The sequence below is a fragment of the Streptomyces dengpaensis genome (assembly GCF_002946835.1).
Classification (GTDB): domain Bacteria; phylum Actinomycetota; class Actinomycetes; order Streptomycetales; family Streptomycetaceae; genus Streptomyces; species Streptomyces dengpaensis.
Genome location: NZ_CP026652.1, coordinates 8,324,009 through 8,541,354, shown reverse-complemented (window position 1 = coordinate 8,541,354; position 217,346 = coordinate 8,324,009). Strand labels below are relative to the sequence as shown.

At 68.7% G+C, this 217,346-nt stretch carries 187 protein-coding genes, 1 tRNA gene and 32 pseudogenes (1 of these 220 cut by a window edge); 99 read left to right on the top strand and 121 right to left on the bottom strand.

The genetic code is table 11. The features are described from left to right. The first annotated feature begins 430 nt into the window (after window positions 1-430). Window positions 431-1,240, top strand: a complete 810-nt coding sequence (locus tag C4B68_RS44980; RefSeq protein ID WP_420824032.1) for a transposase — start codon at window positions 431-433, stop codon at window positions 1,238-1,240. Here C4B68_RS44980 and C4B68_RS44975 read toward each other — a convergent pair. Both C4B68_RS44975 and C4B68_RS39945 read right to left on the bottom strand, forming a co-directional pair. Further along, window positions 1,237-1,944, bottom strand: a complete 708-nt coding sequence (locus tag C4B68_RS44975; RefSeq protein ID WP_167459268.1) for a helix-turn-helix domain-containing protein — start codon at window positions 1,942-1,944, stop codon at window positions 1,237-1,239. The genes C4B68_RS44980 and C4B68_RS44975 overlap by 4 nt on opposite strands. 10 nt (window positions 1,945-1,954) lie before the next feature. Beyond that, a complete protein-coding gene (locus C4B68_RS39945) occupies window positions 1,955-2,158 on the bottom strand; it encodes a hypothetical protein (protein ID WP_099506670.1) in 204 nt (67 codons plus the stop codon). A 1,137-nt stretch (window positions 2,159-3,295) separates the two neighbouring features. On the opposite strand from C4B68_RS39945, the gene C4B68_RS39940 reads away from it, so the two are divergent. The 3 genes from C4B68_RS39940 (at window position 3,296) to C4B68_RS39930 (ending at window position 7,430) form a co-directional block, all read left to right on the top strand. Beyond that, complete coding sequence (locus tag C4B68_RS39940) at window positions 3,296-4,093, top strand: TnsA-like heteromeric transposase endonuclease subunit (RefSeq protein ID WP_099506676.1); 798 nt, start codon at window positions 3,296-3,298, stop codon at window positions 4,091-4,093. Then, the gene (locus tag C4B68_RS39935) at window positions 4,090-6,336 is read left to right on the top strand and encodes a Mu transposase C-terminal domain-containing protein (protein ID WP_240634643.1); all 2,247 of its coding nucleotides are present in this window, start codon (window positions 4,090-4,092) and stop codon (window positions 6,334-6,336) included. Before C4B68_RS39940 ends, C4B68_RS39935 begins: the two co-directional genes overlap by 4 nt. A gap of 116 nt (window positions 6,337-6,452) precedes the next feature. After that, a complete protein-coding gene (locus C4B68_RS39930; RefSeq protein WP_167459267.1) occupies window positions 6,453-7,430 on the top strand; it encodes a TniB family NTP-binding protein in 978 nt (325 codons plus the stop codon). A gap of 105 nt (window positions 7,431-7,535) precedes the next feature. Here the strand turns inward: C4B68_RS39930 and C4B68_RS39925 are convergent, their stop codons facing one another. The 3 genes from C4B68_RS39925 to C4B68_RS41535 all read right to left on the bottom strand — a co-directional run bounded on the left by C4B68_RS39925 (window position 7,536) and on the right by C4B68_RS41535 (window position 9,694). Further along, window positions 7,536-8,273 (bottom strand): TIGR02391 family protein, encoded by a 738-nt coding sequence (locus C4B68_RS39925; protein ID WP_143674578.1) that lies wholly within the window; start codon window positions 8,271-8,273, stop codon window positions 7,536-7,538. Between the two features lie 70 nt (window positions 8,274-8,343). Next, window positions 8,344-8,862, bottom strand: coding sequence for an HhH-GDP family DNA glycosylase (locus C4B68_RS39920; RefSeq protein ID WP_180289410.1), 519 nt, complete (start codon window positions 8,860-8,862; stop codon window positions 8,344-8,346). A gap of 214 nt (window positions 8,863-9,076) precedes the next feature. Further along, a complete protein-coding gene (locus C4B68_RS41535; protein ID WP_143674580.1) occupies window positions 9,077-9,694 on the bottom strand; it encodes a hypothetical protein in 618 nt (205 codons plus the stop codon). Window positions 9,695-10,180: 486 nt separating this feature from the next. Between C4B68_RS41535 and C4B68_RS39915 the strand changes: the two genes are divergently transcribed. Next, window positions 10,181-11,578 carry an IS1380 family transposase gene (locus C4B68_RS39915; protein WP_099506841.1) on the top strand — a complete coding sequence of 466 codons (1,398 nt, stop codon included), beginning with the start codon at window positions 10,181-10,183 and terminating at the stop codon, window positions 11,576-11,578. A 269-nt stretch (window positions 11,579-11,847) separates the two neighbouring features. Here C4B68_RS39915 and C4B68_RS39910 read toward each other — a convergent pair whose 3' ends face one another. The 7 genes and pseudogenes from C4B68_RS39910 to C4B68_RS39875 form a co-directional block, all read right to left on the bottom strand. Beyond that, complete coding sequence (locus C4B68_RS39910) at window positions 11,848-12,873, bottom strand: hypothetical protein (RefSeq protein WP_099506801.1); 1,026 nt, start codon at window positions 12,871-12,873, stop codon at window positions 11,848-11,850. Beyond that, complete coding sequence (locus tag C4B68_RS39905; protein WP_099506800.1) at window positions 12,870-13,427, bottom strand: hypothetical protein; 558 nt, start codon at window positions 13,425-13,427, stop codon at window positions 12,870-12,872. Before C4B68_RS39905 ends, C4B68_RS39910 begins: the two co-directional genes overlap by 4 nt. A 128-nt stretch (window positions 13,428-13,555) precedes the next feature. Beyond that, window positions 13,556-13,672 (bottom strand): annotated as a pseudogene (locus C4B68_RS39900) (isopenicillin N synthase family dioxygenase); the annotation flags it as partial. Between the two features lie 273 nt (window positions 13,673-13,945). Beyond that, window positions 13,946-14,677: an RNA polymerase sigma factor gene (locus tag C4B68_RS39895; protein WP_099506799.1), complete on the bottom strand. Its 732-nt coding sequence runs from the start codon at window positions 14,675-14,677 to the stop codon at window positions 13,946-13,948. A gap of 185 nt (window positions 14,678-14,862) precedes the next feature. Then, entirely contained in the window at window positions 14,863-15,873 is a 1,011-nt protein-coding gene (locus C4B68_RS39890; protein WP_420824040.1) for a phosphotransferase family protein, read from the bottom strand. Beyond that, a pseudogene (locus tag C4B68_RS44970) lies at window positions 15,859-16,817 on the bottom strand (IS630 family transposase); the annotation flags it as partial. The pseudogene C4B68_RS44970 and the gene C4B68_RS39890, both read right to left, overlap by 15 nt. Next, window positions 16,790-17,044, bottom strand: coding sequence for an RNA polymerase sigma factor (locus C4B68_RS39875; protein WP_257217560.1), 255 nt, complete (start codon window positions 17,042-17,044; stop codon window positions 16,790-16,792). The pseudogene C4B68_RS44970 and the gene C4B68_RS39875, both read right to left, overlap by 28 nt. A 227-nt stretch (window positions 17,045-17,271) precedes the next feature. Here C4B68_RS39875 and C4B68_RS39870 point away from each other — a divergent pair, with 227 nt between their 5' ends. Beyond that, window positions 17,272-17,820 carry a hypothetical protein gene (locus tag C4B68_RS39870; protein WP_099506796.1) on the top strand — a complete coding sequence of 183 codons (549 nt, stop codon included), beginning with the start codon at window positions 17,272-17,274 and terminating at the stop codon, window positions 17,818-17,820. On the opposite strand, the gene C4B68_RS39865 is transcribed toward C4B68_RS39870, so the two are convergent. The 5 genes and pseudogenes from C4B68_RS39865 to C4B68_RS39845 all read right to left on the bottom strand — a co-directional run bounded on the left by C4B68_RS39865 (window position 17,777) and on the right by C4B68_RS39845 (window position 22,960). After that, window positions 17,777-18,649, bottom strand: coding sequence for an IS5 family transposase (locus tag C4B68_RS39865; protein WP_104880077.1), 873 nt, complete (start codon window positions 18,647-18,649; stop codon window positions 17,777-17,779). The genes C4B68_RS39870 and C4B68_RS39865 overlap by 44 nt on opposite strands. A 90-nt stretch (window positions 18,650-18,739) precedes the next feature. Next, on the bottom strand, window positions 18,740-19,885 hold the full coding sequence (locus tag C4B68_RS39860; protein ID WP_240634641.1) for an RNA-guided endonuclease InsQ/TnpB family protein: 1,146 nt from the start codon (window positions 19,883-19,885) through the stop codon (window positions 18,740-18,742). Window positions 19,886-19,940: 55 nt separating this feature from the next. Further along, window positions 19,941-21,701: a group II intron reverse transcriptase/maturase gene (gene ltrA / locus C4B68_RS39855; protein WP_167459265.1), complete on the bottom strand. Its 1,761-nt coding sequence runs from the start codon at window positions 21,699-21,701 to the stop codon at window positions 19,941-19,943. 664 nt (window positions 21,702-22,365) lie between these two features. Continuing rightward, window positions 22,366-22,467: pseudogene (locus tag C4B68_RS39850) on the bottom strand (helix-turn-helix domain-containing protein); the annotation flags it as partial. 151 nt (window positions 22,468-22,618) lie between these two features. Further along, complete coding sequence (locus C4B68_RS39845; protein WP_099506789.1) at window positions 22,619-22,960, bottom strand: RNA polymerase sigma factor; 342 nt, start codon at window positions 22,958-22,960, stop codon at window positions 22,619-22,621. Window positions 22,961-23,205: 245 nt separating this feature from the next. Here C4B68_RS39845 and C4B68_RS39840 point away from each other — a divergent pair, with 245 nt between their 5' ends. Then, window positions 23,206-23,607: a hypothetical protein gene (locus C4B68_RS39840; protein WP_143674613.1), complete on the top strand. Its 402-nt coding sequence runs from the start codon at window positions 23,206-23,208 to the stop codon at window positions 23,605-23,607. Window positions 23,608-23,738: 131 nt separating this feature from the next. On the opposite strand, the gene C4B68_RS39835 is transcribed toward C4B68_RS39840, so the two are convergent. Then, complete coding sequence (locus tag C4B68_RS39835; RefSeq protein ID WP_099506791.1) at window positions 23,739-24,143, bottom strand: hypothetical protein; 405 nt, start codon at window positions 24,141-24,143, stop codon at window positions 23,739-23,741. Continuing rightward, entirely contained in the window at window positions 24,140-24,646 is a 507-nt protein-coding gene (locus tag C4B68_RS39830) for a hypothetical protein (RefSeq protein ID WP_099506792.1), read from the bottom strand. The genes C4B68_RS39835 and C4B68_RS39830 overlap by 4 nt, the downstream gene beginning before the upstream one ends. A 242-nt stretch (window positions 24,647-24,888) precedes the next feature. Between C4B68_RS39830 and C4B68_RS39825 the strand changes: the two genes are divergently transcribed. Then, the gene (locus C4B68_RS39825; RefSeq protein ID WP_104880058.1) at window positions 24,889-25,545 is read left to right on the top strand and encodes a hypothetical protein; all 657 of its coding nucleotides are present in this window, start codon (window positions 24,889-24,891) and stop codon (window positions 25,543-25,545) included. 75 nt (window positions 25,546-25,620) lie between these two features. Then, on the top strand, window positions 25,621-26,742 hold the full coding sequence (locus tag C4B68_RS39820) for an IS630 family transposase (RefSeq protein ID WP_338059730.1): 1,122 nt from the start codon (window positions 25,621-25,623) through the stop codon (window positions 26,740-26,742). Between the two features lie 285 nt (window positions 26,743-27,027). On the opposite strand, the gene C4B68_RS39815 is transcribed toward C4B68_RS39820, so the two are convergent. The 11 genes and pseudogenes from C4B68_RS39815 to C4B68_RS39760 all read right to left on the bottom strand — a co-directional run bounded on the left by C4B68_RS39815 (window position 27,028) and on the right by C4B68_RS39760 (window position 39,220). Then, a complete protein-coding gene (locus tag C4B68_RS39815; RefSeq protein ID WP_167459264.1) occupies window positions 27,028-28,161 on the bottom strand; it encodes an SEC-C metal-binding domain-containing protein in 1,134 nt (377 codons plus the stop codon). Between the two features lie 13 nt (window positions 28,162-28,174). After that, window positions 28,175-29,290, bottom strand: a complete 1,116-nt coding sequence (locus C4B68_RS39810) for a hypothetical protein (protein WP_099506703.1) — start codon at window positions 29,288-29,290, stop codon at window positions 28,175-28,177. A 50-nt stretch (window positions 29,291-29,340) separates the two neighbouring features. Then, window positions 29,341-30,474 (bottom strand): annotated as a pseudogene (locus C4B68_RS42600) (IS630 family transposase). 83 nt (window positions 30,475-30,557) lie between these two features. Further along, on the bottom strand, window positions 30,558-31,052 hold the full coding sequence (locus tag C4B68_RS39795; RefSeq protein ID WP_099506702.1) for a cupin domain-containing protein: 495 nt from the start codon (window positions 31,050-31,052) through the stop codon (window positions 30,558-30,560). Between the two features lie 77 nt (window positions 31,053-31,129). After that, a complete protein-coding gene (locus C4B68_RS39790; RefSeq protein ID WP_099506701.1) occupies window positions 31,130-31,534 on the bottom strand; it encodes a RidA family protein in 405 nt (134 codons plus the stop codon). A 440-nt stretch (window positions 31,535-31,974) separates the two neighbouring features. Next, window positions 31,975-33,612, bottom strand: coding sequence for an IS21 family transposase (gene istA / locus C4B68_RS39785; RefSeq protein WP_206337110.1), 1,638 nt, complete (start codon window positions 33,610-33,612; stop codon window positions 31,975-31,977). Window positions 33,613-33,756: 144 nt separating this feature from the next. Continuing rightward, window positions 33,757-33,958 (bottom strand): annotated as a pseudogene (locus tag C4B68_RS43960) (transcriptional regulator); the annotation flags it as partial. Next, a complete protein-coding gene (locus tag C4B68_RS39775; protein WP_099506700.1) occupies window positions 33,955-34,626 on the bottom strand; it encodes a nucleotidyl transferase AbiEii/AbiGii toxin family protein in 672 nt (223 codons plus the stop codon). The gene C4B68_RS39775 and the pseudogene C4B68_RS43960, both read right to left, overlap by 4 nt. After that, on the bottom strand, window positions 34,623-34,991 hold the full coding sequence (locus tag C4B68_RS39770; RefSeq protein WP_099506699.1) for a hypothetical protein: 369 nt from the start codon (window positions 34,989-34,991) through the stop codon (window positions 34,623-34,625). Before C4B68_RS39770 ends, C4B68_RS39775 begins: the two co-directional genes overlap by 4 nt. A gap of 364 nt (window positions 34,992-35,355) precedes the next feature. After that, window positions 35,356-38,865, bottom strand: a complete 3,510-nt coding sequence (locus C4B68_RS39765; protein ID WP_099506698.1) for a CHAT domain-containing tetratricopeptide repeat protein — start codon at window positions 38,863-38,865, stop codon at window positions 35,356-35,358. Continuing rightward, window positions 38,843-39,220, bottom strand: a complete 378-nt coding sequence (locus tag C4B68_RS39760; RefSeq protein ID WP_099506697.1) for a hypothetical protein — start codon at window positions 39,218-39,220, stop codon at window positions 38,843-38,845. The genes C4B68_RS39765 and C4B68_RS39760 overlap by 23 nt, the downstream gene beginning before the upstream one ends. 573 nt (window positions 39,221-39,793) lie before the next feature. Here C4B68_RS39760 and C4B68_RS39755 point away from each other — a divergent pair. From C4B68_RS39755 to istB (C4B68_RS39745), 3 genes and pseudogenes are all read left to right on the top strand, one after another. After that, a complete protein-coding gene (locus C4B68_RS39755; RefSeq protein WP_167459263.1) occupies window positions 39,794-40,285 on the top strand; it encodes a DUF4265 domain-containing protein in 492 nt (163 codons plus the stop codon). A 190-nt stretch (window positions 40,286-40,475) separates the two neighbouring features. Further along, the gene (locus tag C4B68_RS39750) at window positions 40,476-41,354 is read left to right on the top strand and encodes a Mu transposase domain-containing protein (protein ID WP_240634639.1); all 879 of its coding nucleotides are present in this window, start codon (window positions 40,476-40,478) and stop codon (window positions 41,352-41,354) included. Further along, a pseudogene (gene istB, locus C4B68_RS39745) lies at window positions 41,351-41,998 on the top strand (IS21-like element helper ATPase IstB); the annotation flags it as partial. The gene C4B68_RS39750 and the pseudogene istB (C4B68_RS39745), both read left to right, overlap by 4 nt. 46 nt (window positions 41,999-42,044) lie before the next feature. Here istB (C4B68_RS39745) and C4B68_RS39740 read toward each other — a convergent pair. The 3 genes from C4B68_RS39740 to C4B68_RS39730 all read right to left on the bottom strand — a co-directional run bounded on the left by C4B68_RS39740 (window position 42,045) and on the right by C4B68_RS39730 (window position 45,053). Beyond that, window positions 42,045-43,163 (bottom strand): tyrosine-type recombinase/integrase, encoded by a 1,119-nt coding sequence (locus C4B68_RS39740; protein ID WP_240634393.1) that lies wholly within the window; start codon window positions 43,161-43,163, stop codon window positions 42,045-42,047. A gap of 517 nt (window positions 43,164-43,680) precedes the next feature. Next, window positions 43,681-43,992: a helix-turn-helix domain-containing protein gene (locus tag C4B68_RS39735; protein WP_099506771.1), complete on the bottom strand. Its 312-nt coding sequence runs from the start codon at window positions 43,990-43,992 to the stop codon at window positions 43,681-43,683. Next, window positions 43,989-45,053, bottom strand: coding sequence for a tyrosine-type recombinase/integrase (locus tag C4B68_RS39730; RefSeq protein WP_206337082.1), 1,065 nt, complete (start codon window positions 45,051-45,053; stop codon window positions 43,989-43,991). Before C4B68_RS39730 ends, C4B68_RS39735 begins: the two co-directional genes overlap by 4 nt. A gap of 145 nt (window positions 45,054-45,198) precedes the next feature. On the opposite strand from C4B68_RS39730, the pseudogene C4B68_RS39725 reads away from it, so the two are divergent. Next, window positions 45,199-45,348, top strand: a pseudogene (locus C4B68_RS39725) (ATP-binding protein); the annotation flags it as partial. Between the two features lie 62 nt (window positions 45,349-45,410). On the opposite strand, the gene C4B68_RS39720 reads toward C4B68_RS39725, so the two are convergent. Next, window positions 45,411-45,821 carry a RidA family protein gene (locus C4B68_RS39720; RefSeq protein WP_099506755.1) on the bottom strand — a complete coding sequence of 137 codons (411 nt, stop codon included), beginning with the start codon at window positions 45,819-45,821 and terminating at the stop codon, window positions 45,411-45,413. 203 nt (window positions 45,822-46,024) lie between these two features. Here C4B68_RS39720 and C4B68_RS43955 point away from each other — a divergent pair. The 3 genes and pseudogenes from C4B68_RS43955 to C4B68_RS39705 all read left to right on the top strand — a co-directional run. Beyond that, window positions 46,025-46,210 (top strand): annotated as a pseudogene (locus C4B68_RS43955) (hypothetical protein); the annotation flags it as partial. A gap of 77 nt (window positions 46,211-46,287) precedes the next feature. Next, window positions 46,288-46,940: pseudogene (locus C4B68_RS39710) on the top strand (class I SAM-dependent methyltransferase). Window positions 46,941-47,045: 105 nt separating this feature from the next. Continuing rightward, entirely contained in the window at window positions 47,046-47,327 is a 282-nt protein-coding gene (locus C4B68_RS39705; protein ID WP_099506756.1) for a hypothetical protein, read from the top strand. A gap of 223 nt (window positions 47,328-47,550) precedes the next feature. Here the strand turns inward: C4B68_RS39705 and C4B68_RS39700 are convergent, their stop codons facing one another. The 3 genes from C4B68_RS39700 to istA (C4B68_RS39690) all read right to left on the bottom strand — a co-directional run bounded on the left by C4B68_RS39700 (window position 47,551) and on the right by istA (C4B68_RS39690) (window position 50,168). Continuing rightward, window positions 47,551-47,814, bottom strand: coding sequence for a hypothetical protein (locus C4B68_RS39700; RefSeq protein WP_143674598.1), 264 nt, complete (start codon window positions 47,812-47,814; stop codon window positions 47,551-47,553). 288 nt (window positions 47,815-48,102) lie between these two features. Beyond that, a complete protein-coding gene (gene istB / locus C4B68_RS39695) occupies window positions 48,103-48,927 on the bottom strand; it encodes an IS21-like element helper ATPase IstB (RefSeq protein WP_099506758.1) in 825 nt (274 codons plus the stop codon). Further along, window positions 48,927-50,168 (bottom strand): IS21 family transposase, encoded by a 1,242-nt coding sequence (gene istA, locus C4B68_RS39690; protein WP_099506759.1) that lies wholly within the window; start codon window positions 50,166-50,168, stop codon window positions 48,927-48,929. Before istA (C4B68_RS39690) ends, istB (C4B68_RS39695) begins: the two co-directional genes overlap by 1 nt. Before the next feature lie 558 nt (window positions 50,169-50,726). Here istA (C4B68_RS39690) and C4B68_RS39685 point away from each other — a divergent pair. From C4B68_RS39685 to C4B68_RS39650, 8 genes and pseudogenes are all read left to right on the top strand, one after another. After that, entirely contained in the window at window positions 50,727-52,304 is a 1,578-nt protein-coding gene (locus C4B68_RS39685; RefSeq protein WP_099506840.1) for an IS1182 family transposase, read from the top strand. 473 nt (window positions 52,305-52,777) lie between these two features. Next, window positions 52,778-52,987 (top strand): hypothetical protein, encoded by a 210-nt coding sequence (locus C4B68_RS39680; protein WP_099506818.1) that lies wholly within the window; start codon window positions 52,778-52,780, stop codon window positions 52,985-52,987. Next, entirely contained in the window at window positions 52,984-53,760 is a 777-nt protein-coding gene (locus tag C4B68_RS39675) for a hypothetical protein (protein ID WP_099506817.1), read from the top strand. Before C4B68_RS39680 ends, C4B68_RS39675 begins: the two co-directional genes overlap by 4 nt. Before the next feature lie 186 nt (window positions 53,761-53,946). Beyond that, window positions 53,947-54,219 (top strand): annotated as a pseudogene (locus C4B68_RS39670) (cation transporter); the annotation flags it as partial. Between the two features lie 405 nt (window positions 54,220-54,624). Beyond that, complete coding sequence (locus tag C4B68_RS39665; RefSeq protein ID WP_099506816.1) at window positions 54,625-55,458, top strand: PIG-L family deacetylase; 834 nt, start codon at window positions 54,625-54,627, stop codon at window positions 55,456-55,458. 795 nt (window positions 55,459-56,253) lie between these two features. Next, window positions 56,254-56,799 (top strand): helix-turn-helix domain-containing protein, encoded by a 546-nt coding sequence (locus C4B68_RS39660; RefSeq protein WP_146119959.1) that lies wholly within the window; start codon window positions 56,254-56,256, stop codon window positions 56,797-56,799. 15 nt (window positions 56,800-56,814) lie between these two features. Further along, a pseudogene (locus C4B68_RS39655) lies at window positions 56,815-57,378 on the top strand (transposase); the annotation flags it as partial. A 365-nt stretch (window positions 57,379-57,743) separates the two neighbouring features. Then, a complete protein-coding gene (locus tag C4B68_RS39650; protein ID WP_104879943.1) occupies window positions 57,744-58,964 on the top strand; it encodes an RNA-guided endonuclease InsQ/TnpB family protein in 1,221 nt (406 codons plus the stop codon). Window positions 58,965-59,088: 124 nt separating this feature from the next. Here C4B68_RS39650 and C4B68_RS39645 read toward each other — a convergent pair whose 3' ends face one another. Next, window positions 59,089-60,102 (bottom strand): LacI family DNA-binding transcriptional regulator, encoded by a 1,014-nt coding sequence (locus C4B68_RS39645; protein ID WP_206337109.1) that lies wholly within the window; start codon window positions 60,100-60,102, stop codon window positions 59,089-59,091. Window positions 60,103-60,306: 204 nt separating this feature from the next. On the opposite strand from C4B68_RS39645, the gene C4B68_RS39640 reads away from it, so the two are divergent. From C4B68_RS39640 to C4B68_RS39610, 7 genes are all read left to right on the top strand, one after another. After that, window positions 60,307-61,596 (top strand): amino acid ABC transporter substrate-binding protein, encoded by a 1,290-nt coding sequence (locus tag C4B68_RS39640; RefSeq protein WP_099506489.1) that lies wholly within the window; start codon window positions 60,307-60,309, stop codon window positions 61,594-61,596. Window positions 61,597-61,601: 5 nt separating this feature from the next. Then, complete coding sequence (locus C4B68_RS39635) at window positions 61,602-62,477, top strand: branched-chain amino acid ABC transporter permease (protein WP_099506488.1); 876 nt, start codon at window positions 61,602-61,604, stop codon at window positions 62,475-62,477. Next, a complete protein-coding gene (locus C4B68_RS39630) occupies window positions 62,474-63,532 on the top strand; it encodes a branched-chain amino acid ABC transporter permease (RefSeq protein WP_167459262.1) in 1,059 nt (352 codons plus the stop codon). Before C4B68_RS39635 ends, C4B68_RS39630 begins: the two co-directional genes overlap by 4 nt. After that, window positions 63,529-64,260, top strand: coding sequence for an ABC transporter ATP-binding protein (locus C4B68_RS39625; protein WP_099506486.1), 732 nt, complete (start codon window positions 63,529-63,531; stop codon window positions 64,258-64,260). Before C4B68_RS39630 ends, C4B68_RS39625 begins: the two co-directional genes overlap by 4 nt. Then, window positions 64,260-65,048, top strand: a complete 789-nt coding sequence (locus C4B68_RS39620) for an ABC transporter ATP-binding protein (protein ID WP_240634638.1) — start codon at window positions 64,260-64,262, stop codon at window positions 65,046-65,048. The genes C4B68_RS39625 and C4B68_RS39620 overlap by 1 nt, the downstream gene beginning before the upstream one ends. A gap of 137 nt (window positions 65,049-65,185) precedes the next feature. Next, window positions 65,186-66,130 (top strand): NAD(P)-dependent oxidoreductase, encoded by a 945-nt coding sequence (locus tag C4B68_RS39615; RefSeq protein WP_099506485.1) that lies wholly within the window; start codon window positions 65,186-65,188, stop codon window positions 66,128-66,130. 53 nt (window positions 66,131-66,183) lie between these two features. Next, the gene (locus C4B68_RS39610; protein ID WP_240634637.1) at window positions 66,184-67,500 is read left to right on the top strand and encodes a M24 family metallopeptidase; all 1,317 of its coding nucleotides are present in this window, start codon (window positions 66,184-66,186) and stop codon (window positions 67,498-67,500) included. A gap of 29 nt (window positions 67,501-67,529) precedes the next feature. Here C4B68_RS39610 and C4B68_RS39605 read toward each other — a convergent pair. Both C4B68_RS39605 and C4B68_RS42595 read right to left on the bottom strand, forming a co-directional pair. After that, window positions 67,530-68,938 (bottom strand): annotated as a pseudogene (locus tag C4B68_RS39605) (IS701 family transposase). 388 nt (window positions 68,939-69,326) lie between these two features. Continuing rightward, on the bottom strand, window positions 69,327-69,857 hold the full coding sequence (locus C4B68_RS42595) for an ATP-binding protein (protein WP_180289399.1): 531 nt from the start codon (window positions 69,855-69,857) through the stop codon (window positions 69,327-69,329). A gap of 321 nt (window positions 69,858-70,178) precedes the next feature. Between C4B68_RS42595 and C4B68_RS39595 the strand changes: the two genes are divergently transcribed. Further along, entirely contained in the window at window positions 70,179-70,802 is a 624-nt protein-coding gene (locus C4B68_RS39595; RefSeq protein ID WP_099506484.1) for a nucleotidyltransferase domain-containing protein, read from the top strand. Here the strand turns inward: C4B68_RS39595 and C4B68_RS39590 are convergent. The 5 genes from C4B68_RS39590 to C4B68_RS39565 all read right to left on the bottom strand — a co-directional run bounded on the left by C4B68_RS39590 (window position 70,789) and on the right by C4B68_RS39565 (window position 75,345). Next, window positions 70,789-71,247, bottom strand: a complete 459-nt coding sequence (locus C4B68_RS39590) for a PPC domain-containing DNA-binding protein (protein WP_099506483.1) — start codon at window positions 71,245-71,247, stop codon at window positions 70,789-70,791. The genes C4B68_RS39595 and C4B68_RS39590 overlap by 14 nt on opposite strands. A gap of 27 nt (window positions 71,248-71,274) precedes the next feature. Continuing rightward, on the bottom strand, window positions 71,275-72,276 hold the full coding sequence (locus tag C4B68_RS39585) for an asparaginase (protein ID WP_099506482.1): 1,002 nt from the start codon (window positions 72,274-72,276) through the stop codon (window positions 71,275-71,277). Window positions 72,277-72,335: 59 nt separating this feature from the next. Further along, a complete protein-coding gene (locus C4B68_RS39580; RefSeq protein WP_167458952.1) occupies window positions 72,336-72,902 on the bottom strand; it encodes a hypothetical protein in 567 nt (188 codons plus the stop codon). 281 nt (window positions 72,903-73,183) lie between these two features. Continuing rightward, window positions 73,184-73,591: a transposase gene (locus C4B68_RS44965; RefSeq protein ID WP_373682285.1), complete on the bottom strand. Its 408-nt coding sequence runs from the start codon at window positions 73,589-73,591 to the stop codon at window positions 73,184-73,186. Window positions 73,592-74,322: 731 nt separating this feature from the next. Further along, on the bottom strand, window positions 74,323-75,345 hold the full coding sequence (locus C4B68_RS39565; RefSeq protein ID WP_099506480.1) for an LLM class flavin-dependent oxidoreductase: 1,023 nt from the start codon (window positions 75,343-75,345) through the stop codon (window positions 74,323-74,325). Window positions 75,346-75,691: 346 nt separating this feature from the next. Here C4B68_RS39565 and C4B68_RS39560 point away from each other — a divergent pair, with 346 nt between their 5' ends. From C4B68_RS39560 to C4B68_RS39545, 5 genes and pseudogenes are all read left to right on the top strand, one after another. Then, window positions 75,692-76,897, top strand: coding sequence for an RBBP9/YdeN family alpha/beta hydrolase (locus C4B68_RS39560; protein WP_143674548.1), 1,206 nt, complete (start codon window positions 75,692-75,694; stop codon window positions 76,895-76,897). Continuing rightward, entirely contained in the window at window positions 76,894-78,867 is a 1,974-nt protein-coding gene (locus C4B68_RS39555) for a VMAP-C domain-containing protein (RefSeq protein WP_143674546.1), read from the top strand. The genes C4B68_RS39560 and C4B68_RS39555 overlap by 4 nt, the downstream gene beginning before the upstream one ends. Then, window positions 78,864-79,955: an AAA family ATPase gene (locus C4B68_RS39550; protein WP_206337108.1), complete on the top strand. Its 1,092-nt coding sequence runs from the start codon at window positions 78,864-78,866 to the stop codon at window positions 79,953-79,955. The genes C4B68_RS39555 and C4B68_RS39550 overlap by 4 nt, the downstream gene beginning before the upstream one ends. Next, window positions 79,952-81,352 (top strand): annotated as a pseudogene (locus C4B68_RS44260) (SAV_2336 N-terminal domain-related protein); the annotation flags it as partial. The gene C4B68_RS39550 and the pseudogene C4B68_RS44260, both read left to right, overlap by 4 nt. Before the next feature lie 1,791 nt (window positions 81,353-83,143). Continuing rightward, window positions 83,144-85,303 carry a serine/threonine-protein kinase gene (locus C4B68_RS39545; protein ID WP_099506492.1) on the top strand — a complete coding sequence of 720 codons (2,160 nt, stop codon included), beginning with the start codon at window positions 83,144-83,146 and terminating at the stop codon, window positions 85,301-85,303. A 528-nt stretch (window positions 85,304-85,831) separates the two neighbouring features. Here C4B68_RS39545 and C4B68_RS39540 read toward each other — a convergent pair. From C4B68_RS39540 to C4B68_RS39515, 6 genes and pseudogenes are all read right to left on the bottom strand, one after another. After that, window positions 85,832-85,986: pseudogene (locus C4B68_RS39540) on the bottom strand (transposase); the annotation flags it as partial. 298 nt (window positions 85,987-86,284) lie between these two features. Continuing rightward, complete coding sequence (locus C4B68_RS39535; RefSeq protein WP_099506477.1) at window positions 86,285-87,202, bottom strand: pirin family protein; 918 nt, start codon at window positions 87,200-87,202, stop codon at window positions 86,285-86,287. 429 nt (window positions 87,203-87,631) lie between these two features. Further along, window positions 87,632-88,414, bottom strand: a complete 783-nt coding sequence (locus C4B68_RS39530) for an MIP/aquaporin family protein (RefSeq protein ID WP_099506476.1) — start codon at window positions 88,412-88,414, stop codon at window positions 87,632-87,634. Window positions 88,415-88,451: 37 nt separating this feature from the next. Then, complete coding sequence (locus C4B68_RS39525) at window positions 88,452-88,889, bottom strand: hypothetical protein (protein ID WP_099506475.1); 438 nt, start codon at window positions 88,887-88,889, stop codon at window positions 88,452-88,454. Window positions 88,890-89,003: 114 nt separating this feature from the next. After that, complete coding sequence (locus C4B68_RS39520) at window positions 89,004-90,653, bottom strand: CocE/NonD family hydrolase (RefSeq protein WP_167459260.1); 1,650 nt, start codon at window positions 90,651-90,653, stop codon at window positions 89,004-89,006. Window positions 90,654-90,854: 201 nt separating this feature from the next. Beyond that, window positions 90,855-91,928 carry an alkene reductase gene (locus C4B68_RS39515; RefSeq protein WP_180289398.1) on the bottom strand — a complete coding sequence of 358 codons (1,074 nt, stop codon included), beginning with the start codon at window positions 91,926-91,928 and terminating at the stop codon, window positions 90,855-90,857. Between the two features lie 325 nt (window positions 91,929-92,253). On the opposite strand from C4B68_RS39515, the gene C4B68_RS39510 reads away from it, so the two are divergent. Continuing rightward, on the top strand, window positions 92,254-92,685 hold the full coding sequence (locus C4B68_RS39510; protein ID WP_373682284.1) for a MarR family winged helix-turn-helix transcriptional regulator: 432 nt from the start codon (window positions 92,254-92,256) through the stop codon (window positions 92,683-92,685). Window positions 92,686-92,748: 63 nt separating this feature from the next. Here the strand turns inward: C4B68_RS39510 and C4B68_RS39505 are convergent, their stop codons facing one another. Next, window positions 92,749-93,870, bottom strand: coding sequence for an IS630 family transposase (locus tag C4B68_RS39505; protein ID WP_338059730.1), 1,122 nt, complete (start codon window positions 93,868-93,870; stop codon window positions 92,749-92,751). Window positions 93,871-94,036: 166 nt separating this feature from the next. Between C4B68_RS39505 and C4B68_RS43950 the strand changes: the two are divergent. After that, window positions 94,037-94,180, top strand: a pseudogene (locus tag C4B68_RS43950) (IS5/IS1182 family transposase); the annotation flags it as partial. Between the two features lie 20 nt (window positions 94,181-94,200). Here the strand turns inward: C4B68_RS43950 and C4B68_RS39500 are convergent. The 5 genes and pseudogenes from C4B68_RS39500 to C4B68_RS39475 form a co-directional block, all read right to left on the bottom strand. Further along, entirely contained in the window at window positions 94,201-96,036 is a 1,836-nt protein-coding gene (locus C4B68_RS39500) for a recombinase family protein (protein WP_240634636.1), read from the bottom strand. 138 nt (window positions 96,037-96,174) lie between these two features. Beyond that, window positions 96,175-97,611 (bottom strand): group II intron reverse transcriptase/maturase, encoded by a 1,437-nt coding sequence (gene ltrA / locus C4B68_RS39495; protein WP_099505979.1) that lies wholly within the window; start codon window positions 97,609-97,611, stop codon window positions 96,175-96,177. A 748-nt stretch (window positions 97,612-98,359) separates the two neighbouring features. After that, a pseudogene (locus C4B68_RS39485) lies at window positions 98,360-98,548 on the bottom strand (IS701 family transposase); the annotation flags it as partial. A 396-nt stretch (window positions 98,549-98,944) separates the two neighbouring features. Next, complete coding sequence (locus C4B68_RS39480) at window positions 98,945-99,355, bottom strand: four-helix bundle copper-binding protein (RefSeq protein WP_099505980.1); 411 nt, start codon at window positions 99,353-99,355, stop codon at window positions 98,945-98,947. Between the two features lie 144 nt (window positions 99,356-99,499). Continuing rightward, window positions 99,500-99,690 (bottom strand): annotated as a pseudogene (locus tag C4B68_RS39475) (DUF4396 domain-containing protein); the annotation flags it as partial. Between the two features lies 1 nt (window position 99,691). Between C4B68_RS39475 and C4B68_RS43945 the strand changes: the two are divergent. Further along, window positions 99,692-100,051: pseudogene (locus tag C4B68_RS43945) on the top strand (site-specific integrase); the annotation flags it as partial. Window positions 100,052-100,130: 79 nt separating this feature from the next. Here the strand turns inward: C4B68_RS43945 and C4B68_RS39465 are convergent. The 4 genes from C4B68_RS39465 to C4B68_RS39445 all read right to left on the bottom strand — a co-directional run bounded on the left by C4B68_RS39465 (window position 100,131) and on the right by C4B68_RS39445 (window position 102,370). Next, the gene (locus C4B68_RS39465; RefSeq protein ID WP_240634635.1) at window positions 100,131-100,403 is read right to left on the bottom strand and encodes an SHOCT domain-containing protein; all 273 of its coding nucleotides are present in this window, start codon (window positions 100,401-100,403) and stop codon (window positions 100,131-100,133) included. Between the two features lie 337 nt (window positions 100,404-100,740). Continuing rightward, complete coding sequence (locus C4B68_RS39460) at window positions 100,741-101,376, bottom strand: vitamin K epoxide reductase family protein (protein WP_099505982.1); 636 nt, start codon at window positions 101,374-101,376, stop codon at window positions 100,741-100,743. 524 nt (window positions 101,377-101,900) lie between these two features. Then, window positions 101,901-102,149, bottom strand: coding sequence for a hypothetical protein (locus C4B68_RS39450; RefSeq protein ID WP_099505984.1), 249 nt, complete (start codon window positions 102,147-102,149; stop codon window positions 101,901-101,903). Then, the gene (locus tag C4B68_RS39445; protein ID WP_099505985.1) at window positions 102,146-102,370 is read right to left on the bottom strand and encodes a hypothetical protein; all 225 of its coding nucleotides are present in this window, start codon (window positions 102,368-102,370) and stop codon (window positions 102,146-102,148) included. Before C4B68_RS39445 ends, C4B68_RS39450 begins: the two co-directional genes overlap by 4 nt. Before the next feature lie 363 nt (window positions 102,371-102,733). On the opposite strand from C4B68_RS39445, the gene C4B68_RS39440 reads away from it, so the two are divergent. The 7 genes from C4B68_RS39440 to C4B68_RS39415 all read left to right on the top strand — a co-directional run bounded on the left by C4B68_RS39440 (window position 102,734) and on the right by C4B68_RS39415 (window position 106,226). Further along, window positions 102,734-103,006, top strand: coding sequence for a hypothetical protein (locus C4B68_RS39440; protein WP_099505986.1), 273 nt, complete (start codon window positions 102,734-102,736; stop codon window positions 103,004-103,006). Beyond that, the gene (locus C4B68_RS41530) at window positions 102,996-103,166 is read left to right on the top strand and encodes a hypothetical protein (RefSeq protein ID WP_167459259.1); all 171 of its coding nucleotides are present in this window, start codon (window positions 102,996-102,998) and stop codon (window positions 103,164-103,166) included. The genes C4B68_RS39440 and C4B68_RS41530 overlap by 11 nt, the downstream gene beginning before the upstream one ends. 80 nt (window positions 103,167-103,246) lie before the next feature. Further along, window positions 103,247-103,486, top strand: a complete 240-nt coding sequence (locus C4B68_RS39435; protein ID WP_099505987.1) for a hypothetical protein — start codon at window positions 103,247-103,249, stop codon at window positions 103,484-103,486. A gap of 10 nt (window positions 103,487-103,496) precedes the next feature. Continuing rightward, window positions 103,497-103,922 (top strand): hypothetical protein, encoded by a 426-nt coding sequence (locus C4B68_RS39430; RefSeq protein WP_143674502.1) that lies wholly within the window; start codon window positions 103,497-103,499, stop codon window positions 103,920-103,922. A 129-nt stretch (window positions 103,923-104,051) separates the two neighbouring features. Beyond that, window positions 104,052-105,206: a sulfite exporter TauE/SafE family protein gene (locus tag C4B68_RS39425; RefSeq protein WP_099505989.1), complete on the top strand. Its 1,155-nt coding sequence runs from the start codon at window positions 104,052-104,054 to the stop codon at window positions 105,204-105,206. Further along, a complete protein-coding gene (locus C4B68_RS39420) occupies window positions 105,206-105,469 on the top strand; it encodes a cation transporter (protein ID WP_167459258.1) in 264 nt (87 codons plus the stop codon). The genes C4B68_RS39425 and C4B68_RS39420 overlap by 1 nt, the downstream gene beginning before the upstream one ends. A 112-nt stretch (window positions 105,470-105,581) precedes the next feature. Then, window positions 105,582-106,226, top strand: a complete 645-nt coding sequence (locus C4B68_RS39415) for a class I SAM-dependent methyltransferase (RefSeq protein WP_099505990.1) — start codon at window positions 105,582-105,584, stop codon at window positions 106,224-106,226. A gap of 82 nt (window positions 106,227-106,308) precedes the next feature. Here C4B68_RS39415 and C4B68_RS39410 read toward each other — a convergent pair whose 3' ends face one another. Further along, entirely contained in the window at window positions 106,309-108,507 is a 2,199-nt protein-coding gene (locus tag C4B68_RS39410) for a heavy metal translocating P-type ATPase (RefSeq protein ID WP_257217520.1), read from the bottom strand. A 17-nt stretch (window positions 108,508-108,524) separates the two neighbouring features. Beyond that, window positions 108,525-109,241: a tRNA-dependent cyclodipeptide synthase gene (locus tag C4B68_RS39405; protein WP_206337107.1), complete on the bottom strand. Its 717-nt coding sequence runs from the start codon at window positions 109,239-109,241 to the stop codon at window positions 108,525-108,527. A gap of 77 nt (window positions 109,242-109,318) precedes the next feature. Here C4B68_RS39405 and C4B68_RS39400 point away from each other — a divergent pair, with 77 nt between their 5' ends. Continuing rightward, on the top strand, window positions 109,319-109,723 hold the full coding sequence (locus C4B68_RS39400; protein ID WP_099505991.1) for a heavy metal-responsive transcriptional regulator: 405 nt from the start codon (window positions 109,319-109,321) through the stop codon (window positions 109,721-109,723). 14 nt (window positions 109,724-109,737) lie between these two features. On the opposite strand, the gene C4B68_RS39395 is transcribed toward C4B68_RS39400, so the two are convergent. After that, window positions 109,738-110,205 carry a DUF2306 domain-containing protein gene (locus tag C4B68_RS39395; RefSeq protein ID WP_099505992.1) on the bottom strand — a complete coding sequence of 156 codons (468 nt, stop codon included), beginning with the start codon at window positions 110,203-110,205 and terminating at the stop codon, window positions 109,738-109,740. 57 nt (window positions 110,206-110,262) lie between these two features. Here C4B68_RS39395 and C4B68_RS39390 point away from each other — a divergent pair, with 57 nt between their 5' ends. The 3 genes and pseudogenes from C4B68_RS39390 to C4B68_RS44505 all read left to right on the top strand — a co-directional run. Beyond that, a complete protein-coding gene (locus tag C4B68_RS39390) occupies window positions 110,263-110,604 on the top strand; it encodes a PadR family transcriptional regulator (RefSeq protein ID WP_099505993.1) in 342 nt (113 codons plus the stop codon). Between the two features lie 54 nt (window positions 110,605-110,658). Further along, entirely contained in the window at window positions 110,659-111,126 is a 468-nt protein-coding gene (locus C4B68_RS39385) for a hypothetical protein (RefSeq protein ID WP_099505994.1), read from the top strand. 31 nt (window positions 111,127-111,157) lie between these two features. Further along, window positions 111,158-111,396: pseudogene (locus C4B68_RS44505) on the top strand (MerR family DNA-binding protein); the annotation flags it as partial. On the opposite strand, the gene C4B68_RS39375 reads toward C4B68_RS44505, so the two are convergent. Genes C4B68_RS39375 through C4B68_RS39365 form a run of 3 tightly spaced genes read right to left on the bottom strand, consistent with a single transcriptional unit; the run spans window position 111,380 to window position 112,835 of the window. Then, window positions 111,380-111,799: a signal peptidase II gene (locus C4B68_RS39375; protein ID WP_180289386.1), complete on the bottom strand. Its 420-nt coding sequence runs from the start codon at window positions 111,797-111,799 to the stop codon at window positions 111,380-111,382. The pseudogene C4B68_RS44505 and the gene C4B68_RS39375 overlap by 17 nt on opposite strands. Beyond that, window positions 111,796-112,497, bottom strand: a complete 702-nt coding sequence (locus tag C4B68_RS39370) for a cation diffusion facilitator family transporter (RefSeq protein ID WP_099505995.1) — start codon at window positions 112,495-112,497, stop codon at window positions 111,796-111,798. Before C4B68_RS39370 ends, C4B68_RS39375 begins: the two co-directional genes overlap by 4 nt. Beyond that, the gene (locus tag C4B68_RS39365; RefSeq protein ID WP_240634634.1) at window positions 112,494-112,835 is read right to left on the bottom strand and encodes an ArsR/SmtB family transcription factor; all 342 of its coding nucleotides are present in this window, start codon (window positions 112,833-112,835) and stop codon (window positions 112,494-112,496) included. The genes C4B68_RS39370 and C4B68_RS39365 overlap by 4 nt, the downstream gene beginning before the upstream one ends. Before the next feature lie 45 nt (window positions 112,836-112,880). Here C4B68_RS39365 and C4B68_RS39360 point away from each other — a divergent pair, with 45 nt between their 5' ends. The 3 genes from C4B68_RS39360 to C4B68_RS39345 all read left to right on the top strand — a co-directional run bounded on the left by C4B68_RS39360 (window position 112,881) and on the right by C4B68_RS39345 (window position 115,083). Further along, complete coding sequence (locus tag C4B68_RS39360; protein ID WP_240634633.1) at window positions 112,881-113,279, top strand: class I SAM-dependent methyltransferase; 399 nt, start codon at window positions 112,881-112,883, stop codon at window positions 113,277-113,279. Window positions 113,280-113,530: 251 nt separating this feature from the next. Then, complete coding sequence (locus tag C4B68_RS39350) at window positions 113,531-114,133, top strand: TetR/AcrR family transcriptional regulator (RefSeq protein ID WP_099505997.1); 603 nt, start codon at window positions 113,531-113,533, stop codon at window positions 114,131-114,133. A 77-nt stretch (window positions 114,134-114,210) separates the two neighbouring features. Continuing rightward, a complete protein-coding gene (locus tag C4B68_RS39345) occupies window positions 114,211-115,083 on the top strand; it encodes a hypothetical protein (protein ID WP_099505998.1) in 873 nt (290 codons plus the stop codon). A 266-nt stretch (window positions 115,084-115,349) separates the two neighbouring features. Here the strand turns inward: C4B68_RS39345 and C4B68_RS39335 are convergent, their stop codons facing one another. Further along, a complete protein-coding gene (locus C4B68_RS39335) occupies window positions 115,350-116,012 on the bottom strand; it encodes a nuclease (RefSeq protein ID WP_180289387.1) in 663 nt (220 codons plus the stop codon). On the opposite strand from C4B68_RS39335, the gene C4B68_RS39330 reads away from it, so the two are divergent. Continuing rightward, entirely contained in the window at window positions 116,007-116,186 is a 180-nt protein-coding gene (locus C4B68_RS39330; RefSeq protein ID WP_099506000.1) for a hypothetical protein, read from the top strand. The two genes, C4B68_RS39335 and C4B68_RS39330, sit on opposite strands and share 6 nt — an antisense overlap. Window positions 116,187-116,377: 191 nt before the next feature. On the opposite strand, the gene C4B68_RS39325 is transcribed toward C4B68_RS39330, so the two are convergent. From C4B68_RS39325 to C4B68_RS43940, 3 genes and pseudogenes are all read right to left on the bottom strand, one after another. Then, on the bottom strand, window positions 116,378-117,232 hold the full coding sequence (locus C4B68_RS39325; protein WP_099506001.1) for a helix-turn-helix domain-containing protein: 855 nt from the start codon (window positions 117,230-117,232) through the stop codon (window positions 116,378-116,380). Window positions 117,233-117,257: 25 nt separating this feature from the next. After that, on the bottom strand, window positions 117,258-117,785 hold the full coding sequence (locus tag C4B68_RS39320; protein ID WP_099506002.1) for a DUF6879 family protein: 528 nt from the start codon (window positions 117,783-117,785) through the stop codon (window positions 117,258-117,260). Beyond that, window positions 117,757-118,015: pseudogene (locus tag C4B68_RS43940) on the bottom strand (hypothetical protein). Before C4B68_RS43940 ends, C4B68_RS39320 begins: the two are co-directional and overlap by 29 nt. 243 nt (window positions 118,016-118,258) lie before the next feature. Between C4B68_RS43940 and C4B68_RS39310 the strand changes: the two are divergent. The 5 genes from C4B68_RS39310 to C4B68_RS39295 all read left to right on the top strand — a co-directional run bounded on the left by C4B68_RS39310 (window position 118,259) and on the right by C4B68_RS39295 (window position 121,145). Further along, entirely contained in the window at window positions 118,259-118,450 is a 192-nt protein-coding gene (locus C4B68_RS39310; protein WP_099506003.1) for a hypothetical protein, read from the top strand. Between the two features lie 52 nt (window positions 118,451-118,502). Then, window positions 118,503-118,655, top strand: a complete 153-nt coding sequence (locus tag C4B68_RS42285) for a hypothetical protein (protein WP_167459257.1) — start codon at window positions 118,503-118,505, stop codon at window positions 118,653-118,655. Between the two features lie 412 nt (window positions 118,656-119,067). Next, window positions 119,068-119,559: a DUF2975 domain-containing protein gene (locus C4B68_RS39305; protein ID WP_099506004.1), complete on the top strand. Its 492-nt coding sequence runs from the start codon at window positions 119,068-119,070 to the stop codon at window positions 119,557-119,559. Further along, entirely contained in the window at window positions 119,559-119,780 is a 222-nt protein-coding gene (locus tag C4B68_RS39300; protein ID WP_054237256.1) for a helix-turn-helix domain-containing protein, read from the top strand. Before C4B68_RS39305 ends, C4B68_RS39300 begins: the two co-directional genes overlap by 1 nt. A gap of 3 nt (window positions 119,781-119,783) precedes the next feature. Next, the gene (locus C4B68_RS39295) at window positions 119,784-121,145 is read left to right on the top strand and encodes an ISAs1 family transposase (protein WP_306511561.1); all 1,362 of its coding nucleotides are present in this window, start codon (window positions 119,784-119,786) and stop codon (window positions 121,143-121,145) included. A 500-nt stretch (window positions 121,146-121,645) separates the two neighbouring features. On the opposite strand, the gene C4B68_RS39285 is transcribed toward C4B68_RS39295, so the two are convergent. Then, a complete protein-coding gene (locus C4B68_RS39285) occupies window positions 121,646-122,047 on the bottom strand; it encodes a hypothetical protein (RefSeq protein ID WP_240634632.1) in 402 nt (133 codons plus the stop codon). 190 nt (window positions 122,048-122,237) lie between these two features. Then, window positions 122,238-122,699: a hypothetical protein gene (locus C4B68_RS45025; RefSeq protein WP_240634631.1), complete on the bottom strand. Its 462-nt coding sequence runs from the start codon at window positions 122,697-122,699 to the stop codon at window positions 122,238-122,240. A 676-nt stretch (window positions 122,700-123,375) separates the two neighbouring features. Here C4B68_RS45025 and C4B68_RS39275 point away from each other — a divergent pair. Next, the gene (locus tag C4B68_RS39275; protein ID WP_099506006.1) at window positions 123,376-123,723 is read left to right on the top strand and encodes a hypothetical protein; all 348 of its coding nucleotides are present in this window, start codon (window positions 123,376-123,378) and stop codon (window positions 123,721-123,723) included. A gap of 34 nt (window positions 123,724-123,757) precedes the next feature. Here the strand turns inward: C4B68_RS39275 and C4B68_RS44955 are convergent. After that, window positions 123,758-124,099 (bottom strand): annotated as a pseudogene (locus C4B68_RS44955) (IS701 family transposase); the annotation flags it as partial. Between the two features lie 215 nt (window positions 124,100-124,314). Here C4B68_RS44955 and C4B68_RS39270 point away from each other — a divergent pair. Further along, window positions 124,315-125,493 carry a N(5)-(carboxyethyl)ornithine synthase gene (locus C4B68_RS39270; protein ID WP_099506007.1) on the top strand — a complete coding sequence of 393 codons (1,179 nt, stop codon included), beginning with the start codon at window positions 124,315-124,317 and terminating at the stop codon, window positions 125,491-125,493. A 19-nt stretch (window positions 125,494-125,512) separates the two neighbouring features. Here C4B68_RS39270 and C4B68_RS39265 read toward each other — a convergent pair whose 3' ends face one another. Continuing rightward, on the bottom strand, window positions 125,513-125,734 hold the full coding sequence (locus C4B68_RS39265) for an AAA family ATPase (RefSeq protein WP_099506008.1): 222 nt from the start codon (window positions 125,732-125,734) through the stop codon (window positions 125,513-125,515). A 130-nt stretch (window positions 125,735-125,864) separates the two neighbouring features. Here C4B68_RS39265 and C4B68_RS39260 point away from each other — a divergent pair. Then, window positions 125,865-126,133 (top strand): annotated as a pseudogene (locus C4B68_RS39260) (integrase core domain-containing protein); the annotation flags it as partial. A 402-nt stretch (window positions 126,134-126,535) separates the two neighbouring features. On the opposite strand, the gene C4B68_RS44950 reads toward C4B68_RS39260, so the two are convergent. The 3 genes and pseudogenes from C4B68_RS44950 to C4B68_RS39245 all read right to left on the bottom strand — a co-directional run bounded on the left by C4B68_RS44950 (window position 126,536) and on the right by C4B68_RS39245 (window position 127,733). Then, entirely contained in the window at window positions 126,536-126,757 is a 222-nt protein-coding gene (locus C4B68_RS44950) for an IS3 family transposase (protein WP_420824039.1), read from the bottom strand. Then, window positions 126,663-127,460 (bottom strand): annotated as a pseudogene (locus tag C4B68_RS44945) (IS3 family transposase); the annotation flags it as partial. The pseudogene C4B68_RS44945 and the gene C4B68_RS44950, both read right to left, overlap by 95 nt. Before the next feature lie 51 nt (window positions 127,461-127,511). Further along, window positions 127,512-127,733 carry a transposase gene (locus tag C4B68_RS39245; protein WP_306511563.1) on the bottom strand — a complete coding sequence of 74 codons (222 nt, stop codon included), beginning with the start codon at window positions 127,731-127,733 and terminating at the stop codon, window positions 127,512-127,514. A gap of 144 nt (window positions 127,734-127,877) precedes the next feature. On the opposite strand from C4B68_RS39245, the pseudogene C4B68_RS39240 reads away from it, so the two are divergent. After that, window positions 127,878-128,792 (top strand): annotated as a pseudogene (locus C4B68_RS39240) (transposase domain-containing protein); the annotation flags it as partial. Next, window positions 128,788-129,060 (top strand): annotated as a pseudogene (locus C4B68_RS43925) (hypothetical protein); the annotation flags it as partial. The pseudogenes C4B68_RS39240 and C4B68_RS43925, both read left to right, overlap by 5 nt. On the opposite strand, the gene C4B68_RS39230 reads toward C4B68_RS43925, so the two are convergent. Both C4B68_RS39230 and C4B68_RS43920 read right to left on the bottom strand, forming a co-directional pair. Then, window positions 129,044-129,706 carry a M15 family metallopeptidase gene (locus C4B68_RS39230; protein WP_099506011.1) on the bottom strand — a complete coding sequence of 221 codons (663 nt, stop codon included), beginning with the start codon at window positions 129,704-129,706 and terminating at the stop codon, window positions 129,044-129,046. The pseudogene C4B68_RS43925 and the gene C4B68_RS39230 overlap by 17 nt on opposite strands. Before the next feature lie 365 nt (window positions 129,707-130,071). Next, window positions 130,072-130,671, bottom strand: a complete 600-nt coding sequence (locus C4B68_RS43920; protein ID WP_240634630.1) for a hypothetical protein — start codon at window positions 130,669-130,671, stop codon at window positions 130,072-130,074. A gap of 265 nt (window positions 130,672-130,936) precedes the next feature. On the opposite strand from C4B68_RS43920, the gene C4B68_RS43915 reads away from it, so the two are divergent. The 6 genes and pseudogenes from C4B68_RS43915 to C4B68_RS42585 form a co-directional block, all read left to right on the top strand. Beyond that, complete coding sequence (locus C4B68_RS43915) at window positions 130,937-131,200, top strand: hypothetical protein (protein WP_240634629.1); 264 nt, start codon at window positions 130,937-130,939, stop codon at window positions 131,198-131,200. Between the two features lie 394 nt (window positions 131,201-131,594). Then, window positions 131,595-132,914 (top strand): epoxide hydrolase family protein, encoded by a 1,320-nt coding sequence (locus C4B68_RS39220; protein WP_099506012.1) that lies wholly within the window; start codon window positions 131,595-131,597, stop codon window positions 132,912-132,914. A 106-nt stretch (window positions 132,915-133,020) separates the two neighbouring features. Further along, complete coding sequence (tatA, locus tag C4B68_RS39215) at window positions 133,021-133,332, top strand: Sec-independent protein translocase subunit TatA (RefSeq protein WP_099506013.1); 312 nt, start codon at window positions 133,021-133,023, stop codon at window positions 133,330-133,332. Window positions 133,333-133,407: 75 nt separating this feature from the next. Continuing rightward, window positions 133,408-134,226, top strand: a complete 819-nt coding sequence (gene tatC, locus C4B68_RS39210; RefSeq protein WP_099506014.1) for a twin-arginine translocase subunit TatC — start codon at window positions 133,408-133,410, stop codon at window positions 134,224-134,226. Between the two features lie 41 nt (window positions 134,227-134,267). Beyond that, on the top strand, window positions 134,268-134,642 hold the full coding sequence (locus C4B68_RS39205) for a twin-arginine translocase TatA/TatE family subunit (RefSeq protein WP_099506015.1): 375 nt from the start codon (window positions 134,268-134,270) through the stop codon (window positions 134,640-134,642). A gap of 230 nt (window positions 134,643-134,872) precedes the next feature. After that, window positions 134,873-135,114: pseudogene (locus C4B68_RS42585) on the top strand (IS5/IS1182 family transposase); the annotation flags it as partial. A 59-nt stretch (window positions 135,115-135,173) separates the two neighbouring features. Here C4B68_RS42585 and C4B68_RS43910 read toward each other — a convergent pair. The 3 genes from C4B68_RS43910 to C4B68_RS39185 form a co-directional block, all read right to left on the bottom strand. Continuing rightward, a complete protein-coding gene (locus C4B68_RS43910) occupies window positions 135,174-135,548 on the bottom strand; it encodes a transposase (protein WP_240634628.1) in 375 nt (124 codons plus the stop codon). Continuing rightward, the gene (locus C4B68_RS39195; protein WP_240634627.1) at window positions 135,545-136,762 is read right to left on the bottom strand and encodes an ISL3 family transposase; all 1,218 of its coding nucleotides are present in this window, start codon (window positions 136,760-136,762) and stop codon (window positions 135,545-135,547) included. Before C4B68_RS39195 ends, C4B68_RS43910 begins: the two co-directional genes overlap by 4 nt. Window positions 136,763-137,563: 801 nt before the next feature. After that, complete coding sequence (locus C4B68_RS39185; protein ID WP_240634626.1) at window positions 137,564-138,088, bottom strand: winged helix-turn-helix transcriptional regulator; 525 nt, start codon at window positions 138,086-138,088, stop codon at window positions 137,564-137,566. 328 nt (window positions 138,089-138,416) lie between these two features. Here C4B68_RS39185 and C4B68_RS39180 point away from each other — a divergent pair, with 328 nt between their 5' ends. The 3 genes from C4B68_RS39180 (at window position 138,417) to C4B68_RS39170 (ending at window position 143,122) form a co-directional block, all read left to right on the top strand. Further along, a complete protein-coding gene (locus C4B68_RS39180) occupies window positions 138,417-139,115 on the top strand; it encodes an SDR family oxidoreductase (protein ID WP_099506017.1) in 699 nt (232 codons plus the stop codon). Between the two features lie 159 nt (window positions 139,116-139,274). Then, window positions 139,275-140,114, top strand: a complete 840-nt coding sequence (locus C4B68_RS39175) for an enoyl-CoA hydratase/isomerase family protein (protein WP_099506018.1) — start codon at window positions 139,275-139,277, stop codon at window positions 140,112-140,114. A gap of 530 nt (window positions 140,115-140,644) precedes the next feature. After that, the gene (locus C4B68_RS39170) at window positions 140,645-143,122 is read left to right on the top strand and encodes a SpoIIE family protein phosphatase (RefSeq protein ID WP_099506019.1); all 2,478 of its coding nucleotides are present in this window, start codon (window positions 140,645-140,647) and stop codon (window positions 143,120-143,122) included. Window positions 143,123-143,165: 43 nt separating this feature from the next. Here C4B68_RS39170 and C4B68_RS39165 read toward each other — a convergent pair. After that, window positions 143,166-143,874, bottom strand: a pseudogene (locus C4B68_RS39165) (cytochrome P450); the annotation flags it as partial. A 116-nt stretch (window positions 143,875-143,990) separates the two neighbouring features. Here C4B68_RS39165 and C4B68_RS39160 point away from each other — a divergent pair. Both C4B68_RS39160 and C4B68_RS39155 read left to right on the top strand, forming a co-directional pair. Beyond that, on the top strand, window positions 143,991-144,290 hold the full coding sequence (locus tag C4B68_RS39160) for a hypothetical protein (protein WP_104880057.1): 300 nt from the start codon (window positions 143,991-143,993) through the stop codon (window positions 144,288-144,290). Between the two features lie 46 nt (window positions 144,291-144,336). Continuing rightward, window positions 144,337-144,546: a hypothetical protein gene (locus C4B68_RS39155; protein ID WP_099506021.1), complete on the top strand. Its 210-nt coding sequence runs from the start codon at window positions 144,337-144,339 to the stop codon at window positions 144,544-144,546. 77 nt (window positions 144,547-144,623) lie between these two features. Here the strand turns inward: C4B68_RS39155 and C4B68_RS39150 are convergent. The 6 genes and pseudogenes from C4B68_RS39150 to C4B68_RS39125 form a co-directional block, all read right to left on the bottom strand. Beyond that, window positions 144,624-145,979, bottom strand: a pseudogene (locus C4B68_RS39150) (ATP-binding cassette domain-containing protein); the annotation flags it as partial. Between the two features lie 34 nt (window positions 145,980-146,013). Then, window positions 146,014-147,285 (bottom strand): IS110 family RNA-guided transposase, encoded by a 1,272-nt coding sequence (locus C4B68_RS39145; protein WP_099506022.1) that lies wholly within the window; start codon window positions 147,283-147,285, stop codon window positions 146,014-146,016. A gap of 201 nt (window positions 147,286-147,486) precedes the next feature. After that, a complete protein-coding gene (locus C4B68_RS39140; RefSeq protein ID WP_104880055.1) occupies window positions 147,487-148,425 on the bottom strand; it encodes an excinuclease ABC subunit UvrA in 939 nt (312 codons plus the stop codon). Window positions 148,426-148,498: 73 nt separating this feature from the next. Continuing rightward, window positions 148,499-149,266, bottom strand: coding sequence for an ABC transporter permease (locus C4B68_RS39135; RefSeq protein ID WP_099505789.1), 768 nt, complete (start codon window positions 149,264-149,266; stop codon window positions 148,499-148,501). Further along, window positions 149,256-150,239 (bottom strand): ATP-binding cassette domain-containing protein, encoded by a 984-nt coding sequence (locus C4B68_RS39130; protein ID WP_099505790.1) that lies wholly within the window; start codon window positions 150,237-150,239, stop codon window positions 149,256-149,258. Before C4B68_RS39130 ends, C4B68_RS39135 begins: the two co-directional genes overlap by 11 nt. 79 nt (window positions 150,240-150,318) lie before the next feature. Next, a complete protein-coding gene (locus C4B68_RS39125; protein WP_099505791.1) occupies window positions 150,319-151,206 on the bottom strand; it encodes a siderophore-interacting protein in 888 nt (295 codons plus the stop codon). Window positions 151,207-151,320: 114 nt separating this feature from the next. On the opposite strand from C4B68_RS39125, the gene C4B68_RS39120 reads away from it, so the two are divergent. From C4B68_RS39120 to C4B68_RS44940, 3 genes are all read left to right on the top strand, one after another. Beyond that, complete coding sequence (locus C4B68_RS39120) at window positions 151,321-152,169, top strand: TetR/AcrR family transcriptional regulator (RefSeq protein ID WP_099505792.1); 849 nt, start codon at window positions 151,321-151,323, stop codon at window positions 152,167-152,169. A gap of 228 nt (window positions 152,170-152,397) precedes the next feature. Beyond that, the gene (locus tag C4B68_RS39115; protein ID WP_276311619.1) at window positions 152,398-153,045 is read left to right on the top strand and encodes an LmbU family transcriptional regulator; all 648 of its coding nucleotides are present in this window, start codon (window positions 152,398-152,400) and stop codon (window positions 153,043-153,045) included. Between the two features lie 37 nt (window positions 153,046-153,082). Then, window positions 153,083-153,289: a ferredoxin gene (locus C4B68_RS44940; RefSeq protein WP_099505793.1), complete on the top strand. Its 207-nt coding sequence runs from the start codon at window positions 153,083-153,085 to the stop codon at window positions 153,287-153,289. 78 nt (window positions 153,290-153,367) lie between these two features. Here the strand turns inward: C4B68_RS44940 and C4B68_RS39105 are convergent, their stop codons facing one another. The 8 genes from C4B68_RS39105 to C4B68_RS39070 form a co-directional block, all read right to left on the bottom strand. Next, a complete protein-coding gene (locus C4B68_RS39105; protein WP_240634625.1) occupies window positions 153,368-154,660 on the bottom strand; it encodes a cytochrome P450 family protein in 1,293 nt (430 codons plus the stop codon). Between the two features lie 26 nt (window positions 154,661-154,686). Then, window positions 154,687-155,727, bottom strand: coding sequence for a methyltransferase (locus tag C4B68_RS39100; protein ID WP_099505794.1), 1,041 nt, complete (start codon window positions 155,725-155,727; stop codon window positions 154,687-154,689). A 65-nt stretch (window positions 155,728-155,792) separates the two neighbouring features. Continuing rightward, the gene (locus tag C4B68_RS39095) at window positions 155,793-157,055 is read right to left on the bottom strand and encodes a kynureninase (protein WP_099505795.1); all 1,263 of its coding nucleotides are present in this window, start codon (window positions 157,053-157,055) and stop codon (window positions 155,793-155,795) included. 71 nt (window positions 157,056-157,126) lie between these two features. Beyond that, entirely contained in the window at window positions 157,127-157,981 is an 855-nt protein-coding gene (locus C4B68_RS39090) for a tryptophan 2,3-dioxygenase (RefSeq protein WP_099505796.1), read from the bottom strand. Further along, window positions 157,978-158,784, bottom strand: coding sequence for an alpha/beta hydrolase (locus tag C4B68_RS39085; RefSeq protein ID WP_240634624.1), 807 nt, complete (start codon window positions 158,782-158,784; stop codon window positions 157,978-157,980). The genes C4B68_RS39090 and C4B68_RS39085 overlap by 4 nt, the downstream gene beginning before the upstream one ends. Window positions 158,785-158,891: 107 nt before the next feature. Then, window positions 158,892-159,524, bottom strand: coding sequence for a DUF6875 domain-containing protein (locus C4B68_RS39080; RefSeq protein ID WP_099505798.1), 633 nt, complete (start codon window positions 159,522-159,524; stop codon window positions 158,892-158,894). A 71-nt stretch (window positions 159,525-159,595) separates the two neighbouring features. Then, on the bottom strand, window positions 159,596-172,339 hold the full coding sequence (locus tag C4B68_RS39075) for a non-ribosomal peptide synthetase (protein ID WP_104880054.1): 12,744 nt from the start codon (window positions 172,337-172,339) through the stop codon (window positions 159,596-159,598). Next, on the bottom strand, window positions 172,336-180,180 hold the full coding sequence (locus tag C4B68_RS39070) for a non-ribosomal peptide synthetase (RefSeq protein ID WP_099505799.1): 7,845 nt from the start codon (window positions 180,178-180,180) through the stop codon (window positions 172,336-172,338). Before C4B68_RS39070 ends, C4B68_RS39075 begins: the two co-directional genes overlap by 4 nt. Before the next feature lie 572 nt (window positions 180,181-180,752). Between C4B68_RS39070 and C4B68_RS39065 the strand changes: the two genes are divergently transcribed. From C4B68_RS39065 to C4B68_RS39045, 5 genes are read left to right on the top strand one after another with little or no spacing between them, the layout of a single operon-like run. After that, on the top strand, window positions 180,753-182,138 hold the full coding sequence (locus C4B68_RS39065) for a class I adenylate-forming enzyme family protein (protein ID WP_099505800.1): 1,386 nt from the start codon (window positions 180,753-180,755) through the stop codon (window positions 182,136-182,138). Window positions 182,139-182,182: 44 nt separating this feature from the next. Then, window positions 182,183-182,389, top strand: a complete 207-nt coding sequence (locus C4B68_RS39060) for a hypothetical protein (RefSeq protein WP_143674477.1) — start codon at window positions 182,183-182,185, stop codon at window positions 182,387-182,389. A 43-nt stretch (window positions 182,390-182,432) separates the two neighbouring features. After that, on the top strand, window positions 182,433-182,633 hold the full coding sequence (locus tag C4B68_RS39055; protein WP_099505831.1) for an MbtH family protein: 201 nt from the start codon (window positions 182,433-182,435) through the stop codon (window positions 182,631-182,633). Window positions 182,634-182,642: 9 nt separating this feature from the next. Beyond that, a complete protein-coding gene (locus C4B68_RS39050; protein WP_099505802.1) occupies window positions 182,643-183,206 on the top strand; it encodes a hypothetical protein in 564 nt (187 codons plus the stop codon). Further along, window positions 183,203-183,835, top strand: a complete 633-nt coding sequence (locus C4B68_RS39045; RefSeq protein WP_099505803.1) for a DUF6875 domain-containing protein — start codon at window positions 183,203-183,205, stop codon at window positions 183,833-183,835. Before C4B68_RS39050 ends, C4B68_RS39045 begins: the two co-directional genes overlap by 4 nt. Before the next feature lie 67 nt (window positions 183,836-183,902). Here C4B68_RS39045 and C4B68_RS41525 read toward each other — a convergent pair whose 3' ends face one another. Both C4B68_RS41525 and C4B68_RS44495 read right to left on the bottom strand, forming a co-directional pair. Then, a complete protein-coding gene (locus C4B68_RS41525; protein WP_143674479.1) occupies window positions 183,903-184,172 on the bottom strand; it encodes a hypothetical protein in 270 nt (89 codons plus the stop codon). Between the two features lie 238 nt (window positions 184,173-184,410). Continuing rightward, window positions 184,411-184,704 (bottom strand): annotated as a pseudogene (locus tag C4B68_RS44495) (NUDIX domain-containing protein); the annotation flags it as partial. A 35-nt stretch (window positions 184,705-184,739) separates the two neighbouring features. Here C4B68_RS44495 and C4B68_RS41520 point away from each other — a divergent pair. Next, window positions 184,740-185,174 carry a PIN domain-containing protein gene (locus C4B68_RS41520; protein ID WP_099505806.1) on the top strand — a complete coding sequence of 145 codons (435 nt, stop codon included), beginning with the start codon at window positions 184,740-184,742 and terminating at the stop codon, window positions 185,172-185,174. Here the strand turns inward: C4B68_RS41520 and C4B68_RS39030 are convergent. Both C4B68_RS39030 and C4B68_RS39025 read right to left on the bottom strand, forming a co-directional pair. Then, a complete protein-coding gene (locus C4B68_RS39030; RefSeq protein ID WP_099505807.1) occupies window positions 185,123-185,386 on the bottom strand; it encodes a type II toxin-antitoxin system RelE family toxin in 264 nt (87 codons plus the stop codon). The two genes, C4B68_RS41520 and C4B68_RS39030, sit on opposite strands and share 52 nt — an antisense overlap. Beyond that, window positions 185,386-185,622 carry a hypothetical protein gene (locus C4B68_RS39025; RefSeq protein ID WP_099505808.1) on the bottom strand — a complete coding sequence of 79 codons (237 nt, stop codon included), beginning with the start codon at window positions 185,620-185,622 and terminating at the stop codon, window positions 185,386-185,388. The genes C4B68_RS39030 and C4B68_RS39025 overlap by 1 nt, the downstream gene beginning before the upstream one ends. 77 nt (window positions 185,623-185,699) lie before the next feature. On the opposite strand from C4B68_RS39025, the gene C4B68_RS39020 reads away from it, so the two are divergent. Then, complete coding sequence (locus tag C4B68_RS39020) at window positions 185,700-185,945, top strand: hypothetical protein (RefSeq protein ID WP_104880053.1); 246 nt, start codon at window positions 185,700-185,702, stop codon at window positions 185,943-185,945. A gap of 664 nt (window positions 185,946-186,609) precedes the next feature. On the opposite strand, the gene C4B68_RS39015 is transcribed toward C4B68_RS39020, so the two are convergent. Then, the gene (locus tag C4B68_RS39015) at window positions 186,610-188,382 is read right to left on the bottom strand and encodes a S8 family serine peptidase (RefSeq protein ID WP_099505810.1); all 1,773 of its coding nucleotides are present in this window, start codon (window positions 188,380-188,382) and stop codon (window positions 186,610-186,612) included. A gap of 194 nt (window positions 188,383-188,576) precedes the next feature. Beyond that, the gene (locus C4B68_RS39010; protein WP_143674480.1) at window positions 188,577-189,152 is read right to left on the bottom strand and encodes a hypothetical protein; all 576 of its coding nucleotides are present in this window, start codon (window positions 189,150-189,152) and stop codon (window positions 188,577-188,579) included. A 221-nt stretch (window positions 189,153-189,373) separates the two neighbouring features. On the opposite strand from C4B68_RS39010, the pseudogene C4B68_RS43900 reads away from it, so the two are divergent. After that, window positions 189,374-190,024, top strand: a pseudogene (locus C4B68_RS43900) (ATP-dependent DNA ligase). 252 nt (window positions 190,025-190,276) lie between these two features. On the opposite strand, the gene C4B68_RS38995 reads toward C4B68_RS43900, so the two are convergent. Beyond that, window positions 190,277-190,351: transfer RNA gene (locus C4B68_RS38995), tRNA-Gln, on the bottom strand. 266 nt (window positions 190,352-190,617) lie between these two features. Between C4B68_RS38995 and C4B68_RS41515 the strand changes: the two genes are divergently transcribed. After that, entirely contained in the window at window positions 190,618-190,986 is a 369-nt protein-coding gene (locus tag C4B68_RS41515) for a hypothetical protein (protein WP_143674481.1), read from the top strand. A gap of 318 nt (window positions 190,987-191,304) precedes the next feature. Beyond that, window positions 191,305-191,484 carry a hypothetical protein gene (locus tag C4B68_RS38990; protein ID WP_099505814.1) on the top strand — a complete coding sequence of 60 codons (180 nt, stop codon included), beginning with the start codon at window positions 191,305-191,307 and terminating at the stop codon, window positions 191,482-191,484. 7 nt (window positions 191,485-191,491) lie between these two features. On the opposite strand, the pseudogene C4B68_RS44935 reads toward C4B68_RS38990, so the two are convergent. The 3 genes and pseudogenes from C4B68_RS44935 to C4B68_RS38980 all read right to left on the bottom strand — a co-directional run. Further along, a pseudogene (locus tag C4B68_RS44935) lies at window positions 191,492-191,602 on the bottom strand (IS5/IS1182 family transposase); the annotation flags it as partial. A 69-nt stretch (window positions 191,603-191,671) separates the two neighbouring features. Further along, window positions 191,672-193,075: a carboxypeptidase regulatory-like domain-containing protein gene (locus C4B68_RS38985; RefSeq protein ID WP_240634623.1), complete on the bottom strand. Its 1,404-nt coding sequence runs from the start codon at window positions 193,073-193,075 to the stop codon at window positions 191,672-191,674. Further along, on the bottom strand, window positions 193,072-193,383 hold the full coding sequence (locus C4B68_RS38980) for a hypothetical protein (RefSeq protein ID WP_143674483.1): 312 nt from the start codon (window positions 193,381-193,383) through the stop codon (window positions 193,072-193,074). Before C4B68_RS38980 ends, C4B68_RS38985 begins: the two co-directional genes overlap by 4 nt. A 115-nt stretch (window positions 193,384-193,498) precedes the next feature. Between C4B68_RS38980 and C4B68_RS38975 the strand changes: the two genes are divergently transcribed. Together C4B68_RS38975 and C4B68_RS38970 are read left to right on the top strand one after the other, a co-directional pair. Beyond that, window positions 193,499-194,068, top strand: a complete 570-nt coding sequence (locus C4B68_RS38975) for a TetR/AcrR family transcriptional regulator (protein WP_240634622.1) — start codon at window positions 193,499-193,501, stop codon at window positions 194,066-194,068. 31 nt (window positions 194,069-194,099) lie between these two features. Continuing rightward, window positions 194,100-194,558: a Stf0 family sulfotransferase gene (locus tag C4B68_RS38970; protein WP_167459254.1), complete on the top strand. Its 459-nt coding sequence runs from the start codon at window positions 194,100-194,102 to the stop codon at window positions 194,556-194,558. Window positions 194,559-194,894: 336 nt separating this feature from the next. On the opposite strand, the gene C4B68_RS38960 is transcribed toward C4B68_RS38970, so the two are convergent. The 8 genes from C4B68_RS38960 to C4B68_RS38930 form a co-directional block, all read right to left on the bottom strand. Beyond that, window positions 194,895-195,743 (bottom strand): GNAT family N-acetyltransferase, encoded by an 849-nt coding sequence (locus tag C4B68_RS38960; protein WP_099505833.1) that lies wholly within the window; start codon window positions 195,741-195,743, stop codon window positions 194,895-194,897. A gap of 364 nt (window positions 195,744-196,107) precedes the next feature. After that, a complete protein-coding gene (locus C4B68_RS44255; RefSeq protein WP_257217514.1) occupies window positions 196,108-196,233 on the bottom strand; it encodes a hypothetical protein in 126 nt (41 codons plus the stop codon). 186 nt (window positions 196,234-196,419) lie between these two features. Further along, entirely contained in the window at window positions 196,420-198,759 is a 2,340-nt protein-coding gene (gene yicI, locus C4B68_RS38955) for an alpha-xylosidase (RefSeq protein ID WP_099505819.1), read from the bottom strand. Window positions 198,760-198,880: 121 nt separating this feature from the next. Further along, complete coding sequence (locus C4B68_RS38950) at window positions 198,881-200,311, bottom strand: GH1 family beta-glucosidase (protein WP_420824031.1); 1,431 nt, start codon at window positions 200,309-200,311, stop codon at window positions 198,881-198,883. A gap of 12 nt (window positions 200,312-200,323) precedes the next feature. Continuing rightward, window positions 200,324-201,163 carry a carbohydrate ABC transporter permease gene (locus tag C4B68_RS38945; protein WP_099505820.1) on the bottom strand — a complete coding sequence of 280 codons (840 nt, stop codon included), beginning with the start codon at window positions 201,161-201,163 and terminating at the stop codon, window positions 200,324-200,326. 18 nt (window positions 201,164-201,181) lie between these two features. Continuing rightward, window positions 201,182-202,141 (bottom strand): carbohydrate ABC transporter permease, encoded by a 960-nt coding sequence (locus tag C4B68_RS38940; protein ID WP_099505821.1) that lies wholly within the window; start codon window positions 202,139-202,141, stop codon window positions 201,182-201,184. A 10-nt stretch (window positions 202,142-202,151) separates the two neighbouring features. Continuing rightward, window positions 202,152-203,420, bottom strand: a complete 1,269-nt coding sequence (locus C4B68_RS38935) for an ABC transporter substrate-binding protein (protein ID WP_099505822.1) — start codon at window positions 203,418-203,420, stop codon at window positions 202,152-202,154. Between the two features lie 94 nt (window positions 203,421-203,514). Further along, complete coding sequence (locus tag C4B68_RS38930) at window positions 203,515-204,588, bottom strand: LacI family DNA-binding transcriptional regulator (protein ID WP_099505823.1); 1,074 nt, start codon at window positions 204,586-204,588, stop codon at window positions 203,515-203,517. A gap of 1,489 nt (window positions 204,589-206,077) precedes the next feature. On the opposite strand from C4B68_RS38930, the gene C4B68_RS38920 reads away from it, so the two are divergent. From C4B68_RS38920 to C4B68_RS38910, 3 genes and pseudogenes are all read left to right on the top strand, one after another. Then, window positions 206,078-206,920 carry an alpha/beta fold hydrolase gene (locus C4B68_RS38920; RefSeq protein ID WP_143674484.1) on the top strand — a complete coding sequence of 281 codons (843 nt, stop codon included), beginning with the start codon at window positions 206,078-206,080 and terminating at the stop codon, window positions 206,918-206,920. Window positions 206,921-206,996: 76 nt separating this feature from the next. After that, window positions 206,997-207,521, top strand: coding sequence for a cupin domain-containing protein (locus C4B68_RS38915; protein ID WP_099505825.1), 525 nt, complete (start codon window positions 206,997-206,999; stop codon window positions 207,519-207,521). Between the two features lie 47 nt (window positions 207,522-207,568). Beyond that, window positions 207,569-208,258, top strand: a pseudogene (locus C4B68_RS38910) (IS5 family transposase); the annotation flags it as partial. A gap of 297 nt (window positions 208,259-208,555) precedes the next feature. Here C4B68_RS38910 and C4B68_RS38900 read toward each other — a convergent pair. After that, window positions 208,556-208,981 (bottom strand): PPOX class F420-dependent oxidoreductase, encoded by a 426-nt coding sequence (locus C4B68_RS38900; protein WP_099505826.1) that lies wholly within the window; start codon window positions 208,979-208,981, stop codon window positions 208,556-208,558. 325 nt (window positions 208,982-209,306) lie between these two features. Between C4B68_RS38900 and C4B68_RS38895 the strand changes: the two genes are divergently transcribed. The 4 genes from C4B68_RS38895 to C4B68_RS38885 all read left to right on the top strand — a co-directional run bounded on the left by C4B68_RS38895 (window position 209,307) and on the right by C4B68_RS38885 (window position 211,785). Next, window positions 209,307-209,705, top strand: a complete 399-nt coding sequence (locus C4B68_RS38895; RefSeq protein ID WP_099505827.1) for a class I SAM-dependent methyltransferase — start codon at window positions 209,307-209,309, stop codon at window positions 209,703-209,705. Between the two features lie 92 nt (window positions 209,706-209,797). Continuing rightward, window positions 209,798-209,995, top strand: coding sequence for a DUF1918 domain-containing protein (locus tag C4B68_RS38890; protein ID WP_099505828.1), 198 nt, complete (start codon window positions 209,798-209,800; stop codon window positions 209,993-209,995). A 305-nt stretch (window positions 209,996-210,300) separates the two neighbouring features. Next, the gene (locus C4B68_RS41510; protein ID WP_146119957.1) at window positions 210,301-210,588 is read left to right on the top strand and encodes a hypothetical protein; all 288 of its coding nucleotides are present in this window, start codon (window positions 210,301-210,303) and stop codon (window positions 210,586-210,588) included. 75 nt (window positions 210,589-210,663) lie between these two features. Next, window positions 210,664-211,785, top strand: a complete 1,122-nt coding sequence (locus C4B68_RS38885) for an IS630 family transposase (protein WP_338059730.1) — start codon at window positions 210,664-210,666, stop codon at window positions 211,783-211,785. A gap of 153 nt (window positions 211,786-211,938) precedes the next feature. On the opposite strand, the gene C4B68_RS38880 is transcribed toward C4B68_RS38885, so the two are convergent. Genes C4B68_RS38880 through C4B68_RS38865 form a run of 4 tightly spaced genes read right to left on the bottom strand, consistent with a single transcriptional unit; the run spans window position 211,939 to window position 217,078 of the window. Next, entirely contained in the window at window positions 211,939-213,870 is a 1,932-nt protein-coding gene (locus C4B68_RS38880; RefSeq protein WP_099506528.1) for an amylo-alpha-1,6-glucosidase, read from the bottom strand. Further along, window positions 213,867-215,222 (bottom strand): MGH1-like glycoside hydrolase domain-containing protein, encoded by a 1,356-nt coding sequence (locus tag C4B68_RS38875; RefSeq protein WP_099506529.1) that lies wholly within the window; start codon window positions 215,220-215,222, stop codon window positions 213,867-213,869. Before C4B68_RS38875 ends, C4B68_RS38880 begins: the two co-directional genes overlap by 4 nt. Then, on the bottom strand, window positions 215,219-216,019 hold the full coding sequence (locus C4B68_RS38870; RefSeq protein ID WP_099506530.1) for a sugar phosphate isomerase/epimerase family protein: 801 nt from the start codon (window positions 216,017-216,019) through the stop codon (window positions 215,219-215,221). The genes C4B68_RS38875 and C4B68_RS38870 overlap by 4 nt, the downstream gene beginning before the upstream one ends. A gap of 12 nt (window positions 216,020-216,031) precedes the next feature. Next, window positions 216,032-217,078: a zinc-dependent alcohol dehydrogenase gene (locus C4B68_RS38865; protein WP_099506531.1), complete on the bottom strand. Its 1,047-nt coding sequence runs from the start codon at window positions 217,076-217,078 to the stop codon at window positions 216,032-216,034. A 126-nt stretch (window positions 217,079-217,204) separates the two neighbouring features. On the opposite strand from C4B68_RS38865, the gene C4B68_RS38860 reads away from it, so the two are divergent. Then, on the top strand, window positions 217,205-217,346 hold the beginning of the coding sequence (locus tag C4B68_RS38860) for an ABC transporter substrate-binding protein (RefSeq protein ID WP_099506532.1). It continues 1,265 nt past the right edge of the window; 142 of the gene's 1,407 nt are visible here — the first part of the coding sequence; the start codon lies at window positions 217,205-217,207; its stop codon lies beyond the right edge, outside the window.

Below are 217,346 nucleotides of genomic sequence, written 5' to 3'. Positions count from 1 at the left end.
GCAACTTGCAGCAGCGGCGTGCTCAGCAGTTCGCTGAAGGGCTCGAGCATGCTCGCCGTCACGTGCGCGAGGTCGGGCATCTGGCCCTCGCGCACACCGGTTCGGCGTGTACGGGAGGGGTTCGATCTGGGGCGGTGGGTGGCCAACCGGCGAGCGGAAGCCGCGGCGTTGACCGTGGAGCAGGCAGCGCAGCTGCGTGAGCTGGACAGGTGGTGGAATCCGCCCTGGCCCGTCGACTGGCAGCGCGCCTGGTATCGAGCCCGGGCCTTCGTTGATCAGCACGGGCCGGTCGATGGCGGGAGCAACCTCGCAGGGCTGCCGACGTGCTGGAGCGGTGGCTGCGCCTGCAGATCAGCCAGTACGGGCACCTGCGCGAGAGCAGCGGTCTGCTCGGTGAGCTCGGCCACACCCAGCGGAGGTGCGGCGTTTCATGCGTGGCCCGGTCGCCGTCGCGCCGCTGCAGACGGCCTGGAGGTTGCGGGCGCCTTCGCTGCCCGGCACGGCCACCTCGCCGTCTCCAAGCCGACCTGCGTCGACGGTTTCGCTCTGGGGCCTGGCTGAACGAGGCGCGCTGCCGCCAGCGCAGCGCCGGCCGTCCCACCCGCCTGGGACGGCAGCTGGACGCCATCGATGCCGGGTGGAACCCGTCCTGGCCGGTGTTTGGCAGCGCACCTGGTGGGCTGCCCGGATCACCTCACCGGGCTCCCCAAGGGGACGGGTGGTGGCCCGATGCTCCCGAACTGAGTACACCGCTGTGTGGCTGCGGGAGCAGTTGGCGCGGCGGCCGCTGTTGCAGCCCGGCCAGCGGAGCATGGTCGAGCAGTTGTTGCCGCTGGCCGGTGAGGCGCCGGTGTGGCAGCCGCGGATCAGCGACGCCGCCTGGCGGGCCGTGTCCGCTCTTCTTCCTCCGCTGTCGCATAGCGGTGGCCGCCGACGCTGCGAGCGACAGATCCTGGAAGCCATCGTCCATATCGCCTGCACGAAGACGACGTGGAGGCGTCTGCCCAGGCTCTGGGGTCCGCTTGGACCTGCCAGCAGCGTTTCGGCCGCTGGCGCGAGGACGGCACCCTTGAGCGCATCTGCCGTGCCGCCTGCCCGAACCCGACACTCGCTGGCAGCGGCCTCTGGCCGCCTGGCTCGTGTCCGCTCCGCATGGTGGCTGAGGAGGGGCGCTGCAGCGGGACAGGCAGCGCGCATCCGGCTCTCTCGTGTGTCGGTGGGTGCTGTGGCGTCCGGCTAAGCGGCCGCCCTCCCCTCGTGGGGCGCGGGTAGTCGGCTGACCGAAGCGGCCACGGTTTCGGTCCGGGCCTTTGGACCAATGCTCGTGGGCCTGGATCCACTTGTCGAGGTTCCTGGCCGGGACGGGACGTCCTGAGAATCCGGACCGCGGCAGCCAGCCACCGCTCCAGATCGACCGCTTTGACCACATGGCAGGCTCTCAGGAAGGCGACGGCCTGCTGGGGGTCTACGGCAGAACGTCGCCGGCGATGATGCGGCGCGCGGTGGTCGCGGGCAGCCGGCCGGGCCCGCAGGCGCGCTCCATCTCGCCGGCGAGGGGTAACCGGCCCACACGTGCTGCCGGCGCAGGGCGCGCAGGAAGTCGGCTGGGGGGCCAGCAGCGTGGGATCGGGTGCCGTGCGAACGTAGTACGGGGCGCGCGTGGCCCGGCGGGCCCTGATCCACAGTTGGCGGGCCTCGTCGATGAGATATCGAGGTAGAAGTCCCGGTCGCTGATGTTCGCGAGGATGAATCCTCGACCGTCTCCCAGGAGGGCACGACAGCGCCGGATGCGGCACGCTCGAACGTCGCGGCAGACACTGATGTGCTGCGTCGAGCCATCTGCTGGTAGGTCATCTGCGCCTGATGCCGGCGTGCGCGCAGGAAGTCGGCGAGCGTCGCCCGGGCGGGCACGGTGCGGTCGACAGGGTTCTCGCGGCGTCCCATCACCACCACCTCAGTTCCCGGCATTGAAGTAGGCGCGCACGATGCGGCTGAGCCGACCGCCGCCGCGGCTCGGCATGACGGCCAGGACGACGACCGCGGCGCCGATGCCTCCGGCTCCCGCCAGCAGCCTCAAAACGTCCTGGACGTTGTGCGCGTCGGGTGCCAGGCAGGCCGCGGTGACGACGAAGGCCACGATCACGAACGCGTGCGGCATGCCTAGCCGAACGGACGGGACGGTGTTCTGTGGCGATGTTGAAGAAGGTGTCGCGGTACGCGACGCAGCCGGGGGCTTGCTGCCCATGAACAATCTCCTGACTACCGTCCGGCGACCAGCCGATCGCCGGACGGTGCTCTATGGCTCCAACCGGGGCCCACCGGTGCGGTCAAGGGGAGTTGGCGCTCCCTGCGCGCAAATGGGCTGCTACTGCCGCCAGTTTCCCAGCCCCTACGCCACTCCTGAGGGGGCATCAGTCAATTGCCTCATCAACGCGCCAACGAGTCCTTTTTGTCGAAGAGGACGTCACCCACGGCGGTTCGAGACCCGCCAGGACGGCCCGGACGGGCCCGGGCAGGCAGAAGTCGCGCAGGTCACGGCGCTGCGAGCGGGCCTACCACGTGCTGCTGACAATGCGTTCCGGGCCGACAATCGAGGAAACGGCGCAGGTCAGGGCGGGTTCCGTAGTCGTTCGGGGCGGATTCGTGGAGGTATTTCGGGTGACAGCTTCGCATGGTGGCGTCCACCAGGGGCAGGGCGCTGGCCTGCGTTGATTCAGGATCACGCCATCCGGGTTTCTCCTTTGCCTCCCTGGAGAGGGAGACTTCTCATCACGGGCAGCCGCGAAACGGCCCGCCCGCCCTGATTGCTACTGGCTCCAACCACTGCAGCAGGGAACGGGCAGGTGTTGGCGCACCTGCCCAGGTGAAGCCGATTCCCGTGCCCGTATGGACGGGACATCGGCTTCACCTGTATCTGTGTCCGTCTCAGGGCCGCAGTTGCCCGGCAGGCTATCCCGGCGTGATTGCCGGGGGCAGCGCCCCGGCCCGCTTCATTCGCAGGTGCCGTCAGGTACTGGCCGACTGCCGTCAGCCCGGCTACGCCGCACCATGGCCTCGGCGCGTCGTGGCCCTGCAAGGACTCCTCCGGCGGCGGGCGCTGCCGTACCTGCGCCACCAAGTTGTGCTGGAAAGCACTGGTGAGCGGGCCGGTCCGGCTGTTCAGCTGAGAACCGCTCGTTCGGGTGGGAGCGGGCAGATCCGTGTGCGTCGTGGAGTCGGCCCCGACTTGAGTGGCGAGGTGACACGAGATGAAGGCGCAGACCGTGCCTTAGGCCGTGCCGGCGAGGTGCACGGGATGCACGGCCTGGCTGTGGAAGTGGCTTTCACCGAGGAGTGGGGCCGCTTCACTCAGCTGCCCTGGGACCTGGCAGCCGGCTCGGTGCGTTTTGAGGAGCTGTCCCCGGTATCGGCTTTCCCGGTGGCGCCTGGGGGCCGCCGTGCGCCCGGATGGTGGTGGTCGGCCACCACCGGTCGGCACGTGGTGCACGGATCCGTCGCAATGCGCACCCAGTTGATGGTGCTGGACCGCGACCCCGAGGTGACCGGCCTGTCCGCACGACCTGCACGGTTCCTGTGGCGGGATCCAGCCGGTGGGGGCGTACGTGCGTGGGTTCCGCAGCTGTTCGCCCGCTACGCGGACGGCACCGGCCTGCTGGCCGACTGTCCCTCCAGCCCCACCGCGGGCAGCGAGCTGACGCAGCGCGCTCGGATGGTGCTGGAGGCGGCGTGCGCGCGGGTGGGCTGGGTCTACCGGAGTCTGGAGCCGCCGGGGGCGGTGAGGACGGCGAATCTGCGGTGGCTGGCCGGCTACCGGCATCCTCGCCACCAGGGACCGTCCTGGCTGCGGTCCGCGCTGGCCGCCGTGTTCGCGGTGCCGCGGCCGCTCGGGGACGGGGTGGCGTTGGCGGGCGATCCGCTGCAGGTCTTACCGGCCCTGTACCACGCCCTGTGGGCCGGGCAGTTGGTGGCGTCGCTCGATGAACCGCTCGGCCAGCAGACGGTGCTCCGCACCTGCGCCGCCAGCGGCAGCGGCAGGCATGCCTCTGCCCTGGCGGCGGGCGCGGGTGGGCGCGGTGAGGGAGGAGCCCGGTGACAGGGCAGCAAGAGCGGTGGCGGCCGGTGGTGGCGGTCGGAGCACATGTTGTCCACCGGGGAGAGACCTGGCAGGTGGCCGCTCTGCAGGGCCAGCAGCTCTGTCTGGTGCAGGAGAACGGTGCCGAGAAGACCCTGCTGATGGGTCATTTGTTCGCCGATCCCGGCTTCGAGGTAGTGGGCGCGCGGGCGCCGCAAGCGGTCCCGCAGTGGGGGTTGTTCGAGACCGTGCCGGCGGCCGCCCAGCAGCGGGCTTTGGCGTGGCTGCCCCACATCCGGGAGGTGGAGACCGGGTGGCCGCATCCGCCAGGAAGCCGCGCCGGCCAGACGATGAGGCCGCAGTACGACCCGAAGCGGTGGACGCTGGCCGAGCGGGACGCTGCCAAGGCCAGGGAACTGACGTTGCTGGGCTTTGCCCGGGTGACCCGCACGACGGTGGAGCGGATGCGGCTCGCCTACCGCCGGCAGGGCCTGTGGGGGCTGGTCGACAAACGCACCGTCCGCTCCGCCCGCCCGGCCGGCCGCGCCGACGAACGGGTCGTGGCCGCGGTACTGGAGGCCTTGCGGCGTCAGCGCGGCCGGTCGAGAGGCACCGTGAAGGGACTGCGGGTGCTGACCGGGCAGATCCTCGACGACCTGCACGGGCCGCAAGCGGTGGCGCTGCCGCCGCCGTCGTCGTTCTACCGGCTGGTCAACGCCCTCGCCGACCCGGCCGAGCTGCCCGGCCGGGCGGCGCACACGGCCACCGCACCCGCCCGCATGCCCTCAGCGCCGCTGGTGCTACGGCCCGGGGAACAGGTGCAGATCGACACCACCCGCCTGGACATCATGGCCGTCCTCGAGGACGGCACCCTCGGGCGGCCGGAGCTGACCATCGCCGTCGACGTCGCCACCCGCTCCATCCTCGCCGCCGTGCTGCGCCCGCACAGCACCAAAGCCGTCGACGCCGCCCTGCTCCTGGCCGAGATGGCCGTCCCCCACCCAGCACGGCCCACCTGGCCTCAGTCGCTGCATCTGTCGCGGGCCGAGGTGCCCTACGAGCGGATGCTGTCGCTGGACGAACGGCTGGAGGGCGCGGCCGCCCGCCCGGTCATCGTGCCCGAGACGATCGTCGTCGACCGCGGCAAGATCTACCTCTCCGCCTGCTTCGTCGCCGCCTGCGAGATGCTCGGAGTGAGCGTGCAGCCCGCCCCACCCCGACGCCCGCAGGCCAAGGCCGTGGTGGAACGGACCTTCGGCGCGATCAACGACCTGTTCTGCCAGCACGTCGCCGGCCACACCGGCTCCAGCCCCCTCAGACGCGGCCCTGACGTGGCCGCCGAGGCACGGTGGACGGTCCCGCAGTTGCAGGACCTCCTCGACGAATGGATCACCTGCGGGTGGCAGAACCGGCCCCACGACGGACTGCGCCACCCCGTCCTGCCCAAGACCGCCCTCACACCGAACCAGATGTGGGCCGCGCTGATCACCCTCAGCGGATACGTCCCCGTGCCGCTGACGGGGGCCGACTACCTCGAACTGCTGCCCGTGCGCTGGCAGCCCATCACCGACCGCGGTATCCGTCTGAACCACCGCACCTACAACCACCCCGTCCTCAACCCCTACCGCGGCCGGCGCTCGCCCCACGCCGGCAAGGACGGCAAGTGGGAAATCCACCACAATCCGCACGACGCCCGCCAGATCTGGATCCGCCTCACCGACGGACAGCTCCACGCAATCCCCTGGATCCACCGCGACCACGTCCACCAGCCCTTCGACGAGCAGACCTGGCGCCACGTCCAGAGCGAAGTCGAACAACGCGCAGGCCGCGACCAGCACGAAGCCGACCTCGCCGACGCACTCGACCAGCTCCTGCGCCGCACCCGCGGCCCCGCAGAAACGGACCACAGCAGCCGTCGCAGGAAAACCCGCCCCACCAGCAGCGCAGCACAGCTGTCCACACTGCCCGACCTGCCAGGTCAGCAAGGAGCACGCGATACACAGACCGCCGACCCGGCCGTAGAGACCGCCGGCCATGCGCCGGTCACCCAGGCAGACAGCGGAACGCACAGTGCGCACGGCGGCCCGACGCCGGGCCTGGACTGGAGCGAGAGCCTGGACGATCCCATCGGCGCCGACCCGGCGACCGGCACCGGCACCGGCACCGGCACCGGCACACACAAACAGGACGGTACGGACATGAGGCCGGCGGGGGTAGACGGATACGGGCTGTGGGACGCCGAAGCGGAGGCCGAGCAATGGTGAACACCCCACCAGGCACAAAAGATGCGCCGTCCGGCCGACACCCGCCAACGACCGACCGGCTGCCTGGTGTCGCGGCACCTACGGACGCCGAGGCCCCTCGCGCGCAGGACCAGTCGGTGACCACCTGGGACGGCTTCCATGCCTTCGCCACCACACCCGCAGCGGCCCCTCCCCCGCCCGGAGCGCCGCCCCGCAGCCTCGCCGAACGCCTCGCCTACCACTCGCGGTTCGTCACCGTACGCACACCGGCCATCGACACCCTCGCCAAGAACGTGCGCACCCTGATGATCCTCGGCCGCCACCAGACCGTCACCGCACGGCCCTCCCTCATCGTCACCGGCCCCGCCGGCGCCGGGAAAACCACCGCCCTGCTGCAGGTCGGCCGCGTCTGCCACCTCGCCCACACCCGACGCCACGGCCCCACAGCCACAGCCGGACACGTCCCCGTCGCCTACGTCCTGGTCCCGCCCGCCGCCACCGCCAAAACCCTCGCCCTCGAATTCGCCCGCTACCTCGGCATCCCCGCCACCACCCGCATGTCCCAGGCCCAGATCACCAGCGCCGTCTGCCACACCTACACAGCCGCCCACGTCGAACTGGTCATGATCGACGAAATCCACCGCCTCAACCCCCGCACCACCACCGGCGCCCAGACCGCCGACTGGATCAAAGACCTCACCGAACGCATCGGCGCCACCTTCATCTACGCCGGCATCGACGTCACCACCACACCCCTGTTCACCGGCGTCCGCGGCGCCCAACTCGCCGGCCGCGCCTCCCTCATCGACTGCGCCGCCTTCCCCGCCCGCCTCGGCGAGGCAGAGCCCTTCCGCGACCTCATCACCGCCATGGAAAACGCACTCGACCTACGCCACCACAAACCCGGCACCCTCCCCCACCTGGCCCCCTACCTCCACGAGCGCACCGCCGGACGCATCGGCAGCCTCGCCCGCCTCATCCGCCAGGCCGCCATCACCGCCATCAGCGACGGCACCGAACGCATCACCAAAACCACCCTCGACGCCATCCGCCTGGACCACCTCGCCGAACAACACCACCGCCCCCGTAAGGGCGGGAACAGCAGCACCCCGTGAACCAGGCCCATGCCGCAACCCTCGCGCAGCGTGGTCGCAGATGGGACGGCCGGCCGGGGGCGCCTCACCCCGGCGGGGGTCCCTCCGGGGTGGACGGCCCGGCTGTCAACCGGCCTTTTCGACCGTGGCGGTGTCTATCCACCTCGCCAAGATGCTGAAAGCGGCGAGCTGCTCCAGGGCCTCGTTCTCTTGAAGTTCCTCGTCCTCTTCGTGGGCGATGGGGTTCCGGATGGCCGCATACACGCCCCGCGCGTAGTTCCCGGCACCGTCGTGACGGTTGCGGAACGTATCGCCTCCGTCGTTCGCACTCAGGCGCAGACGAGGGTGCCCCGCAACGGGTGCGTTGGTAGAGAAGGCGTCGGACAGGAGCTTGGCTTCCGAAGCATCCCTGCGCTCGAGCTTCGCCTGAGCCTGGGCGTTCACCGCCCTCGCAGCAGCTCCGACCGCTTCACGGAAGTGGCCGCTGCCCCACAAGCCCTGCACGCTGCCCCAGACCCATGGATGCAGCGTGGACGCATCGAGCTGGGGCGCACCACTGCCAAGGTTCTCCTGCAGCTCCTGCTCCGCCTCCAGCAGGGCGATCGCACGGTGCGCCGCCTCACGATGGCGCCACATCGGCTGCCTCGCGGCCTCCTCCCACTCCGCGGTTCGCCAGACAGGCAGCACACGGTCCAAAATCTGCTCCACAATCTGCGCCGCAGCCTGCACCTCCGCCTTGGGCTGATCGAACTTGTAGCCCCAAAAACCAACGGTGTTCGGGGCGTCCGGCACGTACGTCACCCGGGCAGTGACGAGGAAAGCCTTCAGCTTTGCGATGGCCCAGTCCTTGTTCATCTGCGTCATGAACCAGATGCTGCCCCACGCCACCGACAACGCCCCTGTCCGCAGAACCGCAGCGTGCCCTCCGCAGGGTCTACGTGCCAGCCTGCGACTTGAACCGCCATACGGCGTGCTCCAGTCCGCCGGGTTCGTGCCCGAGAACAGCGGCAGCCTCTTCGTACGCGGCCCGCAGCTCCTCGTACCGCAGACCCGCGACACCGGCATCCACCGCGAAGTCACGCAGGTGTACGTCCACTGCAACCTGCGACCGACCGACGAGGTTGCCGATGTAGTCGACGCTCTTCGGCCCCACCCCTTTCACCGCGCGCAGAGCGGCGCGATTGTCCTGGTGGTCGAGCCACACATGGAGGTCGTCCCGGGTATCAACACCTCGGGCGACCAGCAATTCGGTGATGGCGTGGGCCGTCGCGACCCTGCTCGGGGCGTTGAAGTCCATGGCGGCGGCAAGGTCTTCCGCAGCGATCCGTGCCTGAAAGCCGCGGACTGTGACGGCATCAGGCCACACCGACTGCAGCCGGAGAAGCCGCGGCCGGATAGTCGATCGGTACGGCCGCCGCGCATGGAAGCTGGCATCGCAGATGACAGCGCCCATGTGCGTCCAGCCACCGGGCGAGTGGAATGGGCCGTCACCGAGGACAGACCGAACGTAGTCCGCGAGCAGCTAAGCAGGTCTAGGAGTGGACATGCACCCAATGATCGTGCCCTGGTCCACCGCGCGTGCCGAGACCGAACATTGGAAGGCGCAGCTGACACAGTGGCGGACGATCCGTCTGCCGCCGCCAGCGGTCAGCGTCGCGCATACAGCCTCAGCTGCCGACGGTGCGGCCTGTCTGCGCCCAACGGCCGTCCGGAGTGACCCCGAAGCTCAGTCGCCAAGGCTTGTGCCCCTCAGCTTCGCAGTCGGCCCACAGCCTGATCGTCGCGTCCTGGTACTGCTGCCGCCAACGTTCTTCACCATCAGCGCCTTCGTACCAAGTCGGCTTTGCAGAAGGGTCAAGGGCCAGCCTGGTGCGGTCGCCTGCTTCCAGTGGGAATGGTGCGTTACTCCGACCGAGTCGGTCAGCACCGTCGATGCCGGGCCGGAACCGGTAGGGACCCCAGATGATCCCTGCGATCTCGTCAGGCGTCGGACCGCCGGCAAGGCTGAGCACCCGGGAACGGTCGAAGTCGTCACGGATGGTGAGTCGTACGCTGAGTCGGCCCAGTTGGGCCGGCCCATCAAAGCGGACGTAGAGCAGCCCATCCGACTGCTCCAGTTTCAGCCGGAGCTGCGGAGTCAGAGCGTTGTGCCAGCGGTCCCTCTCGATCTGAGCAACGGATGCCGCGGTGTCGTTTGCCTGACGTGAGGCCTGCCAAGCACCGAACGCAGCGAGCCCGCTGAACGCGGCTGCAAGGGCCGCGATGGATGTGTCTGCAATGCCCATGCGGGACTGTAACCCAGCTGGAGTAGCAGCCATCAGGCGCACCACTACACCCACAGGAAACTCAAGATCATTCCCACCCAACTACAAGACCCCAGGCCAACCACCCGAACACCCAAACCGAACACCCCAGCAGGCCAACCCACTTACACCCGACAGGGACCGCTCCCCCACCTCAAAATCCCAACTGGAAAACGGGACACCAGACCAGAACAGCCACGCCCCCTGAAGATCACTGCTCCGTCACAGCCATCACCCGCGTGCAACAGGTCAACCGGGCTTTGGACTGCTCACTGGAAAGGGAGACGGAGCACCTCATCAACGAACTGCTCAACCACTCGCGTACGCCAGCGCGCAACGTCCTCTAAGCCTCGATCCACCGAGTGACTCGCGTCCTGTGGATGAGTAATCAAGAAGAGGTGCCTGCTGACCTGCGATGATGGGAGTTCTGACGCTTCCAGCACGCACAATCAGCAAGGCACCTCGTAGATGCAAGTTTCCCACACTCCAGCAGCGGTCTCCGCTGTGTTCGATGACCCGAATCTGATCGCACATGCCGGGCTGGTCCCGGTGATGCGGCTGGCCGAGCGGTGCGGCCTGCCGCGACTGGTGGCTGCGAAGGTGAAGCTGACCGGAGCCAGGAACGGTGCGGGGGCTGCGGCGGAAGCCAAGGTCACCAGCATCGTGGGCGGCATGGCTGCGGGCGCGGACAGCATCGACGACCTTCACATCCTGCGGCACGGTGCGATGCCGGCCGTGTTCGCGGGTATCCGCGCCCCGTCCACGCTGGGCACCTTCCTTCGCGCGTTCACCCACGGTCACGCCCTCCAACTCCACGCCGTCCACCGCAGATTCCTGGCCGCGCTGGCCGCGCACACTCCACTGCTGCCCGGCGCCGACGCGATGGCGTTCATCGATGTCGACTCCACCCACAAACGCGTCTACGGCCGGACCAAGCAGGGCGCCGAGTACGGCCGGTTCAAAGGCATCCGCACCCTGCACCCTCTCCTCGCCACGATCTGCACCCCGCACGCGCGGCCGGTGATCGCCGGGGTCCGGATGCGACGCGGCAAAGCAGCCGACTCCCGGGGCGCCCCGAAATTCGTGAGCGAGGCCCTGGCCACCGCCGTCGAGGCCGGCTGCACCGGCATGCGCATTCTGCGGGCCGACTCGCAGTTCTACAACGCCGGGGTGATCGCCGCCTGCCACCGGGCCGGAGCCCACTTCTCGATCACCACCGGCATGAACCCCTCCATCAAACGAGCCGTCCACAGCATTCCCGACGACGCCTGGCAACACATCAGTTACCCGACCGCGGTGCCCGACCCCGAGACCGGTGAACTCATCTCGGACGCCGAAGTCGCCGAGATACCCCAATACAGCGCCTTCGCGAGCCGCAAAAGGAGCGAGCGGGTCACCGCCCGGCTGATCGTGCGCCGCGTCCGTGACCTGGCCAAACCCGCCGTCATGGGTGAACAGGGCGAGCTGTTTCCCGTCTGGCGCTACCACCCCTTCTTCACCGACCAGCCCGCCGCAACCCTGCAAGCCGAGCGGGAACACCGGCACCACGCGGTGGTCGAGCAGGTCATCGCCGACACCAAAGCCGGCGCCCTGACCCACCTGCCCTCCGGGCACTTCCACGCCAACGCCGCCTGGCTGACCCTGTGGGCGATGACCTACAACCTGCTGCGGGCCACCGGTGCACTGACCTCGCCCTTCCATACCAAGGCCACCACCGCCACCCTCCGCAGCCACCTGGTTCAGGTCCCGGCCCGGATCGCCCGCTCCGCACGACGCATCACCCTGCACCTGCCACACAACTGGCCCTGGCAGCACGCCTGGACACACCTCTTCGACACTGTCCACGACCCACCCGCACCGGCCTGATCCCCCCTGACCACCCCGCCCGCCAGGGCCCGACCGGAACCGAACCCGTGGAAAAGCTGGGCAGACCAGCAGCTACAACCTGCCCATCCACGACCACCGACCGAAACCAGCCCACAAAACGACCAAGAGATCATCTTCAGAGCGCGTCGGTGGATCGAGGCTAAGAGGCCCACACCCATCAGGTGCGGGCCTCCAACACTGGGTCTCAACACTTCGCCCGTGGTGAATTCAGAAGGGAGGTTCAACGCGCCGACTACCCCCGGCGTACCTCAGCAGGCGGGGTGTTGCGCCGCCCCGGAAAGTGAACTCGGCGGCGGTCCGAACTCCAGGCGTACCGAGTCGTTGCGGGGGATGACCAGAGCGACTCCATCGGCCCGTGTCCATCGGTAGGGCAGGAGGACGTACTGATTGCCGGACTGCAGGATGAGCGCGAGTCCGTCGTAGCGGTAACCGTAGGCGGCTTTGCCTTTACCGCAGCGGGTCTCGCGTACGCCGGGAGCGCTGATGCTGAGGCTGCGCTCGCTGTAGAGCACGGCGGACGGGTAGTCCGAGAGGCCAGCCACGAAACGCTGTGCCCGAGTCACGCCCACTGAGGCGGCGTAGTCATTGGCGGCCCAGACAAGTCCGAGCCCCACGAGTACGAAGACGACCGCCCATTCGGCGAGGGCGGCCCATTCGGGCCGTGTGGCGGGCCGGGGCGGGGCGGTGTTGGAGGTGCCGCTGTTCGGGGTGCTGTCGGTGTTGGAGGGCGCGGCGGAGTCGTCGTTCTGGCCGACCGCGTTGCTCTGACTATCCGCGTGGTCGTCGGATGCGGTCGCGTTCGTCGCGACCGTACGTCTGAGGTGCAGGGCGTACGCCAAGAGTGACACTCCGACGGACAGGCTCAGCGGGGCCAACGCGAGGACGCGGTTGAGGAAGGTCCTCGTGAACGTCGACCAAAGTCCCCCGAGAGCCAACAGGAATCCGAGACCCGCCACGGTCGATATCACGTAGCGCAGAACAGGTGGCCGCACACCCGTTGCGAGTCTGTGCCGCAACAGATCGTGCCCCCAGAACGCAAGCAGGCCGACAGTCGCAGTCACCGTCATCGGCACCCACAGGGCGTCCAGACTGCGCATCAGATAGTCCGCCGTGCCGAAGCCGAGGACGGTGGAGTTCACTCTGAAGTACGCGAAGAACCAGTACGCGTGGTAGTAGCCGAAGTAGTAGAGCAGCGCGGTGACCAGGCTCGTCGGCGCGGCGATCGCACCGACGATCGTTCCGAGCCGCCCGAGGCCGCCGGCGCCTTCGTTCATGTGGTGGGGACGGTCTCGATGGAAGGCGAGGGCTCATCGTCCGGTGAGCCGCCCGACTCGCCCGTCTCACCAGTCGCGCCCGTCTCACCAGTCGCGCCGGACTCTCCGGTCTCGCCTGGCCCGCCGGTCTCCGAGGCGCAGACGCCGACCACATACACGGTCCTCTGCCGCTTGACCCAGGTGTCCGCCGCGGGCTCCACGTGGTCGTAGCCGCACGGGCCGTTGCTGGGTTGGCCCTCCTCCGTGCGGTAGACGCGCACGAGATTCACGCAGAGGGTGCCGTCTTTGCACTCCGTGATGAACAGGTCCTTGATCTCAGCCCAGTTGTCCTTGCCCGCATCGGTGCTGTCGTCGAACAGGAAACCATTCTTGCCCCACTCCGGGATCTTCAGCGGCCCTGGTTTGGCGCCTCCGCCACCATCTGCGCCGCCTCCGTCCCCACTCCCACCGCCCCCGCCGCTTCCGGGGGCCGGCATCCCGCCGCCGCTGGTTCCGCTGTCAGCACTGCCGCCCGCATCGTCCCCCGTGTCCCCACAGGCCAGTGCTGTCGGCACGCAGAGGAGAAGGACAACGGCCAGGCGGGCAGCGCTTGTTGATGTCCACATATCACATCACCGATCCCCCGAAAATGCGCGGCATCCGGAGAATGGCATACACGGGAACCCTGCGTACAGGCAATCGCTCAGCCGACGGTGATGGAGTTCAGCATCTGGCGCAGGTACGCGTGGGTATCGACCGGCTCGTACGCCACCTTGCCGATCGGTGCCGGGACCGATTCCACCAGAGTGCCCGGGGACTCGTTGAAGAGACCACGGACCTCGGTCCTCGGCGGGGGCGTCGGCAGATCGGGCCCGGTCGTACAGCGGCGCGCCGGTCGCGGCCGGCCGCGCTGGCGGAGGTGGGCAGCGACAGCGACTCGCTGACCGGGTACAGGCTGAACGTGTCGCGGCGGCCCGCGCCGTCGCGGCACTCGACTGTGGCGCAGACCGGTCCGCCCGGCTGACAAGGCGGCGCGGCGGGATCCTCCCTGAGGAGGCGGACGCCCGGGCTGGCTGCGCAGGCCGGATGCTCGTCAGATGACTGCCTGGCATACCCCCGCTTTGGCCCGCATTCGCCTGTGGGCATGCGCCGTGGGCTGGGTGGCCTCGGTACAGTGAGCGCCCACATCGTGCAAGACACGCGAGAGATCGGTTCCATCGGCAGGTGTCGTGGCGGGTGGTGCTGCACATGGAGATACCTCTCGTGCGGCGCCATCTGTCGCCACACGTGGCGGCCTGTCCGACACCCGGGTGAGTGTTCGACGCAGCATGCGCAGAGCCCGGCGCTGCAGCGTCTTGACGGCGCCTTCAGTCTTGCCCATGACGCGGACGGTCTCTCCCACGGACAGACCAGCGAGAAAGCACAGGGTCAGGCACCCCTGCTGCGATGCGCCCAATTGAGCAATGGCCTGGAGAAGCACGGCGCGATGGCCGGAGCAGGGCTCTGAAGGGCTCAGTGAGGGGCTGGTGTCAAGTATGTCATCGGCCGTGACCTGGAGCCGGAAGCGGCTGTCCTTGCGTTGGTCGGTCACAAGTCCACGGGCGATGGTCATCAGCCAGGCGCTGAAGTCCCGGTGCTGCCAAGTGAACTGATGGATGTTACGCAAGGCGTTCAGGAAGGTCTGTGCGGTGAGCTCCTCGGCGGTGTCCTTCTGGCCAACACGCAGGTAGAGGTAGCGGTAGACGGTGTCGGCGTGTTCGTCGTAGAGGCTGGCGAAGGCCTCCCGGTCGCCGGACTGTGCTCGTTCGACGGGTGTGGTGATCACGGCTGGCTGCGGCGCAGGAACGGTCTCGGCTGCCGGTGTACGGCGTTCGCCGGTCGGGCGACGAGCGTGCGCGGCTGTGGCGGAGTCCGGCTGGGGCGTGAGGAGTCCCTTACTGACTCCGGCGTTTCGGGGTCAGTCCAGTCTGTTGAGGCGCAGGACCCGTCGTGATCGATCGGCCGGGTGCTCTAGCCGGTAACCGTGTGGCGGTTCAGCAGCGCCGCGCACCACTGGAAGTGGCCGTCGCTGCCGTCCGGGCTGAACAGGTCGTAGGTGGTCAGGGCGTATGCCGCCTGGTACAGCGCGAGCACTTTTGCGTCGTACCCAAGCGCTGACGAGAAAAGGTTGGTCAGCTCGGCCATGTGGTGCTCCGCGTCGGGTCCGTACATGTCCCAGATCGCCGCCGTCACTGCCGCCTCGAACGCAGGGTCACCGGCTGTGGTGAAGAAGCCGAAGTCCAAGACCGCCACCGGGACTGCGGCGTCGTCGACGTGGATGTTGGGCGGGACCAGATCGCCGTGGATGGCGGTGACGGGGGTCGTCGGCAGGGCTCGCAACGATTCGGTGGTCCACTCGACCGCCCAGGACAACCGGGGCACCGCCGCGGCGAGCACGTTCCAGTGTCGGCGGGCGCCACGCTCGGCCAGAGCGGCGAGCGCGTCGGGGAAGCGGGTGTGACCGTCCCACAGCGGGCGGTCGTCGCCCTGGACGGCCAGCCGCCGCATCGCGGGTGATCCCGGTACAGACGCCAGGCCGCGCAGCACAGTGAGCAGGGCATCGGTCTCGCGCGCGGGCAGGTCCCGGGCCGGAGGCGTGTTCCCGGCGCCGCCTCGTAGCGGCGACCCGGGCAGCTCGCGCTCGTAGGTGACAAGCACGCCGTCACGCTCCTCGGTGGCCAGGATCTGCGGAGTGGCAAAAGGCAGCGGGTGTGCGGCGATGCCCTGGTAGACCTCACGAATCAGGCCGAAACCGGCCGGCGGCCGCCCGCTCCACACCTTGGCGACCAAGCCCTCGCCGAGCCGGTAGACCGCGCCTTCGACGCCCGCGGCCAGCGGTTGCGGGGCGCGGTGGCCCCGCGCGGCAAAGTAGGCCAGCCAGTCGTCACTGTGCCGTTGAAGGTATTCCGCCATGGCTGCAGTACATCCTGTCCGACGTGTCCCGTGCACCTCCATTACTGCCTCCTGCGTGCGGGCGGCCAGGTTGGCCAGGCTCCGCTTGATATGCGCCCACAAGCCCTCCACCGGATTCAGTTCGGGCGCGTACCCGGGCAGCAGGACCACCGTTAGCCACTCTCGCTCGGCCACCAGAGCCTTCATCGTCTTGGACAGGTGGGTGCTCAGCCGGTCCCACACTACGATCAGCGGGGCCTTCAGTAGATGGTGGGCGCCGTCCAGCAGGCGGATGTAGTCGCTCTCGCCGAGAGAGCGGCGCTCGCCCTTGTGGCCTGTGTGCCAGCGCAGCCGGTAGCACAGACGGGCGGGCAGGCCCGGTTTGAAGCAAAGCAGCCCGGCCGCCGACAGTCGGCCCCGGCTGCGGCCGGGCACCTTCACGGTCGGGGTGATGCCGCGCCTGCCCCAGGTGCGGCCCTTGGGCGGACGGCCGGTCACACCCGTTTCGTCCTCGAAGCAGATGAAGGCGCCAGTCGCCGCCCGGGAGGTTTTACCTCCTGCCAGGTCACCTCCCGCCATGCGGTGATTGCGTCCTCATCGCGTTCAACTGCGGGCCGGGCGGGCATCTGCACGCTGTAGCCCATGCGGTGCAGCAGCCGGGTGACGGCGGAGACGCTGTAGGAGAGGTGGAACTTCCGGCCGATCAGCGTGCGCACCCGGGCGGCTGTCCATACCTGGTCGTCCGCCCAGCCTTGGGCGGCTGGCCCCTCGTCCAGCCAGCCGGCGAGCTTGGCCTGCAGGTGCGGGCCGAGACGACAGTCGGAGCCGGATGGGCCCCGGGAACGCAGCGCCTTACGGCCGCCAGCCTTCCAGGAGCGGCGCCACTGGTAGACCGACTTCTCACTCACCCGTAACTCCCGTGCGACGCACGGGACTTTTACGCCCTCCTGGAAGAGGTCAGCGGCCCGCATCCGTACGTCTTCCCGGCGCTTGCGCTGCTGGGCGGTCAGCCCGCCCCCATCTGGATACCGCATGCCTCCGGCGTACCAGCCCGGACAGATCGCGTCACCGGTCCCGACACAGATCCAAACCCCAAGACGCCGAAGTCAGTAAGCCGGCGTCGGGCGTGCACCAGGTGCGCGCGTACGGTGCTCTCGGCGATCCCCAGGCTGCCCGCGATGTCGCTGATCTTCCAGCCCTCGAAGTAGTGCAGCGTGGTGACGGTTCGTTGCATGTCGGGCAGGCGCTTGAGATGCGTGATGAGGGTGACGTAGTCGTTGACTTCTCCCCCTCGTGAACGAGGGAGATTCTCACGGCTTGCGCTGTGAGGTTTTCTGCTTCGTCGCCGACTGCCCGCCCGGAGTGCTCCGTTGAGGTCTTAGTAGCTGTTGTCGTACCGAACCTGAGGTCGGCGTTTTCGCTGGTCGGGCATAGGGCGGGCGTTCCCGTGGGAGTGGTGGCGTGTCGTCGCTTCGGTGGAGGTCGTGGATGCCGTCGGTCGTGGGGTTGCTGGAACAGCGCGAGGTCGCCGCCCGCCGTCGCGTGGATGGGCTGAGGGAGGAGGCCGACCGCATCCAGGCCGAACTGGCCGTGGCCGAGCGGGAATGGCGGGAGTGGGCCATCGCCCGCTCACGGGTCGGCGAGGTGCTGGCCCCGGTGGACGAGCCCGGGCAAGGCCACGCCCAGGCCGTTGGGACAGCGCCCGCCATGGGGCAGGCCGAGGAGACATCGTCAGCGCCGACCGCGGCGAAGTCGAAGTCGCAGGTGCCGGTGTGGCGTGAGGGGCTGGCCTGGTCGGTGCTGTCGGTGGATTACCAGCGCATTCTGCAGGCGCTCGCGGACCGTCTCCGGCTCCATCAAGGGCCGCTGACCTGCCAGGAGATGGCCGTCTCGTTCGGGATGGACGTGGTGCCGGCGCGGGTGGAGGCACTGCGGTCGAAGGCGAAACGCCTGGTCGCGCGCGGCTGGCTGGCCGAGCCCGCGCCGGGCCGGTTCACCCTCGCGCAGGGTGTGGCCGGGCCAGGCGGCGCGTCATGAGCAGGATCATCGACCAGTAGACCATCGCTTCGGCGCTGGTGGTGCGGCGTTCGTAGTCGCGTGCCAGGCGGCGGGTGCGCATCAGGTGGGCGAAGAACCGCTCGACGATCCACCGCTTGGGCAGCACCACGAACCCCTTCTGGTCGTCGCTGCGTCTGACGATCGCCAGGACCAGCGCGAGCGTGGCCAGGCAGTACTCGACGAGGCTGCCGGTGTAGCCGCCATCAGCCCAGACCAGGGCCAACCGATGGTGCGCGTCCGCGACTTGGTGCAGCAGGACCCGGGCGGCGGCGCGGTCGCCGGTGTCCGCAGCGGTGACCATCACCCCCAGCAGCAGGCCGAGCGTGTCGACCACGACGTGCCGCTTGCGCCCGTTGATCAACTTGCCGCCGTCGAACCCGCGGCTGTCAGAGCCGACGACGGCGTCCGCCTTGACCGACTGCGAGTCGATCACACCGGCCGTCGGCTCCGCGTCGCGGCCCAACTTCTCGCGGACCTTGGCGCGCAGCCGGTCGTGGAACTCCTTGACCATGCCGTGGTCGCGCCAGCGGCGGAAGAACGCATACACCCGGTCCCACGGCGGGAAGTCGGCCGGCATCGCCCGCCACTTGATGCCATTGTCGACCAGGTAGCGGATCGCATCGAGTATCGCCCGGTGGCAGTACGCCTCCGGCTGCCCTCCCCGTCCGCGCATCCAGCCAGGCACCGGCAGCAACGGCCGGATGGCCGCCCACTCCGCGTCCGTCATGTCCGTCGGATAACGCGGCTGCCGCACCCCGTTGTCGGCGGCGTTTCCGAACCGGTGAGCCAGACAGTCACACTCCAGCATGACTGAACTGGACTGCCCGCCCGTCGACACGGAACACTGCGGCACCAGGGCCTCCTGATGTTGCTCGGTGATTCGACACCAACGAGCTGTTCAGGAGGCCCTGCTCGTATGCGCCGAGCACCCCGCGACCACCCAATCGGGACTCCCGTGCGATCGACAAACCCCAAGATCGGTACGACAACAGCTACTTACACCGGCTCCACAGACAGAAGCCGCCAGCCCGGCGGCCTTGAGGTTGATGGCCGCATTCACGTCCCGGTCATGAGCCGTCCCGCAGCCCTCGCACGTCCAGGTGCGGACGTTGAGCGGCATCTTCTTGGCGAGGGTGCCGCAGGCGGAACACAGCTTGGAGGAGGGGAACCAGCGGTCGACGGCGACCAGGTTTCTTCCGTACCAGGCTGCTTTGTACTCCAGCATGGAGCGCATCATGGTCCAGCTCGCGTCACTGATGGCGCGGGCCAGCGAGTGGTTCTTGACCATAGTGCGGACCGTCAGGTCCTCGATCACGATCGTTTGATTTTCACGAACGAGCCGAGTGGTCAGCTTGTGCAGGTGGTCCCGGCGCCGGTCAGCGATCCGGGCATGGATCCTGGCAACCTTGCGGCGCGCCTTGGCCCGGTTCGCACCGTCGCCGGTGGGCTTGCGGGACAACTCTCGCTGAACCTTCGCCAGGCGGACCCGGTCCCTGCGCTCGAACTTCGGGTTGGTGACCTTCTCCCCGGTGGACAGCGTCACCAGGCTGGTGATCCCCGCATCGACCCCGACCACCGCATCCGTGACCGGGAGCGGCTTCACGGACGCGTCCTCACACAGCATCGAGACGAACCAGCGTCCCGCCGGATCCTGCGAGACGGTCACCGTCGTCGGCACCGACCCCTCGGGCAGAGGACGGGACCACACGATCTCCAGCGGGTCCGTCATCTTCGCCAGCGTCAGAACGCCGTTGCGGTACCGGAACGCCGACGAGGTGTACTCGGCCGAGCGGCGGGACTTCTTCCTGGACTTGAAGCGCGGGTACTTGCCTCGCTTCTGCCAGAAGTTGACGAACGCCCCTTGCAGGTGCCGCAGGCACTGCTGCAACGGCACGGAAGAGACCTCGGACAGGTAGGCCAGCTCCTCGGTCTTCTTCCACACCGTCAGCATCGCCGACGTCGCGTTGTAATTGACCCGCTCCTGCCGCCGCGTCCATGCCTCCGTGCGGGCGGCCAGCGCCAGGTTGTCGGGTAGGCGGAGCATGTTGCCATGCTCCGCCCCCCTCAGAACCGTACGTGCGCCTTTCAGCGCATACGGCTCAAGCAGGCCCACGGCTCGCAGGGCGCAAGCCATTCCGGATATCAGCAGCATGGAGCTGTCGGTGACATTGCGTGTGGATCACTTCCAGGTTGTCCCGGTCATTACTGCCACCGTGACTGCGGTAGACCTTGTGGTGAACGTGCAGGCCGCGCATGTTCGCAGAGAACCACTTGGCCCAGTCGTTCACGTCATCGGGGTCGTAACCGGCCCCTTCGATCAGGTCTTGCCCACACCTGACGCAGAGCCCCTTTTGTCGGGATGCCAGAGTCAGAATCCATTTGGACTCCGTCGCAGGCATCCGTTTCCGGCGGCGCTTGTTCCAATACTCGACCAACGCGGGGTCGTCTGGAGAGTTTCCTCCGGCGACCAACACGTGTCGTTCGATCTTCGTCCAGGCGAACTTGCGCAGGTAGTGCTCCGGAGAGCCGAATACCCAGTTGTCGCCTCTAGAAGACTCGAACTTTCCCCAGTACCGTTTCTTGACCCAACCGGTCGGCTTAGCAGGATGAGACCTGTAGGCCCACCGGTAGAGAGTCCAGAACGTGAAGTAGTCGAGTTCCGCGAACGCTGCCGAGGAAACCGCATGGCGATAGTAGGTCGACCAGCCCCTGGCGTACGGGTTGAGAGCAGACACCACTCTTGCAGCTGGTGCGCCCTTAAGGTTCCGTACCTCGGTCCTGATCCGTTCCTTCGCGCGCTTGACGGCTTCCTTGCTCGGCTTGATGAGTGTCTTACCGTTGTAGCGACGGACGTTGAAACCCAGAAAGTCGAATCCCTTGTCAATGTGAACGACTCGGGTCTTCTCGCCGTTGAAGGCCAGACCTCTTGGCTTCAGCCATACCGCCAACTTTTCGCGGTAGGACCACGCTTCCTCCTTCGAGGTACACATCACCACGAAGTCATCGGCGTACCTCACCAGTGCAGGAGCCACCTTTGCGCCTTGGTGCTTTGTCGGCTTGTTGGCGCCGATGGCATCCCCCATCCCGTGAAGGGCGACATTCAGCAACAGCGGGGAGATAACGCCCCCTTGCGGGGTTCCTTCCACTGTGCGCGCGAACGTGCGTCCTTCCATGACACCGGCCTTGAGCCACCTCTGGATCTGCCGTCGCCCTGGAAACTGGCCGATGGAGGTCATGAGGTGCTCATGGCTGATGCGGTCGAAGGCCGAGGAGAGGTCTGCGTCAAGGACCCAGACTCTCTTCGAATCCCTTCTCGCCGTCTGAATGAAGATGGTTTCGATCGCGTCATGCGTGGATCGACCCGGCCGAAATCCGTAGCTCCGTCCCTCGAACTTTGCTTCCCATTCCGGTTCAAGAGCATTCTTGAACCGTGCCTGGTGTGCGCGGTCCTCCATGACGGGAATTCCGAGCGGGCGCATCTTCCCATTGGCTTTCGGGATGTACACACGCTTGACAGGCCTAGCGGGAATGAGCGGTGCCGCGAGTATCCGCCGCGCCATCTCGCCCCGATCCGACGGTGTGAGTGCAACCTTCCCGTCGACGCCTGCCGTCTTCTTGCCGGTACTTACTTGCGTGACCCGTTTGATGCTGGTCAATGCGTTCGAACGAGAGCGCAGCATCAACTTTTGAAGGTTCCGAACTTTCTTCAGGTCGCCTTCCCTGCTGGCCTTGTAGATCCGTTGACGCAGGCGCCTTACATGTCTCTCTTCCGACTTCCAGTCGATGGACGACCAGAACTCGGCATCGTCGAGCATGTCCGTGGATCCGTTCACAGAGGGCGCCTCGGCCGTGACGGTCATCGGTTCCCTCCCTGTCCAACTTGCGCCACGGTTGAGGCGTTGGCCTTCTTCCTTACATGGCCCACCTGTTCCACGTCAGCACCCTTTCGGGCCAGACACCGGTCTGGTATCCGCCGGGTTATCGGTAGCGGGGTGAGTCCCGGTGCCCTACCGTTTCCCCTGGGCTTTCGCCCTGGCGGCCTTCGCTTCTTGGAACATCCTGTTCCCGCGGGGGGGTTGGGCCTCTGTTGCCTTCGGCTTACCGGGAGACCATTCCCGGACCCTTACGGGGTTTCCGCGTTTCACACCCCACAGATGCGATGGGGGTGGGTGCCCTCTATTGGCCGAACCTGTGGTGACCTGCTTCCCGGTGTCTACCTGCCGGGAGCCACATGGGCCTTCTCAGACCCTGGGTTTATCCCCCGCCGGTTGCCTATCCACTGTCGCGAGGTGCGAATTACGACCTTTTACCACGAGGGTTCACTCTCGTTCACCCGTCCCATCTTCGGCTTGCCTGTGTTGGGCAGTGGATCTGCCCGTTCCTTGGGCTTCTCGCTGCGGCTCAGCACCCCCCCGGTTGCCCAGGACGCACCCGCAGCTGCCGACCGGACCTAGGTCACAGTCCGGGAGGCTCCATCCTCACGGCGGGAACCTCACTGACGGAGTGCGACTATTCGCGTCGCACGTAGACCTTCCGCACACACCCGAACGTGCGCGACAGCTCAGCCGCCTGCGCATCGCTCGGATAGAAGCGGTACCGATACGCCCGCTTCACGTGAGTGGTCACAGCTCACAAACTAGCAAACCATCTCGTAACTCCCCGCAGGCAGCTGGTTGTTGGGCGCCGACCCGCCCATGCGGCGAATCGGCTTTCCCTGTCCTGCTCCGCAGGAGTCCGTTTCCTCTCCGCCCTGAAAGGCGGAGTATCCACGGAGGAATCAGATGACCCGGCCGCTGGAGTCCCGGGCGAGGGGAACGGCATCCGGCGCGATCGCGGTCAGCGGTGCAACTTGCTGGCCTCGGTGGTAGGTCCAGATGCTGCGGCGGACAGCAACTCCTGCGTATGCGGCAGGGTTCTCGATGTCGTTCCAGCGCCGATACACGTCGATTAGCGCATCCTGGACGGCGTCGTGGGCGAACTCCCTGTTATCGGCATACAGGCAGGCCTGGGCGACGAGGTTCGGAAAGTGGGTGGTGTAGAACTCCTCGAAGTCGAGCGGGCGGGGCCCGTCTTCGTCGAGGCGACGGAGACGGGCGACTTCGGCGGCGTCACGCTTCACTGTCCGATGTCCTCCTGGATGGTGGCGGTGAGGGCAGGCAGTCGCGGGGTCATGCTCGGGCTAGTTGCCGTTCAGCAGGCCCACCAGGGCGGTCAGGGCGGCGAGGATGAACCGAGCCTGGGCTGGGCCCACCGGGTGCCGTCTGTGTGAGGACGTCCGCCAGGCTCGTGGCAGCAGGGTCGTTGCGGGCTGCACTGGTGCCGAGACGATGTGCACGCACGTGTTGTGAGCGCGACGATGGCGGTATGTCCAATCCCAGTGCGGCGCCCGGTCCGCATCCGATACAGATCCCCGCACGTGCTCACGCGGTAGGGCCTGGCTGGCGGCAGTTGCTGGAGCGTCTACACGAACACATCCATGCGATCGCCCCCGACCACCGTCTCGTTGATCTCACGGAAAAGCTCGGTGGCCTGCGCCTGCGTGTGGAGAATCCGGCAGGCGCCGTCGACACGCTGCGCCCTCTGATCGCCTCCGCCCAGGCGGAGGCGATGCGCACCTGCGAGTTCTGCGGTGTGCCGGGCCGCATCCGCACACGTAACGACAGCCCGATGGGCTGGCGCAAGACGGTGTGCGACACCTGCCACAGTTCCTGGTCCACCCACCGTCTCATGATCGTTCGCGGTGTGGTGCGCACCCGCAATGGCTGACCTACGCGATCGCCAGTGGCGCGTCGGGACCGTCGCTTGACGATGATCCCGCGCTCGCGGTCGACGTACTTGGCCGGGTCTTTGCCGGTCTTTGAGATCTGGGCTGAGTGTGGAGCAGCGGAGGCTAGCAGTCACATCCAGCGGATGGACTGCACCTCCGTGAACTTCTCGCCGGCCTCTTCCCAGCTCAGAGTCAACTTGGCCTGAGGGGCGGTACCCATCGTGAGGGCGAGCGGGAAGTCGATGTGGGTGTGATCGAGGAGCCGTTCGACCACCAGTCCGGCACCGCCATTGCGGGCGTCCAGGACAATGGGGGATTCACCACCGCCGACTGGTTCGACCTCGATGTGCAGGTGGTCTGCAGGACCGCTGCCGAGGTTGCTCACCTGGAGCCGCTGCCGGGCAGATCGGTAGCTGATGCGTCCGTTCTTGTCTGACCGCGCCTCGCGGTCATAGAGATACTCGCAGCGCAGAACCGCCCGCGGCGCAGGTGAGGCATCAGCGCTGTCCGCGTCATGCTCCGTACCGGAGGTCAACTGGTGCGTCGCACGCTCAAGGAACGAGCGGACCTGCGACTTGAGGTCTTCCGGGACTCGAAGGTGCCCACGAGCCCCTGTTCCTGCAGCGTCTTGCGGAAACTTTGCAGGCGCTGGAACTGGTCGATGTCGAGTCGAGCTTGGTCCAGCGGTGCGGAAGAGAAGTAGACCGAGGCGGCGGCACCGCGTGCGATGGCGCGTTGAATCTCCTCAGCGGTTCCGGACGGGGCGTCCGCCGTTGGCTGGCCGAGCCGGCTGTAGAAGATTCCGATCACGATGTCCGCCTCATCGGCGAACTGCCGGTTGATCACCTCCTGAGCTGTACCGCGTCCGAGCTCCGAGGTGGCGTCCAGCTCCCAACGCAAGGGCAGCAAGTGCACCTTCGCTGCGCGGGTCCGGTCGCTGTTCCAGCTCAGGATTGCCTCTTCGACGGCCTTGCGCTCCCCCGTGGTGTCACCGGGGGAGGCAATCAGCACAGGGAGAGTGGTGGTCTGGAATGCCATGGGAAAAGTCTAGGAGGGACCACTGACAGTCTCAGCGCACGAAGGGGCGGCGTGGATCGCGCGCTTCTGGTCCGGTCCCACAACGTCGCTGCTCCGGTGGTCGGCAACGGGCCCGTCGGTCCCCCTAGCCGACGGGCCCTGTTGACCCGACATCAACTACGCCCCATATTCGTGGAGTTCGGTGGGGTATGACACAACGCGGCATACCGGTGTTGTCTCCGGTCCGCATGGGTGGAGGGCCTGTGGATGCGGTCTGGCTGATCTTGGGGATCGTGCTCGTTGCGGGCGTGGCATTGGGTACGAGGAGATGCTGGCGGCTGTACCGCTATCCGGGCAGCCGGGAGGATGCGTTCGGGCCCGCGCATGAGGCCGAGAGGCAGGAACTGGACCAGCACCGCGACGCTGTCCGTTCTCTGCGTAGCACGGCTCGGCAGGAACTCAGGGCTGCTCGAGACCGTGTCGCCGAGGTCGATCAGGCGTATGCGCGGCAGATCAGGGAGCTTGAGCAGGCATGGCAGCAAGAGCATGAAGACGTCGGCCGGGGCGAGCACGGCGGGTCACTCGGCGCGGTGTCGCTGTATAAGCACGTGCTGGTCTTCAAGGAGCGGGATATGCCGCTGAAGGATCTGTCGTCGGTGGAGATGAAGAGAGACGAAAGCCACTACTACCTGTATCTGATCTGGCCCAAGGGCTACAAGGACTACGAGTCATTCGCGTTCGCCGAGTACACGGAACAGCAGGTACTCGATCTTGAGGCCGCCATCACCAACGCGGTCATCAGCGAAAAGGAAACCTGCGCCGACCGTGCCGCGTCGATCCGCACCATCGAAGCGAAGCTGGCGGCCGCCCGGGCGGACACCGGTCCCCGGCAAGCCGCCCGTCAGCACCTAGTGCTGTGACCGCATAGGTTCGCCGGGTTGGTGGTCGTGGCGGTTGGATGTGCGGTGACATCCGATCTGATCGCTGGAGGCGTGGTGGCTGAGCCTGTCCGTGTGCGCAGACTGACCGACCAGGAGGGGCGGCGTCTGCAGCAGATCGTGCGCCGTGGCAGTACGAGTTCGGTGCGCTATCGGCGGGCGATGATGCTGCTGGCCTCGGCCGGCGGGAACCGTGTGCCGGTGATCGCCCAGCTGGTGCAGGCCGACGACGACACCGTGCGCGATGTGATCCACCGGTTCAACGAGATCGGCCTGGCCTGCCTGGACCCTCAATGGGCGGGAGGCCGTCCCCGCCTGCTCAGCCCTGACGACGAGAACTTCGTCATCCAGACGGCCACCACCCGCCCCGCCAAGCTCGGCCAGCCCTTCACCCGCTGGTCGCTGCGCAAACTCGTCGCCTACCTGCGCAAAGTCCACGGCCGGGTGATCCGAATCGGCCGCGAGACCTTACGCGGCCTGCTCGCCCGCCGCGGCGTGACCTTCCAGCGGACCAAGACCTGGAAGGAGTCCACCGACCCTGAGCGCGACGCCAAGCTCGACCGGATCGAGTACGTCCTGGAGAACTTCCCCGACCGCGTATTCGCTTTTGACGAGTTCGGCCCGCTGGGCATCCGCCCCACCGGGGGAGCCTGCTGGGCCGGGCAGGGCCGCCCCGACCGAGTCCCGGCGACCTACCACCGCACCCACGGCGTCACCTACTTCCACGGCTGCTACTCGATCGGCGACGACACCTTGTGGGGCGTCAACCGCCGTCGCAAGGGAGCGGCCAACAGCCTGGCCGCACTCAAGTCCGTCCGGGCCGCCCGCCCGGACGGCGCCCCGATCTACGTGATCCTGGACAACCTCTCCGCGCACAAGGGCACGAAGATCCGCCGGTGGGCGCAGAAGAACAAGGTCGAGCTGTGCTTCACCCCGACCAACGCCTCCTGGGCCAACCCGATCGAGGCGCACTTCGGGCCACTGCGGCAGTTCACCCTCGCCAACTCCCACCATCCGAACCACACAGTCCAGACCCGTGAGCTGCACGCATACCTGCGCTGGCGCAACACCAACGCCCGCCACCCCGACGTCCTGGCCGCCCAACGCAAAGAACGCGCCCGCATCCGCAGCGAGAAAGGCATCCGCTGGGGCGGACGCGCCCTCGCCGACGCGGCCTGACCCAACCGGCGAACCTATGCGGTCACAGCACTAGCCACTCTCCGCGCCCTCCAGGACAACGACGAGAAGCTCAATCGGGCGCAAGCGGAACTCAAAGCGGTGCTCGACCGCTGGGAGCAGCGCACCGGGCGACGGCCTCCCGCCTGACCATCCCAACGGTCTTCAACTCCCCCCAGCAGTCCCGGTTTGAGGATGGGTCGGCTGGCCCGCCGTAGCGGTGCCGTAAGGATCGGGCCGAACGGGCGGCATCGGTGCGGGCGCCGGCCGCCAGTGCAAGGCGGCCTCTCACTGCTCGGCGGCCGGCGGCGGGGTGCCGGGTTGGCCCCATCGGTGTACGCATCGCTTGTACTTGCGGCCGCTGCCGCACGGGCATGGGTCACTGCGCTGGGGTGGCTGGTCGCTGCTGCCGGCGTAGGGGAGACGGTTGAGGCTTTGGATCTCCGCGGTCAGGCCTATGTCGTCCATGGTCCACTTCACGAGCGAGAGACTGTTGTGCACCACCTCGGCGGCCAGGACGAGAGCGTCGGCGGCGGCGTGGGCGACGGTCGGCTGCACGGCGTAGCCTGAGGCGGCGAGCGGTTGCAGGGGGTGACGTGCGTACTGCTCGATGGCATGGGTTTTGGGCCGGTCCGAGGCCCGCAGCACGGTGTAGGTGGTGGCGGAGCCGAAGCTGGGGTGGACTGCGTCGCACAGCCATTCGTACAAGTCGAGCACGTCGACGGTAGTGGTGTTCTTGGCCAGTTTGTTGATGTAGGTCATCACGTTGGTGCTCTGGAGCACGGGAGGCCGACCGGAGCTCTGTCCGACGCGTGAGGCGTACTGGAGTTTCGCCAGGCGGTTGTTGAGGTCGGCGCTGAACTGGGTGAGGGAGGCCGTGGTGGGCGGGCCGGCTTGTTTGAACGTGTCCCACGCCTGGTGGAGGAGGGTCGTTTCGTGGGTGAGTGCGGCCGCTCCCTCCAGCAGGGAGCGGGAGCATGCGGCCGCGACGAGCAGCCGCCAACACCCGAGGGACTCGACGGTCTGCTCGGCCAGTTCGGCCGCGCGCCACAGCTGGGTCAGTCGCCAGGCGGCCAGTCTCATGTGCAGGTCGGACAGGGCGAAGTGGGCGATCCAGTCCCGTGAGCCGAGTCTTGAGGTGTCCTGCATAAACGGGCTCGCCTTGCCCGTCCATGTGCCGTCGGGATGGGAGATGGTGACGAAAGTCCAAGTCTCATCCGGTGCGGCGGCGTTGAGCAGGTTGGCGAGCTCGGTTGTCGCCTCGTGGGCGTTGTGCGCGTGCAGCGGCACGTTGATATGGACCACCGCCTGCGTGCTCTGGGCGTCATGGTCGGCCAGCGTCATCAGTTGCCGGGCTGCCGCCCGGACACGGTCGGCCCGTTGCTTGCCCAGGGCCCGAACGACTCGTTCTTCGAAGCTCATGCAGCCCTCGCCTTCAGCGGTACTCACGCAGCCGGGTAAGGAATTGCCGAACGAGTGCATCAAGGTCGGTGTCGGCACTGGTCTCCTCGACCAGGATGCGTTCGATGTGGACGATCCCGCTGTTGCGCCAGTGCCGGTCGCGTGTGGCGTCCGCGCCGAAGCGCCTGTGATGATGGGGGCCGTCGACTTCGATGATCCCCACCCGGCCGGCAACGGTGACGAGGAAATCCGGCGTCCACGCGTTGCCGACACCGACGCGCCCCAACGGCAGGGGAAAGACAGAGATGGTGGACTCCTCGGGCAGCGATGCCTGCACTCTCTTCAACGCCTCGTAGACGAGCACTTCCTCACGGGAGTCGAAGACGAAGCCTTCCCTGCTGAGCCCGGGGACGACCCCCCGGGCACGGGTCCGGGACGCCTGGTTGGATGCTGCTCCCTTGGCCAGCCTCTCCTGGAGGATTTGCCGCCAGTCGTCACCGATGTCGGGCAGCGCAGGCGCGGCGGTGACGGCGCCGATCTCCAGGCTGTGCCGCCCGGCCACGTGCTCGAACACCGGCTGGATCGCCGCGGTGACCTCCTCGGTGAACCGGGGAACGAGGTAGGGCGGCACGATGAGAACGGCGTCTTGCCAGTCCCCGAACCGGTTTCCGGGCACCAGCTCCACGTCCTCGACGTCGGCCAGCAGTGCGGCGGCCTGGTTGTTGCCTTGCTCGTGCATGAGGAATGCGGTCTGGGCCAGGACGAGATGCAGGGCGGGCGTCGGCGGTTCGGTGGCCTCGCCGGAGGTTTCAGGGGTGGTGACGGCAACGGACACCCGCACCTCGGTCGCGGGGCTTTGCGGCGTGGAGCGGGGCAGGGCGAACGGCGTCTGTCCCTCCACGACCAGTTCGACGGCGGGCCGGGTGCTGAGGACTTCGGCGAGGGCCTCGTCGAGTACGGCCGAAGAGCCGGAGGCGACGATGTTGTCGCACACGCCCTGGCTCGTTGCGCTCAGCGTCAGCGTGGTGCCGTCGTAGAAGAGCACGTCCGTGTTCTGCTCGAGCAGGATCCATGTGAACCGTCGCCGGTTCTTGACCGCTTGCAGAACGTGCGGCCAGATTTTGTGCATGCCCGCCGTCATCTCCGCCATGCCGCCCCTCCCATGTGCTGCCCAACCAGCAGGGTAGAGCTAGTGCCGCATCAGGCAACGTTCGCCCTGTCCACGATCTCGCGAAGGCGTTTGTCGGCGGCGTGCTTGTTCCGCCAGATGATGTAGCGGCGGATCATGCTTCCCTGCTCCTTGTGGCTGGCGTGGTCGGTGCCGTCCAGCGCGAAGTAGCGCAGGGCGGTGAACTGGGCCTCGATGCGGTTCAGCCAGGAGCTGTTGGTCGGCGTGTAGGCGAACTCGACGTTGTTGGCTGTGGCCCAGTCGCCGACTCGGGTGTCCCTCTTCGTGGTCAGGTGCGGGGAGAAGTTGTCGAGCACGATCGCGATACGGATCTTGGATGGGTAGAGACTGCGCAGGTAGCGGCAGAACTCCAGAAACCTCGTGCGGTTCTACCTCGGCTTGATGTGCCCGTAGAGCCTGTCCCTGCCGAGGTCGTAGGCGGCGAGCAGGTGCCTGACCCCGTGCGGGCGGGTGTAGGTCGCCCGCCTGCGGGGCCGGGGCTCGCGGCCGGGGTCCTTGTGCCGGCCGCCGCGTTCGGCCCACTGCCGCCCGGGGTGGGGCTGGAGGTTGAGCGGGCCGAACTCGTCCATGCACAAGACGACTTCGGGCTCGCCTTCCTCGGGTATGACCTCGCCGTCGGCGATCGCGTAGAGATGCTCGACGCGGGCCTTCTTGGCCGCGTAGTCCGGGTCGCGGGAGGTCTTCCAGGTCTTTATGCGTTGAAACGAGACGCCCTCCTCGCGGAGCAGGACCCGCAGGCCCTCGTGGCTGATGTCGTCGACCACCCCCTCAGCGACCAGGAAGTCAGCCAGCTTGGCCAGGCTCCAGGTCGAAAACGGCAGGCCGTGCTCGGCCGGCCTGGACTTGGCGATCTTCTTGATCTCACGGCGTTCCGGGAGGGTGAAGGTCTTTGGCCGGCCTCCCTTGTATTTCGGGTAAAGGGAGTCGAAGCCGTCGGCGTTGAAGTTGTGGATGACGTCCCGGACCCGGTCCTTACTGGTGAACGTCACCTCGGCGATCTTCGCCACGGGCATGCCCTGTGCGGATAACAGCACCATCTGGGCTCGCCGCCAGGTCACCACCGACCCGGTGCCTCTGCGGATGATCCGCAGCAGTCGCCTGCCCTCGTCGTCATCAATCTCTCGGACCCGCACGCGTTCAGCCACGTGATCATTCTGGCCGTCCAGTGCCGCCCGGCGCAGCAACCGGGCGGCACATGACCGCAGGGCGAACGTTGCCTGATGCGGCACTAGTCCTCGAGCATGTCGGTGGTGTTGTACTGGTCGTGCCTGATCCGGAAGGCTTTCAACTCTTCGCGGCTGCGCTGTGAGTACTTCTCCACCTTCTCGAAGTACTCCTCCCTGGAAGCTCCCGGTGTGAAGAGCAGCAGAAACGACACCGGGTCGTCGCTGTCGTTCTGGAAGGCGTGGAGCCCGCCGGGCGGTACGTAGAGGAAGTCTCCCTCGCCTCCTGTGACCCAGCGTTCGCCGTTGTAGAGGCGGACCTCGCCGGACAGGACGTAGAAGGACTCGGAGATCGTACGGTGGAAGTGTTCCGTGGCGCCCATGGTCTTCGGCGCCATGTCGATCTTGTACAGGCCGAACTCGCCGTTGGTGTTCTCCTGCTTGGCCACGTAGCTGATGTTGGTGCCGCCCGAGCCGGTGTCGGGCTGCGGGGGTGCAGGTCGGAACAGCGCGCTGGCCTGGCCCCTTTCGCCGAGGTAGCGGGGCTCTGGGTAGGACATGGCGACTTCCTAATTCGTGAGTAGGTGGTTCCAGGCCAGCGCTTTGAAGGACTGGTGGGAGCCAGGCAGACTCCGACCTATGGCTTCACGTCGAGACGCACGAGCGCGCCGATCTCGACCAACTGGTCCGGTAGTGCCAGGTCGGAGACACCCATGACCGTGCTGGTGGGCCGGTGCTCCCCGAAGTACTCGGCGTGAAGGTGTGCCGTCGTGTCGAAGTTCTCCCGCAGGTTCCTCACCAGCACCGTGCTCTCCACGATTTGGCTGCGCTCAGCCCCGAAGTGCTCCAGCACCAGGTCCAGATTGGCCAGCGTGGTTTTGACCTGGAGTTCGAAGTCGCCGGCACCTACGAAGTTGCCGTCACGGTCATGGGACACCTGCCCAGCCACGTACACCGTGTCACCGACCTGGATTGCCTGGCTGTATCCGTAGAGCGACTCCCACGGCATACCAAAACCGAATCTCTTCGCCTGAACAGGCATGACTCACTTCCTGGTGAGACGACGCATGGCGCTGCCGGTTACGGACAGTCCTCTTTCAAGGAAGAAGTTATGCCGTGATTACTGAGGAAGGCCTGGGACATGCCGTACCAGGGCCGGGCTTTAAGGCAGGCATCATGCAGCACCCCACTGAGTCGCCCCCGATCGACCGGACCGCGGAGCCGGTCCGCCGGAGGCTGCGCGCTCCTTCAGTAAACCTTCTTCTTCTGAAGATCGCTCTGTGGAGCCGCTCGAACCCCGCAGGGTCTTCATAAGCCCCTTGGGGGGCACGCTGGCGCCATCCCCCACCAGCTCGAAACCCAGGTGAAGTAGGCGAACCCCAGCAAGATCAATCTCACCGGGATTTCCTGTCCCTCGACGACTCACACCCTGTCGCGGCCCCCACACTCAACAAGCGGGCGGCTGGGTCCTGGGTGGATCGCTCAACCGAGTGGGGAACGAAGAGCAGGGCTGGCCGTTTTCAAGGGTCTGGGCGGAATTTCGTGACGGTCACGATCGCGTAGCCCCCGGCCTCTGTGTTTGGCAGCGGGAATGCCCTGGTCATGGGGGATCGACGCGATACGGCCCAGCGCCGTGTCCGGGCCCGCCTCGGCGGGAGTGTCGCGTTCGGCGGCCAGGCGGGCTTCCAGGGCCACCGCGTCCGAGGTCAGGGCCCCCGCTCGCAGTGCGGCGGCGATCCCGGCGACGACGTGGTCGTGGCTCATGTGCCGGTGCAGCAGCAGAACCTCGATCAGTGCACGGGTGCCGGCCGCGTCGCCGTGTGCGCGGCTGGCGGCCTCCCACCAGGCGTCATGCACGGGGGTGAACTTCCCCGCCGCGCGGGCCTGGTCCAGTGCGGTCGCCCCGGGCAGCGCGCCCGGCTTGCGCAGCAGTCCTTCCAGGTAGTGGTCCAGGTCGAGGCGGCTCCCGCCGCGTGTGACGAGGCGCTCGTGCCGGGCGACTTCGGTGCGGCCGTCGTAGACCACTACCTCGGAGGCGTGCAGCAGGACGCGGACCTGGCGGCCGATCAGCCGTACTGGCACCGAGTAGTGGTTCTGCCGCACGGTGATCTGCGCGTAGCGGTCCACCCTCGGGGTCAGGAGCCGCCCGGTCTCGAAGTGGTCCTCGGGCAGCGGTTGGAGCAGGGGTCTTTCGATGGCGAAGTACTCGCCGACGGTGCGCGGGCGCTCGCCGATCCGGCGCTGGTCGTCCTGCCGGTCCCACTCATCGATCCGGGCGTTGAGCTCGGCCAGGGTGGTGACGTCGGGGACGGGGACCAGGTGGTTGCGGCGGAACCGGCCGACTTCGCCCTCGACGCCGCCCTTCTCAGGGGCGCCGTCGATGCCCGGTTGGCAGTAGAAGGCGTCCAGGCCCGCCCAGGAGCGGAACGCGGTCCAGCGGTCTGTCTCCACCCGGGCCCGGGTGAAGCCGAGCACCCGGGCCACCGCGGAGGTGAGGTTGTCATAGCGGACCTTGCCCCTGGGTATGCCGCCCAGTACCTGGAAGGCGTGGACATGGCCCTCGAAGAAGGCTTCCTGCCCCTGCGAGGCCGACACGTGGTGCACGGCCTTCCCGGAGAACGAGAGCCGGAAAACGAACAGGTAGCACAGGGTGCGCACGCCGTCGAGCGTGATGTAGACGTCTCCGAAGTCGACCTCGGCCTCCTCGCCGGGGCGGTGCGTCTGCGGGATGAACACGCTGGGTGGTCCGCGGCCCTCCTCGACCCAGATTTCGGGCTTGCGGCGCCTGATGTAGTCGCGGACCCGGCCGTAGGAGACGTTGTCCATCCCCTGCTCGTCCACCAGCCGGTCGAAGACCCGCTTGGCGGTATGGCGCTGCTTGCGCGGGGCATCCAGATCAGCACGCAGTATCGCGTCGATCAGAGGCTTGTAGGGGTCGATCACCGAAGGCCGCGGAGGCATCGGCTTGCGCGGTGTCGGCCACGGGGACGTCAGAGCTTCGCGCACCAGACGCCGGTGGACGCCGTAGCGGCGCGAGAGTTCGTGGATCGACAGCTTCTCGGTACGGGAGTCGCGGCGGATCGCCGCGAAGAGCTCGACCTTGGTTCTCGGGCCATCCATGCGGGCCCCCTGACTGTCGGAAGCACATCGATGCTCCCACTGCAAGACCGCCCCTGGGGCCACTTCTGACGAACACTCAAACTGCGATCAAGCTCCTGGGGCCCAAAGGTTCGTTCCGCTGGGGCCAGAGAAGTCGTTCACAGCCAGCCGGGTTGACTTGAACAGGGGCACATAGCTCTTCTGCAGCTGCTTGAGTCCGGTGCGCAGCCTACGGCGCCACTCCACGTACATGGACTCGGCGTTGTGAGACTGGGCGATGATGTCCGGCGCCTGGTCGGCTGCCTCGCACGCCTCGCACCAGCGGCGGATGTCATCCGGCCGACGGGGGCGTGCGAGCGCCTCTCAGACCTCGTCCGGGTTCTCCTCGGCATACAGGCGGGCGTCAAGCTCGGCCGCCCAGGCGAGGGCCCAGCCGCGCAGGTCGGCCAGTTGCCCGGGATTGAGGCCGTAGTCGGTGAAGTCCTTGTCGTCCCACCATTCGGCACCGTTGAGGCGGTCGCGCAGGTCCTGGAGGCTGAACTCGAAGCGTGCGTGGCGGCGGCCGAGCGTTTCGAGGTCGGCGGTGGTGCGGTGCTGGGAGGCGGCGTGGACGTCAATGAGGTCGCGGACCGCGCCGCGGTCCGCGAGCGCGCGGACCTTGGTGCCGATCACGTCGTCGAGGGCCAGCACCGGTCCGTACTCGGTCTCCGCGGGCGGACCCCAGAATGCCTCTTTGAGGACGTCCACCTCGCATTCCTCCCCGGATTGCGGGTCGGTTGCGATGAGACGACCGGAGAGGGCGCCCGTCTCGATCTGGCGGACGCTCCAGCCACGGGTGGCGAGGCCGTCGCTGACCACGGCGACGATCTCGGCGATCGAGGCGGGATTCTCGGTGGCTACGTCGAGGTCCTGGCTGAGGCGGTCGACCAGGCCGTGGGCCTGGACGGCATAACCGCCTGTGATCACCAAGGGGTACGGGGTGCCGATCGCGAGGACGTCGGCAAGGAGCCGGCGGTGCAGGTCGGTCAGGTTCACGCGGCCGGCACGCTCCGGACGGCGGCCAGCTCGGGGAAGGCGGCTTCCCAGGCCTCCCGCAGCGGCCGGCTGATCAGGGTGCGCAGCACCGGCCACTGCCCGAGCAGCAGATCCCGGTTCAGGAAGGCGACCAGGTCCTGGCGCTGCCCCTCGGCCAGGACGGTGCGGTAAAGGCCCATCCGCGAGCGCGGCTGCTCTACGTCGTAGGACCGGCGTCCCGACCATGCAACGTGCAGCGGCAGGTCGACCGAGCCGTGGGTGGGGCCCCTCAGGTCCTGAAGGCGCGCGGGCAGCCGCTTGGCGTACTGCTCGCGGAGCAGCTCGAACGCGTTCGGCACCGGGAAACGAGAGGAGCTGAGAGCCATGCCCCGATTATCGCCTGCCGGGCCGGGCGGGTCACGACCGACGCCCGAACCGGCGCACCCGACAGCCAGCTCCTCGACGACAGCCGCGGCAGGCCGAGGACGAGATCGCAGCCGGACCTCCCTCTGCCCACGGGAGCACGGCGGTGAGGCGCGCAGCCGGCAGCGCGCCCTCTACGACCACGACCACGACACTGGGTCCACGCAGACTGCGCCCTAATCCCGCCGCCGCGCCCGAGTCCCCCTCCGGGCGGGGGTGTGGGAGTTGGGGTGGACCTGGCGTCGTTGCTGCATGGCCTCCGAAAGGGGCCGGCTGGTGGGGGTGGTGCACTCGGTTCCGCGCGCGGACCACGACTCGATACGCGCCCTAATCGGAGGGTGGCAGAGGTGAGGGGCGGTCGGCTGGGGCCTTGATACGAAGGAATCTGCGGACCTTGGCGCCGACCACGGCGGGGCGGACGTAAGTGCGGACTTCGGGGGGCAGGGGGTTGCCCGTGACGTCCTGCCAGCACCGTTCGAGAGCGGGCATACCCACGCGGCCGGCGATTACGAAGAGGTTGTGGGGCAGGGTCGGCATGGTTGGATGAGGGAACTCGTCGAACTGGGTCACGGCGCGCACCGTCCAGGCCAGCGCCTCCTGCGGATCGCCCTGCATGTCGGCGAGCACCGCGAGCTGGCTGTAGGTGCGCGCGATGCCGGGCCGGTCCCCGAGTTCCTCGCTGATGGCCAGGGCCTGGCGGAACCACTCTTGGGCGACCGCGAAGCGCCCCTGGAACTGGGCGATCATTCCCAGCTGGTGGAGGCTGTTGGAGATGACGCGGATGTCGGCGAGATCGCGGGCAAGGGCCAGCACGTCACGGAATCGCTGTTCGGCCACAATCAGCTGCCCTCGCTCCTGGGCGAGCTGGGCCGACTGATGGTGGGTGCCGAGCACCAACTGCTCGTTGCCGAGCTCCTGGCTGAGCGCCGAAGCCCTCCCGTACCAGTCCTCCGCCGCCGGGAACTGCTTCTTCAGCTGCGCGATGGTGCCGAGATGGAGAAATGTGGCGGCCATCTGGGGTTTGAGGTCGAGCTCCTGGCTGAGGGGCAGGGACTGTCGGAACCAGTTCTGCGCCTCGCGCAGCCGGTGCCTGTCCTGCTCGACCTGACCCATTCCGTGGTAGATGTTCGCGAGATAGAACTTCTGAAGCTCTGGAACGAGGGTCGTGTCCGGCTCGACGGCCGCGGCCATCCGACGGTAGTGGCCCGCAGCCTGGTCCAGACGTTGGTGCAGGAGCTCCAGCTCGCCCAACACGCCGAGGGCGAACAGCCAAAGGCGCCCGGCCGGCGAGGCAACGGGCGGTTCCGCCGACGTCGACCCCTCGGTCGCACGCCGCAGCCTATCGGCCCAGAGCTCTGCTTCGTTGTCGAGGCCAGCGCTCTTCCAGTATTCCCACAACGGCTGGGCGATCCCCTGCGCGCACTCCCACCAGCCAGCGTCCACGGCATTGCCGAGGAATGTCAGCAGGGTCCGGCGTTTCAGCCCGATGACCTCGAAGGAGACGCCGGCGCGACCCGACTTGATCTGGTCGTCCATGAAGAAGCCCCAGCTGGCGTAGGTGTATGCCAACGCCCGGTCCGCAGCGTCCCGGGCGGCGTCGTACCGATTGGGCTCCTCCTCCCGCCATCGCGCGGTGAGATAGCCGGGCAGCGCGGGGTGAATCCGGTAAAGGCCGCTGCCGAGACCCGTCAGCAGCCCGACTCCAGCGGCCTCGTCGAGGACCATCATCCAGTCTTCCTTCCGCGCGCCGGAGAACCGCGCGGGGACATTGTTCAGCTCACCGGATACGGCCTCGCCCGTGGAGAAGCCGCCCAGCACCGCGGCGTCCGCCACTCCGCCCAACAGAGAGATGACCGGGAGCAACCGGTGACCGGACTCGCTCAGGTGCCGATAGGAGTACTCAATGCCGGCCGCCAGCACGCTCGCGCGGCCGTCCTCCGTGCTCGGGGGCATACGTCCGCGCAGCTGCGAGAGAAGCTCCGCGGGCTCGTCCCGGGCGAGTCCCGGCAGCACCAGCCGCAGAGCGAGCGGGTTCCCCTGCAGCCACTCCATCAGCTCGCTGAACTCTCGGCCCGCCCGCCGCTCGGCCGCCTCAGGATGGTCGGCCAGCAGGACGTCGGCGTACTCCATCGCCTCGTGGCCGGCCAGCCCCCCGACGGTGATCCTGTGGACCTCGCCCAGCCAGTCCTCCGGCGTCCGGCTGGTGATGAGAAGCACGCTGGACGCATGTGCCTGGACGGCCTGGACGAACCAGCGCAGCAGCTCGCGCCCGGCATCGTCCAGGCCCGGAGCCTGACCGGCGAGAGACTGGACGGACTCGAAGTCGTCCCAGATCAGGAGCATCTTCCGGGACGCCAACGCCTCCAGCACGACCCCGCGCCTCTGCTCGACGGTCAGCGCCGCGAACTCCGTGCCGTGGAGGCGCAGGCCGATCTCGGTGACGACGCTGTCCAGTCCGAAGGAGGCGAGACCGGGTTCGAAGGAGTGCCAGAACACCCAGTCCGGCCGTTCCACCCCGCCGGTGTCACTCCACCACCGGCCGAACGCCTTCGCGACCTCCGTCTTGCCGGTCCCGCCGGGGCCCGCCAAGACGATGACCTTGCCCTGGCGGGCTGCCTCCTCCAAGTCGTAGAAGAGCGCATCGCGGCCGACGAAGACGCCGCCGGCCGGATCCAGCGGGCCGAGCCCGGGATCGTGCGCGGTCTCGGCGACGGCCGTGAGGGCCTCGGCCAGCGCCGGCGCGCCAGGGGTGCGGGCCACCACCGCTCGCGGGAAGCTCACCTCCCGTCGGACATAGTGGACCGGGACCAGCCAGTCCGCCAAGGGCAGAAAGCCCTTCGGGCTCGGACGCCCGGATCGGCGGGCCATCTGCCGCCGGCCCGCCGAGACCGCCGAGGCCACCGTCCCGCCCGCGAACAACCGCTCGTAGAACGCAGTCATGAACTCCGCAGCCGCCACCGAGTACACGCTGTAGGCCATGGCGACGACGGAGGCCACGCCCTGAGCGAGCAGCCGGGTCGCGATCGCGGCCTCCAGCTCCTTGCCGACCGCTCCAGACTGGCAGGCGTTCAGCACCGCGACCGGCACCTGACCGTCCCGCAGCGCCGCGGCGATCGTCCGGGCCGGCACATACTGTGGGCCGCCGCGCGTCCCCTCGAAGACCAGGGCCCCTTCTCCCCCGCTGCCGGTACCCGCGCCGAGGAACACTCCGTGCCCATCGAAATGGACCACCTGGTAGGGCGTTCCCGCGTCGATCGCGGCCGCCAGCTCAGCGCGGAGCGCGTCGAGGGTGGGGGGCCTCAGAACCACCAGCTCCACGGTTCCCCGAACCGTCTCCAGACGCTCGAGAAGCGGCCGCGCGATCATCCGATAGCCGACGTCGCGGCTCCCGGCGGGCCGGCAGATCACCATCAGCACCCGTAGCCGTCCCCGGGCCACCGAGATCGTCGCGGCGTCGTCGGACACGGTCGCCAGCGATCGGCTCAGTCCTCCCGCCTCCAGGGCGAGTGGCGCCGCAGACGAGGGATCGGCCATCAGCTCCCACGGCAGCCCGAGCAGGTCAGGGGACGAGGAGCGGAGGACCAGCTCGAGCTCTCCGCCGTCCCGTCCCCGCGCGTAGGCGTCGCGTGCGGGTCCGAGAGGCAGCACCGCCTCGAAGACGTCGCCGCCCCAGCCGGGGAGCCTCGCCGCGATGCGCGCGCCTCGGTCCTCATACACGCCGTAGGGAGCAATGAGGTAGTCCTCCAAATACCACCGGAGATCCTCAAGCGCCTCCGCGTCGAGCGGCCACCTGCGCAGGCCACCCTCATCGAGATCAACAACCAGCCGCGTCGCCATCGGGCTCGTTCTCGGCGGCCGCCCTGACGACCTCGGCGGTCACAATCTCGATGATCTGCTCTTCGGCACGAGTGAGCTCGGTGTACCTGCGGCGCTCGATGCGGACGGCGCCAACCACCGGCTCCGCTTCGGGACGCCGGCCGTCCTTCTTGTGCTGGGTGTAGGTCTGGTAAGCGAACTGCGCTACGGCCACGATCAGGCTTGCGGCCGCTACCGGATCGAAATACTGGTCCGGCGGCCCAGTCCCGCCTCCGCGGAGAGCTTCCTCGATATCCGCTTCAAGACGCGGCCCGTACTGCGCGGACATTTCCCGCGCCGCCGCTCGAGCGGCCACCACCACAGGCCTGTCAAGCATCACGATCCCCTTTGATTTCTCGCAACTGCGCTCCGTTCTCCGGCACCACCACAAAGTAGCGACCCGCTCCAATGATCGCTACGCCTTGAGAACACTGTCGACGCCCCGCTGGCGCGTGCGATCCGGCTCCCGGCCTCGCTACGCGAAAGACCGACACGGCCCTTTCTCAACTCGCGGCGGTGGACGACCTCCGCGAACGCCTACAACTCGGTCGCCCACCGAGACATCGCCGACAACCAACAAGGCATGGCGCGAGGCGCCGAGATCCGCTGATCGGTCGGCGTTTACAGCAATCCCCTGCGGCGGACCGGAGCCCAGCGGCCGGTCCGCGGCTGGGCATCCTCGGAGCGGTGAAGCAACTCCCGCATGACACCGCGGCGAAGCGGCATGAAGGTCCGCTCACGAGCTTCATGGTTGTGCCCTCTGTGCCCTGCACCGAGAGACCCGGTACGGCGTCGCCCTCTCCGCTGCAGAACAGGATTCACGCACCCGCTGAACGGGCAGCCCCCTGCACTCCTCGATGGACTGCCACGGCATCATGGCCGCGCAGCAGTATCGAGCAAGGGGAAGCACATGACGGAGTTCATCGTCCACGACGATCCGGTTGGACGTGCTCAGAGCAACTACATCGCCCACGCCAACCTCGCTCCTTTTGGACTGAACGGGCAGATGGAGCAGCTCTGGCTCAAGCCTCTCAACGACGGCACGTTCTCCATTGCCTGCATCCCCTTCCGCGTCTACGGAGTGGCCCTGGGAGACCGCGTGCTTCTCTCAGCTGATGACGAGGTCAGCGAGGTGGTGGGGCTCTCCCGGCACCGCGTCTTGCGGATGCTTCTTATGCCCGGCCCGGACCCGACACGGCTGACCGAGGCGACCGCTCGCATCAAGCAGGAAATCGACGCAGCTGGCCTGCTGAGCGAATGGAGCGGGGACCGTCACGTCGCGGTCGACGTCCCGCCCCAGACAACCCCTTCCCGACTGTTCGAGGTCATGGAACGCGAGGTCGCAGAGGCCGGCGCGTTCTGGGAGTGGGCCGACGCCATGCCTTTCTCCACCCCAGTCTGATCGAATCAGCACGTGACAACCGCCCACAGTTCCAAGAACTGGGCCCTTTGACACCACGAAACGGCCTCCGCATCCCTCAGTTCGCAGCTCAGGGGCCTCAGATTTCCTGAACTCGCGGAGGTTCGGCATCGAGAGCTTCTACTGCCGGCCCGGCATCGAAGGCGCCCATGAGAAGGGCGGCGTCGAAGGGATGATCGGCTACTTCCGCCGCAACCACTTCGTTGCCGTCCCCGAAGTCTCCTCTCTCGCCGAGCTGAACGAGATGGTCGAACAGTGGGACCGGCAGGACGACGCCCGCCGGATCGGGTCCAGGCCCAAGACGGTCGCGGAGTACTTCGCACTCGAACAGCCACTGCTGTTGCCGCTGCCCGAGGAACCGTTCGAGACGGGCCGGGTGTTCACCCCGCGGGTCGACCGCTACGGCCAGATTCCGGTCCGCACCAACCGCTACTCGGTCCCGATCCGGCTGATCGGTAAACGCGTGCGGGTTGTACTGCACGCCTCTCATCTGGTGGTTTACGACCAGAACGTGGAAGTGGCCCGTCACGAGCGGCTGATTGCGAAGGGCGCCGTCCGTCTGGACCTGGACCACTACTTGGAAGTCCTGGTTCGCAAGCCCGGTGCCTTCCCGGGCTCCACTGCCCTCGAACAGGCCCGTTCAGCAGGCAGGTTCACCCCGGTCCACGACGCTTGGTGGGACCAGGCCCGCCGGATCCATGGCGAGCGGGACGGCACCCGGGCCCTGATCGAGGTTCTCCTGCTGGGGCGTCATCTTCCTCACGAGCATGTCGTCGCCGGCCTGGCCGCGGCTCTGCGAGCCGGGGCCATGACCGCGGACGCGGTCGCTCTGGAGGCCCGCAAGGCCGCCCAGGCCGAGATCGAACCCACCCCCTCGGCAGACCAGCTGGTTTCCGGGAAACCGTCGGCGACGGTGACGTCCCTGCACGAATGGCGGCTCGCGCATCTTCCGCCGGACACCAGGCCGCTGCCCTCGGTGACCCCCTATGACCAATTGCTCCGACGCCGCCGCACCAGTGGTGGCGACCACCGTGAGGGAGAAGCACAGTGACTCTGCCCCGCCAGCGAGGCTTGACCGAGCAGGCCGCCGACGCCGCCATCGACAGCGCCTGCCGGCTGCTGCGGCTGCCCTCGATCCGCAACGAGTTCTCCGATATCGCCGAGCGGGCGCTCAAGGACCAGATGAGCTACCGCGGGTTTCTCGCAGAGCTGTTGATGGCCGAGTGCGACGACCGGGCCCGCCGGCGCTCGGAGCGGCGGATCAAGGCGGCTGGCTTCCCGCGGGAGAAGTCGCTGCGGGCGTTCGACTTCGACGCCAACCCGAACATCGACGCGGCGACCATCCACACCCTTGCCAGCTGCGAGTGGATCAAGAAGAGCCAGCCGCTCTGCCTGATCGGGGACTCCGGCACTGGCAAGTCCCACATGCTCATCGCCCTGGGCACCGAGGCCGCGATGAAGGGCTACCGCGTCCGCTACACGCTCGCCACGAAGCTGGTGAACGAGCTGGTCGAGGCCGCCGACGAGAAGCAGCTGAACAAGACCATCGCCCGTTACGGACGCGTCGATCTTTTGTGCATCGACGAGCTCGGCTACATGGAACTGGACCGTCACGGAGCCGAACTTCTCTTCCAGGTTTTGACCGAGCGCGAGGAGAAGAACAGCGTCGCCATCGCCTCCAACGAGTCCTTCGGCAAAGCGCACTTGTTCCGGCGAACTCGTGCGAGGTGCTGCCGAAAGTTCACGGGTTCGGCAGGCGCCCGTCGTCGATGTGATCGGCCAGATAGATCAAAGTCGATTCGGCCGTCATTCCGAAGGCCGCCGCCACGAGCTTGGGATCCATGGTGTTCACCAGGTCGACGAGGCGGGTGCTGCGAATCATCCGCGGCGGGTATCCGCAGTCGTCCAGGACGTGGGAAAGATAGGCAGTCGAGGCCGGGCTCCGCCCGGCCTTTGTTCCTTTGGTGACCATCACGTGCGGGTTGTCGGTTCGCCAGCCGTCGCGATGGTCAAGGCATCTCTGCAGCACGGCCCAGGAGGCAGGGTCCAGTGGCACGGGGCGGGGTCGTTTGCCGAGCCCGACCGTCTGGGCCAGCGGGTTCACGTCGGCGATCTGCAGCAGGCGGATGTCCGAGCTGGAGGCTCCGTGCAACAGGGCGAACATGCCCAACAGGGCTTCATGCGGGTGGACTTGGGGTCTGGTGGTCCAGCGGCGGAATAGCTCACGCTGCTGATCGAGGGTGAGTGTCCGGCCGCGGAAGCCGTTCGACTCCTTTGCGGTCAGGGTCCGGGTGGGATCCACCAGCACCATCTTCTGAGAGCGAGCGAAGCGGAAGAACTGCCGCAGCACGGTCAGCCGCCGCTTGCGTCCCTTGGGCAGCGTGACCAGGAATGCCTCGACGTCATGCACATCCACGAGGGCCCAGTCGGTCTTGCCTCGATGGTTCATGAGGAACAGCGCGAGGTCCCGCATGGTGGCCAGGGCCGTTTCCAGCGTGTGATCACTGCGGGGGCGGGTTCCCGCCCGGCGGGCTCGGTCCTGGGCTCGCATCCGAGAGTCATCGAAGGCGACAACGGCCGGTCTCAGCGGTTCGGGCACGGTGTCGACGCGGCGTTTGCGCCGCCCGGCGGCGAGCCGTTCGGACTGGTCAGTGGGCAGGGCCAGGCCGCGGAGGGTGAAGAAGTCCTCAAGCGCGCGGGCGAAGGAGCCCATGGACCGACCCGGTCTGCGGGATCGTTCGATGAGAGCCTGGGGCGAGTTGGAGTGCTCGTCCTGAAGAAGGCGGCCCAGGTCCACGACGAATCCGCAGGCCCGGCCGACACAATGGCGGGCCGCGACATGAGCGACGAAGTCGTCCAACCATGCAGGCGGGTCGGGTAGTTGGTCGCGAAGGTGTTCGCCGCGGATGAAGGGGCGGCCGGGGTGCTTTTGCCAGCAGGCCGAGCACAGCCCCAGCCCGGCATGACGCCTGAGCTGCCCGCACTCGCGGCAGTTCCGCGGCGGCTGTTTCCCCTGTCGGGGCCGTGAACAGGACCCGCACCAGCCGGTCGCCTCGCGCAGATATCCCGCCCTTCCGCAACGGGGACACCGTTGTTGGGAGGCCAGCCGTTCGGCTCGGCGTCGGCAGTCCCGACACAGCCGGTTCTGCGGTGATCGCACCGGATGCCCGCACTCTTCGCAGACTCGCGAGCACAACACACACCGGCCGGTGTCCTCCTGCAGGACACGGTCCAGGCCGCAGGACGGACAAGTCGCCCTCGCTGCTTGCTCCTTGAGGCGGCGAAAGCAAAGGCAGCACAGGTCCCGGTCGAGAAATCCCACCGGGGCACCGCAGGTGCTGCAGTCCCGTTGCTTCTTGCCCACCACACCCTCCGAGTCACAACGGTGGCATCGAGCGGCCCCGGGCGGAGGCGGCCTGCGGAAGATCTGCGACCGGCCGTGGTGGTGCGACGGGCCCGACGGGGGTGGTGTCGACCTGGATCAGGTCGTTGGGAGTGCACTCCAGCGCGGTGCACAACGCGGCCAGCGTGGTCATCTTCACCTGCGAGGGCTCCTTGGTGAACAGCGCGGAAACCGACGCGGAGGACAACTCCAGGCCGGCCTTCTCGGCCAGCAGCCGCCGCAGTTCGGTGCCCGTCCAGACCTCGCGTTGGGCGGCGGCCATCCGCAGCCGCCATTGGATCTTCATGCGGTGGTGTCCTTCCCGGTCAGTTCGGCCAGGGTGCCGGCGACAGCCCGTTGATAGGCGTCCTCGATGAACGTTGCGGAAGGCCGGACATATCGCATGGTCGAACTGACCGTCCAGTGACCGAGCATCTGCTGGATCGCGACCAGGTCGACGCCACGTTCGTAGTTGTGGGTCGCGCAGGCCCGCCGCAGGGCATGCGGACTGAACCGCTCGGCCGCTGGCCGGCCTTCGAGTTCCATGAGATATCGCAGCCGGTTGCGGATGGTTCCGCGATGGAGGCTGCCGCCGGACTCGTCGGCGAACAGCACAGGCGAGTCAGGGAACTTGGGCCGCACGTCCTCCAGGAACCATCGCAGCACCAGGTCGAGGCCGTCGAGCATGGGCACCCACCGCGGCCGCGGTCCCGAAGTATGGGCGCCTTTGCCGAAGCGGACGTGGAGCTTGCCGAACGGGCCGCGGGTGAAGTGCAGGTCTGGCTTCTCCAGCAGCGATGCCTCCTCCGAGCGGAGCCCAGCGTGATAGAGCGTCCGGAACATCGCATAGTCACGGGCGGCAGGTCCGTACTTCCGGGCGGTCGCGATCCGCTGTTTCATGAAGTCGAAGAATTCCGCCACCCGTTCCGGGGTCGGTGGCGGCACCAAGGCCGGGGAGTCATCGCCGACATGCCTTGACGCGTTGAACTCGTCGACTGGGCAGACCAGCCGGACCCCGAAGGCCGCCTCGATCTCGGCCGACTTGCGGGCCTGCAGGAACCGGTGGAAGCCCTTGAAGATCTGCACGTACTCGCGTCGGGTTGAGGTCTTGCGGCCCTTCACCGCGAGGTCACCGACCACGCGGTCAACGTCCTCGGGCGTCACTTCCCAGGCTGGTCGTCCCAGAGCCGTGAGGGTCCGCTCCAGGAGACCGATGTCGTTGTCGATGGTCACCGGGCTGAACCCGCGAGCCCGCCATGAGGCGACGAACGCATCGACGCACACTGCCTGGAACTGCCAGGGGTCCGTCATCAGCGGCCCCTGCGGAACGGCACCGCCTGCGATGACCTGCAGTCTCGCCTCGCCCACCGGCACACCTTCCTCGCGCCTGAACGGTCAAGGTGGCACCTGGAGAAACTGAGTGCCGCCACGAGATTCAACGAGGACCCCAGGAACGGGATACGGCCAGGTGGCAGCAGGAACTCTCGATGGGGAACAAGTGCCAGCCCCAGATGGCTGGACCAAGACGTTCACGGATCCCCGGCTTTGCGCGGCCATCGTCGACCGTCTCACCTTCAACGGCACCATCATCGAGACCGGCACAGACTCCTACCGCCTCGCCAGTACCCGAGCACGAGCTGAGCAGCCCGCCAAGGCCGGCTGACCGCAGCCTACGTTCCTCGACGGCTGGCCGTCCCACGTTCGCGGTGTCCTTTGGAGAAGGTCTCAAGAATCGAGCACGGCGGCGACGGCCTCGATCTCGACGAGTTGGTCCTTGTAGCCGAGCACGGTGACGCCCATCAAGGTGCTGGGGACGTCATGGTCAGCGAACAAGTCGCGGACTACCCGCCAGGCAGCCACCAGGTCCTCCCGCCGGGCCGATGCGACGAGGACCCGGGTACTGATGACGTCCTGCAGTGACGCACCTGAGGCAGAGAGAGCGGCCTGCATGTTCTCCATGGCTTTCGCTGCCTGGCCCGCGTAATCCCCGATCGCTGCTGTGGAGCCGTCATCGTTCAGCGGACACGCCCCAGCGAGGAAGATCAGGCGTGACTCGGCGGGCGCAGTGGCCGCGTAGGCGTACTCGGCGACTTCGGACAGGGAGGCGGAGCGGATCAAAGTGATGGCACGAGCCACGGTTGTCGGGTCCTTTCCCATCGGATGTTGAGCGGGGACATCCTGCCAACGGCCAGTTGGCTTCCGCCTTCCCTTTTTCTCGCCGCCCCACGGCAACGCCGTCATTTCTGCTCGACATTCCCGCACCGGATGATCACCAACTGACTCCGGAACCCATCAAGAAACGCTGTTCCTAGAGATCAACGTAGCCATGGTGGGGTATCTGCCACCTGTACAAGGGCGGCCGGTTCAAGCACCACGCCCCGTTCATCGAGCGCCGCCGCGACGGCCTGTGCCTGCGCACCGGCGACTTCCTGAAGAGCCAGGGCTGGGCAATCGACGAGGAGTTGTGGGCCATCGACGGCGCGGACTGCTCGCCGTGCGATGACAAGGTCCCCGACAGCCACTGACCTCGCTACAGTCGCCCCCGCCCTGACGGCTCCCGAGGGCGGGGGCTCGGCATCCTGACGACCCGAAGGAACGCGCTGTGCCCGTACCGCACGACATCGCCGCCGAGACCGAACTGTGGGACACCTACGCCGAGTCCGCTTTCAAGGACGACGCCGAGCCGTCCTTCTGCTGGACCCAGTACACCGGCCATGGCCCCGGCCCTGAGCTCCTCGGCGACTCTCGCGAGGTGCTGGAGCTCGGCTGCGGCACCGGCCGCGCCCTTGCATACCTGGCCGAGCGGGGCGTCACCGCGCATGGCGTGGATCTGTCGCCGGTCATGGTGAAGAAGTCCACCGAGAAGTGGGCGACGACGGGAGCCGTCTTCCATCAGGGCGAGGTCCTCGAGTACCTGGCGGCCGGCGGCGAGACCTACGAGCCGTGTACAGCATCTTCGGCGCGGCCTGGTTCACCGACCCGAGCCGGCTCTTCCCTCTCGTCCACGCCCGGCTTCAACCCGATGGGATGTTCGTCTTCTCCCACCCGACGGCCATCCCCGGCGCCTACGGCCCGCAGGGCATGTACAAGGGCGGCTTCGCGGGGAAGGCGATGTACGCCTACCGGTACAGCTACCGTCCCCAGGTGTGGGAGCGGTTCTTGATCCGGGCCGGTTTCGCCACCGCCAAGGCGGAAGTCCTCGAGGCTCCAAAGCCCGGCCACATCGGGACCCTGATCGTCGCCGCCCGCGCCTGAACCGCGGCCCCGGCCGGACCGGAATCCCGGCCGGGGCCGCTCCATGTCCGGGCATTTAAGGGCGAGAGGCAACGGGCATACCACTGCAGAAATCTGGGGGATGCCATGGTGCATTACGAGCGCAAGCGGTTCGGCCTGACGATCTACTTCACCAAGGAACAGACCGAGGACCTTGCAGACTCGGCATCTGCCGTAGCTATCGTGGCTGCCGCGATCCCAGACTCCACCGCCAGCAAAGTTGTGGCGGCGTCTGCCGGCATCATCGCCTTGCTGGCTCAGCGGGCAAAGCGCAAAGGCCAGGGCCTGGGGCCCTCGTGGATTGGGCTTGGCGTCGCACCGACCCCGTTCTTCTTCGAAGAGCCACCGAAGACCGCCCGCGCCCTGTAACGGTTAGTAGCCGTTACGCAGTGGCGTCACAGCACCATCTTGGGGTTCCCGAACCACGTGAGCTCCCGGGGGGCGGGACCTCTCGAGCCCCGGCCGGTGGATGCATCCTGGCCGGAGCTTCAGTCAGGACTTGTCCGGCCGATCATGTAACCGTCCCCGCGCCCGCGGGGATGGTCCCCAGGGCGACTAAAGGCGTAAGCACCCCTCTGCTCATCGCCGCGGGTCAGTCCTCGGGGTGCTGTCGCGCGCTGCGGACGATGGCGGTGCCGCCGTGCTCGTGGGCCAGCTGGCCGGCGAGTTGGGCTGCAGGAGTTCCGGGGTTTGCCTTGACCGCGGTGCGGGCCTGGTCCAGACGGGGATCGCCGTCGTAGGGGCAGCGGCGATCCGTCGTTCCGGCCGGGCGGCCGCCTCCACGCTCGCGGCGCTCGGCGTACGTCCAGATGTCGCCGCGCCAGCAGTTCACCGGCCCATCCAGCGAAGAACTCATCTGGGCACGCTGGCACGGGAGACGCTCCACGTTCTGGCAGCACCTGTTCGGGCGTCACGGCCGCTGACCCGACCGCGGCGACGGCCGGCCCTTCCCGTTCCCCACACCGGATCTTGGGTATCCCTTCCCTGACCATCACTTCCTCCGCCGGCGCCCCCACACCAGCCAAGCCCGTCCCCTGCCTGGGCTGACGGTACTTCGCGGCCGCCATCAACTGTCGGCGGCGGCTGAACTCGGACCCAGTCTGGACAGGTGAAATCTGACCCGGGTGTCTTCGGTTCGGTCGTTTCAGTCGTTGTCGGTAGTGGCGGGGACGCGTCCGAGTTCGCGTCCTCGCATGCGGAATGAGTCGCCTTTGAGGGAGTGGACCTCGGCGTGGTGGACGAGGCGGTCGATCATGGCGGCGGCGACGGTCTCGTCGCCGAAGACCTCTCCCCAGCGTCCGAAGGGTTTGTTGCTGGTGACGATCACGGACGCGCGTTCGTATCGGTTCGAGATGAGCTGGAAGAACAGGTTCGCGGCCTCGGCTTCGAAGGGGATGTAGCCGACCTCGTCCACCACGATCAGCGGGTAGCGGCTCAGCTTGGTGAGCTCGGCCTGGAGCCGTCCGGAGTGGTGGGCAGCGGCCAGGCGGTCGACCCACTCGGCGGCGGTGGCGAAGGCGACGCGGTGTCCGGCCTGGCAGGCGCGGACCGCGAGGCCGATCGCCAGGTGTGTCTTGCCCGTGCCCGGCGGGCCCAGAAAGACGGCGTTCTCCTTGCCGGCGATGAAGTCCAACGTGCCCAGATGCGCGAGCTGTTGTCGCGTCATGCCGCGCAGATGGGTGACGTCGAGCTCCTCGATCGTCTTGATCGCGGGGAAGCGGGCGGCACGTACTCTCGCCTCGCCGCCGTGTGATTCGCGGGCGGACACTTCGCGTTGGAGGCAGGCGACGAGGTATTCGGCGTGGGTCCAGGACTCCTTGCGGGCGCGTTCGGCGAGCCGGTCGGCGGCGTCCAGCAGGGCCGGGGCCTTCATCGCGCGGGCGAGGAAAGCGAGGTCGGCGATGGTCTGGGAGCCGGTCCTGCGGCCCGCTCCGGTGCTTTGGGCCGGGGCACTGGTGGTGCGAGGCATCAGCCGGCCTCCCTGTCGCCGCCGCCTTCGATGACGGTGAACAGCCGGTCATAGGCGCCGAGTTCGCGTTGCTCGACCTCGACGAGCGGGCCGGCCTCGGCCTGGGCGGCCTGCTGATGGCGGGCCTGCCCGCGCATCGTCTGGCCCGCAGCGGCGTGATCGGGATCGGTGAGGGTCTGGTGGCGGGCCCAGCAGCGGGGGTGGCGGGCGACGATCACGCCGCCGGGCGCCAGCGCGATGACCTCGTCGTTGTCGGTGAGCACGGTGACGGTGCGTCCGATCGCCTCGGGGTGCACGGAGTAGTCGTTGGTATCGACGCGGACGTAGTGGTCACGCCCGATGCGGGTCTGCATCCGCCACCAGGCGGGCGGGTCGACGGGCGGCAGGGTGAGCATCCCGGCCCGGTCGGTCTCCCAGCGGTCGGCGGGACGGGCCTTAAGGGTGCGGTGCAGGCGCCGGTTGGCAACCGCCAGCCAGGTGGTCAGCTGGGTGTTGAAGTCGCCGGGGCCGCTGAACGTGCGGCCGGGCAGGAACGAGGTCTCGAGATAACCGTTCGCGCGTTCGACCAGCCCTTTCGCCTCGGGGTCACGGGGCCTGCAGAGGTAGATCTTGGTGGCGAGCAGGCCGGCGAACGCGGCGAACTCTGCGGTGAGCCTGCCGCGGCCGACCCCGGCCTCGTTGTCCCAGACCAGCGTTTTGGGCACGGCGCCCCACCCGTTCAGCAGCCGCCAGTGCCCGTCGATCAGGTCGCCGGTCGTGCGGGAGGGCAGCATCCGCGCGGCGATCACCCGCGAGTAGCCGGACACCATCACCAGCACCGGCGGACGCCCCGTCTGCCCGTAGCCGAGCGGGATGTCCGCGTCGGGAAACCACAGGTCGCACTGGGCCAGCTCGCCCGGCTGATAGGTCGTGCGGGAGACCGGATCGACGGGAACGTAGGCGGGCCGCAGTTCCCGCACCCGCTCCTTGAGGACCGTCATCCCGCGCTCCCATCCGATCCGCTCGGCGATCACCGTGGCAGGCATCGTCGGGGTCTCCCTGAGCAGCTCACGGATCTGCACCTCGACCGCGTCGACCACCGAGCCCTTGGCCGGCCGCTCGTACTTCGGCGGCCGGTCACTCGCCAGTGCACGCTTCACCGTGTTCTTCGAGATGCCCAGATGCCGGGCGATCGCCCGGATCGGCATCTGCTCGGCCCGGTGCAGCCTGCGGATCTCTGCCCAGTCCTCCACGCGGATCACCCTTCCCTCCTGACCTTCCGATCAAGATCAGGTTCAGGCGAAGACCACCGAGAGGGTCACTTTTGATCCGCCGTCAGAGGGTCAGAATTCAGGCGTCGCCGAGATCAACTCCCGCATCTCCCCATCGCCGCACTCGGACTCCCTTACGCGCGACCCACTCCCCCAGCCCTAGGGGGGCGTCGAAGACTGGCGATCCCGCCCGGAGAGAGGCAGCGTTGCGCGAGGCGAACAGCATCCGCTCTTGCAATAGATGAGGGCATGGCGGGCCCGGGCTCGACCAGGGGGATCCCGGCACCGTACCGGGCGGCAATCGCGTGGTGGCAACGACGAAGCCCGTACCCGCAGGGGTACCGGCTTGGTGCGGGCGGGGTACGCGCCAACGTGCCCCTGCCGTGTGTGTCCCTGTCGATACGTTGCAGCCAGTAGCAGTTCAAGGACATCCGCGGGCCGGGTGAACCGGCCTCGCTGTTATCTGCTGCTCAGCATCATCTAGAAGATCACTGAAAATGTTGCGGGTTCTGGCCCCGGCCCGGCCGGGCCGGGGCCAGTCTTGTAGGCATGCAGGGGGAATGGGCCGGGGAGATGGCCGGGCCGGATGTGTGGGAGACCTGCCGGGAGTTGATCCCGGCCGGGAGCGTGTTTGCGTTCCTGGCCGAGCACCGGGAGGCACTGTTCCCGCCGTCGATGTTCGCCGACATGTATCCCTCGTCCAACGGCCGTCCGAGTCTGCCGCCGCAGGTCCTGGCCGCGACCGTGGTGCTGCAGAGCCTGCAGGGGTTGTCGGACTTCGAGACGGTCCAGGAACTGCGGTGTGATCTGCGGTGGAAAGCGGCCTGCGGGCTGGGCTTGTACGACATGGCATTCGATCCGTCGCTGCTGACGTACTTTAGGCGCCGTCTGCGCCACTCGGCCGATCCGATGCGGATCTTCACCAAGGTCAAGGAAGTCGTGGCCGCGACCGGCGTACTCAAGGGCAGGCAGCGGCGGGCGCTGGACTCCACCGTCCTCGATGACGCGGTGGCCACCCAGGACACCGTTACCCAGATCATCTCCGCCATCCGCCGGGTGATCCGCGAGGTCCCCGGAGCCCAGGAGGTGGCCGCAGAGCACTGCCACGCGCACGACTACACCGACCCGGGCAAACCGAAGATCGCCTGGAACGACGAGCAGGCGCGCGCCGCGCTGGTCGATGCGCTGGTCACCGACGCCCTCAACCTGCTCGGGCACCTGCCCGAGCGGGAGCTGGGCGAGAAGGCCGCGAACGCGGTGGGCCTGCTGGCCCTGGTCGCCGGGCAGGACGTCGAGCCGGCCCCCGACTCCGACGGACGCGACGGGCGCTGGCGCATCGCCCAGCGCACCGTGCCCGACCGGACGGTGTCCACCGTCGATCCCGACGCCCGGCACATCCACAAAAACCGCACCCGCCACCAGGACGGCTTCAAAGGACACGTCTCCTTCGAGCCGGAGAGCGGGCTGTTCACCGCCGTCGCCCTCACCGGCGGCTATGGTCCCGGCAGCCACGAAGCGGCCGTTGCCGGTGAACTGCTGGACGGGGAGGACGGCGCATTAACCGTGCTCGGCGACTCCGCCTACGGGACCGGCGACCTGCGCGAACAGTTGCAGGCCGCAGGCCACACCCTGGTCATCAAGCCACCGCCGCTGCGACAGGTGATCCCCGGCGGCTTCACCATCGACGACTTCCGCATCGACCCAGCCGCCGGCACCGCGACCTGCCCGGCCGGACGCACCGCCAACCTCGGCCAGGTCAAAGCGGACGGCGCCCGCACCGCCCAGTTCAAACACCTCTGCGCCGACTGCCCCCTGCGCGGGCGCTGCACCACCTCCAAGACCGGACGCACCCTCAACGTCCATCCCCAGCACCAACTGCTGACCGCCGCCCGGCGAGAGGCGGCCGACCCAGCCTGGCAGGCCGAATACCGCAGATGGCGGCCCCCGGTCGAACGCGCCATCGCCTGGCTGGTCGCCAAGGGCAACCGCCGCGTCCCGCACCGCGGCATCATCGCCAACAACATCTGGCTCCACCACCGCGCCGCCGCCCTCAACCTCCGCCGACTGATCAACCTCGGACTCACCCGAACCGGCACCACCTGGCACCTCACCCCGGCCACCGCATAGCGACAAGGGCCGCCCGGCCCACGGCCGGACAGCCCCAACAACAAGATTTTCAGCAGCCTTCTAGACAGAGGGCGGGCGGCAAGCGGAGTGTGGACGCGGCTGCACCAACGAGGGGGCTTGACGCCCTGGCCGTGAGCCATGAGCCCTGATGGGGCCGGGTGGCGGCTCTTGGGCCTGCGGGCGGGCGGAGTTGGCCCCCTGGACACTCCCGAACCAACGATGCCGCAAAAGCAACTTATTGGACATGGGGTCCCGGGCTGAGTCTGCGCGTGACGGGCCGGTCCTGGGATGATGAAGCCATGCCCGGGTGCGCGGACGGCGACGCCAATCGCCCCTGCAACAGAGGGATTTGCAGCCATTAGCAGTTTCGTTTCCCTGGGCCTGGTCCTGCTTGATCACATGGGGTGGAGCAGGACGAGCGAGGCCGCAGTTCGGGTTCTCAGCGGCAGGCAAGCCGACAGCCCGGGCATCCGATGGATCCGACCAGCCTGCTCGACCAACTCCGAGCCGCCGGAGTTCCCGCCCAGCGCGGCCGGACCTCAGCGATCCGCCAACTGGTCCTCCAAGCCCCCGCTCCCGTCGTCGCTCGGGCCCTCGGCTACCACGACAAGACCACCACCCACCTGGTCGTCGAAGCCGGTGGAACCTGGAGCCGATACGCCCCGGGCGATCACCGAAGGTGAGCCCCAACCGCGAACTCCTGCGGCCCCGGCTGTCCTGGCAGCCCACCCGCTACCTTCACCACATGGAACGGGCCACCATCCTGAGCAGCCTCGCCGCGAGCGGAACTGACACCGCCCCGCAGCGACTCACCGAACTTGCCGCCGAACTCGACATACCGGCCGCCGACCTTCTCGTTGTCGCAGGCCACCCGGTGCCGGCGGAACTCCTTCCCCCGGAGCGCGACGCCAGGGTCATGAGGCAGTTCGCATACCGCGTCAGTTACTGCGACCACTCGCAGCTCGCCGCGCTGGAGGCTTTCGTCCGCTCGCTGCCCCGCGTCGCCGCCCCGGGACCGTTCGTGCAGCCGGCCTGGCCGTACCCCCGCCCCGCCGAGACCAGGTTCGCCGCCGTACTCGGCGGGTTGATCCGCAATCGCGGCTTCGGCATCCGCGACCTGCCGTTCATGGGACTGTCCCTCAGCACGCTGTACGGGATGGTGTGGCGCTGGGAGCCGAGTCCGCACCGGCGCCAGCAGCTATCTGCCGTAGCCGGTCCGCTGGGCTGGACCCTGCCCGATCTCTTCGCGGTCGCCGATGAGCCGTACTCGGAGGAACTCCGCCCGATGCTGCACTGCCACCACCTCGGGAGGGTCTTCGCGGCGGCCGTCCCCTTGACCACCGCTCAGCTGATCGAGACTGCGGAGGAAGCGGATCGGCTGAGCGTGCGTGAGGACCACGGCGTATGGCAGCCCGTCTCGCAGGGCTTTGCCGAGGAGTGCCCGGACTTCCCCTGACAGCAAGGGCTGCCTTGGTGCCTTCTGGCATGGTCGGGCGCCTTCGCACGTTGTCCGCGCCAGGCAGCGGTAGCCCCTGGCGATCGACGTCCGCCGAGCTCGCGCTGATCACTCAGCGCGAGCCCCATTTGGAGTCGGCCGCGAAGAGGCGACACCTGAACATGCGAGCTCACCAGTCCCAAGGCCGAACTCGGCTCCGCCAGCGCGGTCGCCGACTCCAAACAGACCCTGCTGTGTACCTGCCTCTCGGCCGTGCTCCTGGTCGGCCTGATCCTCAACGCCGCCCTCGGCTGGTCCTGGGCCGACCCGATCGCCGCCTTGGTCATCGCGGCCGTCGCCGCCAAAGAAGGCCGCGACGCCTGGAAAGGCAAAGGCTGCTGCGCGACCCCCACCGCCGCAGCGGTCCCGGCCGCGGCCGACTCAGACGAAGCGTGCGGCTGCCGTCCCGGCTGCGACTGACCACCCACAGACGCCAAGCCGCTGGTCAGGTCAGCCCGCCGACCGCCCAGCCCACCCTGCGGAGCCCGCTCCGCACGAGCCCACCGGGCGCTTGGTTCAGAGAAGTTTCGTGTCGGAATCTCACGGCTGGTGCCGGATGGAAGTCGGATCCGACGTGGCGCTGAGACAGGCAGGTCGCGCCTGTACCTCGTTCGCGTTGAAACGCCGACGCCTGGAAGGCCAAGCGGCCGCGCCGGGAACAGCCGGTCCGGCCGGCACGGTTGCATCGACCGAGGGACCGGCGCCGCACGGGCGGGGAACACGGAGACCACAAGGTCGTCCGCCCCACCAGGATCCGGGCCCCAGGATCGCGGTACGCCCGCCGCGCACTCGGACCAAGACGTATTTCTGCAGGAGGACTGTTTCATGACTGACCGGCCCTTGACGCTCATGGCAGTACACGCCCACCCCGACGACGAGGCCACCGGAACCGGTGGGGTCCTCGCGCGGTACGCGGCGGAAGGCATCCGCACGGTTCTCGTGACGTGTACCGACGGCGGTTGCGGTGACGGACCGGGGGGTGTCAAGCCGGGCGATCCCGGGCACGATCCGGCGGCGGTCGCCTTGATGCGCCGTCAAGAACTTGAGGCGAGCTGTGACGTCCTGAAGGTCAGCGATCTGGAGATGCTGGACTATGCCGACTCCGGGATGACGGGCTGGCCGAGCAACGACGCCCCCGGATCCTTCTGGCAGACCCCCGTGCAGGAAGGCGCGGCCCGACTCGCGGAACTCATGCGCCACTACCGACCTGACGTGGTCGTCACCTACGACGAGAACGGCTTCTACGGCCACCCCGACCACATCCAGGCCCACCGCATCACGATGGCGGCGCTGGAGATGACCGCGCTGGCACCGAAGGTGTACTGGACCACGATGCCCCGCTCGATGATGCAGCGGTTCGGCGAGATCATGCGCGAGTTTCATGAGGACATGCCGGAGCCGGATCCTGCCGAGGCCGCCGCGATGGCCGAGATCGGCCTCCCCGACGATGAGATCACCACGTGGGTGGACACCACCGCGTTCAGCGGTCAGAAGTTCGACGCGTTGGCCGCGCACGCCAGTCAGGGCGAGAACATCTTCTTCCTCAAGATGGGCAAGGAGAGGTTCGGCGAGTTGATGGGCATGGAGACCTTCGTACGTGTCCAGGACGCCACCGGCGCGGCCATACCCGAGAACGATCTCTTCGCCGGACTGCGCTGATCCGCCCGTCCGACCGGCCGGGAAAGCGCATCGACCGCACGGCGCGATCGAGCGGGTCACACACCCGGAGGCTTGTCCACGCGAGTTCCGCTCCGGCAGCCCGCGTCCAGGCCCTCGCCGCCGCCCTCGCCCGCTTCCGCGAGGCAAGCTGACCACACGGCAGTTACTGGGCCCAGCAGTACCCGGGAACGTCACCTGGAAACACACCCAGCAGCAGAACGCCGGGGACATAAGCGCGGCAGTCAGCGTGGCCTTCATGGTTCTCAGCGCGCTGTTCCTGCTCACCGCCAAGTAGAGCTGGGGTGCGCCGGGCATCAGACCTGCAGCCCGGTGCGTGCCTTCTGCAGCTGCTCGGCGGAGACTGCGTCAGAGTCCGGCAGGCCCGCGGCCTCCCATTCCGCGGCGCACCTGGTGTGCATCCTCCGCACCGATGTGGTGCACCGGGTGCGTTCGGTGCGGTGCGTTTCCCCTGGACCAAGCCCGGTGGTCCAGGGAAAACACGGGCCGTGCGCAGCACAAACGCGCTGACCCACACCGGTCTCCGGACCCCGTCCAGCAGTGCTGTGAAGGTTCGGGCACGATATAGCTGCCGCCGCCTGTCAGAGTGATGAGGCCGACCTCGGCGAGCGCGCGCCTCAGCCTGGGGCTGGGTGAGCCCTGTTACAGGTCGTCGGCCGTCAACGCCGAAGCCCCGGCTGCGGGTTGCAGTCGGGGCCTGGTGGTGAGGCTCGTCTAGGCGGTCTCGGTGAAGTCAACTCCTCGTTGGGGTAGGAGCTTTGACGGGAAGTGGTGCTGATGCCAAAGATCCTGACGGTGGAGTTGACGCCCGAGCAGCAGGCCGAGGTGCGTCGGCGGCTGGCCAGACGTGACCTGTCGCGTAACGAGCGGCGGCGGTTGGAGTGCATCCGGTTGCTGAGCCGGGGCCTGACTGTGCCGCAGGTCGCCGACCTGCTGGAATGCAACCCGGTCACGGTGCGCGAGGCGGTGCACCGTTTCGCCGACGGCGGATGTGACGCCCTGGCCGATGCCCCGCGTCCGGGACGGCCCTCCTCATTCACTGACGAACACCTGAAGGCACTGGGCGCGTTACTGGACGCCTCCGCTGAGGAGGGGGTGACCTGGACCGCGCCCGAGCTGTGCGACTGGCTGGAGAAGGACCGGGGCGTGCACGTGTCGGCGGCGTGGCTGACCGAGCTGCTGCACCGGGAGGGTTTCCGGTGGAAACGCACCCGCGACAGCCTTCGGCACAAGGCCGACCCCGTCCTCCAACAGGTCGCCCGGGACCAGCTGGAGGACTTGCGGACTTACGGATGGAGGCCGACGCGGGCACGCACGACCTGATCTTTCCTCGACGAGTCCGGCTTCGCGCCCACCATGCCCACCGGCTACACCTGGTCACGCATCGGCCAGCGCGCGGTGGTGCCCCGCGAGGACACCCGTAACCGGCGGGTCAACGTCCTCGGCGCCCTGGTCGTGGGCACCGAGCCCGATCTGCTGTCAGAGCGCATCACCAGCTCGATCGACGCGGCCGTGCTGCTGGAGTTCGTCTGCCGTCGGCTGGCCCGACTGCCCGGCGGGGCCGCCGCCTTGGACCTCGCGGCGGACGGCACCCCCATACCGGTCTGGCGACGGCGCCGACCGTGCACCGTGGTGCTGGACAATGCCTCCGCGCACGTGGCCAGGGCGTTCAAGGGCCGTCGCGAGCAGCTGGCGAAGATCGGGGTGGAGCTGTTCTACCTGCCACCCCGCAGCCCCGAGCTCAACGACATCGAACTCATCTGGCGCTCGGCCAAGTACGAGGACTACCCCCAGCGCGCCCACACCGAACTCGACGCCATCAGCGCCGCCGTGGACCAGGCGCTGACCCGCCAACGAGCCCGCATTCAAGGATCAGCAGCGAACTTCACCAAAGCCGCTTAGAACCCCCGAATTACGCGGAACGCGGGTCCGGGTGACGGTGGCGAGCGCATCGAGTTTCTTCAGCGCCGCCTCCATATCCCGCTGCGCGTCGTTGATCCACTGGGGGTTCCCGGCTCCGCGGGTCGTAGCTCCGATCGGATGAGCCGCCGGCCCCGTTCTGACGTCTCACCCGGAGCTCCGCATGTCACCGGTTCCTCCGAGGATGGCCCGGCCTTCAGGCCGGGGAGGATTCGGACTCCTGCGGAGCAGGGCAGGAGAAGCCGAATCGCCGCCAGGGCGATTGGGCGTCCGCCCTTCGCGCAGGTGAGGCACCACAAAGATCAAATGGGGGTCAACTGTCGTACCTCCCGGGTAGGTTGAGATTCATGGCTGCGGGAGCGATGACGGAGGGTGCGGGGCACGCCCGGTACACCTATCGTCTTCGCGTCTCGGCCGGCGCCGAGAAGGCCCTTCTCGGCGAGTGGGACCGCTGCCGGTGGGTGTGGAACGAGTGCGTGGCCAAGTCCAAGGCCGCGCACCGGCGCAACAAGGCGACCGGCGAGAAGCAGACATGCGGCCCGGCCCAGCTCGACACGATGCTGACCCAAGCCCGGCGCACCACCCCGTGGCTGGCCCGCGGATCCTCGGTTCCTCAGCAGCAGATCATCCGCGACTTCGGGAAATCCCGAGCCAAGGCCCACAAGGACAGCAGGGACCGGTTGCCCATGCGGCAGCGGGCAGGGATGCCGCGCTGGAAGAAGAAGCGCGAGGCGGGCCCGACCTTGAACTACACCAAGCGCGGCTTCCGCCTCAACGACGGCCGGTTGCATCTGGCCGGCGGCATCAGTCTGACGGTGGTGTGGTCCCGCGACCTTCCGGCCGACCCGTCCAGCGTCCGCGTCCACCAAGACAGTGTGGGGCACTGGTACTGCTCCTTCGTCGTTGCCGCCGAGATCCAGCCGCTCCCGGCGACGGGCCGGGTGCTCGGCGTGGACTGGGGCGTGAAGGAGACCGCAACCACCACCAGCGACGACCACGACCTTCCGCATGCCGGGCATGGGAAGAAGGCTCAGGCGAAGCTGACCCGGTACGACCGGATGATGGCGCGCCGCAAGCCGAAGAAGGGGCAAGCGGGGTCGAAGGGCTACCGGGAGGCACAGCGGCTCCGTGCGCAGCTGCACAAGAAGGTCGCCCGGCAGCGGGAAGACACCGGCCGCAAGTGGGCCAAGAAGGTCGTGCGCGACCACGACGCCATAGCGGCAGAGGACTTCCGGCCCAAGTTCCTCGCCAGGACCACCATGGCGCGCAAGGCAGCGGACGCGGCCATCAGCAGCACGAAGAGGGCACTGCTGGAGATGGCGCGCAAGCACGGGCGCATCGTGCACCTGGTGCACCCCGCGCACACCACGATGGACTGTGCGCAGTGCGGAGCGAGAACCAAGCACGCACTGCCTCTTTCCGAGAGAACGTATGCCTGCACCGCGTGCGGAGCCGTCTGCCCCAGGGACAAGAACTCCGCGCACGTGATGCTGGTCCGGGCGGGTCTGAGCCCGGCAGGTATCGAGGGCGTAAGACATCCTGGCCCGCTGGGCCAGGAGGCGGCCTGAGCCTGGAATCCCCACTCAACTCTGAAGGAGAAAATCCCCTCCCTTCAGGGAGGGGAGCAGTCAAGGTCCGTCCGGCAACTCGTGAAGTACCCGCAAATCCCTACCGGGCCTGCCTGTCGGTCGGTCAGTTCCTCGGGGCAGGGCCGGTCGAGGCCCGTACGACGAGTTCGCACCCCAGGAGCAACGAGCGCGGTGGGCCCGGGTCCTCGAGGGACTGCAACAGCATGCGGGCGGCTTCGGCGCCGATCGTCCGCTGCGGAACGTGCACGGTCGTCAGCGCTGGACTCATCCGGGACAGGAAGGGCATGTCGTTGAAGCCGACCACGGACAGGTCCTGTGGGCAGCGCAGTCCGGCGGCCCTCGTAGCGTCCAGAGCACCCAGGGCCAGCAGATCGTTGGACGCGAACACCGCCGTGGGCCGTACGGATTCCCGCAGCAGCCGGTGCATCGCCGCCTCGCCGGCGGTCTCGCTGAAGGAGTCGCAGACAACGACCGGGCGGTCGTCCGGGCCCAGCCCCGCCCGGTCACAGGCATCGACGAACGCCCGGTATCGGATCAGACCGGTCGACAGATTCTGAGGGCCCGCCAGATGCGCGATCCGCCGGTGCCCCAGGGAGGACAAGTGGGCGATCGCGGCGTGTACACCGCCGGCTTCGTCGGCCGTCACCGACGACGCAGGTCGCCTGTCCGTCACGCGGTTGACCAGGACCATCGCTACCCCCTCCGCTGCGGCCTGCTCGAGCAGCGGGTGCTCGCGCCGCGCTGTCGCCACGATGAAGCCGTCGCACTGGCGACCGCGCAGCTCGGCGAAGAGATGCCCTTCCTTGGCTTCGTCATTGTCCGTGTTGACCAGGATTGCCGAGTAGCCCGCGGGCGCCAGCACCTCCTCGACACCTCTGACGATGGGCGGGAACAGAGGGTTCGTCAGATCCGGGATGAGAATCGCGACCATGTGCGAGCGCCGGGTGCGCAGCGCCCGCGCAACCGAGTTCGGCTGGTAGCCGAGCCGGTCGGCCGCCTCCTGGACACGCTGCGCGGTCTCCGCCGACACACGGTGGCGGGTCTGAGGATTCAGCGCTCGGGACGCGGTGCCCGGATGGACTCCGGCCGCTTGCGCCACGTCACTCAAGCTCGTCACACCTCCATACCTTAGGCCCTGCTCATTGCCAGGGCAATCCATTGCCATGGCAATGGATTGCATACCTCTGCAGCAACCCTTGACACCCCCTAGAGGCGGCCGTAGCTTCGCGGCAACCCATTGCACTGCCCTTCACCGAGATCCGCGGGCCGGACCGCGAGACGCCGTGTATTCCACTCTCATTGAGTCAGGGAGCCGCTTGCCATGGATGGCAATCGATTGTCAGGCGAGGCCGTTCAACTGCTGTTTCGGGAGCGCCGCCGCAGGCGGCTGCTGGCGGCACTGGCCGCGGTCGCGGTCAGCATGTCCCTCGCGGCATGCGGCCCCGCAACCGCGGGCCCGGACGCGGGCGGCGATGCCGCGGCCAAGGACACACTGACGGTCGGTGTGTCGCTCTCGCTGACCGGCGACTTCGCCGACCCGGGCAAGGCCGCCAAGCGCGGATACGACCTATGGGCCTCCGACGTCAACGAACGCGGTGGCGTGCTGGGCCGCAAGGTCGTCCTCAAGATCGTCGATGACACCTCCAACCCCAACCAGGTGACGACCAACTACACCAACCTCATTACCAAGGACAAGGTCGACCTCGTCTTCGGCCCGTTCTCCAGCCTGCTGAGCATTCCCGCGTCGCAGGTCGCCAAGCGGTACGGGTACGCCTTTCTGGAGCCCGCCGGCGGCGGGCCGAAGGTCTTCGAACAGCGCCTGGACAACCTGTTCTTCGTTCAGCCCGCCTCCATCGTCAGGCAGGGCGACATCTTTGCCGACTACCTGCTGAAGCTCCCTGCCGACCAGCGGCCGAAGACCGCCGCGTACGCCGCGCTCGACGACCCGTTCGCCGCGCCGCTCGCCGAGAACCTCCGCAAGCGCCTGGAGGCCGCCGGGATCAGGACGGTGTACTCCGAGACCTACCCGGACAGCCTCACCGACCTCACCCCGGTGATCGCCAAGGTGGCGGCCGGCAAGCCCGACCTGGTGGTATCCGGCACCCAGTCCGAGGACGCCTACGCACAGGTCAAGGCCATGAAGCAGCTCAAGTTCAGTCCCAAGTGGCTGTTCATGTCCAACGGCGCCAACAACCCGGTGGAGTTCCCCGACAAGGTCGGTTCGAACAACGTCAACGGAATCTTCACCACCGGAGACTGGTTCGCCGGTTCCAAGCAGCCGGGCGCCGCCGAGTTCGTCAAGGCGTACCTGGCCAAGTACGGCGGGGAAGAGACCGGTATCGACACCACCAGCGCCGAGGCGTACTCCGTCGGCGTACTGGTCGAGCAGGTCGCGAAGAAGACCGGTAAGGCCGACAACGCCACCATCGTCAAGACCCTGCACTCGGGCACCTGGACCACGCCGATCGGCGACTTGTCCTGGGATGCCTACGGCGAGCCGCAGAGCAACTACACCCTGGTCCAGTGGCAGAACCGGCGGCTGACCCCGGTCTTCCCAGCCGAAGTCGCCGCCGTCCAGCCGCTGACGTCGAAGCCGGCCTGGGGGAAGTGAGCGGCATGCACACCCTTGTCCAAGCGGTCATCCTCGGTGTCCTCACCGGCGGCGTGTACGCGCTGATGGCGAGCGGCCAGACGCTGATCTTCGGCATCATGCGCGTCATCAACCTGGCGCAGGGCGCCATGGTGGTTCTCAGCGCCTATCTGTCCTGCACCCTGTTCACGACGGCGGGAATCGATCCCTTCCTCACCATCCTGCTCCTCGCCCCGCTGATGTTCCTCCTCGGCGTGGTGGTGCACCGGGTCTTCCTGCGCCCGTTGAAGGCCGGTGACGGCGAGCTGAGCCTGATGGTGATGTTCGCGGTCGCGCTGGCCGTCGAGGGTGTTCTGGCCGCCACCTACAAGACGACCTACAGGTCCATCAACGCCACTTACCGGGACGAGTCGTTGGAGCTGGCCGGCTACCACCTGTCGGTGACTAGGCTGGCTGCCTTCGGTCTCTCACTGGCCGTCCTCGGCGGACTGTGGGTGCTCCTGCACCGCACCCGATTCGGCGCCTCCATCCGGGCCACGGTGCAGAACCCGACCGCGGCCCGACTGCTGGGAGTGGACCCCGACCGGGTCTCCGCACTCGGCTTCGGCCTGGGAGCGGCGACCGCAGGGGCCGCCGGCGCCGTGTTCGGCCTGGTGTACCCCTTCAACTCGGCCAGCCACTACGACCTGATCGCGCGGCTGCTGGCCATCGTCGTCCTCGGCGGTCTGGGCAGCCTCGGCGGCGCCGTGGCGGCCAGCATCCTGATGGGTGTGGCCGAGTCGGTGGTCGCCGCGACCTGGTCCCCGGCATGGGCCTCCGCGACCTTCTTCGTCGCCCTGCTCCTTGTCCTGCTCGTACGGCCCCGCGGGCTGTTCGGTGCTCAGCTGAGGGGTGCGCTGTGACCTCCACTCCCACCGCTCCCTCGGTGACGTCCGCGTCGGCCGCCGAACCGAAGGCCGCCGCCGTCGGCCGTAGTGCTGCTACCTGGCTCGGACGGCTGCCGCGCGGCGCGGTACCGGTGGTGTTCTTCGGAGCCCTGCTGGCCGCTCCCTGGACCGTCGGCGCGCCCTGGATCGTCAACCTGCTGATCTTCACCATGATGTACGCGGCCATGGCCAGTGCCTGGAACCTGGTCGGAGGCTTCGCCGGTTATCCCTCCCTGGGTCACGCCGCGTTCTTCGGCGTCGGCGCCTACACTCAGGCGATCTGGTTCAACCAGCATCCGCCGGTCTCCGGCTGGGAGCCCTTCCTCGCGCTGCCGCTGGTGGCAGTCGTCACCGCCGCCCTCGGGCTTCCGGTGGCCTGGGTGGCGATGCGTACCAGGACGACGACCTTCGCCATCGTCACCATCACCCTGCTGTTCCTTGCCCAGACCATCGCATACAACGCCAAGGGGCTCACCGGCGGCGCCCAGGGCGTAGGCATCGCGCCCGCCCCGTTTAGCGCCGCGTACTACGCGTTCCCGTTCTACTACGTGCTGGTCGCCGTGCTGGCCTTCGCCGTCGCTGTGACCTGGTACGTCCGCCGCTCCCGGCTGGGACTGGTCCTGCTCACCGTTCGCGATGACGAGGACAAGGCCCGGGGCGTCGGCGCGCCGACGACCGTGGCGAAACTGGCCGCCTTCTCACTCTCGGTCGGCATCACCGGCGCGGTCGGCGCCGTCTGGGCGTACTACGTTTCCTTCGTCTACCCGGCGTTCGCGGTGGACCCGCTGGTCACCATCGGCATGGTGCTGATGGTGTTCCTGGGCGGACGGGGCACCCTGTGGGGCCCGGTGCTGGGCGCGTTCCTGGTGGTGCCATTCCAGCAGTACCTGGCGTACCGGCTCGGGGCCAACTCGCTCCACCTGGTCGGGTACGCCGCACTGTTCCTGACCGTCATGCTGGTCCTGCCGCGCGGCATCCTGCCGTCGGTGGCGGACCGGCTGCGCCTCGGAGGGCGGGTGAACAAGCGATGACAGTGCTGCTCGAGGTCCGTTCATTCAGCAAGGGTTTCGGCGGGGTGCGAGCGGTCCAGGGCTGCTCGTTCGCGGTCGAGGAAGGGTCGGTGACAGCACTGATCGGCCCCAACGGATCCGGCAAGACCACCGTGTTCAACATGATCACCGGCTATCTGGGGGCCGACGCCGGATCGGTGCGGTTCGCAGGTACGGAGTACCGCAAGCCGGACCCGGCGCTGCTCTATCGCCGCGGACTGACCCGCACCTTCCAGCAGGCACGCATCTTCGGCTCGCTCAGCGTGCGGGAGAACCTGGTCGCGGCCGCGGGGCACCGCTGGACCGGGCTGCTCGGCCCGCGGGCTGCCCGCGCCGACCGGGCCCGCGCCGACGAGCTCCTGGAGGACTTCGGTCTGGCCGCCAAGGCCGACGTCAAGGCCGCCGACCTCTCCTACGGCCAGCGCAAGCTGTGCGAGTTCGCCGCCGTGCTGATGGCGAATCCGCGTCTGGTGCTGCTCGACGAGCCAACCGCAGGGGTGAACCCCGTGATGATCGAGACGATGGAGCGCCATGTGCGGGCCAGAAACGCACAGGGAGTGACCTTCCTGGTGGTGGAGCACGACATGCCGCTGGTGATGCGGCTGTGCGACCCGGTCATCGTGCTGGACCGGGGACGGACCATCGCGACCGGAACACCGGCTGAGATCCAGACCGATGCCCGGGTCCTCGACGCCTATCTGGGGGACTAGTGACGAGCTATCAACTTCCGCAGCCCGGGGAGCTGCTCCGGCTCAGCGGTATCACAGCCGGATACGGCGCCGGCCTCATCCTGCGCGGTGTCGACCTCTCGCTGCCCGCCGGGCAGGTCACCTGTCTCATCGGGCCCAACGGCTCCGGCAAGTCCACAACGCTGAAGACCATCTCCGGGCTGCTCAGGCCGCAGGACGGCACCGTCACCTTCCGCGGCGAGGACATTTCCCGGCTCAGCGCACGGGAGCGGCTGCTGCGCGGCATCGTCCATGTGCCGCAAGACCGCAGCCTGTTCCCGGCGATGACCGTGCGGGAGAACATCGAGATGGGCGGCTTCGTGCTGCGTGACCGGCGGCTGGTCGCGCAGCGGTGGGAAGAGATCGCCGCCACCTTCCGGCTGGTGGCGGAGCGGGCCGACGCCCATGCCGGCTCGCTCTCCGGAGGGGAGCAGAAGACCGTCGAGATCGCCCGCACCCTGATGCTCGACCCGGCCCTCATCCTCCTGGACGAACCCTCCATCGGCCTGGACCCCAAGTCGCGTACCGCGGTGTTCCGCAATGTCGCCGGGCTCGCCCGTTCCGGGCGCACGGTACTGCTGGTCGAGCAGAACGCACGCTCCGGCCTGGCCGTGTCGGACACTGGTGTGGTTCTGGAGGGCGGCCGGGTCGCTCTGACCGGAACCGGTGCCGACCTGCTCACCGATCCCGAGGTCGGTCGTCTCTACCTCGGTGCCGGTACGGCCGTCCAGGACGCGGTACCGGCCGCGTCCGCCGTCTCCGGCGACTGACCACTCGCACTCACTCCTCCCCAGCCAATCCCGTGGCGGCACACCTCCGCCGCCCGGGAAAGGTGATGCAATCGATTGTCCACGTCAATGCCATGCCAGGCCGTGCTCGCGCGGCCCTTCGACCTGAGGACTGACTCATGAGCGACAACACACCGCGTACCACCATCGGCTGGGCCGGCACCGGGCGGATGGGATACGCCATGGTCTCGCGCCTGTTGAAGGCCGGCCACGACGTCACCGTCTACAACCGGACCCGCAGCAAGTGCGAGCCGCTGACTGAACTCGGAGCCACCGTCGTCGACACCGCCGCCGAACTCGCCGACCGCGACATCGTCTTCACGATGGTCAGCGCCAGCAAGGACTTCGCCGAGGTCACCCTAGGGGAGCATGGCATCCTGCGGCAGTCGGCGAAGCCGCGCATCCTGGTGGACTGCTCCACCGTGTCCGCAGATGTCTCCGCTCAGGTTCGCCAGGAGGCCGAGCAGATCGGCACCGCCCTGCTGGCCGCACCCGTCTCGGGCAACGGCAAGGTCGTCAAGGCGGGCAAGCTCTCCATGGTCGCCTCCGGGCCCCGCGAGGTGTTCGACGAGGTCGCGCCACTGCTGTCTGCCATCGCGCCGCGCGCGGTGACCTATGCCGGTGGCGACGAGGTGGCTCGGCTGGTCAAGTTGGCGCACAACATCTTCCTCGGTGTCGTCACCCAGTCGCTGGCCGAGATCACCGTGCTGGCGGAGAAGGGCGGCGTGAGCCGAGCCGCTTTCCTGGAGTTCCTCAACGGCTCGGTCATGGGGTCGGTCTTCACCCAGTACAAGACCCCCGCCTTCGTGAACCTCGACCTCAGCCCGACGTTCACGCCCGAGCTGCTGCGCAAGGACTTCGACCTGGGCCTGGCCGTCGCCCGGGAACTGGAGGTCCCCATGCCGGTCGCGTCGCTGACCCACCAGCTGGTGCAACACTCCATCGGCCGCGGGCACCGTGACATCGACTTTGCGGTCCTGCTGACCGAGGCGGCCCTCGCCGCCGGTCTGACCCTCGAGCCGGAGGACACCAAAGTCACGGACGGTCTGAGCGACGCCTCCTGACGCTGCCTCATGTTACCCACGCCTATGACAGCAATGTGAACCAGGAGACCAGCGTGACCGACACGACCACCGACACCACCGGCGTCCTTTTCAATTCGTCCGAGGTGGCGCAGGAGCGGGCAGCCCTGTTCAGGAGCCCGCTGGTGCCCGCGCCCGGACACACCGACGTCGACTTCGAGACCCGGATCGACTTCGACCGGCTGCGTGCCTACCGCATGGCCCGCGCCAGGGCGGCCCTTGAGAGCACGGACCTGGGTGCGGTCCTGCTGTTCGACATCAACAACATCCGCTATGTCACCGGCACGGTGATCGGTGAGTGGTCGCGGGACAAGATGACCCGCTATGCGCTGCTGACCCGCGATCACGAGCCCGTCGTCTGGGACTTCGGGTCCGCCGCACGCCACCACCAGCTTCATGCGCCGTGGCTGGGGCCGGAGAACTGCCGGGCCGGCATGCTCGGCCTGCGCGGCGCCATCGGTCCCGAAGTCGGCCTGATGGAGCGTGCGGTCGCCGAACTGAAGGGCATTCTCGTCGACCACGGGGTCGCCGACGCCCCGATCGGCGTCGACATCGTCGAGCCCCCGTTCCTCTTCGAGATGCAGCGTGCCGGACTGACCACCGTGGACGCCCAGCAGGTCATGCTGGACGCCCGCGCGATCAAGAACGCCGACGAGCTCATGCTGCTCTCGCAGGCGGCGGCGATGGTCGACGGCGCCTACCAGCAGATCTCCGAGGCCCTCAAGCCGGGTGTGCGCGAGAACGACATCGTCGCTCTCGCCAACAAGTACCTCTACGAGCAGGGTTCGGACGACGTCGAGGCGATCAACGCGGTGTCGGGGGAGCGGTGCAACCCGCATCCGCACAACTTCACCGACCGGCTCATCCGTCCCGGTGACACCTGCTTCTTCGACATCATTCAGTCCTACCAGGGGTACCGCACCTGCTACTACCGCACCCTCAACGTCGGCTCCTCGACGCCCGCGCAGCGCGACGCCTACACCAGGGCGCGGGAGTGGATCGACGCCGCGATCGAGCTGGTGCGCCCCGGACAGACCACCGACGTCATCGCCAAGGCCTGGCCCAAGGCCACCGAGTTCGGCTTCGCCACCGAAATGGACGCTTTCGGGCTGCAGTTCGCCCACGGTCTCGGTCTCGGTCTGCACGAGCGGCCGATCATCAGTCGGCTGAACTCCCTCGAGCACCCCGCCGAGATCCACGAGGGCATGGTCTTCGCGCTCGAGACCTATTGCCCCGCCGCCGACGGCTACTCCGCGGCGCGAATCGAGGAGGAGGTCGTGGTCACCGCCGACGGCGTCCGGGTCCTCACCCTCTTCCCGGCCCAGGAACTCTTCGTCGCCAATCCGTACTAGCGGTGGTTTGTTAGACCGGGCGGTAGAGATCAAGAGGTCTGCCGGTGGCGACGGCGTCGATCATGGCCTGGAGTTCGGTGGGTGGGGGCTGGGGTGTCCAGGCCCGCCAGTAGCGTCGCAGCGTGTTCCAGGGCACCAGCCAGCCACGGACGGCCCGGATCGCCCGGGGCCAGCAGGGCGGTTGAGGTGGATGGTGTTCCGTCTCGCTCCCTCTTTCCCGCCGGTGGCGGGTCGTCGTGTTCGGCCTGTGGCCGGACGGGCGGGGGCGGGGCGAACCAGGTGTTCCAGCAGAAGCTGAACGCGCAGGTGACCAGGGTCTGGTGGCGGCGGATGGCGGTGTTGGAGCGGACCTGGAAGTCGGCCCAGCCGAGCTCGTCCTTGACTTGTTTGTAGCTCTGCTCAACCCAGTGCCGCAGCCCGTAGATCCGCACGACTTCGGTCAGGTCGGCCGCCGGGTGCCGGCTGCACTGCTCGCGGGGTGAGCCGGGGCGGGGCAGGTTGGTGGCCAGGTACCAGGTGGCGTTCTTGGGCAGGGTGGCCGGGTCGGTGGTGGCCACGACCAGCCGGATCGCGCCGTTGGGTCCCCACCAGCCCAGCTGGGCGTCGGCGGCCCACCAGGTGGTGGTGCGGCCGTCACGGAAAGCACGGGTGACCGGCTGCCAGTCGCCGGGCTGCTCGGGACCCCGCCAGGCCAGTTCGCGGGCGGCATCCACCGGCCGGAAGGCGTCTTTGTACTGCCATGTGCCGTGGCCTCGTTTGAGGGCCATCACGAACGGCAGGTGGGCGGCGGACAGTTCCCTGCGGAAGCTGTCGTGGTCGCCGTAGGCACAGTCGGCTGCCACCGCTCGGAAGGACACCCCTGCCTCTGCGGCCTGACGGGCCAAGACGGCCCCGATCTGCAGCTTCGTACGGAACTCGGGATCACTCTTCCCGTGTGGGAAGTGGTGGGCGGGGGTGTAGGGGACGGCGTGCAGCGGGTAGTAGACCCGCTCATCCGCCCAGCAGGTGGTCACCGTGACCACACCGCGGTCGATCTTCCCGACCGAGCCGAGGTACTGCTTGCCCACGTGCGCGGTCGCACTGCCGTCCTTGCGGTCCCCGGAGTCGTCGACCACCAGCACCCCGCCCGGGTGCGGGGCGGTGGCCGGGTCGGCCAGCAGCAGCTCCATCCGGCGGGCGTTGATGGCTTCCTGGTCCCAGGTCGACTCGGAAAGGAAGAACTGCAGCCGCTGGGCTGCCGCATGCTGGGCGCCGACCACGGGTTCCGTACCTGCCAGGCAGGTCAGTGTCTTGTTCCGGTCCCGCGGCAGCAGCAGCCCGGCCAGGTACTCTCACGAAACCCACGCCGCTGAGCCAGCGTGGAGAAGAGGTCATCGAACCGGACGGCGTACGCTTCCAACGGCCCCGGCGCGGGCGGACACGACAGCCTCTTCGTCATCTCGGGCTCCCCAGACCGTAGTTGACGCCTTCACCACACGGCCTACTCCCGGACGAACCCGTCGTCAACAAACCACCGCTAGTGCTGGATTCCTCGCGCCATCGTGGGCGGCACGGCGGCAGCTGTGGTGTTCGCGGGGCTGCGCTGACCGGTCCGCACAGGTTCACCGCACCAGCGGACCGAGAGGTATCCGCCTGGTCAGTCAGCGGTTGGACAGCGTCGCTTGGCGCCGTCGTCCGGATCACCTGGGCACGGCTGGGGGCGCAAACGGACCGGCACGGTGCGGTCGGCAGCTCGCCGTTGGATCGCGTCTCGGCGCCTTCTGCACCCCCGCTTGCCTGGCCGGACGCGTCCTGGCGGGGTTCTTCGGACTGGATCCGATGCACCGTCAAGCTTTCTGGTGTCTTGGTTCGCTCTCGGCACAGGATGCCCGAGCACCGTCAGCATCCTTCCCCTCGGACAGCGCCACCGAAGCCGTGGCCAGCACGATCCAGGCGGCCTTGGCGCCACAATCCGTGGCGTGGAACCCCCACTGCCCCTGGGCCAACTCATTCACGATGCGCGGGCCCCGTCCCCGCTCAGCTAGCAACCCACTCGCCCCCTCAGCCGGTTCGGCGTCCGGCGAGAGCGTGGCACCGCGGTAGCGGCCCGTGGGGACCAGAGGATCCCCGTCATGGATCTCGCAGATGTATCTCCCGGCGGCCGAGCGGAGGCGCACCTCGTACGGGCCACACGCGTACTCGTGCGCGTTCGCCACGAGCTCCGAGACTCCCAGGACGCCGTCACTGATGACGTTTCCGGACAGGCCCAAATCCTTGAGGACGCCTCGCTGAACCGCGCGGACTTCCCCGGTCGGGTTGAGGGTGTGGTCGGTCCAGCGGTACACGAGGCCGAGAGTGGCGGACGGCGCGCTGATCATCGGGCGGCGGACCTCCTGTGGGTGACGTCGATGACCTTCTCCCGGGGCTGCGATGTGGTCACGGAAGTAGGGCAGTACGCCACCGAGAGGCGTGCTGCCGCAGGAAGCACCCTGACTTCGGGCGCCTGTGGATCCGGGAGGATCGTGGCTCAAGCCCCGAGCCGCAAGGCCGGTCGCGAGTCACGCACTCAACGATGGCCGCCGGTGGCCCTGATGCTCATGGGCGTTTATGAGCGTGCGAGCGAGCGGGCGGCCAGTCCAGGCTGCCGACTCGCCGCCGCCCTTCGCCTTCGCTCGCCTGGTCACTGGGAGCATGGGCGGGTGAGTGCTGATGTGTTGGGGCACTGGGTGCCGGATCGTCCCGAGGATGTGGCCGCGGTGTTCGCCAAGCCGGACTTCCCGTGGTGGATCGCCGGCGGATACGCAATCGAGCTCGCAGTCGGCCGTCACCTGCGCCCGCACGGTGATCTCGACATCCTCGTCCTACGCCGCGACCAGGCCCTCGTACGTGATCTCCTGGCCGGCTGGGACCTGTACGTGGCGGACCCGCCCGGCCAGGGGGAGCTGCGACCGTGGCGTCCTGGAGAGGTCCTTCGGCCGCCGCTCCACGACATCTGGTGCCGCCGCACGCCGGAGGCACCCTGGTCCATCCAGATCATGGTGGACGAGGCCGAGGGCACTCAGTGGGTCTCGCGGCGCGACCCGGAGGTCCGGCTCCCGATCGACCGGCTCGGGCGGACGAGCGAGACGGGTGTCCCGTATCTCGCGCCGGAGGTGCAGCTCTTCTACAAGGCGAAGGCGACCCGGGAGAAGGACGAGATCGACTTCGAGGCGGTGCTGCCGCTCCTGGGGTTGTCGCAGCGCGTCTGGCTGGCGGACGCGATCAAGGTGATCGCACCGGACCACCCCTGGCTCCGCCGACTCCTTCCGATCAGCCGAACGTGAGCAGCGGAACGTCGTAGAGATCGGGGTTCCGAGGTCGGGTCATCGTGGGAGACGTGACCTCCACGATCAGCAGTTCGCTGAGGAACTGGACCTTGGCGCTGAGGAGGTGGCTCGTCCTGCCGTCGGCCGAATGAGCCTTCAGGCCGGCGGAGACGTGGATGTGCGGGAGTATCCCGCCGGTGGCCGGGTCGTGGGCGAGAGTGCCCGCGCCGAATGCCTCGACGTTGGTGACATAGGTCTTCGACCAGACCGGTGCGTCCGGGTCCTCGAGCGTCTCGCAGGCGCCCACGATCTCGGCCTCCGCGAAGGCTCCGATGAACGAGGGGATGTAGCCCTGCCGCACACCGTTGTCCCGGCAGAAGGTGGACAGCGCCTCGAAGAAATCCTCCCCGTGGTCGAAGGTGACGCCGAAGGTGCGGCCTACGGTCAGCTCGTGAGCACGCATGTGCGGGTGCCTCCAGAAGAGGTGGGGTCAGTAGGCGAAGGCGGTGGTGAAAGTCTCGCGGACCGTCGCCCCGTCGGCGCCGTGGGCGAGCAGGGCGTGGAGGAGAAGCCTCGCCTGGTACGGGCTGAGGTCTCCGGCGCCGATGAGCCCTCGGCCGAGGAGGTCCTTCTCGGAGCCGGGGAAGCCGTACGTGTCGGACAGGACGGGACCGTTGCCGATGCGGGAGGCGAGGACTACGGGAATGCGGGAGGCGAGCTTGGTGAGCCCTTCGACGAGACGCTCCGGGACGTGGCCGACGCCGAAGGCCGCGACCACGAGTCCGTCGCAGTTTCCGTCCCACAGGTCGAGCAGGGCGCCGTCGTCGCCGAGGGTGACGGTGTAGAGCCCGACGCGCACCTCGCGGTCGGGGGCGCTGACCAGCGGTCCGCGGCTCGGCAGGCCGCCCACCATCCGCACCCGGTTCTCCGCGATCCGTGCGATCGGGCCGCACGACGGTGAGGTGAAGGCGGCGGGGCTGGTGGTGTGGGACTTGCGGACGGTCCGGGCCGAGTGGATCTCGTCGCCGAGTACGACGAGGCAGCCGGCGCCCCTGAGGTCGGGATCGGCGGCGGCCAGGACGGCGGCGTGGAGGTTGGCCGGGCCGTCGGCGCCAGGAAGGGTGGGGTTGCGCATCGCGCCGGTGACGACGACCGGCTGCTCGTGGCTGTGGTAGAGGTCGAGGAGGAAGGCGGTCTCCTCGATGGTGTCGGTGCCCTGGGTGATGACGACGCCGTCGATGTCTCCGGCCTCCAGCTCCGCTGTGATCGCGGCCGACAGTGCGGTGAGGTCCTCGAAGGTCAGGGAGGCGCCGGGCAGACGCCGGAAGTCCTGCACCTTGAGGCCGATGCCGCTCGTGGCCAGGGCGGGTACCGCTGCGAGGAGCTCGTGGGCCGAGAGCGCGGGTACAACGCCTCCGGTGGTGGGATCGGTGGTCATGGCGATCGTGCCGCCGAGGGAGAAGACCGCCACGTGCCTGCCCGACTCCGTCATATCCCCTGCTCCCCTATCCGGACGCCGCCGAGCGCGGCCTCACCAGTGGTTCTGGCAGGCTATCGGGTCGGCATCGTCCGGGTACGCGGAATGATCACCAGCTGCTCGGCGACGAACCGGCAGGCGGCCTCCAGCCCTTCGAGGCCGAGTAACCGGCTGCGCGGCCGGGCGAGCCGCTCCGTGCCGACGGCCGACAACTGTGCGCACCGGCGACCGAGCCAGGAGGCATCGAGGCCGAGGTACTCCGCGGTTGCCACGAGGCGCTGTCCGGCCTGCTCGGCCGCCGTGGCAGAGTGGTCGCTGACGTGGCCGGTCACGTCGGCGAACGTCCGCAGGGCTCCCGGCCGCGCGGTGACCGCGAGGTGGGAGGCCCCCTCGGTCCGTACCCACGAGGCGATGACGGCCCGGCGCCCATGGGACAGCGCGAAGCCGTCGGTGTGGGCAAAGCCGCCGTCGTTGGTCACCCAGGTGCGGATGCCGAAGGACTCCATGAGCGCGATGGCGAGGAACATCAGAACGCGCTCGTACGCCGGCGAGGAGGTGGGCGAGCCTGTGGGCCTGGGGTTCCTCGTGACCACCGAACTGGCCCTCACCTGCGCCCATGTGGTCTCCGCAGGGCTCGGCACCTCGGAGGCACCTGCCACATCCGCGCGGCTCCACGTCGACCTGCCGCTACTGTCCGCGTCCGGACAGAGCGGGCAAGGCGTTACGGTCAGCGTTGAACACTGGGCACCGGCGCAGCCGTACGGCACGCTCACGGTGACGCGCGGGGGTGTCGCGATGCCGTCCCGGGTGACCGAATGGACCTCGATGGTCATCCTCACGCCCGGTAATCCTTGCGCAAGTAGAGCTGTTGCGTTCGTCATGTCGACGCTCCTCAGCAGCGTTAGCCGCGCCCGGGGGCGTGTCAGCGGTCGCCGGACTTCGTCGTTCCGGCAGCCGGGCACAGTACGGCCGCTTTCGCGGCACATTGGCGCGGCACAACAAAGAGACTGGACCGGTGGACCGATGGTGCGTCGGAACAACGGCGCTCCAGGCATTTGACGCCATCACTCTCACGCAGATCGAGGAGTACGGCATCGACCGGCTCCTTGACGAACTGGCCGCGGAACTCAAGGAAGGCCGCTGGCGGCCGTTGCCCGCGCGCCGGGTGTTCATTCCGAAACCCGGCACACATGACGCGGTCCGAGCGCAGGCGCCCGACCAGCACGACGGGCAGGTCCGTGAGGGCGTGTGAGAGGTAGGCCACGTCGTAGCCGGAGTCCATGACGATCAGGATCTCCGGATCACCGGCCTGCCACTGGCCAGCCTGCATCAACCTCGTTACGTCTCGTAGTTGGGCCGCTGTGACGGCGGTTGCGTCGTTGTGCAGGCCACGGGCCCATGACCACAGCGACCCAACGTCCGCTCGGCGGGGGCTTCTTGATAGTCCAAGCAACCTTCCACCGGTCGCCCGTGAGGATCTCCGCCGGAGGCGAAACGAGCCACTTCTCCCCCGGCTCAGCACCAGTGCTCGCAGGGGACGACCCTCCAGGTAGTTCGACGATGACATGGATAACGTCAAGATCATCCAGGCCGGTTGCCGTACCGGAAAAAACGTACGTCTTGGTCGACGACGTTGCGGCAGACTCGGTCCACGAGATGCTGACCTTGCGCCCCTCTCGACTCGCCGAGTCTGCTGAGCCGGAATCAGCCCCGGCAAAGGTCACCACGGCAGCGATGACGGCACTCATGACGGCAGCCGCAGCTGCGATCAACGCCGACACAACGGTCTGCGATTTCCACACCGAGGTGGCGCCCGCCCCAGAGCCAGGGTCGGGGGCGGGCCGTGATGCCGAGGATGGTGAATTAGCACGCGACCCAGGCCCGGACGGTGATGCCGAGCTGGGACGCGACCTGGCCCCAGGCACAGGCGGTGGCGCCGAGGGATCGGAGCCCCTCCGGTCGCCGGTCGCGGCTCGGCACTGATCACCGGACCAAGCCGCGCTGGGGCCTGACGACCACAGTGACGAGTCGGCCCGCACCGCACGCAGGTCGGCGGAACACTCAGCGCCAGCCGAGCTCCGGTGCCACGTGGGTGAGGATGCTCTCCAGCACATGAGCGTTGTAGTCGACCCCGAGCTGGTTCGGAATAGTCAGCAGCAGGGTGTCCGCGGCCTGGATCGCCTCGTCTTCCTGGAGCTGTTTCACCAGCACGTCCGGCTCGGCGGCGTACGAGCGCCCGAAGATCGCCCTGGTCGTGTCGTCGATCATTCCGAGCTGGTCCCGCGAGTTGCGGTCGCGGCCGAAGTATGCCCGGTCCAGGTCGTTGGTCAGGGCAAAAATGCTGCGGCTGACCGACACCCGCGGCTCTCGCGTGTGGCCTGCCTCCTTGTACGCCTCGCGGTATGCCTCGATCTGCTTGCGCTGCTGGACGTGCAACGGTTCGCCCGTCTCGTCGTGCTTCAGTGTGGAACTCTGCAGGTTCGTCCCCAGCTTTGCGGCCCAGACGGCGGTCGCGTTCGAGCTGGAGCCCCACCAGATCCGCTCGCGCAGTCCCTCGGAGTGCGGCTCGATGCGCAGCAGCCCCGGCGGGTTGGGGAACATCGGCCGCAGGTTCGGTTGCGCGAAGCCCCTGCCCTCGAGCGCCTTGAGGAAAGCCTCGGTGTGCCGGTGGGCCATGTCTGTGTCGGTCTCGCCCTCGGCGGGGGTGTAACCGAAATAACGCCAGCCGTCGATCACCTGTTCCCGTGATCCACGGCTGACGCCGAGTTGCAGCCGACCGCCGGAGATGAGGTCGGCAGCACCGGCGTCCTCGGCCATGTACAGCGGATTCTCATAGCGCATGTCGATCACGCCGGTGCCGATCTCGATCTTCGAGGTCCGTGCACCGATGGCCGAGAGCAGCGGGAACGGGCTGGCCGCCTGCCGCGCGAAGTGGTGTACGCGAAAGTACGCACCGTCCACGCCGAGTTCCTCGGCTGCGACCGCCAGGTCGATGGACTGGTGCAGGAAGTCGGCGGCGGACCGGGTCTGGGAATGCTCACTCGGCGACCAGTGGCCGAACGAGAGGAAGCCTATCTTCTTCACGTACGCTCGAAGCGTCCGGCGACCACTTTTGATTCCCGGCGTCGGACGTTGTCACAACCACGCCCCTGTAACCGGACACACGGCTACGGATGTGCCCCGGGCTGGTAAGGCCTGAGCTGATCCCGAAGCTCCCTTCACCGAGAGCGGCTCGTACAGCGGAGACCGATAACACGAGGCAGGTGCCCCTACCAGCTCCTCGGTCGGGGGTCATGCGACAAGCCAGGATCCGAGTGTTTTCTACCGCAGAGAGGGCTACGGTACTTGCCACGGCATTCCGTTGCATGACGAGGCGGTCCGCGAAGGGTATCCCGCCGGTCAGGGAGCGAGTTGAACGGGGGCGATTGCGGTGGCGACGGTCTTATTCGTGCACGGTACTGGTGTTCGCCAGCCGGCATACGGTCACGCACTGGCGAGGTTCAGGAATCAATTGGCCCTTGTCCGGCCCGATTACAAGGTGGCCGAGTGCTACTGGGGCGGGACCGCAGGTTCGACGCTCGGGGCGCAGGGTGTGTCCGTGCCCGCAGGGCATTCGGCGCGGGCACTGACCGACCCGGGTGCGAGTGCGTCCGGGGACGCGGATGAGGATGAGGAAGTCGCCCTGTGGGGTCTACTCGAGCGTGACCCCCTTTTCGAGTTGCGGCTGTTGTCGCCTGGTCAGGACACCGCGGAGGAACTGCCTCCTCACGCCATTCCGATGGGTCAGCAGTTGGAACAGGCGGCACGGCGACTGCCCCTGGACGCGAGCATCGTTGCCGTGGCCGAGGAAGCCGGTGTGGGCGAGGTACTGGGCGATGCGGTAGAGACAGTCGTGTCCGATCCGACGGTGTCCGATGTGATGCGTATGGCGGACGGCATGGGGGGTGAGTTACGGGGCGCGCTGGCCCGGGCTGTCACCGCGGAGGCGTTGCGGGCCGCGGACGACGCCGCGTGTGACGTGGTCGCCTTGGACGGGGCGCACCGGGATGCCCTGGTCGACGCGATCGCTGCCGCGCTCGGAGGATCGGATCGCGGGCTGGGCGGCATGGTGCTGCGTTCGGGGCTGCGTCTGGCCCTGAGTCTGGGCGCAACCAAGCCGGTGGAGCGGCGGCGGGCGGCGATCACCAGGATGGCCGCCCCGGCCGGCGGTGATGTCCTGCTGTACCTGTCGCGCGGCCAGGCCCTGCGTGACTTCATCATCAAAACCATCAGCGCCCTTGATGGCCCCGTGGCGATCGTCGCACACAGCTTGGGCGGAGTTGCCTCACTGGAGGCCCTTGCCGGCCAGCAGCTTGCGGCGGTCGAACTCCTGGTCACGGTTGGTTCGCAGGCTCCGCTGCTCTACGAGCTCAATGCTCTGCCGACCCTGCCCTTCGGCGCCACGCTGCCCAGCAGCGTGCCACGGTGGGTGAATGTGTATGACCAGCGTGACTTGCTCGCCTATGTCGGCGAGGGAGTATTTGCTCGGCGGGTCGAGGACCGCCGTATCGACAGCAAGTCTCCCTTCCCCCGTTCACACAGTGCCTACTTCGCCAACCGACGGTTCTACACGTTGCTTGGCGAGGTGTTGCCGTGACCTTGCTGCCCAGTGGCACGAGAGCCGTTGTCGTGGGTGTGGAACGCTATGACATCGGCAGCCGGTGGGGGCTGGACGGACCGGCCGCGGACGCCTGCCGTTTCGCAGGCTGGCTCACCAGCTGTGGTGTACCGGCCGAGAACATCACCCTGCTCGTATCACCTCTTGCATCGAACGCCGACCTCGTCCGCGAACACATACAAAGGCATGGCTATCGGAGCGGGACGGCTGATCAGGTAACGGTCCGCGAAGTGTTTGCCAGGACTCTGCCCGCCACGACCAGTGATCTGCTGATCATCCATTGGGGTGGACACGGCGTCATCGAACACGACGAGCAGCGCCTGATCTACGCCGATGCCACCACACAGGACAAGTGCAACCTCAATCTGACCCAGCTGCTCAGGTCCCTGCGGACGAGCACCTACGCCCGGCATCCCCGGCAGCTGGTTCTCGTAGATGCCTGCTCCAACCTGGTGGAGGACCTCGGCTGGGCAGGAGTGATGCCCCGTCAAGACTTCGCGGAGGGACGCACCGATCCTCGGCGCGATCAGTACGCCTTGCTGGCCGCGAGTCCAGGAGAGCGGGCTGTCAATGACGACGCCGCGAAGACAGGCTTGTTCTCTCGCACAGTGCTCGAGGTGCTCGGCAGCCTCAGCGACGGCACCTGGCCGCCAGATGCCGGACACCTGCAGAGCGAAGTCAGTGGACAATTCGAGCTCCTGCGGGAGCAGGGACGTACCGCGCAGGTGCCCAGCCGTCTTTGGTACCGCTCGCGCAGCACTCAGGACGAGCTGATCTTCGCTGCTGGATCACCCGCGGCCCGTACCTCAGCGCGGGCTGTGGGCGCCTTGCTGCTCACTCATGGCGAGTTCCAGCGGCTCAAAAAGATCATCGACGGTGCGTCGGCACCAGCTCGGCTGCGCGACCTCTATCGTGAGGCGACCCGCGACGTGGTCAGCGCGAGTGCTCTGCTGCACCAGCCGGACGACCTCACCTCGACCGTAGTGGCGCTGCGCAATCTCGTGCGGCCGGCGCCGCTGTTCCGTTTCCTGGTCAGATTCGCGGCGAGCTCCGACACGGTGACTCAGCACCGGCTCTGGGAGTGGATCAACGAGACCGCACCCCGGTGGGAGGTGGACCTGGAGGAGCTGCGGGCGCTGGACGCGGAGTTGTGCCGCACCTACATGGTGCTACGGCTGCAGCCCGACTTGCTCGGTGAGGGCCTGCTGGTGACCGGCTGGAGTTACGAAGGCTGCGACAGTCGGCAAGTCGTGTGTGCGGACGAACCCTGGGCCGCGGGTCGGCTGGCCAGCGAAGTGGGCCGCCTGCTCGAGGGATTCGATCCCGAGCTTGATGCCGTCCCGCCCGTCATCGAGTTCCTCGTCCACATGCCCATGCTGGATGACCAATTGGAACTGCTCTCGGTGCCGATCGCCGGTCGACGCCAAGCCATCGGTACCGCCTGCCCGGTTGTCATGCGGCCGCTGGAACGACTCACCGACCCCGACCGTGTCCAGGTTCTGCAAGCGCGGTGGCGGGAGCTGACCAAACGCGGCGACGCTTACGACGCCAGTGCCATCCACTGGGTGGAATGCATTCTGCCGGGCACCCCGGCCAACGCGGAGACCTGGCAGACACGGGTGTGTGCCGCTTTGGCCTATCGCCGCAGCCACGGTCCCCACGAGGATCCCGGTCTGCAAGAGGCGCTGGCGGCAGGCATGCCCGTGGCCCTGTGGCACCGGCCGACCCGTGGTGACGCAAATCGCCGGGAAGCTCTGGAGCGGGTGCTGCGCAACCGTCAGCTACGCGACCTGCCAGATGTCGTCCTGGGCCAGCGGATCGCCGCACACCATCCCAGCGCGAATGCCGATCACCCCGGCCGCGACCTGGTGTTGCTGTGGGACGATCCGGATCGTCTGCCCGCGGAACTGCAATGGCACCCACCGACTCTGGAAGGAGCGGCCCTGTGACCGTGTGGCCCATCTACACCGGTACCCGCCGGCCCCATGACCGCATCCGCCTGCTTCCCGAAGCGCCGAACTGGCGGGCCTTCGACGGCGGTCCGCCTTTGTCACCTCCTCAGCGGCTGGTGCCTACCAGCGCGCGCCGCCTCGGCACGCTCGACGCTCCGGATTCCTCGGTCCGCACTCCCAGCGACAAGGAGGTGCAGATGGTCAACGCGGCTCTCTTTCTGCGCCGCCCTCTGCTCGTGACCGGCAAGCCCGGCACCGGCAAGTCCACGCTGGCCTATCTGATCGCCGAGGAGCTCGGGCTCGGCCCCGTACTGCGCTGGCCCATCACCAGCCGCACAACCCTGCTCGAAGGCCTTTACCGGTACGACGCGATCGGCCGCCTGCGCGAAGAGAACCTGCGCCGTCTCCGCGAACGGCCGGCAGCTCCCGCCGGGGAGCCGACCCCGCCCGGCGATGAGCCGACTTCCTCATCGGCAGACCCCGCCGGCACCGATATCGGCCGACACCTGCGGTTGGGACCGCTCGGCACGGCCCTGCTGCCCTACACCACTCCCCGCATGCTGCTCATCGATGAGATCGATAAGAGCGACATGGATCTGCCCAACGACCTGCTCAACGTCTTCGAGGAGGGCGAGTACAGCATCGAGGAGCTGCAGCGGCTCCCGGAGGAGACCGGCCCGGTACCCGTGATGATCGCCGACCCCGGCGGTCATGCGAACATCAGCAGCGGCCATGTGCGCTGCCGTGCGTTCCCGTTCGTTCTGCTGACCAGTAACGGGGAACGGGAGTTCCCGCCGGCTTTCCTGCGACGCTGTCTGCGCCTCGACCTGGATGCTCCGGGTCGTACGCAGGTCGAGGAGATCATCACTGCCCACCTCGGCCCGGAGGCCACCGCCACGGCCGGACACCTGGTCAACTCCTTCCTGGCCAAGCGGGAAATCTCCGAGGTCACCACCGACCAGTTGCTGAACGCCGTGTACCTCGCCACTGCCGGCAGCCGACACGAGGGCCGCTCTCCCGAGGAAGTCGCTTCGCTGAACGAGGTGGCCCACGCCGTCTTGCGCCCCCTTTCCGGACCGGAATGATCGACCGACTGCTGGCGGTCCTCGCCGAGGCCGGGGTGGAGGCGGATCCCCGAGAATTGAGGGATGGCCTGTGGCTGGCCGGTCACCTCAATGTCGATGCGCTGGCAACTACGGCCACAGCCAACGACCCGCCTCCGGAGGCGCCCGAGCCGGAAGCTGCCGACGCTGCGGAGGAGGAGGAAGCCGCCGAAGCGGGCGAGGACGAGGCACAAGCCCCGTTGCATGCCTCCGGGGAGAGCGGTAATGGCCGCGCCCAGGGCGCGGCCGGGCTGCCGGCAATGCATGCGCGCAGTCCAGCTGTGCCAGCCCTGCGTCACCGGCTGCGCCTCGCTCGTGCATTGCGCCCGCTCAAGCGGCGTGTGCCTTCGAAGACCGTCTTCACGGTCGATGAAGACGCCACTGTTGCCCAGGCGGCCGAGGAAGGTATCTGGCTGCCGGTCCTGCGCCCGGCCCCGGACCGTTGGCTAGACCTGGTACTGGCCGTCGACGCCTCCCCATCCATGGTCGTGTGGCGGCGGACAGTGACAGAGCTGCGCGCCCTGTTCGAACAGCTCGGCGCATTCCGCACCGTACGGACCCTCAGCTTCGATGCGTCCGTCCCCCCGGCAGCGCCTGTGATGCTGGGCCCAGAACGGAGTTCCGGCACGGGTGTCGGAGCAGCGATCAGCCCGGCCACAGTGATCGACCCGGCGGGCCGTACAGCGGTCGTCGTGGTGACCGACGGCGTCGGTGCGGCCTGGCGCGACGGTCGCGTGGTGGAGGTACTCCGGCGGTGGGGAGGCGTGACCCCCACCGCGGTGGTCACCGTGCTCCCCCAGCGCATGTGGGCCGGCAGCGGTCTGCTCGCCGTTCCCGCTCGTATCCGTACCCCGCGGCCGGGCGCCGCCAACCAGGCCATGACAAGCCGCATTCCTGCAGGTGGGGACGTGGTCCCGGTCCCTGTCATGGAGCTCTCCGCCCGATGGCTCGGCGGCTGGGCGCAGCTGGTGGCCGGCGCACCGGGCTGGCACGCTGCTGCCCTGCTCGCTACACCACCTGTCTCCGGCACTGCTCGCGAAACACATCCACCGGACACCTCAGCGGGGGCCATTGTGCGCCGCTTCCGCGACGCGGCTTCGCCCACTGCCTTCCAACTCGCCTGCTACCTCTCGGCGGCGTGGCTCAACCTCCCGGTGATGCGCATGGTGCAGCGCACCATGCTGCCCGCATCCGACACCTCCCACCTCGCCGAGGTTTTCCTCGGCGGGCTGCTCACGGCAGCGGCCTCTGCCGAAGAAGCAGCAGACCCCGAGGCCACGCCGTACGACTTCGTGCCAGGCGTCCGGGACGAGTTGAACGGCTACCTTCTGCGGGACGACCTGCTGACGGTCCTGAGGGAAACCAGCCGCTTCGTCAGCGAGCGCTTCGGGCAGCCCTTCGACTTCCCCGCCCTGCTCGCGGACCCCGAGGGAACGCCGTTGCCAGCCCTCGGCAGTGCCGACGCACCACCCATGGCCTATGTCGCCGCAACCGTGCTCGCCAAACTCGGCGGACGCTACAAGGACCTCGCCGACCGGCTGACTCCCCCCTCCGGCGCCCCTGCCCCGCCCGGCATCCGAGGCGCCGGGCGCCACGCCGACAGGAGCCGCCCCGCACCGGCCAGAGCTCGGTCGGAGTCGGCCTCGCAGGCCAGCTCTGCGCCGCGGCCACTCGAGCCGCGTGGCCTGCTGCTGTCCGTCGCTCTGCCCCCTCCGCGGGGTACCACACCGGCTCGAGTGGCCGACGAAGAAGCGCACCGGCGTCTCGCCCATACGTTCACCACTCGGCTCGGCTACGAGCATGCGTCCGTGTCCCCACGCGATCTCACCAGCATGCGGCTTCTCGCGCATCTTGCGGCCTTGGGCACAGAAATCAGCTCATCCCCCGAATCCCTGTTGGCCGTATACGTCACCGGGCACAGTGCCGTCAGCGCGAACGGTGCACATTTACTATTCACCGCTGACACGGACCCCGCCCGTCTGGCGACCACGGGACTGCGCGTTGAAGACCTGATCAGAGCGCTACTCCAAGGCAGTGGGCGCAGGCGGGTGCTGTTGATGCTGGACACGGCTCACGTGGGAGAGCGCGGAGCACGGTTGAGAGCGGTCGATCTGACGGACATCGGTGGGCGGTGGGTATCGGTCAACGGCTCCGCGCTGGCAGTCATGGTCTCCGTCACGGGGGGTCAAGCACCCGTGGACAGCTCTTTTGCCAGTCTGCTGGACCAAGCAATCACAGCCGGCCCGGCGGGCACCGCGTCCTGGGTCGGCAGCATCGTCGACCGCATGAACGCGATTTCCGGCATGGCCGAGGAGCATCAGGTCAGCTGGGCGACGACCAGCATGCTGAGCAAGCCCGATCTCCTGCTGAATCCCGCCGGCCGGCCGACTGCTGACACAAGCGGTCTCCTCACGCAGGAGGACGCCGATCTCGATATGCCGGCCCGACACACCGACGGATCCTCTGCCTTGCTCGGCCAACCGATCACGGACCTCGATCCGCTGGCTCTGGGAGTGCACCGAGCCGTCGAGGTAGATGAAGGCCGCACTCTGCCGGCGCTCACTCCCTACCTGATCCGCGAACACGACCATGCTCTGCGCGCCGTGGTCCATCAAGCCGCCCAAGGACAAAGCCAGCTGGCCGTGCTGATCGGCAGTGCCGTGACCGGCAAGACGCGCGCCTGCTGGGAGGCCGTACGCGAACTGCCCCACCCGTGGCGGCTGTGGCGCCCGAGTGTGCCAGTCCGGCCCGATGCTGTTCCACACGGCTTCGACAGCCTTGGTCCGCACACCGTTGTCTGGCTCGACGAGCTCCACCGGTATCTGCTCACCGGCGATCAGGCAGGCGAGGAGTTCGCGGCCACACTGGAAGAGCTTCTTCACGACTCCGCCCGCGCACCGCTGCTTGTGCTGGGCACGCTCTGGCCTGATCAGTGGGGAACGCTGACAGCCGACCAGACCTCCGATACCTCGTTCCGGCACGAACGCGCCTCCGCACTACTCAGGGAGCGCGCAATTCTGATCCCGGAACGGTTCAACCACGAGGATCTGCTCGCGCTCAGGGATCTGGATGACCCTAGGCTTGCGTCCGCAGCAGAGCACGCGCAGCAAGGAGAGGTCACGCAGGCCCTGGCTGGCCGCTCCACCCGCCGCGAGCATGCCGCCACCCCCATGGCCAAAGTTGGCAGTCTGGTCCAGGGCCGGTACCGGCTGCTCAATCTGATCGGGCGCGGCGGCATGGGCGAGGTGTGGCGTGCCCGCGACGAGCCGCTGGGCCGGCACGTCGCCGTCAAGTGCCTCAAGCCGCTGGGACCAGTCGACGACCAGTCCTTCACGCGTGCCTTGCGCGAGAGGTTCCGGCGCGAGGCACGCGTGGCCGCCACCCTCCAGCACCGTGGTGTGACCGTGGTCCACGACTTCGGCGAGTCCGAGGGGATGCTGTACGTGGTGACGGAGCTGCTGGAGGGCCGTAACCTCAGCCAGCTCCTGGCGGACAACAATCACCGCCCGCTGCGCGTCCACGATGTCGTTGAGATCGCCGAGCAGGTGGCCTCCGCACTCTCCTACGCCCATCAACAGGGCCTCGTGCACCGGGACCTGAAACCCGCGAACATCATGCGGCTGGTCGGCGGCACCGTGAAGATCTGCGACTTCGGCATCGCCCGTCTCGGCCACGACATCGGCTTCACCGCCGAGCTGACCAACACCGTCACCGGCTTCGAGATGGGCACTCCGCACTACATGTCGCCGGAACAGATCAGCGGCGCCCACCTCGACCCGCGCAGCGACCTGTACTCGCTCGGCTGCGTACTCTACGAGATCGCCACCGGCGCACCGCCGTTCGACCTCGACGACGCGTGGTCAGTCCTCGTCGCCCACCGCGACACACCCCCCGACCCGCCCCGCAATCACCGCGCCGAGCTGCCCGCGTTCCTTGCGGAGATCATCATGGACCTGTTGGCCAAACGGCCGGAAGACCGGCCGCAGAGTGCGGCCGTGTTGACGCAGCGCCTCAGAGCCGGGCAACTGACCCCCCGCTCCGCAGCGGCACGTGCGACCGCCAGGTCAGGGCCAAACAACACGCCGGACACGGACCGGAACAGTGCCATCCAGACGACGGATAGCGGGCCCCCGGCGCCACAGGCCGATACGCCAGGCACATCGAGAGTACGACATGCGCCGCCCACCCCGTCACCGGAGTTGATCACCACACTGACGGGGCGGCACAACGCCGGGCTGAGCCTCGGGCGACTCGGCCGGTGGACCGAGGCGGGCGAGGTGCACCGCGCCGTCGCCGCCGAACGCGAGCACGCCCTCGGACCCGACCACCCCGACACGCTCGCCAGCCGCTACGAGGTCGGCTTCACGCTCAGCCGCACCGGGCACCCCGCCGACGCGCTGCGCGAGTACACGCACGTCGCGGAGGCCAGGGAGCGCGTCCTCGGCCCCGACCATCCCCACACCCTCGCCACTCGACAGGAAATGGCGTACGTACTCGGCCAGTTGGGCCGCCACTTCGAAGCGCACCAGACCTACACGTCAGTGCTCGCCGCCCGCGAGCGCGCCATGGGCGCCGACCACCCCGACACGCTGCGCTGCCGCCACAACCTCGCCTTCAACCTGAGCAGGCTCGGACGGCTGGAGGACTCGTACCAGATGGCGAGCGAGGTCGCCGCCGCCCGGGCCCGCGTCCTCGGCCCCACCCACCCCGACACCCTTGTCACCCGCTACGAGGTCGCCTACGCCCTCGGCCAGCTCGACCGCTGGCCCGAAGCGCTCCACGCCCACCAGGAAGTGGCCGACGCGCGCGCCCAGGCGCTGGGGCCCGACCACCCCGACACCCTGGCCGCCCGCTACGAGGTGGGCATCAGCCTCGGCAGGCTCGGGCGCAGCTCGGAGGCCCTGACGCTCTACCGGGACCTGATCAACGACCGCACCCGCGTACAGGGCCCGACGCACCCCGACACCCTGCGCGCCCGCCACGGCCTGGGGGTGAACCTCGGCCGCATGGGCCGCTGGGAAGAGGCCCTCGCCGAGTCCCGCGACGTGTGCGCCATCCGCCAGCAGATACTGGGCCATGACCACCCGGACACCCTCGTCAGCCACAGGGAGGTCGCCGTCGGCCTCGGCTGGCTCGGCCACTGGGAGGAAGCCCTCACCGAGTACCGAGCCGTCGCCGACACCCGCGAACGCGTCCTCGGCCCCGACCACCCCGACACCCTCGCCAGCCGCAACGACGAGGCGCACTGCCTGGAGCAGCTGGGACGCGGCCAGGAGGCCGTCGAGCTATACCGCAGGGTGGCGTTCCTCAGGCAGCAAAACCCCCAGTAGCCCCACTCCTCAAACTGCGCAAGGGGCGCGGGCAGGATGTTCAGACACCTGTTGTCTCTTCAGCGCCCGCATCTGGCCCAACTTTGGGACCCAGCGGCCCGCTCACATCGCTTCGCGCAGAAAGCGGGCCTTCCACACGCCAGTGTTCTCGCCAGATTCCTCGCTACTCGCTGCGGCCAGCGGAAATGAGGTCTTCACTGATCGCCTAGATCCGGTGAACAGCGGAGTGCCGAAGGCCAGGGAGATGGCAAGAGTCGGAGGCGAGGCCGACGGGGGACGGCGCAGCTGGGCTCCCGTCGACGCACGGGTGTTGGGATCGTCGACTGTCTGAGCACGGTGGACGGCATGGGGAGCGTTGAGAACGGGAGGCGGCCCTTGCGCTGGCTGCGCAGGCCCGCGACGTGGCATGGGCGGCGGAGGACGGAACGCCCATGGAGCCGTTCTTCCGCGCGATCAGCGGCGGCAGATGGGGCCGCCGGCCCACCGGTTGGACCGTGACCAGGCTGGATGCGCCCTGGCAGGGGGCCCCATTGCCTGAATCGACTTGCGGCGGCCGTCCAGCATCAGCCCTCGCAGATAGCAGTGCCCTTGGCCCGCTGGTCCTTGCGCGGCACCGAGGCGAACACATCTGCCACGTATAACGCTAACGTCGCCCGGACACGGTTCACTTCATGTGCGTCCACACATCCAACATGCTCGTGATCAGGACTAATAGGAAGACCTAACGGAGTCCTAGTAGAAGCTGGCCCAGGAGCGGTCGCTGCCGGGGGGAACATCAATCGCGTAGTCTCCGGCAGCAACAACCGTCTGGCTGCGTCCCGTGCTCCATCTGTCGTCCCCGCCCGCGAGCAGTTCAAGCGGAGTGTCAAGGCCACGGGGACGGGAAGTGTCGCAGCGGGCGAGAGCATACGACGGCCATGAGCGGCGCTCTGCCCGCCTTGCTGAGGAGTTCCTCCACCGCGGCTTGCCGGAACGGGCGTGTCAGGATCGCGGCTTCATCGGTACCCGCGGGAGTTCGGGCGCGGGAAGGGGATCCCCCGGGTACCCGATCACCTCGCCGAAGCGGGTGCCGTTCATCCAGTCCTCACGGGCTTTCTCGATGTCCTCTTGGGTACGGCCGACGAAATTCCACCACATGAGGATCTCCTCGCCGGAGGGGGGCCCGCCGAGCAACATGGCCACCGCGGGTGCGTCCGAGTGGTTGGTCACGGTCAAGGTGTCCCTGCCGATGGGGAGGTAGCCGAGATGGGACGGGCTTAGCCGAGTGCCGGCCAGGGAGACGTCCCCGCTGATGACGAGGAGGCCGTGCTCGAAGGCGGGGTCGACCGCGAGGGTGACGGTCGCACCAGGGTCCAGACGGAGTTCGGCGCCAAGAAGGGGGGTGAAAGTGGTTACCGGTGAGGTGTCACCGGCGAGGGAGCCCAAAAACACCTTGACGTCGCCTCCGTCAAGGGTGGTGGTCTGCGGGACGTAGTGGTGGAAGTCGGGGCCGGTGTCTCGGCACTGGTCCGGGAGCGCCACCCACAGCTGCACGCCATGCAGGACGTCGGTGTTCGCGGTGGAGACCTCCGAGTGGCAGATGCCGTGTCCGCCGGTCATGAGGTTGAGCTCGCCGGGGCGGATCATCGAGAGCGTCCCCAGGCTGTCGCGGTGTTCGATCTCACCCTTGAAGAGCCAGGAGACGGTCTGGAGCCCGATGTGGGGATGCGGTGCGACATCCATGCCGCCGGTGACCGCTATCTCGTCCGGACCGTAGTAGTCGGCGAAGCACCATGCACCGATCAGCGATCGGGATCGCTGCGGCAGGGTGCGCCGCACGTTCATCGCCCGGGGCCCGCCCAGGGGCACGTCGCGAGGGGGCAGGATCTCCACGGTGGCCTCGGCCTGGGTCTCGTTCATCGTCGCACTTCTCACAACATGTAGTTGGAACTCAACTTTTGTTCTTGATGCTATGGGATGCTGTCACATTGTTGGGCCGGGAGGTGCCTGCCGGCACGTCAGGGCACGATGGTCTCGAGGTCGGGGCCTGCGTTCAGGCTACGGTCAGAGGTCTTCCCGAACCGAGTATGGGGCTTCGTTTGTGCTGGTCAGACGTGGTTCAGGGGCTGGGTGAGGCGGGTCCGGCGCGTCCGTGGTGGTGGCGTGCTGGAGGAGCGTGATGGCGTTGCGCTGGGGCGGCTGGAAGAGCGGGAACGTGCGGTTCGAAAGCAAGTGGAGGGAGTTGCAGGCGGAGGGGCGACGCACCAAGCACTCCGACGGGACCGATCCCCTCACGTACGGGCAGCCGCGGGTGCCCCGGTGGGCCGACCCGTGTCCGGCAGGCGCGGTTCACCAGGTCGCGGGGTTGCGCAGCGGCGGCCCGTCGGCGTCGTGCAGCTGGTGGGCGAGCACCCGGCGGCGCCCAAGAAGCAGATCCCATACGGCCGGTACCAGGCCGGCACCGGCCATAGGGGCCAGGAGATAGACCCACAGGAGGCCGAACTCTCCGGCGGCCAGCGCCGGGCCGAACTGGCGGGCGGGATTGAGGCTGCCGCCGGTACTCGTACCCAGCACGGCGATGCAGAGGCAGACGAGGAGGCCCACCAGATAGGGGATGAAGCGCGTCAGCCGGTGCACCGACAGGAACAGCCCCAAGAGGACCACGCTGACACCCGTGGACGCCGTCTCCGCCAGGAAGAGGTCCATGGCCGACCAGCGGGGGGCGGGCTGCAGGGCGGCGTAGGCCACCGGAGGAGCATTGACGGCGCTGCCCCACACGCCCCGCGCCGCGAGCACGCCGAGCAGGGATCCGGCGAGCTGGGCCACCATGTAGGGCGCCACCGCCGCGCCGGGGAAGATCCCGAAACGCCACATGGCGAAGGAGATGGCCGGGTTCATGTGGCCGCCGGACTGCTTGCCGGGAGGGCTGAGGATGAGCCCCGTGACAAAGAGGCCGACGGTCACACCGACGACGAGCAGCTTCAGGTGGATTCCGGGGATCGCGTCGGAGACGGCGGAGGGGCCGATGACCCAGCGCACGATGGTCGTCACGCCGAACAGCAGGACGGAGGTCAGTAGGAACTCCTGGGCGCTGTGCCGGAAGGCCGGAAAAGGTGCGGTGGGGTCGTTCATGAGGGGCTCCTGATGTGCTGTGCGCGGATTCCCGGGGTCAGAGGACGAAGCAGGTGTCGAAGATCTCGGTGGGTTCTTCGGGGGTGAATCCGCGCTGGGCGCGCCACTGGCGGTGCTGCTCGGATTCGGCGACGGCCTGGCCGAGGAGCTCGGCCAGGCCGTCGCCGGAATTGCTGGGCTTGACGGTGACCTGGTAGCCGCCGAAGTGGAGGACCGGGCTCCATTGCGGGCTGATCGCGGGCGGCTCAGCGTCCCAGATGCGCCTGCGGCGTGGACGATGCGGCCTCCTACGAGGGTTCGGCAGGGACTCGATGTGCGGGACGTCCTGCTCCGGCGCGGTGAAGAAGTCGTCGGAGAGGACGGCCAAGTCGCCGTAGTAGCCCGGGCTCGAGGTGCTCTTGCCGTCGTTCCTGTCGGTCAGCTTCGCGCCGCCCTGGGTGCGGAGGGCGGGCGAAACAGGGCCTCCCGGTATCACTGGGCTCGGAATCCCATCCCGAGCTACCGAAAGGCCCTGCCGTCATGCGCGTAGGGCCCGAAGGTCACCCGGCCATACAGTCCGCATGTTCCGTGATCAATTGAGATGGTGCTTCTACGCGGGAACCATCGGCAGCGTGAGGTGGGAGGGATACTCCGCCGTGTGCAGGACGGTCTGGGTGGCCACCTGAGGCACTCCGTCGCCGGGGTAGCCGGAGTTGGAGTTCCGCGCCCACTGCGGGAAGTCCGAGCTCGTGACGTCGATGCGCAGCCGCGCCCCGGCCGGGACGCGAGCCGACACCGGACCCAGATCGATGACGTACTCATAGACCTCGCCCGGCGTGATGGGCTGCGGCGTGGTCAGGGACTCGCGGAAGGCGGCCCGCACGATGCCCTCCTGCAGGTTGCGCGAGCAGCCGTCCTCGTCGACCAGGCACAGGCGCGCGGTCCAGTCGGTGTCGGCGGCCGAAGAGGCCGCGTAGAGGGTCAGCGTCACATCGCCGACCACGTCCACATCCCGCTCCTGGGGAGCTGTCGTGTAGACGAGCAGGCCCCTGGCTTTCTCACGCTGGCACTGGCAGGCCGGGCCCATCGGCGTCAGTTCCTCGACACAGCAGGAATGGCCACCCTCGCTCATGACCGGCGCGTTCGGGTCGTAGATGTAGAGGTCGGGCAACTCGTCACCCGGCGTCTGGGTGTCCAGGGTGCCGTCGCCGAAGCGGGTGTTGGCGCGTCCTCCCGAGTGCAGGAAGAGCCGCTCCATCTTGGCCTCTTGCGGCGGCCAGGCCGAGAAGTCACGCCAGCCCGCGCCGAGGACGTAGGTACTGACCGGAGATTCGAAGGTGCCGGTGCCCGTCTCTTTGAGCGTCTCCGTGAAGAACCGCACCTGCCAGTCGTCGACGACCTTGGAGTTCGCGTCCTCCACCTCGACAACGGGGTACCAGGGCATGTGGTGGAAGGGTGCCACCACGAACTTCTGCCGGGCGGCGACCTCGGCGGTGCTCGCGCCGCTGCGGAGTCCGACGAAGTTGCGCTTGGTCCCTGACACGAACACGTCGTAGAGACCGGCTACATGCAGTGCCGGCACCTGGATGCGGCTGTAGTCGCTGTCGATGGACCAGCGCGCCCAGTAGTCGTCGTACGTAGGGTGCTCGATCCAGTCGAAGTAGTAGGGCGTGATGTCCCGGTCGAGGGCGGGAAAGGCCTCCGGAGCCATCCAGAAGTTGTCCGGCGCGTGCATCAGGGCGCCACTGAGCGCCTCTATACGCTCCTGGTCTCCGCGCCGGACCGCTTCGGCGATGCCCAGGTAGGAGGACCAAAAGGCGTTGAACGCGTAGGCGAAGGCACCCTTGTTGTGGGTCCATCCCTCGTAGGCCTGGGAATTCGTCATGGCCGGGCTGATCGCGGCCAGACTGGGCGGCTGCTCGACCGCGGCCAGGAGCTGGGTGAACCCGGCGTAGGAGAACCCGTACATTCCGACCCGGCCGTTCGACCCGGGCAGGCCGGCCGCCCACTCTACGGCGTCGTAGCCGTCACGGCCCTCGTCACGGAACGGGTAGAACTCGCCCCCCGATGCGTACCGCCCCCGTACGTCCTGGACGACGACGATGAACCCCTGATGGGCGTACCAGGCCGGGTGCGCGAACGCCGTCTCCGACTGGGCGCCCTGCTTCCCGTACGGGGTGCGTTGCAGCAGAACGGGGTAGGGCCCTCCTGCCCCTTCCGGGCGGTATACATCTGCGAGCAGTTCGACACCGTCGCTCAATCGGCACCGTACGTCGGTTTCCACGGTTACCCCGGGAAAGCCCGTGACAGGCTGCACCATAATTACCTACTCCTCATCACTACTGGTGTTGCATCTTTGTTCTCGGTTCAGGCAAAGACGTAGACATCAATCTGGCGTCGCGCCTTTCCGACGACTGACCCAGATGGGCGCTACGGGTGTGGGCAGCCGCCCGTAGCCGTGTCAGCTCAGGGCGGGGTAGTCGGTGTACCCGCGGTGGTCGCCGCCGTAGAAGGTGGCGGGATCGGGGGTGTTGAAGGGGCCGCCGACGGCGAGGCGGGCGGGCAGGTCGGGGTTGGCGAGGAACAGGGCGCCGTAGGCGATCAGGTCGGCGGTGCCGTCCTCGATGAGGTTCAGCGCGTCCGGGCCGGTGGGCTCGGTGCCGGTGAACGGGTTGAGGATGAAGGTGCCCGGCCACGCCTTGCGCAGCCGCACGACCAGGTCGCGTGCCTCGGGAGCCTCCAACTGGTGCAGGTAGGCCAGGCCGAGCGGCGCGAGCGTGTCGACGAGGGCGGTGTAGGTGGCCTCCACGTCTGCCCAGTCGCTTTCGTCGATGTCGTTGAAGGGGTTGCCGGGCGAGATGCGCAGACCGACACGCTCGGCGCCGATGGCTTCGGCGACCGCCTTGGTGACTTCGACGGCGAAGCGAATCCGCCGCTCGGGGGTACCGCCCCAGGCGTCGGTGCGCTGGTTGGAGTTCGGGGCGAGGAACTGATGGATCAGGTAGCCGTTGGCGCCGTGCAACTCCACGCCGTCGAAGCCCGCCTCGATCGCGTTGCGTGCCGCCGCGGCGAAGTCGGCGATGGTCTCCTCGATCTCCGCCACGGTCAGCTCGTGCGGGGTGACGAAGTCCTGCGGCCCCTCATGCGTGTAAACCTGACCCTTGGCCGTGACCTCGGACGGGCAGACGGGGGTCCGGCCCATCAGACTCGGGTGGCCGACCCGGCCGGTGTGCATGAGCTGCAAGAAGATCACGCCGCCCTCGGCGTGCACCGCATCGGTGACCTTGCGCCAGGCCACGACCTGCTCCGCGGAGTACACACCCGGGGTGTCGGGGTAGCCCTGGCCCACCACGGTCGGCTGCGCGCCCTCGGTGACGATCAGCCCGGCGCTCGCCCGCTGGGCGTAGTAGGTCGCCATCAGGTCCGTCGGGCTCTGTCCCGGACCGTAGGCACGGCTGCGCGTCATCGGAGCCATCACGATGCGGTTCGCCAGGCGAAGACGCCCGAGGTCGTACGGAGCAAGAGCCGTCGTCATGATCAATTCCCGTTCGGATCGGTCGCCGCACTCGCGACGCACTAACTACCTGCCCGAACAGTAAAACAGATTTAACTGTCCGAACAGTTAGTGGGTTTGCATCTCGATCAGAAGTGACTCACGTCACCCCCTCAAGGCGAATCTGCAGGTGAGTGAGCGCCATGGCGTTACATGGACGGTGGGATACGATTTGCCTGTTCGGGCACTGTTCTGGTGGGGAGAAGTCGTGAACGACATGCCGAAGGGCCGAGGCACGGCGTCAGCGGAAAGTACGTCCAGCGACGCCGTACGCCCCGAGATGCCACCGTCGATTCAAGCAGGCGCGATGAACCACGCGATCTTCCGCATTTCCCGCCTGCACCGCATGCTCGCCGGCCAACTCCTGCGCCGCGTCGGCCTGTACCCCGGCCAGGAGCTCGTCATGATGCAGCTCTGGGACCTCGGCCCCCAGCGTCCGATCGACCTCGTACACCTGCTGGGCTCCGACACGGCCACCATGACCCGCACAGTCAAGCGGCTGGAGCATGCCGGGTTCGTCCGACGCCGCCCCAGCACCACCGACAAGCGCGCCACGATCATCGAGCCCACTACCGCCAGCCTCGCCCTGCGCAACGAAGTCGAAGAGATGTGGGCGGAACTCGAAGACATCGCCGTCGGCGACCTGAGCACCGACGAACAGGACGCCCTGCTCCGCGTTCTGACCCGCATCGAGGACAGCCTCAGCCGCGCCGCTGAAGGCCACCCCCCTCTCGCGTAGGCAGCACGCAACGCCTGTACGGCCAATTCCTAGTGCTGTGACCGCATAGGTTCGCCGGTTGGGTCAGGCCGCGTCGGCGAGGGCGCGTCCGCCCCAGCGGATGCCTTTCTCGCTGCGGATGCGGGCGCGTTCTTTGCGTTGGGCGGCCAGGACGTCGGGGTGGCGGGCGTTGGTGTTGCGCCAGCGCAGGTATGCGTGCAGCTCACGGGTCTGGACTGTGTGGTTCGGATGGTGGGAGTTGGCGAGGGTGAACTGCCGCAGTGGCCCGAAGTGCGCCTCGATCGGGTTGGCCCAGGAGGCGTTGGTCGGGGTGAAGCACAGCTCGACCTTGTTCTTCTGCGCCCACCGGCGGATCTTCGTGCCCTTGTGCGCGGAGAGGTTGTCCAGGATCACGTAGATCGGGGCGCCGTCCGGGCGGGCGGCCCGGACGGACTTGAGTGCGGCCAGGCTGTTGGCCGCTCCCTTGCGACGGCGGTTGACGCCCCACAAGGTGTCGTCGCCGATCGAGTAGCAGCCGTGGAAGTAGGTGACGCCGTGGGTGCGGTGGTAGGTCGCCGGGACTCGGTCGGGGCGGCCCTGCCCGGCCCAGCAGGCTCCCCCGGTGGGGCGGATGCCCAGCGGGCCGAACTCGTCAAAAGCGAATACGCGGTCGGGGAAGTTCTCCAGGACGTACTCGATCCGGTCGAGCTTGGCGTCGCGCTCAGGGTCGGTGGACTCCTTCCAGGTCTTGGTCCGCTGGAAGGTCACGCCGCGGCGGGCGAGCAGGCCGCGTAAGGTCTCGCGGCCGATTCGGATCACCCGGCCGTGGACTTTGCGCAGGTAGGCGACGAGTTTGCGCAGCGACCAGCGGGTGAAGGGCTGGCCGAGCTTGGCGGGGCGGGTGGTGGCCGTCTGGATGACGAAGTTCTCGTCGTCAGGGCTGAGCAGGCGGGGACGGCCTCCCGCCCATTGAGGGTCCAGGCAGGCCAGGCCGATCTCGTTGAACCGGTGGATCACATCGCGCACGGTGTCGTCGTCGGCCTGCACCAGCTGGGCGATCACCGGCACACGGTTCCCGCCGGCCGAGGCCAGCAGCATCATCGCCCGCCGATAGCGCACCGAACTCGTACTGCCACGGCGCACGATCTGCTGCAGACGCCGCCCCTCCTGGTCGGTCAGTCTGCGCACACGGACAGGCTCAGCCACCACGCCTCCAGCGATCAGATCGGATGTCACCGCACATCCAACCGCCACGACCACCAACCCGGCGAACCTATGCGGTCACAGCACTAGCGTGTCCAAGCGTGCCGGACAGTTCGACGGTCGGCAGCAAGGGATCTCTACCGTGGCTCAAGGCGCGGGAGAAAATTGCCGTGACTACCTGCGCCGCCGCGGCATCCGGCACACCATCCCGGAGAAGCCCGACAGCCAGGCCGCCCGCCTCCGCAAAGGATCACGCGGCGGACGGCCGCCAGGCTTCGACGAAGACCGCTGCAAGGAACGGAACGCCGTCGAGATGAGCAAGCCGCAGTGCTGTCATAGCTGCGGTTCGTCGTCATCGCCGTGGGCTCCTGTCTCATTCTGGATTATCGCCATCCGCTGGTGGTACAGCCAGGGTTGGCGTGCTCCGTGTCCGCGGGGCAGTTCGTGCAGGCGGCGGAGCCGTTCGACTTCGGCACGATCGGCGTGAATCACCCAGGACCGGCGCCGGTCATCTTGCTGGTGGGCGGTGACCCAGCCGTTCTTGATCCAGCCGAACAGGGTGACGCGGGGCATGCCGATCTCGCGGGCGAGGTCGCTGGGCCACCACTCGTCGGGACCGAGGGGTGAGGCGTTTCGACGCAGGCTCTGTTCCTGCGGGCTGATGCAGCCCAGTTCGCGCAGGAGCTGGCGGACGCCTTGAGTGCCGAAGTGGTCACGGCGTTTGGGCGGTCGGAAGCCCTCGGCGTTGAGGATCTTCGCGATGGCGGGGGCGGTCTGTCCGGCGGCGGCCAGTTCCCATGCGCGGGCGGCGAGTTGAGGGAAGTAGCTGAGCTGGTCCAGGCGGCCGACGGGGCGGACGGTCTCGCCGTCGGTGCGGTGGCCGCCGGCCCAGGCGATCTGGACAGTGACGCGTTCACTGTCGTCGATGACGGTCACGCGGATCTTCTCGATCAGATGCCGCATCAGCTGTTTGCGGTCCGTGTCCGTCGTGGTGGGCGCCTGCCAGACCGCCGGGAGGTCGCTGGCCAGGGCCCGGATCTGCTCGCGTTCGATGGCAGTGAGGACTCGCGGCCGGGCAGCGACGAAGCGGTCGTAGTCCTCGCCCAGGTGCTGCCGCTCGGCCAGCGCGGCTTCCCAGGCGCGCTCCAACTCGCGCACGACCAAGCGGTTTTCCGGTTCAGCCAGCTGATATTGGCGGCGGGCCCGGTCGACGGCATAGGCGGCCCGCTCCAGACGCTGGCGCCAGATCCGGTCCACCTCGTGGCGCCGCTGCTGGGCGTGCTCGGCCGCGGCCAGGGAGACTTCGAGAGCGGCCGGGGCGAGGGCGGTCAGCAGCAGAGCGGTGACATACCGGTCGAGGCAGGCTCCGGACAGCTGCTGACACAAGACGCCGCCGTAGTCGGCCTTGACGCGGCTGCACTCGTACTTCGGCCACAGCTTGCCGCCCGCGCCACGCTGGTAGTGCACGGTCATCCGGGTGCCGCACCGGCCGCAGTAGACGAGTCCGACCAGCAGGGCCGGACCGTCCCGCAGGGCACCCAGACTCAGCGCCCGGGACCGGTTCGTCTCGATCCGGGCCAGGTTGCGTTCATGCTGCTCGGTGCCGACATACGCGGGCAGCATCCCGGGCAAGTACACCAGCCAGTCCTCGCGCGGTTTACGGACACGGCCGGTGCAGGGACGCCCAGGGATGCGCCGGCGGGGATCGGTGCGGCTGCGGCCATAGACATAGATTCCGGCATAGGCCGCGTGCCGGAGCATGTTCTGGATCATGATCCGGCTGGGGCGCCGCCACACCAGCCGGCCCTTCTCCGGCCCCTCGCGGGTCCGGATGCCCATCTGGATGCCGTGGTCGACCAGGAACCTCAACACCCCGTTGATCAGGCCGAGTTCGTCGAACAGGTCGAAGACCAGACGGACAACGGCCTGCACCTGCTCGTCGGGGTCCTTGACGACCTGGCCGTCGGCGAGCCTGAGATAGCCGACCGGCAACGGCACGGCCAGCTCGCCGCGGCGGGCCTTGTTGATCCGTCCGTTCCACATCCGCTGCTTGATCAGGTGAAGTTCGGCCTCGCTGATCGTGCCCTTGAGACCGAGCAGCATGCGGTCGTTGTGCTCGGCCGGGTCATAGACGCCGTCCGGGTCGGCGAGCAGGGCACCGGAGCGCACACAGTTGTAAGGTCGGCCCGGAGCGCGGTTCTGGCCTTTCGACCAGCCCGTTTCTCCGGACCGCCTCCCGAACCCGCCGTGCGAGTCGTCCCCGCAACGGGCTCTCCACAAGCCCCGGTCAGGGCCGTGGTTCGATCCTCATGCCGCTGCCAGCGGCCAGGGTGAGGGAATCACCGATCCCCGGTAGCGATACCGAGTCGTGCGTACCACCCCGGTGTGGAACAGCTCCCGCTCCTGGCCTCTAGGCCACCATCCACCGTCGCAGTAGCGGCGGCGGAGCTCCTTCCGGGAGATCCTGCGATGCTTGCGGCGGATCCATCCGATCACCCGGCGCCAGACATAGGCGTCCAGGAACTGGAAGGTCACGCTCGACACCCCAGGGCGGAAGAACGCGGTCCATCCCCGCAGCACCGGATTGATCCGGAGCAGGAGGATGTCCAGCGGATGGTTCGTATCGACCTGTCGGCAGATGGTCTTGACCTTCGCCATGACGGCGCGGAGCGCCTTTCTGGACGGATAGGTATAGACGTACTTCCGGTCTGTGCCCCGCTTGCGGTGGCGCTGGATGCGCCAGCCCAAGAAGTCCATGCCCTCGTCGATATGGGTGATCAGGGTCTTTTCCTCCGACAGATGCAGCCCGATCCGGGCGAGCACCTGAGCGGCCTCCTCGCGCAAGGCCTCGGCGTCGCCCCTGGTGCCCGCCACCATCAGCGCCCAGTCGTCCGCGAACCGGACAAGCCGGTGATTCGGAAGACCGTGGCGGCGGCGTTTGGCGCGCTCCCAGGACTTGGACGCCGGGCCTCCCGGCGCCTGGGCGAAGTGCTCGTCCAGGACCGCGAGAGCGACGTTGCTGAGCAACGGCGAAAGAATTGAACCCTGAGGAGTACCGGTATCGGTGTCTTCCAGCGCGCCCTCCTCCGTGAGGATGCCCGCCTTCAAGAACGCCTTCACCAGCGCCAGAACGCGTCTGTCGCCGATCCGACCCCGCACCCGGTCTAGCAACTCAGGATGCGAAATCTCGTCAAAACAGGCCCGAATGTCGCCCTCAACGATCCACTCATAGGAGTGGGACGTGAAGTGCCGCACCTCGGACACCGCGTCATGGACCCGATGCTTGGGGCGGAATCCGTAGGAACACGGAAGGAAATCCGCCTCAAAGATCGGCTCTAGCACCAGCTTCAAGGACGCCTGCACCATCCGGTCGCGGATCGAACTGACCCCCAGGCGGCGGCGCTTGGCCGTCCCCGGCTTCGGGATCAGCCGCTCCCGCGACGGCAGTGGACGGAAACTGCGGTCCTTTAAAGAGGTCCGCAGCTCGTCGAGGAACGCCTCGACGCCCGGCCGCAGCGCGATGGACGAGGCCGTATGGCCGTCCACCCCTGCGGTCTTCGCCCCTTTGTTGCTCCGAACCCGGTCCCATGCAATGAGCAGGAACGCGGGGTCGGCTACGAGGTTCATCAGGTCGTCGAACCGTCGATGAGGATCTTCTACGGCCCAACGGTGCAGCTTGGTCTGGATCTCCAGTACCCGGCGCTCGGCCTTCATCAAGGCCCACTCCAGCTCGTCGGTATTCACCAACGTCCTCCCGGCATTCCAGCATCCTCCCTGCCGACTTGCTGGCCCCCTTCCCCAAGTGCCGGGTTCTCCCCGGCTCGGAGTACTACGGGGCCTCCGCCCCACCCGACGGCCGTCAGCCGGCAACGAGCCTGCCCACCACCGGACCGGATGTCCGGGGGGAGGGCGACCGCAGGTGGTTCCCACGTTCACTACGCATCGTTCGGCCAGGTCGGCGTCCAGCTATACCCCGGCAGCATCGCCACGCCTACGCCGCAGGCTTTCAGCGTGGCCTCCCCACCGTCTATTGGAACCGGCTTCGGAGTTGACCCGCCTAATCGAATCGGGTCACGTACTGCAATCCCGGCCCATATCCGCCAGATTGGAGCCGGGAGGCACCGTTACGGAGCTTCAACCACTGGTTCACTTGCGTTACGCCTTCTGACCTCGCTAGCCGGACCCGGACCGTCTGGCAGTACCGACCCGTCCCGACGTTGTCGAGGCTGCTTCCACCCTCCCCGGCGATCCCCGGCTCAGGCTGCCTCCAGCTTCAACCCGGCCGCTGCGACGGCCAGGCGGTGAAGTCGTTTCACCTCCACACGATGACGTAGTACTTCGTGGCGCACCCAGCAGCTGGTGCCATTCGCGGCCGCTGCGGGCCAGCCGGGACATCTCCACGCCCAGGACCAGGCCGACGTGGTCGAGGCCGACCTCGGAAACCAGCCGCTGGAAGCCGGGCCCGTCCACCAGGCCGGACGCCGGATCCGGCGAGCAGTCGCTGCAGCCCGTCCGGCGTGGCGTGGCCGGCGAACTCGGCGAGCTGCGAGCCGTTCTTGCGGACCACCGGTCCCAGCAGGCCGCGCACGTAGTCTCGCATCCGTCGCCGCGGCTCGACGCGAGAGAACCTGCCGCCCACCCGCAGGAAGAGATCTTCAAGTTCCGCCGCCCACCGGCCCATTCCAAGATCCTCGATCACGCTCGGACCCTGCCCACCCCGAACGGCCGACCAGCGCAAACCCACCCTTCGGATGAGAGATCCACCGAACCCGCCCCTGACGGAACATCAGGCCCCTACACTCAAAATCAGGCCACTGACCAGCAGGAATAGCGAACCGCTGCTGGAGTACTAGGTCGCGGCGGCCATGTCCGGCTCGTAGCTCCCGGCGCCCACACGCTTCCGGCCCGCTCGACGGTGCGTCGAGCGGGCCGGAGTTGGAGGTGGGGGGCGGGATTTGAACCACGCGACCTGGCTTCAAGACTCTGGCCTGCCTCCCGCAGAGCCTGCTGCCTGGCCGCCGTGCCAGCAACCGAGCCGTGCTGAATTGAGCCCCAAGTCTGCAGGCGTCGCTTCCTGCTAGCCGAGGGCGGCGAGCAGTTCGTTGCACGCCTGCTCGCATGAGCGGCAGGCTTCGGCGCAGACGCGGCAGTGCTCGTGCATGTCGGCATGGGAGGCGCATTCGTCGCCGCACGCCTTACACGCGGTGACGCACGCCTGCAGGATGGCGCGGGTGATGTTGGCGTCGTAGCCGGTGTGGCGCGAGAGCACAGCAGCGGTGGCGGTGCAGATATCGGCGCAGTCCATGGCGGTGCGGATGCACTTGGTCAGGTCGCCAACCGTGCCCTCGGACAGGCATGCGTCCGCGCACGCGGTACACGCCTGTGCGCAGGTGATGCATTCCTCGATGCAGCGGGTGAGCTTGCCCTGGTCGATGTCGCCGAGGTCGGCTGGGTAGGTGGCGAGCATGTCCTTGACGGTGCTGGACATCGCGATGCCTCCTTCACCGCGGGGCCGGCGGACCGGGGCGGCCGCCTTGCGAGCCCCCGGTACACCTCCAGCTAACCCTCCTCAGCGCGAACGCGCCCGGGCGCACCTTCACGGTGCATTCGGGCGCGTCTCGGGCGCGCGAGGTCAGTGGTAGGCGTGGACGACGGCGTGACCCTTGCCGCGGCCGATCATCCACTTCTTGACCGGGGTCGTGATCAGAAGGCGACGCCGAAGCCGCCCAGCAGCGCGGTCCAGAACAGTGCGTAGGACAGATGGGCGTCCATCGCGCCGGGGGTCAGGGCGATGATGCCGTTGTCGACAAGCTCCATCACCGCGGACTCTCTGACGCCCGCCCGCTCGCGTATGGCCATCGACCGGCTGATCGTACGGCGCGAGGTGCACCTGCGGGGGAAGACGCTGTATTGGATGCTCTACGAGACCGCGGGGCGGTCCGACGAGATTCTGGGCGGGAACATCGAGGCCCAGGACTTCGCCGGGCGCCGCTGCCCGGTGAAGGCCAAGGGCGCCCGCACAAAGGCCCGCCGCCGGGCCAGGTGCGCGAGGGCTTCGTTCTGGAGACCATCTGCTGGGACGCCAGCACCGCCCGCCTGCTGCCGCGGCTGCTGAAGGGCGGCCACGCGTGGGCCGGTCTTCGTCACCCACCGCCGTCCCGGGAGAGGATGTTCCATCTGCCCCGAACCCGCGCCATCGAGGACGATCAGCATGGCCCCCGCGACCAGCACGGTCAGCGGCATCCAGCTGCCCCGCAGACTGCTCACTGAGGTCTCGAGCGGTGCTCGGCGAGGCGTTTGCGTGCCTCGGAGTAGGTGTCCGTGTCGATCTCGCCGGTCGCAAAGCGGCGGTCGAGGATGTCCTCCGGTGTTTCGACGAGTGTCTTTCCACGGTCCGCGCCGCCATGGTGGCCAGCGGGACGCTGTGCGAGGCGTACGGCCGCCCACACCACCAGGCCGATCAACACGATCCACAGCAGGGGCAGCAGGGCCATCCAGGCCCAGCCGACACCATCCCAGTACATCACTGCGCTCACCTCTCCCGAGAGGCTTCCCAGTCACCATCCGAGCAGACCCGCCGAGGCCGCCAGTGTCCTTAGGCCCCGCCCAGCGGGTCATCCGGCCCCGGTTGCCCGCCTCCTCCCGCTAAGCACCGTGTCCGCGGAAGGCGCTGTGGGCCGTTCCCTAGTGAAGAACGGCCACACTCGGCGAGGGCGGCCGTCAGCAGGTGGCCGAGCACCCGGCGGATCCGGATGGCGGCGTTGCGGGGTGCCGTGCGCATCGGCTGGGCAGTGGGGTGCAGATGTGGCTGGCTGCCGCCCGGGGGTGCGGCACTCACGCGGGTTGGGGCACCGGGGTTTTGGGGTGGAGGGTTCAGGCCCACAGGGCGCTGCCCCACTTGGTGAGGATGAGCACCGCGATGATGCCGATCCACAGCACGGGTACGACCCAGTGGAACTCCTCCACGGTGCGGCGCGCCCGGCCGGGCGCGGGGATGAGCCCGTGGCGGATGTTGTGCACGGTGGTGTACCAGAAGATGAGGATCGTCACGGCCCACACGAGGGTGCACCACAGGCACAGCGCGCCGATGGCGTACAACGAGGAGTACTGCAGCCAGGTGATGAAGCCGATACCGAAGACGGTGCCGGCCTGCAGGCCCCACCAGTGCCATCGCCGGTAGCGGGCGCCGGCCAGCAGTCCGGCGCCGATGGCGATGACGACGGAAAAGGCGACCCAGCCGATGAAAGGGTTGGGGAAGCCGAAGGTGGATGCCTGCCAGCTCTTCATGATGTTGTTGCAGGACAGCACCGGGTTGATGCTGCATGCCGAGACGTAGTTCGGGTTGGCGAGCAGCTTCATCTTGTCGTGGGTGAGCACGGCCGAGGCGAGCAGGCAGAGGGAGCCGCCCAGGAGCAGCAGGAGCGCGAGGAACCGGTCGGCGCCGATCGTGGCGTGCGGGCTTCTCCGCTCGGCCGGGGAGGCCGTGTCGCGGGCTGCTGTCGTGGTCATGTGTGGTTCCGTTCCGGCAGTTGCCCGCAGCGGGGCTTGGTCTGTTCCCGGCCGCAGCGGGTCCGGGCGTGGGTGGGGTCAGCAGCAGTGGCCGTCGCTGTCGCGGTCGGTTGAGGCCGGTGTGGGGCGCGCAGCAGTCGTCCGCTGCGGCGGCGGAGGGGGCTGTCCTGGTGGGAGTGGAGTGGCGGGCCGACTGCCGTTTGCGGTGGCGGATGGCGGCTGCCCCACGGCGAGGACTACCACCAGGGCGGTGACGGCGATGGCGGTGGTGTGGCCGGCGGGACGCTGTGCGAGGCATACGGCCGCCCACACCACCAGGCCGATCAATGCGATCCACAAAAGGGGTATCAGAGCCATCCAGGCCCAGCCGGCACCATGCCTGCGCTCACCTCTCCCGAGAGGCTCCTCTTCACTGTCCGAGCAGAGCCGCGGAGGTCGCCAGTGCCGTTTGGCCCGCTTCTGCGTGCCGACGGTGGTGGCGTCCTGCTCCCGTGCCCGGCCCGACCGGCAGCCCCGTCTCTGCGTCAGTCGAGCTGTCGTCTGCTGCGAGCCGGTGTCCGGAGATGATCGGACCGTTCCTGCGCCGAGGCCTGCTCGCGCAGGTGGTGCAGTTCCTCGCGGGTGCGGCGGATCTCCCCGTCAACGCTTTCCGCCGTGCGCTCAGGCCCGGCCGGGCTGCAGTTGCCGTGCCGGCGCGTCGGACGGATGCAGCACACGTATGTGAGGGCTGCGGCGAGTGCGGTCGCGGCCAGGGGAAGCCAAATGCCGGTCATGCCGGAGAGCCCTTGTGGAGGTCGGCCTTCGGGGACCGCTGCTCGTCGCGCAGGGCCTCGACTTCTTTGCGCAGGCGGGCGAGCTCCTGCTCCTGCGCGGTGGTTGGGGCAGTGTGCGACTGGTCGGGGGCGGGGCGCTTGCCGCGCATCATGAACCACATCATCAGGCCCATGCCGATGGGGCAGACGAGGGCGGGGAGTACGTAAAGCAGCTGGCTCATGACAGGTCCCTCGGGTGTTCTTGCGTGTCGGTCGACAATCGGGTGGGCGTAGCAGCAGGACGGGACAGCGCGGCTGCCGGGCGCCGGCTCAGCGGACCTTCTCCATGGGAAGGCCGCAGCAGCAGGTCGGGGCTTGATCACCGCCATGGCCTGGGGGTGCACCTTTGGTCACGGTGATCTCGCAGCCGCAGCTGGGGTCCGGGCACCGGTACACCTCGCCTTCGACGAATGCCATGAGGTGACCTCCTTCCCGCTTCGTGCCGGTGCGACGACGCTAAAACCTTTCCCCTGGGGCAAGGTCAAGGGTCTGTTTAGGCTGGATCTGAGGTGCTTCTCTCGGGCGTGATTCGGAGGAATCCAGGCATGTCCCGCAAGCCCGCCAAGAAGACATCGCCAGGCCGCCGGGCCCGAGCCGCCGCGATGCATGAGCGGGCGGGGCGTGCTGAGCGTCGACGCCGCCGGCTGATTGTCCTCGTCGTGGGTGTCGCCGTACTCGAGGTCGTCGCCGTGATCTCTCTCGCCGTCGTCCGGACCTCGGACGACGGAACCAGGACTACCGCCGAGACGGGCATCCCCGGCTCCCATGAAGACCGCGTCAGGCCGTACGACCGAGCCGCCCTGGGGTGTGCCGAGTGATCCTTCCGCCCGGGTCAGCGCGGCCGGACTGCCGATGCTGGGCAAGGAGGGCAACGTCGAGCACATTCACGCGCATCTGGACGTCCTTGTGGACGGCCAGCCGGACGCCGTGCCCGCGGGCATCGGGATCGACCAGCAGGCGCGGCAGATCAGCTCGTAGCACACGCCTGCCGCGAATGGCGTGGTCCACATCGAGTCCCCGGTCAAGGCCACCTTCTCCCTGGGCCAGTTCATGACCGAGTGGGACATCCTCACCCAGGACTCCACGGGCTCAAGGCCGGTGGCGGCAACGAGTTCCGCGCCTACGTCAACGGCAAGGAGTACGTCGGCGATCCGGCCGTGGTCGAGTTCCGGGCGCATGACGAGATCGCGCTCGTGTACGGGCCGGTGGGCCAGAAGACCGACGTGCCCAGCAGCTACGACTGGCCGAGTAGCTCGGCACGTCCGTGGTCGGCGGGGCGGCCGTCGGGCATGGCTTAGCATGGCGCGCATGTCGCGACGCGTGCTGCTGCCGCTCCGGGCGTGGTCCGGGGCGCTGTTGGTGTGCGCGCTGTTCGTGTGTCTGACGGGGCTGGCGCGTCCCGCGATGGCGATGACCATGCCGATGGGGATGTCGGCGCCGATGGACGCGGCATCGCAGTCGGCAGTCGGCGGCCATGTAGAGCATGCCGAAGGTGCTGCCGCGTCGGCCGTGGCGGAGTCGGCGGTGGATCACAGCCCGCGCTGCCCGGCGGCCGAGAAGCAGTGTGCGGCGCCGGAGGCCACGCTCGCCCAGGACGGCCCGTCCGGACAGGCGCCCGCGGTCACCCCGCGCGCGATCGCGTGCTCCCCTGCGCGGCTGGTGGCGCAGCCCAATGCCCCTCCGCCTGCGGTGGCTCCTCCTGATCTGCATCGGTTGTGCGTGTCGCGGACGTGACGGCTCGCCGCCCGTGAGGCTGCCCCTCGGGCCGCCTCGTGGGACGCCGTGTTCCTGACGTCCGCCTTGGCACGCCCGTAACCGCATTCCTGTGTGCGTGCCGTCGTCGCAGAACAGGAGTTCCGACGCATGCCGTCGTCCGTCGCTTTGCTGATCACTGGTGCGAGTACCGGTCTGCTCGCCGGTGGCGCCTCGTGTGCCGCCGTTCAAGGGGGGCTGTTGGCCGGTGCGGTGACCCGCCGCCGTGCCCCCGCCCCCGCTCCCTCCCCCGCGAAGTCGGCCTCCAAGAAGTCGCCGAGTCAGTCCCGCCCTGTCTCCGCGCCTTTGGTGGAACGAGCTGCCACGCCGCTGGCGCCGGTCGGAGTGTTCCTTGCCGGGAAGCTGCTCTCGCATACCCTGCTCGGCGCATTGCTGGGTGTCTTTGGTGATGCGCTGCAGCCCAGCCCTCGCATGCAGGCGGTGCTGCTGCTGGCCGCCGGGGTGCTGATGGTGCTGTTCGCGCTGGACCTGTTCGGCGTCAGGTGGGTGGGGCGGCTGGTGCCGCGTCCTCCGGCATCGTTCGGCCGGTTGATGCGGCGCAGTACCAGGACCGGCTCGGCCGTCACCCCGGCCCTGGTCGGTTTCGCCACCGTGCTGGTGCCGTGCGGGGTGACCCTGTCGATGGAGCTGCTCGCCATCACCTCCGGATCTCCGGTGGCCGGGGCGGCGGTGATGGCCGGTTTCGTGATCGGTACGGCGCCGCTGTTCGCCGTGCTCGGCTACCTCTTCCGCCGCAGCAGTCAGGCGTTGTCCGGGCGACTGGCCGGGCTCACCGGTGTGGTGGTGCTGAGCGTCGCGGCCTGGACGGTGGGCTCCGCGCTGCAGGCCGGTGGCTGGGTCTCGTTCGCCACCCCCGACAAGCAGGCTGTGGCGAGTGAGCCGTTCACCGTCGAGGGCGGCGAGCAGGGCGGCTCCGGTGGCGGAGGGACGACGGAAGCCGATGTCCCGGAGCTGGTGCGTATCGACGCCTCCGGCAAGCAGATCGTCACGCTGACCGTGACGGACTTCTACGCCCCCACCCAGTTCACCGCGAAGGCCGGAGTGCCGACCACGCTCGTGCTGCACGGCAAGGACTCCGGCGGCTGCGCCCGCGCGTTCACCATCCCCGAACTCGGCGTCCAGGAGATCGTCAAACGGGACGGCGACACCAACATCGACCTCGGCACCCGTAAGCCCGGCACGCTCCGCTTCTCCTGCGCCATGGGCATGCAGACCGGCGCCATCGACTTCAAGAAGGACCTGTAGTGAAGCTGTTCAGCCGTAAGAACAACACCGAAGCCGACACCGGTCCGGAACTGGTGCTCCACGTCGAGGGCATGCACTGCACCAGCTGCGGCCTGCTCATCGATGACGAGCTGGAGGACATCCCCGGGGTCCGCTCCTCCCACACCGACGTGAAGACCGGGCGCACCACCGTCCGCCTGGACGAAGGCGCCGACGTGGCCACGGCCGTACTCGTCGCGGCGGTGGAGCAGGCCGGCGACTACACGGCCCGCCCGGCCGACTGACACGACAACGCCCAAGCCCAAGGTGGCCCGGCCGGGGGAAGCCCTCCGGCCGGGTCCTGCGGAGGGGCGACGCTTACGTGCTCAGGAGTCGCCCGGCGGCGAGGATGAGCCCATGCCCGAGCCGAGCAGCAACGAGCGGCTGCGCCGCTACTGGGACAAGCATGCCCGCTCCTACGACCGGCAGATGCGGTTCTTCGACCGCACCCTGTTCGGCGAGAGCCGCGTCTGGGTGTGTTCCCAAGCCAGCGGCGACGTTCTGGAGGTCGCCATCGGCACCGGTCTGAACCTGCCCCTCTACCCTCCGGGTAGGCGGCTGACTGGCATCGAGTGGAGCCCGCAGATGCTGGCCGTCGCCCGGCGCCGTGCAGGCAGGCTCGATCTGGCCGCGGACCTGCGCGAGGGTGACGCCCAGGCCCTGCCGTTCCCGGACGCGTCCTTCGACACCGTGGTGTGCACCCTCTCGCTGTGCGCGATCCCCGACGACCAGCGCGCGATCGCGGAGATGAGCCGCGTGCTCAGGCCCGGCGGCCAGCTCCTCCTGCTGGACCACGTCCCCAGCACCACCTGGCCCGTCCGCGCGCTGCAGCGGATCATCGAACTCATCACCGTGCCGATGGGCGGGGAGCATCTGCTGCGCCGGCCCCTCCGGCACGTTCAGGCGGCGGGCCTGGAGATCGAGCAGCACGGCCGGTTCAAGCTCGGCATCGTCGAACGCCTCACCGCCCGCAAGCCCACAGCCGGGCCCGCCGACAGATGAAGCACCCTCCGGGTGGGCGGCAGGTGCGCCGAAGGGGCGGCCCGGACTTCGATCTGGCTGCCCCTCGGTGCGAGTGCCTGTGTCAGCGCAGTGGCTGGAAGCGGCGCAGCCGCAGGCTGTTGGAGACCACGAAGACCGAGGAGAACGCCATCGCGGCCCCGGCGATCATGGGGTTGAGCAGGCCGAGCGCGGCCAGCGGCAGCGCGGCCACGTTGTAGGCGAAGGCCCAGAACAGGTTGGCCTTGATGGTCCGGAGGGTGCGGCGGGCCAGCCGGATCGCGTCCGCCGCCGCGCGCAGGTCTCCCCGTACCAGGGTGAGGTCGGATGCGGCGATCGCGGCATCGGTGCCGGTGCCCATGGCCAGGCCCAAGTCGGCCTGGGCGAGGGCGGCCGCGTCGTTGACGCCGTCGCCGACCATCGCCACTACCCGCCCCTGCCGCTGGAGGCGTTCGACCTCGGCGACCTTGTCCTCCGGGTGCACTTCGGCGATCACCTGGTCGATGCCGACCTCGGCCGCGACCGCGCGTGCCGCCGCCGTGTTGTCGCCGGTCAGCAGGACGGAGGTGAGCCCGAGCCGCTTGAGGTCAGCCACCGCCGCGGCGCTGGTCGGCTTGACGGTGTCGGCGACCACCAGCGCGCCGCGCACGCGCCCGCCCCAGGCGGCGAAGACGACCGTACGGCCCTGGGCCTCGGCCTCCTTCTGGGCGCGGACGAGCTCGTCGGGCAGCACCTGACTCTGGTCTTCCAGCCACGCCGACCGGCCCGCGCGTTCCGTGCGTCCCTCGACCTGCCCGGTCACGCCCCGGCCCTGGGTGTTGGCGAAGCCGGTCACGGCTGGCAGCGAACCCAGGCGCTCCCGGGCGGCGTTGGAGATGGCGGCGGCAATCGGGTGTTCGCTGGCGTCCTCCAGGGCGCCGGCCAGCCGCAGCACCTGCTGCTCGTCCTCGCCGTTGGCCGGTACGACGCCGACGAGGTGCATCCTGCCCTCGGTGACGGTGCCGGTCTTGTCCAGGACGACGGTGTCGATCCGCCGCGTCGACTCCAGCACCTCCGGGCCGCGGATCAGCAGCCCGAGCTGGGCGCCGCGTCCGGTGCCGACCATTAGCGCGGTCGGCGTGGCGAGCCCCAGCGCGCAGGGGCAGGCGATGATCACCACAGCGATGGCGGCGGTCAGCGCGGTAGCGGCCGAGGCTCCGGTCGCCATCCACACGGCGAAGGTGCCGATCGACAGGGCAATGACGACGGGGACGAACGCCGCCGAGATCCGGTCGGCCAGGCGCTGCACCTCCGCCTTGCCGGTCTGGGCCCGCTCCACCAGCGCGGCGATCTGCGCCAGTTTTGTGTCCGACCCGACCCGCCTGGCGCGCACAACGAGGCGCCCGTGGCTGTTGACGGTGGCGCCGGTGACCTGTGCGCCGGGTTCGACCTCCACCGGCACGCTCTCACCGGTCAGCAGCGACTCGTCCACCGCTGATGCGCCCTCGACGACCTGACCGTCCGTGGCGATCTTCTCGCCGGGCCGCACCAGGAACAGGTCGCCGACCGCCAACTCCTCGACCGGGATCCGGACTTCTGTTCCGTCGCGCAGTACGGCGACGTCCTTGGCACCCAGGTCCATCAGCGCCCGGATCGCGTCCCCGGCCCGCCGCTTGGCACGGGCCTCGAAGAACCGGCCCGCCAGCAGGAAGGCCGTCAGGACGACGGCCACCTCCAGGTACAGGTGATGCCCACCCAGCGCCAAGGTCCCCGCGCTCCACAGGTAGGCGGCCAGCACGCCCAGCGACACGAGAGTGTCCATCGTCGCCGACCCGTGCCGCAGGTTCAGGGCTGCGGCCCGGTGGAACGGCCACGCGCCCCACGCCACGACAGGGGTCGCCAGCGCGAGCGCGATCCACTCCCAGCCGGGGAAGTGCAGCGGGGAGATCATCGACACCAGGACGACGGGCAGGCCGAGCAGCGCCGAGGCGATCAGGCGGCGGCGCAGCCCGGAAAGGTGTGCGCCCTCGGCGTCGACCGTCTCATCGTCCGCGCCCGGTGCGCCGCTCCGGGGCGCCTCGGCGCCGTAACCGATCGCTTCGACGGCGGCTATCAGCTGTGCCACCTCGACTGCCAGGTCCTCACGGGTGACGTGCGCGGTCGCGGTCGCCAGGTTCACCGTCGCGGTCACTCCGGGCAGCTTGCCCAGCTTCCGCTCGACCCGCGCCACGCACGAGGCGCAGGTCATCCCGGTGATGGCCAGTTCTATGGACTGCTCGGCATCGGCCCGAGTGGTGGTCGTCACGGCAGCACTCCTCTCTCTCAGTCGCGTACGGCCGGTGCCACAACGGCGAAGCCCTGCCCGGCGGCGGGACGCCAGCTCAGCTCGCCCCCGTACAGACGGCGCAGCACAGCAGGCGGCTCGTGGTAGCAGAACACGGACGTCTCGGCGCCGACGATCGCCGGGGTGTCGATGAACAGCGGCAGCTCGGCCAGGAAGTAACGCACCGCCCGCTCCACCTGCTCCTCGTCCGGCGCCTGCCCTGCGGGCAGCTTCCCCGCCAGCACCCACCCGGTCGCCTCCCGGCAGGCGTCCCGAAAGGCTACGTCCTCGCCGTACCGGCGCAGCCCGCCCGCATGGAGACGGCCGAACACCGCATTGGCCTCCAGCTCAGCCCAACCCAGCACCCGCGCCTCCGTGTCCGTCACACCGAGCGAACCCAGCGCGGTGACGATCTTGTTGCGGGTGTACTGGCCCTGCCTGCGAGCCTTCCACGCCGCCTTCTCCGGGGCGTATCCCAGCGCCTCGAAGGTGAACGCACTCGGCACGTCGGGCACGAAGAAGTCCACCCGCTCGAACCGGTCGAGCCCCCACGCCGCCAGCTCGCGGATCCGGGCCGTGGAGAAGTAGCTGTTGAACGGGGAGATCCCGAAGCAGACGTGCTCGGCCCGCTCGACCGCCTCGGCGCACCGGCCGCTCAGCGGAGTCACCGACATCGCCGCTGTACGGCCGCCGCTGTCGCCTTGGTCTGTGCTCATGCCCCGGACGCTAAAACCTTGCCCATAGGGCAAGGTCAAGCGCACACTGAAACCCTTCGCACGAACGGAGCCCCACCATGCTCACCGTCGGCCGCGTCGCCGCCCAGACCGGACTGAGCCCCAAGGCCGTCCGCCTCTACGAGGCCAACGGCCTCATCGACCCACCCGAGCGCACCGCCGCCGGCTACCGCACCTACACCGACGACGCCGTCCCCGTCCTCGGCTTCATCCGCCAGGCCCAGGCCCTCGGCCTCAGCCTCAAGGAGATCAAGGGCATCCTCGACCTCCAGCGCAGTGGCGAACAGCCCTGCGCCCTCGTCACCGACCTGCTCGACAAGCACCTCGCCGACATCGACCGCCGCATCGCCGACCTCCGAGCCCTCCGTACGACCCTCCGGCACGCCCGCGCCCAGGCCGACCAGGCGGCCGACCGTGGCGAGGGTGCAGTGGTCTGCCGCATCATCGAGAACGCCGCCGACTGACCGCCGCCGCTTGCTCACCCCGAGGAGCGGCGTGGCATGTGGTGTCGTCGCAGGGCTCGCAGCAGCAGGGGCAGGCCGACGGCTGCGGGCAGGAACCAGAACGTCAGTGGGGGCAGCAGGTTCCACAGGGGCAGTCGGGGGCCGTTGTCGACGTAGAACGCGGTCAACATGGCGACGTACGAGAGCGCCATGCCGGTGATGTGGCGCGACCGCCAGCCCCGATGATGCACGCGGCGGACGCGCCAGCCGTACCCGGCCGAGGCGAACGCGAGGGCGCCAAGGATCAGCAGGTAAGCGGTGTGTGGCCGAGCTGTCGCGACGACCGCGGCCGAGGCGGTGAGAACGGCCAGCGCGCCGAGATAGGCGCGCCCGCTGCGCGGATGACGGCCGGGACGCTTCGGCGCAAGCATCGCCGTCGCGCCGGCGGTGACCGCGGTCAGCCCGGCCGCGATGTGGATGACGATGATGGTCCGCAGCAGCACCGCACTCCCCCATGCGTAGCCAACCTACCTATACATCGAAGAGTAGCATTGCTACCTATGAAGGAGGCGCAGCTCCTCAAGGGCCATCTCGACCCCCTGCTTCTCGCCACGCTGGAGGCGGGGCCGCGGCATGGTTATGCCGTGATCGAGGCACTGAGGGAGGGCAGTGGCGGGAGGTTCGACCTGCCCACCGGCACGGTCTACCCGGCTCTGCACCGTCTTGAGGATGCCGGACTGATCGGCGGTGTGTGGTTGGTCGTCGACGGTCGCCGCCGCCGCACCTACTCCCTCACCGAGGCCGGCCAGAAGAGCCTGCACACCGAACGCGCCACGTGGCGGGAGTTCGCCGCGACCGTCACCGCGCTGCTGGAGCCCCCGCCGTGTCCGGCCACCCGCTGATCGACGACTACCTCGCCCGGCTGGGCCGCTGCCTGCCCGCCGACGTGCCGCCACTTGGGCATCAGCGGCGACTCTCGGACTGCCGCCCGCGCCGCGCTCGCCGAATTCGGTGGCGTGACCGAGGTCGTCACTGCCTTCACCCTTCAGTCGCCCGGGTGCCGCACGGCGCGGACGCTCCTCGCCACAGGGCCTGTGGCCGCCGCGTCCTGGGCCGTCGTGCTGATCACCGGCCGCGCCTGGACCTGGCCGATCGCTGTCCCGGCCCGGCTGGCACTCGGCGTACTCCTGTGCGCCGTTGTCGCCGCGCTGTTCACCGCCGCCGTAGGCCGTACCAACTACGCCAGGACGCGGACAGCCGTCATCACGGGAGGTGTCGGCCTGGTGGTCCTCGACGCGGCCGTCCTCGTCGGCGCCGCACTGGCGGCCCCGGCGGTCACCTGGCCGCTGGTCCTAGCGGCCGTGATCAGCATCGCCCGGATCGGCTTCACCCTGCGAGCCCTTCCGAGCGTCATCGCCGCCTGAGGCCGGACATCGCCGAGGACGCGACGCCCAGGGCGCCGGCCTCAGCCTCGCCGAGATCCGCTCGGTCCTGGAACTGCGCGACGACGGCCAGGCCCCTGCGGGCATGTCACCGAGCTGATCAACGCACACCTTGCCGAAATCGACCGCCGCATGGCCGAGCTCGTCGCGGCCCGTGCGGCGCTGCGCGGACTCGCCCGTCGTGCGACCCAAACCGACCCGGCCACGTGTACCGAAGGCGACATCTGCCGCAACCTCACGACTTCAGTGTGACGCCGACTAGACCCGCCGCCCGAATACGACTGCTCACGTCGGGCGACTGGCCGTCGCGGGCCGGTCGGCGAGGTTGGCGGCCGCGCCGCCGAGGATGGCGGCGAGTGCGGTGCCCCACGGGCGGCGGCCGCCACAGCGCGATCGCGACGGCGGCGATCAAACCGGTAACGGCGAGCATGGTCCAGACGGGCGCGTCGGCGGCAAAGGAGAACGCGACGCCGGGGTTGAAGGCGAGCTGGACGTCGAGTGGGCCGCCTTCGACCGGGGCGCCGGGCAGGGCCTGCTCGGCCCATGCCTTGATGGCCAGGTCCGTCCCGGCGAGGACGGCGGCCAGAGTCAGCAGCTCGGTCCGGCGCCTGAGGGCGCCGGACCGAGCTGCTGACTCGCTGATGGAGGCGGTCACTTGCAGCCGTCCGAGCAGGAGGCCGCCTCGCCGGACTCGGCGGGCTTGTCGTCTTCGCAGCCGTCGTCGCAGACGAGTTCACCTTCCCAGGCTTCCTTGCCCTCCATGACCGCGAAGGCGGCAATGACGAATCCGGCGACCGGGTCCAGCCAGGTCCAGCCGAACGCGGCGAACGCGAGCAGGCCGACAAAGGTCGACACGCTCAGCCAGGCGCACAGCTTGGTCTCAACGGCATCGGCGACGACCAGACGGGAGTTCATCTCCTGCCCGGCCTTGCGCTTGGCATGGGCCAGCCACGGCATGATCACGATAGACAGGCCGGTCAGGGCGATGCCGACGAGGGAGGTGTCGGGCTTCTCCCCGCCGATCAGGTCGCGGACGCCTTCGACGGTGACGTAGGCGGCGAGCGCGAAGAACGTGACGGCGATGAACTTTAGCGCCCGGCGTTCCTTGGCCTCGTCCGGCTCGCCGCCCTTGATCTCCGCCAGCAGCCGTACGAGGACGACCACGGCGGCGGCGACCTCGATCCCGGAGTCGATGCCGAAGCCGATCAGCGAGACCGCCCCGGCCACCGTGCCGGCGGCGACGGCGATGATGCCCTCGATGACGTTGTAGCCGATGGTGAACTTCGCGTAGCGCACCGCGCGGTGCGCGGCCGGGCTGGTCACGTCGGGCGTGGCGGCGGGGGCGGTGCTCATCGGGCGGGCTCCTCGGGGGCGGGGTGGGTGCCGTAGGTGGGGCATAGGTCGACGGCCTCGCCGGTCGCGGCGAGCAACTGCTCGGCGGCAGCGAGCAGGTCCAGCAGCTCGGGGCGGGCGAGCGAGTACAGAGAGGCCCGGCCCTGCGGCCGGGAGGTGATCAGCCCGCAGTCACGTAGGCAGGACAGGTGTGCCGAGACGGTCGACTGCGCCAGCCCCACACCGCTGACCAGGTCCGTGACCCGGGCCTCACCCTCCGCGAGGCGGCGCAGGATCGCCAGCCGGCCGGGTCGCCCAGGGAGCTGAACAGGGCCACCGCGGCCGACGGCGCCCCGCAAGAGGTGGCCGCGCTACCACTCGATGACATCTATGGGGGTCGTGTCATGTTGATGAACCGGATCGAGAGAGCGGCGGTCAACAGCGCCGCCCGCCGGGCACTCCAACGCTTCTACGAGGTTCCGGCCCTCCTGCGCTTGGCCGGCGGGCCGCTGCCGCCCGACAGCCGTGCAGTGGAGATCGGCTGCGGATCCGGCTACGGCACGCGGATGATCGTCGACCGCTTCCGCGCCGCGAAGGTCGACGCGCTCGACCTGGACCCGACGATGGTGACCAAGGCCCGGCGCCGGCTGTCGGACCGGACGGGCCAGGTGCGACTGAAGGTGGGCGACGCCACTGATCCGAAGACCGCGTTCGGCGCCGAGGACGGCACGTACGACGCGGCATTCGACTTCGCGATCATAAGCTCTCGGGCGTGCTGCTCGCGCCGGGTCTGGTGCATCTGACGTTCGAGACCATGCTCGGCGAGTGCAGGACCAGGCACAGTTCGATCTGGCGCAAGGGGGACGGAGCCGCGGGCTGGCGGATGTACTACCACCAGGCCACACGCGTGCCCTCCGGTATGGGAAAAGGCCCTATCACGCCGTCTGCTTCGGTTTCCTCGCCCAGCGGACGGAGTCGGGTCTCTTGACGGTGGCCGGTGGCCAGTTCGAGAATGACACGTCATTCCGCGTTCCGCTGACGTGAGGGGAACTCCGTGCCCGCAGGTGTGGTCGACAAGCGGGACGCGATCCTGCGCGCCGCGGGAAAGGTATTCGCCGAACGCGGCTACCACGCGACCGGTATCTCCGACATCGCGCGGGAGCTCGGCGCCGGACACGGCACGTTCTACCGTTACTTCAAGAACAAGGAGGACATCGCGCGGAGCGTGGTGTCGCGGGCGCTCGGCCGGATAACGGACGCGCTGTCCGACGAAGACCCCAGCTCCTCGCAGACCCTGTCGCAGTACCGGGAGCAGGTCAGGCGGATCGGCCACAAGTTGTTCGAGCTCGTCCTGGCGGAACCGGAGTTGGGCCGCATTCTGTTCTACGACGCGATAGCCATCGACCGCGCCGAGCCCGACCTCGCGGGCCAGGCCATGGAGGCGGCAGCCGCGTACACCGCCGCGTTCATCCGCAACGGCCAGGACCGTGGCTTTCTGCGTCGCGATCTGGACGCTCATGTGGTCGGGCTCGCGGTGAACGGGATGATCGTGACCGGAACCGTACGCCTGCTGCACGTGCAGGACCCGGCCGGCATGCGTCAGCCGTGGATCCACACGGTGGAAACCCTCATGTTCGACGGCCTCGGCTCCTCCTGAGCCGCAGGCCCGCAAGGACCGTTCATTTTCCCTGCCTTCGAAGCGGAATGACGTGTCATTCCGGAAAGGAGAGCACGATGGTCCAGGTCGACGTCTTCTGGTCGTACGGCATCGGCGCAAGCTTCGCGACCGCCGCCGCGTACCGGCTCGCCAGCAGGCCCGGCTCGCCCCGCCGCCGCGTCCTTCGGTGGTCGGACCCGTACCTGATGGGCACCGTCCTGTACTGCTCGGTGCTGTTCGCGCCCAGCGGCGTATGGCTGCTCTGGGGCTTCCCGGACTGGGAGACGATGCAGGTGGCGCGTGGGCACGAAGCGCTGCCCGCCTGGCTGGTTGCCCTGTTCGCCGCAACCAACGTGAGCCAGGGCCTGCTCGGATACTGGGTCGCTGCGCGGCTGATCGCGGCCGGCCGCGTGTACGCCGCCTTCCTCCAGGCCGGAGTGGGCTACCTCGGGATGTTCTTCATCCTGGTCCACGGGTGGGACGGGCGCGGGTACCAGCGGTTCTTCTCGGCCGACCGGAAGACCTTCGCGGCCTGGCCGGAGCACCCGGGCTTCGGGCAGGTCCTGTCGCGCGTCGGCGACTGGCTGTCTTCGCCGGTCGCGCTGACGCTGTACGGGATGGGAGCTGTCCTCGTACCCGTGATGCTGGCAGCGATGGTCTACTGGCTCGGGTCGGGCGAGCGTGAGCCGGGCAGCGGTGCGGCACCCGGGCACGTCCGCATCGTGCTCGCGGTGCTGGGTGCCGTCTTCGCAGTGGCGCTCGGCAGCGCCGTAGCCTCAAGTGTTCTGATCCATCTGCTGGACTGGTGGCTCGGCGTGCCCGCCGCGGCGGCCCTCATCTCCGTGGCCGTCGTCCGGCGTGGGACAGGTGTGGCCCACCGCGCCTTCGGGCTGCTGGCCCTGCCCGACGTTCACAGCGGCCGCCCGCGGCACGTGCCGTCGGCCGGCTGACGGCGTTGGGAGGATCCCCAGTGTCACGACATGCCGGAAATCACCCCGGCCGGCTCCTAGACGGCACCGAGCCCGGGGGGCAGCGCAGCGTGCTGCCCCCCCGGCGCCCACGCCACCGGCCAGTCGGCGACCGCATCCTCCTGGACACGTTCATCGGCCGCCCGGTGCCATACCGGGGAGCGGCACGGGTCTTCGCCGAACTGGAGCTGATCACCGTCAGAACGGGCCAGCCCGAGTGGGGCGTCGGTCACGGCAGCGTGGAGGGGTTACTTCTCGTCGAAGACGAGGTCCTCCGGTGCGTCGGTGAGTCGAACGGTGTTGCCGTTCGTGACATTGACGACGGTGTCGAATCCCGTCCACTGCCCGGTGGAGAGGATGAACAGCCGGTCCTCCCGCTGCTCCAGGTAGTCGTGGAAGCCGTCCAGTGAGGGATCGCCGTCGTTGAGCTGTAGATAGTCCGCCAGCCGGCGGAACAGCTTGGGAAGCAGCACCGCGGCGTCGGTCAGGGTGGACATCCCCTCCACCTTCGCCCCGCTCTGCGTCTGGTCCTTGGGCCACAACCCCGTGCCGGCCTGCTGGGCCTGCTGCGCCGCCGCGGTCATCTCCTCGCGCAGGTCGACGAAGAGCTTGCGGTAGAAGGTGGGGTAGGCCAGCCCCTCGGCGAGCTGGTGATGATTGGCCGTCTGGCGCAGATGGTCCGTGGTGACGTTGATGAACGTGCCGCTGCCGCCCGGAGCGTCACTGCCGCGGCCGGCGAAGGCCACGCAGCGCCCGTGGACGTCCGCGCTGCGGGTGAGGATGTAGCCCGGCCGGGACTCGGGGCTGCTGCTGGTGACGATGCGGTGGGCGTTGCCCTGCACGTCGTCGAAGCCCAGCCAGGACAGCAACTCGTCGGCAGCCTTGCCGGCGAACGAGGCCGGCTGATGCAACTCGGGTCCCCGGGGCGGGCGGTAGCGGGTCTCCAGGGTGTCGAACGCGAAGCCGAGTGCTACGACGAGGACATGGAGGCCTACGCACGGCTCCTGAGCACCCCGGGCCGGACGGTGACCATCAGGCTGGACGGCATCCTCGTCACGTTCAGCGACCCGCCGACCAGGCCCTGACCTGCAACTTTCAGGGTGAGGCAGCGCCGCGAAAATCGGTTACCTGAGAGGGTGGCTCCCTCCCGGCGCCGCCGGAAGTCCGTCAATCCAGCACTGCAGGCCTCGCGACCCCTCCCGCCGCGAGTACGCGTGAAGACGCCCCTTGCACGGTCCACATGAGCCGTGCAGGGGGCGCTTCGTCGTATCCGGGGTCAGCGCAGCGCGTCGATGGCCTTCACAATCAGGGCGCGCGCGCCTGCGCCGTACACGGCCATGCCATGCAACTGCTCGAAGGCCTTCAGGTACAGCACGATCTCCGAGGGCTGCGTGATGTTCACTTCCGCCGACAGGAACTCCACCGACACGAGGGTGTCGTCGTACACATGGAACGTCTCGATGGGCCACTGCAGGCGCTCGCGCGTGGCCATGGGGATGATGCCCAGCGACACCTGCGGGAGGGCTCCAGCGGCGAGCAGGTAGCCGAGCTGGGCAGCCATCGCGTCCTCGTCACCCATCTGGGAGTACAGGACCGCTTCCTCGATGAGCATCACAAAGCGGTGCCCCGGTTCGTGGATGATGCGGGAGCGTTCGACCCGCGCGGCCGCGGCTCCGGCGCCATCGTTGGAGGGGATGCCGCGGAAGTCGGCGATGTTGCTGAGCAGCGCGGCCGCGTATCCCTCGGTCTGCAGCAGGCCCGGGACCATCGTCGACGAGTAGATCCGGAACAGCCGCGTGTCGTGGAAGAACTGCACGACACTGTCCTGCAGTTGCTTCATCCCTCGGCGCACTTGGTGACGCCACTCGCTGTACATCGACTCGGCGTTCAGGGACTGGGTGACCAGGTCTTGCGCCTGCTCGGCCGCATCGCAGGCGGTGGCCCAGGCTCGTATGTCGTTGGCCGAGGGGGCAGTGACGGCGTTCTCGATCCGGGACGTCTTGGAGTGGTGCCAGCCGCACCGGCCGGCCAGCTCGACGACCGTCAGCCCAGCGTTCTTGCGGAGGTCTCGCAGCCGGAGCGCGACGACTTCGCGCGCCGCCTGGGCAGACGAGGACGGGGAGGTGGTCATGAGCTGGCCTGTCCGGTGCTTCCTGTCAGTGGGTCTCGTACTGGTCGTGTGGGGTGGCGCGCGCCCACACCGCTTCGAACGCCTCGGTGCACAGCTTGGCGGCGGCCGGGTCGTCCGTAATCTCCTCCCCGGTCCAGGATCCATCGCCGGCGAAGTGGTTCCAGTGGACCCACTGATCGTCGAACAGCCAGAAGTCGTTTCCCGGCAGGGCGATGTCGGATGCCCGGCGGCGCGGCAGCCATCGCACCTGCTCGCCTGCGGCGACGTTGGTGAAGGTGCCGTCGTACAGGAACTTCGTGTACTCGCTGACCGGTTCGGACACGATCCGGGCCCGACGCACCACGATGCCGCGGCCCACGGTCTCCTGGATCAGGTCGAGCCACTGCCGCCACCACGACTCTCGGTCGGATGGGTCGTGGCGGAAACCGTTCCGCCACTCGGCGAACGGGCCCTCTTCGTAGTCGACGGCGTAGGAGTCGCGCATCTCCAAGTGCTCAGCAGAGTGCCTGCAGTTCGCGATCAGCTCATCGAATGTCGGCACGCTCGACGGCATCGCACGCCTCCCTGATCATGTGCACCATCCTGGCCGGGATACGGATCACGGCCTCGCTTTCCGGGATCCCCTTCCCGTGCCCGGGCACCTCGAACGCGGCGCATTCCGCTTCCTTCGGTGCCTGGCTTCCAGCCCTGGAAGACGAGTTCCTTCTTCTCCTGGTCAACCCACACTGTGGGACTCTGCTTGTCCCCGGTGTTCGGGTCGATGCCGATGAACAGTAGCGACATGGCTGCCTCCGTCTATGGGATGTGCAGTTGTGTGCAACACCGTCATCCCATAGGGCTAGTCGGTCAAGAGGGCAAAACGGCCATCACTCTGGTCTGGCGCAGGTTCATAGACAGATCTGCACATTGCTGGCTGTGTTGCACATCGGGCTTCTAGCGTCGTGGCCAGCGGAAGCCCGACCACTCTGCCCGTGCACACGCCGCGCTCCGGTGTCTGGGCAGGCCCACGCCAGCGGAGGCACGCGGATGAAGACGACCATGGACCCGCCGATCACGCTCGAACTCCCCCTCAGCGAACCCGCCCCCGCATCGGGCTGTGGTGTCTGCGGGGCGCTGGCCCGGCAGCGGGCCGAGTACACGACCGCAGGGAACCCGTCGCGGGCGACGGACTGCAGCATCGAGATCCGCAACCACCCGCACAAGGGCGGCGCGTCGTGAGCGGCGTAAGGCGGGAGTGGCGCGACTCGGGAAGCGCGTCAGGCCACATCAGATGGTCGCCGACAGCGGCACGTACAACCGCATCCAGACCGCGTACCGCGCCTACATCGACCACGCCACCACGTGCGACGGCTGCGGGCACGGAGAGCGGCGGTGCGCGGAGGCGGACCAGCTGTGGAGGACGTACCGCGCCGCGCGCACCTAGCCCCCGCCCGACCCCGTACCCCCGTGAGCTCTGGGGGCGGGCGGGACCAGGCCCCGGCCGGACCGGAATCCCGGCCGGGGCCGCTTCATTCCCACGAAGCACTTTCGTCATCTTCACTGCTTTTCTGTACCGCCGCTGCAATCATCCGTCCTCAAGCACTGAGTCCTTGGGGGACAACTTGGCCTGGCTCACAAACAGGACCAAGGCTTCGGCGTAGTCGTATGGCGTCCGATTTGTGGCTAAGCAAGGTCGACTTCGGCAAGATCGAAAACCTTCGCAACGCGCCATGCCGCGGGAGGGGGCGGCGGCATCCCGCCATGGTGCGAAACCGCCGCCCGCCCTCCGGCCCAGCCCTTGCTTCACCTATCGAGATTCGATAGATTCCCATCGTAGCTCGATGGAAGGATGGGTCATGGGAAAGCTGGCAGTGCGCGCGCTGCGCGCCGTGCTCGTGGTGGTGCTCACCGGCACCGTGTTCGTACAGGCATTGATGGTGTGGGCGTTGGTCAGCGGGAGCGACCCGGAGGACGGGTCGCTCCCGCTGACCCCGCTGCGCGTGATCACGATCCTGGGCATCGGGACGGCCCAGGTCGCCCTGGTCTGTGTATGGCGACTGGTAACGATGGTGCGACGCGGAACCGTGTTCTCCCACGCCGCCTTCCGGTACGTGGACGTCATCATCGGCGCGATCGTTGCGGCTGCTCTCGTGTGGTTCGCAGTCACGGTCCTCAACGCGCCGGGCCAGCGGGACGACCCGGGCGTCACCCTCATCATGGGCGGGATTGGCGTGGCCATCCTGGGAGTCGCGCTCATCGTGCTCGTGCTGCGGATGCTGCTCGCCCAGGCCGTCGCCCGCGACGTCGAAGCGGCGCAGATGCAGGCCGAGTTGGACGAGGTGATCTGATGCCGATCGCCGTCGACATCGACGTGATGCTGGCCAGGCGGAAGATGTCCGTGGGCGAACTCGCTGACCGCGTAGGGATCACGCCCGCCAACCTGGCGGTACTCAAGAACGGCCGCGCCAAGGCGGTGCGCTTTGCGACGCTCGCCGCGCTCTGCGAGGTGCTCAAGTGCCAGCCAGGCGATCTGCTTCGCTGGGAGGCCGAGGACACCGCGGGCGAATGAACCGTGCCTGCCGACGCGTCATCGCCGATCCCGCTTGCCTTTGACCAACTCCGCGAGCATCCCGGGGCCGTACCCGGGGAGATCCCGGGCCTGCTGGAGCGTCTGGCCGAGGTGCCCGACCCTCGCAATCCGCGCGGCGTACGGCACGCTCTGGTCGTCATGCTTGCGCTGACCGCGTGCGCGGTTCTGGCCGGAGCGACCTCCCTGCTGGCGGTGGGTGAGTGGATCACCGACGCCCCGCCGTCCGTCCTGGAGCATCTCGGCGTACGGCCCGATCCGCTCTTCCCGAAGCGGTGCCTGCCGGCGGAGGCGACGGTGCGTCGGCTGCTGGGCCGCATCGACGGCGACGCGTTGGACCGGGCGGTGGGCCGCTGGCTGGCCGACCGGCGCGCTGGGGCCGACGGCCGGCTGCACGCAGTGGCGGTCGACGGCAAGACCCTACGCGGAGCGGCCAGGGCCACGGGCCGCAAGATTCATCTACTCGCCGCCTGTGACCACCTCTCCGGCCTGGTCCTGGCCCAACTCGACGTTGGCGAGAAGACCAACGAGATCACCTGCTTCCAGCCTCTGCTGGAGACCCTCGCCGATCTGGCGGGCGTGGTCGTGACCAGCGACGCCATGCACACCCAGCGCGAGCACGCCAGCTACCTGCTCGGCCGAGGCGCGCAGTACTTCGTGATCGCGAAAGGGAACCAGAAGAAGCTCCACAAGCAGCTCAAATCCCTTCCCTGGAAGCAGATCCCGCTGCAGGGCCGCACCCACGACACCGGCCACGGACGCGGTGAGATCCGCCGCATCAAGGTGTGCACGGCGAACAGCCTGCTCTTTCCCGGCGCCCGCCAGGCCATCCAGCTCAAACGCCGCCGAATGGACCGCAAGACCGGCAAGGTCAGCATCAAGACCGTCTACGCGGTCACCAGCCTCACTGCGGAACAGGCCACACCCGCCGAGCTCGCTCGGCTGATCCGCAGCCACTGGAAGATCGAAGCCCTGCACCACGTCCGAGACGTGACGTTCGCCGAGGACGCCTCCCAGCTGCGGCTCCGCACCCCGCGCCATGGCGACCTGGCGCAACCTCGCCATCGGCGCCCTTCGCCTCGCCGGGAAGAGCAGCATCGCCGCCGGCCTCCGGCGCAACGCCCGCGACGCCAGCCGACCTCTCGCCCTCCTCGGACTCACATGATCACGAAACGGACGTCACGCGACTACGCCGAAGCCCTGACCGTGGAGGGACTTCGTGAAGTCCGTACCTGCGCGATGGGGTGCAGGCGGGCGGTGTTGCCCATCCCCTCCACCGTCACCAGGTCCTCGGCGTCCGGCACCGGCTGCACAGCCGTCCACTGCTTGAGCTCCACCACCACATAGGACGGCTCGCCTGTGACGGGGTGGGCGCCGGCCAGCAGGGCGTCGACCCGGTAGTTGGAGAGCGGCACCGGATACTCGATGAGGACCTCGACGTCCCCCAGGCCCGCGTCGAGCAGGGTGTGGGCGAGCGCGGGAAGACTGTTGCCCCACGACCTCTTCTCACTCACCCCGGCCTCAAAGCCGTAGGTGAACCGGAACTGCGTGGCCAGGCTCTCCACCAGCGAGCCGGCACCCACCGCCTCCACCACGGGCCGCGAAAAACAGAGATCACTCTAACTGCCGCTACTGACAACCGGCAGGGCCTCTCCCTCCACCGCCGCCATCCCTCCAGGCCGGCAGGTCAATCCAGGGCTTCGGCCTCGATGATGTCCTCGAGGTGGGTGCCGTGAGCCCAATGCTGCAACTCCCTGGCCGCCTACGTCGAGACCTACTACCGGGCGCCCGACGACCGCTTCCTCCCCCCACATGGCCACCCACGCCTAAAGCCCAAGACCGGGAAGTTAGGGTCCGTCGGTGCTGGTCAGGAGGGTGACGTCGATGGTCACGGCGGTTTTGTGTCCGACGCTGCCTTTGGTCTTGTCGTAGGCGTAGGGCGACAGGGTGCGTTTGACGCAGCGGGGGCTGGTGCGTGAACGACGCCTGGCAGGTGCGAGGTTGCGGGCGTGGACCAGGACTGCCGTGAGGTCGGCCGGGTCGGACGATCTGGCGGTGATCACCGTCAGCCGAACCGTGTGCAGTGCGACGGTCAACGAGAGCCTGTCCGGGTCCAGGCGAGCGGTGGCGGCGGCTTCGATGAGGGCTCGCAGGGTGGTCTGATAGAGCACCAGCAGTGCATAGAGCTCGTGCTCAACGCCACCCACGGTGTGGGAACGAAGGACACGGTCCGCTCCGCGCAGGGTCACTTTCACTCCGTAGTAGGACTCGGTGTCAGGCGCGGCGGGCGGCGACGCGGGCCGGAGTCGGCCAGCGCACGTCGTGCACCCAGCCGAGGCGTTCGAGGAGGCGGATGACGGCGGCCGACGGGTCGAGCTGGCCGCGGTCGACGCCGTGGCGGGCGCTGGTGGGGTCGGCGTGGTGGAGGCTGTGCCAGCTCTAGCCGAACGAGAGCAGGGCGAGCGGCCACAGGTTGGTGGCCCGGTCGTGGCGCCGGGTGCGGAAGGGGCGCTCACCGATCATGTGGCAGATGGAGTTCACGCTCCACGTGACGTGGTGGAGCAGCGCTATGCGGACAAGTCCCGCCCACAGCAGGGCGGTTACGCCGTGCAGCCAGGAGCCGCCGATGGCCCAGCCCGCCGCGAACGGCAGGGCGAGCGTGAGGACGCACAGCGCCGGGAAGTCGCGGTTGACGGCACGGATGTCGCGGTCGCCAGGAGATCGGGCCGTAACGTTCGGCGGGCGTACGGTCGTTGCGGAACAGCCAGCCGACGTGCGCGTGCAGCAGTCCGCACAACTGGCCGCGCAGATGCGTGCCGTAGCGGTACGGCGAGTGCGGGTCGCCGGGGCGGTCCGCGAAGGCGTGATGGCGGCGGTGGATGGCGACCCAGCCGATGACATCGCCCTGGAAGCTCATCGAACCGGCCACCGCGAGCGCGATGCGCACGGGGCGGACGGCCCGGTAGCCGCCGTGGGTGAGGCCGCGGTGGAAGCCGACCGTGACGCCCCGGCCGGTGACGGTGTAGAGGACGAGCGCGAGGACGATGTCGGCCGGGTGGATGAGCCGGCCCCACAGCAGCCAGCCAGGCGATCGCCACGAACGGCAGGACGACGATCACCGCAGTGACGGCGGCGTACAGTCGCTCACCGCCGTCGCGCGGGTGCCGGGCCGTCCGGCGGGAAGGGGGACGTCCCGTCGTAGCCTTCGGGTGTCGGAACGGTGTCCGGCGGTGTGACCGTCCCGGACGTGGTGGACTGAGCGGCATGCGTGACTCCTTGGCCTGGATGCTGACGGCGCGGCCGGGGTCACGGGCTGCCCCTGTGGGGATGGGTGGCGTGCTGCGGAAGGAATGTGGTCTGGTGGACTCACTAGGGCACGAGAGGGCGCTCCGGGCCGGTCCGAGTTCCGGCATACGGAAGGCACTCACCTCCTGCACCCTACTCCCGCCTGGGTAACAACTGCGTCTGCTCGCAAGCGGCATCGCGTTGACACGGGTCGATGCCGGACGTTAACTGGCGGCACGGCTCAGAGCCATGCCGCTTCGGAAATCTGGCACGCACAGGAAAGCGGCACTTGATGATGTACGACCAGACACGCGCTCAACAGCCTGCGGACCGGCCCCGCGACATCGCGGGACGCCGCGCCCCCGGCCCGGCACCCCTGTTCCCGTCGGTCGAGCGGGACAAGATCATCCGGCGCCTCGGACGGGCCGTCAACACCTTCCCCGACACTCCGCGTGAGTCACTGGAGGAAGCCCAAGGCGCCTTCGACGAGACCATCGCCCAGCTCATGGAGGCCCTCGCCGAACAGCGGCGTACCCTCCGTGCGGGCTGGCAGGACCACGATCCCGAGACACAGTCCGCCGAACTCCACCTCGCGTTGAGACAGTACCGGGAGATCACTCAACGCCTGCTCCGCCTCTAGACCGGTGGTTTGTCAGACCGGGCAGTAGAGATAAAGAGATCTGCCGCTGCCGACGGTGTTGATCAGTTCCTGGAGGGCCGCGGGTGGGGGCTTCGTAGACCATACCCGCCAGTAGCGTTGCAGCACGGCCCAGGGCGTCAACCAGACACGGACGGCCCGGCGCGCTTGGGGCCAACAGGCCGGCTGGGGCTGCTGGGGCTTCGGTTCTCCCCCTCTCTCACGGGCCTGGCATGGCGTCAGGACCGGGTGGCGGGTCGGCCGGCGTGGGCGGGGGCGGAGCGAACCAGGTGTTCCGCAGCCCGTAGATCCGGACGATCTCGGCGAGGGCGGCGGGCGGGTAGGGCGATTCGGCGACACTTGCTGCTTGTCCGCGGGGCGCAGCGCCTTCAGGCCCGCGGGTGTCGACCAAGGCCGCCCGAGCTGTGCGACCCGATCGCCGCAGAGACCGATGCCGCCGCCCGGAAGCGCCCAGGGCCACGCGGAGTCGCCCGGACCCTGCTCCCGCCCATGCGCCCGCCCCTGGCCCCGCCCGTCGCGACCGGCTGCCGGACTGCCCCGGTGTGCTAAACAGGGAGCAACCAAAGGGGCATTTTGCAGCAGCTCACGCTCGGAATCATGTCGCAGACCCGCAAGGAAAACGAGCATCGTCTGCCCGTTCACCCCGCTCATTTCGACCGCATCGACGCCGGTCTCCGCAAGCGCATCTACCTCCAGGAAAACTACGGAGAGTATTTCGGCGTCCCAGACAGCCAGCTCGCCCCGCTCGTCGCGGGCTTCCGCACGCGCGAGGAACTCATCGCCGGCTGCGATGTCATCCTGCTGGCCAAACCGCTCCACGAAGACCTGGCGGAACTGCGCGAGGGCCAGGTTTTGTGGGGCTGGCCGCACTGTGTCCAGGACAAGAAGGTCACCCAGACCGCCATCGACCGGCGGCTGACCCTGATCGCCTTCGAAGCGATGAACCACTGGACCCGCAGCGGCGCCTTCAACCTGCACGTCTTCCACAAGAACAACGAGCTGGCCGGGTACTCCTCGGTCCTGCACGCCATGCAACTGACCGGCGTGACAGGCGACTACGGACGGCGTCAGCGCGCAGTCGTCATCGGCTTCGGCGCGACCGCCCGCGGCGCAGTGACCGCGCTCAGCGCCCTGGGCGTGCACGACGTCGACGTGCTCACCGCGCGTGGCGTCACCGCCGTCAGCTCCCCCATCCACTCCGCGCGGATCGTCCACTTCGACCACGACAAAGCCGACGACACCCTCAACCCACGACGCAGTGTCGCCCTCACCGAGGACGGCCCGCTGCCGCTGGCCGAGTTCCTCGCCGGGCACAACATCATCGTCAACTGCGTGCTGCAGGACACCGACGCGCCGCTGATGTTCCTGATAGACGAGGACCTGCCCAAGCTGGCCCCCGGCACCCTGGTCATCGACGTCTCCTGCGACGAGGGCATGGGCTTCGACTGGGCCCGGCCCACCACCTTCACCGACCCGATGTTCACCGTCGGCGACCACGTCAGGTACTACGGGGTGGACCACAGCCCCTCCTACCTGTGGAACTCCGCGACCTGGGAGAACAGCGAGGCCCTCCTGCCGTATCTGGACGCCGTGCTCCAGGGCCCCGACGGCTGGGACGCCGACGACACGATCCGGCGCGCCATCGAGATCCGCCGGGGCGTCGTCCAGAACCTCAAGGTGCTCGCCTTCCAGCACCGCACCGCGGAGTACCCGCACGCCCACGAGGAGAGCCGGGCGGCGTCGCTGCCCTAGACGAGTTGATCCGAAGTGGTCAGCGAAGGGAGTCGGTGACGAATCGTGCCCGCTTCGCGACGGAGGTGAGGGGAAGGTGTACCAGCTCGTAGCCGTAGGCGGTGTACGTCGTGACCATTGACTCGTAGGTGCGCTCGGCCTCCTGGTAGGACTGCCTGCGCTCGCTGTCTTGTTCGTAGATCTCCGGCCAGGGGGGTGCGATGAACACGCGGTGGTGGTACCGAAACCTCTGCGCGGTCATAGACCCGCCCGTCCCCGTACCCCGTGAGCTCTAGGGGCGGACGGGACCAAGCCCCGGCCGGACGCCGACCCGGCCGGGGCCCCTCATGCTCAGACCTGCTTGGCCTCAGCGACACCGCTGTTGCAGACGCCGCATCGCCTACAACGAGATCCACGCGGACGAGAAGAAGGAGACCGACAACGGCTCCTGCTACCGCTCACGCGACTGGCGCGACACGCTCGCGGCGGCCGGGATCGCCCATGAGCGAACCCGGCCCTACCGGCCCCAGACCAATAGCAAGGTCGAACGCCTCAACCGCACCCTGCTCGACGAATGGGCCTACGCCCGCCCCCCTACCGCAGCGAACAGGAACGACGAGACGCCTTCCCGCAGTGGCTGCACACCTGCAATCACCACCGCTGAAGGCCAACCACCCGCCAGCCGCAGCACGGCGCCGGGGGGTGATCTTTGCGAGGCAACCAGGCAGGGGAAGGTCAATCTCGGCTGGAAGGTCGGCCTGCGTCCCGGAGTGTGGCGTCGCCGCAGTCTTTCGGGTGTGGGGAATTGGCAGGTGTCCATTCCGCACCTGTGTCATTCTGGCTGGCTGGCCATGGGACGGAGGAAGCGGAGACGACATGGCAGCACGTACGTACGAGCCCTGACCTGCGCCGGTCGTCACAGCGGTGGCCGGTGTGCTCGGCGACACCGAACAGGGGCTGACCGGGCGGGAGATCGGCCAGCTGCTGACGGCCGTGAGGGTGCCGGAGGTGGAGGCCGGCAACAAGCGGGACTGAGGTTCCCCCGTTGTGCGGGAGGTGCTGATCAGCTGGTCAGGGCAGGGTGACGGGGTTTCAGGTTCGCTTGTTCGGCCGACGCCTGGTCGGTGTAGTACTTCTCCTCGAACTCGATGGGGCTGAGCCAGCCGAGCCGGGCTTGGATGCGCCGGCTGTTATAGAAGCCGTCGATGTACTCGAAGAGTGCAAGGTTCGCCTCGGCGCGAGTGGCGAAGACGCGGCCGCGGACGCACTCGGTCTTGATCAGTATCCACAGGTTCTCGGCCAGAGCGTTGACGCGTAGGAGTCCCCGACGGACCCCATGGATGCCTCAATTCCCGCTCGCAGCAGGCGTGTTGTGAGCTTGATGGATGTGTATTGGCAGCCGTGGTCCGCGTGGTGAATGAGCTGTCCGGGCTCGACCTCCCGGCTGGCCAGGGCGTACTCCAGCGTGGACAGACCAGGTCTGCGTCAGCGCGGGCCGAGGTCTCCCACGCGACGACGCGTCGGGAGAACGCGTCGCGGATCGCGGACAGCCACAAGGGGCCTTCGCCGGTGGAGATCATGGTGAGGTCGGTGACCCACAGTCGGTTCGGCGCGAATGCGGTGAAGTCCCGCTGCACCAGGTCCGGGGCCAGAGTGGCCTTGGAATCCCGGCGGGTGAAGCCTATGCGGCGCGGGCTGATGCCCGCGAGTCCGTCCTCGCGCATCAGGCGCTCGACCCGCTTGCGGCCGACGTGCACGCCCTCACGCTTCAGGACGGCGTGCACGCGCGGCGAGCCGTAGGTCCCGCCGGAGTCGGCATGGATCCGCTGGATCTTCTCCGTCAGCTCCGCGTCCTGGCGGCGCCGCTCGCACGGCTCCTTCTCGGCGCGGCGCCAGCGGTAGTAAGTGGAGGAAGCGATGTGCAGTTCCCGGAGTACGGGCTCGACCCCCAGGTGTGGGTGCTCGTCGAGGAGAACGGCCACCTGGGCCGGGTCGGGTCGAGCTGTGCGGCGAAAAAAGCCGAGGCAGTCCGCAGCACCTCATTCGCCCGCTTGAGCTGGGCGTTCTCCTTGCGCAGGGGCGAGTTCCTCGCGCTCGCCGGTGGTCAGCCGGTCGTCGCGTTCGCCGGCATCGGCCTCGGCCTGACGGATCCAGGTCCGCAGGGCCTCCGGATGGACTCCGAGGTCGACGGCCAGCCGCTTGATCTGCGGCTTCGGCTCCGTGGTGCGATACATCCGCACCGCACGCTCACGCAACTCCAGTGGGTACTTTCAAGGCCGCGTAGTTAAGGCGAGATCGCGGCTGTCAAGGGGGCGGGGCGGATCGGGGCATGTGGCGCACATGGGGACGGGACTCCTGGTAGAGCGAGGAAGCCGACGAAGGTCTTCCGGCTCGAAGGAGTCCCGTTGCCCAACCAGTGTGCCACCAGCGTGCTCACGCGCACCGTTACCGTCGCCGAGGGCGTGTACGCGCCCGGACATCTGGGGGAACTGACCCGGCAGTTCCCGTTCGAACTCGTCGATGACGTTCTGATCCAGACGCGCACCATGCAGGCGAGAGTGCGGAGGCTGCCGTCGCGGGCGGGCGTGTACTTCGTCCTGGCCATGGCGCTCTTCCCGGGCCTGGGATACGCGCGGGTGTGGGACAAACTCAGCGCCGGCCTGCGGCAGTTGTGCATGCGGCGCCCGTCGGAGAAGGCCCTGCGTGACCTGCGTCGCCGTCTTGGGGCGGCTCCGCTGGAGCAGCTGTTCACTGCCCTGGCCGGTCCTGTCGCCGGGCCCCGGACCCCGGGCGTGTGCTACCGGCACTGGAGGACCGTCGCCTTCGACGGATGCAGCTCCGCCAAGGCCCCCGACCGGCCGCGGGTGTGCGCCTGGCTCGGCAAGCACAAGCACCGCTACGGGCAGGAGGGCTACCCGATGCTGAAGCTCATGGTGCTGTGTGAGACAGGGACCCGAGCCCTGCTCGGCGCGGTCTTCGGACCGGTGCCGCAGAAGGAGACCGCGTATGCCGAGCAGCTCCTGCCGTTGCTGGACGACAGCATGCTGTTGTTGAACGACCGGGGCTTCGACACCGACGACTTCCTGGCCAAGGCCGCGGCCAACGGCGCCCAGCTCCTCGTCCGGTTCAAGGGAGCGCGCACCCCGGCCCGCTGGGCGCTGCTGCCCGACGGAACATACCTGACCCGGATCAACGGGGTCCGGTTGCGGATCATCGACTCGCACATCGCGGTGACCACCGTCAAAGGGCTGCGGCTGCGGGGGCACTACCGGTTGGCCACCACTTTCCTCGATCACCGCCGCCATCCCGCCGCCGAGCTGGAAAATCGAGGCACACTTCGGGCCACTGGGGCAGTTCACTCTGGCCCATTCCCACCACCCCAACCACCCCATCCAGACCCGGGAGCTGCACCGTTATCTGCGCTGGCGCAACGCCAACGCCCGGCACCCCGAGGTCCTGGCCGCCCAGCGCCGCGAACGTGCCCGCATCCGTAGCGAGAAGGACATCCGCTGGGGACGCCCCACCGTCGGCTATCGGCGTCTGAACGGTCAGTCCGGCAAGGCCGGGCTGGTCAGCGGCGCGGGGTGATCTCCTTCGGGCCGTAGAGGGCCGCGGCCTCCCCGGTGACCAGAGCCCAGTAACGGTCGCCAAAGGACCAGTGCCACCATTCCGTCGGGTAGTTCACCAGGCCCGCAGCGGTGAGCACAGAGCCCAGCAGCTTCCGGTTGGCGCGGGCCTCCTCGCTGATGTTGAGGGCGTCGGTGTAGCAGGCGCCCTCGCTCTCCTCCGGGTCCGCGTTCATCCGTGTGCCCAGATCCAGCTCGCGCCCGCTGGTGTCGGCCAGGGTGAGGTCGACGGCCGCGCCCGCACTGTGCGGGGCAATGTCGGGCGGGGACACATAGCGGCTCGCCGCCGAGTGGATCTGCTCGTCGAGCCACTCAGGGTGGCTGACGCGCAGCTGATTGGCGTACTCCTCGAAGTATGCCCGCTGGAGTGAGGGCGGCCGGTACCCCTCGACGAACAGCAGCCGCAGGCCCCGCGGAAGCATCGCCTGGGCCTTGAGTAGCCGATCCAGCACGCCATCCCGCAGGTACGCGAAGGCATCTGCCGGATCCTGTTTGCGTGCGTCGACCAGCAACGAGCCGCCGCGGCGCACGTCCACGAGACGTTCGCCGCATTCCATGACGGGTATCGCGGTGACCTTCGGGTCCGACATCAAGACGATCTCATTCATGACGCGATCATCTCGCACGCCTCAACCCGGCGAACATACGACGACCCGGAATGGGCCCAGGGGATCGCCGAGAGCGCGAACAGGGAGGAGGACGCCGCCCGGCGCGCCGCAGTCGCGTCCCTGGACCTGCCAGGACTGTCGGAAGACCTGATCGAGACGGAGCAATTCCGGGCCATGGCCGTGGAGTTGGCCACCGCCGGACACATGCCCTACGGCCCGAACGACGTCGACTACACGCAGACGCCGGGATTCCACATCTATCCCAGCGCAGAGCCGAGTACGGCCAAGGTGGCGCGGCTGCTGGAGCCTTGGGGGGCGATCCGGCGCGGAGCCCGCTTCGAGGCGCCCGAACGCGAAGTCGCGCGCTACGACGAGGACATGGAGGCCTGCGCACGGCTCCTAAGCAGCCCGGGCCGGACGGTGACCGTCAGGCTGGACGGCATCCTGGTCACGTTCGGCGATCCGCCGACCAGGCCCTGACCTGCACTTTTCGGGGTGGGGCAGCGCCGAGAAAAGCGGAGGGCCACGAGAAGCGGCCGATCGAGGCGTACGTCCGCGCCGACCTGGTCGGCCGGGACGCGTGGACGCGGTTCCTGTCCCTGATCGAGAACCGCCAGCGCCAGTGCATGTCGACCAAGGACACGCTCAAGGCGGCCGAACTCTCGCTGATCGGGATGGACGAGGTCGAGCAGAAGCAGGCCGCGCGCGGCGCCCTGGGCCTCAAGCGTGGGACGGGCAAGCGGCTCGGCCGGGCGCAGCAACTCGACGACGCCTCGCTGCGCCGGGCCTCGGCCGGGGGCATGGACCTGGAGCAGATCGCCCAGCTCGCCGAGGTCGAAGACGTGCCCGGCGCGCAGGACCGCCTGCTGCGAGCGCTGGCCCGGGACGAGGACGGCGGCGGGCGCGGCCACTGGGACCAGGAACTCGCGCTGCTGAAGGCCGAGCAGGCCGACCGCGCGGCCCACAAACAGGCCATCGCGGCGCTGGAGATGGCAGGCGTCACCCTTCTGCCAACGCGGCTGTCGTACGGGGAGAAGGACACCGCCCGGCCTCTTTCGGAACTGACCACCGGTCTGGGGAACCCACCAGTCACCCAGGCTGCCCCGGCCACAGCGCGAGGCTCGACGACGAGCACCAGCCGGTGTGCTGCGCCGACCCGGCCGAGCACGGCCACAAGGTGCGCCCCAGCACCGAGGACGAGGCCAAGGCCAAGGCCGCCGAGCGGGCCGCGTGACCGCGTGCAACCGGGCCTGGAAGGCCGCCGCCGGTCCCCGTCAGGAGTTCGTCACCCGGCTGGTGCGCGGCAGCAAAGCCCTGGCGGAGGAGGCCTGGCGTTGCGCCGTCGGGGTGCTGCTGGATGTGCCCCGCTTCTACGGCAAGTGGGCGCAGCGGCAGGAGGCTCCCGAGGAGATGCTGGCGGCGCTGACCGCGTTCCTGGCCCCGTACCGCGACCGAGAACGACGTGCCCCCCATGCGGCCGCATCGCACCGGTAGATGACCCGTTCGAACCTGGCACCACCTCGCCCGGCGGGACCGGGGCGGCTCGCCTTGGAGCCCCCGGCCCCGCCGGGCCGCGCGGACAGGGCTTGGGAGACCGATGCCCCTGCAAACCCGCCCGGGAAGCGGAGCTTCCTGGACGGAGCCCGCCCGCGGCCGGAGCCGGCTCAGCCCAGGCAGGAGTCCTTTGCGGGCCGCCACGAACGCCTCGACCGCCACCTGACTTGCAAATTTAAATTTAGGCTTTAACGTGGATGACACGACCGAATCGGACCGGTGACCGTACATCCGCGCCCGGTCACTGGGCCACCGAAACGATCGGCCGGGCGCCGTCAGCATCCACGCGCCGACCCTTGTACGACGAAATTCGAACAATCCTTGGAGATTCACCATGTCTGAAATGCTTCCGCCGCACTCTCGACGGGCCTTTCTTTCCACCTCGGCCGCTGCGACGGCCGCGGCGGTCGCGGGTTCCTTCAGCCTGTTCCCCGCCCAGTCGGCCGCAGCAGCCGAAAGGGGAGCAGGCCTCCATCCGGCAGCGGGCGGGAGCATCCGTCCCTTCCGTGTTCATTTCCCGGAAAGGGATCTGGTCGATCTCCGCCGGCGCATCGTGTCCACGCGGTGGCCCGAGCACGAGACCGTCACCGATCACTCGCAGGGCGTGCCGCTCGAGACGATGCAGGAGCTAGCGCGCTACTGGGCCTCGGAGTACGACTGGCGCAAGGTCGAGGCGAAACTGAACGCCCTGCCGCAGTTCATCACCGAGATCGACGGGCTGGACATCCACTTCCTCCACGTCCGCTCCAAGCACAAGAACGCTCTGCCACTCATCGTCACCCACGGTTGGCCCGGCTCGATCATCGAACAGCTGAAGATCATCGAACCGCTCACCAACCCCACCGCACACGGCGGCAAGGCATCGGACGCCTTCCATGTCGTGATCCCGTCGCTGCCCGGCTACGGGTTCTCCGACAAGCCGACCACGACCGGCTGGGGCCCCGACCGCATCGCCGGTGCCTGGATAGCACTGATGAAGCGCCTGGGATACACGAAGTATGCGGCGCAGGGCGGCGACTGGGGTGCGCTCATCGTGGATCGCATGGGTGTGCAGAAGCCCCAGGGGCTGGTCGGCATTCACACCAACTTGCCTGGCGTGGTTCCGCCCGACATCGCCAAGGCGCTCGCGACCGGCAGCCCGGTGCCCCCCGGCCTCTCAGACGAGGAAAAGCACGCGTACGAGCAGCTGCAATTCACCTACAAGCACCTCGCCTACGCCCGCATCATGGGGTCGCGCCCGCAGACGCTGACCGGGCTGACAGACTCGCCCATCGGCCTGGCGGCCTTCATGCTCGACCACGACGGGCGCAGCCTGGAACTGATCTCCCGGGCCTTCGCCGGACAGAAGGAAGGCCTGACCCGTGACGACGTCCTCGACAACATCACGCTCTTCTGGCTGACGAACACGGCGGTTTCTGCCGCTCGTCTGTACTGGGAGAACAAATACTCCCTCATCCCCAATGGCGTCTCCATCCCGGTTGCCGTGAGCGCCTTCCCCGACGAGAACTTCCAAGCCCCGAAGAGCTGGGCACAGAAGGCCTACCCCAACCTCATCCACTACAACAAGCTCGACAAGGGCGGGCACTTCGCGGCCTGGGAACAGCCGAAACTCTTCACAGAAGAGCTTCGCGCAGGTTTCCGGCCCCTTCGCTAGCCACCCGTGCGGGCGGGGGCAGGCACATGCCCCGCCCGCACCAGCCCAACCCCCCACACACGGCGGAGCGATTCAACGCTCCCGACACGAAAAGGCAGCAACCATCATGTTCGGCAAACTCGGAGCACCCGAGATCCTGCTCATCCTCGTCGTTGTCATCCTGCTCTTCGGCGCCAAGCGCCTTCCCGGCATGGCGCGCTCGCTCGGGCAGTCCATGCGCATCCTCAAGAGCGAGACCAAGGCCATGCGCACCCGCGAGGACGAGACCACCGCCCAAGGCTCCTCCCCCGCGCAGGCCGACTTTGCGGGCCGGGTCGACTCCGCAAGCCAGATCGCTCCCGCGCGCGACCTCGATACCGCGTCCGGGCCCAAGGACACCACCGCCAGGGCCCACGTCCAGGACGCCGGCGTGCGCTGACGCCCAACGGCGTCCGCGGGAAAGAACCGAGGTCTGCTCGTGCTCTCAGCCATATCCCCGGCCCCCGAGGGGCACATGCCCCTTGCGGGCCACCTCCGCGAACTGCGGAACCGCCTGGTGAAGGCGATCGGCGCGGTCATCGTGACGACCGTTGTCGCGGGGCTGTTCTACATGCCGCTGATCGACTTCGTCATCGCACCTCTGCCGGGCTGCGTCCCCTTGGCCGACGGCGGCACGGCGGGCTCCGGACGATGCGGCGTCATCGCCACCAACGGCCTGCTCTCACCCGTCACCCTCGCCCTCAAGGTGTCGCTGACCGCCGGCCTCATCGGCGCAAGCCCCGTCTGGCTCTACCAGCTATGGAGGTTTCTCGCCCCCGGCCTGCACCGCGGCGAGAAGAGTTACACCCTCGCCTTCCTCGCCACCGGCATCCCCCTCTTCCTGGCCGGGGCCGCGTTCGCCTACGCCGTCCTGCCCACGACAGCACGGGTGCTGATCTCCTTCACCCCCCACCAGGCCACCAACATCCTGCCCGTCGACGACTTCCTCGACCTGGCCACCCGCATGGTCGTCGTCTTCGGCGTCTCCTTTGAACTCCCCCTGCTCCTCGTCATGCTCAACCTGGCCGGCGTCCTCACAGCCCGGCGGATGGCCAGCTGGTGGCGGCACATGGTCCTCGGCATCACCGCGTTCGCCGCCATCGCCACACCCAGCGGCGACCCGCTCAGCATGCTCGCGCTCGCCGGCCCCATCACCGCGCTGTATCTGGCCGCCTGCGCCCTCTCCTGGGCCAACGACCGCCGCCGCGCACGCAAGAACGCGGCAGGCACAGGCCTCGGCCCCGACGAGCCGTCGCCGCTTCCCACCCACCACGAGTCGAACCACCGTTGTTGAGCCCGCTCCGCTCGTGACCCGCACTGCCCAGGAGGCCGCACATGTTCTTCGACATGGGCCCGCTCGAGATACTCACTCTCTTCGTGATCGCGATCGTCGTTCTCGGCCCCGAAAAGCTCCCCAAGGCGATCTCCGAGACATCCGCCCTCATCCGCAAGGTCAGATCCTTCTCCGACAGCGCCCAAAACGAGATCCGCCAAGAACTCGGCCCGGAATTCTCCGATCTCCATCTCCGCGACCTCCATCCACGAGCACTCGCCGAAAAGGCACTCTCCAGGGCCGAGGACGAGACGGGCCTGCACGAGATCACGGCATCCCTCAGCCTCAACGAACCAGCCGACGACGACGATGGGGACCGCCCCGAACGCGGCCTCGTCCACGGCACGCACGCACTGAGCAAACAGCCACGCGCCTGATCCGAGTTCTACGCGAGCCGGCAGGGCTGTTGGCGCCATGCTCCGCCAACGGCCCGCATGGGGGCGGCTTGCGCTGCCGCCCACGCCCTGGTGAGTGGCACGATTCCCCCCGGCCCGCCTTTGACCACAGCACGCTCAGAGCAAAGGAAGAAGGACGACGGACACCAAAGGATCAGTCGTCCCGGTCACGGGGGCCGGACAGGCCGGCGACGCGCCAGCTTTCCCGAATGGTGATGGCCCGCCTGCGGGTTCGCCGCCAACGCGGACGGCCCCGCACCCGGCCAGACGTGGCCATGGCCGACAAGACGTACTCCTCACGCGCCGTCCGTGAACGCCTACGCCGGCGCGAGGTCAGGGCGGTGATCCCCGTCCCGCAGACCAGCGGGGCCACCGTCTGCGCCGGGGCAGCCGGGGCGGCAGACCACCGGCCCTTGACCGCGAGACCTACAAGCAGCGCAACACCGTCGAACGGTTGGCTTCGTAGGTGAAAACGGGGTTCTGGCACAGATCTTGGGGAGCGGTCGCGGAGGGTTACTGAAGCAGGATCATCTTGCGGAGTAGTTCGAATCCGGCTCGTCCGTAGAGCTGCCTTTTGATCTTCTTGATGCGGTTCACGGCGCCTTCGGTGCCGCCGGAACTCCATTGCAGGCTGGGTCCGGCTGTCACGGCGTCGAGGTCTCGAAGCAGGTGGAGTGCGAAGCCGGTGAGGCCGGGCAGTTGGCTTGCGTCGACGGCGTCTATCCAGGTGGGGAGCGTGGCGCCGAGGCGACCGGTGAGTATCTCGCCGAAGTCGCGGATATGTCCGGCGGCGGTGTCCAGTTCGGGGCAGCGGGCCAGGACGTCCTTCAAGGCGGCGCGGTCCTCCTCGCTCAGAGCCGTGGGATGGCGGGTGAGCCAGCCGGTCACCCGCCGCACCTTCGGCGGCGGGGGCGGCGCGTCCGGCGGGGCAGCGCGCAGGGTGGCGATGTAGGCGCGGACCATGGCGTAGCTGACGGGGGCGTGCTCGGCGAGCAGTTCGCGGTGCAGATGGGTGACGCTCGTGCATCTCGCGGTGAACCGCCGCTGCAGGGCTTGTAGGGGTCCAGTCTGCTGGGCCGGGGCCGGTTTTCGCGCAGGGTGTCCTGCCAGTGCACGGCTCGCGCATACCGCAGCACGGTGTTGAGGACCCAGCCCAGGTGTCGCGCTATCGCCCGACGCGAGTGGCCCTGCGCGAGCAGCTCGTGGACCAGGGCGTGCGCAGCCTTCTTGCGCTGGGCCCGTCGGCCGGCAGGATCCGGGCCGGGAGGGGCCGGTTCGTCTTGCGGCGTGTCAAGGGGTGACGTCTTGGGCGGCGGTGTCGGGGTGCGCAGGCACTCGCGGTGGGCGGCGACGCAGGTCTCCACGGCCCGGCCGAGGCCCTGCCACAGGTGGAACCGGTCGGCGACCTGGAGGGCATCGGGGGCGCCGAGTCGGGCCCCCTGTGCGTAGGCGCCCGCCCGGTCTCGGCAGATGACCTCCACGCCTGGGTGGGCGGCCAGCCAGGCGGTCAGCGGCCCTGCTTCGCGGGTCGGGAGCACATCGACCACACGATGGGTTTCTCCGCAGGTCAAAACGGTGGAGTAGGTGTGACCCCGGCGGATCGCGAAGTCGTCCACACCCAGCACGCGCGGCGTGCTGAACTGCGGATCCGGCAGCGCCGTGACGCTGCGCAACAAGGTCATCCGCCCTGCGTGGAGGCCAAGTTGGTCCGCCAGCCGGGCGCCGGCCCGTCCGGCGAGCGCGAGCCCGACGCGTTCCAGGATGTGGTTGAGCCGCGTGGTGAAGCGCGCGTACGGGGCGGTCAGCTGAGTGAACGGCTCGGCGAACGTGCGGCGCGGGCAGTCCTGCGCACCGCAGATGAAACGCCGGACCGTCAGCCGGATCACGACGCTCTGCTCACCGAGCGGGAGATCCTTCAACCTGCGCTGATAGGAGTCGTGCACCCGGTCCGAGAAGCGACCGCAGTCCGGACACGCCGCCCCGGCCGCCCGGCCTCTCGCCACCACATCGACCGTGCCGAAGGCGGTGGTCACCGCCTCGACGTCCACGTCGTCGATCCCGGCGAACACAAGAGAGTCCCAGAACGATGCATCGGCCTGCATGACCAGCACCGTCACCGGCCACAGCGAAGGACGGCGGGGACAGCCAGAGACCTGACGAAGCGTCACTCTTGCCTGCAAGACGGCGGGGTGTGCGCGGTCTCACGCGAACCCGAACCCTCGCAATCGAACACTGCAGTGACGCTCCGCGACCGCTCCCCAAGATCTGTGCCAGAACCCAGGACTCACCGTAAAGCCAAACGGTGCATCAACCGCTTGATGCAATGCCGCGAAGAACGTCAAAACGGCCGCCGGACGGGCGGTGACAGCCTGCGGAGCGCCGGTAAGACCAGGACTCGTCCCGGCACAGCGCGAAGAAACAGGAAGCCACGGATTCCCGCCCGAACCCTGTGCCGCGTAGCGGCACAGCAACGGACGAGAAGGCCAGAATCCTCGGGCTTCAGCCCGAGGAGCAAGTCAAGAGAAGACCGCCCCCGGGTGGCGTTCACCACCGCCCCGACGGCCTGCCGGACTCACCGGCGCGGCGATCGCCCTGCTGGATGCGAAGGGGACGATGGCCGGATGGACCCAGGCCGCCCAGCGGCCGGCCGGCTGCTCGGCCGCAGAAGTGGTGGGCCGCTCCGCCGCCGCCTGCCGGCGGCAGCCGGGACCCGCGCGAAGGGCCTCGGCGTTCTCGGCGCGAAGCAGTGCCCCTCCCACCGGTTCGGCTTCACCACACTCCGCCACCGCGACGGCCGCGGCATCGGCGTACACCTGTGGGTGCGGTCGCTGTACGGACAGGACGGCCGGTGGGCGGTGTCGGCGGCCGAGGTGGCCGCGCTCTCCTCGTGGGCGACCGGCGGATCAGGGGCGCTGCGCCTGCCGGACCGCCTGCCCGTCGGTGTCGGGGTGCGCGACGCCCGGCTGCGCTGCGCCCAGCATGACGATGTCCGTGGCGGGCACTTCGTGACCGTCGTCGTCGAGGAAACCGACGTGGACGGGCCGGTTCGTGGAGCGCATCCGCCGGAGCGCGGAAGGGCCCGAAGGGCGCGGTCGGTGGCGGTCGCCCCACTGCTGGAGCGCAACCAGCACCACCCGCAGGTCGTGCCCGGCCGCCGTCAGGTGGTAGCTCTGCCGCGGCCTGCTGCCCGGGTCCTGGTAGGTCTGCGTGTCCAGCACGCCCGCCTCGACCAGCAGCTTGAGCCGAGCGCTGAGCAGGTTGGAGGCGATACCGAGGGACGACTGGATCTCGGCGAATTTGTGCTTGCCGGCGAAAACCTCCCGGAGCACGAGCAGGGACCAGCGCTCGCCGAGAATCTGCAGGCTCCGCTCGATGGAGCAGGCCGGCTCGTCATCCGCGAGACCTGACAACTGCCTTCCGACGGACACTGCCCACCTCCCACATGATGCCGGGCTCCGCATGTCCCAGCTGCTGCACTGCCGTACCGACAGTACACCGGCTGAGTTTTCTCTTGCAATTCAGGTACGACCGACCCAGCCTCTAGCTTGCATATCTAAAGTTAGCTGTTAGTGTCGAACCAGCGGGCAACGCCGCCCGCACCCCAGCCGCTCGGAAACGCCTGGCGGACGGGCAGTGGCGGTCACGCCGACCGCGGCGAAAACGCCGACGATGCCCCTCCGGGCCCCACCCGGCGGCGGACCGGCCACTCACCGAGAGCCCGCCTGCACAAGGCGTGCGCGTCGCAAAGGAAGCACGATGGATATCGCAGGATCAGTGGCGCTCGTGACGGGCGCCAATCGCGGCATCGGCCGCGCATTCGCCCGCGCACTGATCGACCACGGCGCCGCCAAGGTCTACGCCGGCGCCCGCGACCCGGCGAGCGTGGTCGACAAGGACGTCATCCCGCTGCGCCTGGACGTCGCAGACGAACAGGACGTCGCCGCGGCCGCGGCCGCGGCGACAGACGTCTCCATCGTCATCAACAATGCGGGAATCAGCGGCGACACCACCCAGCTTATGGAGGGCACCTTCGACGGTGCGCGCCAGGCGATGGACGTCAACTACTTCGGCACCTGGGCCGTCTCGCGGGCCTTCGCCCCGGTCCTGGCCCGCAACGGCGGCGGAGCACTGGTCAACATGCTGTCGCTGGCATCCTGGGCGAGCCGTCCGCGCTTCCCCGGCTACGCGGCCTCCAAGGCCGCACAGTGGTCACTGACGGACGCCTTGCGACAGGCCCTGCACCCACAGGGAACCCTGGTGGTAGGGGTGCATGCCGGCTTCGTGGACACCGACCTCAGCGCATGGACGGACTCGTCGAAGATCAGCGCCGCCACTGTGGCCGAGCTGACCATGGAAGCCCTGGCCGGGGACCGGCTCGAAGTCCTCGCCGACGAGGGAACCCGGCGCGTCAAGGCCGCACTGTCGCAGCCGGCGAGCACCCAACGCGTCTTCTGACCCCTCGCACCGCCCGACGGCCGGCCTCCGGCCCCCGTCGATGACGCCCCGCCCCCGCCGAAGCGGAATCCGGGCCCGCCACCCCGAGGCATCACACCGACCCAAGCACCCAGTGGCATCTGACTTGCAACTTTAAATTCAGTATCTAGTAGGGATGACATGACTGAATCGGCAGCGACTGTGCGCATCATCCAAGAGACCCCCGCCTACTGGCGGGCCGTGTTCGACAACCCGCCCCTGAACGTGGTCGACCACACCGTGTTCGAAGGGCTGCAGGACCTGCTCGCACGGATGGACGCCAGCCCGGACCTCCGCGTCGTCGTGTTCGAGAGCGCGGACCCCGACTTCTACCTCGCCCACTTCGACATGTCCGGCAGATCGGGAAGCATCGCCAAGGCCGCAGGCCCTACCGGCCTGACCACCCCCACGGACACGTTCGTCCGCCTCACCAAGTCCCCCGTGGTGAGCATCGCCAAGATCCGCGGCCGCGTGCGCGGCGTGGGCAGCGAATTCGCCCTCGCCTGCGACATGCGCTTCGCCTCCCGCGAAAACGCGGTCCTCGGCCAGCCCGAGGTCGGCGCGGGGGTCATCCCCGGAGGCGGTGGCACGGAGCGCCTCCCCCTGCTGACCGGCCGGGGCCGCGCGCTGGAAATCATCCTCGGCGCGGACGACTTCGACGGCGACACCGCCGAACGCTACGGCTGGGTCAACCGGTCCCTTCCGGACAGCGACTTGGACGGCTTCGTCGACACGCTCGCACGGCGCCTCGCCTCCTTCGACCGGCGCCCGATCGAAACAGCGAAGAACCTGGTCAACCAAGTCTCCCTGCCACCCGTCGACAGGCTCCTCGACGGCCGTGGTGCCTTCGCGGCCACCCTTGCCTGGCCCGAAACCCAGCAGCGCGTGGCCACCCTGTTCAAACGCGGGATGCAGCAGGAAGGGGACCTGGAGAACCGATTCGGCGCACACCTCGCCACCCTGCTCGACGACCAAGCCTGACCACCGGCACCGGCTCCAATCGGCAGCGACACCCTCAAGGGCTGCCTCACCGGCACCGGACTCATGACAACAACGATGCAAGTCCGCATGGGGCGGCGCTCCGGGAGGTCATCCGGCCTGCCGGAGAGTTGCTCGTGGCCGACTGAGCTTCCGTCGCCTCCCCGCCGGGGAGCGCGTGTCCATCGCTCAGCCCCGCAGCCCAGCCGCACCGTGTGGATGCACGCACTGATCGGCGCCGCCGACAGCCGGGCGAGGTCCGGCACCTGATGGCCTCCGTCATTGAGTTGTGAGAAAGACCCGTAGCTCAAGCAGCCGTCGCCCTCACCGCCGCCACCCCCCACAAGAACGCGGTCGGCCCCAGCACCGACGAGCCGTCGCCGCCGCCCACCCTCCACGAGTCGAACCCGCGTGTGCAGCATCGCCCGTCCGGTTGCCGGACCGGCGCCCGCCACCCGATCCCGGGCGGCGCACTCACACGCACACAGGCATCCGGAAAACCTCATCCCGGGGGACACAGAAGGAAAAGACCGATGGACAGTTCTACACAAACAGCGATCACCCCAGATCAGACGGCTTTCCAGACGGCCGGTGCGGCGATAGCCCTGCTGGATGCGAAAGGAACGGTGGTCGGGTGGACGCAGGCTGCCCAGCGGCTGGTCGGCTACTCGGCCGCAGAAGTGGTGGGCCGCTCCGCCGCCCTGCTGACGACTGCTGAAGACCGGGCCAAAGCAGCAGCCCTGGCGGCGAGCCGTGCCCCCTCCCGCTGGTCCGGCTTCACCACAGTCCGTCACCGCGACGGCCACCGGATCAACGTGCGCCTGTGGGTGCAGACGCTGTCCGGACAAGACGGCCGGGCCCGGTGGATCGTGTCGGCGACCGACAAGGCCACGCTTGACTCACGGCCTGCGGACGGATCGCCGGTGCAGTCCCTTCCAACTGCGCTGCACATCCCCAGCAACCTGCCGGTAGGCGTCGTGATACGCGACACCCAGCTACGCTGCACCTGGGTGAACGACACCCAGGGCGTCCAGGACGGCATCCCCCTCGAACAGCGGCTGGGGCGCAGGCTCACGGAGGCGGCGCCCGGCACAGAGGCCGAAACGCTCGAGGCGCTGATGCGCCAGGTACTTCAGAGCGGCGTCCCGGTGATCAACGTGGAGTTCCGGGCCTTCGCTCCTCCGCATGTGCGCCATGAACCCACGTTCTCGGCCTCCTTCTTCCGCCTCGACGACGCACAGGGCCGTGCGCTGGGCGTGTGCGTCGTGAGTGTGGATGTCACCGACAGCAGGCGTGCGCGGGAGCATCTGGCGATCCTGGGCGAGGCCAGCAAGCGGATCGGAACCACCCTGGACGTCATGCGGACCGGGCAGGAACTCGCCGACCTCGCCGTGCCGCTCCTTGCAGACTTCGCCACCGTCGACCTGACGGAGTCTGTCCCGCTCTGCGAGGAGGCCCCGGCGCGCCTCAGCCCCCAGGACGGACGCGTCCCCGCCTTTTGCCGCGCGGGCCTTGCCTCCATCCACCCGGGGGCCCCGGAGTCCCTGTTCGCGCGGGGAGAGCCGGTGTTCGTCCCTCCGGCGTCGCCCTTCGCCAGCGTCCTGCAATCGGGAGAGTCCCATTTCGAGCCGCTGCTGGACACCTCCCCCGGCACGTGGCTGAACCACCACGACGCAGCCCGGGCGAAAAAGATCCGTGATCACATGATGCACTCGTTGATGGTCGTCCCGATCCGCGCACGGGGCGCCGTGCTGGGCGTGGCGATGTTCGTGCGGACGCAGGATCGTCTGTCGTTCGACGAGGACGACCTGCTCCTGGCCGAGGAACTCGTCAGCTGGGCCGCCCTGTCCTTGGACAACGCCCGCCAGTACGCGCGCGAACGCTCCACAGCCCTGGCCCTGCAGCGCCACCTGCTCCCCCACCACGCAACGGGCGGATCCGCCGCGGACGTGGCCTGGCGCTACCTGCCCGCCGACAGCCACCACGGCGTCGGAGGCGACTGGTTCGATGTGATCCCACTGTCCGGCGCCCGAGTGGCCCTGGTCGTCGGCGACGTGGTCGGACACGGCATCACCGCCGCCGCCACCATGGGCAGGCTCCGCACCGCCGTACGCACACTGGCGGACATGGACATGCCTCCCGACGAACTACTGACCCACCTCGACGAGTTGGTCATCCGTCTCGCCGAGGCGGATTCCGACCCCGGGGACCCGGCCCCCGCGACGATGGCCGCCACGTGTCTGTACGCCGTCTACGACCCGGTCACCCGGCAGTGCACCATGGCGCGGGCCGGCCATCCCCCGCCCGCGATCATCGACCCACACCGCGGCGTCACCTTCCCCGACCTGCCCACCGGAGCCCCGCTCGGCGTCGGCCTGGTCCCCTTCGAGTCCGTCACCCTGGAACTTCCCGAAGAAAGCGTGCTCGCCCTCTACACCGACGGCCTCATCGAAGCCCGCGACCACGACATCGGCACCGGCATGGACCGCCTCGCCACCGCCCTGACACGACCCGACCTCCCACTGGAAGACCTCTGCTCATCCGCGGTGGACACACTGCCCACCAACGCACCCCATGACGACGTCACCCTGCTCCTCGCCCGCACCCACGCACTCGGCCCGAACCAGGTCGCCTCCTGGGAGTTCCCCGCCGAGCCCTCCGTCGTCAGCAGCGCACGCTCCCTCACCACCACCCAGCTGGCCCTGTGGGGACTGGACGAACAAGCCGACTCCACCGAGCTGATCATCAGCGAACTGGTCACCAACGCCATCCGCCACGGCAACGGCAACGGCAACGGCTGGATCCGACTACGCCTGATCCGCCACCAGACCCTCACCTGCGAAGTCCACGACACCAGCAACACCACCCCACGCCGCCGCCACCCCCACACCGCCGACGAAAACGGCCGCGGCCTACTCCTCGTCGACCGACTCAGCCGCAAATGGGGCACCCGAAACACCCCGGACGGCAAACTCATCTGGGCCGAACAGCAACTGACACCCAGCCCATAACACCAACCCCCCAAGCACACACGCGCCAAAGACCCACAACAAACCCACGGACGGCGTAGGTGACTCCGTCGGCGGCGCCCGGGGCTGCGTTCTTAAGCCAGTCGACGAACGCGGCGGCGGCGTCGGTCGGCTGACCGTTGTAGGAGGCGGCGGCGATCACCACGGGCCGGTCGGTGGGCAGGCCCCCGGCGTACGCGTCGAGCGGGGCGATGGCGGTGTCGCAGCCGAGTTCGGCGGCGGCGTCGCCGAGCCGGGCGGCGACGTCGCGGCAGGTGCCGTAGTGGCTTGAACGCGTGCGGGGAGCGTGCCGCTTTGGCCTCCGGGGAGAAGCGGAAGGGATCGAAGGCCTCCGGGTTGTCGCCCCACGCCGGGTCGCGGTGCAGCATCGGGGTGATGATGCGGACGCCCTGACCGGCGCGCAGCGCGATCCGTCCACCGAGAACGGTGTCCTGGCAGGCCTGCCGCCCGAAGCCGGGTGCCGCCGGCCACAGCCGCAGCGTCTCGTTGAGCACCTGACGGGTCAGCCGCAGGCGGCCCACGTCTTCGAAGGTGGGCTCCGGATCAGGGGTGTCCCCCCACAGCTCGTCCACCTCCCGCTGCACCAGCCGCAAGGCCACCGGGTGCTTGGCCAGATGGTAGAGAGCGAAGGCCAAGGTGCCGCAAGTGGTCTCGTGCCCGGCGATGAGGAAGGTGATCACCTGGTGGCGGATGTTCTCCCGGTCCAGGGTGGTGCCATCGGACGGGTGGACCGCGTTGCCTTCCGCGACGCCGATCCGGCCGAGGGCCTTTGGCGCCGGGCACACAGCGACACCGTCGCTCGATGATGTCGGCGAGTCCGACTCGGCGGCGACGGTCAGGAAGCGTGTTGGTGCGATGGGTCGAGCAGGAAAACGCCGACTGGTCCCAATTTCCCGCGCTTACCGACAAAGTGACCACGGTCGCAGAGGTGTTCGCCCAGCACCGCCCCGAAGCCGAGCGCACCGTCGAACACGAAGCCGTCGAAGTGCTGCGCGAGTTCCTCGCCAGCTTCCCCGACCCGTCCCAGAAACGAATGCTGTACACCCTCCTGGCCGCCGGCATGGACAGCGCTCAGCGACCACACCACGCCGCGAAAGCACAGGCCCTGTTCAACGAGCATGTCGCGGCAGATCCGGTGGGTAAACCGTGAGGAGCGCAGCGGACATCCGTCCGCTGGGCGAGGGCACGGTGGTTCGGTGAGCACGTCCATGCTGCGATGGCTGCTCTCGTCACGGACGAGCTGGCGTGCATGGCGGCTGACACGGACCAGCAACGGCAACGTCTCTTTCGACACGGCGTGGCGGCGTACCCGGCTCGAGCGGCACCCCGATGACATGCCGTATCAGCAACACGGCCATCTCCCGGCCGACGGCGGAGTCGACGACCCCACCGCGCGACAGTGGTGAGCCCCCAGGACTCCCGGCATCCGCGGTACCGGCCCGCACCGCCGAGGCGCGGCGACGAGCGGTCATGCACGGATGCGTCAGACGCCCGAAAGGTCCCGGCGGAGAAACTCGGCGGTGTGAGAGCCGGTGGCCTTCAGGAGTTCGGCCGGGGTTCCCTCGAACAGGATCCTCCCACCGCCACTGCCGCCCTCTGGGCCGAGGTCGATGATCCAGTCGGCGCTCTTGACGATATCGAGGTTGTGCTCGATGACGATCACGGTGTTGCCCTGGTCGACGATGCGCTCGACGATGCCGAGGAGGCGCTGGGTGTCGGACATGTGCAGTCCGGTGGTGGGCTCGTCCATCAAGTAGACGCTGCCGACGCGGTGCAGGTCGGCCGCGAGCTTGAGGCGCTGGCACTCGCCGCCGGACAGGGTGCTGAGCGGCTGGCCAAGACCCACGTAGTCCAGGCCCACCTCGTTCAGTGCGTGCAGTATCTGGCGGAGCTTGGGCTCAGTGAAGAAGTCCGCCGCCTCGGCCGCCGTCATTGCCAGTACGTCGCTGATCGACCGGCCGCGCAGCCGGTAGCCGAGGACATCGTCGGAGAAGCGACGGCCCTGGCAGACCTCGCAAACGGACTTCAGCGTCTCCATGAACGCGAGGTCGGTGTAGAGCACACCGAGCCCTTGGCAGTTCGGGCAGGCGCCCTTGGAGTTCGCGCTGAACAGCGACGCACTGACCCTGTTGGCCTTGGCGAACAGCTTGCGGATCGGGTCCAGCAGCCCGGTGTAGGTGGCGGTGTTGGACCGCCGACTGCCCGTCACCGAGGACTGGTCGATCACGATCGCGTCTGGATGTCGGCTCAGGAACTCGTCGTTGACCAGAGAACTCTTCCCCGATCCGGCCACTCCGGTGACCACGGTCAGGACGCCGGTAGGGAAGTCGACCGTGACGTCACTGAGGTTGTGGCTATTCGCGTCGGTGACGGTGAGCGCCCCGGTTGGGCGGCGGGGCTCGGCCTTCACTGGTAGGCGGTGCCGAAGGTGGCGGCCGGTAAGGGTGTCGGCCTCGACAAGGCCGGTGAAACTCCCCTCGAAGACCACTTCGCCACCCAGCGTCCCGGCCTTCGGGCCCATGTCGACCACATGGTCTGCGATGGCCACGATGTCCGGGTCGTGCTCAACCACCAGCACCGTGTTGCCCTTGTCCCGCAGTTCGAGCAGGAGTTCCTTGAGCCGGTGCACGTCGCGTGCGTGCAGACCAACGCTCGGTTCGTCGAAGACGTACAGCATCTCCGTCAGACTGCTGGACAGATGGCGGACCATCTTGATCCGCTGCGACTCTCCGCCCGAAAGCGTTCGAGTCTCCCGGTCCAGGCTCAGGTAACCGAGACCGATGTCGACCAGGTGCCGAAGACGGGAGACCAGGTCGTCCAGGACCGGTTTCACGTGGGGCATGACTGATACGAAAATCCACCCCCTTCGCAGCTCAGGCCGTGTCTGCTGATTGGAGGACCACTTGGTAGCCCAGTTCGTTGAGTTGGCCGACCAGGCGTCGGGTCTTGCGGGCGCGGCCGTCACTGCCGAGGCGTTCAAGGAAGTAGTCGGGGCCGAGGTCGTGGTAGACGACATCGTGGGTGAGCATGTGCCAGGCCGAGACCAGGATCGAGTGCCCGACGGCGACCAGCGCCCGCTTCTTGCCCCGTCGGGCGGCGATGCGTTTGAAGCGGGAGGCGAGGTAGGTGCCTTTGGACCGGCCCGCGCTGGAGGCTGCCTGGCCGAGGACTGCTTTGAGGTAGCGGTCGCCGTGGCGGGTCCGGCCGGACATGCGCCTGCCACCGGACTCGTTGTTGCCGGGGCAGACCCCCGCCCACGAGGCCAGGTGACCGGCGCTGGGGAAGCGGGACATGTCCGCGCCGATCTCCGCCAGGATCACCTCGGCGGCTCGGGTCCCGACGCCGGGGACAGTGACCAGCAGGTCGATCAGCTGCCGAAACGAGCGGCCGTCGGGGGCCTCATGCTGTTCCAGCCGCTGGGCGATCTCGGTGCTGATCCGCTCCTCAGTCGCGTTCGCAGCGTCGATGCGGTCCAGCATGGTGCGCACGACGAAGGCGTGGTGGTCGGTGAACCGGCCGGTGAGGGCCTCGGTCAGGACCGGTATCTTGCCGCGCATCGGGCCGAGCGCCAGTGCGGACAGCACCCGTGGGTCGCGCTCGCCGGCGATCAGGGCCTCCAGCATCGCCCGGGCAGACTTGCCCAGCATGTCCGAGACCACCACGGACAGCTTGATCCCCGCGTCCTCCAGGAACTTTTCCAGCCGCTGGGCCTCGCGGGTGCGCTCCTGGACCACATCGGTGCGGTAGCGGGTCAGGTCACGCAGTTGCCGGATCGGCTCGGGCGGCACGAAGCTGGGCCGGACCAGGCCGTGCTCGACCAGCTCGCACAGCCACTCGGCGTCCTTGACATCGGTCTTGCGGCCGGGGACGGCCTTGATGTGGCGGGCGTTGAGCAGCCAGCACTCGACGTCGTGCTCCAGGACGTAGAAGATCGGCTTCCAGTAGTCGCCGGTGGCCTCCATGCCTACCACGGTGATGCCCTCGGACAGCAGCCAGTCCCGCATCGCCAGCAGGTCGCGGGTCATCGTGGTGAACGTCCGGGTCTCCTTGCGCCGGCGACGACCCTGGCCCGGCACCCGGATGCAGACCTTTGCATCCGCCTTGCTGATGTCGACGGCGGCGCACCGCTCGTGAACGACCTCCATGCCTCATCCCCCTCCGCGTGCCGAACTCCCGCTGACGGCGGGGACGTCCAGCGGGAGCCCAGCAGGCTGAAGAGTCTGATACACGTGCGCGAGGCAACAGTTCCGAGTGCCTGTCGAAGGGGATCCCAGCGTCCTACTAACCCGCGGGCTCGGAACACGCCAAGTCCAGACGACGTCAGCCGGACGCCCCCACCCAGATTTTCACCCCGTCGGGGTGTGCCCGTCAGGGCTTCGGATTACTAACCCCGCCAGGACCACACCCAGGCGTTCGGCCTCCATAGAGGTGAGGTCCGCGATGTTGTGGCCGGCGATCCGGCTGGCACGGGCGGCGGGCGCGAGGCGGGTGCCTGCGCAGTCTGGGCAGGGAGCCGAGCATACAAACCGTTGGAAGACCTGGCGGTTGCGCTCGGACATGTCCTCCTTCTTGATGTAGAGCCTGGTGAACTTGGCTGCCAGACCCTCGTACTTGACGTTCAGTGTGTTGCCCTGCCAGACCAGCCGGAGCTTCTGTGGCATCTCTCCGCGCAGCAGCAGACTCCACTCTTGCTCGGTGAAGTCAGCCAACGGCTTGTCGTTGTCGAAGAAGCCGGACTTCACGTAACTCAGCCAGTACCAGCTGTCTGTGGAGAAGTCGGGGTGCAGCAGCGCGCCCTGGTTGAGGGATTTGGTGCGGTCGACGAATACGTCGAGGTCGAGTTCCACGACCCTGCCCAGGCCCTCACAGGTCGGGCACATGCCTTGGGGGTCGTTGAACGAGAAGGCGCTGGGCGGCAGGCCGACGGGGTCACCTGCGCGTGAGAACAGCAGCCGCAGCAGCGGGTTGATGTCCGTGATGGTGCCCACTGTGGAGCGTGGGTTGCCGCCCAGGCGTTTCTGGTCGATGACGACCGCGGCGGAGATGTCCTCGATGGCGTCCATGTCCGGACGGCCATGGTCAGGCAGGAAATTGCGGACGAAGGCGGTGAAGGTCTCGTTGAGCTGGCGCTGAGCCTCGGCAGCGATGGTGTCGAACACCAGGGAGGACTTGCCCGAGCCGGAGACGCCCGTGAAGACCGTCAGGCTCCGTTTCGGGATCTGCACCGAGACGTTCTTGAGGTTGTTCTCCCGCGCACCGGTCACCTTGATGGCGTCGGTACTCACATGTGCTCCTCGGATGGTACGGGTGAGGCTCTCCGGAGAGCCCCGGTCGTGGTCAGGCAGGGAGATGCCGCTGTCAGGCATTCTCCTTCTGGAAAGTCCGCGTGCCCCATAGAAGGGCCAACCCGGCCATGGACAACAGGACGAGGGATCCCGTCAGCAGTCCCGTCGAGCTCAAGTCCCCCCGGAACGCGGCACGTTCGGCGTCGACCACGTGAGTCAGAGGGTTGATCCGAGCCAGGTTGTAGAGCCAACCGGGGGCCAGTTGCTCGGTGACCGGCAGCAGCACACCGGACAGCAGGAGCAATGGCAGGAGCACGGCGTTCATCAGCGAGGGAAACACGGCCTCGCTCTTGAGGACCATCGCCAGTGCGTACGATCCCGAGGACAGCGTGATGGCCAGCACCGCAGCGATCGCGAGGCTCAGCAGCATGCCGAACGCCGGCGCGTTCAGGTCGAAGACGAGCAGCGTCACGAGCACGATCAGCGCAGACTGCGCGGTGGCTTGAACGGCCTGGGCCAGGACCTTGCCGAACAGCAGTGCGGACCTGCTGGCCGGGGTGCCGCGAAAGCGGTCGACCACGCCGACCCGGTACTCGGTGAGCAGCCCGACCCCGGCGAACGAGCCACTGAACAGTGCCGTCTGCACGATGAGCGCCGGCGTGAGCACAGCCCAGGCGTTGCCGGACGGGAAGCCGGGGGTGTGGTCGACCACCGTCACCATGAGCGGTCCGAAGAGGAACAGATACAACAACGGCTGCATGATCCCGATGATCAGCCAGGTGGGATTGCGCAGGCACAGCTTCATGTCCCTGAGGAAGATCAGCCAGGTGTCACGCAGCATGAGTGGCCTCCATGGCCGGGGTCGCCGCCTCGCCGTCGCGCAGGGAGCGCCCCGTCAGGCTGAGGAACACGTCGTCGAGGGTGGGCCGGTTCACCTTGACCGAGGTCATGGTGATCCGATGACTGTCCAGGGCGCGCAGCAGGTCGGCCAGGACGGCGTCACCACGGGAAACCCTGAACCGCACGGTGTCAGCAACGACAGTCACCTCGTGCGCGCCGGGCAGTCGGCGTGCCACTTCGGCGGCCTCGGCGGCCTGGTCGGCGACGTCGACTGTGATCGAATCACCTGCAACGCGGGCCTTGAGCTCATCCGGGGTCCCTTCGGCGACGATCGTGCCGTCGTCCGTCACCAGGATCCGGTCGCAGAGGGCATCGGCCTCGTCGAGGTAATGGGTGGTGAGGAAGACGGTCATGCCCTGCTCGGCGCGCATCCGGCGGACGTGGTCCCACAGGTTGGCCCGGCTCTGCGGATCCAGTCCCGAGGTGGGCTCGTCCAGGAACACCAGCTCGGGCTCGTGCACCAGCCCGAGCACAATGTCGAGCCGACGTCGCTGGCCGCCGGAGAGCGTCTTGGCAGGGCGCTGGTCCAGGCCAGAAAGGTCGAGCCGCTCCGCCAGTAACGTCCCGCGCCGCCTGGCCTCGGCCCGCGACAGGCCGTAGAGCCGGGCTTGCAGCTCGATCTCCTCTGCGACCTTGGACTCCGGCCAGGTGGAACCGCCCTGCGCCACATAACCGATCCTGCGCCGAACCCCCTGTGGGTCCGTCAGCAGATCGCAGCCGGCCACAGTGCCCGAGCCGCGGGTGGGTCGCAGCAAGGTGGTCAGCATCCGCAGGGTTGTGGTCTTGCCAGCCCCGTTAGGGCCGAGGAACCCGACCAGTTCCCCGGCAGCCACGTCGAAGTCGATGCCCTTCACCGCGTCGACGGTCCGCCCGCGTAGGGCGAACTGCCGGGCGAGACCTCGCACTGTGATCATGAGATCCTTCTTTCGTGTCTACCGCTTTTCGGTCGAGTCACGGAGGGGCCCAGCCGAGTGCTGGGCCCCTCCGCGTGGTTCATTCCGGACGGCCGTCGGCGGCGGCCTGAAACTCCGCGAGCCGCTCCTGCGCCTCGGCCATGTCCTCCGTGGTCGGCGCGTCGTCCTGGGTCAGCTTGAACCGCCAGTACCCGCTGAAGTCGATCGACCGCTTATCCAGCCCTCGGTCGTTGACCAGATGACGGCGGAGCGCCCGGACGGCGCCTGACTCGCCGGCCAGCCAAGCGAACGGGCGGCCAGGGAGAAACTCGGCGTTGCGTACCGCGTCGATCAGCATGTCGCTCTGGCCGGCCGGAGTTCCCTCGCGGTACAGCCAGTTAACGGTGGTGTTCCCGACGGTCTCGAAGTTCTGCCGCTCGGCGGCGTCGGCGACTTCGATGAAGGCCAGGGCATGGGCTCCCTCGGGCAGGGCCTCCAGCAGGGTGCCGATGGCAGGCAACGCGGTCTCGTCGCCGGCGAGGAGGAGCCATTCGGAGTTCGCGATCGAGTCCGTCAGGGAGACAGGCGCGGAGTAGATCGCCGACGGGCCGACCATGCCCAGCTGACTACCGGGTCGGGCGGAACCGGCCCAGCTGGTAGCGGGGCCGGTGTCCCCGTGCAGAACGAAGTCGATTTCGACTGTGTTCGTGCCCGGTCGGCGTCGGCGGATGGTGAAGCTGCGCATCCACGGCCGTTCGCTCTCCGGAATGGCCAGAAATGCCTGGTACCAGCTCGTCGCGTCGTCTCCCTGTTCCGGCAGGACGGGCAGTCGCTGACCTGACCGCGGGAAGCAGAGCTTGACCTGCTGGTCCGGCGCGTGGCCGACGGAGTCGTCGATTTGGTCGGCGTCGAACGTCACTCGGGCCATGCGCGGTGTGACGTGTGTGATGTCGGTGACCTGGATGAATGAAACAGGGAGCTCTGCCATCGAAAACCTTCCAAGAGTGCCGGGCATCCCAAGGACGGACCGCGTCCGCCTGATATCCTTACAGCGTAAGGAGATGCCTGGGCGAGGTTACTTTATGCAGTAAGGAGTTGCAAGGTGGTTGTTTTTGCCGGACAGGGTGATGCCCGCCGCTCGATGGATCTGCTCTGGCGCTCAGCCGATTCCGGGGGCACCAGAGCCGCACCCGGGCCCAAGCCGGGACTCGACGTCGACACAATCGTGGCCGCGGGCATCGCGGTCGCCGAAGAGCAAGGGATGGCAGCCCTGTCGATGCGGGCGGTGGGGGCCTGTCTAGGACGGACCGCCATGGCGCTCTACACCTACGTGCCTAGCAAGAGTGAACTGGTCGACCTCATGCACGACCAGGTCCTGGCCGAGTTGCCCACCGAGTACGACACCGGCGCGGGATGGCGCGTGGCGATCACCGCCTGGGCGGACGACACATGGGCGTTCTACCTGCGACACCCATGGGTGCTGCAGGTCTCCCAAGCCAGGCCGGTACTCGGGCCCGGTGAATACACGCAACTGGAGACGGTGGTGCGGACCCTCGGTGGAATCGACCTGGAACCGTTGAAGATCCGCCGGGCTATCGCCGTGCTGTTCCAGTTCATCCGGGGCATGGCCCGGGTTGCCGCGGAGCACCGGCAGGCCGCGCCGGAGACCGGGGTGTCCGACGAGGAATGGTGGGCGGTGCGCACCACCCTGCTCACAGAGGTGGCGCCAGACTTCGCCGAGCGCTTCCCAGCGCTGGCGGCGCTGGAAACGCACGCGACCGCTGCCGCCGTCGATGTCGCAGAGGAGGAGTCGGGTGACGTCGTACCGTATTTGGAGCGGGAGGCCAAGGAAGCATTCCGGGTTGGCTTGGAATTGATCCTTGATGGCATCGATGCAGCCGAGCGATCTAACTTCGGCAGCCCGACCCACGCGACCCCGTCCGCACCATAACGGCCCGGACGTGTGGGGTTGCCCAGGGGTTTCGAAACCACCGACGCGCGAGCGTGTCAACCGTGGGCGCCTTTACGGCCGAACCGGTCACAACCCGTCCGGAAATGATCATTGACGATACATCGATCGGTGATCTACGGTTTTTTGGGCTGATGACCTTTCACGGTCCTCGGCCGCTGACCGACTGGTACCAGATTTGGCAATGGCTCAATTCCAGGGGGAAAGCTCGTGCAGCAAATCGCCAAGTACCGCCAGCGTGACAGTCATTTAGCAGTTGACCGCAGACCAGGCGACGCGGCCGCTCGCCGCGGAAGCAATAACCAGGGGCGGATCCTGACCACGCGGGTCGGCCTGAAGATCCCGGCCATCCTGCCGTACGACCGGTGGGAGAAGGCCGGACTACACATCTTCCAGATCGCCGACTCATCCGCCTGGTGTCTGGGCGACTGGCTCGTGTACGGCCAGGAGCGATACGCCGACCGCTACCGGACCGGAGTGCAGGCCGCCGGGCTCGACTACCAAACACTGCGCAATTACGCCTGGGTGGCGCGGCACTTCGAGCTCGGGCGACGGCGCGAGAACCTGAGCTTCGGCCACCATGCCGAGGTTGCCTCCCTCCCTCCCGCGCAGGCGGACACGTGGCTCGACCGCGCGGAGCAGCACGGCTGGTCCAGGAACCGGCTCAGACTCCAGCTACGGGAGAGCCGTCAAGGTAATCGGGCGGCCCCGCTCGCACGGGTCAGTCTGCCCAGGATCAGCGTGCCCGTCGATCGCGTGGAGCGCTGGCGCGATGCCGCGTCGAAGGTCGAAGGGGACTTCGAGGAATGGATACTCGTGGCACTTGACCGCGCCGCCGCGCACGAACTCGGTGACTGACGAACCCTGCCCGCCCGACCACCGGAGACGGCCTTTCATGCAGATCCGCATCGACCATCACACATGCATAGGGTCCGGGCAGTGCGTTCTGACGGCGCCCGGCGTGTTCACTCAGGACGACGACGGGTACTCGGAGTTGGTGCCCGGAGGGGCTGCGACAGCGGCGCGGCAGCAGGTGCAGGAGGCAGCGCTGTCCTGCCCGGTGCAGGCCATCGCCTTGGGGAACGGGCCGCCCGGCGACTGAGCGTCCTTCCGGTCCGTCTCCAAGACGCTCGCAGACAGGGGCCGCCCGACGTCGGGCGGCCCCTGTCTGCGAGCACGGTCAGGGCCGAAGCCGAAGCCGAAGCGAGTTCAGTCGCCAGCTGCCCGGCAGCACGGCTCGGTCCAGCTCCGCGCCACCGTCTGCGAGCGCCATGTCCGGGTAGTACTCCAGTAATTTGGCGAAGGCCGCCTCGCCTTCCTGCCGGGCCAGCGTGGCACCCAGGCAGTAGTGAATGCCGTGGCCGAAGCCGACATGGTTCTCGGCCTGCCCGTCCTGCTGACGCGTGATGTCCAGGCGTTCCGGGTCGGTGTAGTGGCGTGGGTCGAAGTTGGCCGACACCAGCACCAGTTGGACCGCGTCACCGCGCGCGATGGGCGTGCCGGCGAGCTCCAGGTCCTCGGTGGCGTAGCGCAGCCGCGCCACGTGCACCGACCCGCACCAGCGCATCAACTCGTGCACCGCGCGCGGCAGCAGCACCGGGTCCTTGCGTAGCAACACCAGCTGGTCGGGATGGGTGAGCAGTGCGGCGGTGCCATTGCCAATCAGATGCGCGCTCGTCTCGTGGCCGGCCAGCACCAGCGTGAGGATCATGGTGACCATCTCGATGTCGCTGAGCCGTCCGCCGTCGTCGTCCTGAGCCCGGATCAGCTCGCTCAGCAAATCGTCCCTGAGCGCGGCGCGACGCCGCTCGATCAGTTCGTGGCAGTAGTCGATCATCACAGGGAAGGAGTGCTGCAGTCGTTCAGGCCGCATCGACACCAGGTCGCCGCCCCACTCCCGCCACCGGTCGAGGTCGGCCGCCGGAATCCCGACGAGCTCGCAGATCACCGTGATCGACAGCGGATATGCAAAGTGCTCCAGGAGATCGACCGCCCCGTCCTCCTCCCGGTGGGGCAGTTCTGCCAGCAGCCGGTCGGCGATCCGCTCGATGTCCGGCCGCAGATCGAGGATCCGGCGGGCCGCGAACGCCCGGGTCACCAGACGGCGCAGCCTTGGGTGGTCCGGCGGGTCGCTGTCCAGGATGGAGCCGAGCAGATAGCCCCGCAGATGCCCGGGGACCTTGAGGAGCTCCATCATCCCCTCGCGCGGATCCGCGCCCCCCTCGCGCGGCACGTTGGAGGGAGTGTTGACGAACCGAGGGTCGCGCAGCGCCGCGCGGACATCGTCGTAACGGGTCACGAACCACACCGGGGTGCCGTCGACGAACCTGCCTTTGACCACGGGGCCCTGTTCGCGCAGTCGGCCGTAGCCGCCGAAGGGGTCCCCGAGCAAATCCGGATCCATCATGTGCGGACCGGCGGGGCATGCGGCGCCCCCGCCAGTCAGCGAGGCGTCGTGGGAAGTGAGGGACATGGCCGACTCCGGTTCTCGCTGGGGCGTCACTTGACCGCGCTGATCACGCCATGCGGCGTCCACCGGCCGCCCGGCAGCCGCTCGGCTTTCACGAAGCCGGCCTCGGCGAACCACTCCTCGTACTGCCCCCACCGGTAGATGGTGCTGCTCGCAGCGGGCAGGGTCGCGAAATACACGTTGTCGAGGGCCGCGTACAGCGGGCCGTCGCCGCTGTCATCGGACATGGCATTGAACACCAGCGCTCGCCCGCCGTCGGGCAGGGCCGCGTGGGCCTTGCGCAGCAGGCGCACGTTCTCCTGCGGCGACCAGATCACCAACTGGTTGGCAAACAGCACGCAGTCGTGCCCCGGCGGATAGGCGTCGGCGAAGATGTCGGCCGCCCGGACGGAGATGCGGTCGGCCAGGCCGTGCTCGACGATCTTGCGGCGAGCGATCTCCACTGTGCTGGCGAGGTCGAGGACGGTGAACTCGACGCCGGGGTTCGCCTGTGCGAGGGCGATGGCGTTCACGCCGTCACCGCCGCCGACGTCGAGCACCCGGCGCACCCCGGTCAAGTCGGCCTGCTCGACCAGTACGGGGTTTGACAGCCGGGACCAGGACCGCATGCAGCGGTAGAACAGCTGCTCAAGGTCGGGGTCCGCGGACAGCCGGTGGTACAGGTCCGTGCCGGTTCCCTTGATCCGCCGCAGGCCGACGTTGGTGTTCTCGCGCAGCGACTCCGTGAAGTCCACCTCGGCGGGGCGGACGATCCGCTCCTCGTACTCGATCAGGTCCTCGATGATCTCCCAGGTCCCGTCCTCGAACTTGCCTTTCAGGACCTCGGCGTTGAGGTAACCGTCACCCTGACGGGCCGTCAGCCCCAGGGCGGTGGTGCCCAGGAGCAGGATCTGCACCGGGCGTTCCGCCAGGCCGAGTTCACGCCCGATCTCCTGCGGGGTCAGGCCTGGGTGCCGGTGGAGCAATGGGAACAGGCCCAGATTGCGGCCGGCGTTGAGCATCTGGAAGGCCGAGGAGCCGAACAGGATCTGTACCAGGCCGTCGGTGGTGAGCGGGGAGGCGTGTGCCATGGGTACTCCGTATCGGGTGGGGTGGTGAGGGTTCAGGCAAGCGATGGGCCGCGCCGGGCCGACGGTCATGTCACCCGGGCCAGATCGCCGGGGTGGGAGGCATAGGTGCGCCCGGCGGCGACCTCGCGGAGGCGGGCCAGCGCGTCCCAGACCTCGGTGAACCGGGTGTAGAGCGGGGACGGGCCGATTCGCAGCCGGTCCGGGACTCGGTAGTCGCAGACGACCTTCGCGTCAGCGGCGAGCGTCTGGCAGATCCGCCAGGCGTCGGGGTGGTACAGCGCCACATGCGAACCGCGACGCTCCGGAGTCCGCGGCGAGGCCGGCCGGAAGCCCAGCGGGGTGAGCCAGGCGTCCGCCAAGTCGTCGGCCAGCCGGCCCAGCAGCAGCCCCTTGGCCCGGATCCGCGCCACGCCCGCCTCTTCGACGAGGGCGAGAGCCGGATCGATCGCCGCCAGCGACAGCAGTGGCGGGGTGCTCACCAGGAACCGCTCGATCCCCGGCACCGGATCGTAGTCGGGCCCCATCCGGAACTGCTCCCGCTGCCCGAACCAGCCCCACACCGGCTGGCGCAGCCCGGCCTGCAGCTCGCGGCGCACAAAGAGGAAGGCAGGCGAACCCGGGCCACCGTTGAGGTACTTGTACGTGCACCCCACGGCGAGTTCCGCGCCGGTCGTGGCGAGGTCGATGGGGACGGCTCCGGCCGCGTGCGACAGGTCCCACAGGACCCGGGTGCCGACCGCGCGAGCCAGTTCGTTCACCTTCGCCATGTCCAGCAGCGCGCCACTGCGGTACGACACCAACGACAGCACCACCAGAGCGACGTCCTGGTCCAGGGCGGAGCGCAGCACGTCGAGATCGAGGCCGCCGTCGAGATCGGAGCCAAGCCGACGCAGACGCAGCCCGCGCTGGTCGGCGAGGCCCTGCATGACGTACCGGTTGGTCGGGAAGTCCTCGGCGTCCATCAGGACGGTGCCCAGCCCCGGCGCGGCGTCCAGCGCGGCACCGGCCAGCTTGTACAGGTTGACCGAGGTCGAGTCCGAGATCACCACCTCGCCTGGCCGGGCGCCGAGCACGTGCTCGGCAAGACGGTCGCCGAGCCGGGCGCCCCAGTCGATCCACCCCTGCCAGGACCGCACCAGCCCGCCGCCCCAGCCCTCCTCGACCACCTCGCGCAGCCGGTCCGAGGTGGCCGCAGGCAGCCGACCCAGCGAGTTGCCGTCCAGGTAGATCAACTCCGGATCGGTGATGACGAACCGCTCCCGGAACTCGGCCAGCGGATCGGCCGCGTCCAACTCCTCGGCCGCCGCGCGCGGGATCCCGCCCTCCATCGGCACTCCTTCTCTTTCGTGTCGTCGGCGTCTGCCGTGTCCCTGGCGTTCTCCGTCACCTGTCCGGTGGGTCAGAGCGTCGAGCGCACCGACCACAGCTCCGGGAAGAAGCGGTGCTCGCTGATCCGGGCGAGCCAGGCCACGCCCTCGGTGCCGCCGGTGCCCGGCTTGGCGCCCAACATCCGCTGCACGGTGACGAGATGCGTGTAGCGCCAGCGGGCGAACTGCTCCGCGGTGTCCATGAGTGCCTCGGCGAGCAGATGCAGGTCGTGGTGGCGCACCGGATTTCGGTACACCACCCGCCAGGCGTCCTCGACCTCCGCGCCGGTCCGGTACGGCAGTGTGGTGTCCCGGGCTGGGGAGTCATCCGGCATGAGCAGCCCGCGGCGGGCCAGCAGTGCGAGTGCCGCGTCGTACAGGCTCGGCTCGTGCAGTTGGTTCACCACTGCGTCGTAGCCGACCGTGTTCCGGTGCGGCTGCGCCATCGCCGGGTTCTTGTTGCCGAGGAGGAACTCCAGCCGCCGGTAGCCGGCCGACTGGAAGCCTGAGGCCGACCCGAGGACGTCCCGGAACTCTGCGAATTCCACAGGTGACAGCACGGAGAACGTCTCCCAGGACACCAACAGGACCTGCTGTACTCGCGCCGACCTGCGTAGTGTCCACAGTGCGTCTCCGAGCCCATCCTTGTGCAACTGGTCGCGGGCGGTGGTGAGTTCCGTGTGCAGCAGCTTGAACAGCAGCTCCTTGACCTGGCTCATGATGATGAAGCCCGGCTCGGTGTCCGCCGGGCTGAGCGGATGCTGCAGCGCCAACAGCTCGTCCATGCGCGCGTAGTGCGCGTACGGGGTGGTGCCCGGCGGGACGGCTGCGGACAGCGGACATCCGAGGCTCTGTCCGGAGCCCTGGGCGGTCTCCTCGGTGGTCATGTGGTCGTTCCTCCCAGTTCCATCTGCGCGAGGACCGCGTCGCCCAGCTCGGTGCCCCTCACCCCCAGGTCGTAGGGGAGATCGAAGTGGTCGCGCCGCTCGGCGATGACCTCCGTCACCGCCGCCCGGGGGCGCAGCGCCGTCACCATCCGCTCGTGCTGGCGGACGTACTCCTCGGTCTCGTTGCCGCCGCGGGCGGCCACCACCTGGGGCAGCCGCTCCGGCAGCAGGCCGAGCGGGCTGTTGCGACGCGCCCCGGCCTCGTCCAACCGCAGCGCCTCGTTGACGTACGACAGCCGGACCGGCTCCAGGTCGTACATGCCGCTGAGCAGCACCGCCCCGGCGATCCGGCCGGACACGTCCGGGCCGTCCGGCGGGCCGGGCAACAGGGCCATCGCGACCAGATGCGCGCCGGCCGAGGTGCCGCATAGATGGAGCCGGTTCGAGGCGAACCCGAGCCGGTCCGCGTGCCGCAGCAGCCAGTCGACGGCGCGCCGCACCATCCCCGCCATGGCGTCCAGCCCGACGTCCGGTGCCAGTCCGTACTCGACCACCGCGACCGCCGCACCGGCGGCCAGCAACGGCGGGGCCGGGAAGGCCGATTCGGCGCGGCCGAGCGCCTGCCAGTTCCCGCCGTGCACGAACACCAGCAGCGGCGGACGCCCCGGACCCGTGCCGGGAAAGTAGTCGAGCACTTCGGCCGGATGTGTGCCGTAGGCGAGACCGGTCCGCACCGGATGGTCCCGGCGGGCTGCCGCGCTCAGCCGTTCGTACTCGCGGAGGTAGGCCCCGAGGCTCGGCACGTGGGAACTCGGCGAGTACTGCCGGTCCAATGTGGCCTGATCCATTCCCCGGTACACCGCGGCACCGGTCATCGCGCACCCCCGGGCCGCGGTTCGTCGCGCATCACTCAGCCCCCCAGCCTGTGTGTGGCACAGGCCCGTTCGTACATCTCGGTCAGCAGCGGATCGATGCCGTGCGCCGAGTTGCGGTAGCGGGCCCCGAAGCGGCTCGCGTACTCCTCGAACCACTCCCGCCGGTCCGCCAGGAACAGCACGTCATGGATCGCCATCGAACGCACCGCCATCATCGGCACGGGGGCGTAGCTCACCTCGAACTCCGGGTTGCGGGCGGCCTTCTCCCGGCACTTCTCGTGGAACTGGGCGATCATCAGCCCGCGGCGCACGCTCTCGGGCTTGAGCGCGGTGTGCGCCGCGTCCAGCAGGTGCAGATGCTCGGGCGGCAGGTCCGGCAGGACGAGCAGCAGCGAGCGCAGATTCGGGTTGCCGGCCTTCCAGTCGACCTCGCTGAACTCGTCCAGGCCGCAGCGGACGATCTCGTCGATGAGGGTCTGGCTCGGGGTGGGACCCACCAGCCTGACCCGGATCTCCAGCGCACCGGCGCGCTGGGCCGGTTCGACGAACGGGCACACCGGGCCGGTGCGTCCGAGTTCGCTGTGCGGTTGGCGGATGTAGTCGCTCAGCCAGCCGCCGGCGGCCTCAAGGGCCTTGGCCAAGTCGACGGAGAGCACGTCGGTCAGCATCGTCGTCAGTCCTCGGGTGTCGGTCCTCGCAGAAAGCGGACGGGGTGTGCCTCGAAGGCGGCCTGCGAACGTCACTCGTCGCCGGTGAGTTCGTGGAGCTTGGCCGACAGGATCCGACCGATCTCGGCCAGCGTGTCCGGCCGGGTCAGCATGGTCCCGTGCTCGCCGGGCACCACATGCGCTTCGACGGTGCCACGGACGTACGGCTGCCAGGCTGCAGCGTCGACCGGCGGGTCCTGCTGCTCCGAGCAGGCGATCAGCAGCAGGTCGCCGTCGATCGGGCCAGGCCGGTAGTCGATGGTCAGATGGGTGTTGTTCGCCGAGATCTCGGTGATCGCCGCGAGCCGGTCCTCGTCCAGGTTGGCCAGCGCGCTTCCCTGGCGGCGCAGGATCTCCCGCGCCCTGGCGAAGGTCATCTCCTCGTCGTCCTGCCGGTGGGTGCCGTCATCGACGAGACCCACGTGGTAAAGCAGCATCACCCGGTCGTCGGGCGCGGGTACGTCCGCATGAGTCAGCCCCTGCCAGTTGGGGATCACGTCGAGCACCGCGACCAGCGCCACCGGTTCACCGCGCCGCCGGAACTCCGCGGCCAGCGCGTGCGCGCACAGTCCGCCGAAGGACCAGCCGGCCAAGTGGTAGGGCCCGTGCGGCTGCACGCTCTGGATCTGGTCGGCGTAGTCCACCGCCATCTCCTCGATGCTGCCCGGCCGGGGCTCCGGACGGGCCAGGCCGCGTGCCTGGATCCCGTACAGCGGGTACTGCGGACCGAGCTGTTTGATCAGCGCGCTGTACGACCAGCTGATGCCACCGCCCGGGTGGATGAAGAACAGCGGCGGCCGACTGCCCCGGGCGCGCAGCGGCAACACCACCTCGTAGGAGCCGTCCGAGTCGTCGACTTCGAGCCGGGCCGCGATCCCGCCCGGGGTCGGCGCCTCGAACAGGCTCCGCAGACCCAGCTCGACACCGAAGGCGGCCCGCAGCCGAGCCATCAACCGGGTGGCCAGCAGGGAGTGCCCGCCCAGGTCGAAGAAGTCCTCGTCCACACCGACGACGGGCCGCCCGAGCACCTCCGCGAACAGCTCGCACACGACCTGTTCCTGCGGCGTGGCCGGTGCCCGGCCGATGTCGGCGCGCTCCGGGGCGAACGCGGGGAGCGCGGCGCGGTCGAGCTTGCCGTTGGCGGTGAGCGGCAGCCGGTCGAGGGGGACGATGGCGGCGGGGCGCATGTAGTCGGGCAGCAGACGGCGGGTGTGCTCGCGCAGGGCGATGAGCAGGGCGCCGGTGTCCCGGCCAGCGGCCGGACTGGTGGTCCAGGAGGACAGCGGCGTACCGGGACCGGCGGCGCCCGCGGAGGCGTACGTGCCGACGGCGACGCCCTCCCCCAGGAGTCCGCGCCGGACGTAGGTGATGTCGACGGCGGCCGGATCGTGGGTGCTCCAGCTGATCGCGGTCCAGTAGCCGTGCTCCTCCCCCAGCCGGTGCAGGTCCTCCGGATCGACACCGGGCACGAGCGGACCGGTCGGCGCCGTCCCGGCTTCGAGGGCGTGCTGAACGGCGAGATCGTGCGCGATACGTGAGTTCGGGACGCCGGTTACCCGCAGCCGCTCGGGCCGTGCGGTGCGCAACTGCTCGGCGAGGGCTCCGAGATCCCGGGGCCAGGGGCGGGTGGGGGTGTCGGTGAGGGGGTGGGGGGTGATGCCGGTTTTGTAGAGGGTGGCGTCGTAGCGGTAGCGGGTGAGTTCGTTGTGGGAGGTTCCGCGTTTGAGCTGGATGTCGGTGCCGGCGAGGTCGGGGATGTGGTGAGCGAGCGCAGTGAAGTACTCCGGGTCCACCAGGAGTTCCTTCTCCAGGACGAGGCGCTGCTCGACGGCGCGGCGTACCGCGGTGGTGTCGCCGACGTCGTCGGCGCAGGCCGCCTGGACCGCGCTGGTGAAGGTGCGCAGCAGCCGCGGGTTGCGGATGTCACCGATGAACACGGCTCCGCCAGGAGCGAGCAGACGGAAGGCCTGCTCGACAACCTGTTCCAGGTAACCGGCGTTCGGGAAGTACTGGACGACGGAGTTGAGGATAATCGTGTCGAAGTGGCCCTGCGGCAGCTCGCCGTGCTCATGTGCGGCCTGTGCTCGCAGGGTGACACGCCGGGCGAGTTCGGGGTCGGCATCGACGTGGCGCCGCAACGCCTCTACGACGGTGGGTGAGAAGTCGGTCCCCCAGTACTCCTCGCACTCGGGTGCCAGCCCGCCGAGGAGAAGCCCGGTGCCCACGCCGATCTCCAGAACTCGGCCGGGCTTGAGCGCCTTGATGCGCTCGATCGTGGCCGCACGCCACTCGCGCATGTCGGTCAGCGGGATGGGCTCACCGTCGTAACTGCTGTTCCATCCGGAGAAGTCCTCACCGAACTCCGAACCCGGCTCGGCATACAGTGAGTTGTAGAGATCCTTCCACTCCCCGATCTGGCTCCGCTCCTCCTCGTCGCTGGAGGTTGTCGCGTCGGTGTTGGTGACGATGTAGGCGATGAGGCGGGTGTTGCCGGGTTGGTCCTCGTGGACGAGGACGGCGGCCTGGGCGATGTCGGGGTGGTCGGCCAGCACGGCCTCGATCTCGCCGGGTTCGATACGGAACCCGCGGATCTTGACCTGATGGTCGGCACGGCCCATGAACTCCAGTACGCCCTGCGGATTTTGGCGTACGAGGTCGCCGGTGCGGTACATACGGGCACCGGGATCGGGAGCGTAGGGATCGGCGACGAAGCGCTCAGCGGTCAGGCCGGGGCGGTGCAGGTAGCCGCGGGCCAGGCCCGCGCCGGCGATGTGGAGTTCACCGATGACGCCGGGCGCAACGGGTTGCAGTCCAGCATCGAGGACGTAGGTACGCATGTTGGCCATCGGGCGGCCAATGGGCACGACCGGGCCGCCGTCGTAGCGAGTGGTGACAGGGTGGCAGCTGGCGAAGGTGGTCGTCTCGGTGGGTCCGTATCCGTCCACGACGGTCAGGGACGGGCAGGCTTCCTGAACGCGTCGGACGGACGTGCCGGAGACGGCTTCTCCGCCGGTCCACACCTGGCGCACTCCGGCCAGGCACTCGGGGGCGTGGTCGACGACCACGTCGAACAGGGAACTGGTCAGCCACAGAGCGGTGACACGCTGCTCGACGATCACCTGTTGAAGGGTGGGGACATCGAGGTCGCCGGCGGGGGCGACCACGACAGTTCCACCGTTGAGGAGAGGCACCCACAGTTCGTAGGTGGAAGCATCGAACGCGGTGGGCGAGTGCAGCAGGACACGCTCATGAGCCCGGCCGTCGAAACGAGGGTCCAGGGCCAGAGCTGCGACATTGCGGTGGCTGACCACGATTCCCTTGGGGATACCGGTCGAGCCGGACGTATACATCACATACGCCGCAGCCTCGGGATGGACGGTGGCCTCGGGGTCGCCGGGGTCGGCCTCGGGATGGCCCAACGAGGTCAGTCGGATCAACTCACATGCCTCAGCGCCTGGTCGAGGGCCCGTCAGGTCGTCGGTGACCAGCAGGCGGGCGCCGGTGTCGGTGAGGACATGCCGGATGCGCTCGGCCGGGTGACGCTCGTCGAGCGGCACGTAGGCGGCGCCGGCCTTCGTCAGGGCGAGGACTGTGGTGACCGTCACGACGGAACGTCGCAGAAGGACAGCGACGGAGTCGCCGGGGCGCACTCCCCTGGCGATCAGCTCGTGGGCGAACTGATTGGCGTGGGAGTCGAGTTCCGCGTATGTCAGAGAGGTCTCCCCGTCCGTGACGGCGGGAGCGTCCGGCGTCCTGGCCGCCTGCCGTGTGAAGAGTTCTGCGAGAGACGCCTCGGGCAGGGGCAGCCCGGTGTCGTTGAAGTCGCGGAAGATCTTCCGGTGTTCCTCGGCGGAGAGGACGCCGATCGTGCTGAGTGGCTGGTCGGGGTGGGTGGTGGCGGTGTCGAGGAGCCGTATCCAGCGGTCGAAGAGGGCCTGGACGGTGGAAGCGTCGTAGAGGTCGCTGGAGTACTCGACGGCTCCCGTGATGCCCTGGGGTTCACCGTGGGCACCACGCTGCTCGGCGAGGCTGATGAAGAGGTCGAACTTGGCCGTGTGCGTGCGTCCGGGCGCCACATCGATGTGAAGACCGGGGAGCTGGAAGGCCGCTTCGGGGGCGTTCTGCAGGGCCAGCATGATCTGGAAGAGGGGGTGGTGGGCGAGGGTGCGGGTGGGATTGAGGTGCTCGACGAGGTACTCGAAGGGCACGTCCTGATGGGCGTAAGCGGCCAACGACGTCTCACGGACCCGGCTGATCAGCTCGGTGAGCGTCGGATTGCCCGAAGTATCAGTTCGCAGGACCAGGGTGTTGACGAAGAACCCGATCAGATGGTCGAGACTGTGATCCGTACGACCCGCGATGGGACTGCCCAGAGGAATGTCACGACCCGCGCCCAGACGGGTGAGGAGAGCCGCGAGACCCGCCTGCAGCACCATGAACAAGCTGGCACCCGTGGACCGCGCGAGATCGGTCAGACGCTGGTGCAGTGCCGGATCGATGTCGACCGTGACGTAGTCCCCCCGATAGGACATGACCGCCGGGCGCGGACGGTCGGTGGGCAGCGCCAGCTGATCCGGCAGCCCCGCCAACGTCCGGGTCCAGTAGTCGATCTGCGTCGCGAAGAGACTGTCGGGATCATCCTGGTCACCCAGCAGCTCGTTCTGCCACAACGTGTAATCCGCGTACTGCACCGCAAGATCGGACCACCCCGGCACCTGCCCCTGCGTCCGCGCCGTATAAGCACGAGCAAGATCAGAGGCGAGAGGGCCCAGCGACCAACCGTCACCCGCGATGTGATGCACCACCACCAGCAGCACGTACTCCTGCGCCGACAGCTCGAACAAGTCGGCGCGCAGCGGTGGTTCGGCCGCGAGGTCGAAGGGGTGACGGGACGCTGACGTGAGTACGTCCGGCAGCTCCGTCTCGGTCGTCGGTGTGACGGTGAGACGCGGTACAGCCGTCTCGGCGGGCAGCACCTGCTGGTACGGCACGCCCTCGGCCTCCGGGAACACCGTGCGCAGGCTCTCGTGACGGGCCACCACGTCACCCAGGGCGGCCCGCAGCCCGTCGCGGTCCAGCTCGCCCGTCAGCCGCAGGGCCAGCGGAATGTTGTAAGTGGCGCTGGGGCCCTCCATCTTGTGGATGAACCACAGCCGACGCTGGGCGAAGGACAGCGGCATGACGTCGGGCCGCTGCCGCCGTGTGAGCGCCAGACGGCCGGGCCCCGCGGTGTCCAGGAGCGTGGCCACCTCGGCCGGCGTCGGACCCTCGAAGAGCGAGCGCAGCTCCAGCTCGACCCCGAAGACCGCCCGGACCTGGGCGATCAGACGAGTGGCCAAAAGCGAGTGCCCGCCCAGATGGAAGAAGTCGTCATCTACCCCGACCCGCGGCAGCCCGAGCACCTGCGCGAACAGATCGCACACGATCTGCTCCTGCGGCGTACGCGCCTCCCGCCCCGCCCCACCCGACGTGAACTCGGGCGCCGGCAACGCCGCACGGTCCAGCTTGCCGTTAGCCGTCAGGGGGAGCCGGTCGAGGGGGACGATGAACGCCGGGACCATGTAGTCGGGCAGATGGTGACGGCTGTGCTCGCGGAGCTTGGTGACGAGGGCGCCGGTGCCGCGGCGAGCGGCGGGGTTGGTCGTCCAGGTCGACAGGGGCGTGGCGGAGGTGCCCGTGCCGGCAGGGGCGTAGGTGCCGACAGGGGTGCCTTCGGCAGGCCGGTTCCGGTCGAGGAGGAGGACGTCGACGGTGTCGCGGTCGTGGGTGCTCCAGGTGATGCCGGTCCAGTAGCCGTGCTCGTCGCCCAGGGCGTGGAAGGCCTCCAGGGTGACCTGGGGATGGGCGGTGTCGGCGGACGAAGGCGTGTCCCCGTAGAGGGTGTGCTGGACGGCGAGTTCGTGGGTGAGGCGGGGGTTCGGGACGCCGGTGACGCGGAGTTCGGCGGGGCGCTCGGCTTCGAGGTAGTGGCTCAGATCGGCGAAGGTGGCGCCTGGGGCGGTGTGCTGGGGCCAGGGGCGGGTGGGGGTGTCGGTGAGGGGGTGGGGGGTGATGCCGGTTTTGTAGAGGGTGGCGTCGTAGCGGTAGCGGGTGAGTTCGTTGTGGGAGGTTCCGCGTTTGAGCTGGATGTCGGTGCCGGCGAGGTCGGGGATGTGGTGAGCGAGCGCGGTGAAGTACTCCGGGTCCACCAGGAGTTCCTTCTCCAGGACGAGACTGTGCTCGACGGCGCGGCGGACGGCGGCCGTGTCCGTCGGGTCGTCGGCGCGCGCGGTGTGGACGGCGGCGGCGAAGGTGCGCAGCAGCCGCGGGTTGCGGACATCGCCTATGAAGAGGGCCCCGCCGGGGGCGAGCGCGCGGACGGCGTTGGCGACGACCTGTTCCAGGTAAACGGCGTTCGGGAAGTACTGCACGACGGAGTTGAGGACGATCGTGTCGAAGTGGCCTGCGGGGAGGCCGTCGAAGTCGTGGGCCGGCCGAGTGCGCAGGCGGACCCGGGAGGCGAGGACGGGATCCGCGTCGACGTGGCGCTGAAGGTCCTTGATGACGGTGGGTGAGAAGTCGGTCCCCCAGTACTCCTCGCACTCGGGTGCCAGCCCGGCAAGGAGAAGCCCGGTGCCCACGCCTATTTCGAGAACGCGGCGAGGGCGAAGCGTCCTGATGCGGTCGACGGTCGTGTCGCGCCACTCCCGCATCTCAAGCAGCGGGATCGGCCGGCCGTCGTAACTGCTGTTCCAGCTCGCGAAGTTCTCGCCGAACGCCGTCTTGGGCGCGGTGGTATAGACGGAGTCGTACAGGTCCTGCCACTCGCTCAGCTGGTTCCGCTCGACCTTCTCGTCGTACCCGCGCGCCGAGGTGTCGGCGACGACATAGGCGGCCAGCCGGGCGTCCCCGGGCTCGTCCTCGCGGACGACCACGGCGGCCTGGGCGACGTCGGGGTGGTCGGCCAGCACGGCCTCGATCTCGCCGGGTTCGATACGGAACCCGCGGATCTTGACCTGATGGTCGACGCGGCCGATGAACTCCAGCTCGCCGTCCGGGTTCCAGCGCACCAGGTCGCCGGTGCGGTACATACGGGCACCGGGCTCGCTGCCGTACGGGTCGGCGAGGAAACGCTCCGCCGTCAGGCCCGGCCGGCCCAGATAGCCGCGGGCCACACCCGCACCCGCGATGTACAGCTCCCCCACCACACCCGGCGCGACCAACCGTAGTCCGCCGTCCAGGACGTACACACGGGTGTTGGTGATCGGCCGGCCGATCGGCGGGGCACCCGTGGCGCCGGCCAGGTCCGCGGCGGTCGACCAGATGGTGGTCTCGGTCGGTCCGTACAGGTTGGTCAGGTCCTCGGTGAGGGTCCGCAGCGAGTCGGCCAGGGCAATGGGCAGCGCCTCGCCGCCGACCAGCATGCGTAGTCCGCGCAGGGCCTCCGGCTCGTGTGCGACCAGCAGTTGCCACAGTGACGGCGTCCCCTGCACGACCGTGACACCGTGCCGGGCTATCAGGTCGAGCACGGCGGACGGCTGGGGGACGGCCTCCTTGGGCGCGAGGACGACCGCGGCACCCGAGAGCAGCGGGTGGTACAACTCCAGCGCGGCGATGTCGAAGGCGACCGTGGTGACCGCGAGCAGCCGCTCGTCGGGCCGAAGCGGCACCTTCTGCCGCATGGCCACCAGGAAGTTGAGCAGAGCGGCGTGCGGCACGACCACGCCCTTGGGACGGCCGGTCGAGCCGGACGTGTAGATCACGTACGCGGCGTCGGCTGCCCGCAGCGGCGCGGCACGGTCGGCGTCGGCCGGGTCGGTGTCGGGGCAGTCGGCCAGCACCGCCTGTACGTCCGCGGAGTCCAGCATCAGCCGCTGCGGCGAGCCGCCGCCCGGCAGCCGCGCGTCCGTCGCCAGGGTGGTGAGCAGCAGCGTCGGCTCCGCGTCCGCCAGCACGTACGCGATGCGCCCGGACGGATGGTCCGGGTCCAGCGGCAGGTACGCGGCGCCGGTCTTGAGCACCGCCAGGAGGGCGACCACCAGGTCGGCCGAGCGCGGCAGGGCGAGCGCGATCACCGTGCCCGGTCCGGCGCCCCGGCGCAGCAAGGCGTGAGCCAGCCGGTTGGCACGGCTGTTCAGTTCCGCGTACGTCACGGCGGTGTCCCCGGCGATCAGGGCAACGGCCTCCGGCGTGGCCCGCGCCTGCCCGGCGAAGCGCACCGGCACCAGGTCCTCGCCGACCTCGGCCTCGGTGTCCAACCAGGTGTTGAGCACCTGTTGGTGTTCTTCGGGGGTGAGGAGGTCGATGCCGTCGAGTGGCTGGTCGGGGTCGGTGGTGGCGGTGTCGAGGAGCCGTATCCAGCGGTCGAAGAGGGCCTGGACGGTGGAAGCGTCGTAGAGGTCGCTGGAGTACTCGACGGCGCCCGTGATGCCCTGGGGTTCACCGTGGGCACCACGCTGCTCGGCGAGGCTGATGAAGAGGTCGAACTTGGCCGTGTGCGTGCGTCCGGGCGCCACATCGATGTGAAGACCGGGGAGCTGGAAGGCCGCTTCGGGGGCGTTCTGCAGGGCCAGCATGATCTGGAAGAGAGGGTGGTGGGCGAGGGTGCGGGTGGGATTGAGGTGCTCGACGAGGTACTCGAAGGGCACGTCCTGATGGGCGTAAGCGGCCAACGACGTCTCACGGACCCGGCTGATCAGCTCGGTGAGCGTCGGATTGCCCGAAGTATCAGTTCGCAGGACCAGGGTGTTGACGAAGAACCCGATCAGATGGTCGAGACTGTGATCCGTACGACCCGCGATGGGACTGCCCAGAGGAATGTCACGACCCGCGCCCAGACGGGTGAGGAGAGCCGCGAGACCCGCCTGCAGCACCATGAACAAGCTGGCACCCGTGGACCGCGCGAGATCGGTCAGACGCCGGTGCAGTGCCGGATCGATGTCGACCCTGACGTAGTCGCCCCGATAGGACATGACCGCCGGGCGCTGACGGTCGGTGGGCAGCGCCAACTGATCCGGCAGCCCCGCCAACGTCCGAGTCCAGTAGTCGATCTGCATCGCGAAGAGACTGTCGGGATCATCTTGGTCACCCAGCAGCTCGTTCTGCCACAACGTGTAATCCGCGTACTGCACCGCAAGATCGGACCACCCCGGCACCTGCCCCTGCGTCCGCGCCGTATAAGCACGAGCAAGATCGGAAGCGAGAGGCCCCAACGACCAACCATCACCCGCAATGTGATGCAGGACGAGAAGGAGAACGTGCCGGTCGGGTGCGACGCGGAACAGCTCGGCGCGCAGCGGTGGTTCGACGGCCAGGTCGAAGAGGTGGCGGGCCGCTGACGTGAGTACGTCCGGCAGCTCAGTCTCGGTGATGTCGGTGGCGGACAGCTCGACGGTGACGGAGTCGAGGACGTGTTGATGCGGGGTGCCTTCGGCTTCGGGGAACACCGTGCGCAGGCTGTCGTGATGGGCCACCACATCGCCCACGGCCGCGCGCAGGGCCTCGTTGTCCAGCTCACCCGTCAGCCGCAGAACGAGCGGAATGTTGTAAGTGGCGCTCGGCCCTTCCATCTTGTGCAGGAACCACAGTCGGCGCTGAGCGAAGGACAGCGGTACGAGGTCGGGCAGTCGCTGCCTGGTCAGGGCCAGCCGCGCGGGCCCCGCGGTGTCGAGGCGGGCCGCCACCGCGCCGGCGGTCCGGGCCTCGAAGAGCGTGCGCAGGCCGATCTCGACGCTGAAGGCGGCCCGGATGCGGGCGATCAGACGAGTGGCCAGAAGCGAGTGCCCGCCCAGATGGAAGAAGTCGTCGTCGACCCCGACCCGCGGCAGCCCGAGCACCTGCGCGAACAGATCGCACACGATCTGCTCCTGCGGCGTACGCGCCTCCCGCCCCGCCCCACCCGACGTGAACTCGGGCGCCGGCAACGCCGCACGGTCCAGCTTGCCATTGGCCGTCAACGGAAGGTGTTCCAGGAGTACGACGGCCGACGGCACCATGTGCTCAGGCAGCCGGTCCCGTGTGAACTCCCTTACGTCGTCGGGCCGTAGCGCCTCCCGCGCCACCACGTAGGCCACCAGCCGGGCCCTGCCGGGCTCGTCCTCGCGAGCGACCACGGCGGCCTGGGCGATGTCGGGGTGGTCGGCCAGCACGGCCTCGATCTCGCCGGGTTCGATACGGAACCCACGGATCTTGACCTGATGGTCGGCGCGGCCGATGAATTCGAGGTCGCCGTCCCGGTTCCGGCGTACGAGGTCGCCGGTGCGGTACATGCGGGCGCCGGGTTCGGGCGCGTAGGGGTCAGCGACGAAACGCTCGGCGGTGAGACCGGGGCGGTGCAGATAGCCGCGGGCCACGCCCGCACCCGCGATGTACAGCTCCCCCACCACACCCGGCGCTACCAACTGAAGCCCGGAACCCAGTACATAGGCACGGGTGTTGGCGATCGGCCGGCCGATCGGCGCGGACAACGGCCAGTCGTCAGGGTCCTCACCCAGGGTGTGGGCCGTGACCACGTGCGTCTCGGTGGGGCCGTAGTGGTTGTGCAGGGCGCGGCCCGGCGCCGACCGGTGGAACTCACGGACCAGGCGGCTCGGCGTCAGCGCCTCACCGGCCTGCGCGACGGTACGCAGCCGCGGCAGCGTACGGCCCTGCTCGACGGCGGCCTCGGCGAGGGCCTCCAGCACCAGGTTCGGCGCGAACAACTCCTCCACCCGGTGGTCGTCCAGCCACGCGGCGAACCGGGCCGCGTCACGCCGGACGTCCTCAGCGGGGACCACCAGCGTCTTACCGAAGAGCAGGGCCGACAGCACCTCCTGCGCGGACACGTCGAAGCTGATCGCCGTGAACTGCGCGGTCCTGGTACCCGGTTCGCCGCCGACCGCTCTGTGGTGCCACTCCAGGAGGTTCAGCAGTGCGCCCGCGGGCATGACGATGCCTTTGGGTCGTCCGGTGGAACCGGAGGTGTAGATGACATAGGCGGGGTGGTCGGGTGCGAGGGCGGGGGTGGGGTTGTGGGTGGGGTGGTTGGCGAGGCCGGTGGTGGTGTCCGGGGTGTCGAGGAGGAGGACGGGGGTGTCTTGTGTGGTGGGGAGGTTGGACTGGGTGGCTGTGGTGGTGAGGAGGAGGGCGGGGTGGGCGTCGGTGACCATGTGGGTCAGGCGGGCGTGGGGGTATTCGGGGTCGAGGGGGAGGTAGGCGGCGCCGGCTTTGAGGACGGCGAGGACGGCGATGACGAGGTCGGTGGAACGGGGCAGGGCGAGGGCGACGATGCGTTCGGGTCCGATGCCGCGGGTCGTGAGCAGGTGGGCCAGCTGGTTTGCCCGCTCGTTGAGCTTCTGGTAGGTCAGGGTGGTCTCATCGCAGACCACTGCGGGTGTGTCCGGCGTTTCGGCGGCCCGTGCCTCGAACAACCCCGGCAGGGTCGTCCCGCTCGTCTCCCTGACCGTGTCGTTGCGGGTGACGAGCAGGTTCCGGCGCTCTTCGCCGGTAATGAGGTCGATCCGGCCGATCGGCCGATCGGCGTCGGTGACGACGAAGTCGAGCACCTGGGTCAGCCGGTCGAGGAATCCGGCGGCCGTGGCCTGGTCGACGAGGTCGTCGCGGTAGTCGAGGCGGAGGTAGAGACGCCGCCCCGGGGCAGCGATCAGGGTGAGCGGATAGTGGGTCGCGTCCCGCCCATGGCCGAGGTCTGGGGTGATCCGCAGCCCGGGGTCCGCCAGCTCGGCGGGGTCGTCCCAGGGGTAGTTCTCGAACACCAGGGACGTGTCGAAGAGGTCGCCAAGACCGGCCAGCTGCTGGATGCGAGCCAGCCCGAGATGGTGGTGCGCGGTCAGCCGCGACTGTTCGTCTTGGAGTCGCACGACGGTGGACAGCAACGACTGCGCCGGGTCCAGCGCGAGCCGGACGGGCACCATGTTGATAAACAGGCCCACCATGGCCTCGACTCCGGGCAGTTGCGGGTCCCGTCCTGCCACGACGGCCCCGAACACCACGTCGTCTTGCCCCGTGCGCCGGCTCAGCACCAGACCCCAGGCGGCCTGCAGAACGGTGTTCATGGTCACGCCCTGCCTGCGTGCCCAGTCGGCGAGCGCCGCCGTGCGGTCCTCGTCCATCTCGACGGTGATCCGCTCCGGCATCAGTGCGGCCCGCGCCGGATCCACCGGAGTGACCAGGGTCGGCTGCTCCAGGCCGACGAGCGCCTCGCGCCAGGCAGCCTCCGCCGCCGGCCGGTCCTGCTGCGCAAGCCAGCCCAGGTACTGCCGGTACGGGGTCACCCGGGGGAGCGTGGCGACATCGCCATGGCTGCCGTACAGCGTGATCAGCTCGCGGACGAGGATGGGCATCGACCAGCCGTCGAGCAGGATGTGGTGGGTGGTCATGATCAGACGTTGGTGTTCGCTGGCCAGCCGCACCAGGGAGAAGCGCAGCAGCGGCGGCTCGGCCAGGTCGAAGCGGCGGCCGTGCTCCTTGGCGGCGAGCCGGGCCAGCTCCGCCTCCGCCTCGGTGGCAGGCAGCGACGAGAGGTCGAACTCCTCCCATGGAATGTCCACCTGACGCGGAATCAGCTGTACGGTCTGTCCCGAATCCATCTGCCGGAAACCGGCGCGCAGGTTCGGGTGCCGCTGGACGAGGGCGCGGACCGCCGCCCGTAGCAGCACCCCGTCGAGGGTGCCCTCGATGTCGAAGACGTGTTGCACCGCATAGACGTCGGCGCCGTCCTGCTCGTAGCGGGAGTGAAACAGCAGCCCCTCCTGCATGGGGGAGAGGGGAAGGATGTCTTCCAGGCCCGACGGCGTCATTTCTGAATCCTCCACGCGGCTTCGAGCTGTTCGATGTCGTGTTGGCTGAGTTCGGTCAGGGGGAAGTCCGAGGGTGTGTGGCCGCCCGTGCCGGACCGGTCGACGTGCCGGACCAGGCCTCGGATCGCCTGGAACCACTGCTCGGCGAGGACACGGACGTGCTGTTCGGGCCAGAGATCAGGGGCCCACGCCCAGACGGCCTCCAGCCACGGCCCGTCCGGGGTGTCGCGGACGATGGAGTTGACCTCCAGCCCGTGCGCCAGGGCGGTCGCCGGATCGGCACCACTCAGCAGGCCCGTCTCCGACGCCACGGTCCACCCCGGACTACCGGGAACCACCGGTGTCCCCGCGGACGGGAATCGGCCGAGGTAGTTGAATCCAAGTTGGGGCACGGCGAGCCTGGCCAGCTCCGGCCCGGTCTCGGAATTGAGGTGGCGCAGCAGACCGAAGCCCATACCCCGGTCGGGCAGTGCCCGTAGCTGCTCCTTGACCCGTTTCAGCGCCTGTCCGAGAGCCGGCCCGCCGTCGACGACCTCCTCCCAGACGAGTGGGCCCGGATCGACTCGGACGGGATATAGCGAGGTGAACCAGCCCACGGTGCGCGACAGGTCCGCACCCTCGACGATCTCCTCGCGCCCGTGCCCCTCCACGTCCACCAGCACCGCCGTGTGCCGCCCGCGGGCATGACCCCGGCGCCACTGGGCGACCGCCAGGCCGAGGGCGGTCAGCAGGACGTCGTTCACCCCGGCGTGGAAGGCCGTCGGCACCGTTGTCAGGAGCGGGGTGGTGACGTCGGGCGGGAGGGAGAGCGTGAGTTCACGGGCCCGGCCCACGGTGTCCCGTACGGGATCCAGCCGGCCGGCTGTCAGCGGCGGGTCGCCGGCGGTGAGCAGGTCGGCCCACAGCGTCGCCTCCGCGGCGCGGGCCGGCTGCCGGGCCTCCGCGGCCAGCAGCCCCGACCAGCGGCGCAGCGAGGTGCCCACCGGATCCAGCCGGGGCGGGCGGCCGAGCCCGACCGCCTCCCAGGCGGCGATGAGATCCGGAAGAAGAATTCGCCAGGACACCCCGTCCACCACGAGATGGTTGACAAGGAACAGCAGCCTGCCGGGACGGACCGGGCCGGCGTCGAACCAGACCGCCTGGAGCAGCGGCCCCCGCTCGGCCGACAGGCGGGCGGCCGCCGCCTTCGCCTGGTCTCGGATCAGGGCCTCGTCGATGTCGGCGCCGCCGAGGTCCACGACGTGCACCAGGTCGGCGGCCGTCACGGAACCCACCGGTCCGACCTCCAGCAACCACGACCGGCCGTCCGGGCCGCCCGGCGTCCGGGTCAGTCGCAGCGCGTCATGGTGGTCCACGAGCGCCTGCACGGCCGAGGTGAGGCGGCCCTCGCCCAGATCAGCCGGCACCTCCAGCAACATGGCCTGGTGGAACTCGTCGATTCCACCGCCACGCGCGTCGAACCAACGCATGATCGGAGTCGGTTCCACCGTCCCGGTGCCGGAGTCGTCGGACTCCGGGATCGACAGGGCCAGTTCGTCGGCGACCTCGGCGAGTCCGGCCACCGTCCGCTGCTCGAAGACGTCCCGGACCGCGAATCCGACACCCGCCGAACGCGCCAGGCTGACCAGGCGGATCGAGACGATACTGTCCCCGCCGAGAACGAAGAAGTCGTCGTCGCACCCGACCCGGTCCACCCCCAGCGCCTGTGCGAACAACTCCCTGAGCAGCCGCTCGCGCGCGGTGCGCGGCTCACGGCTCCCCGCATCCGCCCGCACGGCCGGGCCGGGGGCGGGCAGCGCGGCGTTGTCGAGCTTGCCGTTGGCCGTCAACGGCAAGCGGTCCAGCGTGACGAACGCGGACGGCAGCATGTAGTCCGGCAGCCGTCGCCGCGCGAACTCACGCAGGTCTTCCGGCGTCACGTCGGTGTCCGCGACGACGTAGGCGATGAGGCGGGTGTTGCCGGGTCGGTCCTCGTGAACGAGGACGGCGGCCTGGGCGATGTCGGGGTGGTCGGCCAGCACGGACTCGATCTCGCCGGGTTCGATACGGAACCCGCGGATCTTGACCTGATGGTCGGCACGGCCCATGAACTCCAGTACGCCGTGCGGGTTTTGGCGTACGAGGTCGCCGGTGCGGTACATGCGGGCGCCGGGCTCGCTGCCGTACGGGTCGGCGACGAAGCGCTCAGAGGTCAAGCCGGGGCGGTGCAGGTAGCCGCGGGCCAGGCCCGTGCCCGCGATGTGGAGTTCACCGATGACGCCAGGTGGGACGGGTTGCAGTCCAGCATCGAGGACGTAGGTGCGCATGTTGGCCATGGGGCGGCCAATGGGCACGACCGGGCCGCCGTCGTAGCGAGTGGTGACGGGGTGGCAGGTGGCGAAGGTGGTCGTCTCGGTGGGTCCGTATCCGTCCACGACGGTCAGGGACGGGCAGGCTTCCTGAACGCGTCGGACGGACGTGCCGGAGACGGCTTCTCCGCCGGTCCACACCTGGCGCACTCCGGCCAGGCACTCGGGGGCGTGGTCGGCGACCACGTTGAACAGGGAGCTGGTCAGCCACAGTGCGGTGACGCGCTGCTCGGTGATGACGTGGTGGAGGGTGGGGACATCGAGGTCGCCGGCGGGGGCGACCACGACGGTTCCGCCGTTGAGGAGAGGCACCCACAGTTCGTAGGTGGAGGCATCGAACGCGGTGGGCGAGTGGAGGAGGACGCGTCGGTGGACGTGGGGGTCGAAGCGGGGGTCGAGGGCGAGGGCGGTGACGTTGTGGTGGGTGACCACGATGCCCTTGGGGGTGCCGGTCGATCCGGAGGTGTACATCACATACGCCGCGGCCTCCGGGGCGACAGCCACGTTCGGCGCCTCGTACTCGTCCTCCCAGGCGGCGGCGCCGATGACGAGCAAGTCCGTTGTCAGCGCCATGAGTTCCGTCTGCGAGGCCTCGTCGGTCACGATGAGTGAGACGCCGGTGTCGGTGAGGACGTGGCGAATGCGCTCGGGTGGGTAACGGTCGTCGAGCGGGATGTAGACGGCGCCTGCCTTCATCAGCCCGAGTACGGCGGTAACGGTCTCCGGGGATCGCCGGAGGAGGACGGCGACGGCGTCGCCAGGGCGGATACCGCGGGAGATCAGCTCGTGGGCGAGCCGGTCGGCGCGGGCGTCGAGTTCCGCGTACGTCAGGGAGGTCTCCCCGTCCGTGACGGCGGGGGCGTCCGGCGTCCTGGCCGCCTGTCGTGTGAAGAGTTCGCCCAGGGAGACGCCCGGCAGGGGCATGGCCGTGTCGTTGAAGTCGCCGACGATCTCCCGGTGTTCCTCGCCGGAGAGGATGCCGAGGCCGCTGAGCGGGCGGTCGGGGTCGGAAGTGGCCGCGTCCAGCAGGCGGATCCAGCGGTCGAAGAGGGCTCGGACGGCGGGTGCGTCGTACAGGTCACTGGAGTACTCGACGGCGCCGGTGATGCCCTGGGGTTCGCCGCTTTCGCCGCGCCGCTCGGCGAGGCTGAAGAACAGGTCGAACTTCGCCGTGCCCGTCCTGCCCAGCTCGACACCGGCTTGGAGTCCAGGCAGTTCGAACTCGCTCTCGGGAGCGTTCTGGAGGGCGAGCATGATTTGGAAGAGGGGGTGGTGGGCGAGGGTGCGCGTGGGGTTGAGGTGCTCGACGAGGAATTCGAAGGGGACGTCCTGGTGGGTGTAGGCGGCGAGGGAGGTTTCGCGGACACGGGTGATGAGCTGGGCGAAGGTGGGGTTGCCTGTGGTGTCGGTGCGCAGGACGAGGGTGTTGACGAAGAAGCCGACGAGGTGGTCGAGGTTTTGGTCGGTGCGGCCCGCGATGGGACTGCCGAGGGGAATGTCCTCTCCTGCGCCGAGGCGGGTGAGGAGAGCGGCGAGTCCTGCTTGGAGGACCATGAAGAGGCTGGCGCCGGTCGACCGTGCGAGGTCGGCGAGGCGTTGGTGGAGTACGGGGTCGATGTCGACGGTGAGGTAGTCGCCACGGTAGGTCATGACAGCCGGGCGAGGGCGGGCCGTGGGCAGGGTGAGCTGGTCGGGCAGGTCGGCGAGGGCGCGGGTCCAGTAGTTGATCTGAGTGGCGAAGAGGCTGTCAGGGTCGTTCTGGTCACCGAGGAGTTCGTTCTGCCACAGGGTGTAGTCGGCGTACTGGACCGGCAGCACAGGCCATTCCGGCGCCTGACCCCGCGCACGTTCCGTGTACGCCTCCGTCAGCTCCCGTGACAGCGGACCCATCGACCAGCCGTCACCGGCGATGTGGTGCACCACGACCAGAAGCGCGTGTTCCCGCGCCGACAGCGCGAACAACTCGGCCCGCAGCGGAGGTTCGGTCGCGAGGTCGAAGGCGTACCGGGCGCCCGCCTCCAGCGCGGCCGGCAGTTCGGTCTCGGTGGTCGGGGTGACGGTCAGACGCGGCACGACCGCCTCGGGTGCCAGCACCTGCTGGCACGGCACGCCCTCGGCCTCCGGGAACACCGTCCGCAGACTCTCATGCCGGGCCACCACGTCACTGAGGGCAGCTCGCAGCGCGTCGTGGTCCAACTCGCCGGACAGCCGTACGACGAGCGGGATGTTGTAGGTGGCGCTCGGCCCCTCCATCCGGTCCAGGAACCAGAGCCGCCGCTGGGCCGAGGAGAGTGGAATGACCGGCGGCCGCTGCCGCGGCGCAAGCGCGAGGCGCCCGGGTCCGGCGGTGTCGAGGTGGGCGGCCACCGCGGCCGGGGTCGGGCCCTCGAACAGCAGACGCAGTTCCAGCTCGACCCCGAAGGCGGCACGGATCCGCGCGATCAGACGAGTGGCCAGCAAGGAGTGCCCGCCCAGCTCGAAGAAATGGTCGTCGACCCCGACCCGCGGCAGCCCGAGGACCTGCGCGAACAGATCGCACACGATCTGCTCCTGCGGCGTACGTGCCTCCCGCCCCGCAGCCGACACCGAGAAGTCCGGCTCCGGGAGCACCGCCTTGTCCAGCTTGCCGTTGGCCGTCAGGGGCATGCGGTCCAGCAGGACGACGGCGGCTGGCACCATGTACTCGGGCAGCCGGTCCCGCGCGAACTCCCGTACGTCCTCGGCCCGGAGAACGTCCCGCGCGACCACGTAGGCCACCAAGCGGCCGTCACCGGACTGCTCCTGGCGGACCACCACGGTCGCCTCGGCAACGCACGGGTGGTCGGTCAACCTGGCCTCGATCTCGCCGGGTTCGATACGGAACCCGCGGATCTTGACCTGATGGTCGGCACGGCCTACGAACTCCAGTTCACCGTCCGGATTTTGGCGCACCAGGTCGCCTGTGCGATACATACGGGCGCCGGGTTGGGCGGCGTACGGATCCGCGACGAAGCGTTCGGCCGTCAGACCCGGTCGGCCCAGATAGCCGCGAGCCACGCCGCCCCCCGCGACGTACAGCTCACCCACCACCCCAGGCACCACCAACTGCAGTCCGCCGTCCAGTACATAGGTGCGCAGATCAGGGATGCCAAGACCGATCACACTGGCCGCCGCGGCGGTGGCCCGGTAGCGGTTCAGCGGCTGGTACGTCACATGCACCGTGGTCTCGGTGATGCCGTACATGTTGACCAGCATCGGCACGTCATCGGGATGCCGCTCGTACCAGTCGGCGAGGCGAGACGGCTGCAGCGCCTCACCGCCGAACACCACAGTCCGCAGGCCAAGCCGGCGAGCCGGCCGAGAGGCGTCGGCCTCGGCATCCGCATCGGCCTGCGCCAACTGGTAGAAGGCCGACGGGGTTTGGTTGAGGACGGTGACGCCCTCGTCGGCCAGCAGGTCCAGGAAGGCGCCCGGTGTCCGGCTGACCTCGTAGGGCACCACGACCAGCCGCCCGCCATGCAGCAGCGCTCCCCACAGCTCCCAGACGGAGAAGTCGAAGGCGTACGAGTGGAACAGCGTCCAGACGTCGTCTGGGCCGAAGCCGAACCACTTCCGGGTGGCGTCGAACAGCCGCACCACGTTCCGGTGGGTGTTGACGACGCCTTTGGGCTGTCCGGTGGAGCCGGAGGTGTAGATGACGTAAGCGGGGTGGTCGGGTGCGAGGGCCGGAGTGGGGTTGTGCGTGAGGTCGGTGGTGGTGTCCGGGGCGTCCAGGAGGAGGACCGGAGTGCCGTGTGCGGCGGGGAGGTTGGCCTGCGCCGCCGTGGTCGTGAGGAGAAGGCCGGGGCGGGCGTCGGTGACCATGTGGGCCAGACGGGCCGGCGGGTATTCGGGATCGAGGGGAAGATAGGCCGCGCCCGCTTTGAGCGTCGCCAGGATCGCCACGACCAGATCGGCGGAGCGCTCCAGGGCCAGCGCGACGACATGTTCGGGACCCATACCCCGGGCCACCAGCCGATGGGCCAGCCGATTCGCCCGCTCATTCAGGTCCCGGTACGTCAAGGTCAGATCGCCGCAGGTCACAGCCGCCGCGTCGGGAGTCTTGCCGACCTGCGCCTCGAACAGCCCCGTCAGCGTGGCCTCCGTCATCGGAGGGACGTCGTCGGGGACGGCCAGGAAGGCGGCCCGCTCCTCCTCGGTGAGCAGGTCGATCCGGCCGATCGGCAGGGAAGGCTCCGTCGCCGTGACGGCGCGCAGCACGGCGAGTAAACGCCTTTGGTGTGCGGCCAGTTCGTGGTCCGCGCAGATTTCGGGGTGGGCGTTGAGGTCGACGGTCAGTCCAGTGCCGTCGCGTCGGTCCCACACGGCGAGCGTGAGGTCGCCCACCAGGCCCGAGGAGAGGTTGTGCGCGGTGGTCGGCAGGCCGGCGAGGGTCACCGCGTAGTCGAAGGACATGATGTTGACGACCGGTGCGTACCAAGTCCCCGCATGGCCAGGCAGATCGAGGTCGCGCTGGAGTTCCTCGGCGCGGTAGCGCTGGTGGTTGCCCAGTTCGAGCACCCTCTCCCCCACCTGGGCGAGAAGTTCGCGCAGTGCCATGTCTGGCCGGAGCGAGAGCCTGAGCGGAAGGACGTTGGCAGCCGTGCCGGGTGTGCGGCGCTGGACCTGGTTCAGGCGAGCCGTCACCGGAAGGCCAAGCACCACGGTCGACGCACCGGTCATCCGATGCAGATAAACAGCTGTGGCGATGACGACCAGGTACGACCAGGGAACCCGTGCCCGGCGGGCCGCCTCGCGCAGCTCCGTCAGCCCGTCGGGGTCCAGGCCAGCGGTGTGCCGAAGGTAGTGCTCGGGGGTGGTGGACGGGCGACCGACGATCCCGGTCGACTCGGGACGGTCGGCGAAGCGTTCCGTCCAGTACGCCCGGTCTTCGGTGAATCGTTCCGAATCGCGATACTCCTGTTCGGCGGCCAGCAAGTCGGACAGGGATCCGAACGGGCTCGGCGCCACCGGGCGGCCCTGGGCGAGTGCGGTGTAGACGTCGGCGACCCGGCGTGTGATCAGGAGTGACCCGAAGGCGTCCATCACGGCGTGGTGGTAGCCCTGGTACCAGTAGAAGCGGTCGGCGTCCAGACGCAGGAGCGCGTACTCGAACAGTCGGTCCTCGGCGAGGTCCATCGGCCGGGCGACCGCAGCGTCCAGCCAGTCGCGGGCGGCCCGTTCGGGGTCCGGCTCCGCGCTGAGATCGACCAAAGAAGGTGACCAGTCGCCGAGCTCGTGGACGACCTGCCGGACCTCGCCTCGTTCCTCGACGAAGCTGACGTGCAGAGCGTCCGCTTCGGCGACGACCAGCAACAATGCCTGCTCGAACAGTACCGGATCCACCCGTCCGTTGATCTCCAGGTATTCGCCCACCCGGAAAACCCGATTCGCTTCCCCCAGCCGCTGCTCGGCGATCCATATTTCGCGTTGTGCAACCGTGAGGGGCAGCGTGGTGCCAGCACTGACGAACAAGTCTCCACCTCCGAAGTTTCCCCCGCACGGATGGCCGGAGAGACAAGAATGAAAAGCTCACAACGGCCCAGAAAAAGCGTCCGAAATTCGACCGGGCAATAGATAAACACGGCGACCATCGGAGCGACGGATCTCGCCGTACGCACCGGAATCGGGCGCAACGGCCCGGAAACACAATCAAGGGCAACCTAACTCGGGAGTCCCGGAGGGTCAAGGAGATCAATCGGCTATTCCATGCGCATGTCCCGTCCATGTCCCGCCGGCGGGACAACGAGATCGACCAGCGAGGACCGAAAACCCGCGCGGCACGGTGGCCCGCAGCACGCCAATACGGCGATCGAAGCAGGCAGCAGCCCCATGGACTCCCTTGCGGGCGGGGCGTGGAGAACCTATGGCGAGGGACGGACTACCCCAGCCGAAGGAACGTCCGGCCGGGGCGCCTCATCTTTGCCAGCGTAGGACCACATTGATCGCGGAGTGCTTGCCCGACGTTTCACGGTAGTGCTAGTTTCACCCTCACTAAATGCCGGATCGAACGTTTCGCGGACCTGTTTTCGCAAAAGGAAGCGTGTATGGCAAATACATGGTGGGGAAGCCATCTGCTGAGCCGGGGCGCGGACGACGAGCTGTGGGCCATTTCCAGTGCGCCGGTCACTCGGGGGCAGTTACGTACAGCGGTCACTGATCTCGGAGAGCACTTTCGGAAGCAGGGTATTACGGAGGGCAGCTCGGTTCTCCTGAGGATGAAGCCGAGTTTCACCTATCTGCAAGTACTGTTGGCCCTGTGGAGCCGTGGCGCACAGGTGGTTCTGGTCGACTTCCGGCTGAAACCGGCCGAATACGAACCGCTGGTCGACCTGGTCCGTCCGCAGTACCTCGTCGTCGCGACCGGGGCCGACGGGCCGGTAGTCGGGTTCCGGCAGGAGTCCGGCTTCTCGGTCCAGCGACTGCCGAGCGGCCGACCGGCCGCCGACGGCATCCGCCTGGTGCAGTTCAGCTCGGGCTCGACAGGCCGGCCCAAGGTGATCGGTCGGCCGGCCGACTCCGTGCTGGCCGAACTCGACCGGCACAGCGCACTACCCGGAATCCCCGGTAGGGGCGAGCGGGTAGTGCTGCTGAACTCGGTCATGCACAACATGGGCCTGGTCAGCGGCGTGCTGCACGCCCTCGCGGCCGGGGCGACCCTGATCGTCCCACCGACGCTCCGCCCGGCCGAAGTGGTGAGGCTTATGGCGCGGGCCGAGGCATCTGCCGTGTACGGAACCCCCGTTCACTACGACCTGCTGGCCCGGATCGGGGGTCGGCCCGAACTGCCCGCGCTGCGGCTCGCGGTGTCCGGCGGTGAACGGGTGCCGCAGGACACCTATGAGCGGTTCCGCGCGCACTTCGGCCTGCCGATCAGTCCGGTTTATGGCGTGACCGAGATCGGGTTGATTGCGGGCGACCTGTCTGGCACCTCCGTGCCGCCTCAGTTGGGGCCCCCGGTACCGGGGGCCGAGGTGAAGGTGCTCGGTGAGGAGCTCTTCGTCCGGATGGAGCATTCGCCGTACCTGTACAGCGAGCACACCGATCGTTTCGCAGACGGTTGGCTGCGGACCTACGACCGGGTGCACCAGGACCCGGCGACCGGAGTTCTCAGCATGCTCGGTCGGGCCGACTCGCTGGTCGTAGTGGGCGGACTAAAGGTCGACCTCACGGAAGTGGAGACCGTCCTGCTGGGTCATCCACGGGTGACCGAGGCGGTGGTGACCCACGAGGAGGTCATCGAGGCGTTCGTGGGCGCCGATCAGGCACTTACCGCGGACGAGCTCGTCGCCTGGTGTCGAGAGCGGCTGAGCCCGGTCAAGAATCCCAAGCGGTTCTTCGTCACGCGGCAGCTGCCGCGGAACTCGATGGGAAAGCTGGTCCGCGACCGTGCGCTGATGCACGGGCGCATCACGTCGGAATCGTCGTCGTAGACATAGGGGGAGTGGTGATCTCAAAAGACGACATCAGAGCGATCTTGACCCAGAGCGCGGGGCTCGGACCGCCCGAGGAGCTACCGGACGACGCCGAGCTGGTGATCGACTCGTTCACCCTGGTCGTCCTCCAGCACGAGCTGGAGGAGCGGCACGGCGTGGTCATCGACCCGCACTTCGAGGACATGGCGCTGTTCACCTCAATCAACGGCATCCACAAGTACGTGACGACGGTTCTGGAAGAGAAGTGACGAACCCGTCCCCCACCTCGACTGTTTTACGCAGGGAGCAATGATGAGCAACCCCTTCGAGAACCCCGACGGCACCTTCCTCGTGCTCGTCAACGACGAGGGCCAGCATTCGCTGTGGCCCGCGTTCGCCGAGGTGCCTGCGGGCTGGACCGTCGCGCTCGCCGAGACCGACCGCCAGACCTGCCTCGCCTACGTCGAGGAGCACTGGACCGACATGCGACCGCTGAGCCTCGTACGCCGATAGGAGAACGCGATGGACGACGCCGCTTTCCCACAACTGCTGCTGAACGAGGAGGATCTGGAAGAGTCGTTCTACGGCGAGGAGCCGAGTGCCGCCTACGATCCCGTCTTCGTCTCCGGCGACGAGTCAGGGCAGGCCATCGTCGACCTGACGAACATGCTCACGCATGGTACGCACCCAGAGACGACGCATCATGCCTCCGCACTGTTCACGAATATCGTGGGTTCGGTGGTGTTCCACCACGTCGCGCAGTTCGGCAACGGAGCTTGCCGGCAGGTGTACCAGGAGCTCTTCGACGCGGTGCGCGACTGCGCGCACTACCGGATGGGGCTGAACGACGGCGTACAGCTCGACATCACGAGAGTGGATCTGGGGCCGGTCGAGTTGGGGGACGGCGGTTTCGTGGTGCGCTGGCTGTCCACCGTCGACCACTTCCGTATCGAGACCGCGTGGGTGATCGTGCCGAAGGACGGCATCCTCAACTTCATCAACACCCGCATTCCGGACGGGTCCGAGATCCATCGGCTCGCCCGCATCGCCATCGATCGCGTCGCCAACCTGACGGGTACGTCATGACGCCCAAGGCATCCGTCGTCGACTTCGAGTCCGCGCTGGAGTCGGTCGACTCGTGGCTAACCGAGTACATATCGGCGAGCCATCCGGAGATCGGCCGCACGGGGCCGATCTGCCCGTTCGTGTCACCCTCCCGCAAGAATCGGACGTTGGAGATCCGCTTACGGCTGGTCGGGCACGCGCCGAGCCTCGAACTGGTCGAGGAGATCGCGCGGAGCAGTCTGCGAGAGTACGAGCTGACGACCTGGCAGGGCAGGAATCCCATGCTGCAGGCCATGGTGATCGTCCTCCCCGATCTCTGCAGCGAGGACACCGAACTACTCGACCAGGCCCAGGCACACGTGAAGGACGACTTCGTAGCGCAGGGCCTCATGATCGGCCAGTTCCATGAGAACTGCGAGGTGACGGCGGCGCGCAACCCCCGTTTCGTGGTGAGCAGGGCGCCGGTGCCCGTCCTCGCGATCCGCGCAATCGCCCTCCACGATGTCTTCTTCCTGTCCGAACGGCCGCACTGGTTCCAGAAATACCGGGAGAAGTTTGGCAAGTTCTTCGGACCAGAGTCCACCCTGATGGATCCGCTCCTGGTGGAGCGTTACCGGGAGAGCGAGCAGGCTTACCGCTATTCGTCGTAAATGCCACCGCTCGCAGCTGCGGCTCACTACCTCGGTATGACCGACCCTCGATCGGGGTGCGCGTACTTCAGCGCGGCGGCGACGGAGAACCCGAAGTGTTCGATGCCGGTGCCCCCAGCGCCTCCAAGAGGAGCTCTACATAGAGCGGAGTGACCGGCGACGAGTCGGCCTTGGCCTGCCGGTTGATGAACGGGTATGAATTGCCGGTGATGGGCCATCTGCGATGCCGGTGCCGCAGCCGAGTGTCCGGCAGGGACTCGGTGACCTCGTCGAGGAGGACGATGTTAAGGCCGGGTCTTTCGGTGGATGAGTAGGCGTCCCCGTGCGAACTCAACATCGGGCCGAGCGAACAGGCCAGGAGGAACGCGCCGCCTTGAGCTTGGCCGGAGCGGCTCGCGCGGTCGCAACCGCCGGAAACCCACAGAGCGCTCGCGCACTGGGCATCGACGCCCTCGAACGGCTCCGCAACCTCGCCAGCCCTCACACGGCAGAGGTCCAGGAATGGCTAAGAAGCTGCATCTGACGCATACATGACCAGAGACGTCATGGCTGGGGCTGGCCGAGCGCGTCCCGTCTTACGGAACCCTTGGATCGGACGGTCGCGTCCTACCGGGAGGACGCACTGGCCCTCTGCGGATCGAAACGCCCGTTCTTCGTGGTGGCGGCGCCGAAGAGCAGCTGGGCGACGCCGACGTAGTCGGCCAAGAGCAGCCCAGCAGCCGCTTGTCCCAGCCGGGGTGGATGACCCCCCGCACGACCCGAAGGGCGTTCCGGTCGACGATGACGCCGATCTCCTCCCGCGCCTCCCGGATCACGGCGTCGAACACGTCCTCGCCCTCGTCGGGCTTCCCGGAGGGCAGGTTCAGAAGGCCGTCGGCGTAACCGGTGCCCTGCCGCTCCCGTCATGCACAGCAGCACCCACCCCCGCCCGTTGACCGGCAGCTTCCGGCTCGGAGTCTTCGACACCTCGGTGCTCACCCAGGACATCACCGCAGCGCTGAAGCGGGGCCGGCCGTCCTCGATCCTGGCCGAGCCGATGACGCGCACCGACATCCTCGCGGCCCTCCCTGTGTGGGCGCAGGAACCGCACCGCCGGCAGATGGACGGGCTGGGACGGCTGTTGCACCGCTTCCCGGCCTTCCACCAGGCAGCGCCGAGCAGTTGGCAGGTCGGCAGGACCAACATGCAGATCACCGCCCCGCCTTGGGGATGGCCGCCGTCCACACGATGCGAACGGCCCGTCCCGAGGGCTGCAATGCCGGGGACCGGGCGCGTTCTTCTGCGGCGTCAGGCTTCCACGTACGCGACGACGACTACGGTGCGCAACGCACTGACGTAGTAGATGACGCGGACGTCGTCGACGTCGTCCGCGTAATCGCGCAGTTCAGGGTGGGAGCCAGGGATCGGGCTGCCGAGGTCCGGGGCGACGGACAGCGCGGTCAGTGCGCGGTCCAGGGCGTGGATCTCGGCTTCGTCAGTGATGGCTTCGATCTGCTTGGCGGCGGAGTCTGAGAAGAAGATCCGTGCGCGGCCGCGGGCGTGCTTGGCCATTAGGCGACGTCGCCGCGCTGGGCGTGCAGCTGGGCGAGCTTGGCCTCGCGCAGCTCCTCCCACGGCACGCAGTCGTCGATCGCGGGCAGACCGTTGGCGGCGATGTCCTCCAGGACGGCGGCGACCTGGTCAGCCTGCTCACGCTTGCGCGCCGCGTACGCGCGTAGTGCGTCCGCGCCCTCAGGGGTAAGCGGCTCGCGGCCCGGTGCCGGCTGCAAGGTGTCGTGCTCGCTCATCGTGAGACTCCTGCTCTCTTGCTTGGGATTCACGGTAGCGCCCGCCGGGCCGGTCTGACCTCCGGTCTGGACGAAAGATGGCCCTGGATCCCGAAGGCCTGCCCGGCGGCGGGTCAGTGGCGCTCGAACCGGGGTTTCGGGTGGCCGTAGTCGGCGGCTTTCATGTGGTCGCAGACGGGCTCCCGCTGCGTGAAGGCGGTACCGGTCTCGCGGGCGAGGACAGGGAAGAAGCGCTGGGCTTGGGTGACTGGCCGGTCGTCGTCCAGTGGAAGTCCTCCGCACCCCGCATCGCGCGCAGCACCAGGCGCCGACCCAAGCCCTGACGCTGCCAGTGGTCCGCGATGGAGATCTTCGCGATGTGGCCGCGGCGACACTCAGAGCAGGTGTGCCACGACAGTACCGCCGCATCCCAGCCCGTCCGGTCGCACACGCACAGGACCTGAAAGTCCCCCTCGCCGGCCGCCGGGTAGTACAGCCACAGCTGCTGTCGGAAGGGATGCAAGCACAGCAACCGGCTCCATTCCCGGTCGGTAACTCTGCAGGGGACCGCGTTCCGCCACCTCGCCAGGCGCCCGCCGACACGGACTGACGCGGGTCGCCCATCCCGGCTAATCCCCTCTGCCCCGTTCTGCCCCCATGAGGTGGTGGTGATCTCGTGAAGCACAAGGTGGTGTCCATCGAGCTGACCGCCGAGGGCTACGTCGTCACCTGTCCGGGCACCGATGCGGTCGGTCGCGGCCGGAGTGAGGCGGATGCCTGGCTGGACTTCTGCAACGCCGTCCACGCTGAGTGGCAGCCGCCGAAGGACGTCACGCTCGCCGCGGCGCGTGAGCGGCTGCCGGCGCGCCGGGCCTGCTGGCTGAAGTGCGCACGATCAGGGTGCGCGACCTGTTCGGCTGATACGGGCCCGGCCGCCGTCTCCGCCCCCACCGCCCGATGGTGGCAGGGCGGCAGGAGGGGGCGGAGGTCTGTGAATGGCTCGAGCCGTCAGCCCCGCCGTTCGGTGGCCGTGTACTGCTCGGTCTGCTGCCAGCTCGCGGGGATACCCAGCGCGGTGGGGGCGTCCGCGATCCCCGCGCCCAGGCGGGGGTCGGCGCCGGGCAGGGGCCGGCAGGCGGTGCGCACCAGCAGGTAGAGGCGGTCGGCACGGTCCGCGGTCCGCGGCACCGCCTGGGTGCGCAGGTGGTCGTGGTGGGCGAGCAGCAGCGCCGCCAGTCCGGTGACGTGGGCGGCGGCGATCGCCGTGCCGTCCACCGCGGCGTAGCCGTCACCGAGTGCGGTGGTGATGACTGCCGCGCCGGGCGCGACCAGGTCCACGCCGGGGCCGGTGGGAGTGAACGGGGCCGGATAGGGGCCGGGCCACGGCGGCTGCACCTGGGTGAGCGGGCTGGTGGCGGGGTAGGTGCCGGTGTGCGCGATCGCCCCCACCGCCAGCACCCCCGGCAGGGTGGCGACCTGGGTGAGGGGCCCGGCGGTGTCCCCCGCCGGGGCGATGACGGTGATGCCGGCGGCGTGTGCGTCGGCGAGTTTCCAGGCGGCCAGCTGGGAGCGTACGGGGTAGGCGAGGCTGATCTGGGCGATGTCGATGTCGTGGGTGATGCAGTGGTCGACCGCCTCGAGCAGGTCGCTGAGGTGCCCGCCGGGGAACAGCTTCAGCGCGTGCACCTCGGCCTCCGCCGCGATCCCGGCGATGCCGGCGTTGTTGTCGGCCGCGGCGATGGCCCCGGCGCACCAGGTGCCGTGCCCGGTCGCATCGAGGCCCCAGGTGCTGTTGATGACGCCGGTGAAGTCGTGCCCGTGCTTGACGGTGTCCTTCAGGTCCGGGTGGGCGGTGTTCACCCCGGAGTCCAGCAGCGCGATCTTGATGCCGTGGCCGCGGTAGGTGGGTGGGATCTGGTGGAGCCGCATCGCCTCCACGCCCCAGCCGGTGAGCGCCCGGCCCGGGAAGCCCTCGAACGTCTCCGACAACGCCTGCACCATCACCACCGCCTCCTGCCCCTCGGCGGGTTGAGGGATGCCGGTGCGGGCCGGCCAGTAGCCGGCCACCGGGCGCACGTAGAGGGCCTGCAGGGTGTCCGGGGTGTCGGCGGCCAGTGTCATGGTGACGCGTCCGTCCGGGCCGGTGGTGCCGTGGACCGGGCCGCCGGTGCCGATCGCCCACACGTGCGCCCCGGCCACCGCTTCCCCGTCACTGCCCACCACGCGCAGGGTGAGGTGTTCGGGCTCCTCGAGGGTGATGGCTAGCATGGGGTCGATCACCGGCACCGGGCCGACACCCACGGATGGTGTGGGGGTGTAGGAGAGCGGCTGGTCGATCTCCACGACCACCTGCGGGTTCCCGGCCAGAGCGCGGGCCCGCTCCTGGGGCATCTTCACGACGGCGATGGGCGGGCAGGCCGGGTGCGGCTCCGCGATCGCCCCCAACCCGCGCGACCGCGACGGCTGCACCTGCGCCACGGGTTCCACATCGGGGTCTTCCTCCAGCAGCTTGAACAGCGCGGAGGCCTCGATCGGCGGCACCCCGCTCGGAAGCAGCCCCAAGGGCCGGGGAGCGACCAGATAGCGGCCCCACCCCGCCCGCACACGCCGGCCCTGGTACCCCAGCGCCTGCGCCTCCCCGCCCATCCGTCCGGCCGGCCCACCTGCCCCGCCCGCGGCCGCCGGCGACTGCCCGGCCTCACGCGCCGCGCCCTGCACATGCGGGGTCTTCCCGCCCTTGCCATTGCCCGGCTTCACACCGTTGCCGCCCTGCTCACTCATTCAGCCAACCGCCATCTCAACGTAAAGCGTCGTCGTACGCCCTGGATCTTCAGTGGCTGGCCGGGAAGCGGGCGTCCATGAGCTCCCCGGCCAGCGGGCCGCCGCGCCTTTGCCTCGCGCCGGCGGCATCCGGCCGGGCAGACCCCGCTCCCCCACAGGGAGAAAAGGGAACGGGTGCTGCCCGGGCGGGTGTCTCACATACCCAGAGGCGACAGCTGCCCGTACTGCGGCTGCTGCCCGAAGGCGCCCTGGCCCGGGAACTGGCCGAGCTGACCCTGACCCCAGAGCTGGCCCTGCGGCTGCATGCCCGGGAACTGGCCGAACTGCTGCTGGCCCTGCTGGCCCTGCTGGCTCTGCTGCACCAGCATCAGGATCGCCATAGGCAGCGCCTGCTGCACGGACTGCTCCACAGCGCTGCGCACGCCCTGGCGCAGGGTGTGGTGCAGCGCGACAGCCAGGTACGGGTGCGCCTGGTGGGCCAAGCCCTGCTGCTGCAGCTGCTGCTGGACCTGCTGGATCTGCTGCAGCGTCTGCTGCAGGCGCTGCGCCACCTGCTGGCTCGCCTGCTGGCAGGCCTGCTGGATCGACTGCTGGACCACCTGCGCGATCTGCTGCTGCGACCCGGCGATCTGCTGGCCGAACGGCTGCTGTGTGATCGGGGGCTGGCCGAACGGCTGTTGCTGGTACGGCTGCTGGGTCTGCGGCTGGCTGATCTGCTGGGGGGTGTACACGGACATGCGGAACTCCTCCTTGAGCTCTCCGGAATGCACGGACGAACGGTGCGCCGGACAGCCCGGCCACCGCCACCGAGCAGCAAACCACTAACCGACCAAGAACACATTCCGGGACATACCGCCAAGCGGCGGAGCCAGGTCACGGTCGCGCTGACGATCGCCGCAGTCACGGCATCCGCTCTGCACACGAGCGGGGCGACGGCACCGGGGAGAGTGGGCGATTGGCCTGGACAGGCCGCCGGGCGCAGGCTGGAACCATGAGCGTGGACCCCTCCCGAGGCGCTCATGGTGCACTGCCGTTGCTCGCGCCGATGCTCGCGGTGATCGGCCCGCCGCCCAGGCCGGAGACCGAGGCCGAGTACGCCTACGAAACGCCCTTCAACGGCGCCCGGGTCATCGCCCACCTGCCCGGGGACGCAAGCATGCGGCTGCTGTCCCACGCCGGGATGGATGTCACCGCCCAGTACCCCGAACTCACGGCGCTCGCCTCGCTGCTGCCCCGACCTCAGGCGGTGCTCGACGGGGAGATCATCACCCTCGACGGCGCCGGGCGTCCGTCGGAGGAGCGGCTGCAGCAGCGGATGAGCCTGCACCACCCCGAGGCAGTCAGCCACGCCCTCGAGGATCTGCCCGTCCGGCTGATGCTCTACGACATCCTCTACCTCGGCGAACCGACCGTGTAGCTTCCCTACGCCGCCCGCCGAGACCTCCTCGACGACCTCGCCCTCGCAGGGTCCGGCCTCGCGGTGCCCGCGGCCTTGCCCGCACTCGCTGCCCAGGCCCTTCAGCAGAGTCTCGAAGAGGGCTTCGACGGCGTCGTCGCCAAACGCCTCGCCAGCACCTACCTGCCCGGACGCCGCACCCGCGACTGGATCAAGATCAAGCCCCTGGGGGCGTCGGGGACGTAGCCCACGGGGGTTGTCCGGCCCCATTACGCCAGTGGTGGATGGTCAGGTCGCGTCCCTGCCCGGCGGCGTGAGGCCGCCGGGCGGAGGCCGCAAGGGCGCGGCGCGAGCGAGAGGAGATCACGACGTGAGTGCTCAGCGCCTGGCGCCACGATGACGCCGACGTGCAGACGGCCGGCAGGGCCGGCGCCGCACCGTCATCCAGGTCGTGGAACCTCACCCCTGCTGAATCCTGGGCCCTTGGCATTCCGTGCTTGGCTGGGATACCAGGACTCGAACCTGAACTAACGGAACCAGAAACCGTCGGGCTGCCAATTACCCCATATCCCACTGCTCCGGCTGTCACCACGGGAGTTCGGTCCAGCCAGGGTGTCCTCGCCGCGAGCGCTGACAGTTCATCACGCGACGGGGCACGTCTCGTCTGCGACCTTACCCCTGTCCCGCTCGATACAGCGTCTTCTGCCCGGGGGTGTCGCTCAGGCCTTGAGAGACGGAGCGGCGCCCGGCCCGCGCCTCACCCACCAGCAGGGATACGGCGGCCCACGATGCGGCGGCATGAGGGCCGTCCGGCGGTGATCCGGGAGCGGAGCGCGGGTGTGAGGAAGCTGGCAGATGCGCAGGGGCAGGCCAAAGGCTCGGGCAGCTTCTCCATCCGCCCCGCCACCGATGCCGGTCTCCCCGCCGTGCTGGCACTGGTCCAGGCCGATCACCTGCCCGGGCACGGCGGGGCGGACACCGCCGGTGAGCCGCCGACACCGGAAGGGCTCGGGCCCGGCGAAGTCTTCGCCCTCACCAACGCAGGCGATCAGATCCGCTCGCACTCATCGCCCGACTCGGTGACCACCACGTGGCCCGGCTCGGTGCTGGTCACTGCGTCCCGCAGCCGGGCGACGAGTTCAGGTACGGCGACGACGCAGCCCTGCGCCACCAGGTCTAACGGCACTTCGTGCGCGGCACCGAACTGAACCTCTACGCCGGGCGGCTGGCCCAGCGCGCACTCACCGCGCAGACACGATCCGGGCCGCCACGTACGCCCTCGCCGCGCAGCTTCCCCAACCGGAACGACTGCGTGCCGAACTCGCCGAAGAACTGTGGACCTTCGCGGCGCGCCGCAGAATGGTCCCGACTGCACCGCCTGCGACACCAGGTCCTGAGCAAGGCTCCGGGCGGCCACCTTCGGCCCGACGCCATCGGCGAGTCCGCCCACGCCCTGGAGCGCGAACAAGCGACCCTGGACCAGTTGGTCAGCCGACTGGAAGCACAGGCCGGCCTGTTGCGAACGCTTGCAGGCCTGGCAGGCTCTGCAGGCACTTGCCGGCCACCACGAGGACTTCCGCGACCTGCTCGCCGCTGATGCCGTCGACGAGCACACCGCCGGCTCCTGGGGCGTGCACTACGGACAGGCGCTCCAGCTCGCCCGCGACCTGGACGCGGACCTGGAGGCGTACGCCCGCCGAAGCTGACGTCCTGGCTGGGGGTGTTCTCGTCCGTTATGCGCTTGGCGAGGTTGTCGGTCGAGGCTGTGTGGATCACGGTTTCGGAGCTGGCGGGGAGGGTCTCGTAGTCGCGAGCCAGACGCCGGCTTGCAAGGAAGCCAACAGCCTGGGCCTGACCATGCGCTTCGAACCCATCACTGCCTGACCGACTGACTCACCACCGAAACATTTTCGTGTCAGTCCCGTTGGACAGCAGTCGAGGTGACGCCCCGTGGAGCCGGTTATGCATGGTGAAGTCGGTCCGGACGGCCACACCGGACTGCAGCAGCTTCTGGTGAACCACCGGATTTCGGCCGGGGTAGGAGACCACAACGCTCATATATCCCTCGGGTAGACCAGTCACGGCGTACTGGCCCTGCGCGTTCGTCTTGGTCCGCACCAACTGCCGGCCGCTGGCGTCCATGACGGTCACCGCGGCATGGCGCACGGGCTGCTGCTCGTCGTCGCAGACGATGCCCTCCAGCATGGGCAACGGCTCGCCGAAGTGGTGGCGGTGGACCGGAAGCGCGGTAGGCGTGGGCGCCTCCACGGACGGGTCCTCCACCGGCGGCTCCGGAATGTCCTCCTGCTCGTCCTCCGCGCCCCGTCGTGCGGCCATGCGGTGGTGCCGCCACGCGTCGAGGCCCAGCAGGGCCAAACCCGCCGTGATCCACGCGCACAGTACGAGGACCGGCTTGAGTACCCCCGCATCGTTGAAGTACAGGACTCCCGTCAGGGCGTCCACCGCGTTGCCCAGCGGCATGACGGCGTGCAGGTCCTGGAAGAACGTCGGCAGCAGCGGGACGGGAGCCAAGCCGCTGGAGGGAACGCTCAGCACGATGAACAGCCCCATACCCACTAGAGGGAAGAACTGTTTGGTGAAAGGCGCCACGCCGGCGGCGAACGTGGCCACCGCCGTGGTGAGCAAGAAGGCGATCGCCAGGGCCGAGGGGTCGTTGGGGAAGTAGTCCAGCCATACGCCGACGAGGAAGCCGACGACGCTGAAGAGGGCAGCGACGCCCGCGATCGTCATCAGTTTCCTGCGGCGGTTGAAGGTCACCGCCCGCAGCAGGGTCGTCGCGAGTATGTAGCCGGGGACGCTCCAGGCGACTCCGAAGTAGACCAGGGTCGTGCCATTCTGGTCCTTGCTCACGGCGGGCGCCACGTCCGTGACCGTGAGCCTCTGGTGGTTGTGCGCTGCAAGCTCGGTGAAGCCCTTGGTCAGCGCCTGCTTGAGGGGCTTCCCGTTGGCCTGGGCCACGTACAGCACACTGTGTCTGCCCTCGTCGACGTAGCCCGCCACGGCGTCCCGGTCCAGCACCGCCCGGCGGGCTTCTCCGGTGTCTGCCACGGAGGTGACATCGAATCCACCGGGATGCTGCCGCCGCAGAGCGGTGTCGACCTCGCGTTCCATTGCGCCTTGAGCGACCACGACCTTCGCGTGGTGCGGCTGAGGCGCGTGAAAGGCCGGGGCGAAACAGAACAGGAGGCCGAGGAAGAGTACCGCCGGGAACATCAGGGTCTCGGCCAGAGTCCTGGCCAGGGGTATGCGCCGAGGGCGCGAGATCCGGTGTTTCACAGACCCACCCTTTGGACGCCACAGTGAGCCACGCCGTAGTGCACGTGGGACAGGCCGCCGACCGGATGCGCGGCGATGCCGCGGCCGCCGCGCCAGTGCCGGTGGACCAGGTCGTCGGTACCCAAGCCGCGCTCCTCTAGCGGCCGCGTGTCGCGGGCGGGTAGCGCCATCACGGCGCCGACGTTCTCTGCCTCCACGGCCTGCGCGGAGATCTCGGAGTTGTTGCCGGGCCTCCGCAGGGAGACCGCGGGACCAAGTCCTCCGACGCTACGTTCCGCGATCATCATTCGCGGTGCAGCCAGCTCCATGGCACCCCTCTCCGTTCTTTGCACCTGGCCGTTGCCATTGCATATTCCGTTAATGTACCGATCGGCACATCTACGCCTTGTGGACCTTACGCGTACCGACCGGTACAGTCAAAACGTGCCTCGCCCCGTCAATGCCGAAAAGCGTGCCGATCTGCTGAAGCAGGTTGTGTACCACCTGCAGCACCACGGTCTCGCGCAGATGTCGCTGAGCCCGCTCGGCGAGGCCATCGGCACCACCAAACGCATGCTTCTGTACTACTTCGGCAGCCGCGAGAACTTGTTGGCTCAGGCAATGGCCGCCAGCCTCCCCGACACCCACGCGATATTCGACGACGTCCACGACACCGCTGGCCTACGCAAGGCCGCCCACGCCCTGTGGGAAGCGATCACCGTCGGGGAGCAGTCCGGGGCGATCCGCATGCTGCTGCAGTTGCTCAGCCTGGCCGCCACCGATCCGGAGCAGTACGGCAGCCTCGCCGCCGACTCCGTCGAACTCATGATGGGCCCAATCGCCGCCGCTTACGCCCGGCTGGGTCACCCGCCACAGCAGGCGCGGGCAGCGGCTACGCTGCTCGCCTCCGGCCTGCGCGGATTGTGCCAGGACCGCTTGGTGACCCATGACGCCGCCCGTACCGACGCGGCCGCTCGCCGCCTCATCAAGCACGCGGTCGCCGCGGCCGGCTGACACTCGCCGCGCATGCCCGCGGAGGCGGACGGTGCCGACGCCAGCCAACATGGCCTTGCTGAACCTGGCCTTCGGCCGCACGCGCTTCGTCTGTCTGCGTCGTGAGGATGTCCTGGCGCAGGCCGTGTCCTGGCTGCGAGCCGAGCAGACCGATACCTGGTACATCGGCGGCAACGGAGAGATCGGCGGTAACGGCGGCAGGGGGCAGCTGCCCGTCTTCGACGCGGACCGCATCGGCGAGCTGGTGCAGATCATCGATGAGCACAACGCGGCGTGGGAGGCCTGGTTCGCCACGTGCGGTATCAGTCCGCTCCGGGTGCGCTACGAGGAACTCGATACCGACATGGCCGGTGTCACGGAAGGCATCCTCACCTTCCTCGGGCTCAGTTCACCCGACGGGCGCGCGATCGTGCCCAGGCACAAGCGTCAGGCGGACGAACTCAACGATCAGTGGATCGAACGCTATCGGGCTGAGTCGGCACAGCGCTGAAGAGTGAGCTGCTGCGAGGTGATCCGCCTCGTGTCAGGGACACCGGCGGCCCGGGTGACGTGATCACACGCCGACTCTTAGCGTTGCCTCCGTGGGCAGGGACGGGGTGCCCCGAATGGGGCTGGTCGTGATTGCGGAGGACGACGCCGGGCCGCGGTTGTGCCGTGGGTGCGGTGGTCCTTTGATGCCAGCGGCGAAGGTGACGGCAGCGAATACCTCGGCCAGGTGCTGGAAGGGACCCGGACGTCCTTCCTTGGGATAGAGGCCCGGGCGGTTCACCCCGGCCTGGGCGGCGAGGGTCTTGTGGTGACTGATCCCTGCCTCCAGCTTGCGAGCTTACGACCGTGCGGGTTGGTTGGCGATCAGAAGGGTGGTGTCGGCAGGGCGGAAGCCCAAGCGGGCGTAGATACGGGCGACGACTTCCTCCGCGTAGGCGAGGAAGACGGTGTGCACCCCGTGGTCGCGGGCGTGGGTGGCCAGGGCCGCCGTGATGGCGGCGGCCAGGCCTTGGCGGCGGGCGGTGGGCAGGGTGCCGACGCCGCCGATCTCGGTGGTGCCGTTCGCCGGGTGGTAGTGGCCGGCGGCGAGCGGGGTGCCGTCCGGGGCGAGGGCAGCAATGAGTGTCTTGTGTCCGGCGCGGATAGCGGGGCGGGTCGTTGCGGCCGTGCCGTCCGCGGCCAGTTCCTTGGCCACCACCGCCAGTTCCGCGCGGCCCGCCGAGCCCACCGCGGTGCCCGCCTCGGCGAAGGCCAGGCGGGGAAGGGCAAGGGCTGCGGGCAGGGCCGGGTCGTCGGCCGTCAGTGCGCGGATCGTGACGCCGTCCGGCAGGGGCTGCGCGGGCATCGCGTGGTGCGGGTCGAGGGCCATCAGCGGGCGTTCTTCCACCGGGAGGCCGACGGCCTCGATACGGGCGCGCAGCATCGGCTGTGCCTCCGCGAGCCACTCGAAGGCTTCCGGCACGCCGAGTTCGCGCTGCCGGCCGCGCACCCGGGCGATGTCGGCGGCGGTGACGACTGCTGAGCCCTCTCGGGTGGGCTGAGCGTGGCTCGGACCGCCGTAGTACGGCGTTCCTGGTTCCTTGCGGACAAACAGCCGCAACGGGCCGAACTCTTCGGCGTCGGCGAACAGCAGGGGCACTGTGGCGTAGTACTGCTCGATACGGGCTCGCAGCGATAGGTCGCTCATGCGGCGCATCCCACCACGGGGCGGCGTCCTGCCGCATCCGAAAAATTGCCGTCCGGAACCGACACAACCTCCCCCAACTCATCCGCATCGAGACACAGCGGCAGTGCTGGAGAAAGCGGTGCCGGGTGCGGGCCTGCCGCGAGAGCCTGAGCTCGGCCATCTGAATGTCCGCGCCGGCTCGCAGGCTTTCAGCGATGATGCGTCCTCGCATCATGAGTCGCTCCTTGCCGGCCATCCGAGCAGTTGGTCGCCTTCGGCACAGCACAGCGTCGTCATCGTCACGAACCCGTCCCAGCGCGTGCTGCGGCTTCGCTCCACTCGCCCGGAACGCGTGCCACGGAGGAGTCGAAAGCTGTGGCGTCGGTCAGGGCCTGCGACCGACGGCGGTGACGGACCACGGAACCGGGCTGTCGTGGTCTTGGCGGAACTCGGTCACCGCCGCCGGGAACGACGCACGCAGCCTGGCGGTCGGATCGATCAGCTCGGGCATCTGCTCATGATGCCCGTTGGTGTGGACAGGTCCCAGTAGTCATCGGCAGTTACGGCTTGGCGGGCTTGTTGGCGGGATTCCTTGCCCAGCGGCCTCGGCACAACCAGCTGCTGACCCCGCATCCCAGACGCCCGCCCGGCCTCGACCGGGCTGAGCGTCGACGCGCCGACGTCACAACGGAGGCCCTCACCGACTACCCGTCAGGCGTGCCGAGATCTCGGTCGTGCTCGGCGGGACGCTGAGGAGCGTGCCGAGTTCCGTCGCAGCGGCGGACGACGGCGACCCGGCGTCGAGCCGCGCCTCTGCGCCGACCAGAAGGACCCGCCACGCCCCCGGCACGCCCTCCGCCACGACGCTGACCACGTCACCGTCCCGGCGGGTACGGAACACGGCGTCCGCCGAGCCGTCCGTGGCCGGGATCGTGGTGAGCGTCGAGACGCCGTCGGCCGGCGCGTGCACGCGCAGTGTCACACCGTCCGCCCAGTCGTAGACGGCCGAGTCGTCGCTCGCGCCGAACGGGATCACCGACCCGGGGCGGGCGAGCAGCGGCAGGCTGTCGAAGCCGTAGCGCTCGCGCCGCCACCCGGGGCCCTGGATCCTCTCGCCGGAGAGCAGGTGGGTCCAGGTGCCCGCAGGCACGTAGTACTCGACCTCCCCCTCGGCCGAGAAGACGGGCGCGACGAGCAGATCGTCGCCCAGGATGTACTGCCGGTCCAGCGTGTGGCAGGCCGGATCGTCGGGAAACTCCAGCACCATGGCGCGCATCACCGGCGTCCCGTGCTCGGCGGCCTGCCGGGCCGCGCGGTACAGGTACGGCATCAGCCGGTGCTTCAGGCGCGTGAAGTCGCGTGTGACCGCGACCGCCTCGTCGTCGTAGTCCCACGGCACCCGGTACGACTTGCTGCCGTGCAGTCGGCTGTGCGACGACAGCAGCCCGAACTGCACCCACCGCTTGAACACCTCGGGCGTCGGCGTGCCCTCGAATCCGCCGATGTCATGGCTCCAGAAGCCGAAGCCGGACAGGCCCAGCGAGAGTCCGCCGCGCAGCGACTCGGCCATCGCGCCGAAGTGGGACTCGCAGTCGCCGCCCCAGTGCACGGGGAACTGCTGGCCCCCGGCCGTCGCCGAGCGGGCGAAGAGCACGGCCTCGCCCGCGCCCCTGGCCTCGGTGAGCACGTCGAAGACGGTCTCGTTGTACAGCTGCGTGTAGTAGTTGTGCATCCGCTCCGGGTCGGAGCCGTCGTGCCAGACCACATCGGTCGGGATGCGCTCGCCGAAGTCGGTCTTGAAGCAGTCGACGCCCTGCGCGGCCAGCACCCGCAGCTTGTCGGCGTACCACTGCCGCGCGTCGGGGTTGGTGAAGTCGACCAGGGCCATGCCCGCCTGCCACAGGTCCCACTGCCACACGTCGCCGCCCGCCCTGCGCACCAGATAGCCGTGGCGCTTGGCCTCCGCGAACAGCGGGGACTTCTGGGCGATGTAGGGGTTGATCCACACGGAGATGCGCAGATCGTGCTCGTCCTTCAGGCGCCGCAGCATGCCCTCGGGGTCCGGGAAGACGTCCGGGTCCCAGACGAAGTCGCACCACTGGTACTCGCGCATCCAGAAGCAGTCGAAGTGGAAAACGCCGAGCGGGATGTCGCGTTCGGCCATGCCGCGCACGAACCGGTTGACGGTCTCCTCGTCGTACGAGGTCGTGAACGATGTCGACAGCCACAGGCCGAACGACCAGGCGGGCGGCAGTGCCGGGCGGCCGGTCAGCGCCGTGTAGCGGTCGAGGATCTCCTTGGGCGTCGGGCCGTGGACGACGAAGTACTCCAGCGACTGGTCCTCGACGCTGAACTGCACCCGCCCGACGGCCTCGGAGCCGATTTCGTAGCTGACCTTGCCCGGGTGGTTGACGAAGACGCCGTAGCCCCGGTTGGTCAGATGGAACGGAACGTTCTTGTAGGCCTGCTCGCTCGCCGTGCCGCCGTCCGCCTGCCAGATGTCGACGGTCTGGCCGTTCTTGACGAACGGCGTGAAGCGCTCGCCGAGCCCGTACACCAGCTCGCCGACGCCGAGCGAGAGCTGGGCCAGCGAGTGGTGGGCGCCGTCACCGGTGACCGCGAAGCCGGTACCGCGGGCCTCGACCGAGGTCAGGACCCGGCCGCCCGCGGTGAAGTCGAGCCGCCAAGGGGCGGAGGTGTCCATGCGCAGGGACAGGTCACCGGCCGTCAGTTCCAGCAGCGCGCCGTCGCGGGTGACCTTGGCCTCATGGCCGGGTTCGGCGTGCAGCGTGAAGTCCGGGCCGCGCTCCGCGGCGCCGGCGTGATGGGTGGAGCGGATGCCGATCACGCCCTCGGCCGGCGACCAGCATTCGACGGTCAGCAGGGGGCTGTTGAGGGTGTGGCCGCGGTCGGTCACATGGCGGACGGGCGCGTAGAGGGTGAACCGGTCGTCGGTGGCCTGGACGTCGGCGACCTCCGCCGCGTACGAGGCGAGGACGCCGTCACGCATCAGCCAGTAGCCGTCGGTGAACTTCATCGGGTGTTCCTTGTGGGGGGTTGGCGGTCCGCGAGGACCGGGTGCGGCGAGACCTGCTGTCGGTGCCTCGCACACGGAAGTGCTGGTCGGGGTGGCACGACGGGACCGGCCGGACCCCCGCTCACGTGGCCGTGCCGGGAGTGCCGGTACGAGCGCGGTGGGCGGCGATCAGCCGCCGGTACCAGTGGTAGCTGTCCTTGGGGATGCGCTGTTGCGTGTCGTAGTCGACACGGACGATGCCGAAGCTCTGCTCATAGCCGCGGGCCCACTCGAAGTTGTCGAGCAGCGACCACACGTAGTAGCCGCGGACGTCCACGCCGGCGCGCATGGCGGCCGCGAGGGCTTCCAGGTGGCTGCGCAGGTACTCGACCCGGTCGGTGTCGCGGACGCGGCCCTCGGCATCGACGGTGTCGGCCTCCGCCGAGCCGTTCTCGGTGATCAGCACCGGTGGGAGTGTGGGATAGCGCTTGGCCAGGTCGACCAGGAGGTCCGTGAAGGTGTGCGGGACGACGGGCCAGCCCATGGTGGTGTGCCGCACGTCGTCGCGCCACATCTCCGTCGCCCGGACGTCGACGGCCGTACGCGTGGCCGGGTCCGGGTCCTCGTGGGGGGCGTCGGCGACGGTGATCGGCCGGTAGTAGTTGATGCCCACGAAGTCGAGCGGCGCGCCGATCAGGTCGAGGTCGCCGTCATGCCGAAACGATTCTTCCGACTCCAGGAGCTCGCCCCAGGTCTCGGTCTCGTGCGCCGGATAGCGTCCGGCGAACAGCGGCTCGAACCACACGTCGTTGTGCAGCGTCTCGACGCGGCGTACGGCGGCCAGGTCGGCCGGCGACTTTGTGGCCGGCAGCAGCCGGTCGGGGTTGAGCGTGATCCCGACCTCCTTGACGCCCGCGGCCCGCAGCGCGCGCACGGCGAGTCCGTGGCCGACGAGGAGATGGTGGGCGGCGGCGAGCGCGCCGCGGCCCTCGCGGGCACCCGGGGCGTGCCCGCCCGCCGCGTAGCCGATGAAGGCGCTGCAGAATGGCTCGTTGAGGGTGATCCAGCGGTCCACCCGGTCGCCGAGCCGGTCCGCCGCGATCGCCGTGTACTCGGCGAAGCGCTCCGCGGTCTCGCGCACCCGCCAGCCGCCCCGGTCCTCAAGAGCCTGTGGCAGGTCCCAGTGGTAGAGCGTGGCGGCTGGGGAGATCCCGGCGGCGAGCAGTTTGTCGACGAGCCGGTCGTAGAAGTCCAGTCCCGCCGTGTTCGCCGGGCCCGAGCCGGTCGGCTGGACGCGCGGCCAGGCGATGGAGAAGCGGTAGCTGTCCACGCCCAGATCGCGCAGGAGGGCGACGTCCTCGCGGTAGCGGTGGTAGTGGTCGCAGGCGATGTCGCCGGTGGCGCCCTGGGCGACGCGGCCGGGTTCACGGCTGAAGGTGTCCCAGATGGACGGGCCTCTGCCGTCCTCGTCGTACGCGCCCTCGATCTGGTAACTGGCCGTGGCGGCGCCGAAGAGGAAGCCGTCGGGGAAGCCGGGGAAACCGGAGGACTCAGGCAACTCAGGAATGCTCACGGGAAAACCGCCCTACTTGACCGATCCGCCGGTGATGCCGGCGGCGATGTACTTCTGAGCGACGACGAGCAGCACCGCGGCCGGCACCGCGGAGAGCACGGCGGTCGCCATCACCGCGCCCCAGTCGCTGACGTGGGCGCCCACGAACTGGTAGATGCCGAGGGTGATCGGCTTGACGTCGTCCGTGGTGTTGAGCGTCAGCGCGAAGATGAAGTCCGACCAGGCGAAGAGGAAGGTGAACAGACCCGCCGTGATCAGTGAGTTGCGGCTCATCGGCAGCACGATCCGGACGAACGCGGTGAACCGGTTCGCCCCGTCCACCATCGCCGCCTCCACCACCTCGGTGGGGATCGAGACCATGAACGCCCGCAGCAGCACGATCGCGAACGGCAGCCCGAGCGAGGCGTCCGCGAGGATCAGTCCCAGGTAGGAGTTGACCAGCCCCAGCTCCGCGTACGCGCTGTACATGGCGTTGGCGATGACGATGCCCGGCACCATCTGCGTGATGAGCGTGGTGAAGACGATGCCCTGGCCGCCGCGCAGGCCGAACTGGGCGAGCCCGTACGCGGCGGGCGCGGCCAGCGCCAGGCAGACGACGACGGCGCCGAGCGCGACACCGAGGCTGGTGAGCAGCGAGCCGCCCTGGGTGCTGATCGCCGTGTCGAAGTTCTTCAGGCTCGGCGCGGTGGGGAACCACTGCGTGGCGGCGATGCTCGACTCCGGCTGGAGCGCGGTGTTGAGCATCCAGTACACCGGGAAGAGCAGGACGGCCAGGATCAGCAGCGCGGCGGTGGTGTTCCAGGCCGAGCGCAGACGGGCAGAGCGGGTGGGCCGGTTCGCCGGCACGCTCATGGGTTGCTTCATCGTCAGTCACTTCCCCTTGCCGAAGTCGGCGCGGTTGGCCCGCAGGTACAGCACGGCGAAGACCGCGCTGATGAGGATCAGGACATTGCCCACGACGGCGCCCTGGCCGAAGTCGAGCTGCAGGAAGGACAGCTGGTATGTCACCGTGCCCAGCGTCTGCGTGGAGTCCGCGGGGCCGCCGGAGGTGAGCGCCAGGATCAGGTCGAGGATCTTCACCGTCGACATGAAGCCCAGCACCAGCACGACGGTGATCACCGGCCGGAGCATCGGCAGGGTGATGCTGCGGAACGTCCGCCACGGGCCGGAGCCGTCCAGCGCCGCGGCCTCGTACACGTCGCGCGGTATCTCCTGGAGCCCGCCGTAGAGGATCACCATGTTGAACGGAATGCCGATCCAGATATTGACCAGGACCGCGGACAGCAGCGCCACACTCGGACTGCTGAGCCACGGGACACCGTCCGCGGGTACCAGGCCGACCGCGTGCAGCACGGTGTTGAGCATGCCGTGCTCCTGGTCGAGGATGCGGCGCCAGACGACGGCGGACACCACCATGGGCACGAGCCAGGGCAGCAGCAGGACGGCACGGACCATCCCGGAGAGCCGGAAACGCCGGGAGAAGAAGACGGCGAGGGCGAGACCGATGGTGAACTGGCCGAGCAACGAGCCGACGGTGAAGAGCATCGTGTGCCACACGGCGTCGGTGAACAGCTCGTTGGCGAAGACGGCTCGCCAGTTGTCGAGGCCGTTGAACGGGGCCTCGCCGGTGAAGTACGTCTTCGGTGTGTAGCGCTGGAAGCTCATCACGATGTTGTTGACGAGCGGATAACCGAAGAACAGCGCCATGTAGGCGAGTGCCGGGGCGACGAAGAGCCAGCGCAGCAGCCGCTGGCGCCTGGGCGCTCGGTGCGTGCGCGTGTGCGTCTTACCTGTGGCGTTGGCGGGCGCGATCGAGGTGATGGTGGTCATGGCCGGCTCCTCACTTCCCTGCCGAGGCCTGCTGCTGCGCCCGGTGCATGGCCTGTTCCGGGCTGGTACGCCCGGTCAGCACGGACTGGAAGGCGCCGGCCAGCGCGTCACCGACGACGGGCCATCCGGTCCCGACCTGCGCGGTGCGGGAACGGGCCGTGGTGACCAGGTCGGCGAAGGCGGCGAGCTTCGGGTTCTGGGTGGCGTACGCCTGGGCGGCCGCGGCGCGCGTGGGCACGTTGTTCACGGACTCGCCCCACTGGAGCTGGTTCTGCTCGGAGTTGAGGCAGTTGAGCAGCTCGCCGGCCTTCTTCTCGCGGGCCGGATCGTCCTCGTTCTTCGGTACGGCCATGACGGTGCCGCCGATGGGCGGTACCGCGGCCCTGCCTGCCTCGGGGACCGGGATGCTCGCGACCGCCCAGTCCACGTTCTTCTGGGCGCTGAGGACCGGCACCTGCCACGGGCCGTTGATCATCATGGCGGCGCGGCCCGCCATGAACTGGTCGTTGACGTCCTGCTGGTTCCAGTTGACGACCGACCTCGACGCGGAGCCGTCCGCCACGAGGTCCTTCCAGAGCTGGAGCGCGGCCTCGCCCTTGCCGTTGTCGAGCTTCGCCTCGTCGCCGCCGGCGGACCAGAAGAAGGGCAGGAACTGGTACACGCCGTCCGCGTTGGGGCTCGCGCTGAAGGCCATCCCGTACGTGTCGCCCGCGGTCAGCTTCTTCGCGGCCTCCCGCAGCTCGGCCCAGGTTCGCGGCGGATCGATGCCCGCGTCCTTGAGGAGCTTGGTGTTGTAGATCAGGGCGAGCGAGTTGACGGAACGGGCGATGCCGTACTGGACGCCGTCGTAGGAGCCGAGGGAGGTGGCGCTCGCGGAGAAGCCCGACGTGTCGACGCCGGCCTCCGCCAGGGGGCGCAGTCCTTCGGTCTGCGCGAACTGCGGCAGCTCCGAGCCGTCGAGCTCCAGGATGTCGGTGAGCGAGTCGGACGACGCCATCCGCAGCACCTTCGACGCGATCTGGTCGGCGGGCACACTGACCTGCTCGACCCTCACGCCCAGCGGCTTGGCGCATCGGTCGAAGAACCGCTGGTTGGCGGTGTGCTCGGCGGTGTCGGTCGCCGAGTTGAGCACGGTGACGGTGCCCGGGTCGGGCTCCGCGGCGCAGCCGGTCAGGCCCAGCGCGGCGGTGGCGCACGCGAGGGTCGCGGCGAGCACGGGAACCCGCGCGCCTCCGGCTCTTGCGGCTCCTGCTCTGATGCGTCCTGCTAGGGACGGCATGGTCGTTTCTCCCTTACATGTGCGTCTCTGAACATGCAGTGATCTGGCGCAGGCTGGGTGGGCGGTCCCGCTGCGTACGGGCGGCCCGGCCTGCTCAGTCGCCGGCCGGCGGGGCGATGGTGGGCCCGGCCATACGCGGCTGGATCGGGTGGTACGGCGCTCCGGGGGACGCGTTCGAGGCGCGTGCCTCGCGTGTCTTCGTGCGGAGCGGGGCAGAGGAGGACTCTGTGGTGCCGCAGCCGAGCTCGACCGCCTCGATGGCGAGTCGGGCCACGGCCGCGGACATCTCGGCGACGGGCAGGTCGATCCGGGGCAGATGCCGGATGCCCAGCTCGTCGGGGAGGCTGCCGACGAGGACGACGGACAGGTCGTCGGGGACCCGCCGCCCGGCCGAGGCCACCGCGTCCAGCAGGTGAGGGAGGAGGATCAGGTGCTGGACGACCAGAGCGGTCGGCGCAGGACTGGTGGTCAACGCCTCGCGCAGCCGGCGCCCGAGGACGTCCGGGTCGCGGTGGGAGGAGACCACGCGCACCTCCGCGCCGGTCTCGTGGGCCGCGCGCCGGGCGCCGTCGAGACCGTGCAGCGCGTAACCACGGCGGGCGGCGATCTCGTGCTCGGCAGACGACAGGAAGACGATCCGCCGGTGGCCGGCCGCCGCGGTCTCGCGCAGCGCGAGGGCGACCGCGGCCTCCCAGTCGAGATCGGTCCAGGGAAGCCCGGCATGGCCGTCATGGCCGAGCAGCGCCGCGGGAAAGCCCAGCTCGTGCAGGACCTCTATGCGGGGATCGCGCTCCTCGACCGCCATCAGCACCGCCGCGTCCGCGAGTCCGCTGCGGGCCACCCGGCGCAGGCCGCCGACGCCGTCCTCATCGGTGATGAGGAGGACGTCGTGGTCGTGGCCGCGGGCGGCGTCGGTGACGTCGACGGCGAACCTGCCGTCGATCGCGCGGTACTCGCCGGGCACGCGCGGCACAGCCAGCGCGAGCACGTGGGTACGGGCACTGCGCAGAGTGCGGGCGCTGGCACGCGGGTGATAGCCGAGCTCCGCGATGGCGGCCTGAACTGCCCGTCGGGTGTCCTCGGAGATCTTGCGGGAGCCGCTCAGGACGTAGGAGACGGTGCTCGGCGCCACACCCGCCCGTTCGGCAACGTCCTTGATCGTGGCCATCCTCGCCCCTGTCTGCCCGTCTCAGTTCTGCCCGGTTCGATTGTCGAATCGATTCGACAATCGACATCACGACGGACGTCGAATCGATTCGATGATGGGCGAGACTGTAGACAGGAGGTGCGAGCAAAGGCAATGCCCTGCCAGATACGTCACGTTTACTCGCATTTGTCGGAATTTACTGGTAGCGGTCGGGCCGGAGGCAGCCAACTACGCCTGTTTTTACGGAGCTTGGTCACCTGAGGCCTTGCGTTTGGATCATCGGGCAGGACACAGAAAGCTGCTGGCGAGCGCCCACGACTGCTTCGCCGCCCACCCCGAATGCTTCCGTCGGATGACCTGTGGCCGTTTGGAACCCTGCGCCGGCCAACGCGCTCTCGCCGACCCCGCTTCACCGCCGCGAGAACGGGTCCGACAGGCCGCGGAAAATCGACGAACCGCTCCGCACACCCAGGGAGGCGACCTCCTCGTAGGGTCGGGGACTGGCGCGGTGGCTGACGCTCCGTTTCCCGTCCCCGCCGCTTTCAAATCCGTCGGGATGGCGCCTTCCTGAACCAGGACGGCACGCTGCCTGCCGGGGCCGAGGTCGTCGAGCTGACCGGCATGGTCGATCTGAACGGCTGTCCGGCCGGCACCCGCATCATCGTGCGCCGTGAGCGCTCGCACCTCGGAGCCCAACTGTCCCTGTTCGACCAGGACGAGGGCCTGCGCCATCAGGTGTTCCTCACCGACACTCCCTACTCCGGCGGCGGGTCCCCCAGTTCCTGGAGGTCCGTCACCGCGGGCATGCATGCGTCGAGGACCACATCCGTTGCGGCAAGGCCACCGGCTTCGGCCGCTTCCCCTCCCGCGACTGCGGCGTTAATGCCGCCTGGTTCGAACTCAGCCTCGCGGCAATCGACCTGCCGGCCTGGACCCGTGTCCTGCTGCTGGATGGGGGAGCCGGCCGCCGCCGAACCGAAGAAACTCCGCTACCGGCTGCGGCACGTCGCCGCCCGCCTCACCCGCGGCGGCCGACGCCTGCGCTTACGGATACCGGAGACCTGGCCCTGGAGACACGAACCGACCACGGCTTTCCGCCGTCTCACCGCACTGCCCGTCCCGCCGGCCGACCGACAAACCCCTGCCCGCCCACAACCCGAAAGACCTTGGAGAACCCGACCACCGCGCCGGGACTTCGCCATGCCCAAGCAGCGAAATCACCCCGCCCACCTGACTGCAGACGATCAGTGACGTCTCATCACCCCAACCGAAACGGCGGGACTGGTCATAGGTTGCCCTATTGAATAGTCGATGCTTTAATCAATTTGCGGTTGGACCTCGGCTCAAGGGGCCGGCGGCACCAACGTTCCGTCGCGGGGCACCCGTTGCCGGGGATGCGCGCACACCCAGCAGCGCACCTGTGGCCGTCGGTCATGACCTGTCGGCGTCCTACCTGAACAAGCAGCTGCAGCAGTTGGTCGAGGCCGGCGCAGAAACAGGAGAACCATGCATGCTTGACGGATTCGAAGACCGGTACGCCGAGGTGAACGGAACCCGACTTCATTACGTTGTCGGGGGTGAAGGCGAGCCGCTCGTCCTCATGGACGGATGGCCGCGCACATGGCACGGCCTCATCAAAATCCTGCCCTTGCTGGCGAAGCGCTTCCGCGTCATCGCCGTGGACTACCGCGGTCAGGGTGATTCGGACAAGCCCGCAGACGGCTACGACAAGAAGACCATGGCGAAGGACGTCTACAAACTGGTTCGCAGCCTGGGCTATGCGCAGGTGAACATCGCCGGCGGGGACGTCGGTGCGATGGTCGCGTATGCTTTCGCAGCGAATTATCCGCAGGCCACCAAGAAGCTGGCGCTGTGGGAAGGCGGACCCTTCTCCCAGATATTCCTGGACATCGTCGGTCCCTTTCCTAAGCCCGGCGAGCCGAACGCATGGTGGTATCCGCTGAGCCAGATCGAGGGCCTGCCCGCGAAGCTACTTGCCGGGCGCTTCCGGCATGTGATCGATTGGTCGATCGACCATTTTGCGGTCCACCCGGAGCGGATCGGCGAGGAAAGCCGAGCCATCTACGCCGCGGCGTACAACGATCCCGACGCGCTGGCCGCGGCTTTCGGCGTGTACAAGACCTTCCATCAGGACCTCGCCGACAACAACGCCTACCCGCCGTTGACCATGCCGGTCCTGGGGCTGGGCGCTCAGTACGTTGCCGCGGTGCAGGCAATGATGGACGGCAAGGCCACCGACATCCGATACCGCACGATCAAGGACAGCGGCCATTACGTAGCTGAAGAGCAGCCGGAAGCGCTCGCCGCCGAACTGGAGAAGTTCTTCGGCTGACCACCGGCGTTGCCGGACTTGCCGCTGACATGGCATCAGTGCGTAACACAGTACATCCTCTCAGAATTGGGATCCCATGACCTTTATACTGCCTGACCTGCCCCTTGATGACCCGCGCTGGTACCAGCGCGGTGCGCTCTACGTGCCTTCCGGCAAGGGGCCCACGGTGTGGGCCGCAGGTGACGTCTACACGATCAAGGCGACGGGCGCGCAGACGAACGGCGGGTTCGGCTTCATTGAGGCCACGGTTCCGGCCGGCGGCGGACCGCTGGCCCATGTCCACCCCGGGGAGGAAGAGACGTTCTACATCCTGGATGGGGAATTGGAGTTCCTGGACGGCGACCACGTCTTCACAGCCGTGGCCGGTGACTTCATCCACATCCCCCGGGGGGTTCGCCACCGCTTCACGAACAAGGGCAACCACGCTGCCAAGATGATCTTTATGTTCACGCCTGCCGGGCTGGAGCAGATCATCGCCGACCATGCCCAACCTGCCCGGCCCGGGGAGGCGCCGCCGTCACAGATCGACGACGAGCAGATCGCGCGGTACGAAAAGATGGCCGAGCTGACGAAGGTGATCAATCTTCCGGAAGTTTCCTGAACCGACTTACAGGCCATGTCATTTGGCTTGCTCGATAACCCCTCGGGGTGGGGATCGTTGAGCGGCTGGTGCCGGATGAGCTTTGGGAGTTGTTCCAGCGCGTGGTGCCGGAGGCGCCGACCCGTCCGCAAGGTGGCGGCCGGCGCCGGCACGGCGACCGTGAAGTACTGACCGCGATCGTGTTGGTGGCCACGTCGGGCTGCACGTGGCAGCAGTTGCCGTCCGCCTCGTTCGAACCTTCGGGCGCCACAGCCCACCGGCGGTTCGCGGAGTGGTCGAGGGCCAGGGTGTGGGCGAAGCTCCACCGCCTGGTCCTCGACGAGCTCGGTGCCCGCGGCGAGCTGGACTGGTCCCGCTGCGCGGTCGACTCGGTGAACATGCGGGCCCTGAAAAGGGGGGAGCTGGCAGGCCCGAATCCTGTAGACCGGGGCAAGCACGGCTCGAAAATCCACTTGATCACCGAACGTACTGGTCTTCCCCTCTCGGTCGGCATCTCCGGTGCCAACGTCCACGACAGCCAGGCTCTGATCCCGCTCGTGCAGGGCATCCCGCCGATCCGCTCCCGACGCGGCAGGCGACGCCGCAGGCCGGGCAAGCTCCATGGCGACAAGGGGTACGACTAAGGCCACCTGCGGCGATGGTTACGCAGCCGGGGCATCACACCCCGAATCGCACGCAAGGCAACAGTCTCCAGCCAACGGCTCGGTCGGCACCGCTGGACCATCGAACGCACGTTGCATCGGCGTCGCAAGACCGTCGTGGCCTGCGACACCTGCCATGACCGAATCCACTCAAAACGGCCTGCCAAAACAGACACGCAGTAGTCACTGGAGAGCCGGATGACTGGGAAACCGTCATGTCCGGTTCGGCGGGAGGCCGCGCGGAACAGGACCTGACTCGCCGGATGCCGATGCCTCCACCGACGCTACGAACGCAAAGCCAGCCACTTCCTGGCCTTCACCAGCATCGCCTGCACCCTCATCTGCTACCGCAGACTCGCCGAATGCGATGACTTGTTGACAGGCGAAGCGAGCTCAGGGCGACTCCAAGGCCCAGGGGCCGACCCCGCCGATGCGTTCGATGGAGTAGCGCACGACGTAGCCGGGGCCCTTCGGCGCTGGGAATTCAGCGTCAGGGGACACATAGACCTTCGCGAGCCGGTTGAGCAGATCCCATGTGCCGTCACTCGGCTGCACGGTGGCCCGCGCTCTCAGCACGGCGTACGGGTTCAGGAAGACACCGGGTTCCCGCGGCGCGTCGAACGACAGCACGACGCGCGGGTCCCGCTCGATGTTGCGCAGCTTCACGTGCCGCGACATATGACCGCTGACGACGTCATCGCCGTCCAGGCCGATCCAGATGACAGTCACGTGAGGACTCCCATCGGCACTGATGGTACTCAGATGGGCCATGGGGCCGGAATCGATCAACTCTCGAAGCTCGCGTGGCAGATCATTCATCGCTTCATCCCTTCTGTCGTAGCCTTACCGCAATTCTCCGGGCGGGCTTGATCACACCCCGGCTGACTCGCCGATGTCCCGCGGCGGGACCGGCGACGACGGCGCAGTCGCACATGCGACGGTCCGCCGAACTCTTCGAGCGCGAGACTGCTCACTGCGTCTCGCACGGCTGACTCCACCTCGGCACTGACGAGATGCGCCCATTTGGCCGCATAGTGAGAGGCATGGCCATCTATGACACGCTCGGTGCGACGTAGGTCCGGACCCGGCGCCCAGATTCGCGGATCGCCGCGCAGATTCACGCCGCGCTGGGGACGCCGCGGACGTGATCAACGTAGGAGCGGGTACCGGCTCCTACGAGCCACCGCAGACGGTGCCTGCCATCGAGCCCAGCCAGGTCATGCTTGCCCAACGCCCACCACGGGCCGCGCCCGCCGTGCGCGCGGTCGCCGAACACCCTCCGCTGCGCGACAACACTGCCGACGCCGTCATGGCAGTGCTGACCGTCCACCACTGGCCCGACCTGACAGCCGGAATCGCCCAACTCCGCCGGATCGCCCGCCGCCGCGTCGTCATCCTGACCTCAGACCAGCACATCTTCCGCGAGCAGTTTCGGCTCGTACGCGCGTACCTCCCGCAGGCCGCCACCTTCGACGACACCCGCACCACCGTCACGCCGACCTGCTCGGGCTCGACACCATCGACGTCGGCTATCGGCTACTAGTGGCAGAGCCCTGACCTGCGCCAGGGGCAGGGAACCGAACTCCCCGATTCCGACTACGGCGTCAGCATCCAGTCCAGACGAAGGGAAGCTGAATGCAGGCCAGGGTTGGGGACAGGCTCCTCGTTCACGGCAGGATCGTGGGACAGCACGACCGGACGGCAGAGGTCATCGAGGTGCTCGGTGAGGACGGTTCTCCGCCCTATCGCGTCCGTTTCGAGGACGGGCACGAGACGGTGATGTCTCCAGGCCCAGACACCGTCATCCGCCATTTCTCGCCTGCTGAGAAGTGACGCGTCAGCGAGGAGCTGTCCGGTCGACCAAGTGACCGCGTCCGGCTCGGATTCGGTCTCGTGCGTCAGCAGCGTGCAGTGAACCCCTGGTGCGGGGCAACCAGTTGGCGGTCGGGGCGGGCGACGATGACGGAGGAGCGGAGCGTGCGGGCGGCGAGCCGGTCGACCTCGCTTCCAGGCGGCCAGCGGGCGCGCGTGCTGCCCGCGTCGTCGGAGCAATGCGGCCGGAGAGCGACCGCACAGGCACGGCAGAGGAACCTGGCTTGGCGGATAACTGCCCCCCGCCGGCCGCTCGTTGCCGGAACATGGGACGACACAATCCGCGATGCGGGCTGCGCGTACGAGGGCGCATCTCGCCGGGATCGGCGTGGACATCCTCCGGCACGCCCTGCGCGCGATGGAAGGCCGACGCGGAGGCCGCCGCCTGGACCGCGGCTGAGCCACGCCTCGCGGGCAGCGCCGCGACCGCGGCCCACCGCGCGGCGGCGCCTGCCCGCGAGGCGCCGCTGAAGCCGGGGCCGATCCAGCGCCACGCCGGCCAGGCACTCGCCGTGGCGGCGGCGTCGTTCGCCGGATCGTTGCTAGTGCTGTGACCGCATAGGTTCGCCGGGTTGGTGGTCGTGGCGGTTGGATGTGCGGTGACATCCGATCTGATCGCTGGAGGCGTGGTGGCTGAGCCTGTCCGTGTGCGCAGACTGACCGACCAGGAGGGGCGGCGTCTGCAGCAGATCGTGCGCCGTGGCAGTACGAGTTCGGTGCGCTATCGGCGGGCGATGATGCTGCTGGCCTCGGCCGGCGGGAACCGTGTGCCGGTGATCGCCCAGCTGGTGCAGGCCGACGACGACACCGTGCGCGATGTGATCCACCGGTTCAACGAGATCGGCCTGGCCTGCCTGGACCCTCAATGGGCGGGAGGCCGTCCCCGCCTGCTCAGCCCTGACGACGAGAACTTCGTCATCCAGACGGCCACCACCCGCCCCGCCAAGCTCGGCCAGCCCTTCACCCGCTGGTCGCTGCGCAAACTCGTCGCCTACCTGCGCAAAGTCCACGGCCGGGTGATCCGAATCGGCCGCGAGACCTTACGCGGCCTGCTCGCCCGCCGCGGCGTGACCTTCCAGCGGACCAAGACCTGGAAGGAGTCCACCGACCCTGAGCGCGACGCCAAGCTCGACCGGATCGAGTACGTCCTGGAGAACTTCCCCGACCGCGTATTCGCTTTTGACGAGTTCGGCCCGCTGGGCATCCGCCCCACCGGGGGAGCCTGCTGGGCCGGGCAGGGCCGCCCCGACCGAGTCCCGGCGACCTACCACCGCACCCACGGCGTCACCTACTTCCACGGCTGCTACTCGATCGGCGACGACACCTTGTGGGGCGTCAACCGCCGTCGCAAGGGAGCGGCCAACAGCCTGGCCGCACTCAAGTCCGTCCGGGCCGCCCGCCCGGACGGCGCCCCGATCTACGTGATCCTGGACAACCTCTCCGCGCACAAGGGCACGAAGATCCGCCGGTGGGCGCAGAAGAACAAGGTCGAGCTGTGCTTCACCCCGACCAACGCCTCCTGGGCCAACCCGATCGAGGCGCACTTCGGGCCACTGCGGCAGTTCACCCTCGCCAACTCCCACCATCCGAACCACACAGTCCAGACCCGTGAGCTGCACGCATACCTGCGCTGGCGCAACACCAACGCCCGCCACCCCGACGTCCTGGCCGCCCAACGCAAAGAACGCGCCCGCATCCGCAGCGAGAAAGGCATCCGCTGGGGCGGACGCGCCCTCGCCGACGCGGCCTGACCCAACCGGCGAACCTATGCGGTCACAGCACTAGTCGCCGGGTGACCCCGGGCGGGCCGTCGGTGCAGCTTCCCCTATTCGATCTACGCCCCCTGAAACGACATCAGGCGGCGGTACGCTCCTTCCGGCCGGCAACTGCGGGCGATGTGCCGCTCACACCTGCTCCAGCGCAGTACGCAACGCCAGCGGTGTGGCGGCTGCCCATGCCTGGGGCGAGCACGCGTGGGGGTAGGGCACGGGGCCGCCGGTGGTGGAGCGGGCGTAGCCGGCGATGACCTCGGGCAGGCGGTAGCCGTGGTGCGCTGCTGCTGCGGTAAGTCCTTCGGCGACGGCGGTGACTTCGTCGGCAAGCCCGTAGCGGGCGAGGCCCAGGGTGATGACGGCGTTGTCGTGCGGCCAGGCGCTGCCACGGTGGTACGACAGCGGGTGGTAGGGCTTCTGGCCTGCGGCCAGGGTGCGGATGGCCCAGCCGGAGAAGAAGTCCGGCTCCAGTAGGCGTCGGCCCACCCTTCGGGCACGTTCCGCGTCGAGGATCCCGGACCACAGCAGGTGGCCGGCGTCCGAGGCCAGGGCGTCGACCTGGCGGCCGTCGCCGTCCAGCGCGAGGGCCGGGAAGTCGGCTTCTGGCATCCAGAAGTCCGTGAGGAACCGGCCGCGCAGCCGGTCGGCTGTCTCGCGGAGGCGGTGCGCGTACGGTTCGTCCTGCCAGACGCCGTCGGCGAGTTCGGCCGTGCGCACGAGGGCGTCGTATGCGTAGCCCTGGGCTTCTGACACCGCGATGGGGCCCTGGGCCTGGGTGCCGTCGGTGAAGCAGATGGCGCCCTCGGAGTCCTTCCAGTTCTGGTTGATCAGGCCGCCCGGGTCCGGGGTGTAGACGAGGTAACCGTGTTTGTCCAGGCCGCCGTCGGTGAGCATCCAGTCCACGGCGTGCCGGGCGTGCTGCTCCAGGCGTAGTGCCAGGGAGCGGTCGCCGGTGGTCTCGAAGTGGGCGTGGAGCAGGATCAGGAAGAGGGGCGTGGCGTCCACGGCACCGTAGTAACGGCCGTAGGGGACCTGCCGGAAGTGGGCGAGTTCGCCGTGACGGGTCTCGTGGACGATGCGTCCCGGCTGTTCGCCGCTGAAGGTGTCATAGCGCTGCCCTTGGGTGGCGGCAAGTGCGCTCAGGGTGCCTGCTGCCGTCCCGGGCCGGTAGGGCAGCAGGAAGTAGGACGTCAGCAGGGAATCGCGGCCGAACAGGGTGAGGAACCACGGGATGCCGGCGGCCGGGATGTGGACGTGGTCGCCGTCTACGCCCGTGACCGGGATGGTCAGCAGGTCCACGTCGGCCAGGCCCCGCTCGCAGGTGCGTGTGAGGTTGTCCTTCGCCTTGGGCGTCTGCTCGTTCTTGGCCCTGGTCGTCTGCAGGTGCGGCCGCGGCACGGCCACGGGGTGCGGCGGTGCCGCGTGCGGGTGGGCGCGGACGGTCAGGTGCAGGTCGGCCTGTCCATGGCCGTCGAGCGGCAGTTCCCAGCTGAGCGTCCGTGCGGTGGGCTGTGAGTCGTCTGGCGTGTTTACGGCGTCCGGGGCGGGGCGGCAGGTGAGGGTGGTGCGTGCGTGCCAGTCGGCTCGTCGGTACTCGAGGCGCAGGCCGTCGGGTGTGCTGTGGGTCGCGTGCCGTCCGTCGGGCTTGGGGTAGCGGCGGTCGTCGGCACGCAGTTCGAACAGGTCGGCGAAGTCGGCATCGACGGTGAGCTCGAGGCGGGCGGTCACCGGGTCGGGGCGGTTGCTGACCAGGCGCAGGTGTTCGGTGAGCGTGCCCGCGGCGACGGTCTGCCGGCGGAAGACGGTGTAGGCGGGCGGGTTGTCCCGTGTGCCCTGGGGGGTCAGCACGCACGCGGCCGTGTCGTCCGTCTCCGCCGCGGCCGGCACCAGGGCCGTGGGGCTGGTGCCGTCGACCGTGAGCTGCCAGCGGCTGAGGTGACGGGCGTCCTGGGAGAACAGCCCGTCGGGTGTGCTGCCGTGCGTCCCGCTGATCTCCCCGTCGGCGTCGAGGCGGACGAAGGTGGCGTCGCGTACCAGCTGTACGCGGTTGTCGGCCGCGGTCATGGCATGGGCTCCTTCGGGTGGGCACGCAGCAGGTCGAGGGTGAGTGCCGCGGTCCAGGAGAAGTGCCGGGCGCCGCGGGCGGCACCTGTGCAGGGGTCGACGTATTCGGCGAAGTCCGATCGGCCTGCCTCTTCGAGGAATCCGTTGCGGAGTCGTTCGGCGTTGTCGTGGAGGCCGTGGGCACGCAGTCCGCGCTGGATCAGCCAGGCCGTGTTGAACCAGGCCGGGCCGCGCCAGTAGCGCTTGGCGTCGAAGGCGTGGCCGGTCAGGTCGTAGCTGGGGACCAGTGCCGTGGCCGGCGCCCTGAACTGCGGCCCGTCCAGTGTCTGGTGCAGGCGCTGGACGGTGTCGTGCGGCAGGTGCGGAACGATGAGCGGGACCAGGCCGCTGACGCTCCGCTCGTCGACCAGGGTGTCGGTGTGCAGGTCGCGGACGCGGAACAGGCCGGCCTCGTCGTCCCACAGCCGGGTCACCAGCCGGCGGGTGAGCTCCTCGGAGCGCGCCGTGTGCGGCGTGGGGTCCTTCCCCAGTTCCTGTGCCATGGCGGCCAGGGCCCGCTCGCTCACGATCAGCAGGGCGTTGAAGCAGGGGTCCTCGACGGCGAAGCCGTGCCGTGCGACGCGGTCGTCGTAACCTGCGTCGCGGTAGTCGGTCGCCAGGCGGACGTAGCGGCCGTAGTCCAGGTCGGTGGGCCGGTCGACAGGGTGGCCGTGATCGAGGTCGGCACGGTGGAATTCGCCTGCTGCGGCGGGTTCGACGCGCTGGAGGGCCTGGTCCCAGCAGGGGCTGTTGTCCATGCCCGGCTCCCATGGGTGGACGATGGCCGCCAGTCCCCCGCCGCCGAGGTCGCGGCGGGTGAGGAGGTAGTCGTGCCAGGCGGCGAGCCGGGGGTAGAGGCGGGTGAGGAAACCCCGGCGCCGGGACTGCTCGGGATCGGCCTGGTGCACGAGCCAGGCCGCCAGCGCGTGCACCGGAGGCTGGACGATGCCCGAGGTCTCGGCACTCGCCGGTGCTCCGGCCGCACGGCCGGCGAGGGAGGACCGCCAGAAGTCGGGGCTTGGGAAGTAGGCGTCGTGCGGCACGGCGGGGTTGAAGACGATGTGCGGGATGCGTCCGTCGGCCCACTGCCCGGCCAGCAGCGACTCGAGCTCCTGCTGGGCGCGGCGCACCGAGAGGTGGCGCAGCCCGATGGCGATGAAGGCGGAGTCCCAGCTCCACTGGTGGGGGTAGAGGGTGCGGGAGGGGACGGTGGAGGTGCCGGTCCAGTTGTCGATGAGGACCCGCGCCGCACCGCGCCGCAGTGTCAGGGATGCGGTGGCGGTGGGCGCGGGCCGGTCCAGGAGGAAGGTCACGCGCCGGACCTCTTGAGGAAGGCGGGGACGGTACGGACGGCGTCGAGGGGGTCGCCGGTCAGACGGCACTCGAGGGCCAGGTAGCCGTCGTAGCCGATGGTGTGCAGGGCACCGAGCCAGGCGGGCCAGTCGAGGTGTCCGGCACCGGGCTGGAAGCGGTTGGAGTCGGAGACCTGGGCGTGGCCGATGACGTCGGCGTGGGCGACGATCGCGGCGGCCGGGTCGCTCTCCTCGATGTTCATGTGGTAGCTGTCGATGCCGATCTTCAGGGAGCCGAGGCCGGTCTCGCGGATCAGGTCGGCGGCCTGTTCCAGCCGGTTGACCATGTGGTCCTCGTAGCGGTTGAGGGGCTCCAGGAAGAGGGTGACGCCCTCCTTGCGTGCGTGCTCGCCCAGTTCGGTCAGTCCGGCGAGCAGGATCTCGCGGTCTCCCTCCTCGGAGCGGGGCGGCTCGAAGGGCGGCAGGCGGCGCGAGAACATGCCGTAGGAAGCTGGGGTCTGGGCGCCCAGGCCGCCGATCTCGGCGATCACGGTGAGCTGGGACTTCATCTGGGCGACTGCGTCGCGGCGTTGGTCGTCGTCGAAGGCGCCGAGGAAGTGCAGCATGTCGACGCACACTGTGGGCATGACCACGCCGTCCTTGCGGGCCTGCTTGAGTTCGTCGAGGCGGGAGGCGAAGTGGAGGTCGCCCCTGCCACGCAGTTCGATGGCGTCGTAGCCGGCCTCCTGGGCGAAGTCCCATTTGGCCTGCAGGGTGTCTCCGGGCAGGAGTTGTTCCTGAACCGCGGTCTTGAGCATGACAGTGGCCTTTCAGAATTCCAGGACGACCTGCAGCGCCTCGGCGGGGCGCTCGTCCAGCAGTACATAGGCGTTGGCGGCGTCGGCGGCCGGGATGACGTGGCTCACCAGGGAGGTGACGTCCACCTGTCCCTCGGCGACCAGCCGCAGGAAGGTCTGCTGGAGGCGCTCGACACTCCAGCGGTTCGACAGCTGCGGGGGGACGCCGCCGATCTGGGAGCAGATGAGCTGCACGCGGTTGTGGTGGAACTCGTCGCCCAGGCGCAGGCCGATGCCGTCGCCCTGGTAGAAGCCGGACGCCACCACGCGGCCGCCGACGGCGACCGAACGCAGGGCATCGTGCAGGGCGGGGTAGACACCGCTGATCTCGATGGCGAGGTCGGCGCCGAGGCCGGCGGTGGCCTCGCGGATGCGTTCGGCGACGGTGTCCGTGCGGGCGTTGAGGGTGTGGTGGGCGCCGTAACGCTTGGCGGTCTCCAGGCGGCCGTCGAGGGCGTCGACGGCGGTGACGCGGGCGCCGTTGAGCTGGGCGAGGCGGGTGGTGAGCAGGCCGATGACGCCCTGCCCGAACACGGCGACGTCCTCCCCGAGGTGGATGTCTCCGGCCAGCACGGCGTTGTACGCGATGGCGCCGACCCGGGCGAAGGCGCCCGCCAGTGGCTCCAGCCCCGCGGGCAGGGTGTGACCGATCATCCGCTCGGCCGGGACGATGCCCTCGCTGCGGTGGCCCCATATGCCCCAGACCAGGTCGCCGGGCTGGGGCAGCCCCGGGGTGCCCGCCAGTTCCGGGGAGACCTCGACGACCTCGCCCACCTCCGAGTAGCCCCAGCCGGCCACGGGGTACTCCATGCCGGCCGCGCCGTCGCGGAACAGCCGCGCCTCGGGGTCCCAGGTTCGCGTCAGGTACGGGTTGGTGCCGCGGTAGGCCGTGAGCTCGGTGCCGGCCGAGATGCCTGAGTAGCGGGTGCGGACTCGGAGGTGTCCGGGCGGCAGATCGGCTCTGACCTGCTCGGCTACCTCCACCTGGCGGGGGCCGGTGAATTGGACGACGCGTTCCACGGAGGGCTCCGGAAGGGTTGCGGGTTTCGGTTGCGTCGACAATAACTCCAACTTATGTCTTGTCAATAAGCAAAACTGATGCTGTGATGCGTGCTCAGTAGACGTAAGTCGGAACGAGGACATGCAATGCGCACCAAGAGCCGGCGATCGACGACGATCGCGGTGGGCATCACAGCAGCCCTGGGGATCGGGCTGCTGTCGGGCTGCTCCAGCGGCAGCACCGGGCCCGGAAAGCCGGACCGTGAGATCACGGTCTGGTCCCAGGAGA

Coding starts and splice junctions, on each gene's coding strand:
- C4B68_RS39660 (WP_146119959.1), top strand. CDS start 56,254: ATGCCAAAGATCCTGACGGTGGAGTTGACGCCCGAGCAGCAGGCCGAG.
- C4B68_RS39870 (WP_099506796.1), top strand. CDS start 17,272: ATGCCGTCGGTCGTGGGGTTGCTGGAACAGCGCGAGGTCGCCGCCCGC.
- C4B68_RS39545 (WP_099506492.1), top strand. CDS start 83,144: ATGGCCAAAGTTGGCAGTCTGGTCCAGGGCCGGTACCGGCTGCTCAAT.
- C4B68_RS39625 (WP_099506486.1), top strand. CDS start 63,529: ATGACAGTGCTGCTCGAGGTCCGTTCATTCAGCAAGGGTTTCGGCGGG.
- C4B68_RS39030 (WP_099505807.1), bottom strand. CDS start 185,386: ATGGCCAAGCACGCCCGCGGCCGCGCACGGATCTTCTTCTCAGACTCC.
- tatC (WP_099506014.1), top strand. CDS start 133,408: ATGCCCCTTGCGGGCCACCTCCGCGAACTGCGGAACCGCCTGGTGAAG.
- istB (WP_099506758.1), bottom strand. CDS start 48,927: ATGCCTCGCACCACCAGTGCCCCGGCCCAAAGCACCGGAGCGGGCCGC.
- C4B68_RS39650 (WP_104879943.1), top strand. CDS start 57,744: ATGGCTGCGGGAGCGATGACGGAGGGTGCGGGGCACGCCCGGTACACC.
- C4B68_RS38940 (WP_099505821.1), bottom strand. CDS start 202,141: ATGACCACCATCACCTCGATCGCGCCCGCCAACGCCACAGGTAAGACG.
- C4B68_RS39915 (WP_099506841.1), top strand. CDS start 10,181: ATGCAAGTTTCCCACACTCCAGCAGCGGTCTCCGCTGTGTTCGATGAC.
- C4B68_RS39055 (WP_099505831.1), top strand. CDS start 182,433: ATGAGCAACCCCTTCGAGAACCCCGACGGCACCTTCCTCGTGCTCGTC.
- C4B68_RS39750 (WP_240634639.1), top strand. CDS start 40,476: ATGATCGGCTACTTCCGCCGCAACCACTTCGTTGCCGTCCCCGAAGTC.
- C4B68_RS39945 (WP_099506670.1), bottom strand. CDS start 2,158: ATGCCGCACGCGTTCGTGATCGTGGCCTTCGTCGTCACCGCGGCCTGC.
- C4B68_RS39065 (WP_099505800.1), top strand. CDS start 180,753: ATGGCAAATACATGGTGGGGAAGCCATCTGCTGAGCCGGGGCGCGGAC.
- C4B68_RS39910 (WP_099506801.1), bottom strand. CDS start 12,873: ATGAACGAAGGCGCCGGCGGCCTCGGGCGGCTCGGAACGATCGTCGGT.
- C4B68_RS39310 (WP_099506003.1), top strand. CDS start 118,259: ATGAAGACGACCATGGACCCGCCGATCACGCTCGAACTCCCCCTCAGC.
- C4B68_RS39170 (WP_099506019.1), top strand. CDS start 140,645: ATGGACAGTTCTACACAAACAGCGATCACCCCAGATCAGACGGCTTTC.
- C4B68_RS39025 (WP_099505808.1), bottom strand. CDS start 185,622: ATGAGCGAGCACGACACCTTGCAGCCGGCACCGGGCCGCGAGCCGCTT.
- tatA (WP_099506013.1), top strand. CDS start 133,021: ATGTTCGGCAAACTCGGAGCACCCGAGATCCTGCTCATCCTCGTCGTT.
- C4B68_RS39665 (WP_099506816.1), top strand. CDS start 54,625: ATGACTGACCGGCCCTTGACGCTCATGGCAGTACACGCCCACCCCGAC.
- C4B68_RS39860 (WP_240634641.1), bottom strand. CDS start 19,885: ATGCTCCGCCTACCCGACAACCTGGCGCTGGCCGCCCGCACGGAGGCA.
- C4B68_RS39360 (WP_240634633.1), top strand. CDS start 112,881: ATGTTGATGAACCGGATCGAGAGAGCGGCGGTCAACAGCGCCGCCCGC.
- C4B68_RS39530 (WP_099506476.1), bottom strand. CDS start 88,414: ATGAACGACCCCACCGCACCTTTTCCGGCCTTCCGGCACAGCGCCCAG.
- C4B68_RS39075 (WP_104880054.1), bottom strand. CDS start 172,339: ATGACGCCGTCGGGCCTGGAAGACATCCTTCCCCTCTCCCCCATGCAG.
- C4B68_RS39125 (WP_099505791.1), bottom strand. CDS start 151,206: ATGGCAGAGCTCCCTGTTTCATTCATCCAGGTCACCGACATCACACAC.
- C4B68_RS38880 (WP_099506528.1), bottom strand. CDS start 213,870: ATGACCGCGGCCGACAACCGCGTACAGCTGGTACGCGACGCCACCTTC.
- C4B68_RS39425 (WP_099505989.1), top strand. CDS start 104,052: ATGCCGTCGTCCGTCGCTTTGCTGATCACTGGTGCGAGTACCGGTCTG.
- C4B68_RS38890 (WP_099505828.1), top strand. CDS start 209,798: ATGCAGGCCAGGGTTGGGGACAGGCTCCTCGTTCACGGCAGGATCGTG.
- C4B68_RS44255 (WP_257217514.1), bottom strand. CDS start 196,233: ATGCCCGAGCTGATCGATCCGACCGCCAGGCTGCGTGCGTCGTTCCCG.
- C4B68_RS39015 (WP_099505810.1), bottom strand. CDS start 188,382: ATGAGTGAGCAGGGCGGCAACGGTGTGAAGCCGGGCAATGGCAAGGGC.
- C4B68_RS39330 (WP_099506000.1), top strand. CDS start 116,007: ATGCAACTCGGGTCCCCGGGGCGGGCGGTAGCGGGTCTCCAGGGTGTC.
- C4B68_RS39175 (WP_099506018.1), top strand. CDS start 139,275: ATGACTGAATCGGCAGCGACTGTGCGCATCATCCAAGAGACCCCCGCC.
- C4B68_RS39515 (WP_180289398.1), bottom strand. CDS start 91,928: ATGACGACGGCTCTTGCTCCGTACGACCTCGGGCGTCTTCGCCTGGCG.
- C4B68_RS39685 (WP_099506840.1), top strand. CDS start 50,727: ATGCAGGGGGAATGGGCCGGGGAGATGGCCGGGCCGGATGTGTGGGAG.
- C4B68_RS39080 (WP_099505798.1), bottom strand. CDS start 159,524: ATGCTGACCGACGTGCTCTCCGTCGACTTGGCCAAGGCCCTTGAGGCC.
- C4B68_RS39100 (WP_099505794.1), bottom strand. CDS start 155,727: ATGGCACACGCCTCCCCGCTCACCACCGACGGCCTGGTACAGATCCTG.
- C4B68_RS44965 (WP_373682285.1), bottom strand. CDS start 73,591: ATGCAGGCTGGCCAGTGGCAGGCCGGTGATCCGGAGATCCTGATCGTC.
- C4B68_RS39460 (WP_099505982.1), bottom strand. CDS start 101,376: ATGACCACGACAGCAGCCCGCGACACGGCCTCCCCGGCCGAGCGGAGA.
- C4B68_RS39045 (WP_099505803.1), top strand. CDS start 183,203: ATGACGCCCAAGGCATCCGTCGTCGACTTCGAGTCCGCGCTGGAGTCG.
- C4B68_RS39865 (WP_104880077.1), bottom strand. CDS start 18,649: ATGCTGGAGTGTGACTGTCTGGCTCACCGGTTCGGAAACGCCGCCGAC.
- C4B68_RS39680 (WP_099506818.1), top strand. CDS start 52,778: ATGGATCCGACCAGCCTGCTCGACCAACTCCGAGCCGCCGGAGTTCCC.
- C4B68_RS39510 (WP_373682284.1), top strand. CDS start 92,254: ATGAACCACGCGATCTTCCGCATTTCCCGCCTGCACCGCATGCTCGCC.
- C4B68_RS39230 (WP_099506011.1), bottom strand. CDS start 129,706: ATGAATGAGATCGTCTTGATGTCGGACCCGAAGGTCACCGCGATACCC.
- C4B68_RS39415 (WP_099505990.1), top strand. CDS start 105,582: ATGCCCGAGCCGAGCAGCAACGAGCGGCTGCGCCGCTACTGGGACAAG.
- C4B68_RS39585 (WP_099506482.1), bottom strand. CDS start 72,276: ATGACGGAGTCGGGCAGGCACGTGGCGGTCTTCTCCCTCGGCGGCACG.
- C4B68_RS39450 (WP_099505984.1), bottom strand. CDS start 102,149: ATGACCGGCATTTGGCTTCCCCTGGCCGCGACCGCACTCGCCGCAGCC.
- C4B68_RS39705 (WP_099506756.1), top strand. CDS start 47,046: ATGGTGCATTACGAGCGCAAGCGGTTCGGCCTGACGATCTACTTCACC.
- C4B68_RS39535 (WP_099506477.1), bottom strand. CDS start 87,202: ATGAACGAGACCCAGGCCGAGGCCACCGTGGAGATCCTGCCCCCTCGC.
- C4B68_RS39755 (WP_167459263.1), top strand. CDS start 39,794: ATGACGGAGTTCATCGTCCACGACGATCCGGTTGGACGTGCTCAGAGC.
- C4B68_RS39265 (WP_099506008.1), bottom strand. CDS start 125,734: ATGACCGCGCAGAGGTTTCGGTACCACCACCGCGTGTTCATCGCACCC.
- C4B68_RS39440 (WP_099505986.1), top strand. CDS start 102,734: ATGTCCCGCAAGCCCGCCAAGAAGACATCGCCAGGCCGCCGGGCCCGA.
- C4B68_RS38980 (WP_143674483.1), bottom strand. CDS start 193,383: ATGGAGCTGGCTGCACCGCGAATGATGATCGCGGAACGTAGCGTCGGA.
- C4B68_RS39405 (WP_206337107.1), bottom strand. CDS start 109,241: ATGAGCACAGACCAAGGCGACAGCGGCGGCCGTACAGCGGCGATGTCG.
- C4B68_RS39590 (WP_099506483.1), bottom strand. CDS start 71,247: ATGCGTGCTCACGAGCTGACCGTAGGCCGCACCTTCGGCGTCACCTTC.
- C4B68_RS44980 (WP_420824032.1), top strand. CDS start 431: ATGCGTGGCCCGGTCGCCGTCGCGCCGCTGCAGACGGCCTGGAGGTTG.
- C4B68_RS39320 (WP_099506002.1), bottom strand. CDS start 117,785: ATGCCGTCGAGCGTGCCGACATTCGATGAGCTGATCGCGAACTGCAGG.
- C4B68_RS39220 (WP_099506012.1), top strand. CDS start 131,595: ATGTCTGAAATGCTTCCGCCGCACTCTCGACGGGCCTTTCTTTCCACC.
- ltrA (WP_167459265.1), bottom strand. CDS start 21,701: ATGACCGTCACGGCCGAGGCGCCCTCTGTGAACGGATCCACGGACATG.
- C4B68_RS38920 (WP_143674484.1), top strand. CDS start 206,078: ATGCTTGACGGATTCGAAGACCGGTACGCCGAGGTGAACGGAACCCGA.
- C4B68_RS39795 (WP_099506702.1), bottom strand. CDS start 31,052: ATGTCCTACCCAGAGCCCCGCTACCTCGGCGAAAGGGGCCAGGCCAGC.
- C4B68_RS38930 (WP_099505823.1), bottom strand. CDS start 204,588: ATGGCCACGATCAAGGACGTTGCCGAACGGGCGGGTGTGGCGCCGAGC.
- C4B68_RS39135 (WP_099505789.1), bottom strand. CDS start 149,266: ATGCTGCGTGACACCTGGCTGATCTTCCTCAGGGACATGAAGCTGTGC.
- C4B68_RS38915 (WP_099505825.1), top strand. CDS start 206,997: ATGACCTTTATACTGCCTGACCTGCCCCTTGATGACCCGCGCTGGTAC.
- C4B68_RS41520 (WP_099505806.1), top strand. CDS start 184,740: ATGCACAGCAGCACCCACCCCCGCCCGTTGACCGGCAGCTTCCGGCTC.
- C4B68_RS39300 (WP_054237256.1), top strand. CDS start 119,559: ATGCCGATCGCCGTCGACATCGACGTGATGCTGGCCAGGCGGAAGATG.
- C4B68_RS39180 (WP_099506017.1), top strand. CDS start 138,417: ATGGATATCGCAGGATCAGTGGCGCTCGTGACGGGCGCCAATCGCGGC.
- C4B68_RS39735 (WP_099506771.1), bottom strand. CDS start 43,992: ATGAAGATCCAATGGCGGCTGCGGATGGCCGCCGCCCAACGCGAGGTC.
- C4B68_RS39920 (WP_180289410.1), bottom strand. CDS start 8,862: ATGGGCGCTGTCATCTGCGATGCCAGCTTCCATGCGCGGCGGCCGTAC.
- C4B68_RS39370 (WP_099505995.1), bottom strand. CDS start 112,497: ATGAGCACCGCCCCCGCCGCCACGCCCGACGTGACCAGCCCGGCCGCG.
- C4B68_RS39305 (WP_099506004.1), top strand. CDS start 119,068: ATGGGAAAGCTGGCAGTGCGCGCGCTGCGCGCCGTGCTCGTGGTGGTG.
- C4B68_RS41535 (WP_143674580.1), bottom strand. CDS start 9,694: ATGGGCATTGCAGACACATCCATCGCGGCCCTTGCAGCCGCGTTCAGC.
- C4B68_RS39205 (WP_099506015.1), top strand. CDS start 134,268: ATGTTCTTCGACATGGGCCCGCTCGAGATACTCACTCTCTTCGTGATC.
- istA (WP_206337110.1), bottom strand. CDS start 33,612: ATGGATGGCCCGAGAACCAAGGTCGAGCTCTTCGCGGCGATCCGCCGC.
- C4B68_RS39345 (WP_099505998.1), top strand. CDS start 114,211: ATGGTCCAGGTCGACGTCTTCTGGTCGTACGGCATCGGCGCAAGCTTC.
- C4B68_RS45025 (WP_240634631.1), bottom strand. CDS start 122,699: ATGTCATCGGCTGGGTCGCCATCCACCGCCGCCATCACGCCTTCGCGG.
- C4B68_RS39390 (WP_099505993.1), top strand. CDS start 110,263: ATGAAGGAGGCGCAGCTCCTCAAGGGCCATCTCGACCCCCTGCTTCTC.
- C4B68_RS42595 (WP_180289399.1), bottom strand. CDS start 69,857: ATGATCAGCGCGCCGTCCGCCACTCTCGGCCTCGTGTACCGCTGGACC.
- C4B68_RS39830 (WP_099506792.1), bottom strand. CDS start 24,646: ATGGCATTCCAGACCACCACTCTCCCTGTGCTGATTGCCTCCCCCGGT.
- C4B68_RS39480 (WP_099505980.1), bottom strand. CDS start 99,355: ATGTCCAGCACCGTCAAGGACATGCTCGCCACCTACCCAGCCGACCTC.
- C4B68_RS39105 (WP_240634625.1), bottom strand. CDS start 154,660: ATGTCCCTCACTTCCCACGACGCCTCGCTGACTGGCGGGGGCGCCGCA.
- C4B68_RS39840 (WP_143674613.1), top strand. CDS start 23,206: ATGTCCAATCCCAGTGCGGCGCCCGGTCCGCATCCGATACAGATCCCC.
- C4B68_RS39325 (WP_099506001.1), bottom strand. CDS start 117,232: ATGACCACCTCCCCGTCCTCGTCTGCCCAGGCGGCGCGCGAAGTCGTC.
- C4B68_RS39810 (WP_099506703.1), bottom strand. CDS start 29,290: ATGGCGGAGATGACGGCGGGCATGCACAAAATCTGGCCGCACGTTCTG.
- C4B68_RS39815 (WP_167459264.1), bottom strand. CDS start 28,161: ATGAGCTTCGAAGAACGAGTCGTTCGGGCCCTGGGCAAGCAACGGGCC.
- C4B68_RS39090 (WP_099505796.1), bottom strand. CDS start 157,981: ATGACCACCGAGGAGACCGCCCAGGGCTCCGGACAGAGCCTCGGATGT.
- C4B68_RS39640 (WP_099506489.1), top strand. CDS start 60,307: ATGGATGGCAATCGATTGTCAGGCGAGGCCGTTCAACTGCTGTTTCGG.
- C4B68_RS39940 (WP_099506676.1), top strand. CDS start 3,296: ATGCACGGCCTGGCTGTGGAAGTGGCTTTCACCGAGGAGTGGGGCCGC.
- C4B68_RS44975 (WP_167459268.1), bottom strand. CDS start 1,944: ATGGGACGCCGCGAGAACCCTGTCGACCGCACCGTGCCCGCCCGGGCG.
- C4B68_RS39635 (WP_099506488.1), top strand. CDS start 61,602: ATGCACACCCTTGTCCAAGCGGTCATCCTCGGTGTCCTCACCGGCGGC.
- C4B68_RS42285 (WP_167459257.1), top strand. CDS start 118,503: ATGGTCGCCGACAGCGGCACGTACAACCGCATCCAGACCGCGTACCGC.
- C4B68_RS41525 (WP_143674479.1), bottom strand. CDS start 184,172: ATGTTGAGTTCGCACGGGGACGCCTACTCATCCACCGAAAGACCCGGC.
- C4B68_RS39275 (WP_099506006.1), top strand. CDS start 123,376: ATGATGTACGACCAGACACGCGCTCAACAGCCTGCGGACCGGCCCCGC.
- yicI (WP_099505819.1), bottom strand. CDS start 198,759: ATGAAGTTCACCGACGGCTACTGGCTGATGCGTGACGGCGTCCTCGCC.
- C4B68_RS39130 (WP_099505790.1), bottom strand. CDS start 150,239: ATGATCACAGTGCGAGGTCTCGCCCGGCAGTTCGCCCTACGCGGGCGG.
- C4B68_RS39925 (WP_143674578.1), bottom strand. CDS start 8,273: ATGACGCAGATGAACAAGGACTGGGCCATCGCAAAGCTGAAGGCTTTC.
- C4B68_RS39445 (WP_099505985.1), bottom strand. CDS start 102,370: ATGAGCCAGCTGCTTTACGTACTCCCCGCCCTCGTCTGCCCCATCGGC.
- C4B68_RS39790 (WP_099506701.1), bottom strand. CDS start 31,534: ATGCCTGTTCAGGCGAAGAGATTCGGTTTTGGTATGCCGTGGGAGTCG.
- C4B68_RS39020 (WP_104880053.1), top strand. CDS start 185,700: ATGGCCCTGGATCCCGAAGGCCTGCCCGGCGGCGGGTCAGTGGCGCTC.
- C4B68_RS39050 (WP_099505802.1), top strand. CDS start 182,643: ATGGACGACGCCGCTTTCCCACAACTGCTGCTGAACGAGGAGGATCTG.
- C4B68_RS38900 (WP_099505826.1), bottom strand. CDS start 208,981: ATGAATGATCTGCCACGCGAGCTTCGAGAGTTGATCGATTCCGGCCCC.
- C4B68_RS39615 (WP_099506485.1), top strand. CDS start 65,186: ATGAGCGACAACACACCGCGTACCACCATCGGCTGGGCCGGCACCGGG.
- C4B68_RS39195 (WP_240634627.1), bottom strand. CDS start 136,762: ATGCAGGCCGATGCATCGTTCTGGGACTCTCTTGTGTTCGCCGGGATC.
- C4B68_RS38935 (WP_099505822.1), bottom strand. CDS start 203,420: ATGCCGTCCCTAGCAGGACGCATCAGAGCAGGAGCCGCAAGAGCCGGA.
- C4B68_RS39770 (WP_099506699.1), bottom strand. CDS start 34,991: ATGGCTCTCAGCTCCTCTCGTTTCCCGGTGCCGAACGCGTTCGAGCTG.
- C4B68_RS38945 (WP_099505820.1), bottom strand. CDS start 201,163: ATGAGCGTGCCGGCGAACCGGCCCACCCGCTCTGCCCGTCTGCGCTCG.
- C4B68_RS39430 (WP_143674502.1), top strand. CDS start 103,497: ATGTCGCGACGCGTGCTGCTGCCGCTCCGGGCGTGGTCCGGGGCGCTG.
- C4B68_RS39095 (WP_099505795.1), bottom strand. CDS start 157,055: ATGGAGGGCGGGATCCCGCGCGCGGCGGCCGAGGAGTTGGACGCGGCC.
- C4B68_RS38870 (WP_099506530.1), bottom strand. CDS start 216,019: ATGCTCAAGACCGCGGTTCAGGAACAACTCCTGCCCGGAGACACCCTG.
- C4B68_RS41510 (WP_146119957.1), top strand. CDS start 210,301: ATGGGACGACACAATCCGCGATGCGGGCTGCGCGTACGAGGGCGCATC.
- C4B68_RS39760 (WP_099506697.1), bottom strand. CDS start 39,220: ATGCTTGACAGGCCTGTGGTGGTGGCCGCTCGAGCGGCGGCGCGGGAA.
- C4B68_RS38960 (WP_099505833.1), bottom strand. CDS start 195,743: ATGAGCGACCTATCGCTGCGAGCCCGTATCGAGCAGTACTACGCCACA.
- C4B68_RS44940 (WP_099505793.1), top strand. CDS start 153,083: ATGCAGATCCGCATCGACCATCACACATGCATAGGGTCCGGGCAGTGC.
- C4B68_RS39700 (WP_143674598.1), bottom strand. CDS start 47,814: ATGAGTTCTTCGCTGGATGGGCCGGTGAACTGCTGGCGCGGCGACATC.
- C4B68_RS39145 (WP_099506022.1), bottom strand. CDS start 147,285: ATGGAGGTCGTTCACGAGCGGTGCGCCGCCGTCGACATCAGCAAGGCG.
- C4B68_RS39400 (WP_099505991.1), top strand. CDS start 109,319: ATGCTCACCGTCGGCCGCGTCGCCGCCCAGACCGGACTGAGCCCCAAG.
- C4B68_RS39765 (WP_099506698.1), bottom strand. CDS start 38,865: ATGGCGACGCGGCTGGTTGTTGATCTCGATGAGGGTGGCCTGCGCAGG.